Below are 227,504 nucleotides of genomic sequence, written 5' to 3'. Positions count from 1 at the left end.
AGATCAACAAGGGCTGGGATGTCGCCAAATATCTGCTCGGCCATGAGCGTGAGATGATCTCGGGCATGGGGCTCGGCACCACCAGCGGCAACCCGCTGATCGAGGGCGCGCTGGCGACGATCGGGCTCGACGCCGATGGGCGGCTCGCCGATCCGCTGCTGCGCGCGCAGATCGCGCTGTTCGAGGTGCGCGCCCGCGCCTTCGGCATGATGTCCGAACGCTTCATCGACGAGCTGAAGGCGGGCCAGGCGCACCCGGCGCAGCCCTCGATGATGAAATATTACGGTACCGAGCTGAACAAGGCGCGGCATGAGCTGATGATGGCGGCGGGTGGCTCCGACGCGCTCGAATGGGAGAGCGAACGCTCGAACCAGGGTGGTGCGGCGCGGGCGTGGCTGCGGACCAAGGCCAATTCGATCGAGGGCGGCACCAGCGAGGTGCAGCTCAACATCGTCGCCAAGCGGATTTTGGACCTGCCAAGCGCGTGACAACAAGCCCTCTCCCCCAAGGGGGAGAGGGTTGGGTGAGGGGGTGATCCGGGCACTGTCGCCCTGCTGCATCGCCCCTCACCCGACCCCGCCTTCGGCGGGGCCACCCTCTCCCGCCGGCGGGAGAGGGCCAAGAAGGAGACCCCAATGCCCCTCTACCTTACCGAAGACCAGACGATGCTCCGCGACACCGCGCGCGATTTCGTGCGCGAGCAGGCGCCGGTCCGCCACCTGCGCGAGCTGCGCGACAGCGCCAACCCCGATGGCTTCAGCCGCGATCTGTGGAAGCAGTTCGCCGAAATGGGCTTCACCGGCATTTTGATCGGCGAGGATCAGGGCGGGCTCGGCCTCGGCCATATCGAAGCCGGGGTGGTGCTTGAGGAGATCGGGCGCAACCTCTCACCCTCGCCCTTCCTCTCCACCGCGGTCGCGGCGGTCGAGGCGCTGAAGGGCACGCCGCACGCCGCGCGCTGGTTCCCGAGCATCCTGGCGGGCGAGGCGGTCGCCGCGCTGGCGATCGACGAGCGGGCGAAGCACGGCGCCAACATCACGCTCAAGGCCGAGCGCGCGGGCAATGGTTTCCGGCTGACCGGCACGAAGCAATTCGTGACGCACGGGCACGCCGCCGACGTCATCCTGGTCGCAGCGCGCACCGCCGGCGCCGAGAATGAGGATGCGGGCATCACCCTGTTCGCGGTCGAGCGCGGCGCGGCGGGGCTGGAGGCAACCCCCGAGCGGCTGGCCGACGCGAGCATCGCCGCCCGGCTCAACTTCGACGGGGTCGAGGTCGATGCCGATGCGGTGATTGGCGAGGTCGATCACGGCGCCGATCCGCTCGCCCGGCTGCTGCGCGCGGGGCGCGCCGGCGCCTCCGCCGAACTGCTCGGCGTCGGCGGCGGGGCGATGGACATGACGGTCGATTACCTCAAGGAGCGCAAGCAGTTCGGCCTGCGCATCGGCAGCTTCCAGGCGCTCCAGCACCGCGCCGCGCATCTCTATAGCGAGATGGAGGTCGCCCGCGCCGCCGTGCTCAAGGCGCAGCAGCTGCTCGACGCGGGCGATGCGCGCGCCGACGAGGCGGTGCATGTCGCCAAGGCGATGACGGGGCTCGCGACCACGCTCGCGGTGCAGGAGGGTATCCAGATGCATGGTGGCATCGGCATGACCGACGCCTATGACATCGGCTTCTACATGAAGCGCGCGCGCGTGCTCGCCGAGACCTTTGGCGACAGCAACTATCACGCCGACCAGCTGGCGCGGATGGCGGGCTATTGAATCCGCCCCAGGCGCGCTTGGGGAGGATCAAGAGGGGAAATGAGTTGACCGAGACGACGCCCGAAGCGCTCGCCGCCGAGCTTTGCGCGCTGCTCACGATCGAGGAGCTCGACACCGATCTCTATCGCGGTGCCAGCCGGCGCGAGGGCTGGGGTCGCGTCTTCGGCGGGCAGGTGATCGCGCAAGGACTTCAGGCAGCGCAGGCTTCGACCGAGGCGCCCAAGATCGCCCATTCGCTCCACGCCTATTTCATGCGCCCCGGTGCCGAGGATCACCCGATCATCTACCGCGTGGTGCGCGATTTCGACGGCGGCAGCTTCGCCACCCGCCGCGTGATCGCGATGCAGAAGGGCGTGCCGATCCTGAGCATGACCGTGTCGCTGCAGCGCCCCGAGGACGGCCTCGCGCATCAGGAGCCGATGCCCGAGGTGCCCGCACCGGAGGGCCTTCCAAGCGACCTGGCGCTGCGCCAGGCGATGGCCGATCAGGTGCCCGAGAAGTTCCGCCGCGGCTTCCTGCGCGCGCGGCCGATCGAGACACGCCCGGTGAGCGCGCGCAACCCGTTCAAGCCGGAAAAGGGCGAGCCGCGCCAGGCGAGCTGGTTCCGCATCGCCGCGCCGATCGGCGATGATCCGGCGATGCACCGGGCGATCCTGGCCTATGCCTCCGACATGGCGCTGCTCAGCACCGCGCTGCTGCCGCATGGGGTCAACTGGATGACTCACCCGCTGCAAACCGCGAGCCTTGACCATGCGGTATGGCTGCACGAACCGTTCCGGGCGGACGACTGGCTGCTCTATGTTTGCGAGAGCCCATGGAGCGGGCACGGTCGCGGGTTCAATCGCGGGCGGGTTTACGCGCGCGACGGCCGACTTGTGGCGAGCACCACGCAGGAAGGGCTGATCCGGATGCGGGCGGAGCGCTGAGGCCGCCGACGCGAAAAAGCCCGCTACCTCGGTGAGGTCGCGGGCTTTTGCCACCAAGCGTGCGCGTTCAGCGGCTGACGGGCACGTCGTTGTTGTTCTGATCGCGCGTGCCCGCGATCACCGCGAGCGCGGCGACCGCGCCACCGATCACGATCACGGCGAAGGCCGCGATGCCCGCGTTCGAGACCTTGGCCTTGCCCCCCTTCGCCGCCGCCCGAACGGGTGCCGCGTTGCCCAGCGACAGCGGCGCGGCCGCGTTCACAGCCGGCGTCCGCGCGGGCGCGACCGTCGGCAGCGCGACCAGGCTCAGCGCGGCGCTGGCCGCGATCAACTTCTTCATAGGTCTCCCCTCTCGTTTCGGTGAACCAGCACCGTAACTTGCTAAGGGGCAAAGAGTTCCCGCCCTCAGACCGCGGTCTTGCCGAATTCCTGACGGGTGACGGGGTGGCTCGACGACAAGCCGCCATCGACCGCGAGCGCCTGACCATTGACGTAACTCGCCTCGGGCGAGGCCAGGAACACCGCGACCCGCGCGAGTTCTTCGGCCTGCGCCGCGCGACGCAGCGGGTTGAGCCGGCCGACCCGGTCCATCTTGCCCGCGTCGCGCGCATAATCGAACGTCGGTTTGGTCATCCCCGTCTCGGTAAGGCCCGGGCAGAGCGCGTTGACCCGCACATTCGATCCCGAAAGCTGCTGTGCTGAAACCTGCGCGAGGTTGATCACACCCGCCTTCGACGCCGAATAGGCCGGCGACCCCGCGCCCGAGCGGATGCCGGCGACGCTCGCGGTGAGCACGATCGCGCCGCCGCCGCGCTCGGCGATCTTGGGCGCGGCGTGCTTCACCGCCAGGAACGGGCCGATCAGGTTCACCCGCAGCACCTCGGCGAACAGCTCGGGGGTGGTATCGAGGATATTGGCCATGCCGCCTGAAATGCCGGCGTTGGCGAACATCACGTCGAGCCCGCCAAAGGCCTCGCACGCCTTGGCGACGGCGGCGGCGACGTCCTCCTCCTTGCCGGCGTCGATCCGCAGCGCCTGGGCGCGGCCGCCGGCGGCGGTGATCGCGGCGGCGGTCTCGGTGACGCTCTCCGCCCAATCGGCGCACAACACCGCCCCGCCTTCCGCCGCGAACAGCCGCGCCGCGGCGGCGCCAATGCCCGAGGCCGCGCCGGTGACGATGATCGATTTGCCCTGGAAGCGCATGAACTTTTCCTCTCGAATCAAATCGTAACCCCGCCGTCGAGCACGATCGTCTGCCCGGTCATGAAGCTCGACGCGCTGCTCGCCAGGAACACCACGGCGCCCGCGATCTCATGCGGCTCGCCGATGCGGCGCAGCGGCACGCTCTTGTTCGCGGCCTCGATCCGCACCGGGTCTTCCCACAGTGCCTTGGCGAAATCGGTCTTGATCAGGCCCGGCGCGATGCAATTCACCCGCACATTGTCCGGCCCGAACTCATGCGCCAGATTGCGCGCGAGCTGCATGTCGGCCGCCTTGCTGATGCAATAAGCACCGATCACGGTCGAGCCGCGCAAGCCGCCGATCGACGAGACGATGATGATCGAGCCCGATCGCCGCGCGCGCATCTCCGGCGCGACCATCGCGATCAGCCAGTGGTTGGAGACGATGTTGTTGTCGAGGATCTTGCGGAACTGATCGTCGCTAATCCCCTCCTGCGGCCCGTAATAGGGGTTGGAGGCGGCGTTGCAGACGAGAATGTCGATCCGCCCGAACGCCCGGCGCGTTTCGTCGACCAGGTGCTGCAGCCCCGCCTTGTCCGAGATATTGGCGGCGACCGCGATCGCGGTGCCCGCGCCGAACTTGGCGTTCAGCTCCTCGGCGACCGTGTCGCACGCCTCCTGCTTGCGGCTGGAGATGATGACCTTGGCGCCGTGCTCGGCGAGTTCATAGGCGCTCGCCTTGCCGATCCCGCGCGACGAGCCGGTGACGATGGCGACCTGGCCGGTAAGATCGAACTGGCTCATTACTCCCTCTCCAAACCCTATACGTTGGGTCGTCATCCCGGGCTTGACCCGGGATCCCGCTACCTCTTCTCACGGGCGAAGGTAGCGAGACCCGTGATGAAGGTGGAACCGTCCCCCGGACGGTTCCACCTTCATCACCAAGTCCGGGTTGACGGTTGTGCTTTTGGCGATGTGTCTCGCCTCACGCCCCCGCCTTCTGCGCGAAATGCCACGCCGCCGCCGCCAGCGCGCCGACGCGCTCCGCCGTCTTCGCCGCCTGCGCGCTGGAGGCGGTGCCGTCGACGATGCGCTTCTTGATGCCCTGCACGATTCCCGTCAGCCGGAAGAGGTTATAGGCGAAGTACCAGTCGAGATCGGGCACCCCGTCGCGCCCGGTCGCGGCGGCATAGCGCGCAACGGCTTCCTCCATCGTCGGGATGCCGCTCTCGCCGCCCGCCAGCCCCATGATGCCGGAGCGTCCATCCGCCGGCGTCACCCAATTCATCAGGAAATAGCTGAAATCGGCGAGCGGATCGCCGAGCGTCGACAGTTCCCAATCGAGCACCGCGATCACGCGGGGCTCTTGGCCATCGAAGATCATATTGTCGATGCGGTAATCGCCATGGACGATCGCGGTGCGCGTCTGTTCGGGCACGGTGCGCGGCAGGAACTCGATCAACGCCTCGACATCGGGCATGTGCTCGGTCTCAGAGGCCCGGTACTGCTTGGTCCAGCGCGCGACCTGGCGTTCGAAATAATTGCCGGGCTTGCCATAATCTTCCAGGCCCGCGCCGGCATAATCGGTGTTGTGGAGCGCGGCGAGCGTGTCGATCATCGCGTGGTAATGCGCGCGGCGCCCATCGGGCGTCAGGCCCGGCAGCGCGCCGTCCCACAGGTTCCGCCCCTCGACCAAAGCCATCAGGTAGAATTTGCTGCCGATCACCTCCGGGTCTTCGCACAGGCCGTAGGGGCGCGGCACCGGGAAGCCGGTGGGGTAGAGCCCCGCGATCAGCCGATATTCGCGGTCGACCGCGTGCGCGCTCGGCAGCAATTTGCCGAAGGGCTGGCGGCGCAGCACATAAGTGCCGTGCTCGGTAATCACCTTATAGGTCGGGTTCGATTGCCCGCCCTTGAACTTTTCGAGCCGTACCGCGCCGCTTGCGCCCGGCACATGCGCTGCCATCCAGGCGGCGACCTTGGCAGGGTCGATCGGGTCGTCCGCCGGTACGGGGAGCGTGCCGACCATCAGTTCCTCGGCGGTCATGCGAATTCGATCACGGAGCGCACCGTGTCCCCCTGCCGCAGCGCCGCGAGCGCGCCGTTGACGCCCGCGAGCGGGATCTTCTCGGCCACCAGCGTATCGAGATCGAGCTTGCCGTCCAGATAGAGCTGCACCAGCCGGGGCATGTCGATCGGGAAGCGCGTGGAGCCGAGCAGTGAGCCTTGCAGGCGCTTGCCGGTGAGGAAGCTCGGCCCCGGCAGGCTCACCGCCTTGCCCGGCGCGATCATGCCCAGGATCGTCGCGGTGCCGCCGCGCTTCAGGAGGGTCCAGGCGAGCTCGGCGGTTTCGGGGCGCCCGACCGCCTCGATCGCATAATCCACCCCACCGAGCGTGAGCGCGGTCAACTTCTTCACCAGATCGGGCTCATCCGGCGCGAAGCCGTGCGTGGCGCCGAGCCGGGCGGCGAGCGCGCGCTTCTCCGGCACTGGATCGATCGCGATGATCTGCCCGGCGCCAGCGATCTTGGCGGCATTGATCGCGGCGAGGCCGATGCCGCCGCAGCCGATCACCGCCACGCTTTCGCCCGCGCGCAGCTTGCTGTCGTTGAAGATCGATCCCGCGCCGGTAATCACCGCACAGCCGAGCAGCGCCGCTTGCGTCAGCGGCATGTCCTTGCTGATCGCGACGCAGGCATTTTCATGCACCAGCATCGCTTCCGCGAACGCCGAGAGATTGAGGAACGGCGCGAGCGGGGTGCCATCAGCGCGCGACAGGCGCGGCGGCGCGCCCTTGGGACGGCGCGTCGAGGGATCGACGCACAGCGAGGGACGCCCGGTGACGCACATCTCGCAGCTGCCACAGAAGACGGTGAAGAAAGTGATGACGTGATCGCCGGGCTTCAGCCGGGTCACGTCAGACCCCACCGCTTCCACAACCCCGGCCGCCTCATGGCCCGGCACGGTCGGCATCGGGTGCGGGAAGCTGCCGTCGACGAAATGCAGGTCCGATCGGCAGACGCCGCACGCGGCGGTGCGGATCAGCACCTCGCGCGGGCCGGGGGTGTCGATGCGCACGTCCTCGATCACGAGGTCCGCTTTGGGTTCGAACAGGATGGCGGCTTTCATCTAACTCCCTCTCCCCTTCAGGGGAGTTTGGGGCAGGATTGTCCCCCGGACAATCCTCAACCGTGCGGGGCACGGTTGACCCCAAACTGGTTGGCGAGAGGGGACGAGTTTGCACGCGCCGCCCTCTGCATCGCCGCCCCTCTCCCACCCCTCTCCCCTGAAGGGGAGAGGGCTAAGTGGCTCAACCTACGGTCAACCCTACCGCCGCACCGCCGCCTTGGCAGCCACCGCATCGGGCAGATCGGCATATTTGCCGAACTCGTTGCGAGCGATCGCGCGGTTGTGGACCTCGTCCGGGCCGTCGGCGAAGCGCAGCGTGCGCAGCGAGGCCCAGGCGCTCGCCAGGCCGAAATCGTCGGACACGCCGCCACCGCCATGCGCCTGGATCGCGTCATCGAGCACCTGCAGCGCCATCGTCGGCGCCTGCACCTTGATCATCGCGATTTCGAGCTGCGCCGCCTTGTTGCCCGCCTTGTCCATCATGTCGGCGGCTTTCAGGCAGAGCAGCCGCGTCATCTCGATATCGATGCGCGCGCGGGCGATACGCTGTTCCCAGATCGAATGATCGGCGATCCGCTTGCCAAAGGCGACGCGGGTGAGCAGCCGCTTGGCCATCGCCTCGATCGCGGTTTCCGCCACGCCGATCGTGCGCATACAGTGATGGATGCGGCCCGGCCCCAAGCGCCCCTGCGCGATCTCGAACCCGCGCCCTTCGCCGAGCAGCAGATTCTCGACCGGCACGCGCACATCCTTCAGCTCGACCTCGCCATGCCCGTGCGGCGCGTGATCATAGCCATAGACACTCAGCATCCGCTTGATCCGCACCCCCGGCGTGTCGAGCGGCACCAATATCTGGCTCTGCTGGGTGTGGCGCTGGCTGTCGGGGTTGGTCTTGCCCATCACGATCGCGATCTTGCAGCGCGGATCGCCCACCCCGCTCGACCACCATTTGGTGCCGTTGATCACATAATGATCGCCGTCGCGGACCATCGAGGTTTCGATGTTGGTCGCGTCCGAGCTGGCGACCGCCGGCTCGGTCATCAAAAAGGCCGAGCGAATCTCGCCGTTCATCAGCGGGCGCAGCCAGGCTTCCTTCTGATCGCGCGTGCCATAGCGCATCAGCACTTCCATGTTCCCGGTATCGGGCGCCGAACAGTTGAAGCACTCGCTCGCCCAGCCGATCTTGCCCATCTCCTCGGCGCAGAGCGCATATTCGAGATTGGTGAGCTGGGTGCCTTCGAATTCGAAGCTGTCATCCACCGGCGGCGCGCCCGAATGCGGCGGCATGAAGAAGTTCCACAGCCCGGCGGCCTTGGCCTTGGCCTTCACCTCCTCGATCACGGGGATCACTTTCCACCGCTCGCCGGTTTCGGCCTGGGCGTGATACTCGGGATCACGCGGGCGGATTTCACGCTCGATGAAATCGCGAACCCGGTTGCGGAAATAGGTTTCGCGTTCGGTGAGCGTAAAATCCATGGCATCCTCCCGGCTGGCAGGCCCCTGGCTTAGACCGTACCGCTTATTCGGTAAAGCTCCGAAAGCCGGGTATGTCACTACGCCTCGCATACGAATTCGCGAACGCCAAAGGGGACTGTTCCTTCGAAAAGACTTTGCTAAGCTAGAAAGTGATGGGCGATATCGAAACGATCGAAACGGGCGGCAGCACCAAGCGCTTCCGGGCGAAGCGTGACGCGATCCTCGCCGCCGCGGCGCAGGCGATCAACGAACAAAGCGCCAAGGGGATGACCTTCGCCGATGGCGCGCGCCGCGTCGGGCTCAACACGACGAGTGTGACCTATTATTTCAAGCGCAAGGAAGATTTGGCCGCCGCCTGCTTCGAACACACGCTCGACTGCCTCCAGGCGATGCTCGACGAGGCGCTGGAGCAGCCAACCCCGCAGGCGCGCGTCGCGCATTATCTGAGCGCCAACATGGCCCGGCTCGCGCGGATCGAGCAGGGCGCGGCGACGCCGTTCGCGGTGCTCTCCGATCTGCGCGCGATGGAGGAGCCAATGCTCGGCCGGCTGATGACCGGCTGGCGCGAGGTGTTCCGCAAGACGCGAAGCCTGTGGGGCGCCGCGCCCAGCCGCGCCCACACCGATCTGTTCGGCGCGCGCGCGCATGTGCTGCTGGAGAACACCTTCTGGATTCCGGTGTGGCTCGGCCGCTACGAGCCCGACCAATATGCCCGCGTCGAGGCACGGCTGATGGCGGTGTTCGCGCACGGCATCGCCGCCCCGGGCGAGGCCTGGGCACCGAGCCTGCTCGACCTTGCGACCGATGACAGCGAGCCCGGGCGCGAGGCGTTCCTGCTCGCGGCGACGCGGCTGATCAACGAGCTCGGCTATCGCGGCGCTTCGGTGCAGCGGATCGCCTCGCAGCTCAACGTCACCAAGGGCAGCTTCTACCACCATCTCGACGCCAAGGACGATCTGGTGATCGCCTGCTTCAAGCGCAGCCTCGACACCATCGCCGAGGCGCAGCGCCGCGCGGAGGCGCTGCCGGGCAGCCATTGGCACCAGCTGGCGAGCGCGATCGCGACGCTGCTCGATTTCCAATTCTCCGAGCGCGGGCCGCTGATGCGGACCACCGCGCTGTCGGGCCTGACGCCCGAGGTGCGCGCGGCGATGGTCGCCCGCTCGAACCGGATCGCCCGGCGCTATGCAGGGTTGATGAGCGACGGGATCGCGCAGGGATCGGTGCGCCCGGTCGATCCGCTGATCGCGGCGCAAACGCTGATGGCGTTGCAGAACGCCGCCTTCGACATGCGCAAATGGGCGAGCACGATGCCGCGCGAGCGGGCGATCGCCTTCTATGCCTCGACGCTCGCCTTCGGGCTGTTCGACGATCGGGTGCTGGCGGCGGGATAACGGCCCTTACCCCATCCGCTTGAGCAGCACCCCCGCGCGCCAATAGTGAAAAATCGCCCAGGGCGTGAGCATACTTATCGCGAGCATCGAATAACGCAGCGACTCCTGGCCGAAGCTTGGCTTGAGCGCGTCGCTGATGATGCCCGCGAGCGTCGGGCCGGCGCCCAGCCCGATCAGGTTGATCACCAGCAGCGTGATCGCCGCCCACAGCGCGCGCATCCGCGTCGGCGCGAGGCCTTGGATCAGCGCGAAGCTCGGCCCCAGATAGCTTGAGGCGAGCAGATAGCTCATCAGCACCGCGACGAACCCGGTGGTGAAGTCGCCCGCCAGATAGAAGGCGATGGTGAAGGGCAGCGCGGCGATCTTCAGCAGCGCGACGAACCACGCCTGGCTGTACAGGCCATAGTGCCGCCCGCACCAATCGGCGAGCTTGCCGCCGATCACGCCGCCCGCCGCCCCGGTCAGCGCCACCGCCGGGGCATAGATCAGCGCGACGCTCTTCAAACTCATTCCCAGCGAGCGCTGGAGATAGCTCGGCCCGAAATTGCCGACCGCATAGCCGATCAGCGAGGTGAGCGTCACCGCCAGGATCAGATGCACCGCCGGCGCGCAGCGGAAGAGGCTCGCCATCCCTTCGAGCATCGTCGGCTTGGCCTGGGGCGCGACCGGCGCGGGGTCCGAGAGGCCCCGGCGCGGCTCGACCATCACCAGCCACACGATCAGCGCGAGCGCGATCCCCGGCAGCCCGAGCGCGAACATCGCGGTGCGCCAGTCATAAGCGGCGGCGATCGATCCGCCGATGATCGCGCCGAACCCGCCACCCAGCACCACCCCGGTCGAATAAATCCCCATCGCCCCGGCGCGCTTCTCCGGCGGATAGAGATCGGCGATCACCGAATGCGAGGGCGGGCTGGAGCCGGCCTCCCCCACCCCGACGCCGATCCGGTAGAGCAGCAGCTGGCCGAAGCCGGTCGCGGTGCCGCACAAGGCGGTCATCCCGCTCCACAGCGCGAGCGCGACGGCGATGATCCGCCGCCGGCTGTAACGATCCGCCAGCCAGGCGACCGGCAGGCCAAGCGTCGCATAGAATATCGCGAAGGCCAGGCCCGAAAGCAGCCCCAATTGGGTGTCGTTCAGCTTCAGATCGGCTTTGATCGGCTCGAGCAGGATCGCCAGGATATAGCGATCCATGAAGCTGAAGAAATAAACGAGCGTCAGCAGCGCGAGCGTCCAGCCCCGCCAGCGCAGCGCGCGCGTGTCGGCGATGGCTTGGTCCTCGCGGGGGCGGGGGGCGGCTTCGGCTAGGCTGGCCATCGCATTTGCTCCATCGCGGTAGGCTCGGTCCCTTCGAGCCAAAAACAAAGCCGCCGCCCGGAAGGGTCCGGGCGGCGGCGATAAAGGGCGCTACATGAGCTTCGCTACTCAGAAACGCTGGGTCACGCCCGCGCGCATGTTGAAGCCAAGCGGCGAGGCGGTGAACGGATCATAGTTGAAGTCGAGCCGCGCGAAAGGCGGCATCTCGTCCAGCATGTTCTGGAACGACACAAACAGCGTCGTCTTGCTCTTCAGCGCCACACGGTATGTGAAATCGAGCGTGCTGAACGAGCCGATATTCTGCCCCGCCGTGACCGAAGCCCCCGCGAGCGCGGTGGTGTTCGGGCCGAAAACGGCGGCGGTGCGCTGATCGGTATAGCCGTCGATATAATTGAACTGCAGCCGCCCGCTATGGATGCCGCGCCGCACGTCGAGATAGGCGAAGCCCTTCACCTGCGGCAGCGGATAGGCTGTCGTCTGGAAGTTGAGCTTGCCGACCGCGTCGAAGGTCGGCTGCACCACGACGCCCTCCACGCGCACATCGGCGGTGCGATAGTCGATCACGTAGGTACCGTTGGCGCCCAGAGCCAGATCGAACGTCCCCCAGCCCCATTTATACTCGGCCTGGAAGTCGAGGCCCGAAGTGGTGACGTTGGCGTTGTTCTGCAGCAGCGTGCGCAGCCGGGTGACGTTGCCGATGCCGCAACCGGCGGCGGTGAAGGTGAAGCGCGCTTGCAGCGCGGCGAAGGCCGGGTTGTTGCAGTTGGCGTTGCCGGTCGCGCCGAACAGCGTGCTGACGATGCCGGCCACCGGCTCGGCCTCGATCGGGCCGCTCAGCTCATAGCGCCAGTAATCGACGCTCGCGCTGAAGCCGCCACGGTTGACCAGGATGCCGCCGCCATAAGTGGTCGCGCTTTCCGGGCTGAGGTTCGGGTTGCCGACGATGTCGATCGCGCGGAACGAGCTGCCGATCACCTGCAGCGAGGTGATCTGCCCGTCCAGATTCTGCGGCGGCGGCCCACGGAAGGTCGTCCCGCCACCGCCGCGCAGCGCCAGCCACGGCGTTACCTGCCAGCGGATGCGCCCTTGCGGGTTGAAGGTGGAGCCGACGCGGCCGCCATAGTCTTCATACCGGGCGGAGAATTGCGCGTTCAGCGTATCGGTGATCGGCGCCTGCAATTCGCCGAAGAAGGCGAAAATCTCACCCTGGAAGGCAGTGTTGCGGTTGGTACCGAGGAAGCCGAGCGCGCCGGTCTGCTGCACGCACACGGCGTTGGGATTGAGCGGCGAGCCCGGGCACGGGTTCACCGCCAGATTGGCGTCGGCGTTATAGCGCACGCCATAGGTGTCGCGGCGATACTGGCCGCCGAGCGCGAACGACACGTTGCCCCCGGGCAGGCGCAGCGGCGTCTTGCCGCTCAGCACCATGTCGGCGGTGAGGTTCGAGGTGCGGGTGTCGCTGCGGGTGGTGCGGAAGAAGTCGTCGATCGTCGCCAGATCGTTGACCAGGCCCGCGCCGGGGGTGAGGTTGAACCCCGCCGGCGCGCGGGTGCCGGCGAAATTGGGGTTCACCTGGCCCGTCACCGGATTGTTTCGGATCGCGGTGGAGAAGGGGTTGAAGAAGGTGCAGCCATTGGTGCCGGCGAGCGCGGCGAGCTGCGCCTGGGTGAGCCCGGCGCGCGAGGCGCTGCTCGAAAAGGCGCAGTTCGGGCCGCCAAAGCCCGCGAGCGCGTTCTGGAGCAGGTCGCCAAAGGTATCGGTACCCTCGATTCCGCGATCATAGACCGAATAAGCGAAGCCCGCCTCCAGCGTCAGCCCCGATCCGATGTCGCCGGTCAGGCTGCCGGTGATCCGGGTCACTTCCGATTGGCGCTGGCTGAACGCGGCGCCGCGGTTGTTGCCCGGAAGCTGCTGGAACAGCGGGTTGCCGCCCAGCAGGAACGGGCGGAACAGCACCGGGAAAGCGAGTGCCGGCGCGAGTGGCGCGCCGGTCGCCGGGCTCGTCACGCAGCCCGAGGCGGCGCCGTAGAGCGTGCAATAGTCCCGCAGCGCCGGGGCATAGGTCGGGATGGCGAACACCCCCGCGCCGGCCGCTTGCGCGAGCGACAGCGTGTTGCTCGCGGGCACCGTCGTCAGCGGCGAGGCGGCATAGCCCGAAGGCGGCAGCGTCGGCAGATAGCTGGGCGAGGTGGTGATCCGCGTCGACGACGAGCCGTAGAGCGCGCTGAAATTGGCGGTCAGCCGGTCGCTGATCTCGATCTTGGTTTCGAGATAGGCCTGATAGCGATCCTCGGGCTCGACCAGATTGTCGAACTGGCCATAGTTGGTGAAGCAGCGATCGGTGGTCGACCCCGGCAGCGACCGGAAACCGCCAAGGTCGGTACAGCCCAGATCGCGCACGAAGTTCAGATTGCCGCCAAAGCCGAAGTTACCGGGGCTGCCGCCGCCGGTATAGCCGCCCTGCGGGTTGTTCGGATAAGGCTGCACCGTGAACGGCCGGTCGACCGTGCGCAGCTCGGAGCGGCGCTGATAGCCGAACGCCGCGAGGAACTGCAGCGGGCCTTTCTTCATGCCGTAGCTGATGCCGCCGGTGTAATCGCCGTCGGAGCCCGGAATATAGCGATAGGTCGCCTCGGCCTGGAAGCCGCGCTGCTCGCTGCGGGTGATGAAGTTCACCACGCCCGCGATCGCGTCCGAACCATAGGTCGCGGCGGCGCCGTCCTTCAGCACTTCGATCCGGCCGAGCGCGGCCGAGGGAATGAGGTTGATGTCGACCACCGGCACGCCGGTGCCCGCCTGCACGATGCGGCGGCCGTTGAGCAGGACGAGCGTACGCTGCGGCCCCAGGCCGCGCAGGTTGACGCTCGCCACACCTTCTGCGCCTTGCGAGCGGGAATCGAATTGGTTGGCGTCGCCAAGCACGCCGTTCGAGCTGGGCAGGTTCTTGATGAGATCGAGCGCGGTCGGCGCGCCGCGGCGCTGAAGCTCGTCATAACCGATCACGTCGACCGGGAGCGCGGCATCCTCGGGCGTGCCGCGGATCAGGGTGCCGGTGACGACGACATCGGGGGTCTCGGCCTGGGCGGGCTCGGTGGCGACGGCGTTCTGCGCGGCCGTGGCTTGCGCGGCGGCGGCGGTCTGCGCGGCGGCCGGCGAAACGAGCACCAGCGCCAGCGCGGATGCTCCGCACGCGCCGAGAAGCGTGGATTTCTGCATCAGTCTCTCCCATCTGGGCCAGGCCGCTTACGGGCACCGTACCCTATCCTCGAATAGACAATGGACCGGCGTTGACGTCAAGCAAAACACGCGTTGCAAAACGCTACGTTTCTCGCGTTCGGTGCTGGACCGACATGACCTGGCCGGACCTACCCCAGCCGGACCGTTATTCGAAAATTGCGGCAGCGCGGCAATGGGCAATTGGCGGACGCATCGCCGCACCTTCAGGATCGTCAATTGGGTAAACGACGCCGTCGCCGGCGGCCCGCGATCGGCCAACCAGCGGCGATTCCGGCAGGATCAAGGAGCCGCGTCGCCCGGTATTGGCCGCCGGGGCAGGCGCCCCGCGCGTTAGGCGCTCAATAGCCGTTCAGGCGCGCGAACCGTTCGCGGTGATAGGCGGCGTTGCCCCACATCGCCTCGAGCACCGCCGAGCGCTTGATGTAGAAGCCCGCGTCATGCTCGTCGGTCATGCCGATGCCGCCGTGGAGCTGGATCATCTCGCGGCTCGCGAGCTTGGCGGTATCGCTGGCGATCGCCTTGGCGAGGCTCACCGCCTGGTCGATGTCCGAACGGCCGCTGTCGATCGCCTCGAAAGCGCCCTCCACCGCCGATCGCATCAGCTCGATCTCGGTGAACAGCTTGGCCATGCGGTGTTGCAGCGCCTGGAAGCTGGAAAGCGTCTGGCCGAACTGCACGCGCGTCTTGAGATAATCGTTGGTCGTCTCGAACGCTTGCGTCGCCAGGCCGAGCATTTCGGCGCACACCGCCGCGGTCGCGCGGTCGATGATCGCTTGCGGCGCGACGTCGAGCTTTTCGGCCGGCGCGCCTTCGAAGCGGATGTCGGCGTGGCTGCGGCTGTCGGCCATCTGGCGCGATTGGCGCGTCACCCCCTCGTCCCCCGCGACGAGATAGAGGCCGTCGGTCGCGGCGACCACGAACAGGCCGGCGCTGTCGCCTTCGGCGACGAACGCCTTGGTGCCGGTGAGCCGCCCGCCCGTCACGGTGGTCGCGATCCGCGCCGGATCATGCACCGGGCCTTCGTCCACCGCGAGCGTCGCGACGAGCGCACCGCTCGCGATTTGCGGCAGATATTGCGCCTTGGCGGCGTTCGACCCGCCCAGCACGATGGCGCTGGCAGCAGCGGCACTCGCGGCGAGGGGGGAAGCGGCGAGGTTGCGCCCCAATTGCTCCAGCACCAGCCCGAGCGAGAGATAGCCGAAATCGCTGCCGCCGAACTCTTCCGGAATCACGATCCCGGCGAGCCCCATCTCGGCGAGCTTGCCCCAGGCGTCGCGGTCGAAACCCTCGGCGGTGCCGGCGTTGCGCAGCTTGCGGAAGGCGGTGACGGGCGATTCATTGTCGGCCCATTCGCGCACCATGTCGCGCAGCATCACTTGTTCGTCGTTCAGCACCGCCATTGCTTGACCTCTCGCTGTTGCCGGGAAAGGCGGGCGGCGGTCTCGCGCGCCGCCGCCTGCGCCCCCCTCTCCTCCTGCACCCGTGTCGGGGCCGGCCTACCTATTGGTGATCGAGCATCCCCAGGATGCGCTTGGCGATCACATTGTTCTGGATTTCGGTCGATCCGCCATAGATCGACACCGCCTTGCCCCACAGCCAGGTGCGCGTCTGGGCGAGTTCGGCCTCGCTGAAGCCCTCGCCTTCCCAGCCCAGCCCGGCCATCCCCATGATCTCGATCGCCAGTTCGGCGCGGTCCTGGGTGAGGCGCGCGCCGACATTCTTCATGATCGAGGTGGCGGCGGACGGCCCCTGGTTCGATTTCGCCTCGAGCGCGGCGCGGCGCAGCGTGAGCATGAAAGCGCGCTGGTCCATCTCGTGGCGCACCAGCCGCATCCGCAGATCCTGGTCGGCGACTTGGCCGTTATCGTTGGCACCGCGATATTCCTTGGCGAGCTGGCTGAGCGGCTTGCCCGCGAACATCCGTCCGGCGTTCGACCCGCCGCCGGAAAGCGAATTGCGCTCATGCTGGAGCAGGCGCTTGCCGATCGTCCAGCCCTGCCCCGGCACGCCGACCAGATTTTCCTTCGGTACGCGGACATTGGTGAAGAAGGTTTCGCAGAAGGGCGACTGGCCGCTGATCATGCGGATCGGCCGCACCTCGACCCCGGGCGACGTCATGTCGATCAGCAGGAAGCTGATGCCTTCATGCTTCTTGGTCTTGTCGGTGCGGACCAGCGCGAAGCATTTGTCGGCCCATTGCCCGCCGCTCGTCCAGGTCTTCTGGCCGTTCACGATATAGTGATCGCCCATATCCTCGGCGAAGGTTTGCAAGGAAGCGAGGTCAGAGCCCGCGCCGGGCTCCGAATAGCCCTGGCACCAGCGCACCTCGCCCTTGGCGATCGCCGGGATATGCTCCAGCTTCTGCGCCTCGCTGCCATATTCGAGCAGCGTCGGGCCGAACATCATCACCCCCATGCCGCCAATCGGGTTCCACGCGCCGATCCGCGCCATTTCCTCCTGCAGCACGCGCGCTTCGGCGCGGGTGAGGCCGCCGCCGCCATATTGCTTGGGCCAGGTCGGCACGCCCCAGCCCTTCTCGCCCATCGCCTTTTGCCAGCGCGCCTCGTCCTCGCTCGGCTGATGCGGGCCTTCGAGCACCGACAGGGCATTATCCTTGCCCTTCAGCGAGGGCGGGAAATTCTCGGCGAGCCAGGCGCGCGCCTCGGCACGGAAATCGTCGAGCGTTCGGGCTTCGAGTTCGGGCGCAGTAGCCATGACAAGCGGTCCCTTCGGGCCGATTCTGAATATCGGGTATGGGAATGGCATAGAAGCCGCGGGTTGCAAAGAGGCAAGATACCCGCCGCCCTACCCGCTTACCCGCCACGCCCTGGGCTGCTAAGGCAGGAACCGACAGGGGACCGGATATGGCAGGGACAAATCGCGCCGTTTCGATCGTTTTGGCGGCGGTGCTGATCGATACCATTGGCTTTGGCATCGTCTTGCCGGTGCTGCCACAGCTGATCGTGCGGTTGAGCCACCTGCCGCTCGCCGAAGCGACGCGGATCGGCGGCTACATGCTGATGGCGTTCGCCGCCGCGCAGTTCTTCGCCGGGCCGGTGATCGGCAATTTGGGGGATCGGTACGGACGGCGGCCGGTGATCCTGGCATGTATGCTGGCGTTCGGGCTCGATTATGCGCTGATGGCGTTCGCGCCGACGCTCGCCTGGTTGTTCCTGGGGCGGGTGATCGCCGGGGTGACGGGCGCGGTCTATGGCCCGGCCAACGCGGTGCTGGCGGACGTCACCCCGCCCGAGCAGCGCGGCGCGCGCTTCGGGCTGATGGGGGCGATGTTCGGGCTTGGGTTCATTCTGGGGCCGGCGCTGGGCGGGTTGCTCGCCGGGCTCGATCCGCGCGCGCCGTTTTTGGCGGCGGCGGTGATCGCGCTGCTCAACGCCGTCGGGATCGCGCTGCTGCTCCCCGAAACGCTCGCGCCCGAAAATCGCCGCCCCTTCGAATGGCGCCGCGCCAACGCGCTCGGCGCCTTCGCCCCGCTGCGCCAGGCGGGCGGCGCCGCGCCGCTGATCCTGACCGCGCTGGTGTGGCAGCTGGCGCACATGGTCTATCCTTCCGCCTGGACCTTCTGGGCGAAGATCCGCTTCGGCTGGAGCGAAGGGCAGATCGGCTGGTCGCTCGCCGCCTCGGGCGCGGTGATGATCGTGACGCAGGCGCTGATCACCCAGCGCGCGATCAAGCTGCTGGGCGAGGCACGCGCGATGCTGATCGGCATCGCCGCCGGCACGCTCGCCTTCGCCGCTTATGCGTTCATCCCGGGACCGGGGCTGGTGTACGCGGTGATCCTGCTCGGCTTCGCGCAGTGGTTCGTCTTCCCCTCCACCAACGCGCTGCTCTCGCGGCTGGTCGATGCGCGCAACCAGGGCGCGCTGCAGGGCGGGATGGCGAGCGTGGGCAGCGTCGCCGCGATCGCCGGGCCGCTGATGATGAGCCAGGCGCTGGCGCTGGGCGCCGAACGCGGCTTTCCGGGCGCCGCCTTCGCGCTCGCGGCGGTGCTGGGGGTGGCGGCGCTGGTGATTGTCGCGCGTTTCGTCCTACCGCGCATCGCGCCGGCCGTTGCGCCGACCAACTGACGCCCCATCTTAGCTCGGCTAGTGCAACAAGAGGCGCGTGAGATGATCGAACTCTTCTATTGGCCCACCCCCAATGGCCACAAGATCACGATGTTCCTGGAAGAAGCGGGGTTGGAATATCGGATCACCCCGGTCAACATCGGCGCGGGCGATCAGTTCAAGCCCGATTTCCTGAAGATCGCTCCCAATAACCGTATGCCCGCGATCATCGATCATGCCCCCGCCGATGGCGGCGCGCCGATCAGCATCTTTGAATCGGGCGCGATCCTGCAATATCTGGCGGAAAAGACCGGCAAGTTTCTGCCCGGCGACGTGCGCGGCAAGTATAAGGTGCTGGAATGGCTCGCCTGGCAGGTCGGCGGGCTGGGGCCGATGGCGGGGCAGAACCACCATTTCAACCGCTATGCGCCCGAGAAGATCGACTATGCGATCAACCGCTATGTCAACGAAACCAACCGGCTGTACGGCGTGCTGAACAAGGCGCTGGAAGGGCGGGACTTTATCGCCGGCGACTATTCGATCGCCGACATGGCGAGCTATCCCTGGATCGTCCCCTACGAGGCGCAGGGCCAGAAGCTCGAGGATTTCCCGAACCTGCAGCGTTGGTTCGAGGCGATCAAGGCGCGGCCCGCGACGATCGAGGCCTATGCCAAGGGCAAGGCGGTGAGCGCCCAGCCGGTGATGACCGAGGAAGCCAAGAAGCTGTTGTTCGGGCAGACGGCGAAGGTGGTCGCCTAGCGCTTCAGGAACATCGCGGAACAGGCCGTCGCCCCGCGCTTGATGCGGGGCGACACCGGCCCTGCGGATCACCCTTGCTGGAAGAGCCCCGCCCCCTCACCCCATCGTCGGGATGATGAAGGCGTTGCTGCCATCGGCGCTGCCATCGGGCCAGCGCTGGGTGATTGTCTTGATCTTGGTCCAGAAACGCACGCCTTCGGGGCCGTGCTGGTTCACATCGCCGAACGCCGAGCGCTTCCAGCCGCCAAAGGTGTGATAGGCGACCGGCACCGGGATCGGCACGTTGATGCCGACCATGCCGACATTCACTCTGCCAGCGAACTCGCGCGCGGCGTGGCCGTTGCGGGTAAAGATCGCGACGCCATTGCCGTACTGATGCTCGCTCGGCAGGCGGACGGCGGTTTCGAAATCGGGCGCGCGGACGATTTGCAGCACCGGGCCGAAGATTTCCTCGCGATAGCTTTCCATCGCCGGCGTCACCCGGTCGAACAGCGAGGGGCCGATGAAGAAGCCCTGTTCGTGCCCCTGGAGGGTGAAGCCGCGCCCGTCGACCACCAGCTCGGCGCCTTCATCGACGCCCTTCTGGATCCATGCCTCGACGCGCGCCTTGTGCGCGGCGTTCACGACGGGGCCATAATGCGCCTCGGCATCGGTCGAGACGCCGACGCGCAGGCCGTGGATCGCGGGGAGCAGCTTTTCGCGCAACGCATCGGCGGTCTTGTCACCCACCGGCACCACCACCGGCAGCGCCATGCAGCGCTCACCCGCCGAGCCGAACGCCGCGCCCGACAGCTCGGCGACGACCTGGTCGAGATCGGCGTCGGGCATCACGATGCCGTGGTTCTTCGCGCCGCCCATCGCCTGGACGCGCTTGCCCGCCGCGCCCCCGCGCCGATAGACATAATGCGCGATGTCCGACGAGCCGACGAAGCTGATCGCCCCGATCGCGGGATGATCGAGGATCGCGTCGACCATCTCCTTGTCGCCATGCACCACCTGCAGCACGCCCTCGGGCGCGCCGGCTTCCACCATCAGCTCGGCGAGCCGCACCGGCACGCTGGGGTCGCGCTCGCTGGGCTTCAGGATGAAGGCGTTGCCGCAGGCGATGGCGACGCCGAACATCCACATCGGGATCATCGCCGGGAAGTTGAACGGGGTGATCCCGGCGCCGATGCCGATCGGCAGGCGCATCGAATAAACGTCGATCCCCGGCCCCGCGCCCTGGGTGTAATCGCCCTTCAGCAGATGCGGGATGCCGCAGGCGAACTCGATTACGTCGAGCCCGCGCTGCACGTCGCCGCGCGCGTCGGCGACCACTTTGCCATGTTCGCTCGCCAGCAGATGCGCGAGAGAGTCGATATTGGCCTCGACCAGTTCCTTGAACTTGAACAGCACGCGCGCGCGGCGCTGCGGATTGGTCGCGGCCCAGCGCGGCTGGACGGCTTGGGCAGCCGCGACCGCGCGCTCCAGATCGGCGGCGGTGCCGAGATTGACGTGCGCCTGCACCTGGCCGCTGTTGGGATCGAACACCTCGCCTTGGCGGCTCGCGGCGCCGCCGGCGCCTCCGGCGATGACGTGATCGATGATGCGCATAAGCCGACTCTCCGCGAAGCTTTCTATGATTGCGCGCGCCTTTGGCACAGCCGGCGCGCCGAGCGCAATCAGCGCGACGGATCGTCGGCGGTAGCGACGCTGACCGGCGGCGGCGGACTGACCTCCGTGACCACCGGGGTGCTGGTCGCCGAGGTGGGCGCGGTGGCGAGCGTGGCGATGGTGGCGCGCGGCGCCGGGCGGTCATCGACGAGCAACGGCTCGGGCGGCGGCGGCCGCTCGTCGCGATCGAGCGACGGGTCGGGCGGGCCGGGGTCATAGCCGATGCGGTCCACCGCAGGCGCGGGGTACGACCAGCCGGCGGTGGCGACCGCCGGAATACTTTCGGGCGGGGCGGCGGGGCCGGGCTCGGGCACCGCGACCAGCGGACCCGGTAGCGGCGCGTTCTGATAAAAGGGGTTCAGCCCCGATAGCGCGAACTGCGCGAAGAACAGGCCGGCCAAACCGCCCCCGCCGATAATCGCGAGCAAAGCCAGCGCGTAGCGAACAAGGGAGGAGGCCGCCATGCCGGCAAAAACGCACGTTCCACCCCCGCCGTTCCCCGGAGCACTCTTTGCGAGCAGGTGCGAAACATTACAGTTTCTACAGAATAACCCCGGCTAAATGCATTGTGAAATCTCGGTAAGTGTTGGTAACTTACAATACTGCCCGCTTGATTGCGCTATGACACTGGGCTGTAAGCGCGGCTGACAGCTCCAGGTTTCTTCATAGGATCACGCCTTGCACGATGAAGCACATGCCGCGCGGCCGCTACCGGCCGCGCCTTCTTTGCCGCGCCAGCGGCAATGGCTGCTGATCGGGATCGTCGCGGGCGGCATCTTGCTGATCGCGCTCCTGCTCGGCGGGGTCCGCGCGCTGCTGGCGCCCAAGGAGGCGGAGGCCGCCGCGCCGCCGCCGGGCACCGTCACCCTCACGCCGTCGCAACTCAGCCAGATGAAGATCGCGCCGGCGGGCTTCGGTGATCCCGGCGCGCTGCTCGCGGCGACCGGCGTGATCAGCGTCGACCAGAACCAGAGCACGCCGGTGATCCTGCCCTTCCCGGCGCAGGTCGCGCGGGTGTTCGTCGACGCCGGCCAGGAAGTGCGGCGCGGCCAGCCGCTCTTCTCGCTCGAATCGGCGAGCGTGGTCGATGCCCGCAACGCGCTGCTCGCCGCGCAGGCGCAGGTCGCGACCGCCGACGCCCAGCTCGCCACCGCCGAAGCGACCGCCAAGCGGCAGAAGGAATTGTTCGAAACGGCGGGCGGCGCCGAGAAGGACTATCGCCAGGCGCAGACCGATCTGGTCGCCGCGCAATCGACCCGCCGCGCGGCGCTCGCCGCGCTCGCGGCCGCGCGCAACAAGCTCGCGCTGTTCGGCGCGGGCGGCCAGGGTGGCGGCGGCGCGCTCGTCTTCCGCGCGCCGGCGAGCGGCACCGTCGCCCAGCGCAACGTCGCCCCCGGCCAATATGTCGACAGCGCGCAGGACACCGCGCTGATGACGATCGCCGATCTCTCGCGCGTCTGGCTGGTCGCGCAGGTGCCCGAGGCACAGGCGCCGATGATCCATGTCGGCGACACCGTGCAGGTGACGACCCCGGCCTTTCCCGGCCGCCAGTTCCGCGCGGTGATCGACAATGTCGCCGCCGCGCTCGATCCCGCGAGCCGCCGCCTGGCGGTGCGCGCGAGCGTCGCCAACCCCGATCGCGCGCTGAAGCCGCAAATGTCGGCGAGCTTCTCGATCCGCCCGCGCGCCTCGGCGAGCGCGACGGTGATCGTGCCCGCGCCGGCGGTGATCTATGAAGGCGATGACGCCCGCGTCTGGGTGCAGCGCCAGGGCGGCAATTTCGTCGCCCGCGCGGTGAAGGTCGGCGAAAGCGCCGGCGGGATGACGCGCATCCTGGCGGGCCTGAAGCCCGGCGAGCGGGTGGTGACGGGCGGCGCGCTGTTCGTGAACGAGGCAGGGCTCGGCGAATGAACGGTCTTGTCGATCTCGCGCTGCGCCAGCGCTTCCTGATCCTGTTGCTGCTGGTCGGCATGGTGCTGGCCGGCGGCGTCGCCTTCGCCAATCTGAATATCGAGGCTTATCCCGATCCCGTCCCCCCGCTGGTCGATGTCGTGACGCAGAGCCCCGGCATTTCCGCCGAGGAGATCGAGCGCAACGTCACCACCCCGATCGAAATCGCGATCGCCGGCCTGCCCAATGTGAAGGCGGTCCGCTCGATCTCGCTGTTTGGCCTGTCCGACGTGAAAGTGCAGTTCACTTATGACGTGAACTATCAGCAGGCGCAGCAGCTGGTGCTCAACCGGCTGGGGCAGATCGGCACGCTGCCCAACAACGCCCAGCCGGAAATCTCGCCGCTGAGCGCGGTGGGCGAAATCTTCCGCTACCGGCTGAGCGCGCCGCCCGGCTATTCGGTGATGGACCTGAAGACGCTGCAGGATTGGGTGCTTCAGCGCCGCTTCAAGCGCATTCCCGGCGTGATCGACGTCACCGGCTGGGGTGGCAAGCTGCGCGCCTATGAAGTGGTGGTCGATAACGACCGGCTCGTCGCGGCCGGGCTGTCGATGCCGCAGCTGATCGCCGCCATCAACAAAAGCGACGACAATGTCGGCGGCCAGACGGTGAATTTCGGCCAGCAGGCGGCGATCGTGCGCGGCATCGGCCTGATCCAGTCGGTCGAGGCGATCAAGAACGTGCTGATCGGCTCGCCGGGTGGCACGCCCATCTTCCTGAAGGACGTGGCGCAAATCCGCATCGGCAACCTCCCCCGCCTCGGCATCGCGGGCGAGGGTCGGGATGACGATATCGTGATGGGCATCGTGCTGATGCAGCGCGGCGCCCAATCACTCCCGACGATCAAGGCGGTGAAGGCCGAGGTCGACAATATCAACAACAGCGGCCTGCTGCCCCCGGGCGTCAAGCTGACCCGCATCTACGACCGATCGGACCTGATCTCGGTGACGACCAACACCGTCACCCACAATCTGATCGAAGGGATCGTACTGATCTTCCTGCTGCAATGGATTTTCCTCGGCAATCTGCGCAGCGCGGTGATCGTCGCGATCACCATCCCCTTCGCCCTCTCCTTCGCGGTGCTGATCCTGACGGTGCAGGGGGAATCGGCGAACCTGCTCTCGGTCGGCGCGCTCGATTTCGGGCTGGTGGTGGATGCGAGCGTGATCATGGTGGAGAACATCTTCCGCCACATGGTCGAACGCGCGGCGCTGGTGCGCGGCGGGCGCAGCCACTTCACCCCCGCCAACCGCTTCTCGGCGGTGCTTGGCGGCGCGAACGACGTGAGCCGCGGCATCTTCTTCGCCGCCGCGATCATCATCGCCAGCTTCCTGCCGCTGTTCACGCTGACCGGGGTGGAGGGCCATATCTTCGGCCCGATGGCGAAAACCTATGCCTATGCGATCGCCGGCGGGCTGATCGCGACCTTCACCGTCTCGCCCGTGCTCTCGGCGATGATCCTGCCCGACGATCTGGACGAGGTGGAGACGTGGATCGTGCGCAAGCTGCGCCAGGCCTATGAACCCGCCGCCGCCTGGGCGCTCACCAACCGGCTGGCGACGCTCGGCATCGCCGGGGTGATGCTGGTGACCGCCGCGGTCGCGGTGCGCGAGCTGGGGGTCGAGTTCCTGCCACATCTGGAGGAAGGCAATCTCTATATCCGCGCGACGCTCCCGCCCTCGGTCTCGATCGAGGCGGGGCAGCCGGTGGTGAACGGCATCCGCCGGATCATCGCCAGCTATCCCGAGGTGCAGCGGGTGCTGACGACGCATGGCCGCCCCGATGACGGCACCGATGCGACCGGCTTTTTCAACGCCGAATTCTACACGCCCTTGAAGCCCGCCGAGGAATGGCCGGCGGGCGTGACCAAGGACAGCCTGACCAACGAGATCCAGAACAAGATCAAGGCGCGCTATCCCGGCGTCGATCTGGAATTCACCCAATATATCCAGGACAATGTCGAGGAAGCCACGTCAGGGGTGAAGGGCGCCAATTCGATCAAGGTGTTCGGCCCCGATCTGATGACGCTGGTGAAACTCGCCGATCAGATCAAGGCGCAGGCGGCCACCGTGCGCGGCGTCGCCGATCTCGCGGTCTCCTCGTCGCTCGGCCAGCCGACGGTGCGGATCGACATCGACCGCGTCGCCGCCGCGCGCTTCGGGCTGACCCCCGACGACATCAACACCACCCTCTCGGCGGCGATCGGCGGGGCGAGCGTGTCCGACCTGTACGAGCCCGGCACCGACCGGCACTTCCCGATCGTCGTGCGGCTGCAACAGGGCCAGCGCAGTGACTTGACCGCGATCCGCAACATCACCGTCGCCGCGCCCAACCCCAGCGGCACGGGATCGGTGCCGGTACCGCTCTCGGCGGTCGCGACGATCCGGCTCACCTCGGGCGCGTCGTTCATCTACCGCGAGCATCAGGAACGCTATGTCCCGATCCGCTTCTCGGTGCGCGACCGCGACCTGGGCGGCACGGTGGGCGAAATCCAGGCGAACATCGCCAGGCATGTCGTCCTGCCGCCGGGCTATCACCTCGAATGGGCGGGCGAGCTGGGCAACCTGACCGACGCGATCAATCGCCTGTCGGTGGTGGTGCCGATCAGCCTGGGGCTGATCCTGGTGCTGCTCTACATGAACTTCCGCTCGATCCGCGACAGCCTGCTCGCCTTCTCGGTGATCCCGATGGCGGTGATCGGCGGGGTGCTGGCGCTCGCGCTGACGGGCACGCCGTTCAGCATCTCGGCGGCGATCGGGTTCGTCGCCCTATTCGGTATCGCGGTGATGGACGGGATTCTGGTGGTGACGACCTATAACCAGAATCTGGAGAACGGGCTTAGCAGGGAGTTGGCGATGGCGGCGACGGTGCGCAATTCGCTACGCCCGGTGGTGATGACCTGCCTCGCCGCCGCGATCGGGCTGCTGCCGGCGGCGCTTTCCACCGGCATCGGCAGCCAGGTGCAGAAGCCGCTCGCGCTGGTGGTGGTCGGCGGGATGACGGCGGCGCCGGTGCTGATCCTGCTGGTGCTGCCGGTACTGATCGAGCTCTTCTCCCGCCATATGTCGGTGCCGGTCGAGCTGTACCACCCGCCGATCGACGACGCATCGCAGGGAGCGATCGCATGAAGCGCGCCCTGATCCTCGCGCTGCTGCTCGCCAGCGCCTGCACCCCCGGCCCCAAGCCCGACCTGTCGGTCGCCAAGCCGCCCGAGCGCGCCGGCGAGACGATCGCCCCGGCGAGCGGCGGGGCGCAGACCCTGGTCGCGGGCTCGCTGGTCGAGCGCGGCTGGTGGAAGCGGTTCGGCAGCGCGGAACTGAACGCGCTGGTCGATCAGGCACTCGCCGCCAACAACGATCTCGCCGCCGCGCAGGCCTCGCTCAAGCAGGCGCGCGCGCTGGCGCGGGCGGTGAAGGGCGATCTCGGGCCGCAGCTCGACGCGGGCTTCACCGCCGATCGCAGCCGCGTGTCGAATCGCATCTCGTCGCCGCTGATCGACGTGACCGAGAATGACTATACCCTCAGCACCGCGACGCTCTCGGTCAGCTATCCGGTCGACCTGTTCGGGCTGGGGCGCAACCAGCTGCGCTCGGCACGGGCGCGGACGCGGGCGGCGGCGTTCCAGCTCGATGCGGCGCGCACGACCGTGGTGAGCAACCTCGTCGTCGCGGTGATCGCCCAGGCGGCGCTCGATGCGCAGTATCAGGCGGCGCAGGCGAGCATCACCAGCAACCGCGAAATCCTCCGCCTGATCGAGGCGCGCCAGCGCTTGGGCGAACTTGGCCAGGCCGATGTCGCGCAGCAGGCGACCGCGCTCGCCAATGCCGAAGCCGTGCTGCCACCGCTCGAGCGCGCCCGCCAGCACCAGCGCGCGCTGATCCAGACGCTGATCGGCACCCCCGCGGGCAGCGCGCTGCCGGCGCTGCCGGGACTCGACGCGCTCACCCTGCCCGACCGGCTGCCGCTGTCGCTCCCCGGCGAGATCGTCGCCCACCGTCCCGATGTCCGCGCGGCGCAGGCGGCGGTGGAGGGCGCGGCGAACGATGTCGGCGCCGCGATCGCCGCGCGCCTGCCGCAACTCACGCTCAACGGCAGCTTCGGCGGCGCGACCGAGCGGATCGGCAGCCTGTTCGTGCCGGGCAATCTGTTCTTCTCGGTGGTCGGCGGGATTTCGCAGCCGATCTTTCATTCAGGCGCGCTGAAGGCCCGCCAGCGCGCGGCCGAGGCGGCGCTGGAAGGCGCGCAGGCGCAATATCGCGCGGCGGCGCTCCAGGCCTATCTCGACGTGGATGACGCGCTCGCGGGGCTGCGCACCGACGCCACCGCGCTGGACGCGGCGGTCCGGGCGCGCACGGCGGCCGCGCAATCGCTCGACTTCACCCGCCGCCAGGCCCGGCTGGGGCAGGTCGGGACGCTGCAACTGCTGAGCGCCTCGGCGGCGGACGCGCAAGCGGCGCAAGCCCTCGTCCAGGCCCGCGCCGCGCGGCTGAGCGACACGGTCGCGCTGTTCCAGGCGACGGGCACCGATTCGCTCCCCGACGGAACCCGCTGAGCCCCGCCCGCCGCCCGGGAACGGCATTATCCGCGCCTTAAGCACGTCGCGCTAAAGCGGCGGGCATGGCCGCGCCCAAAGTCCTCCCCAAAATCCTCGTCGTCTTCGGTACCCGGCCGGAGGCGATCAAGCTGTTCCCCGTCGTCCGCGCGCTGCAGGCGCGTGGCGACCTGAGCGTGCGCAGCTGCGTCACCGCGCAGCATCGCGGGCTGCTCGATCAGGTGCTGGCGATCGCAGGCATCACGCCCGACATCGATCTCGACCTGATGGAGCCCGGCCAGACGCTCGACCGGCTGACCGCGCGGCTGCTGACCGGCTTGGGCGAAGTGATGGACGCCGAGCGGCCCGATCGGGTGATCGTGCAGGGCGATACCGCGACCGCGATGGTCGGCGCGCTCGCCGCTTACTACCGGCGCATCCCCGTCAGCCATGTCGAGGCGGGATTGCGCTCGGGCGACATCTACCAGCCCTTCCCCGAAGAGGTGAACCGCCGGATCGTCGCGCCGATCGCCGACCAGCATTTCGCCCCCACCCAAACCGCCGCCGATGCGCTCGCCCGCGAAAACATCGCGCCGGCGCACATCCACGTCACCGGCAACACCGTGATCGATGCGCTGCTCGCCACCCAGGCGCGGCTCGGCGAGCAACCCGCGCTCGCCGCCGGCCTTGATGCGATCGCCGCGCGCTTCGCCGGCAAGCGGCTGATCCTCGTCACCACCCATCGGCGCGAGAATTTCGGCGGCGGGATGGAGGCGATCGCCCGCGCGCTCGCCCGCATCGCCGCGCGAGGCGACGTGGCGATTCTCTTCCCGGTCCACCCCAACCCCAATGTCGTGCAGGTGATGGACCGCATCCTGGGCGACCACGCCAACATCGCCCGGATCAATCCGCTCGATTACCCGCATTTCGTCCGCGCTTTGGGCCTCGCGCACATCGTCCTCACCGATTCGGGCGGGGTGCAGGAGGAAGCCCCCGCGCTCGGCAAGCCCGTGCTGGTGATGCGCGAGACGACCGAGCGCCCCGAAGGCGTCGCCGCCGGCACCGCCCGGCTGATCGGCGCCGACGAAGCCCGCATCGTTTCCGAAATCTTTACGCTGCTCGACGATGGTGCCGCGCATCAGGCGATGGCCCGCGCGCACAATCCGTTCGGCGATGGCCATGCCTCGGCACGTATTGCGAGGATCGTGGCGGATGGTTTCGGGCTCTGACATCAAGGTTTGCGTCGTCGGCCTCGGCTATATCGGCCTGCCGACGGCGGCGGTGATCGCCCGCACCGGCGTGCCCGTGCTCGGCATCGACGTGTCCGAAGAGGTGGTCGCCACCGTCAACTCGGGCAAGGTGCATATCGAGGAAGTCGATCTCGACGGCCTCGTCTCGGGCGTGGTCGCGCGCGGTTCGTTGCGCGCCGCGACCCAGATCGAACCCGCCGACGTGTTCGTGATCGCGGTGCCGACGCCGTTCAAGGAAGGCCATCAGCCCGATATCGGCTATGTGCTGAAGGCCGCGACCAACGTGGCGGCGGTGCTGAAGGCGGGCGATGTCGTGATCCTCGAATCGACCTCGCCGGTCGGCACCACCGAACAGGTGCGCGATCTGCTCGCGCGGCTGCGCCCCGATCTGAAGATGCCGGGGCTGACGCGTGAACTGGCCGATGTCGCGATCGCCTATTGCCCCGAACGCGTGCTGCCGGGCCGCATCCTGGTCGAGCTGATCGACAATGATCGGGTGATCGGTGGCATCACCCCGCGCTGCGCGCGCAAGGCGCTGAGCTTCTACCGCCGCTTCGTGCGCGGGGCCTGCGTCACCACCAGCGCGCGCGCGGCGGAGATGACCAAGCTCACCGAAAACGCCTTTCGCGACGTGAACATCGCCTTCGCCAACGAATTGAGCCTCGTCGCCGATCAGATGGGGGTCGATGTGTGGGAGGTGATCCGCCTCGCCAACCGCCACCCGCGCGTCAACATCCTGGCGCCCGGCCCGGGCGTGGGCGGGCATTGCATCGCGGTCGATCCCTGGTTCCTCGTCGCGCAGGCGCCCGAGCACACCCCGCTGATCCGCACCGCGCGCGAAGTGAATGACGGCAAGTGCGATTACGCGATCGAGCGCGCGACCGCGCTGATCGAGGCGCATCCGGGCCTGCCTGTCGCGTGCATGGGGCTCGCCTTCAAGGCGAATATCGATGATTTTCGCGAAAGCCCGGCGCTGAAGGTCGCGCTCGCGCTTGCCCGGCGCTTCGGCGAGCGGGTGCGGATCGTCGAGCCCTTCGCGCGCGCGCTGCCGCCGGTGTTCGCGGGCACCGGCGCCAAGCTGATCGACCTCGACGAGGCGATCGAAAGCTGCCCGGTGATGGTGGTGCTGGTCGATCACGAACTGTTCAAGTCGGTCCCGCTCGACGAGCGCGCGCGCAAGTTCGTGTACGATACGCGCGGCATCTGGCCCGATCAGCCCGCGCCAGCGATGGAGCCGGCCGATCTGCGGCTGGCGAGCTGAACCCGGCGCTACTCTATCGGCCGATCGCGCGCCGCCAGGATCGCCGGCACGACCGGCCGCGCCGCGCCGGCCGGAATCGCCGCCGCGGCCGCCTCGCTCACCTTGATCCGCTCGCTGCTTGCAGGGGTGCCGCGATCGCGGAACAGCCCGTAATCGAGCGCCCTGCCCGGCCCGCGATAGAAACGCGCCGCCAGATCGACCGGGTAACCCGCGTTATAGAGCAGGGCGACCGCGAGCTCGTCCGCCTCCAGCTCGCCCTGCTTGCGTAAGCGCGCGTTACGGCCCAGTTCGCCAACCAGCGCCCCGCTCTTCACCCCGGCCGCCGCCAGCCGGGCCTGGGTCTTCAGGATCAGATGGCCAAGCTCATGCGCCATCACCACCGCGAGGCCCTGCTCGTCGAATCGCTCGATCGACCGCGCGGCGATCGCGATGATGCCTGATTCGAGCGCGTAGCTGTCGCGCTCGAAGGTCACCTCGGCGAGCGCGCGGCAGGCGGGAATTGGGGTGATGCTTAAGTCGCGCCGGCCCGGCGCCCCGGCCAGGGTCAGTCGGATCGGTCGATCGGGAGCGCGGGCCGCGAGCCGGGCGAACAGCGCATCGCGCACGCCGGTCGATGCCGGCGCGTCACCCGGCGCGGGGGTATCGAGCGGCGCGCCGTCGATCGCGAGCAAGGCATCGTCCGGGCGTGCCCCGGCCTGCCCCGCGGGGGATTCGGGCAGCACGAGCTCGACCGCGACCGGCGCGGCGAAGCCGAAGACCGTCCTGGCACTGCCCCGCGCTGCCGGTTGATACTGGGCAAGGGTATGAAATTGCAGCCCCAGCTCGGGCTCGAGATCGCGGCACAAGGCGGCGTTGCGGGTCGTCAGCCGATACGCGATCCCCGCCAGCCGTGCGTCCGCCGCCCGCAGCGACTCGAGCGTCGCGGGCTCGACCCCGGGGGCCGCGCTCGCGCCCGGCGTCACGGCGATCAGCGCGAATAAGGGGAGCAGCAACCGCATCCCCCTTCCCTAGCCGCCCTCGCTCGCGCAGTCATCCACTTGGGTAACCGCTGGTAAGCATTCGGCTGTTACGGCACGATCGTCATGCCGGTCGCTCAGGCGACACCGGCCTTCACGGGGAGAATAGCGTGGGCTTGCAAGGCGCGAAGGTGCTGGTGACCGGGGCCGCGGGCTTTATCGGCTATCACACCTGCCAGCAGCTGCTCGCCGCCGGTGCCACGGTGTGCGGCATCGACAATTTCTCGCCCTATTACGACGTGCGGCTGAAGGAGGATCGCGCGGCGCGATTGCTGGCGCAACCGGGCTTCGCGCTGCACCGCCTGTCGATCCAGGACATGGACGCGCTGCGGACGGTGTGGACCGGCTTCGCGCCGGGCATCGTCATCCACCTCGCCGCGCAACCCGGCGTGCGCTACAGCATCGACCATCCGCGCGAGTATATCGACACCAATGTCGTCGGCACGTTCAACCTGCTCGAACTCGCGCGCCACCACCCGGTTGAGCATCTGCTGATTTCCTCGACCAGCTCGGTCTATGGCGCGAATACCCATATTCCCTTCGACGAAGGGCAGGCGATCCAGAAGCCGGTGAGCCTGTACGCCGCCACCAAGGGCGCGACCGAGCTGATCGGCCATAGCTACAGCCACTTGTTCGCCATCCCCGCCACTTATTTCCGCTTCTTCACGGTCTATGGCCCCTGGGGTCGGCCGGACATGGCGCCGTTCAAATTCACCGACGCGATCGCCGCCGGCCGCGCGATCGACGTTTACAACAACGGCGACATGGCGCGCGACTTCACCTTCGTCGACGATCTGGTCGCGGCGATCCTGGGGCTCGCGGAAGCGGTGCCGGGCAAGACGCGCATGGCGGGTGATTCGCTCTCGCCGGTCGCGCCGTTCCGGGTGGTGAACATTGGCGGCGGGCGGCAGACGCGGCTGCTCGATTTCATCGCCGAGATCGAGCGCGCGCTCGGCAAGCCCGCGATCAAGAACATGATGCCGATGCAAGCCGGCGACGTCGAAGTGACCGAAGCATCGAATCACCTGCTGCGCGCGCTGATCGGGCGCGTGCCGGAAACGCCGCCCGCGGTGGGCGTCCCGCGGTTCGTCGCCTGGTATCGCGATTATTACGGGGATCGTCTCCGCTAGGCACGGCATCGGCGGTTGTCGCGGCGCCGCGCTTCGCCTATCGCGCGCGTTCGCCCCCGATTGGGGCCACGGTCCGTCGCCCAATGCTCAAACTGTTTCGAAAAGCCGCCAAGCCCACCGCCCCCGGCCGCATTCCGCCCGGCCAGCGCGTCTATGTGATCGGCGACATTCACGGCCGGCTCGACCTGCTCGATACGCTGCTCGAACTGATCGAGGCCGACGACGCGGCGCGCCCCTCGGCCGAGCTACAGCTTATCTTCCTTGGCGATCTGATCGATCGTGGTCCGCAATCCGCGGCGGTGGTCGAGCGCGCGATGCAACTCGCCACGCAAGGGCCGTGTCGCTTCCTGATGGGCAACCACGAGGAATTGCTGCTGCGCTCGCTGGACGGCGATGAACGCGCGCTGCGGCTGTTCGCGCGGGTCGGGGGACGCGAGACGATCCTGAGCTATGGGATGGACGAGGCCACGTACAACGCGCTCGATTTCGGCGAACTGCTCGACGCGCTCCCCGGCCTGGTTCCGCCTGCGCATCGCACCTTCCTGGAAAGCTTCGAGGACATGATCGAGCTTGGCGATTATGTCTTCGTCCACGCCGGGATTCGCCCCGGAGTCGCGCTTCCTGAGCAGCGCGTCGCTGAACTGCGCTGGATTCGCGATGAGTTTCTCGATCATCCCGGGCCGCATCCGCGCATTGTTGTTCATGGCCACACCATCACGCCCCAAGTCGAATGGCGCCCGCATCGAATCGGGATCGATACCGGTGCTTACGCTAGTGGCGAACTGACTGCGCTGGCTTTGGAAAATGACGAGCGTTGGACAGTGGCAACGCCGCAACAGGCGTAAATGAGCAAGGCGCCTTCATTCGCGCGACACAATTTTTTTAGTGATTTTTGTACCAGCCAAGGCTAAGGACGACAGCCGCGGGGGTACGCAGGTTTCCGCGTGTTGACCGGTCTCGCACGGTAAAACCCAAGCCGGGTTGCCAGGCGGGATTTCCCGTGGCAGAGATAGGTTGTTGAAAAAAAGGGAGTTTAAAATGAGCTTCGCGAAGTTCCTCGTTACGGCTGCTGCCGCTTCGATGGTCGTCGCTCCGGTCGCCGCCTCGGCGAATCCGGCGTCGGCCCTGTCGATCGCTCCGGCCGCCAAGGCGGTCCGTGCGGCCCCGGCCGGCAAGAAGGCCAAGATCAGCCAGGCGGGCATCATCGCCCTCGTCGTGATCGCCGCTGGCGGCGCGATCGCCGGCATCGTGGCGGGCACCACTGGCTCGAACAACTCGACCAGCCGCTAAGACCGGTCGACACGCGACTATTGGAAAGGGGTGGCGAGCGATCGCCGCCCCTTTTCTTTTGGAGCGACTCTCTTCTTGCCGCCTTGGCTGTCAAAGGGCGCCCTAGGGTTGGTTTCAGCTTCGCTGAACCGGCGCCCGGCTGCGCCCGCGAATCTTGCCTACCCGTGCAACCACCCGCGAATCGCCGCCGCAACAACGCCCAGCGTCGCCACGCTCGCGCCCCAGATCGCCGCGAGCCACAGCAGCCGCTGCCACAGCGGCCGGTCATCGCCCCCGCCCGCGCCCTCATCCTCGCGCGGCGCACGCATCAATGATAGCCTTCGCCCACCTTGCCGCGGAACACCCAATAGGACCAGGCGGTGTAGGCCAGGATGATCGGCAGCATCACCCCCGCCCCCACCAGCATGAAGGCCTGGCTCGCCTCGGGCGCCGCCGCCTGCCAGATCGTCACGCTGCGCGGGATGATGTAGGGAAACATCGAAATGCCGAGCCCGATGAAGCTCAGCGCGAACAGCGTCAGCGCCAGGGCGAACGGCGCGATCCGGCGATGGGTGGCGAGCGCGCGCCAGAACAGCACCGAGACGATCGCGACGAGCAACGGCACCTGCGCGGTGATCAGCACGCCTGGAAAAGTGAACCACCGCTTCACATAGCTGTGCGCGAGGAACGGCGTCGCCGCCGACACCGCGACGATCGCCAGGATGGTCAGCGGCCCCAGCAGCCGCGCGAGCGCATAGGCGCGGCGTTCGGTCTCGCCTTCGGTCTTCACGATCAGCCAGCACGCACCGAGCAACGCATAGCCGATCACCACGCTCACGCCCGTCAGCACCGTGAACGGCGTCAGCCAATCGAGCCAGCCGCCGCCATAGGCCCGCCCGTTGACCGTGATCCCCTGCAGCAGCGCGCCCAGCGTCACCCCTTGCGCCAAGGCGGCGATGGTCGAGCCGGTGGTGAAGGCGAAATCCCAGAAGGGCTGGTGCGCGGGATCGCGCCAGCGGAACTCGAACGCGACCCCGCGAAAGATCAACCCCAGCAACATCGCGATGATCGGCGGATACAGTGCCGGCAGAATGATCGCATAAGCCAGCGGAAAGGCCGCGAACAGGCCGCCGCCGCCTAGGATCAGCCAGGTCTCGTTGCCGTCCCACACCGGCGCGATCGCGTTCATCGCCTGGTCGCGATCCGGGCCGCGGATGAAGCGCGGGAACAGAATGCCGATCCCCAGATCGAACCCGTCGAGCACGACATAGGCGAACACCGCGAACGCGATCAGCGCGGCCCAGATCGTCGCCAGATCATAGTTCAGGTTCACGCCGGCTGGCCCTGGCGCTGAACCTGCAAGGTCGGCGTCACCCCCGCGGTGCGGATGGGCGCGTCGCCCAGATCCGATTCGTGGACGTGGACGCCGCCGTGCATCAGCTTCAGGATATACCAAGTGCCGACGCCGAACACCGCGAAATAAACGAGCACGAACGCGACCAGTGACGCACCCACCGCGGGGGCGGCGAGCGGCGACGCGCTTTGCGCGGTCTGGAGCAGCCCGTACACGGTGTAGGGCTGGCGGCCGACTTCGGTGGTGATCCAGCCAGCGATCACCGCGACGAAGCCCGACGGGCCCATCACCAACGCCGCGCGGTGGAGCCACGCCCAGTCGAACAGCCGCCCGCGCACCCGCGCCAGCAGCGCCCACAGCGCCAAGCCCAGCATTGCGAAGCCCAAGCCCACCATCACCCGGAACGACCAGAAGACGACCGGCACCGGCGGCTGCTTGTCGCGCGGCACCCGGTCGAGCCCGGCGAGCGGGGCGTTCAGATCATGCTTCAGGATCAGCGAGGAGAGCTTGGGCAGCTCGATCGCATAATCGACGCGTTGCTCGCGCTGGTTGGGCAGCCCGAACAGGATCAGCGGCGCGCCATCTTCATGGCTTTGGAAATGCCCCTCCATCGCCGCGATCTTCGCCGGCTGATGCTCGAGCGTGTTGAGCCCCTGGGTATCGCCCGCCGCGATCTGGAGCGGCGCGACGACCGCGATCATCCCCATCGCCATCGAGAACATGATGCGCGCGAAACGGTTCTGCCGGTCCTTCAGCAAATGCCACGCGCCAACCGCGCCCACCGCGAGCGCGGTGGTGAGATAGGCGCCCGTCACGGTATGGACCAGCCGATAGGGAAAGCTGGGGTTGAAGATGATGGCCAGCCAATCACCCCCGGGCACGAACTGGCCGACGGCGTTCACCGCATAACCCCGCGGCGTCTGCATCCAGCTGTTCGCCGACAGGATCCAGAACGCCGAGATGAAGGTGCCGAGCGCGACCATGCAGGTGGCGGCGAAGTGCAGCTTCTTGCCCACCTTCTCCATCCCGAACAGCATCACGCCGAGAAAACCGGCTTCCAGGAAAAAGGCGGTGAGCACCTCATAGGCCATTAGCGGCCCCAGCACCGGCCCGGTCTTGTCCGAAAACACCGCCCAGTTGGTGCCGAACTGATAGGACATGACGATGCCCGACACGACGCCCATCGCGAAAGCGACGGCGAAAATCTTCAGCCAGAACTTGAACAGGTCGAGATAGGCTTCATCCCTGGTGCGAAGCCAGAGCGCCTCAAGCACCGCGAGGTAGCTCGCCAAGCCGATCGAAAAGCTCGGGAAAATAAAGTGGAAGCTGACCGTGAAGCCGAACTGGATGCGAGCAAGCAGGATGGGATCGACAGCCGCGAACATGGATCACCTCTTGCTGAGGTGATTTGGGGGCGGAGGATGGAAGGTGCAAGTGCTAGGGGTGGAAGCGTACGGCAGCGACTCGGAGCAACCCAAACTCTAGACGTATGAGAGCGCGTCAGTTGATCAGACCGCTCACACCAGGGCGGGAACAACGTTTCGGTCGATATGGGATAGCTGGGCCGCGTCGTCGATCCACGCCCTCGTAAGCTCGACGCCGTCCCGCCAAAAAACGGGTAATGCCGGCGCGAGCTCCTTTATTGGCGAGAGGTCGTGGCAATATTCAAGCGTCAAATTATTCAGACGGTCGCTAGTTATTGGCAAGGGGAGGCCGACGCGAACTGAGAAATCGCCTAATGCCGCCGCCGCCCGCGCGACGGTGTCCGGCACTGTTGGCACATGCCTTCCCCACCCCGCCGCAAAGGCGTTGATCCAGGCTGTCACATCAAGCGGTTGATAGTCGCCCAGATACAGGACACGACGATGAACTCTCGCGGCCGGGGCATCGACCACCGCTGCGATCTGATGTGCCAGATTGTCGATATATGCGTAAGTTTTGCGCACCGGCCCCCGCTTCAAGTGGACATAGCGCCCCTTCTTCACCAATCTCAAAATCCCGGCATAATGCTCGCTCATGCCCGGCCCCCAGATCGTTGGACAGCGCAACACTGCCCATTCGGCGCCGGCGCCATCTGCCGAACTGACCGCCGCTTCGGCAATTGCCTTCGACGCGCCATAATCGCCGACTGGGTCAAAATGATCCTCTTTCCCTGGCGGAATATCCAATCGATGGACTAATTGCGATGATATCTGCACCAAGCGTCGCTCGGAGTTTGTACATTTAAAAGCCTTCATTATGTTAGTGACCCCGATCGAATTCACCAACATTTGTGGGTTTCGCTTAACGCCTTTTAGATTGGTTTGCGCAGCACAATTCACAATCACTTTTGGCCGAAAGTCTTTCAATATCTTTACGAGGCTATCATAGTCTAAAAGATCGGCAGAAAAGCGGGCGCTGCTGGTTCGACTTATGCCCTCTGCTTCTTTTCCCTGTGCCTTGAGAACCCTCAATAGCGTTGCGCCAACGAAACCACTGCTCCCTGTCACGAGTACACGCAACACCCACCTCACCCATCACGGCTCCCTACGAAGAATGGAAAATCGGATAGCGTCGCTATGTTCCCGCTCGTAGAAATTTATTCGGATATATTGCGTTGGGATGCATTTGTTCTGTTATTGATATCGTCAAGGCGGGGTCGGGATGTGCCGGCAGTTCGCGGCGTCGCACACAGGTTGCCCCGTTCAGGGCCTGCCTTTGCGGCTCCGGTTCCCGTGTCGGCGCGCCGAACATGCGGGGGCAGGTAGGAAAATCCCAGCGGCGTGACGCTCCCAACGCTCGGAAGCTATCCGCTTGAACTAGTGTCGCACAGGAAAACGGCGGGTGGCACCAATCACCACGGCTTACATTTCGCTGAGACCCATGGCTGGGGCTAGGCCGTCACGATCTCGATCCGGCTACATCGGTACGAACCTAAGCATGTTGCTGGTGGCAGAGTGGCGGGACCGCGCTCACGCCGAAATCGGACCATTACCGTCGAACCTGGCCTTGCCGTCGCGTCTGCTCGTTGGCAGCCCGAAACGAGGAGGTCCCATTAGCCAGCGGATCGAAAGATTGATCGAGCCGGTTCCGAAAACGGGACTGGATTCGGCTGGAAACGCGCGTACTGAGCCGTGCCGTGGCGACCACCCCGGTCACATCCTGGCGAGTCCGGCGCGTGCCGGTTCGCCCGGCGATAGAGGTGGGCGTCTGCCCCGGCGTTGCCTGCCTGACCGCACTGTTGCCGACAGGCTGCGGCGGTGGCAGCGGCAAATCATTATCATCTGCGTCCGAGCCCCGAATCTGGCCGTGAGCAACGGTTGGGGCGACGATCGGTGTGCCGGCAACGAGCAGGGCCGCGGCAAGCCGGACAAAGAGACGATAAAGACGCACGCCGTACATCCTATTTGGGCCGCGCGCCGCCGCTCGCGGCCGACGCGGCGTTGCTTCCCTGCACCGGTCGAAGCGCCACGTAGCTCAGCTGGCCGGTGACACCTTCCACGGACTCGGACGGGCGGATCGTGAAGGCAAGTTGCTGAACCGCGCAGCCGTTCGTAACCGTTACCAATCCGGCAAATCGGCCACGACCGTTTTCGGACGGCGGAACGGCTACCTGTCCGAGTTCACGCCCGTCAGCCATGCAACTCAGCGCCCAATAGGGCCAAGCGTTAGCGGCAGGCCGCAAATCGATACTCTCGCCTTCAATTCTGTAGCTGCCTGGTGGCAGAACGAGACGCTGTCGCAGCACCACGCCACCAACCGTCGGCGCGGTGGAAAACGCAAAGAGGCCGCGGTCAGCGCCGCGCTGGATTGTACCCGAGAGGCCTTCGTCGTTGATCGACACCCAGTCCAGCTGAGAGGGAGAGTCGGCTGATCCGGTGAAATAGGGGTCATTCGAACGGTGCCGATCCGCGTCGGGATGGAAGCTGCGGTAAAACGCCCAGGCGGCTTCGGGCTTCGCGCCGAGCAGCCGGTCGACCAGGATGTTGCGACTGGTGGTCGCAACGGGCACCCCTGATGCGCTAAGCTGTTGAAAAAGCCCAGCGGTTTGCACGGGCGATTTGGTGTTGATCGCTAAATAAGTGATGAACGATTCACTCCATAACGGTTTTTTCTGGAGCGTTTTAGTCAGTGAGAGCGCGATGGCAGGGTCAGTGCTAGCAGTGGCAAGCACGGGGAACAGGATCTCACCCGCGCCAGGCTGTGTCCGCAGGGCAATATCATAATGCCGCAGCGCACCAGGAATATTCCCTTGTCTCACCGCGTCCTCGATCAGCCACAGCTCCGTGGGCAAATCACGGCGGGTTAAACGGGCAGCATACTCAAAGAGGCGGGCCGCCCTGGCGGCGTTACCGTTCAACTGGGCGACAAGACCCAGCGTACCCACGGCCGCCACCGCCGTCGCGTCTTGCAGCAATGCACGTTCAGCGAGCTGGGTCACGCCGCCTTGATTATCGGCGACGTCGTTCTCGAGCATCTTACGTGCCCAGGCGCCGCTCACACGCCCATTCCCCGGCGCGAGTTGATGAGCAAGCTCGGGTGCCTGCTCCGTCAGCACAACCGCAAGCGACTGCGTGACGATTGCGTAACCCGCGCCGACGGCGCAAAGCGCCAGGGCAAGGCCCTTAATCCCACCGCCGAACAAGCGCCGGGTAGGGTGGGCAAATCTGCTCATCCCCGCCGGGAGACCTTCTCGCCATCACTCAACCGATTATGGCCATAATCAAAACCGGCGCCATAGCCATAGCCATAGCCATAGCCATACCCATAACCATAGCTGGCACGCTTCGCCTCGAATTTCGTAAGCACGCCGCCGAACAAGCGAGCGTTAGCGGCCGAGAGGCGCCCCAGCGCGGTCTTTACCTGGGTGACCCGAACACTATGCGATTCGATCGCGAAGACGACGCCTTCCACGCGGCTCGCGATCAGTGGTGCATCTGCCAGCCCCATCACTGGTGGCGCGTCGATCACAACGTGATCGTAGGTGCTCAACAGCCGTTCGATGAGCACTGCGAGGCGGTTACCGCCGAGAAGCTCAGCGGCATTTGGCGGCAACGGTCCGGCCGTGATCGCATCGAAGCCGTAGTCAGGCACGGGAATGATCATCGGTTCGACGTCATCTTGCCCCGCAAGGAAATTGCTCAGCCCCAGATCATGCCTCGCGCCGATCAGCAAATGCACCGATGGCGAGCGCATATCCGCGTCGATGAGTACGACCCGACGACGGCCTCGAGCCAGAACCGTGGCCAGTGATAGGGCGGTCGAGGATTTGCCCTCGGCCGGCCGCGTCGAGGTTACCGCGAGCGAACGCGGCATCCCGTGCTCGGTGGTGAAAGACAAACTAGTCTGGATCGCCAGATACGCCTCGACGAAATTGGATTTGCGATCCAGCAAAGCAACTTCGGGAGCCTGGTCCTCAATCTTGGGCACCACGCCCAACATTGGGATGCCAAGCTGGCGTTCCAATTCGCCAGGATCCGCGATCGTTTCGTCCAGCTGTTCCAGAACCATTGCGGCCGCAGCACCCAAGCCTAGGCCAATCAACATCGCCAGCGCGAGGTTTACCAGCAGCTGCGGGCTGGAAGGATGATCCGGAATAACAGCGCGATCCACAAAGGATACGTTGTTGATGCCGACACCACCGGCAACGCCGATCTCCTTGAACCGCTGCAACAGTCCATCATACAACGCCCGGTTAGTATCCACTTCTTGCTGGAAGATATTATACTGGATGCTACGGGTTCTTAGGTCGAGATAGTCGCTCTTCAGCTGCTCCACTCGCGCACGAAGGCCACTTTCACGGCTTTCTGCCTGGAGATAGTCTGCGCGAATGGCGCCGGCAACTCGCGCCTCTTCACGACCGATAGCGCGATCGAGATCATCGATCTGCGATTTCAGCGCAAGCGCGGGAGCATAGCGAGGCTCGAACTGGGTAAGCAGCCGCTGATAATCCGCAGAAAGTTCGGCACGGCGCTGGCGCAAAGAGTTGATTGCCTGGTTTCGCAAAGCTTCGCTCGAAGCACCGCCACTGCCCAGCTGGCGATAACGCGCCTCGGCTTCGACCCGCTCTGCGACCGCCTGCGACAACGCCGTGCTGAGCGCGGCGAGTTCATCGGCGACGATCGAACGCTCGCTTGTCGCTCCCTGGCCGTTGCTTTGCGCGGGAAGATTGATGATCCGTTGCGACGCTGCATAGCCGACAAGCTGCCGCTGGGACGCATCCAAGCGCGCCTTCGCCTGCGCCAGCTCTCGCTGCAACAGGTTTCGGCCATAGGACGTCGCCTGGACCTTTCGCTCTAGGTTTGTCTGGATGAAGCTTTCCGCCCACGCGTCCGCGACCTGCGCTGAAAAAGCAGGGCGCGGACTTGTAAAGTTTATGTCAACCAGACGCGAAAGTCGCGTTGGGGTAATGGCCACGTGTAATAACAAGATTTCACCGGCCAAACGCCGCCGCTCATTGCGTCCGCTGGAGACGTAACGGCCGTTGATCTTAGCGAAAGCAGATCCCTGCTCCTTTACCTTGAACATTTCATAAAAAGAGCGGTCGTCGATAATACCCATCGTTGACGCGACACGTTCCGCCAAGCTCTTCGACTTAAGCAGCCCATATTGCGTTTGGTAAAATTCCTGATCGGCAACGTTTTCTTCACGCTCGACACCCTGAAAGTTCGTTACCCGATTGGATTCACGAGCGATTTCAATGGTCGTTGTCGCCGTATAGAGCGGAGTCTTAAGCAGCGTTACGACAACCCCGATGGCGACACAAGCCAGGACGAAGCCCAAAATAACGAAGCGCCAGCGCAACGCGATCCGCAGATATTGGCGGATGAGCGGCATGTTACTTTGGGCTGGCGGTTGCACGGGGGCCAGCCCCGGAACCACCAAATCCCCGCGCCCAGGCGATGTCACGATGTTCATCAATCAACCTTACCGAATAATCGCAATGAGGGGCGCCGAAAGCAGTGGCGACAGAGCCACGAAATCGCGGAACAGGCGCCGTTGCGGCGAATCACCGACGACGATGACGTCATTGGCGTAGATCGCTGGATCGGCATAGACACCGCGGCGGATGGCACCGACATTGTACAAGGCCGCCATGCGCTGCCCCTTCACGGTACGCAGAATGACCACGTCGTTTTGCCGCGCATATTCCGTCAGCCCCTTCGCAGAGGCGATCGCACGCATAAGGGTCATTTGGTTGGTCACCGGGTAAAGTCCGGGCTCAACGACCTGGCCGTCAATAGTTGCGACCTGACTGACCGAGCTCTTGATGTTGACGACGACGTCGGGATCCTTGACGAAACGTGCGCGCAACGCAGCTTCGATCGAGCGCGCCAGTTCTTCGGCGGTTTTCCCACGCGCGTCGAGCGTGCCGACCAGGGGCATCGCAATCCGGCCGCTGGCGTCGATCTGAATTTCCCGGCTGAAATCCGGGATGTTAACGACCTCGACCACGATCGTATCAAGCGGACCTATCAATGCCGGACGATCCGAAGCAACCAGATCGGCCCGTTCGGGCGCGGGAAGGCTGCTGGCGTCCTGCACCACCGTTAGGCCGGGCGCTGACTCGATCGACGTCTTACCGGCGCAGGCCGATAGGGCTACCACAAGGATCAGCGCGGGTGTAATCTTGCGCATGCTTTTCGTCACTCGGTGTTTGGATGGCGGTCGTATAGGCGCTAGGCCATTCATGGTAAAGGGCGAGGCGGGGCGCTTCGCCGCGTCCGGGTGGAGCTTGGGTCGATTGGCGCTTTAGAAGTCGCCAGCCAAAGCGCCGCAACGATCAGTATTTCCATCATCAGCGGCGTTCGCAGCGGATAGTCGAACAGGCTGGCGATCAGCAACACCAGCACCATGACCGACCCAGGTTGCGCCAGATTGCCCAGGGCCGGACGACGCCAGGCTTGCACGCTTGCAAAAGCCCACCAGGACAAACAGCACAGCAACAAGAGCGCACCCGCCATCCCACCGTCGAGCACCACTTCAAGCACGTCGTTATGGGCGTGGTTCAGATAGGTGAGGCGAAGCAAGCGATCTGGCTCATGCAGCCGGAAGATTGGGTCGAAGCTCCCGAAACCGGTGCCGACGGGAAAATAATCAGAAATCATCTGCGTGATGGTCGAAAAGCTTCGGCTGCGCAGGTCCTCACCCACGCTCAGCGTTGCCAGCCGTTCAATCGAGGCGGCACGACGCGCCCCAACGCTGACCAGCGTCAGGCCGAGCACGGCCAACAGCGCGCTTCCAATCAGCGCGGGAGCTGCCCAGCGGGGCAGACGCACCGCCGCCGCACGCAGCCCCCGCCAGGTTCCCACCGCGGCAAACACAATTGCGACGCTACCCGCCGTCAAACCGACCCTAGAACCGCTGGCCAGGATCAGCAGCAGAAAGACCAAGACCAGGCCAATTGCAACGGGTGCGCGCCAGGCAAGTCCGCCTGGATGCATCAGCGCCCAGTAGGGCGCGATGACGGAACCCAGCGCCATGAATACGGCAAAGTGGTTGCGGTTGGAGAAGCTACCGCTGACTTCCCCCGGTGCCAAGTCCGCCAACGGCACATCGATATTGAACCCCGATGCCTGCAGCACCGCGATCAGTGCGACCATGCTGATCTGCGCCAAAACCAGCGTCGGCAGAACCTGGCGTTCACGGCTCCGCAAGCCGAGCGCCAACACGAATACGGCGAGCGGGACCGACAACGACCCCAGAGCATTGACCGTCGCCGAAGGTACCAGGCTCAGGGGACGCCAAGGTTGTGGCCGACCGGCAAGCACCGCGGCTTCGGCGAACAGAGCACGTCCGGGCAAGGCCTGCCAAAGCGCGGGCGGTAACGGTACAAGCTGCACGCCCACCAATAGGATTGTCGCTCCCAGCAGCCACGCGACCGGCCGGGCACCCCGCCAAACACCGATCGGCTGGAACAGCAGGACCATCGCCAACGCCACAAAGGCACCGGCCCGAACGATCGCTTGTGCCATAAGGTCGGCACGCGATGCCCCGCCGGCCGAGGTCAACAGCAGGCCGAAGGCACATACCAAGACCAGCGCCATGCTGATCGAGAAACGGGGGGATCGCGAAGTGGACGGGGCCATCGAAACCAACTCACTCGATCAGGCAGATGAACGGCACAAGCGCGACAAACACCGTGCCATACAATCAGGCCAGCTTATCGCTTGTCCGGACCGAGCGGCACGTTCGCATTGTCGGTTCGATCCCATTCTTCGAAATCGGGCATCACTGGCCCGGTTTCGACCTGAGACGGGTCAAACTGCCACGGATGCACCTGGTGCGGTTTCAAGGTTTCATAATATTCGTCTTCGCTCATTTTCAGAATGTCAAGGAACCAGTCCATCGAAGCTGGCCGTTTTCCATCATACTGATATTCGATTTCTTCGGCTTCTTCGCGCGTTTTCTTTCCGTTTCGAATGTCGATCGAAAGAAGATGATTGGCGCGACCATAGCCCCGCTTCACGAATTTGGAGTAATCACGCATGCCCTGGAAGGTACATTCGATCTTCTCGTAGTCATATTCGGGGGGCACGCCTTCAACCGGCTGTCCCTTCCAACCAAGCTCACGTTTGATCAGGTCAACGTTTGCCTTCGTATCCCACTCGATATAGTTGCCAAGACAGATCGAGCGCACTTTAAGGCGGATCAGATCCTTACGCTTGGGATAATCGAACATCCACAAGTCGCGCCGATCGACACGGCCCTGCAGGAACTCATACATGTCATCCGCGGTAATGCCCTGGTTCATGAGGCGGTTGAAGCGCTTCTCGTCAACTTCCTCCATCTCTTCGAACGTATACCAGCTATGATACTCCGCCGTGCTTTCGCCCCAGAACAGCAGCGGGGTTTCAAACCGCACCGCCATGTGCATCACGCCGGCATAGATACCGGTGTGGCAATGCCAGCAAAAATCGCCGCGGCGTTTAAATGACTCAAGCATGGTTTCACGCACGACGTGCCAGCTCGGCGTAAACTCAACGACGTCAACACCCAATTGCTTAAAAACAGAAGTATTGTTCTGCTCAACCAATGGGCGGTAGCCCCAGTGGTTATAGCGAACCACGAGCGGTTTCAGCTTCAATACGCGCACGATGTAATAAAGTTGAAAGACCGAGTCTTTACCACCCGAATAGGGAACGACACAGTCGTAAAGACCCTTGCCCTTATACTCGGCAATCAATTCTTGCAGTTGCTTGCCGCGGGCCTCCCAGTCGATCTTGTCTTTCTTGAATTCGATCTGGCGGCAGACACTGCAAACGCCTGCATCGTCGAAAGTGATGGTGTCCACGGTTTCAGGAACAAGACACCGCACACATTTCCGCATAACAAATTCCTCAGGCATGTCGCGGAGCCGGCCAATCCCTAGGCCTGTGCCTCACGCAGTCGATGCGCCATTAGCGCTTCAATGCACACAAAGTCCACCAGATCATCTATCTCGAGCGCCTTGAAGCGATCGGTCACATAACCAAGCGTGTGCTCATGGGCGAAACTGCGGGTGCGGCGGAGCGCGGCAACGCTAGAGATATAGAGCGACCCGTCCAGCGCGAACACCGGATCAAGGTCTTGCCGCCTCGGCAACGCCGCAAACGAGTCCGACAGCAGCGGTCGTATCGTGCCGTCCTGGTCGCGTCGCACCGCAAAAGCGGGGTGGCTCGTCTCTAACGGCGTCACGCCCACGATGGCCTCGGCCGATGTGTTTGCCGCCACAAGCTGCTCGAGCGCAGCGTCGACATCGCTCGCCTCGGTCATCGGCGAGGTCGGCTCCAGCAGCACCAGATAATCATATGCATCGCCCACTGCTTCAAGCGTATCGAGCGCGTGAAGGATGAAGTCGATCGAGGCGGCGGTATCGCTCGCTAGCGCCGCAGGACGCAGAAAGGGAGCCTCCGCGCCATGCTCGACCGCGATCGCCGCATATCCTGCGTCATCCGTGGAGATAACCGTGCGATCGACATAGCGCGATCCGCGCGCGGCACACACCGGCCACGCCAGTAGCGGCTTGCCATGCAAGGGCCGGATATTCTTGCCCGGCAGCCCCTTTGATCCAGCGCGCGCTGGCACGAGCGCGAGCACCCGGCGGCCATTGATCACGGCTCAAAACCCAAGGGCGGCAGTACCACATTGCGCGCCCGCGACCGCTGCAATGTGCGGTCAATAATCTTCGCCACCAAAAACATCGTCGGCGAACTCTTGATGCCGTTAGCCCGCAATCCGCGTCGCAATTCGCTGTTTTGGCGCGCGATGCTCCGCCAATTGCCGCCAGTCGTACCACCGTCGCGCATAATCACCCATATATCGTCGACATGGGCGTCGGTAATTCCGAACCGGCCGAATATCCGGCCCATAAACTCGCCATCAGCGGCCATCCGATATGAAAGATCGAAGCCGCCTGCCCGCTCATAAACGCGCCGGCGCAGGAAGAGCGTGGGATGGGCCGGATAAAAACCACGTTGAATTCTTTTCGCGGTGCTTTTCTGGCTACGCCAAAGGCGCGTGACCTTCGAAACATCGTCGCGATCGACATAAACCAGATTGGCATGAACCGCATCGAGCGATGGGTCGGCATCGAACTTCGCCATTACCTGCTCGATCACCCTGGGGTGAGCGTAGAAATCGTCGGAGTTCAAGAAACCGATCACCTCGCCGGTCGCGAGAGCCAATCCCTTGTTATAGGCGTCGTAAATGCCTTTATCTGGCCCGGAAACAACGCGGCCGACCCGGCGCCCTTCCGCCTTGACCACCTCTAATGTGTTGTCCTTCGATGCGCCGTCGACGATGATGTGCTCGATATTGGCATAGGTTTGCACCTCGATCGATTTCAACGTGTCGCGGATCGTGGCTGCGGAATTATAGCAAGCCGTGAGCAACGTGATCTTGGTCATATAGTCACCGGATGGAGGGGCGGCGCGAGACGGTCCTTGTCGGACAGGATGGGATCAACAATCCCCATCACATCGCGCAACCACGCAGTAACGGAAAAGGCTTGTTCAGCGCCAGGATCGTAACGCCCCTGGCAGATATATTCGAACACGGTATCGTCGCAGGCATAGAAGCCGTGCGCGAAATGTGCCGCGATGCGAACCCAGCCGTCAGCCGCTGTGATCGTGCGGTGAACGATGGATCGCTGCGGGTCGTCGAGCGAAGCCAGCACGTCGACGATCCGGCCCGACACCACTCGAATGATCTTGGTCTGTGGGGCAGGCGCCAACTGGGCGTGGAGGCCGCGAAACACACCAGCCCGGCTGAATGACCGCTTCAGCACCAGATCGCCGCTTTCATGCAGTACCTGCAGCCAACCGCGCGTATCTTCAAATCGTGGCGCGCTTGCTTCAAGCAGCGGAAACGCGTCGTCCAGGCTCACAATGTCACACCGCGCACGACCGCACGTTTGCGCGCCGAGAGAAGATCGGACTCCATCATCTCGTCAACCATCGCGTCGAAGCTGATCTCGGGCGTCCAGCCAAGTTCGGCCTTCGCCTTGCTGGCATCGCCGAGCAGCGTCTCGACTTCCGAAGGGCGGAAATACTGTGGATCGACACGAACAATCGTCTGGCCCACGTTGATCGCGGGGCAACGCCGTTCGATGGCGTCGGGGTCGATCGCGACGACCACCGCGTGCTCGTCAATTCCTTGCCCATGCCAAGCAAGCGTTACGCCGATCCGGCGAGCCGCCTGCTCGACAAAATCACGGACGCTGTATTGAACGCCCGTCGCGATGACATAGTCCTGCGGCTGATCTTGCTGCAGCATCAACCACTGCATCCGAACATAGTCCTTCGCATGCCCCCAATCGCGGAGCGCATCGAGGTTGCCAAGATAAAGGCAGCTGGATCCGCCTTGCGCAATTTCAGCTAGCCCACGGGTAATCTTGCGCGTGACAAAAGTCTCGCCCCGGCGCTCGGACTCGTGATTGAACAGGATGCCGTTGCAGGCATACATGCCGTATGCCTCCCGATAGTTCACGACAATCCAGTAAGCGTAAAGCTTGGCGACCGCATAGGGGCTGCGCGGGTAGAAAGGCGTGGTTTCCCGTTGAGGTATCTCGCGGACATCGCCGTATAGCTCCGAAGTCGAAGCTTGATAGAAGCGTGTCTTCTTCTCCATGCCCAGGAAGCGGATAGCCTCAAGTAGCCGCAGCGTCCCGATCGCATCAACGTCGGCGGTGTATTCTGGGGATTCAAAACTTACCGCGACATGGCTTTGCGCGCCAAGGTTGTAAATCTCGTCCGGTCGCGTCTCATGAATGATGCGGACGAGATTACCTGTATCAGTCAGATCACCGTAATGCATGGTGAATCGAACACCGGCCTCATGTCGATCCTGGTAAATATGATCAACGCGCTCGGTATTAAACAAGCTCGATCGCCGTTTGATACCATGGACCGTATAGCCCTTTTCAAGCAAAAGCTCCGCCAGATACGAGCCATCCTGGCCAGTTACGCCCGTAATCAGCGCCGTCTTACCACTCATCTTATCAGTAACCCCGGTTTTTGCCATCGCCCCAAATCACGCCCTCCCGTTTGCAGTGCATTAAGGGAAAGTTGGCGCGCACCCCAGCGACGACTCGACGCCTCGCTGGCGGATTGGGCGGAGAAAATCAACCGGCCACGCGCGTTTTGCGTGCCGACGCAAGCGCGCTGGGGATCGGCGAACGCAGCGGGGTTTCGCCGCGCTCTTGATTGTTGAGGCGGCGCGAGTAAACGCGCGCCATGACCACGGCAATCATTGATTACGGCATGGGCAATGTCCGTTCGCTGTCAAACGCCTTGGAATATGTGGGCAACGACGTTGTGCTGACGAAGGACCCCGGCGCGCTCGCCGACGCCGATCGATTGCTGCTGCCCGGCGTTGGCGCGTTTGGTGATGCGATGGCGGCGATCAATGCCAGCGGTTTACGGCCGTTGCTCGATCGGCTCGCGCTGGAGGAACGCAAGCCGGTCCTTGGCGTGTGCCTTGGGATGCAGCTGTTCGCCAAACGGAGCCTAGAGCACGGCGTTCACGAGGGGCTGGGCTGGCTCGACGCGGAGGTCTTGCCGATGCGCCCTACCCCACCCTCCAAAGTGCCCCATGTCGGCTGGAACGCAATCACGCCGATGCCCGCGCACGATTGGCTGTTCGACGGGCTCCCGGCTGGCGAGAGCGACTTTTATTTCGTCCATTCGTTCCACATGGTCTGCCACGACTCCGTCGATTGCGCCGCCACCTGTGAACATGGCGGCACATTCACTGCAGCTGTTGCCCGCGGCAACCTTGTCGCCACTCAGTTTCACCCCGAGAAGAGCCAGGACAATGGCCTGCAGCTATTGACCAACTGGCTGAACCGCGAATTTTAACATGCTGAAAAAGCGTATCATTCCAAAGTTTCTGATCCGTGGCGGGCGGCTCGTCAAGCTCCGGCGCTTCGACGACGATCAGCGTGAGGCCGGCAATCCGGTTTCGACTGCCAAGGTATATGACAGCTACGGTATCGACGAACTGATCTTCCTCGATATCGACGCGACACGGGAAGGCAGGGTGGTCGCATCTTCGGTCATCGAACGTGTCGCCGAAGAGGTTTTCATCCCGTTCACCGTCGGCGGTGGCGTGCGCAGCTTGGACGAAATCGAGGCGCTGCTGAAAGCCGGCGCCGACAAGGTGAGCATTAACTCCGCTGCCGCTGCTGATCCGGGCTTCGTTACCCGTGCCGCCAGCCGCTTTGGCGACCAGTGCATTGTCGCGTCGATTGATTATCGCCAGTTGTCCGACGGTAGCCGCCCCGTTTTCGCGGCGGGTGGACAAACCGCGGTCGGTCAAGATGCGATCGACTGGGCACTACGCCTGCAAGACGCCCATGCCGGAGAGATCCTGCTTAGCTCGATCGACCGCGACGGCATGATGACCGGCTATGATCTCGACCTGATCGCCGCCCTTTCCGATCGCTTGAACGTGCCGTTGATCGCCTCGTCCGGGGCGGGAAGCCTGGCCGATTGCAAGGCGGCGCTCGATGCTGGGGCGTCGGCGATCACGATTTCGTCTATGTTCATTTTCACCGATCATTCGCCGATCAAGGTACGCACTTATCTAAACACCAATGGCGTACCCGTACGCAGCCAGAAAGGCAGCCGCTCCTAGTGCTCCAGCTGCGCGCATCGTTGCCTGCAGAGCGGCTCGCAAGCTTGGCCGCGCGCCAGTGCAACAACGTTTTGCCCGACGGCGAGGATGTATCGCCAGACGATCTGATGTCAGCGATTCCCGCCGCGCTGGGAAGGTTGGAGTATTGCTTTCAAGCTATTGATAATAAGTATTTTTTTGACGGCCAGGCAGCGGTTTTCAATCACCTTCACGGTGATCAATATTGCATGTGGCTGTATATCTTAAGCAACGAGTTGTACCGGCAAGGTGCGCCGTCGTCGCTGTCCGCCAAGCTCTTTATGCTGAACAAAGCGCTTCATGGCTGCGACATTTTTTATGAGGTGACACTGCCAAGCATTTTCTTGGTGGTGCATCCGCTCGGAACCGTGCTTGGGCGCGCGAACTACGGCGATTACTTTGTCGCTTATCAACGCGTGGGCGTAGGTTCGAACCGCGATGTTTATCCTACCTTCGGCAAGCACGTGACACTGCGCCCGGGAGCGGCGGTACTGGGTCGTTCCATGATTGGTGACCATTGCCAAATCGCCACCGAAAGCCTGGTGCTTGACCGAGATGTACCCGCCGGCACGCTTTACATCGGCCGGCCACCTGCCGCAGTGGCGAAGGCCAATTCCGCCCCCTATCCGCTTTGGCGCCATCAACGGGTAATCGCATGACAGACAGCCGTTCGAACACTAAAGGCGACTTTGCCGCGCTCCGCGCCCGGCTCCACCGGGCGATCCCGGGCGGTGCGCACACCTATTCCCGCGGTGACGACCAGTTTCCCGCCATCGCGCCGCCGGTGCTGGCGCGCGGCAAAGGCGCCTATGTATGGGATACGCAGGGCAATCGGTATCTCGATTACGGCATGGCGCTACGGGCCGTCACTATCGGCTACGCCGATGAGCGTGTGAACAGGGCAGCGATCGCGCAAATCGATAACGGCGTGAACCTGACGCGCGCATCGACGATCGAGTTGGAAGCCGCCGAACGTCTAACCTCGCTGATCCCCAGCGCTGAAATGGTGAAGTTCGCCAAGAATGGCTCGAACGTGACCACCGCGGCCGTCAAGATCGCGCGCGCCTATACCCGGCGACGCTATGTCTGCGTTCCCCGGCAACACCCATTTTTTTCGTTCGACGATTGGTTCATCGGCACGACACCCATCCAGCGCGGGGTAGATGCGCCGCAGGTATCGTCCACCTTGGTGTTCGACTATAACGACATGGCGAGCCTTGAGGCGTTGTTCGATGCCCATGGATCGGAAATCGCCGCCGTGATGATGGAGCCGGCAACGCACATTCTTCCCTGTCGCGGTTGTGCAACGGTATCGAACTGGCCCGCCACGTCCTGCGCCGCTTGCCCCAACGCCGCCGGCAATTTCCTGCATCGCGCGCGGCACCTCGCGCATCGCCATGGCGCACTGTTCATCCTGGACGAGATGATCACCGGCTTTCGCTGGAATTTGCGCGGCGCCCAGGCCTTTTTCGGGATCGAGCCCGACCTTTCCACCTTCGGCAAGGCGATGGCGAATGGGTTCTCGTTGGCCGCGGTCACCGGAAAGCGCGAGTTCATGAAGGTCGGCGCAATCGACGAGCCGGGGATGGAGCGTACCTTCCTCCTGTCATCAACCCATGGTGGCGAGATGCCCGCCTTGGGCGCGTTCATCGCTGCCACCGAGATCAACGAAACCGAGGATGTGGCGGGGCATTTGTGGGCCTATGGCGCGCGGTTCCGCGCGGGTTGGGAAGATTGTGCGGCAAGGCATGGCCTGGCGGATCATCTTGTGCTTGAAGGGCCGGCGGTCGCGCTGAATTACGTGACGCGCGGCGCAGACGGCGCCCCCTCGCCCGCTATGCGTACGTTGCTCGCTCAGGAAATGCTCAAGCGCGGCGTGATGATGCCGTGGCTCGCTTTCGCGCAAGCACATGGCGCCGACGAGCTAGCTTTGACCCTGGACGCATTGGACGGGGCCATGGCCGTTTATGCCAACGCGCTCAGCGATGGAATCGACGGGCTGCTTGAGGGGCCCGCCGTAAAGCCCGTCTTCCGGTCGCATAACTGATGGATAATCGGCTCGATGGGCAAGTCGCCGTGGTCACCGGCGGCGGCGGCATTCTTGGACGAAAGTTTTGCGCGCGATTGGCAGATGCTGGCGCGCAAGTAGCTGTCGTCGATCTTTTTGGCGACGCGGCCGAAGCTGTCGCGAGGGAAATCGGCCACGGGGCGACGCCTTTCACATGTAATGTCGCCGATCCGGATTCCGTGCGACGCTGTGTGGATGCCATCGTGGACCGTTTCGGCCGGATCGACATTCTCGCGAACAACGCGGCGACCAAAACCGGTGACGTACGGGCCTTTTTCACCCCTTTCGAGGAATATCGCCTCGAAACCTGGCGGGAAGTCATGTCCGTCAACATCGACGGCATGTTCTTGATGGCCCAGGCAGCCGGCGCGGTGATGGTTGCCGGCGGCCGCGGTGGTGCGATCATCCAGACCTCGTCCATCTACGGCCTGGTTGGTCCCGATGCGCGCATCTACGAAGGCTCGGACTATCTGGGCGGGCCGATCAACACGCCGGCCGTTTACTCCGCCTCGAAGGCAGCGGTGATTGGACTTACCCGGTGGCTCGCCACATACTGGGCGCGGCACGACATTCGGGTGAATGCGCTGGTGCCCGGCGGGGTTTCGTCGGGTCAAAATGGTGTATTCGCTGAACGCTACGCGGCGCGCGTGCCGCTGGGCCGCATGGCGACCGCTGACGAGATCGTCGAACCCTTCCTGTTCCTTGCCTCGCCGGCTTCGCGTTACGTGACGGGACAGGTGCTGGCCGCCGATGGCGGCTGGACGGCGTGGTAGACGCAGCCCTATCCCAATGTACCTGGTTACGATCAAGTTTCTGGAAGTACTCTCCCGCGCCCTGTTCGTGGTAGGAACCAGCTACTCGCTTAGCTTGGGTGGTGCCGGACAGTTTGGCATTACGGCCACTTGGATTGGGCTGTTCGCTTTCGCTTTCAACTGGGAACGGCAGGTGGACATTCAGCGCCGGCACGCCGGCGATTCTGATGCGGTGTTCGACCGGGCGGTAAAAGTCGCCCTCCCCTTCTGGGGTTTCAACCAAGTGATAATGATGCCGCTGTTCCTGCTTGTTGTGGGCGGCATGGCAAAGCTCACGCCCATGCAGTTGGGATTGGCGGCGGTGATCGTCAGCTGCGAACACGTTGCCAATCAAACCTATCAGATGGCCCTGATTTCCAACCGCTATACACCCTTTCTGGCGATCGTCGCGGCAAAGAACGTGGCGGTGCTGCTCGCGGTGCTGCCCTATATCCTGTTCTTTCCAAGCCGGCTGACACTGGACTATGCGCTCGCGAGTTGGGCGATTGGGCAAGCGGTTTGCGCAGTTGCCGTTTTCGGGCTGTGGCTTCACCGGCGACGCCCCGCGCCTGTTGACGATGGATTGAACGGTTGGCAACGGGTGTTCCGCCAACATCGCGCCTCCTTCACCCATTTTCAGATCGGGCTTATTGCAATTCTGGCACTGCAAAGCGACCGCCTCATTATCGGTTGGCTGTTGCCTATCGAACAGACAGGGATTTATCTTCGCCACATTCTAATTGTTTCCTTCATCTATCAGTATTTTAATGTTGCCTCATACGGTCGGATTATGCCGCGAGTTTTTGCCGCTGCGCAGGAGGAAGACGACGCTCAGCTATTTCAGCGCGTACTTCCAGAAATAACTCATGTTATATTGGTAGTATCCTTGGCATTCGCGGTTGGCATTTGCGTCGACGTTGTCACTGGCGGCCTGATCACGCAGCGCTACCATCTTTCGCTGATATATGGGGGTGTTCTCACCCTTGGCGCCCTGCTTCGGGTCGTTGCCGATTTCGTTGGCATGATTGCCAATGCACGGATGCGCGAGGACGTCATTCGGCGCCAGCAGCTGATCGCGTTCTCGGTGGGCAGCATATTGCTGGCGGGCGGCGTATACCGCTTTGGCATTGTCGGCGCCGTCATTGCCACGCCTATAACTTCCGCGATCTATCTGTTCCTAATTCAGCGCGCGGTCCGCGCCTTTTCCGAAAGCTAATAACGCATGAGCCCTCCGGCCCATCCTGGCACCATTCTGATCTATTCAATTCACAACAGCGAAGCCTGGTGGCGCGCTGTCGGCAATGCGATGGGGTTCGAACATGCGGTGCTCGTTTCCGACCTGCGCGGTGAAGGGGATCATAATCTCGTCGACCCCTTCTACAACGCCTATCGACGCCATTACCGCAGCGCCGCCACCTCGTCCCCGCTTGTGCCGGCGGAAATCGTTGAGACAGCGATTGCGCGATGCCGTTTGCTGCGCTGGCTCCCCCGCCGGCGCGCAATCGCGATGGCCCTGGCGATGGCAGAGGCGTGCGACGCCGTGCTGGACGCGGTGAAGCCTCGGGCGGTCGTTAGCTGGCCGATTGATCGCTACGTGATGGACATGCTCGAATATCGCGCGCGGGCGCGAGGTATTCCCTATTTCGAGGTGACGGCCAGCGCCATCGCCTCAATGTCGATGCTGCTCTACCGTGGCCGCCTTATCACGACGCCCGATCTCCCTGATGCGGCAACGGTAACGGCACGGGTGAGCGAAATTGCAGATCCACTGTTCACGCCCGCATATGTACAGCGGCAGCAGCGCTACTCGGCGTGGCGCTGGCTCAAGACATTCTCCTACTTTAAGCTGCGCGGGGTGGCATTCTGGCTGATCTCGCTGCTGAAGCGCGATCCGCTCAACCTTCACTACATGGATGCCCAGTCGTTCCTTGGCCATAAGCCGAGGTTGGGCGACCTGCGGATCCTGCGGCTGCTAGACGCCGATTGGCAAACCAAGATCGCCGCCTATCCCAAGGAAAAACGTCTATTCCTTGCGCTACAGCTTTTTCCTGAAGCATCGATCGATTATTGGATCGACGATCTGGATCTGGTCGATCATGAAAATATGCTGGTGGAGACCGCTCAGGTGTTTAGCGCGGCGGGCTATTGCGTGATCGTGAAGGATCATCCGCTGCAGTTCGGCTTTCGCCAGTGCGCGTTGATCGATCGGTTGAAGGCGCTGCCCGGCGTGGTGATGGTGCCGTATGAGGTAAGTGGCAACGCATTGCTGGCGCAGGCAGGTGTCACTTTCACCTGTACCGGCACGCTGGGCATGCAAGCTGCTTTGCTGGGGCTCAAGGCGATTACCACCGAAACCTACTTCACGACGCCCGATGACTTCATCTTCGTGCGGACGCGGAGCGACATTGCCGATCTGCCTGCACGGGTGGAAGCGACCCCGCCGGTTACCGATTTGCCGGCCCGCCAACGTCGGATCATCACGCATTTGCTGCAAGGCAGTTTCGCCGGCGAGTTCATGTCGTTCAAAGGCTATCGTGCCGACAGCGCCGATCCCCGTGTGCCGGCATTGGGCAATTCACTGGGCGAGAGAATAGCGGCATTGCTGGGCGCTGGGGAGGTGGCGATGAAACAGGGGGAAGGGTAATTAAGCTCGATCTGGCGATGGGGTGCCCTCTTCCAGATACGGCTCTCAGCCGAGGGCACACATCGACCCGTATCGTCCAACAGCAATTTGCAACCGGGGCTCCTTGCGTTAAGGGCGAGCGTATGACTGACCGTCCCTTGGTAGCTCGCCCAATCCAGAGACTGCCTACTACACCTTCGCGAACCGATTTTACGACCGACTCGAGCGACGATGGGATCCGCCATTTTACCGGCGTCTATTGGAATTGAACCTTGTCATTCTGGACCCTATTCGGGGTGTTGAATTGCCGAAATCAGCGAAGAGCTCGCATGAATTTGAGCATTCCTGTGATTACGGAGTGAATCAGTGGGCGCACATCCAGCAACATTGATGATTCGCGTTTGGCTGTTCATAGTGGGTGCATTCGTCATTTTGCCGTTTCATTTAACCGGCAGAACTATGAGTTTATACGGCAACTTTATGCTGGCGGCATTAATTGCAACCTTCTGCATAGGTAGTCTTATAGTTGCCGCTCCCATGAAGCGTAACTCATATGCACCCAATATAGCTATCAATTTTCATATTACCGATCGGCTATTGCGGGGCGCATCGATCATAGCCAGCTTTTTATTCGCCATAGAGTTACTACGTGATAACTATGTTGACCTTACGGCAGCATATTACGAGCGGAGTGACCGTGTTACAGCGACGCTCTCGGGAACAGGCGAAGGGGCTGGTCTTTTATTTCAGATTGCCTTTTTGCTATATCCTTCAGCTTATTCTTATCTCGTCAGAGAGATTGGTTTTTCGCGTAAGATATCTGTATTTCGATTGATCGGCTTCGGAATTGTTCCTCTTGTTATGGTTTCGCTCGTGTTGGGCGGAAGGGCACCTCTTGCGGTCGGTATATTTATCGCGTTCCTCGCCATTGGATTGCGCCAGCAAATCTATCCCCGAACGCACGCTGCTGGAGGGCGCTCAGGCCGTAACGTCGGTATCTACATAGCGCTTGGCCTAGTAATGCTCGTTGCGCTCAATTATTTTTCTCAAGTATTCTTTGTTCGCGCCGGTGGCGCGGAAAACGTGGGCGCGGCTTTTGATAATGCTGCATATAATTGGGGAGTTACCTTTGAAGGATATTATGCAGATGTATTAAAATCTCTCATAGGCGAAGGGAATCTGTACCTCGTATTTGTTTTCACGTGGTATTTGGTGCAGGGTATCGTAATATCGAATGTTATATTTACGGATTATGGTGGCCCTCCTCATTTCGGCGTGTACGGCATCGATCTTGTGACCGCCACCATGCGCCGACTGGCCCCCGGTTTTGTTGCGGACCGTTTTCAGCAGTTGCTTGATCTCAACGTGTATGGATTCTTACCGTCCGCATTTGGGACCGCTTTTGTGGATTTCCGTTACTTCTGTTTTATTTTTGTTTTCATATGGGGATTACTTGCGGGGTTTGTTTATCGCCGAACGCGGGACGGTCGCGATCCACGATGGCTAATTATGGCACCCTTCATCAGCCTCGGCATTGGCTTTAGTTCTGTTAACACGCCGCTTGGCTTTTCCAATGGCCTTGTTAGTCATATCTGGATGCTCATTGCGTTTCTCTCAGCCCGTACCGTCCTTATTCAAAATCCTCGTAATGTTTAAATTTTGGACTGTTGTTTTAGACAAATGGGAATGTTTGGACTAATGCCTTAATTGGTTTATAGAAAAGTCTTTCAACCGATGTCGTCAGACAAATAGGTCATTAGATCGTGGGGAGTATCGATGTATTTCGATGACAATCATCTCAGCATGGCAGGTGCCGAACGGTTCGTCGGCGTCATGCGCCGGCAGGGCCTGCTGCCATGACGCTGTTAGTCACCGGCGCTGCGGGCTTCGTCGGAGCGGCGGTTTGCCGGCTGGCACGGCAGGCAGGCCGCGACGTTCGCGAAGCAACCAGGGCGAGTGTCGGCGAGATCGGCCCTGATACCGATTGGGGCGCCGCGTTGGAAGGCGTGGATGCCGTCATCCACTGTGCCGCCCGCGCGCATGTTCTTGCCGATACGGCAGACGATCCGATGGCTGTGTTTCGCTCGGTTAACCGCGATGGCACGCTGGCACTAGCGCGCGCCGCCGTGGCCGCTGGCGTGCGGCGCATGGTGTTCGTCTCGTCGATTGGGGTAAACGGCGCACGCACCCAGGGTCGCCCGTTTCGCGCTGACGACGAACCTGCGCCACATTCGCCTTATGCGGTCGCCAAGTTCGAAGCAGAGCAGGGTCTCGCCAAACTCGACGGGATAGAGACCGTTATCGTCCGGCCACCACTGGTGATTGGGCCGGGGGCGAAGGGCAATATCGGCCTGATCGCCGGCTTGCTGCGCCGTGGTATTCCGCTGCCGTTTGGGGCGATAACGGGCAACCGCCGGGATCTGGTTTCGCTGGAAGTGCTCGCCAAGTTCCTGCTGCTGGTTGCGGATCATCCCAACGCCGCCGGGAAGACGTTCCTTGTCAGCGACGGGATCACGCGATCGACGGCCGATCTCGTCCGCGCCGTCGCCGCTGCGGAAGGGCATCCCGCACGGCTTCTGCCGATCCCTGCGGCAGCCCTCGATCTGGCGCTGAGGCTGACCGGACGCACAGCCATGCGTGAACAATTGCTCGGCGATTTGGAGGTCGATATAGGCGCCACACGCAGCGAACTCGATTGGACGCCTCAGGCGCGCTAGCACCTAATTTCAGGGGGAATACCATGCCTGTTTTCATTATCGCCGAAGCCGGCGTTAATCATAACGGCGAGGTTTCACGCGCGATGGAAATGATCGATGTCGCCGCTCACGCGGGGGCGGACGCGATCAAGTTTCAAAGCTTCAACGCCGACAAGCTGGCCAGCAACTTGGCCGAGAAAGCCGCATATCAGAAAACCGAAACCGGCGATGGCGGCCAACGGGCCATGCTGAAAGCTTTGGAGCTTTCGGACGTCGATCATAAGCTGCTTTTCGACCATTGCCATGCGCGCGGCATCGAATTCATGTCGACGCCGTTCGACGAAGATGCCGCGGACATGCTGGTTGCACTGGGCGTTAAGCGGATCAAGATCCCGTCGGGCGAAATCACCAACTTGCCCTTTCTGCGCCATCTGGCACGCAAACCTCTACCGCTTATTCTTTCGACCGGGATGGCGACGCTTGGAGAGATCGGCGAAGCGCTCGAAACGATCCGCGAGGTTAGAGGCAACACAGATGCAGTGACAGTCCTGCATTGCACCTCGAATTACCCTGCCGATCCAGCGGAGGTGAACTTGCGCGCGATGACCACCATCGCGACTGAAACCGGCATGGCGATCGGCTATTCGGACCATACCCTTGGCCTTGCCGTCTCGACCGCCGCGGTCGCGCTGGGGGCGACCGTTATCGAGAAACACTTCACGCTTGATCGGGCGCTGCCGGGGCCGGACCACCGCGCGTCGCTGTCACCGGAGGAGCTGCAGCAACTGGTGGCACAGATTCGAACGGTCGAAGTCGCCATGGGCTCGGCGGAAAAGGCGCCCACCCCAAGTGAAATCCAAACCAGCAAGGTCGTCCGTCGATCGGTGATGGCCCGGCATGATCTGGCCGCGGGCGCGATCGTTCAGCTCGAGGATCTCATTCTCCTTCGACCGGCAACGGGCATCGCCCCCAAACACCTCGATCAACTTCCCGGTAGGCGCCTGACGCAAGCAGTTGGAGCGGGCGAGCCGCTGACTTGGGACATTCTGGCCTAGCGCTAGGCAATGCCGCGGTCGGATAGGCCATCAGACCGACGCTCGACGCCGTCGGGTCGACCTTCTCCCGTCCGCCTTCCAAGCCCGGGCGATCGCATCGAAGCGTCCCGCCTTGACGATGAAAAACCTAATAGCTGTTCAATTTCATCAGCATCTCCGGGGGCAATGGCGTTTCCGACAAGATGCGGCTGATCCGGTGGGCGGCACTGCCATCGCCATACAGGTTCACGCGCGGATAGCGGCCATGCTGGCGAATTCGCGCCAGCGCCGTCGTGATGGCCTCGCTCGCACAAGGCACGTCGATCACATTGCCGTTGCGCTCACGCAAATTCTGGCGTGAGCCAACGTTGATCACCGGCGTGCCGAACGTCGCCGCTTCAATGATCCCCGAGCTGCTGTTCCCGATCATCACGTCAACCGTCGCCATCGCGGCGATGAAATGCGGGCGGGGCAGATGGGTTTCTATCCGAATCCAAGGTGCGCCTTCGACGGCGCGCAGGGCGGCGCGCACATCATCGCTGCCGGCATCCGAATTCGGCATCAACGCCAAGGTTTGCAGCCCTCCGGCTTGGAGGACGGCCAGCAATCGCTCTGTATCGGCCCGCGCGGTTTGCGTCTCGTGCAGAACGGGGTGATAGACGAAAAGCGCCAACGGCAACGCCGGGTCGAAGCCGTATCGAGCGCAATATTCGGCGCGGGATGGGCATGGCGCGTCGGCAAGGCCATCCAAGCCCGGAGCACCGACGGCAAAGATGCGATCCTCACGTTCGCCCATGCGGATCAGCCTTGCCCGGCTGGCCTCGGTCGCGGTGAAGTGCAGATGCGAAAGCTTCGAGATGGCATGGCGGACCGGCTCGTCCACCGTGCCGGAAAGCTCTCCCCCATGAACATGGGCGACCGGAATGTTGAGATGGATCGCGGCAATCGCACCAGCCAGCATTTCACCCCGATCGCCCAATAACAGCACGATGTCGGGGCGGTCGCTCGCAAGCACCTGGGTGAACCCAATCAGCGAATGGCCGATATTCTGGGCCATGGCCGCGCCGGTCGCCTCGTCTAGCGATACCGGAACCCTGCCGCAAACCACCAGGCCCGACTGCTCGATCTCGTCAACGGTGTGCCCATAAATGGAACTCAGGTGCATCCCGGTGACGAGTACCGAAAGATCCAGATCGGGGCAGGCAGCCATCGTCAGAAGTGTATGGCGCATCAGCCCGAAATCCGCCCTAGTCCCACTGACATACACGATTTTGCGCAACGTCCGCTCCAAACGGAAAAAGCCGGGGCCTGATGTGTCGCAGACCTTTGCGCGGCCTATACGAAAGGTCATCGCGGGCGGCCAGCGGCAATCGGAACGATCGGGTTGTCTTTGAGCGCCGTTCCCCGCTAAGGCAGCCGCGCGAGGGGACGGAGGATCAGCGCGTGCACATCGTTGGGCCGACAGAGGCGACGCTGCCGGCTGGTTCTTCAATTACCATTCTTGGAGCCGGTGGCCATGCTAGTGTCGTGGTCGACGCTTGTCTGCGCGCCGGCATGTCATTGGAAAGATTGCTTCTTCGCGATGCCGTTCCCGACATGCAGGTCTTCGGCCTGGTCGCAGAGGTGCCGGAAGTTACGCCCGCGATCATGGGACAGCCCTTTCACGTTGCCGTGGGCAGTTCGGCCGCGCGGGAGAAACTTACGGTTTTGGCGGTCACAGCTGGCGCACAACCTTGCGCCGTGCTCCATCCGGCGGCGATCGTGGCGGAAAGCGTCGCCATCGGCGAGGGCGCCTTCGTCGCGGCGTTGGCGGTAATCGCGCCCCGCGCGACGATCGGGGCGGCGACCATCGTCAACCATGGCGCGGTCGTCGAGCATGACTGCGAGATCGGGGATTTCGTCCATGTCGCGCCGCGCGCGACGTTGGGCGGCGGCGCCCGTGTCGGGGCGCGATCGTTGATTGGCACCGGCGCGGTCGTGCTTCCCGGGGTCACCGTTGGCCCTGGAACGACGATCGGCGCCGGCGCGGTCGTCACGTCGCCGGTGTCAGGAGGCACCTGGGTCGGCATACCTGCCCGTAGAATGGAACAACAATGAAGGATTTGAGCGGCATAACGACAACCCGCGTAGCGACCATTCGCGATGCACTGGCCATGATCGATGGCAGCGGGCACGGCTTGGTTTTGCTGATCGACGCCGAGGGGCGGTTCGAGCGGACGGTCACGGACGGCGACTTGCGTCGCCTGCTCCTGAAGGGTCTGCCAATGGATGCGTGCCTAACCGAGCTTCCAACGCTCGCTTCGCTCGTCATCAACGAACGGGCGTCAAGACGCGACGCTTTAGAACTCATGGATCAACGCCAGATCAATCACCTGCCCGTCGTCAACGACCACGGACAAGTGGTGCGCGTGATTGAGCGGCGCGACATTGAAAAGCCGATCCTGCTCTCAACCCCGCATATGGGCGATACCGAACTCGCTTTTGTGGAAGAAGCCTTCCGAACCAACTGGATTGCGCCGCTCGGTCCCAATGTCGATGCGTTCGAACGGACGATCGCGGACATGACCGGAGTCAGCCATGCAGCCGCGCTCTCTTCCGGGACGGCCGCGATCCATCTCGCGATGGTGCTGCTCGGCGTAGGCGCCGGGGATACCGTATTCTGCTCCAGCTTCACCTTTGCTGCCAGCGCCAACCCGATCGTGTATCAAGGAGCTATCCCCGTATTCATCGATTGCGAGGATAGCAGCTGGAACATGTGCCCCAAGGCGCTGGAACGTTCGCTGGCGAAGGCCAAGGCACAGGGTAAGCTTCCCAAGGCGGTGATCGTCGTCAACCTTTATGGTCAAAGCGCCGACATGGATCCGATCCTGGCGCTGTGCGACGCGTATGGCATTCCGGTGGTGGAGGACGCGGCGGAATCGCTGGGCGCAACGTACAAGGGGCGCCAGAGCGGGTCGTTCGGTAAACTTGCCGCTTTCTCCTTCAACGGCAACAAGATCATCACCACCTCGGGCGGTGGGATGTTGCTCAGCGATGATGGCGATCTGATCGCCCGAGCCCGCTTCCTGTCCACCCAAGCGCGCGATCCCGCCCCGCACTACGAACACAGCGTGATCGGCTATAACTACCGCATGTCCAACATCCTCGCGGGGGTGGGCCGTGGGCAGTTGCAGGTGCTCGACGAGCGCATCGCCAAGCGGCGTGCCGTTTTCCAGTCCTATGTCGATGGGTTGGAGGGCGTTCCCGGAATCACCTGGATGCCTGAGCCGGCGTGGAGTTTTTCGACCCGCTGGCTGTCAACGTGCACGATCGATCCCACCGTTCACGGCCTGACGGCGAAAGCGATCGTAGAGCGGTTGGCTGCGGAAATGATCGAGGCTCGGCCTCTGTGGAAGCCGATGCACCGGCAACCGGTGTTTGCCGGGTGCGACTACGTCACCGCGGACAATGAGTCGGTGTGCGATCGCTTGTTCGACACCGGCCTGTGCCTGCCCTCCGGCTCGAACATGAGCACGGCCGAAGTGGACCGGGTCATCAACGCATTGCGAAACATTCTGGGCGCAAAATAATGCCTCGGATGATTGATGTCGTTTTGGCGCTAGCTGCCTTGATCGTGTTCGCTATTCCGATGGCGTTAGTCGCGATCGCGGTGAAGCTCACCTCGCCCGGACCGGTTCTTTACTGGTCACAGCGCGTTGGCCGCTACAACTGCCTGTTTGCGATGCCAAAATTCCGCTCGATGCGGATCGACACCCCGGCACTGCCGACCCATTTGCTGCGCGACGGCGAAAGCTGGCTGACGCCGATTGGCGGATTTCTGCGCCGATCAAGCCTTGATGAACTGCCGCAGCTTTGGTGTATTCTGACGGGGGACATGGCAGTCGTCGGCCCGCGTCCGGCACTGTTCAATCAGGACGATCTGGTCGCGGCGCGGACCGCCCAAAAGGTCCATGAGTTACGTCCGGGCCTGACCGGATGGGCACAAGTAAACGGTCGCGATAACTTATCGATCCCGGAAAAGGTCGATTACGACGCTGAATATCTGCGCCGACGCTCCTTCGGATTTGATATGATTATTATCTGGAAGACAATAAAGAAGGTGTTGGGAAGTAGCGATATCTCCCACTAGGCAATAATGCCATCAATGTCGGCGCGGGATGGTCTTCTTGATTATGGTTCAGACCCGGGCCGGATGCTCTTCTCATCTCGGATGTGATCTTGGCCGGATAGAAGACGCGGAATGTCGGTTCTGGATGAGGGCGCACATACAATCAGTCTCGCGCGCCTGCTACGTCAGTACGTTCGTCGGAGCACCACATAAGCCATTCGTTTCCGGCGACATGGCCTCAATTGCTGAACCGAGTAATCCGGGCGCCTGATGCCCTAGGGCGCTCGATGCCATGGGGTGCGGTAAGCGGCCCCGTCGCGTTCAGCGTGGTGCCCCCGCCCCGCCCTGCTCTTGCAGCCCCTGCATCTGCTGCAATGCCCGCATCTGCTCCGCCCGCTGCCGCACCACATCTTGCGGCAGGAAGTCGATCATCTCGACATCGAAAATCAGCACCTGGCGGGCGAGCTCGGCCGCCTTGCCCTGGAGCGGCGGCGCACCGGCCGGGCGCGGGGCGCCATAACCGAGCGTCGGCTTGATCCAGAAGCGATACTTCGCCCCCTTCTTCATCAGCTTCACCGCTTCGCCAAAGCCGGGAACGACATCGGTCGGCGCGAAGGGCGTCGGCTGGGGGGATCTGTCAAAGGTGCTGCCGTCGGGCAGTTTGCCTTCGTAATTGACAAGCACCACGTCGCTATCGGTCGGCGTGGTCGTACCGGCACCTGGGCGGAGCACTTTATATTGAAGGCCCGAGGCGGTTTGCACCACGCCGGGCTGCTGCCGGTTGCGCGACAGAAAACGCGCGCTCGGATCGACGGGCACCGTCATCGCCGCAAGCGCGATGCCGCCCAGCACCGCGATGATGATCCCCGCCCACAGCATATAGAGCAAGCTCCGCTTGGTCGGCGGAATCGGCAAGGCGGTGACGGTCATCGCGGGCTCCCTTGAGGGCCGGGTACGGTGATTGGCTCGGATCGGTCGCGTTCGGGCAGGCGGCGCTTACTTGGCGCCGTCACGCTCCATGCGCTTGCGCTCGAGCTTGCGGGCGCGGCGGACAGCGGCGGCACGCTCGCGCGCGCGCTTCTCGCTCGGCTTCTCGTAATGGCGGCGCAGCTTCATCTCGCGATACACGCCTTCCCGCTGCAGCTTCTTCTTCAATGCCCGCAGCGCCTGGTCGACATTGTTATCGCGCACGATGATTTGCATAAACCGCTCGATCTCCGATCCATGAAAATAGGCCGGCGCGAAGCAAGCTCCGCACCGCAGAGTCGGGCGCATAGGCGCAAAGCCCCGGAAAGGCAAGCGTTCAGCGCGGCCGCCGCCGCGAACCTATGCCCGACAGACGACTGGCGATGATGCTGGCCGGCAGCGCGATCAGCCCGGCGATCCAAGGACCGTGCGGCGCGCCGATCAGGTCACGGATCGAGAAGCCGGCATAGATCAACACCATGAGCAGTGCCGCGTACCGTGTTTCCGGCAGCCAATCGCGCATCGCCTGGTCCTCGTCAGCATTTTAGCGGGCGATAGCATGAACCCGCCCCGGCCGCGCGATGTCGATCGCCAAGGATTGCCCGCCCTCGCCCACCCGCTATGAAGCGGGGCGATGACCCGGCCCCTGCACCTCTATAACTCGCTCACGCGTCAGCTCGAACCCTTCACGCCGATCGATCCGGCGTGCGTGCGCGTCTACACCTGCGGCCCGACCGTCTATAATTATCAGCATATCGGCAACATGCGCGCCTTCCTGTTCGCCGACACGCTCGGCCGCGTGCTGCGCTGGAAGGGCTGGCCGCTGCGCCATGTGATCAACATCACCGATGTCGGCCACCTGACGAGCGACGCCGACGCCGGCGACGACAAGATGGAACGCGCGGCGCAGGCGCAGGCCAAGTCGATCTGGGAGATCGCGGCGCATTATACCGCGGCATTCAAGGACGACGTGGCGCGGCTCAATATCACCCCGCCCTATATCTGGTCGGTCGCGACCGATCACATCGCCGAGATGATCGCCTTCGCGCAAAGAATCGCGCCCGGCCATTGCTACGAGCTCGACTCCGGCCTCTATTTCGACGCGACAAGCGTGCCCGATTATGGCCGCCTCGCGCGTGCCGGCGCCGACGAGCCGGGAGAAAGCCGGATCGATCCCGTCGCCGGCAAGCGCCACCCCCAGGATTTCGCGATCTGGCGCAAGGAAGCGCCGGGCGAGAACCGGCAGATGGCGTGGGACTCGCCCTGGGGCCGCGGCGCGCCGGGCTGGCACCTCGAATGCTCGGTGATGAGCCTGAAGCATCTCGGCCACCCGTTCGACATCCACACCGGCGGGATCGACCACCGCGAGATCCACCACCCCAACGAAATCGCGCAGAACCAGGCCTATTGCGCCTGCGCCGACAGTGGCGCGCGGCTGTGGATGCACAACAACTTCCTGCTCGATCGCGCGGGCAAGATGTCCAAATCGGCGGGCGAATTCCTGCGGCTGCAGGTGCTGGTCGATCGCGGCTACCACCCGCTCGCCTATCGGCTGCTGTGCCTGCAGGCGCATTATCGCAGCGAGCTGGAATTCAGCTGGGAGCAATTGGCGGCCGCGTTCACCCGGCTGAAGCGGCTGGTGATGGCGGCGCGGCGGCGGTTGCCCGACGCGATCGAGGCGGGCGATCCCGCCCCCGCCGGGCGCTATCTGGCGGCGCTCGACGAGGCGGTGTCCGACGATCTCAACACCGCGCGCGCGCTGCCGGCGCTTGAGGAACTGCTCGCCGACAAACGCGTGCCCGCCCCAGCGGTGGCGGCGGCGCTCGCCCAGTTCGACGCGGTGCTCGGGCTGGAACTGCTGACCCTGACGCGCGAGTCGCTGCGGGTGACGCCCCGCGACGCGGCGCTGACACCCGACGAGGTTGCCGCACGCCTGGCCGAACGGCGCGAGGCGCGCGCGGCCAAGGATTTCGCCGCGAGCGACGCGATCCGCGACGCGCTGATCGGGCAGGGCGTCGAGGTGATGGACGGCGATCCGCTGGGGTGGGATTGGCGGATCGAAGCGTGACCGGCTGTTGGATGGACAGCAGGCCCACATCGCGCTAGGGCGAGCATGGCCATCGACGGATGGCGTAGCAGGGAGCGTGGGACCACCGCGATCGGGGAAACAACGGCAGACCGGCCTGGAAGAACCCAGGATTTAGGTGCTCCCCGGCCGAACGAACAGAGCGGCAAGCGGTACGGTCAAGGGGGCGCAGATGGCGGCAAGAGACTTTATCAATCGGTTAGTCGCGCTGCCGCGCGGAACGAAACGCGCGATCGTGATCACGACCGACGTCCTGATCCTGGCGCTCAGCGTTTGGTTCGCTTTCTATCTTCGCACCGGCGATTGGTGGTGGCCGGTCGAATCGCTCGCCAGGCCGATGATCGCGGCGATCGCGGTGGCGATGCCGATGTTCGTCACCGCCGGCTTTTATCGCTCGATCTTCCGTTACGCCGGGCTAGCGACCGCGGTCTCGATGGTCCGTATCGTCGCGCTTTACGGCCTGATCTTCGCCGGCACCTTCACCGTGATGGGCTTTGGCGGCGTGCCGCGCACCGTGGGGCTGATCCAGCCGCTTTTGGTTCTGGTGATGCTCGGCGCGTCACGCGCGGTTGCCCGGATGATTCTCGCCGAACCTAGCCTGCGCCTGCATCGGGACGGGGTTCACCGCGTTCTGATTTATGGCGCGGGCGCGGTCGGACGCCAATTGGCCGGCGCGATCAAGGCCAGCGACGAGATGCGGCTGCTCGGCTTTGTCGACGATGACCCCGCCTTGTGGGGCTCGATGATCAACGGCATGCGTATTATCGGCCCGCGCAGCCTGGCGCATCATGTCGTCAAGGATCGGATCACCGATATCTTGCTCGCGGTGCCTTCCGCGACACGCGCGCGGCGCAGCGAGATCGTCCGACAGCTCCGCGACTTGAACTTGCATGTCCGTACCCTGCCCAGCGTGGTCGAGATCGCGCGCGGCGAAGTTTCGGTGCAGGATCTCAAGGATCTCGAAATCGAGGATCTGCTGGGGCGCGAGCCTGTCGCGCCCGACGTCGAACTGCTGCACAAGAACATCACCGGCAAGGTCGTGCTCGTATCGGGCGCGGGCGGCTCGATCGGCAGCGAATTGTGCCGCCAGATTTTCGACGCGCGCCCCGCGCTGCTGCTGCTCGTCGAGATGAGCGAGTTCAATCTCTACGCGATCCACCAGGAACTGCTGCGCCGGGTGGCGATCGGCGGCGCGGCACCGATCGTCATGCCGCTGCTTGCCTCTGTGCAAGACAAGCGCCGGATGCGCGAGATCATCGCGACGTGGCGGCCCAACACCATCTACCATGCCGCGGCCTACAAGCATGTGCCGCTGGTCGAGCATAATCTGGTCGAAGGCGTGCGCAACAATGTGTTCGGCACGCTGACGCTCGCGCTGCTCGCGGTCGAACTCGGCGTGCCCGACTTCGTCTTCGTCAGCACCGACAAGGCGGTGCGCCCGACCAACGCGATGGGCACGACCAAGCGGCTGGGCGAGATGATCCTGCAGGCGCTCCATGCCAGCGGCGGCGAGACTCGTTTCTCGATGGTGCGCTTTGGCAACGTGCTCGGCTCGAGCGGATCGGTGGTACCACTGTTCCGCAAGCAGATCGCCGAGGGCGGCCCGGTGACGATCACCCATGCCGATATCACCCGCTATTTCATGACGATCCCAGAGGCCGCGCAACTGGTGCTGCAGGCGGGCGCGATGGGCGATGGCGGCGACGTATTCGTGCTCGACATGGGCGAGCCGGTGCGAATCCAGGATCTGGCGCGCAACATGATCGAGCTTTCGGGCCTTTCAGTGCGTGACGCCGACAATCCCGATGGCGAAATCGAGATCAAGGTCGTGGGGCTGCGCCCTGGCGAAAAGCTGTACGAGGAACTGCTGATCGGCGACAATCCGGCCGCCACCGCGCACCCCCGCATCCTGCGCGCGCGCGAGGGTTTCCTGCCCTGGACCGAGTTGAAGACCTATCTGGCGCAGCTGGAGGCGGCAGTCGATCAAGGCGATGCCGCGCGCGCCCGCGCGCTGCTGCGCAGCGTCGTGCCCGAATTCGCGCCGTCCAGTGAACTGGTCGACTGGGTGGCGCGAGCGCGGCCCATCGACGAGGGCGCGGCGGAGGGCCTGCCCGCGGAACGGGCGGCCTGAAATGACAGCTCGCCGCGCGGCACGATTGATCCGCGCGCGCGGCTAGGCCATCCTGCCCTCCAAAATAAGGAGAGGCCGCCCATGGACGCCATCACCACCCGCCCGCCGCTCGACGCGCAGGTCGCCACCTGGCGTCGTGACGGCGCGGTGATCCTCGATCGTTTCTTCCCGTCGGATCAGATCAAGGCGGTCGAGGCCGATTGCGACGCCTTGTTCGCCGCGCGGCGAAGGTCGCACGAGGCGGTCACCAAGACGCCCGCCGGCGCGGTCGGGGTGTTCGATCCGGCGCAGTTCCGCAACCAGGATCACCTGCCCTTCGCCGCCTCGCCCGCGATCAACCTGCTCGGGCTCGACGCGCGGCTGATCGCCTTCGCCAAGGCCGCGCTCGGGGTGGAGGATGTGCGGCTCTATCAATGCGACGCCTGGGCGAAGTTCACCGGCGACGCCGATTACGATCAGCCCTTCCACTGCGATTTCAAGAACCACACCCTCACGGTCCCCGGCGACGATCCCGCCGAGCGCACGATCAACTTCATGATCTATGTGACTGACGTGAGCGACGATCTGGGCGCGATCCATTATGTGCCCAACCCCGAGGCGACACCGATCGTCGGCCCGCTGCATCCGGTGCTGCCCGAGGAAGCGGCGGGCGGCGCCACCCTGTCGCGCGACACCCTCTCGCTCGCGCAGGACCATGCCACCCCGTTCGCGCACCCGATGCAGCAGGCGCTCAAGGCGATCGAACGTTCGGGCGCGGCGCCGGCGGGATCGATCTTCGCTTACGGGATCGACGTTTATCACCGCGGCACCAACCTCACCCGCCCCGGCGGGCATCGCTACACCATCACCGCGAGCTACAAGGCGGCGGGCAACGACCAGATCGGCTGGAGCGCCTGGCCGTTCCACTTCCTGAAGCCCTGGGCGAACGTGATCCACCATGCCAGCCCGGAGCAACTCGCCTGCCTCGGCATCCCCCGCCCCGGCGATCCGTTCTGGACCGAGACGACGCTCGCGCGCGCGCAACTGCGCTGGCCGGGTTGGAACATGGCGCCCTGGCGCGAGGCCGCCGCCGCGTGAAGGCTGTCCTTCCCGCGCTCGCCCGCCCGTTGATCGAGCCGCGGCTGCCGGCGGGGCTCGATGTCGCCTGGTTCACCGATCGCGAAAGCGCGCTCGCGGCGGTCGCCGATGCCGATATCGCCTGGGTCGATATGCAGCGCCCGGGCTGGACCGGCGAGGTGGTGGCGGCGGGCGAAAAGCTCAAATGGGTGTCGACCATCTATGCCGGGCTCGATGCCTTCCCGCTGCCGCTGCTGAAGGCGCGCGGAACCGTGCTCACCAATGGCGTGGGGATCAACGCGCTCGCGGTCGCCGAATATGCGGTGATGGGGGTGCTGGTCGCCGCCAAGCGCTTCGACGAGGTGGTTCGGCTCGCCGACAAGCACGAATGGACCATCGCCGCGCCGGGCCAGACCGAGCTCTATGAAACCCGCGCGCTGGTGATCGGCATGGGCGCGATCGGCACGCTGATCGCCGAGCGGCTGCGCGCCTTCGGGGTCGAGGTGGTGGGCGTCACGCGCTCCGGGCGCGACGGCACGCTGACGCCCGATGCGTGGCGCCCCCGGCTCGCCGAGTTCGATTGGGTGATCCTCGCCGCGCCCTCCACCGGCGAGACCAAGGCGATGATCGGCGCGGCCGAGCTCTCGGCGATGAAGCGCGGCGCCTGGCTGGTCAATATCGCCCGCGGCGACATGGTCGATCAGGAAACGCTCATCGAGGCGCTGAACGCGCGCCGCATCGCCGGCGCCTTTCTCGACGTGGTGACGCCCGAGCCGCTGCCCGCCGATCACCCGCTGTGGCGCGCCCCCAACGCGATCCATTCGATGCACCTTTCCGGCCGCAGCCAGACCAAGATGTTCCAGCGCGCGACCACCCTGTTCCTCGAAAACCTCGCCGCGTTCCTGGCGGGGCGACCGATGACGAACGTCGTCGATCTGGACGCGGGCTATTGAGCGTCCGCCCGGCGACGGCGGCCGACGCGGCGGCGCTCGGCGCGATCGGCCCCGCCGCTTATGCCGAGGCCTATGGTGACTGGTGGACGACCGCCGCCGGGCTCGCCCGCCATCTCGAAAGCTTCGGCGCCGACGCCTTCGCGGCGCTGCTCGCTGATCCCGGCGTGCGGCTATGGGTGGCCGAGGAAGCGGGCGCGGTCGTCGGTTTCCTGACGCTGCACCTGCACAGCCCCGATCCGATCACCCGGCGCCCCAAAGGCGGCGAGTGCAGGCGCATCTATCTGCTGCGCGCGGCGTCCGGGCGGGGCCTGGGGCGCGCCTTGTGCGACGCCGCCGCCATGGAGGCCACGCGCGCGGGCCTCGATCATCTCTGGCTCGACGTGATGGCCGAGGCGCCTTGGGCGGTGAACGCCTATCGCGCCTGGGGCTTCGCCGAGATCGGCCGCCAGCAGTTCCACAACGCGCTGCGTGGCGACCTGCGCGAGATGATCGTGATGGCGCGCGCCCTCTAACCGCGCCCGCCAATTGCATCCCACCCGCTTCTCGCCCATGGTACGCGACGATTTTTCACGCGAAGAGAGTATCCATGGCCGCCAACTGGGCCCCCGATAGCTGGCAGCAGCACGAAGCGCGCCAGCTGCCCGATTATCCCGATGCGCGCACGCTCACCCAGGTGTGCGACACGCTCGCCAACTATCCGCCGCTCGTCTTCGCGGGCGAGGCGCGCAACCTGATGGCCGAGCTGGCCGAGGTGGCGGAGGGGCGTGCCTTCCTGCTGCAGGGCGGCGATTGCGCGGAGAGCTTCGCCGAATTCCACCCCAATAACATCCGCGATACCTTCCGCGTCATCCTGCAGATGGCGGTGGTGCTCACCTTCGCGTCGAAGCTGCCGACGGTGAAGGTCGGGCGGATGGCGGGCCAGTTCGCCAAGCCGCGCTCGGCGCCGGGCGAGGTGCAGGACGGGATCGAGCTGCCCGCCTATCGCGGCGACATCGTCAACGATTCCGCGTTCACCCCCGACGGCCGCGTGCCCGATCCGCAGCGGATGCTGGCGGCCTATCACCAGTCGACCGCGACGCTCAATTTGCTGCGCGCCTTCGCCAGCGGCGGCTATGCCAGCCTCGACCGGGTGCATGGCTGGATGCACGATTTCGTCGGCCGCAGCCCCTGGGCGGTGAAGTACCAGGAAATGGCCGATCGCATCGGCGAGACGCTCGCCTTCATGGCAGCGTGCGGGCTCAACCCGCAAACCGTGCCGCAGCTCGCCGCGACCAGCTTCTACACCAGCCACGAGGCGCTGCTGCTGCGTTATGAGCAGGCGCTCACCCGCCGCGATTCGCTGACGGGCGACTGGTACGACACCAGCGCGCACTTCCTGTGGGTGGGCGATCGCACGCGCTTCGCGGGCTCCGCGCATATCGAGTTCCTGCGCGGTATCGGCAATCCGGTCGGCATGAAGTGCGGGCCGAGCCTCGAGCCCGACGCGCTGCTGCGCCTGCTCGACACGCTCAACCCCGGGCGCGTCCCCGGGCGGATGACGCTCATCACGCGCTTCGGGCATGACAAGATCGAGGCCGGCCTCCCCCGGCTGATCCGCGCGGTGCGGCGCGAGGGGCATCCGGTGGTGTGGAGCTGCGATCCGATGCACGGCAACACGATCAAGGCGACGAGCGGCTATAAGACGCGGCCGTTCGACCGCATCCTCGCCGAGGTGCGCGGCTTCTTCGCCGTCCACCGCGCCGAGGGGTCGATCGCGGGCGGCATCCATGCCGAGATGACCGGGCAGAATGTGACCGAGTGCACCGGTGGCGCGGTCGACGTGACCGAGCAGTCGCTGGCGGATCGTTACCACACCCACTGCGATCCGCGCCTCAACGCCGGGCAGAGCCTGGAACTGGCGTTCCTGCTCGCCGAGATGCTCAACGCCGAAATGCGCGAGCGCCGCGCGGCGGCTTGACGCACCGGGGGGCCGGGCCTATGTGCCCGCCTCCCGCGCGGCCCCTTCGTCTAGCGGTCTAGGACGTCGCCCTCTCACGGCGAAAACACGGGTTCGAGTCCCGTAGGGGTCACCAGCGTCGCGTGCGCGCCGTTTGTTGCGCCCCCTTGACAATTGCCGCCGTGCGTCATCCACTCCTCGCTGCGCCGCACAACGCGGCCGGGCGGAGGGCGGCGGTTGGCGAAGGCCTTCGATGAGATGAGCGGCATGGGCGCGGAAGTTCGCGCGCCCTATGCCGATATCGATCGCTGGCTGCGCGATACCCCCGATGACGTGCTGCGCACCCGCCGCGCCCAGGCCGAGCTGTTCTTCCGCCGCATCGGCATCACGTTCGCCGTCTATGGCGACGCGGCGGCGGACGAGCGGCTGATCCCGTTCGACATCGTCCCCCGCGTGATCTCGCGCGGCGAATGGCGGCGGCTGGAGGCCGGGCTGATCCAGCGGGTAGAGGCGCTCAACGCCTTCCTGCGCGACATTTACGGGGCGCGCGAGATCCTGCGCGCCGGGATCGTGCCCGAGGATCTGGTGCTGCAGAACCCGCAATTCTGCCTGCGCGCCGCCGCCATGCACCCGCCGCACGGCATCTACACGCACATCGCCGGCATCGACATCGTCCGCACCGGGCCGGATGCGTTCAGCGTGCTGGAGGACAATGTCCGCACGCCTTCGGGCGTTTCGTACATGCTCGAAAATCGCGAGGTGATGCTGCGGCTGCTGCCCGAGCTGTTCGATCGCCACCGCGTCGCCCCGGTCGACGATTATCCCGAGATGCTGCTGGCGACGCTGCGCTCGGTCGCGCCGCCGCGCTGCGCCCATGCGCCGGTGGTCGCGGTACTCACCCCGGGCTATCACAACTCGGCCTATTACGAGCACAGCTTCCTGGCGGACAAGCTGGGGGTCGAGCTGGTCGAGGGGAGCGACCTCGCGGTGATCGACGATGTGCTCTACATGCGCACCACCGAGGGGCCGCAGCGCGTCGACGTGCTCTACCGACGGGTGGACGACAATTATCTCGACCCCCTCGCTTTCCGCCCGGACTCGGTGCTGGGCGTGCCGGGACTGATCGCGGCGCAGATGGCGGGCAATCTCACGATCGCCAACGCGGTCGGCACCGGCATCGCCGACGACAAGGCGATCTACAGCTACATGCCCGAGATCGTGCGTTTCTATTCGGGCGCCGATCCGCTGATCGACAATGTGCCGACCTGGCGCTGTCGCGAGCCCGAGGCGCTGCGCGAGGTGCTCGATCGGCTCGACGAGCTGGTGGTGAAGGAGGTGGACGGATCGGGCGGCTATGGGATGCTGGTCGGCCCGCACGCGAGCCGCGCGCAGATCGAGGCGTTCCGCGCCCGCCTGCTCGCCGATCCCGCGCGGTTCATCGCCCAGCCGACGCTGGCGCTCTCGACCTGCCCGACGCTCTCCGACACGGGCGTGGTGCCGCGCCATGTCGATTTGCGCCCCTTCGTCCTGACCGGCGCCGCCGGCACGCGCATCGTCCCCGGCGGGCTGACGCGGGTGGCGCTCAGCGAAGGGTCGCTGGTCGTCAATTCCAGCCAGGGCGGCGGCACCAAGGACACCTGGGTGCTCGATGATTGAGCGTCTGTTTGAGAACGCGCCGACGGCGCGTGGTGGCGGCCCCAGCCCGCTCGTGGAGCGCGGCTGATGCTCTCACGCACCGCCAGCGCGCTGCTGTGGATGGGCCGCTATATCGAGCGCGCCGATTTCGTCTCGCGGCTGATCGACGCGACATTGCGGCTGGCGAGCCTGCCTTCCTCCTATGGCGGCGATGTCGCGGCGTGGAGCAGCGCGCTCGCCGCCGCCGGCGTGTCCGACGCCTATGCCGCGCGGCATGAGCAGGTGAGCGAGGCGGCGGCGCTCGATTTCCTGGCGCTCGACGCGGCCAACCCTTCCGCGATGCGCGGCTGTATCGAGCGCGCCCGCACCAACGCCCGCGCCGTCCGCACCGCGCTGACGGTCGAGGCGTGGGAGGCGATCAACGGCGCCTGGATCGAACTCCAGCGCTTCGGCACCCGCGGCGGCGGGCGCGAGCGGCTGATCCGGCTGAACGAGGCGGTGAAGGCGGCCGCGCTCGCCTTCGATGGCGCCACTCACCGCACGATGCTGCGCGACGATGCCTATTGGTTCATCCGCCTGGGCGAAACGGTCGAGCGGGCGGACAACACCGCGCGGCTGCTCGACGTGAAATATCACCTGCTGCTACCGCGCGACGAGCCGGTGGGCGGCAGCCTCGATTATTTCCAGTGGACGACGATCCTGCGCACCGTCTCCGCGCTCACCGCCTATCGCCATATCTACCGCGACAATGTGAAGCCGTGGCTGGTCGCCGATCTGCTGATCCTTAACCGCCGGATGCCGCGCTCGCTCGCCTCGTGCGCGGCCGAGGCGGTGCATTATCTCGATGAGCTCGCCCGCACCACCGGCCGGCGCGGCCCCGCGCATCGCCAGGCGGTGGCGATGGCGACGCGGCTGAACGCGGCGCGGATCGAGACGTTGTTCGCGGACGGCTTGCACGACGCGATCGTCGATTTCATCGTCGAGAATAATCGCCTGGGAACCCTGATCGGGGAGCAATATCTTTTCTGATGCGCATCCGCCTCGATCACCGCACCACCTATCGCTACGCGACCCCCGCCACCGGCCTGATCCAGGCGCTGCGGGTGACGCCGCGCGAGCATGGCGGGCAGCACATCCTCTCATGGCGGATCGACGCCGACCAGGACGGCAGCTTCCGCGAAAGCACCGACGCCTTCGGCAACCGCGTCACCATGTTCTATGCGAGCGGCGCGGTGGCCGAGATCACGATCAGCGTCACCGGGATCGCCGATGTGAACGATACCGCCGGCATCATCCGCGCGGACGAGCCCCTGCCGGATGCGGTCTATCGCCGCACCACCCCGCTCACCACGCCCGACGCGGCGCTGCACGCGCTCGCCGAACGCTTCGCGGGGCTTGCCCCGCTCGATGCGCTCCACGCTTTATGCCGCGCGCTCTACCAGGAGCTGCGCTTCGAAGTGGGGCTCACCGACACCACCACGCCCGCCGCCGCCGCCTATGCCGCCGGGCACGGGGTGTGCCAGGATTTCGCGCATGTCTTCATCACCGCCGCGCGGCTGCTGGGGGTGCCGGCGCGCTATGTCTCCGGGCATCTGGTGCGCGACAGCGCGCAGGAGGCGGCGCACGCCTGGGCGGAGGCGCGGGTGCCCGATCTCGGCTGGGTGGGGTTCGATCCCGCCAATGGCATCTCGCCAACCGATGCCTATTTGCGCGTCGCGACCGGATTGGACTATCTCGACGCCGCGCCGATCCGGGGCACAAGGCGCGGTGGCGGCGCGGAGAGCCTCGCGGTTCGGGTCGACGCGGCGCAGGCAATGGGTCAAGCACAGGCCTGATCCGACAAGGGGGGACGGGCGGTGACCTATTGCATTGGCATTTTGGTGGCGGACGGCCTGGCGATGCTCGCCGACACGCGGACCAATGCCGGCGTCGACAATGTTTCCTCCTACCGCAAGCTGCGGCTGATCGAGAACCGGCCCGATCGCTTGATCGTGCTCGCCTCGGCGGGGAGCCTTTCCACCACCCAGTCCGCGCTCGAGCGGTTGCGGCTGGGGCTCGCCGATCCCGAAACCGGCGAGATGGCGACCTTGCGCGAGGCGCCGAGCATCTATGCCGCCGCGATGCTCGCCGGCCGCGCGCTCGCCGCCGCGCGCACCGACATGGCCTCGCTCCAGGCCGAGGATGTCAATTTCGACGCGACTTTCCTGATCGGCGGCGCGATCGGCGGCGAGCCGATGCGGCTGTTCCTGGTCTATGCGGCGGGCAACGCGATCGAATGCGGGATCGAGACGCCCTATCTCCAGATCGGCGAGAACAAATATGGCAAGCCGATCCTTGATCGCGCGCTCGCCCACGACACGCCGCTGACCGACGCGATCAAGACCGCGCTGATCTCGTTCGATTCGACGATGCGCTCGAACCTCGCGGTCGGGCTGCCGATCGACGTGATGATCGCCCGGCGCGGCGGCGGGGAGGCGGTCACCAAGCGCATCGGCGAGGACGACGCCTATTTCCACGATCTGTCGCAGCGCTGGGCGGATGCCCTGGCGCAGGCGCGCGCGGCGATCCCCGATCCGCCTTATTGAAGGCGGGCGAACACCGGGCGCCCCGGATGATGGGGCGCCCGATTCATCCTCAATACCGCGCGCGGATGCCGACGAACAGCGAGCGCCCGATGCCCGACACCGGATAGGCCGAGTTGGCAATGTAAGGCGCCAGATCGGTGAGGTTGTTCACGCCGGCATAGAAATTGATCTTGTCGTTGAAATCATAGCTCGCCGACAGATTGTGAACGAAATATTCGGGCCCGAATGCTGCGTTGCCGAATTGGGCTTGGAGCGTTTCGATTTGGATCACACCGGCAAGGGCGGTGCTGCCGATATATTGCAGGCTGTAGTTCAAGCCAAACTGGCCATGGCTGACATTGACCGTACCGACACCGGAGAATTCAGGAACGCTCTGTTCGCGCAGCCCGGGGTTGACGAGATTGGGGCGCAACGGATCGAAGAAGCGATTGACCTTTTCGGTCCAGTTGCCGTTCACGCCAAGGTTCACGCGCGTCTTGGCTCCAAGACGTAGATCGTAGTTGATCGTGAAATCGACGCCCGAGGTTTCGATCCGACCGAAATTGATCTGGGTCTGCGTCAGGAACGCGAAGCCGAAGGTCGCGGGCCCCGCATTGGGGCCGTTGCGGCGGAACAGATTGCAGAACTGGTTGGGGAAGGTGGCGCTATCGTAGCAGGTGTCGACGATGTCCTGCGCCGTCACCGCCGCGATCGCGTCGGTGATGCGGATTGAGTAATAGTCGGCCGAAAGCGTGAGCCCGCGCAGGAAGCGCGGCTGGATCACTGAGCCGACCGACCAGGTCGTCGCGGATTCACGCCGCAAATTGGGGTTGCCGCCGCTGGTGCCGGAGAAACGCGCGGTCAGCGGATCGGTATAGGTCGCCAGGAACGCCTGCGGGTTCTGAATACCCAGCGCGGTCGCCGCCGCCAGACAGTTGGTGGCGCGATTGGGGTTGAAACCGCGCAGCGTCAGGTCGCACGGGTCGGATGGACGGAACGTCGCACCCTGCGCCGGGCTGAACAGCTCGGCGATGTTGGGCGCGCGGATCGCGACAGCATAGCTGCCGCGGAAGCGAATGTCGCGGACCGGCGCATAGACGGCGTTGACGTTCCAGGTGAACGCGCCGCCCACGGTCGAGTAATCGGCATAGCGCCCGGCCGCGCCCACCGTCAGTTCATGCGCGAAGGGGAGATCCTTCAACACCGGCAGCCGGACTTCGCCGAACACTTCCTTTACGTCGAACGAGCCGCCGGTGTTGAGCGTTCGAGTGGTAGGATCGAACACGAGCTTGTTGTTGGTCGAAATCGAGCCGATGAAAGTGCCCGCCGGCCCGGCCGGCGACCCCGCCGGCAGCAGGCCGAGTTCGAGATCGTTGAAGCGCGAGGTCGATGTCTCGCGGCGATATTCCAGGCCCGCCGAGAATTGCGGCGCGCCGCCTGGCAGCTTGAAGAAGCCGCCGGTGTCGCCGGTCACCGTCGCCGTCACCACGGTCTGCGTCAGGCGAAAGCGATCGACGGTCGAGGTGGTGATGAAGTTCACCGCCTCCTGGCTGACCGAGTTCACCCCGTTGAACAGGCTCGCCGGGCGGCACTGGCCGTCACCCGGGCGGAAGGTGAAGAACCCGCCCTGGATCACCGGGAAGCTTTCCGAGCCGACATAGGGCACGTTGCTGATGTCCGAACGGCAGATCGGCTGGCCGTTGGGCCCGCGCACCACGTCGATCGCGGCGAACAGGCGATCATAGCGCACCGAGTTGCCGTTGGTGTTGACGTTGTCGGTCAGGCCGTAATTGCCGAGCACTTCATAGCGCAGATGCGGCGTCACCTCGCCGCGCACGCCGGCCACGACCCGGTAGGTGTCGCGCGCCGAACGGTCGATGCCCGGCCCGAGATCGAGGAAGTCGCGGCTTACGCGCAGGCCACCCGCCGCATTGGCCTCCCCCTGGAGCGCCGCCGGGATGAACGGGTTGTCGGGCAGAATCAGCAGCGAATCGTAGAAGGTGTTGTAGTTGTTGCGCGAGATCGTGTTGTTGCGGGTATATTTGGCGTCGACGAACAGCTCCGCCGCCGGGGTGATCTCGAACCGGCCACGGAAATTGGCGTAGAAGCGCTCGCTGCCCGGAGTGAGCGAGGTGCCGTTGGTGCGCTCCACCGCGCCGTCGCCGCCAAACTGGTTCTGGCTGGTCGAGATGATGCCGTCCTGGAAGATGCGCACCCCACCGCCGGGGGTCGAGACATAGCAGCCGCCGCCGCCAAAGCCGGTCCAGCCGACATAGCTTTCGTTACAGTCGGCGATGCCGTTGTTGTTGAGATCGGTGGTGAAGCGCGCGAAATCGGCGCGGAAGATCAGGCCGGCGTTGGAGCTGATGCCGAACACCGGCTGGGCGCCGATCACGAGCGGGGCGGCGGACGCGGCGCGGGTGATCAGCGCCTGCTCGGCCGCGGTCGGCGTGCGGCCCGGGAACAGCGCCTGGAAAGCGGCCAGATCGCGCGGAATCGGCGGCCCGAACCCGATGCGCGTGGTGCGCGGCCCCGGCCCGCCGACGCGGAAATAGCTCGCGAAGTTGGGGGTGTTGACGGGGTCGATGTCGCCGCGCTGGAAGCGCAGCGCGGGGTTGGCGTAGGTCGTCGAGTTGTTCGCGCGGCCATTGTTCGCGGTGAACGGACGATCGCCGAGCAGCACTTCATTCTCGTTGGCATAGCCCGCGGCGAAGGTGAAATTGCCGCGCCCGCCGGCGAAGTTCACGCCCCAGGCACCGTCGATCCGGAAGCTCGCGCCGTCACCGCGATCGGCCGCGCCCGCCTGATAGTTGAGGGTGAGGCCCTTGTAATTGCGCTTCAGCACATAGTTGACCACGCCGGTCACCGCGTCGGCGCCGTAAATCGCCGAGGCGCCGCCGGTGAGCACATCGACCCGCTCGATCAGCGCGGCGGGGATGGTCGACACGTCGACCGTCTGCGAGCCCGCGACACCCGAGACGTGGCGCACGCCATCGACCAGCACCAGCGTGCGGTTGGCGCCGAGCTGGCGCAGGTTGAGCGTCGCCTGGCCGACGCCGCCCGCGCCGCGCTCGAGCGAGTCGGCGACGGTGCCCGAGGAGATCAGCGCCGGAATCTGGCGCAGTGTCGCGGTCACGTCGATCGCGCCGGCGGCGCGGAGCTGATCGGCGCTGACCGAGCTGATCGGCAGCGGCGCGGTCGCGTTGGGATCGAGCCGCAGGCGGCTGCCGGTTACCACCACGTCGGCGTCGCTCGCCTCGGCCGCCTCCGTCGCGGGCTTCGCCGCCGGCGTATCCTCGGCGAACGCCGGCGCCGCGACGATCAGCGCGCTCGCCGACGCGCCGGCCAGCACCAAGGTCTTAAACCGCATAATCTTTCCGCCCCCGTTTATTGGAAAACAACAACGGGCAGGCTGAATTAAGAATCATTGTTTTGCAACCGGTACAGCCGCGCATGACTGTTGCGTTGCAACATTTGTCGCACCGCGTGGCAAAGATGTAACAGGCCAGTTACGGTCGGCGCGGCGCCTCGCCGGGCTTGGTGCTTCGCGGGGCCAGGAACAGGATGCGCATCAGCGTGTCGCCGGGATCGCGCAGCGGATCGGTCGCGATCGAGCTCACCCGGCCGTCGACCGGGGCCTCGAGGCGTTCGATCACGCGGCCGAAGGGATCGGCGATGGTCGCGACCAACTGCCCCTTCGTCACCGCGTCCCCCAGCCCCACCAGGAGCGTCGCATAGCCGCCGCGCGTGCCGCGTACCGTCGCCAAACTATCGCCGACAAAGGGGGTGACGCTCGCCGCCGGCGCGGCGCCGGGCGCGAGCATCTTCAGATCGACCATCACCCGCGCAATGCCATCGACCGCCCGGCCGATGACGACGGGATCGAACATTTCGGGGCGGTTGAGCTCCAGCGTGATCGCGGGGACGCCGGCGCGCAGCATCTCGGTCTCGACCGAACCCTGCACGCCGGGATCGAGCTTGATCATGTCGGGCGCGATCAGCTCGGCGATCGCGCGGGCGCGGGGCGAGCCGGCGAAGGCATAGATCGGATAAGCGGTGCCGCGCGACTGGGTGTGGAGATCGATCGCGGTATCGGCATTGGGGAACAACAGCCGCGACCACAGCCGATAGGCATAACGATCGCCGCGATCGGTCGCGTCGGCCTTGCCCGGCATCAGCCGGTTGAGATTGTCGCCGTCGCGCCCGTCGCCGGGGGTGAAGGCGCGGCTGTGGTGCAGCAGCCCGGGCGTGTTGAGCCCCGGCACCGCGACGATCGTGCCGCTCAGCACCGCCGGATCGATCCGCTCGACGAGCCGGTGGATCACCGCGACGCCGTTCAGCTCGTCGCCATGGATCGCGGCGGTCAGCAGCAGCCTTGGCCCCGGCCGCGCGCCGCGCACGACGATCACGGGGACGTACCAGCCCTGCCCCACCGCGTTGTCGGTGACGCGGAACCAGAAGCGGTGCACCTGCCCGGCCGCGAGATCGCGGCTGTCGAGCCGGTCGATCACCGGCGTGCCGTCAATGCGGTCGCCGGTCGGGAGGGTCTGCGCGTGGAGCGGTGGCGCGCTCGCCATGGCGAGGGCCGCCAACGCGGTGGCGAGCAAGGCTTTGCCGAACATGGGTGTTTCATAACGCTGGCGGCCCGGCGCGCAAGCCGGCGTCGGCGCCCCCCTCGCACACGGGCTTCAGCTGGCGGGTGCCCGGACGGCGGGGTCGCAGGCCGCGCCGTCGCGCGCCCGTCCGGCGCTGGCGAGGAGCGCCGGCTGGGCTTGCGGTTCGAACGCGGCGAACATGCTCCTCGGCGCGCGATCGGCTTCCGCGCAGGGGCTTGGCGGTTCGGCGGCGAGGTTCGTCGTGCGCACCGCGGGCGGCGCGCAGGCGGCGAGCGTCAGCAGCAACCAATAGAGGCTGCGCGCCCAGCTTCTGATGCGTGGCGACATGGACTGGCTTCCTTCGATCGAACGGCATGACCAAAGGGCAGACCCCGTGCGGGGTCTGCCCCCTCCCTTTGATTGGTCATCCGCTCAGCGCGCGGCGAGCGTGGTGGCCGGGCGCTGATCGCGCGCATAGCGATCCATCGCGATCGTGGTCGCCTTCGCGGCGCATTCGTTGATCAGGTAATAGGGCAGGCCGGGATTGGTCGCGTCGCACACCAGGCGCGAGGCATGGCGGACGCGCTCCAGAAACTGCTTGTGGCCTTTCGCCGTCCCCATGTCCAAATCCTTGTACGAGACGCGCATCGAGGCCTGGTCGCCCTCAATCGTCTGGGCGCGGGCGGCGGTGGTGTCGATGGCGGCGACGGTGGCGACCGCGGCGAGCGCGGCGGCGGTGAAGCGAACCAGGATCATGGCATTTCCTCCGAGCGATGGTTGCCGGCGCCTTGCCGGTGACCAAGCATCTAGGCGGGTCGCCGCGTCCAATCCTGAGGACATTCTGGAAAGATTCTGGAAATCGCCTGGCGCCGCCCGTCGTAACCTTTCTGACGACTGCTTCCTGTTCGCCGATCCGCGTGATAGGTTTCCCATCGCAATCACCTCGAGAGGGAGGCGTGCGTGGCCGACGATGTTCCGTTCGTCTTCGACCGATTCCGTCTCGATCCGCTCGACGCGCGGCTGATCGGGCCGCACGGACCTGTTCCCATCGGCAACAAGGCGCTCGCCGTGCTCGAGGCGCTGCTGCGCGCCGAAGGGCGGCTGATCACCAAGGACCATCTGTTCGAAACCGTCTGGGACGGGATGGCGATCACCGAAAGCGCACTGACCAGCGTAATCAAGGAGCTGCGCCGCGCGCTGGGTGATAACGACAAGCCGCCGCGTTTCATCGAAAGCGTGTATGGGCGCGGCTATCGTTTCCGCGCGGCGGTGACGCGCGAAGGCACGGCGGCGCCCGTGGCCGAGCCTTCCAGCGAACCGCCCCGCGCCTGTCTGCCCCGCCCGGCGGCGACGCTGGTTGGCCGTGACGACGATCTCGCCGCGATCGCCGACCGGCTGCGGGACCATGGGCTGGTGACGATCGTCGGCCCCGGCGGCATGGGCAAGACGCGCGCGGCGCTCGAACTCGCCTGGCGCCAGCGCGACCGGCTCGAGCATGGCGTGTGGTTCGTCGAGCTGGCCCCGCTCAGCCAGGGGCCGCAATTGCCCGAGGCGGTGGCGAAATGCCTCCAGATCGCGCTCCCCGCGACCGATCCGGTCACGGCGCTGGTCGAGCGGCTGCGCTGGCGTGACTGCCTGATCGTGATCGACAATGCCGAGCATCTGATCGCCGATGTCGCCCAACTGGCGGCGGCGGTGCGCGCGGCGTGCCCCGGGGTACGGCTGCTCGTCACCTCGCAGGAGCCGCTGGCGATCGCCGGCGAGCAGCTATGGCGCCTGCCGCCGCTCTCGCCGGACGAGGCCGAGGCGCTGTTCCTCGATCGCGCCCGCGCCATCGACCCCGATTTCGGCGCCGAACCCGCCGAGCGCGCGCCCGTCGCGGAGATTTGCGCCCGGCTCGATCGCCTGCCGCTCGCGATCGAAATGGCGGCGGCGCGCGCGCCGATGCTCGGCAGCGCCGAACTGCTCGCGCGGCTGAGCGACCGCTTCACCTTGCTCACCGGATCGCGCGGCGCCGCGCCGCGCCACCAGACGCTCACCGCGACGCTCGCCTGGAGCCACGACCTGCTGAGCCCGGCCGAGGCGACCCTGTTCCGCCGGCTCGCCGTGTTCACCGGCAGTTTTTCGTTGCAAGCCGCCGCCGCCATCGCCGCCGACGAGGCGCTGGCGCCCGATGCCGTGGTCGCGGCGCTGGCGGCTTTGGTCGCGCGCTCGCTGGTCGCGGTGCAGGCCGGCGACGGGCGACGGCGCTATCAGCTGCTCGAGACGATGCGCGCCTTCGCGCTCGCCAAGCTGGAGGCGGCGGGAGAGCAGGCGGCCTGGCGGCGGCGCCACGCCGCCTATTTCGCCGATCTCGCCGAGCCCATCCTCGCCGACTTTTGCGGACCGGTCAGCGATGCCGAGCTGGTGCGCCGCTACCGGGTGGAGTTCGACAATATCAACGCCGCGATCGACTGGGCCTATGGCGCGGAAGGCGACCGCGAACTGGGTCACCGGCTGGTCGCCTATACCACGCATATGCGCACCGACCGGCCGGGCAAGCGGCTGCTCGACCGGGCGATCAGCCAGCTGAGCCCGTCGACGCCCGCGACGATCCGCGCCCGGCTGCTCTCGGCGCGGCTGCACGCGCTGATGCGGCTGAAGCCCAGCGCCGCGCTCGAGCTGGCCGACGAGGCGCTCGACGCGCTGCGATCGAGCAGCAACGACCCCGAAATGATGATCGACACGCTGTCGTCCAAGGGGTTCGCTTACTGGTTCACCGGCCGGCTGGCGGAGGCACGGCGCGTGTCCGACGAAATCCAGGCGCTGCTGCCGCAGGGGCCGCTATCACGGATCGGCGTGCTCGGCCTAGGGCTGGAGGCGTGCGTGCGGCTGGGCGAGGCGGGGCCGGCGGCGGCGCGCCCGCTGTTCGCGACGATGATCGCGGCGCTGCGGGCGGTCGGCGCGCCGGGCCTCGCCCATTATTGGGAGATGACCGCGCTGAGCTTCGAGCCCGACGACGATCTCGACGCGTCGATCGCGGCGTGGCGCGACTTGTTCGGCCGGGTGCAGCACGGCGTCGCGCAGAGCCATGAGGTGCCGTGCCAGGTCGCGACCGAACTCGCCAGCCGGCTCGCGCGCCGGGGGACGCCCGACGATCTCGACGAGGCATTGACGATCGCGCGCGATCAGTTCCGGCTGAACGCGATGGCGCTCGATTACCTGGCTTTCCTGCCGATGGTGTGCATCGCCGCCAAACAGGGTCGCGCGGCGGACGCGGCGATGCTGCTCGGCCACGCCGAAGCGCGCCGCCGCCAGGCAGGCGAATCGGTGCTGACCAAGCGCGATTTCGCCGAGGCGCACGCGGTGGTTTCGGCGGCGCTGCCCGCGGACGAGCGCGACGCGCTGCTCGAACGCGGCGCGGGGCTGCCGATGCACGCCGCGGTCGATCTCGCGCTTGGCGCCCCCACCGCCCCCGCGCTGGTGGCGGCGTGAGCGCGGGGCCGCCGCCGCCCTATCGCCTGCTATCGGTCGCGATCAGCAATGGCTGCGATCTGATGCGCTGGCTGCTCGATCGCGCGGGGCTCGATTTCGAGGAGGAGCTGCACGTTCCGCTGCTCCATATTTTCGCCACCTGGCCGCGCGGCGCGGGCGTCGAGGTGCCGGTGATCCTGGCGCCCGGCACCTTGTGGAAGGGGCCATTCGGCCAGCTCGACGCGATCGACGGCCACGCACCGGCGGGCGCCAAGGTCTATGGCGACACATTGGAGGAGCGGCTGGAGAACAACGCCTGGCTGCGCCAGATCTTCCCCAGCTTCTTCGGTTTCCCGCGCCAATATGTCTATCATTTCGTGCTGAAGGACCGGCGGGTAATGACGCCGATCGCGATCCATGGCGCGCCGTGGTGGGAACGGATGGTGGTGCGCTGGCTCTATTTCCTGTGGGAGCCGTTGCTGCGCCGCGGGCTCGGCATCACCCCGCAAGTGGTGGCGGACGCGCCCGCCGCGCTCGCCAAGGGGCTGGACGCGGTGGCGGCGGAGCTTGGCCGGCGCGGCACCCCGTTCCTGGCGGGCGACGCCCCCGGCGGGGTCGACATCGTGATGGCGGCGTTGATCGCGCCGCTGGTCTTCCCGCCCGAATATGGCGGCATGGCGCCCCCGCTCGACGAAGTGGCGCCGGTGCTGCGCGACTGGGTGCTCGCCAACCGCACCCACCCCGCCGGCGCCTATGCGCTCGCGGTCTATGCCCAGAACCGCCCGCATTATCGGGGCCTGCCATGACGATGGCGCCGGCGGAGAGCTGGCACACCCCGGCGGGCGGCGGCGGCGCGATCGCCAAGCTGCTGCGCGCGCGGCGGCTCGGCTGGTGGGCGGCGCGGATCGGCATCGCGCTCGCCCGCTGGTGGAACAAGCCGCTGCGGCTGGGGCAGAGGGTGATCGTCGCGCGGCACGACCATGTGCAGGAGGTGCTGCGCCGCGATCTCGATTTCCTGATCGCGCCGGTGAATGGCGATCGGTTCGAGGCGATCGGCTTTCCCTTCATCCTGGGCAAGGACCGGGCGATGCCGCTGGCGCATGAGCGCGCCACGCTCTACCGGGCGCTGTCCCGGGTCGACATGGCGCCGCTCCAGGCGGCGCTGGAGCGCGCGATCACGGCGCGGCTGGGCACCGGCGCGCACAGCATCGACATCGTTGGCGACTATGCGCGCCCGCTCGCCGGGAGCACCGCGCGCGCGTTGTTCGGCATCGCCCCCGCCGACGAGCCCGCGTTCCTCGACGCGGCGCGGGCGATCTTCGCGCATTGTTTCCTCAATCTGGCGGGCGACAAGGCGGTCGAGGCGCGCGCGCTCGCCGCCGCCGCGCAGTTGAGCGCCTGGTTCACCACCGAGATCAACCGCCGCCGCGCCGCGGGCGCGCTGGGTGAGGATCTGATGGGCCAGCTGCTGCGCGCCGGCGCCGACGACGATCTCGTCCGCCGCAGCCTGGGCGGGATGCTCGTCGGCAGCATCGACACCACCGCGACCGTGGTCGCCAAGGTGATGGCGGTGCTGATCGCCGATCGCGCGCTGCTGGCGCGCGTCGCCGCCGATCACGCCGATCCGGCGCGCATGGCCGCCTGGTGCGACGAGGCGTTGCGGCGCTGGTGCCATGTGCCGCTGCTCGGCCGGCAAGCGGCGGGCGCGACCGAGCTGGGCGGCACGCAAATCCCGGCCTCGGCGCAGCTGATCCTGTGGACCCAGGCCGCGATGTGCGATCCGGACGCCTTTCCCGATCCGGCGACGCTGCGCCCCGATCGCCCGAGCGGCGCCTATCTCCACCTGGGCGGCGGACTCCACCCATGCGCGGGGCGGGCGATCAACCGCTGGCAGATCGCGATGCTGGTCGGCGGGCTGGTCGCGCGCGGACCGCAGCGGCTGGCGCCGATCGAGTGGGCCGGCCCCTTCCCGGCGCACGCCCGGCTGAGCCTGGCGGGGCTATGAACCAGGCCTTCGTCACCATCGTCGCGCCGCTCGATCCGGCGAAGCTCGCGACCGCGCAGGCGGCGATCGACCTGCTCGGCAACCCGATCGCGCCGGAGCTCGCCGCCTTGCTGGGCAAGACCGATGCCGATGGCGGCGGCACCCATTTCCTGAGCCTCCACGCGCTGCCGAGCTTCACCGCCGGCCGCGCGCATCTGGTGCTCGAATTCTCCGCCGATGGCAGCGAGGCGCAAGCGATCGACCGCGTCGCCACGGCGATCGGCGGGATACTCGGCCCGATTTTCGCGCTCGCCCGCGATTGGGGAGACGGCAATGTCGCCGCCTATCTGAAGGCGCACAGCATCACCTGCGGCTTTGGCTGGCGGACCGCGCCGGGGCTGAACCATGGCGGCAGCCCGGGGATGAGCGTCGGGCGGATCATCGCCGAGGCGGCGCTCGCCGATCGCTGCGCCGGGGTGCTGAACGCGCAAGGGGCGGGGCTGAGCGCGCTCGCCCGGCTGGAGGCGGTGCGCGCGGCGCTTGGCGACGAAGGCCGCGCGCTGCCCCCGGGGGACGCCGCCCCGGCCTTCGCCAAGCAGGGCCTGGCGAGCATCATCCCCACCGCCGCGCTCGCCTTTATCCGCACCTATTTGTGGCCGGTCGGGCTGGTGCTGCTCGCGTGGATCGCCGCGAGCGCGCTGTGGCGCGCCCGGCACGCGCCCGATTGGCGCCACGCGCTGCGCCCCGCGCTCCACGGCGCCTGGCACGGCCTGTGGAGCGGCGCGCTGATCCTCGCGGTCGCGACCGCGCTGCTGCTCGGCCTCACTTACTGGCTGCTGCGCCGCGCCGAGGCGCGCGACTGGGTGAGCGAGCGCAACCCCGATCGCGCGACGCTGCGCGAGATCGTGGCGCGCGAAAACCACTTCGCGCACAACCACATGGTCTCGCTCACCGAGCGCAAGCCCGGCTGGGTGCGCGCCTTCACCGCCCGGCTCGCCTTCTGGGCGATCGCGACGCTGTCGCCGATGCTCTACCGCCCGGGTTATCTCGGGCCGATCGGCACGATCCATTTCGCGCGCTGGGTAACGGTGCCGGGCACGCGCGATTTCATCTTCTTCTCCAACTATGGCGGCAGCTGGGAGGCCTATCTCGAGGATTTCATCACCCTCGCCCATATCGGCCTTACCGGCGTCTGGTCGAACACCGTCGGCTTCCCCAAGAGCGCCAACCTGTTCCAGCAGGGCGCGACCGATGGCGAGCGCTTCAAGCGCTACGCGCGACAAAGCATGGTGCCGACGCGCTGCTGGTACAGCGCCTATCCCAGCCTCACCACCGACATGATCCGCGCCAACGCCGCCGTCCGCCGCGGGCTGACCGGCGCGATGACCGAGGACGAGGCGAACAGCTGGCTCTGCCATTTCGGCTCGGCGATCCGCCCGCAGGACACGCTCGTCACCCCGCAAATTCAAAGCCTGTTGTTCGGCGGGCTGGGCTTCCTGGAACATGCCGCGTTCAGCCTGTGGCGCCTGCCGCGAGACCGCGCGCTCGCCCGCGCCTGGCTGCGCGATCTGCAGCCGCTGATCGGCTGGGGCGATGGCCGCCGCGTGCGCGACGACGATCGGCTGCGCGCGGTGGTGCAATTGGGGCTGAGCGCGCCAGGCCTCGCCACGCTCGGCCTGCCGCCCGACGCGCTCGACAGCTTCCCGCCCGCCTTCGTCGAAGGCATGGCGGCGCGCGCGCGCATTCTGGGCGACAGCGGCGACACCGCGCCCGATCGATGGTGGTGGGGCGCCGAGCCCGACCATGTCGCGCTGATCGTCTATGGGCAGGACGCGCCGACGCTCGCCGCGATCGAGGCCGAACTGCTCACCGCCGCGCTCCATCGCGGCGTGCTCCAGAGCCACCGCGTCGAAATGGCGCGCTTCGATCGCGCCAACAATTACGAACCGTTCGGCTTCGCCGATGGGGGTTCGCAGCCGGTGATCCGGGGCACGTACAAGGGCTTGCGCAGCGGCGATCCGCTGCACCTGGTCGAACCCGGCGAGTTCATCCTGGGCTATCCCGACAATCGCGGCAATCTGCCCCCCGGGCCGGTGATGGACCCGATGGACGACCCCGAGAACCGCCTGCCGCATCTCGATCCCGACACCAGCTTCGCGGCGGCGGGCGTCAACCAGCAGCGCGCGATCGGGCGCGACGGATCGTTCCTGGTGGTCCGCCAGCTCGAACAGGATGTCGCCGCGTTCAACAGCTATTGCGCGGAGACGGCGACCGAAATCGCCCCCCGGCTCGGCGCGCCTTATTGGGTGACGCCCGATTTCATCGCCGCCAAGCTGGTCGGGCGCTGGCGCAACGGCGCCGCGCTGGTCCGCGCGCCGTATAGCGCCTCGGCCAAGCAGGCGATCATCGACGCCAACGACTTCTGGCTGGGCGCCGAAGACCCCGAAGGGCTGCGCTGCCCGTTCGGCGCGCATATCCGCCGCGCCAACCCGCGCGACAGCCTCGATCCCGGCTCGGCCGATCAAGTGGCGATCAGCAACCGCCACCGCATCATGCGCATCGGCCGCCACTATGCCCCCGACCCCGGCGCCAATCCGGGGCTGCTGTTCATGTGCCTGAACGGCGATCTGGAGCGGCAGTTCGAATTCATCCAGCAGACCTGGATCAACGGCAATATCGTGTCGCTCAGCTGCCCGATCAGCCTGAAGGGCGAAGGCGATCCGCTGCTCGGCCCGGGCGGCGGCAGTGGCTTCACCATCCCGACGCGCGATGGGCTGGTGCGGCTGAAACCCCCGCCCCGCTTCGTCACGATGCGCGGCGGCGGCTATTATTTCCTTCCCGGCCGCGCGCTGCTCGGCTGGCTCGCGGCGGCGTGATCGCCGACGCCAAGACGCTTGCTCGCGGCGTCGGGGCGTGCCAGCGTATGGCAACACTAGGGAGGAATGGCATGGATCGGCGGCAATTCTTGGTGAGCGGCAGCATGGCGGCGCTCGCGGCGAGCGTTCCGGTACGCGCGCAGGCGCCGAGCGGCGACGCCAAGCTGAACGCGCTGTTCGATCGCATCTTCAACGAGAATATCGACGAAAGCCCCGAAGGCGCGACACAATTGGGGCTCGATCGCGGCCCGCGCGCGGCGCTGCGTCGCAAGCTCGACGATTATTCGCTCGCCGGGCGCGCGCGTCAGGTAACGCGCGGCAAGGCCGCGATCGCCGCCATCGAGGCGGTGGACCCCGCGAGCCTCACCGCCGAGGGCAAGCTGAACCGTGAGGTCGTGCTCTATTCGCTCAACAGCGGGCTGAAGGGCGCCGCCAAATACGGCATCCAGAGCACGATCCGGCCCTATGCGATCTTCCAGCAGGGCGGCGCCTATTTCTCGGTGCCCGATTTCCTCACCTCATCGCACGTCATCAAGGACATGGGCGACGCCGACGCCTATCTCGCCCGGCTCGAAGCCTTCGCGACCGCGCTCGACCAGGATAGCGAAACGCAGCGCGCGGACGCGGCGCGCGGCTATGTCGCGCCCGATTTCGCGCTCGAACTCACGCTCGGCCAGCTCGACAAGCTGCGCGGGGTGAAGCCCGAGGAAAGCTCGCTCGTCACCTCGCTCGCCACCCGCGCCAAGGCGGCGAACCTGGCGGGCGACTGGGGCGCGCGCGCGACGGCCCTGCTGAGCGAGAAGGTCTATCCCGCGCTCGATCGCCAGATCGCGCTGGTGAAGGGGCTGCCGCGCCGCAAGGAAGCCGGGCTGTGGGCGCTGCCGCAGGGCGACGCGATCTATGCCGATGCGCTCGCCGCCGCGACGACCACCAGCTACTCGCCCGATGAGGTCCACAAGCTCGGCCGCGCGCAAGTGGCGGAGATCAGCGCCGAACTCGACAAGATCCTGCGCGCGCAGGGGTTGACCCAGGGCTCGGTCGGGGCGCGGCTGACGGCGCTGAACGCGCGGCCCGAACAGCGCTACGCCGATACCCCCGAAGCCCGCGCGGAACTGCTCGCCGGGCTCAACGCCGGGGTGAAGGCGATGCAGGCCAAGATCGGCCAAGTGATCAGCAACCCGCCCACCGCCCCGCTCGAAATCCGCGCGGTGCCGGTGGAAATCCAGGATGGCGCGTCGAACGGTTATTACCGGCTGGCCGCGCTCGATGGCTCGCGCCCGGCGATCTACTTCATCAACCTGAAGGATCTCGGCGACTGGCCGAAATACACCCTGCCCTCGCTCACCTATCACGAGGGCGTGCCGGGGCATCATACCCAGCTGAGCATCGTCGCCGGCCTGAAGACGCCGCTGCTGCGCCGGCTGTCGTTCTTCAGCGCCTATTCCGAAGGCTGGGCACTCTATGCCGAGCAACTGGCCGACGAGCTGGGCGGCTATAACGGCGCGATCGAGCGCGCGGGCTATCTCCAAAGCTATCTGTTCCGCGCGGCGCGGCTGGTGGCCGACACCGGCATCCACGCCAAGCGTTGGACGCGCGAGCAGGCGACCGATTACCTGGTCGAGACGGTCGGCTTCGCCCGCCCCCGCTCGCAGCGCGAGATCGAGCGTTACTGCACCCAGGCCGGCCAGGCGTGCAGCTACAAGCTCGGCCACATCGCCTGGAACCGCGCGCGGGAGAAGGCGCGGGCGATCATGGGCGCGAAATTCGACATCAAGGCGTTCCATGACGTGCTGCGCGACGGCGCGGTGCCGCTGACGATCCTCGACAAGCTGGTCGAAGCGCGGGCGCGGGCGGCGATCGCCTGAATCACCCCGCCCGGGATTGCCCGGACGCGCACGGCGTTGCCCCGGGGCGGCTTTGCGTCGCCCCGGACGTGCGTGGCATTGCCCGGGAAAGGCTCGGCGCTGCCCCGCGCTGGCCAAATCCGCGTCCCCCATTCGAGGGGCCGCACGCGGCGGACCGCGAAATCCCCACCCGATCATGTCGACTATCGCGCCGGCCCCGGCGAGCCGATCCTAGCATCCGGCCCGCTAGCCAGCACCTCGCCGCTGTTCGCGAGGCAGTCGAGAGGAGACTTCGACATGGATCGCTTCGAGGAGGATATGTTTGACGACCTCGCAATGGACGAGGCCGAGGGTGCCGCCGACGGTTTCGACGCCTTTGACGCCGGCGACGAGTTCGACGCGGGCGACGAAGCCGACGGCTTCGACGGCGCCGACGAGGCCGACGGGTTCGACGGCTATGACGAGTTCGACGCCGCCGACGCTGGCGACGAGTTCGATTCCTACGACGAAGCCGATGGCTTCGACGCGGCCGACGGCTTCGACGGGTTCGAAGAAGGCGACGAGGGCGATGAGGAAGACATCGACCGGATGCTCGCCTTCGCGCTCGGCGCGGAGGATAGCGACGAGTTTTTCCGCCGTATTGCCCGTACCTTATCGCGTGTCGGCGGCGCGGTGGCGCGCGGGGTTGCCCGGGCGGCGCCGGTGGTCGGCCAGATCGCGCGCACGGTCGCGCCCGTCGCGGGGCTGATCCCGGGGGTCGGCGCGATCGCCGGGCCGGTCGCCAATGTGCTCGGCCAGCTGCTCGCCGACGAGGCTTCGGAGGAAGAAGCGCTCGATGCCTTCGCCGAACTGTCGGTGCGCGAGCGCCGCGCGGTGCCGGTCGTGGCGGCGCTCGCCGCGCGTACGATCCTGGGGCCACGCGCGGCGAGCCTGCCCCCGGCGGTCCGGCGCCAGGCGGTGCAGACGATCCGGGCGGCGGCGACCCAGCTCGTCAATCGCGGCGGCCCGGGCGCGATCCGCGCGCTGCCGCGCATCGCCCGCAGCGTCCGCCGTACCGCCGTCGCGCGCCGCACCCCGGTCCAGATGCGGCCCCAGGTGCTGGCGAACACCGTGCGCCGCGTCGCCCGGCAGAACCCGCAGCTGCGCCACCGGCTGGTGCGCCCCTCGCCCACCGGGCGACGCGTGATCCAGCGCGTCGGCCAGGCGGTGCGCGCCGGTCGTCCGCCCGCCGCCGTCGTGCGCCGGGTGATCGGCGGCGCGGGTGGAGCGGGTCTCGGCCATCATGGCGGCGGCTATGGCGGCATAGCGGGCACCACCACGGCGGGCCACGGGACGCGGCATCATCGCGGCCGGCGCATCACGATCCGCGGCCCCGTGACCATTGTGATCCGCCGCTGATCAGGCGCCTTGGGGAAGGAGCACGGCCATGCCCGCGGACACGCTCACCCGCTTCGTCGACACCAAGCTGATCGCGCTCCAGGCGCGCGCGGGCCGGCTTACGGTGCTGACGCCGCGCCGGGTGGGCTTGCGCCCGCAGGACATGCCCTATGCCCCTTCCCCCGCCCATTTCGGCGCCGCCAATCGCCGGCTCGCCACGATCGCCCGGTCGATCCGCCGCCGCTCCGGTGCGCTCGAACGGGTCTGGCGCGACAAGACTCCCAACCAGAAGCTCACCGCGATGGCGCTGCTCGATCGCGACGTCGATCGCACCCGCCGCACCTTTGGCATGTTGTTCGAGATTTTCTGCCAGCGCGGCTCGAGCTTCGCTCCCGCGCTCGCCGCGCATGACGTGATCGCCGCCGATTGCTACGCGGCGGTACGCGCGGCGCTGCCCGATGTGTTCGAAGGCCCGCTGCTCAAGCCGCTCACTTACATGGAGCATGGCTATTCGCCCGCGACCCAGCGGCGCGGCGTCGCGCTCGCCCGATTGCTGGGCGACAGCAACCCCTTTCCGGTGATCCGCATTCCGTGGGATCGCGACAATCCCTGGCAATCGGTGTTCCTGCATGAAGTAGCGCATAATCTGCAGGCGGACATGCGGCTGTGGCACGAAAATGCCGACGCGCTCGCCAACCGGCTGGTGCGGATGCGCTTCGATCCGCTGGTGGTGACGATCTACCGCCGCTGGCACAAGGAAATCTTCGCCGATCTCGCCGCGCTGCTGCTGGGCGGCACCGCATCCGCCTGGGGGATGATGGAATTCCTGGCGCATCCCGAAGCGCGCGCGCTCACCTATCGCCCCGGCAGCGTCCACCCGACCGGCTGGTTCCGCGCGCTGATCCTGACCGAGATGATGCGCCGGATGGGCTTTCCCGAAAGCGCACAAAAGGCCGAGCGCGTCTGGCGGCAACTCTACAATCCCGGCCACGGCCACCGCCTGCCGCCGGCGCTGCTCGCCGCCACGCCGCATGTGATCCCGGCGGTGGTCGACGAGATCGCCTATCAGCCGCGGCGCAACCTCGGCCAGCACGCGCTCGCCGACGCCATCCCGTTCACCCGCGCCGACGAAGCCGCGATCCGGCGCGGCGGCATCGCCATCGCCGCCGGGCGGGTGCCGCCGCTGCCGCCGCGCTTCCTCGTGTCGGCGAGCCGCTTCGCGCTCGAAAGCGGGGGTGACCCGACGCGCATCGCGCGGCTGGTGATCCACCACCTCGCCCGGCTTCACCGGCACGATCCCGTCTCCGGCCGTGGCCACGCGCCGCGCGCTTCCGCCCACCCCGTCGCAGCATGAGGTAGACCGCGATGACCGACCCCCAGACCTCGACACCGCTGGCCAGCCGATCGCCCAACGCCATCACGGTCGACAATCTGCTGCGCCGAACGCTGCGCGTTAGCGACCCCAGCGATCCGCAGCAGATCGCAGGCGCCTTGCTCGATCGCTATGCCGCCGACGCGGAGCTGATCCGGCGCGAACGCGAAGGCCTGCCTTTCGCATCGACCACCGCGCCGCTGCCAACCAGCTTCGCCGGACCGCCAAGCGGTTCGGTGGCAGAGATCGCGCAGGCGCGCGACGATCTGGAGCGCGATCTCGATTCGCTCCAAACGACGGCGGCGCTCAAGGACATCCGCGTCGAAATCCGCGGTTGGGCGCGCAGCTTGCGACAGACGGCGGCGAACGGGCTCGCCGCCGCCGCGCAGGCACTCGACGCGGTGCAGCTCAACACCGCCTTGGCGGCGCGGCGCAGCTTCGGCGATTATGCCCGGCTGGCGCGCTATATCGGCGCGCTCACCCCCGATCAGCAGCCCGCGTTCCGACAATTCGCGCAAAGCTGTGACGTGATGGCCGGGCTGATCCTCGTCGCGATCGGCGATGGCTATGCGGCGAGCGGCATCACTCGATCGACGGCGATGCTGCGGGTGAGCGCGGGCGAGCTGCAATCGCGGCGGAACGCCGTGGTCTTGGCGCTCCGCACGATGACCGGCACGGTCGAGGCGAGCCTCGGCCAGGAGGATTGGCCGCGCGGGTTGGAGGCATTCCGCCAGCTCACCCACGCGCTCGACAATCAAGGCCAGGCCGATCTGCGCGCGCTGCTGGAAGAAAATACCCTGGCGAGCGCGCTTGACGAGCTGGTCGATCTGACGACCGGCGGCAGCGTCAACAGCCTGCGCGACCTGTCGACCGCTTCGGCGATGCTGGTCGGGCGCCTCCAGCGGCTGGTCGAATATGGCCAGACCTTCGCCGCGCCCGATTATCGCGAGACCTCCAAAGATCCCAACGCCACATCGTCGCCGGAATCGCCGCCCATGTCGGCCTTCGTTTCGGCGCTATCGCTGTTCGTTGACGCCTTCCGCAGCGTGCGCGGCGCCCGGCTGCTCGACATCTCGCGACCGACCATGCTGCTCTACGGGCTCTACAACTCGATCGGCACCGATCAGGTCGCTGATCGGCTCCGCCGGCTGGTGAGCGTTCGCGGCGCGCTGGCTCAGAGCATCGACTGCTTCGCCGATTGCGGCTGCGATTCACAGGCGACCCAGTGCCAGATCGTGCTCGACCTGCTGCTCTACAATCTCGATCGGTGCATCGATTACTACGCGCTGAGCCCCAGCCTGGACGGGCGGGGCGAGCCCGAAATCAGGGCATACAGCCTCGCCGATCTCATCATGTCCTTCGGGCATATCTGCAACGAGCTGGAAGCGGCGGGGCGAGCACCGGAAATCAGCCATGCGCTCGATGACGCGCTCAACGAAGTGCAGCGGATCGTGTCGCAGGAATGGGGCTATGGCAGCCTGCCTCGGCGCGACCGGAGCATCGTGATCCGCGAACTGAGCAGCCAATATCTGGTCGAGGCGCGGGTGCAAGACGTCGCCCGCTCGCTCGCGCCGGCATGCAAGCTCGAGCTGGTGTTCGATTACAGCCGCGATCGTTCGGTGGGGCTGGAGCTGATCGGGTGGGTGCTCGAGGAGGTCTACAAAGTGGCGGTGCCGCAATCGGGCGGTCCGATCTCGATCCCGCCGACGCTGTCCACCTCGGTCAGCCGGCTGGCCTTTGGCCGTGCCAATCGGCGCCAAATCTGAGCAGGGAGAAGCACCATGTCGCACGCATCCCGCACCGATTTTCGCAAGCTCGCCGCCGAATTCGTCGAGCGTCAGGCAAGTGCTCCAGCCGCCGGGCACGGGATGCCGGGCGGCGGCGGGGCGGCAAGCTCGGCGGTCGACGTGCCCAGCCTGCCGGCGGTGCTTGACCGTGTGCTCGGCAAGGTCGGGCGGCTCGACGGAATCGAAACCGCGATCGATACGACCCGCGGCGACGTGATCGGCCTTGCCGAAACCGCGGCTGCCCTGAAAGACGATACCGCCACGATCCAGCAGGCGCTGGGTGCGGAAGGCGCGATCGCCAGCCGTTTGACGACCATCGCCGGCCATCTCGACGCGCTGGGCAGGATCGCCAAGACGCTCGCGCGGCCCCAGGCGCCGGCCGGCATCTCGCTCGCGGTCGTGCGCTTCATCGCCGCGATTCTCGATACGAGTGGCGACGTCGTTCAGCGCACCGGCTGGGGCGCGATCGTCCACAAGGAGCTTCAGCGCCCCAACCTCGCCAGCTTCGCCAAGATCACCGACCCACTCGGCGAAGCGCACAAGTTCAAGACCGCGTTCGAGCGCGGCGGCCATGCTCGCGAACTGGCGATGACCGATCACGACTGGTTCGTCACGATCACGACGTTGATCGCGCTGGCCCAGCCGGCGGAGCATCACCCCGACCAGCCGGAAGACGTGACGCTGGTGACGAATTCACCCGCCGCGCCCGCCGCCATCGCCAAGGAGGCGGCCGCCGCCAAGCCGAAGGGGCCAACCCGCGCCGATCCCAAATCGTCCGCCTGACGCGCTGCCCCGCCCCCGCGCCGAGCAAATTCCAGGATGAGGTCCGATCATGGCTTACGAATCAAACGACGTCATCAAGCGGCTCTTCCAGCGCTTCTTCCGCGATGAGCTGCCCAATTTGTCGCCAGCCGAGCGGGCCGCGTTCGAGGCGCAGTTCGAGGATCGCTTCGAGGATCTGGTGCAACGCGCCTCAAGCCCCAGTCCGACCAGCTTCGGCGACCTGACCGGCCTTTCGGGCGGACCGATCAAGGGGTTCGAGCAGCTCGCCTACCCGCTGCTGCGCAATGATTTCGATGAATCGGTCATCCCCAGCCAGCTCCACGCGGCGGCCGAGCTTTACTACATCTACCAGATGGAACGGATGAAGGTGTTCCAGGTCGTCAACGTCCTGCGCCGCATGTTCCAGTTGGGGCAGATGCGCATCCAGCGCGGCCCCGGTGCGCGCGGGCTCTACATTCTCGAGAAATGGACGCCGATCCGCTATGCGCGGCGCGACCGGCTGATCGCCTATCGCCGCGCCTTCAACTACGGTACCGTCGCGACGCCGGCCGGCGCGGTGACCAACCGCAATTTCCACTTCCAGCTCGTCGCCTTCATGTCGGCGCTGGCGCAGTATTTCCGCGATCTGACGATCGGCCTCGTCATCCGCGGCAGCAACGCGCTCGATGAACGGCCGTTCGCGCCGCTCGCGACGATCCAGCGGGTCGGCACCGATCTGCGCTTCGCGCTCGACCGCGCCAGCTATGGCAACATCCTCGCGCTCACCACCGAGGTCGGCCAGTATCTCCAGCAAATCTTCGAGCTGCTCGACGCGCCCGATATCAAGAAGGCGTTCGACGCCAACACCAAATGGGACGTGATCGAGGTCGTCTCCCAGCGCCATCTCGGCGGCGCGGCCGATCTGTCGCAGCGCGCCAAGCTCGCCGAGAGCGGCCGTCGCATCCTGCAATATATCGCCGACAACGACTTCCGCACCACCATCGACCCGGTGGTGTTCCAGGCCGATGCCAAGGCGGTGGGGATGCACGCCGAAGCCTGGATCGCCGCCTATCGCACCACGCCGGAAGGGCGGCGCTTCCCCGGCGTTACCGAGCATCTGCGCTGGATGGCGGGGCTTTCCACCCGTCAGTCGATGATGGTTTCGGCCTGAGCGCCGGCGAGGGAGTGCCGCGATGGAGGCCAGGCTGCCGCTCTCGCTCAAGGTCACCGCGCGAACGAGCGCGTTCATCCTTGATGCCGCGCTCGCGCTCGAACCGCTGGGGCTGCTCACCGCGCTGCGTCTGGCGCCATTCGCGCCAGTGTGGCTGCCGCGCAGCTTCTGGGGGCTGCTCGATAACGACAGCTTCTACCGCGCCCACCCCGACAGGCTCGGAGGCATGGGGCATGACGACGCGGCGCGCGCGGCGATGGCGGCGCAGCTCCCCGGCTGGCACCGCGCCTGGAGCTATGGCCGGCTGAGCGCGAGCCTCTATTGGGTGGGCGACGCGCATTATGAAAGCCGCCTGCCGGAGGGGATTGGCGGCGAGTTGCTCCCGCGCTTCGAACGCTGCGCCGCCGCGCTCGACGCCGCGTGGAGTCGCCGTCAGCTGGGAAGCGACGGCCCGCTCGCGGAATGCGCGCGCGACAGCCTGGCGCTCGCCGCCGCGCTTCAGCCCGATCCGGTGACCATTCTGACACCCGGTGGCGGTGACGCGCCGCCGTTGCTCTGCGGCCTGTTCGAGCAGGCGGGGCTCGATGCGTCGGTGATCGCGCTGCCCGGGCGCGCCGCCGCGCCGCCGGGCGCGCTGTTGCCGCTCGCCGCGCATCGCCGGCGCTACGCCGCGGTCCACGTGATCGCTCCCGCGGCGCTCGCGTTCGCCGAGGCGATTGACGAAACAGAGGAGGATGTGTTCGACGCCGATCCCGCCCCCTGGGCCGGCGCGGCGCTCCTCTGGCAACGGGTAGAAGCGCGATGAGCATGCGCGATCACAGCCGCCCGCGCATCAACCGCGACGAGTTGGTGATGATCACCGTGCTCGGCCAGGTCGCGCCGCCGCTCGAACGCCTCGGGCCGTGGCGGATCGGGGCGGACGGCACCCCGCGCCACCTGCCCGGCTCGGGCGGGATCGTGCTCAGCCACCGCGTCGGCGATCGCTGCGTCGGGCTCGCCGCCGACCATGTCGAGCCTGGCGTCTCGATCCGCAACGAGGCGCGCGCGGGCGACGGCGCCGCCAATCAGGCGCTGCAATCCTACGCCTGCATCGGCAATTTCGCCGTGATCCAGTCGGGCCGCGCGCTTGGTTCGCGCGGCGTGGTGGTGGGCAAGCATGGCGGGATCGACAATGTGCTGCTCGATTTCCCGCTGCCCGTGATGCGGCGGATGGCGATCGGCGACCGGGTGCAGGTCTATGCCTATGGCATCGGCGCGCGGTTGATCGACTATCCCGACATTCGCCTCGTCAACTGCGCGCCCCGGCTGATCGCCAAATGGCGGCTGTGGGATAGCGACGGGCGGCTGTCGATCCCGGTCACCCATGTGGTGCCGGCGCGGCTGATGGGATCGGGGCTGGGTAAAAACAACGTCATTAGAGGCGATTACGACATTCAGCTCTCCGATCCGGAGGCGGTACGCCGCCACCGGCTGGGCAGCTTACGCTTTGGCGACATCGTCGCGATCGAGGATGCCGATAACCGGTTCGGCCGATCGCAGCACGGCGCGTTCGTCTCGGTGGGCGTCGTCGTCCATAGCGAGAGCACCGTCGCGGGCCATGGTCCCGGCGTGGTCACCTTGCTGTCCGGCCCCGCCGACCAGATCGCGATCCGGCGCGACCCCGCCGCCAACATCGCGACGATCCTCGGCATCCGCCAGGCCGCGCCGCCGCAGCCGCGCCTGCCGCTTCCCGAGCGCGAGGCGCGCGAGCGCCAGCGCGCCGCCACCCGCCTCCCCGTCCTGACCGAATGAGGCCTGCCATGCTCTCCACGCTTGAACAGACCATCGAACATGAAATCGCCCGGTTGAGCGGCTCCCGCTGCCGCTGCGGGGGCTGCGATCCGGGCGCGACCGACCGCGCCGAGCACGCCCTTGCCCGGGCGACGGGGTGCGGTTGCGGGTGCGCTCGGTGCAGGAGCCGGGGGATGGCGCAGGCGCGGGCGGACGAGGCGGCGCGGCCCGCGCGGCGGCAGACACGTGGCGGGCGGCTGACGCTCGATCATTTCCAGGGCTGGACCGCGCCGGTCTCGCTCGCGGCGCTGCGCCAGGCGCGCGGGGGGCCGATCCCGGCCGCGCTGCGCCCCTTCTTCGCGACCGGGCGCCCCAATCTCTACCGCCTCACCCGCGCCGGGATCGACCGCGCCCGCCCGCTCACGATCGGCATGACCCGCACCCAGAAGCCTATTTTCCAGCGTATTCATGAACATAAGTACACTGCGCAGGGCGATCCCCGCGTCCGGGCCGCGCTCGCCCGGATCCCGGAGGGCGCGATTCTGGTCCAGGCGGGCATCCTGCGCGGGCCCGATCTCTCAGTGTCGCTGGCGCATGTCTATGAGGGCCTGCTCCAGGCGCGCGAGCGGCCGCAGCTGAAGGATCCGAGCACCACCACCTTCGAGGATTGAGGAGAAACGCGATGGACCGGACTGGCGCGCGCCGCGAATATCTCGCCGAACTCGACGCGCTGGTGCTGGCCGAGGTGCGGGCGCTTCAGCCGCGCCCGGCCCCGCCCGGGCAACGCCACGCCCCGCCCGAGCCGCCCCGCGCCCGTCCCGCGCCGCGCCCGGACGCCGCCGCGCCGCCCCGGGCAGCGCCGGACCTCGCGCTGCTCGACGTGGAGGATCGGGCGTTCGTCGATCGCACCGTCGCCTGGCTCCGCGGCCGGCCCAACCCAGACATCGTCGCCGACGCACTATGGGCCGCGATCGCCGATGCCCCGCCCGCCCAACCCGCCGCCGACGATCCCAGCGCCGACGCGCCCCCCGCCGGGGACGCGCCATGACCGACTTGGCCGACGCCATCCCCTACGCGCTTGACCGGCTGGTCGATGAAGCGGACTATGCCGTAATCGGCCCCAATGACGGTCGCCGCCGGGTGATCGCCACCAACCGCTTTCCCTGGTCGGCGATCTGCCATATCGAGCGCGACTTCGGATCGGACCGCCTTTCGGGCTGCACCGCGTTCCTGATCGGGCCGACGACGCTGCTCACCGCCGCGCATTGCCTGATGAGCCCGATGCGCCGGGTGCTGCGCGTGCCGAGCGCGCCGCAGCGCATCCGCGTGACCCCGGGCCGCGCCAACGCGGCGACCCGGCCGTTCGGCGCGCAATGGGCGGCATCGTGGCGGGTCCACCCCGAATATGCGCGCCGCCCCCGCGCCGAGGTGGATATCGGCGTGATCGAGCTCGCGCGGCCGTTCCATCCCGATCCGCGCCATTTCGCGCTGATGGCGCCCAATGACGCGGCGCTGCGTCGCCTGCGCCAGCGGCGGCTGGTCCATATCAGCGGCTATCCGGGGGACAAGCCGCTCGGCACCCAGTGGCAGCATGAGGAGCGGCTCGATCGCGTCGATGCCGCGCGGCTCCATTACACGGTCGATACCTGCCCCGGGCATAGCGGCGCGCCGATCTGGGTGACGCTCGATCCGCGCCGTCCGCCGCGCGTGATCGGCGTCCACACCGCCGGCCCCAAGCCGCACGCCGGCGGCGCCTGGGGCTGCCGCGCCGGTGTGCCGCTGGCGCCCGCCGGGCTGTTCAACAGTGGGGTGCGGCTGACTCCGGCGGTGCTCGCCGCACTCGGCATCGCTTATGGATAAGATAACGCACACGCCATGATTGACTCGACTCGACTCGAAATTTGTGGCTAATCTGTAACTGAAGCCGAAAATCCGAAGCCGAATTGGCAAAAGCACCGCTTGGCGGGGGTATTCGCGTGCCTGACGTTTTGAAGAACAGCGCCCTGGCGCAGCCCAGTTCTCAACCGTCTCCGGGCGAGGTCGAGGGCAGTTGTCGCGAACGCTTGTGCGTGATTGACGGGGTTCGTTTCGCTGCTGTCCCCGAACGCGATTTCGCCACAAAAGATGGCATTTTATTTGGCGCGAGCCCCGTCGGACGGATCGACCTGGATGGCGAGCCCTATTTGCTGTTCGATCGCCCCAAGGCAGCGCCCGCGACCCGCGCCGCCGAAGTGTTGACACGTCGCGAGCTGCAAGTCGCGATGCTAGTCGCGCAGGGCAAGTGCGACAAGCAGATCGCCCGCCAGCTCGGCATCAGCGGCTATACCGTGCGCGAGCATCTGCGCCGCACCTTCGCCAAGCTCAACGTCCCCCGCCGCGCGGCGCTGGTCGCGGTGATCCTGCAACAAGGCGCCGAGCGCGGGCTGGCGGACGAGGGCGCGCTGGCGATCGGCGGCGGCGGCTGAGCGAAGGTGTGGCGCCATACTGACGAGCAGCGCGGTGTTGCTTGGGGTGTGCGTTGAACTGGGGCCGCTCTCTGCGAGACGGGGGGGCGTCCGGGATGGGGTGGTTTGCTGCCGTTCGCCCGACCAACGAACGATTGCGACAAAGCACGCTAGGTTATCGGCTTTCTGCAAGTCGGTCCATAGGCGACCTTATAGGTCTTGCCGAAGCAGCGGATCAGCCCATCGACCACGCCGAGGTTAGGTGGCCAACTGCGCCCCGCATTGAGGTCGCTCGGCTTTGGTAGCTCGGCCAACCGTTTGCGAGCCTTCGTCAGCGCAACCTTATCGCGCCGAAGGAAAGCGATGGTCGCATCGACATATGGGTTCCATCCGAACTTGTCCCGGTTAGCCGGCTCACGAGACTTATCCATCAGCGGGATGGCTGCTCCATAGTCGCCAGCCTCAGCTCGAAGCTGAGCCTCATGCCAATAGAGTAACGGAAGGTAGGCTTCGGCGTTCATCCGATAGGCTCGAACCATATTGGCGGCAGCCTCTTCGCAGCCGGGCTTCGACGAAAGGGCGCGCCATCCAGCGGTCGCGTCTTGGTCAAAGGCATTAAACCCTAAATCGAGGCCGTTTGAATCGTATTTGCATTGATCGTTAGCTGGCGGTGGTGCGGGAGCGGTTGTCGCAGCCTGCTCCGCTGCTAGCAGCAATGCGATCAGTGCGATCATTCTGCGTCTCTCTCAGCTATGTCGCTGCTCTGAGTAGCTGCGATAGCACGTTGCTTAGAAGGTCAGCTAGTGGAGCGAAAGCTGCCACTTCCAACCTCTCCCCAAAGGGAGAGCGAGGGCGTTAACTGCCTCTAAAAACGGACGGACCGCTTTCACCGGCCTCCAGCCGGCAACACCGCCTGCCGCGGCGCCCGCTCGCCGCTCATTTTCGCGCCGACTGGCACGCCCCCGTCCGCGTCAGCTGATAGCGCAGGTCGAAGGGGGCGCCGTGATCGATGCCTTGCGTTTCCAGCGCCAGGCTCCGCCCGGTTTCCAGCGTCAGCACAGTGCGGCCATGGCCGGCGCCGGGGCAGGTATAGTGCACCGTCGCCGCGCGCGGGCTGTCGTCGATCAGGCGGCGGCTGCAATCGGCCATGCCGTGTTCGATCTGAAGCAGGCTCGCCGGATCGGTGATGCACAGCGCGCGCGTGGTGCCGCTGCCCAGCTCGCGCAGCTGCCAGTTGCCGGGCTCGATTCCCGCCAGCACCGCCGGCGCCTGAGCCGGGGCGGCGGCCACCAAAGCGGCACCCATCGCGATCAGCCAAATTGGGCGGGCCATAACCAGCATCCCTCGCAGCCGCACGGCGAAGAGCGCCGCGCCGCCATAAGATGGTGCGTCGATTACCGTTGCGCAATGTCCTGGAGTCGGTTCGGAACAGGCGCCAGCCGCCATTTCGGGACGGCGCCCGCCGGCGGTACGGGCGTTCGGCGCCTTTCTGGCCTGACTCTCAGTCGACGCGCTCGCCGACCCGGATCGGGAAATGCTTCGCGCAGAACGCGCAATCGACCATGATCACCCCATCGGCATCGGCCATTTCGGCCTGCTCCTCGGGCGGAAACTTGGCGAGCACCTGCGCGATATAGTCGGCCGAGCAGCGGCAGCCGCGCGACAGCACCAGCTCGCTCAGCACCCGCACCTCGGGCTCCTCGTTGAACAGCCGCCAGACGAGGGTTTCGAGCGGGGTGGCGCTGTCGGCGATCTCCTCCACCTCCATCGTCGCGCCGAGCGCCTCGACATGGTGCCATTCAGGGTGATCGAGCCGGGTGTGGAGCCGCTCGCGCCCCTCCTCGCCCTCGGGCAGGTGCTGGAGCAGCAAGCCGCCCGCGACGCGGCGGCCGTCGCTCAGCCGGCGCAACCCCGCGCGCACCAGCGTCGGGATCTGCTCGCTCTGCGCGAAATAGCTTTGCGCCGCCTCGGCGAGCGTCTCGCCATCCAAGGGCACGATGCCCTGATAGCGCTCCCCGGTCAGCGCCTGGTCGAAGGTGATGGCGAGATAGCCCGCGCCGCCGAACAGCGCCTGCAGCCCCGGCGTCTGGGGAAACGCGGCGACCTGATCGGCGTCGAACTGGACATAGCCGCGCAGCGCCCCGCCCTTATAGTCGGCGACCATCAGCCGGACCGGACCGGCCTCGGTCTGGGTCTGCATGGTGAGCTGGCCTCCGGCATCCTTCAGCGTCGCGCCGATCAGCGCGGCGAGCGTCAGCGCCTCGGCGAGCAGCGCCTCGATCACCGGCGGATAAGCGTGCGCCGCGAGGATTTCGTCGAGCAGCGGCCCCAGCCGCGCGAAACGGCCGCGGGCGTGGCGGCCGGGGATGGTGAAGCCCAGCGCGCGGTCAAGATCGGTGCGTATCAGGTCGTCCATGGTCAATCCGTTGGTCTTGCCCCTTCGGATCGCACACGAAAAAGGCCGCGCCGCGCTGGGCGCCGTTGAACTGCCGCTAGATAGGAAGCGTGGGCGCGCGTCTCAACCGATCTGGCCGAAGCACCAGCGCAGCACCGATTTCTGCGCGTGGAGCCGGTTCTCCGCCTCGGGCCAGATATGCGATTGCGGGCCGTCGATCACTTCGGCCAGCACTTCCTCGCCGCGATGCGCGGGCAGGCAGTGGAGGAAGATCGCCTCGGGCTTGGCGAGCGCCATCAGCGCGGGGGTTACCTGGTACGGCATCATCGCCGCGAGCTTCGCCTCGGCATGGGCCTGGCCCATCGAGATCCAGGTATCGGTGACGACGACATCGGCGCCGGCCACCGCCGCCGCCGGATCGCCGGTGCAGCGCGCGCGGCCCTGGCCAAGCGCGATCACCTCGGGCGCGGGGGTGTAGCCTTTCGGACAAGCGGCGATCACCTCGAACCCCATCAGCCCGCCCGCCTCGACGATCGAGGTAAGCACGTTGTTGCCATCGCCTAGCCAGGCGAGCTTCAGCCCGGGGAGCGGCTTGCCCGCCTCGATGATCGTCAGCAGATCGGCCATGATCTGGCAGGGGTGCGAGTGATCGGTGAGGCCGTTGATCACGGGGACGCTCGCGCGCGCCGCCATTTCCTCCACCTTCGCATGATCGTCGGTGCGGATCATGATCGCATCGACATAGCCCGAGAGGACGCGCGCGGTATCGGCGATCGTCTCGCCGCGGCCGAGCTGCATGGAGCCGGCATCCGCGACGATGGTGGTGCCGCCCAATTGGCGCATCGCCATGTCGAAGCTGAAGCGGGTGCGGGTGCTGTTCTTCTCGAACACCATCGCCAGCGTGCGCCCGGCGAGCGGCGCGTCGGCATCGGGCGTGCCCTTGGGCCAGCCGGCGCGCGCCGCCTTGCGATCGAGCGCGTCGGCGATCATCGCGGCGATCCCGTCGCCCCCGGCGTCGGACAGGTTGAGGAAGTGGCGCATCGCTACGCCGCACCGTGAATAGCCCTCTCCCCTTTAGGGGAGTTCCGGGTCGGTTGTGCCCCCAGCACAACCTCAACATCGCGGGGCGATGTTGCCCCGGAACTGGTTGGGTGAGGGGGTGATCCAGAGGGTGACGCGTGCAAGCTCTTCCCCTCACCCCGACCCTCTCCCCCAAGGGGGAGAGGGAGATTGGCGGCGGACCTCACGCCGCCAATGCCGGCGCGAAGCTGCGCGCGGCCTCCGAGAGCTTCTCGACGCATTCGGCGATATGCGCTTCCTCGATCACCAGCGGCGGCAGAATGCGCACGACGTTATCGCCCGCCGCGACCGTCAGCAGCCCGTGACGGTCGCGCGCATGCGCCACGAAATCGCGCGAGACCGCCGCTTCCTTCAGCTTCAGCCCCAGCATCAGCCCCTTGCCGCGCACGCTTTCGAACACCGCGTCGTGATTGGGGATCATCTGTTCGAGCGCGGCGCGCAGCCGTTCGCCCATCATGGTGACATGGTCGAGGAAGCCGGGCTCCAGCAGCACATCGAGCACCGCCTCACCCGCCGCCATCGCCAGCGGGTTGCCGCCATAGGTCGAGCCGTGGGTGCCGAACACCATGCCCTTCGCCGCTTCCTCGGTCGCCAGGCACGCGCCGAGCGGGAAGCCGCCACCAATCCCCTTGGCCACCGCCATGATGTCGGGTGTCAGGCCGTAATGCTCGTGCGCGAACAGCTTGCCGGTGCGGCCATAGCCCGCCTGCACCTCGTCGAGCACCAACAGCAGGCCGTGTTCGTCGCACGCCGCGCGCAGACCTTTGAGGAAGGCGTCGGACGCCGGGCGGATGCCGCCCTCGCCCTGCACCGGTTCGACCAGGAAGCCGGCGGTGTGATCGTTCACCAGCGCCAGCGCCGCCTCCAGATCGTCGAACGGGGCGTAGGCGAAGCCGGGGAGCAGCGGCTCGAACCCGTCGCGCATCTTGGGCTGGTTGGTCGCGCTGATCGTGCCCATCGTGCGGCCGTGAAAGGCGTTGTTGAAGGTGATCAGCGTGTGCCGCTGCGGGTTGCCGTTCACGTGATGATAGCGGCGCGCGGTCTTGATCGCGCATTCCACCGCTTCCGCGCCCGAATTGGTGAAGAACACCGTATCGGCGAAAGTCGCATCGACCAGCCGCTGCGCGAAATGCTCGCCCTGGGGGGAGCCATAGAGGTTCGAGACGTGCATCAGCGTCGCCGCTTGATCGGCGATCGCCTGGACGAGCTTGGGATGGCCGTGGCCGAGCGCGTTGACCGCGATGCCGCTCGCGAAATCGAGATAGCGCTCGCCGCGCTCGCCGATCAGGTAGCAGCCCTCGCCGCGCACCGGTCGCACATCGCACCGCGGATAGACGGGCATGAGCGGAGTGATGGGCATGGGCGGGCCTCCTCTTGCAGAAACGCGAAAGGGCGACACCAGGGCCGCCCTGAACCGCGTTTTTAGAAGGCTTGGCGGTGGAGCGCAACGGTGCGGGGGCCGCCGCGTCCACGCGCTAGATAGCTGCGCCGCGCGCGATCGGCCCACGCCCGTCCCCTCCCTTTCAGGGAGGGGTGTATCGTTCGCCCTAGGGCCAAGCCCCTCCCTGCAAGGGAGGGGATGGGGATGGGTGGCAACAGCGCGCCACCGCCCCGCTCAGGCCGCCAGCAGCCGCTGCTTCAGTTCCGCGAAGCTGCATTCGGCGACCGCCTGCTCCATCGGATCGGCGGTCACGATCCGTGCCAGACAATTTTGCTGCTGCGCGATCGCGTCGATCGCCTGCAGCGTCGTGAGGTTGCGTTGCATCATTTCGACATCGCTGCACAGCACTTCGCCGAGCGCTTCGATCTCGGTCGCGAGGCGCGACAATTGGGCGCCGACGCGCTCCAGCCAGTGATTACGATCATTCATTGCCAATTCCCCGCTCATGCCGCCGCGCTCAGGCTGATCCGCTCGAGCATCACCTCGGCGATATCGCCGGGCGCGAGCAGTTTGAGACCGGGCACGCGCCCCTGCGCCGCCGTGATCGCCTCGGCGATCAGCGCGGTCGCGGGGTCTTGCGCCGCGACCCGCCCACCGGCACCCGCGATCGCCGCGAGCCCGGCCGCGCCGTCGCCGCCCGCACCCGACAGGATCACCCCGCCGGCGCGCTTGCCCGCCGCTTTGGCGAGGGTGGCGAACAGCATGTCGGCGGAAGGTCGCGCGCCCTGCACCGGATCGCGATCGAGCATCCGGATCACGCCGCCCGGCCAGCGATCGATCACGATATGGTGAGTCGAGACACCCGCCACATAGATATGCCCTTCGAGCAGCGGCATTCCGTCCGCCGCCATTTTCACCTCGGGCGCGACCGCGCGGGCGAGCTTGGCGCCGAACGGCACCAGCAGCCCTTCGTCCATCGGCTGGACGAGGATGGTCGGCGGGCAGTTGGCGGGGAACCGCGCGAGCAGTTCGACCGCCGCGTCCGGCCCGTCCATGCCGCCAGCGATGCCGAGCACCGCGCCGTCATACCGATAATCGCGCACCACGCCCTTGGCTTCCTTCGCCTCGCCCTTCTTGGCGAGCACGTTGGTCTTGGAGGCGGCGATCACCAGCTTGCACAATTTGCCGGAAATCTTCTCGAACTCGTCGGGGGTCGCGCGGGCGGGCTTGGGGAAGCAGTCGACCGCACCGATTTCCAGCGCGCGCAGCGAAACGTCGCCGCCCTTATGCGTCAGCGTCGACAGCATGATCACAGGCATCGGCTTCTTGTCCATGATCTCGGCCAGGAAATCGAGGCCGTTCATGCCGGGCATTTCGACGTCGAGCGTCAAGACGTTGGGCCGCAATTGTTCGATGAGCTGGCGCGCTTCCGCGGCGTCTCCAGCGGCACCGACGACGACAATGTCCTTACTCCGTTCCAGCGCGCTCGAAAACAGCGCCCGCATGGTGAGCGAATCGTCGACCACCAGCACTTTGATTGCGGCCATAACCCAGTCCTTAAATAAACTCGTGCTGCGGCATCACGCCGCGTCGCGCAGTTCGATCTCGCCGGTCAGCGTCGGCAGATCGAGCACCATCACCATCCGCTCGTCGATCGCGACCAGCCCTTCCAGGAACGGCACGACGCTGTCGGCCTCGGTCGCCGGCGGCGGCTGCAGCTGATTGTCCTCGAACGTCACGATGTCGCTCACCGAATCGACGATCAGGCCGCGGAACTGGTCCTTCACGCGCGTCACGATGATCACGTGGCGGGCGGTGGGATCGGTCGCGTTCCAGCCGAGCCGGGCGGCGAGATCGATCACCGGCAGCACCGTGCCACGCAGGTTCACGACCCCGGCGACATAACCCGGCACGTGCGGCAGCCGGGTCGTCGGCGTCCAGGCCCGGATTTCGCGGATCGCCATGATGTCCACCCCGAACACCTGGCTCTCGACTTGGAACGTAATGATTTGACGCGCCATTTTCCCCTCCCTCAATGGCTCACGCGGCGCACCGCGGTGGCCAGTTTTTCCGCATCGAACGGCTTCACGATCCAGCCGGTCGCCCCGGCGGCGCGGGCGCGCGCCTTTTTCTCGTCCGAGCTTTCGGTCGAGAGCACCAGGATCGGCCGATCGCGGTGACGATCATGCGCGCGCAGCTTCTCGATCAGGCCGAAGCCATCCATGCGCGGCATGTTGATGTCGGTGATGACGACATCGACATCGTTGGCGTCGAGCCACTCAAGCGCATCGACCCCGTCGACCGCCTGCGCCACCTCGAAACCCTTCTCGGTGAGCGCGGAACGCAGCAGCGCCCGCATCACATTGCTATCATCAACCGTCAAAACCTTGGTTTGCATCGCCTATTCCCCGCCTACTTCCCCAAATCAGAACAATTCCACATCGCCCGTGGCGCGCGGCGCGCGCTGCACCGGCTCCGGCGCCACCACCTCGGCCGCGACCGAGCGGCAGCGCGCCTTGCCGAGCGCGGGCAGAAATTCCACCCGCCGCGCGACGCTGCCGCCCAGATCGGCATGGACCACCGGGATCCGCTCGCGCTCCAGAAAGCTCTGCGCGAACTGCCCGTTGATGGTGCCGATCTTCAGCATCGCCCGGTGCATATTCGCGCCACCGTAAAGATGTGCTTTCATCCGGCCCTTGCTGGCACCCAGTCCGAGCATCTGGTTGATCAGCACTTCCATCAGGTAAGCGCCGTAATTCTCGTCCAATTCTCCCGCGCCGCGCCCCTGGGGCGGTTCGGCGAGCAAAAAATGATTCATGCCGCCCACGCCCGCCAGCGGATCGAACAGGCAGCAGGCGATGCAGCTGCCCAGCACCGTGGTGAGCGACAGGCCGGCCTCGTTGCTGGCGCGCGCCTGGCCCTGCATCACGGTGATGCGGCGGGCGTCGCCTTTCAGGATCGGTTGGTGGAACATCAGCCCCGACCTCCCAGCGCATAGCCGGCGATCTCGCCCAACCCGGCGACATGGCCGGCGGCGCCGAGCTGGATCGCCGCGCGCGGCATCCCGAACACGGTCGAGGTCGCTTCGTCCTGGGCGATGGTGGTCGCGCCCGCGCGCTTCATCGCGAGCAGGCCGTGCGCGCCGTCCGCGCCCATGCCGGTGAGCAGCACGCCCACCGCCGCCGGGCCGACCGCCTCCGCCACCGAGTGGAACAGCACGTCCACGCTCGGGCGGTGGCCGGAGACCGGGTCGCTCGCGCGCAGCTTGCTATAGAGCCCGCTGCCGGCGCGCACCGCCAAATGCCGGTCATTGCCCGGCGCCAGATAGACGTGACCGGGCAGCAACTTCACATCGGTTTCGGCGAGCTGCACCTTGGGCGCGCAGCTCTCGTCCAGGCGGCGCGCGACGGCGCCCGCGAAATGGCCGTTGATGTGCTGCACCACCAGGGTCGGCGGGCAATCGGCGGGGAAACTGCCGAGCAGTACGTGCAGCGCCTCCACCCCGCCGGTCGACGAGCCGATCGCGATCAGCGCGATGTCGCCGCGGCGCTCGGTGATCGCGGTGCGCGCCGGGCGCACGTCGATCTGGCGGCCGCGCGTGGCGGCGGCGGCGCGGATCGAATTGGCGAGGCGCCCGCCATCGCTCGACAGCAGCTCGCCCGGCCGCCCGCGCGGCTTGGCATAGCAATCGACCGCCCCCATCGCGAGCGCGCGCGCGGTGATCTCCGCCCCTTGCTGGGTGAGGCCCGAGACGATCACCACCGGCGTCGGGCGCAGCCGCATCAGCTTTTCGAGGAAATCGATGCCGCTCATCCCCGGCATTTCGATGTCGAGCGTCACGACATCGGGATCGAGCTGGCGGATCTTCGCCCGCGCGTCATTGGCGTCGACGGCGGTGTCGACCACTTGAATATCGGGCTCGTCGCGCAACAGCGCGCTCAGCAGCGCGCGCATCGTCGGCGAATCGTCGACGATCAGAACGCGGATCATGCTGCCTCCTTGCGGTAAATGGTGTTGCCAATGGGACGCAGCACACGGCTCGCCGGGCCGGTCACGCGCTCGCTATGGCCGATGTAGAGCAGCCCGCCGGGGCGCAGCTGCTCGGCGAAACGCGCGACCAGCCGTTCCTTGGTCGGCTGATCGAAATAGATCATCACGTTGCGACAGAAGATCACGTCGAACGGCTTGTTCATCGGCCAGGGGCCGAGCAGGTTCAGGGTGCGAAACCGCACCAGCCGCATCGCGTCGGCGGCGATCTGGGCGTGGTCGCCGCGCTCCTCGATCCAGGCACGGCGCAACGGCATCGGCACCGGCTCCACCGAGGCGATCGGATAGCGCCCCTCGCGCGCGGTGGCGAGCGCGTGGTCGGCGAGGTCGCTCGCCAGCACGATCACGTCGCGATCGGCGAACCGCCGCGCGGCGACGCGATCGGCGCCGAGCAGGGTCGTCACGATCGACCAGGTTTCCTCGCCGCTGGAGCAGCCCGCCGACCACACCCGCACCGGCTGCCCGGCCTGGGCGCGCTCGATCAGCCGCGTGCGTACCTCGCCGCCCAGATGTTCGAAATGATGCTCCTCGCGGAAGAAGAAAGTGTGGTTGGTGGTGAGCGAGCACACCGCCTTGCGCCGCTCTTCCTTGTCCTCGTCGAGCAGCTTCACATAGTTGGCGAAGGTGCCGCAATTGCGCCGGCGAACATGCGGGGCGAGGCGCGAATAGACCAGCATCGCCTTGCCCTGGGGCAGCACGATCCCCGCCTCGCGGTAGATCAGATCGCGCACCGCGGCGAAATCGGCCGCGTCGTACACGCCGGCGCTGACCCCGGGCATCCGTTCGAAGGCGAGCGCCTCGCTCATGCGGCGACCACCGCGTCGGCGGCGTTCACCGCCCGCGCGACGACCGCGTCGACATCGACGATCAGCGCGACCTCGCCATTGCCGAGGATCGTCGCCCCCGCCACGCTATCGACCGAGCGATAATGCGTCGCCAGGCTCTTGATCACGAACTGGCGCTGGTCGGCGATCATATCGACCTGCAGCGCGGCCTGGCCGGCGCTTTCGGTATCGACGATGATCAGCACCGCCTCGCACGGGTCGGCGACCGCGTCGCGCGCGCCGAGCGCCCGATCGAGCGGGATCACCGGGATGAAGCGGCCCCGAACGTTGAGCATCCGCCGGCCCACGCCCATCGGCGCGATTTCGGCCTCGGTCGGGCGAAGGCTTTCGACCACATGGGCGAGCGGCACGACCAGCGTCTGATCCCCCACCGTCACGATCATCCCGTCCGAAATGGCGAGCGTCAGCGGCAGCGCGAGGGTGAAGGTGCAGCCCTCGCCAGGGCGCGAATCGATGGTGATGCGGCCGCCCAGATTCTTCACGTTCTGGCGGACCACGTCCATGCCGACGCCGCGACCCGAGATGTTCGACACCTGCTGCGCGGTGGAGAAGCCCGGCGCGAAGATCAGATTGTCGATCTCCTCGTCGCTCAGCTGGGCGTCGGGCGCGACCAGGCCGCGCTCCTTGGCCTTGGCGAGCACACGCTCGCGGTTGATGCCGCGACCATCATCCTTGATGTGGATCAGGATGCGGCCCGAACGCTGTTCGGCGGACAGGTGCAGCAGCCCTTCGGCCGACTTGCCGGCGGCAAGGCGATCGGCGGCGGGTTCGATGCCGTGATCGACCGCGTTGCGGATCAAATGGGTCAGCGGCTCGCCCAGGCGTTCGAGCACGGTCTTGTCGAGTTCGGTCGCCTCGCCCGACATTTCCAGCCGCACGCGCTTGCCGGTATGCGCCTCCAGCTCGCGCAGGATGCGCGGCACGCGGCTGAACACCGAACCGATCGGTTGCGCGCGAATGCTCATCGCGCTTTCCTGGATGTCGCGGGTCAGGCCATCGAGCACCGCCAGTTCCTCGACCGCGGCGAGCCCTTGCGCCGACAGGCGCTGGGCGAGCATCGCCTGGGCGATCACCAGCTCGCCCACCGTGTCGATCAGGCGATCGAGCTTGGTCAGGTCGATACGGATCGACTGGACGGCGGGGCCGGCGGAAACCGGCGCTTCATCGCTCGACGGCCGTTCGGCGACCGGCGCGGGGGCCGGCGCGGGCGGCGTGGCCTCGGCGACCGGGGCCGGGGCAGGCTTGGGTGCCGGCACGGGCGCGGGTTCGACCGGGGCGGCGGCGACCGGCGCGGGCGCCGCGACCACCGGTTCGACCGCGACCGGCGCGGGAACGGGCTCGGGCGCGGCCGGCTCGGCCACGGCGGTGCCCATCAGCTCGATCGTCAGCTCGACATCGTCGCCGACGAAATCGAAAATCTCCTCGATCGCGCTTTTGTCGACACTCGCCGGCACGCGATATTCCCAGCCGAGATAGGCGGCGCCGACATCGAATTGTTCGAGCTGGGGCACCTGTTCGGCGTCCATCGCGGTGCAGACCGCACCGAGCCCGACCAGTTCGCGGATCAGGAACAACGGCTCGCCGCCATTGGCCAGCGCGCCTGCCTTGGGACGGATGCTCACCCGCCAATCCGGCGCCGAGGGCGCTTCCTCGGGCTCGGGCGAGATATCGGCCATCAGCGCGTCGAGATCGAAGTCGAGCCCGTCCGACGCGGGTGCCGGCTCGGCTTCCGCCGCCGGGGCCTCGCCCGCGCCGCCGCTCGCGAAATTGCCGCCGCGCGCGGCGTCGAGCTCGGCGAGGATCGCGGCGTCGTTCGGCGCATCGCCATTGGCGCGGCAGACATTGACGTGATCGGCGAGTACGTCGAGCGCGCGCAGCATCAGCGCGTTGAGCGGATCGGAGAGCGGCAGCAGCCCGTCGCGCACGTCCGACAGCAGCGTCTCGAAGCCATGGGTGAAGGCCTGGAGCGCTTCATAGCCGAACGCCCCCGCCCCGCCCTTGATCGAATGGACCGCGCGGAACACCGCGTTGATCGTCTCGGCGTCCGCCGTGCCGGCCTGGCAGGCCGACAGGCCGGCTTCGGCGGCGGCGAGCGCTTCCTCGCACTCGACGAAGAAAATCGCCTGGATTTCGTCCGCGGTCATGCCGCCCCTCCCTCAAACAGCTGGCCTTCGGCCCCCACCATCGCCGCCATTTCGCGCAGCGCGTCGGACGGCTTGATCAGGCAGGCCTGGCCCAGTTCGGCCGCGGTCTTGCGTGCGCTCAGCAGCAGCTGGAGCACCGCCTGGCCGGGCTTGGCGACTTCGGTCGCGTCGATCGTCACCGGCCCCTGGCCGAGCGCCTGGAGCAGCGGATCGACCAGCTGGACGATCGCTTGGCGGTCACAACGTGCTGGCAGCGTGATGTCAGTCATCGCATTTCCCTCCCCGGTCCGCCGGGATCAGAATTCAGTCCAATCCTCGTCATCAACGGGCGCGGCCTTTAGCGCGAGGTTACCGTCGACCGCCGGCGTTACCCGTTTCGGGCGACGCACCGGCGCCGGGGGGGCTTCGTAAGCCTGGGGCCGGGGCGCATCGCTCGCCACGAAGCGCTGGACGAGCGCGGAGAGGGTATCCGCCTCGGTGGCGAGGCTGCGCGCCGCCGCGGTCGATTCCTCGACCATCGCCGCGTTCTGCTGGGTCATCTTGTCCATGTCGGCGACGGCGGCGTTAACCTGTTGCAGGTTGGCCGCCTGGGTCTCGGCCGATTGGGCGATGCCGCCGACCATCGTGCTGATCTCGCCCACCCGGTCGACGATGCGCTTCAGCATCTGGCCAGTCTCGCCGACCAACGCGACGCCGCCCGACACCTGCTCGCCCGAGGTGAGAATCAGCGCCTTGATGTCCTTGGCGGCATCGGCCGAACGCTGCGCCAGCGCCCGCACCTCGCTCGCGACCACCGCGAAGCCCCGGCCCGCGTCACCGGCGCGCGCCGCCTCGACCCCGGCGTTCAGCGCCAGCAGGTTGGTCTGGAAGGCGATCCCGTCGATCACGTTGATGATCTGGGTGATCTGCTGCGAGCTCTTCTCGATCGCGCTCATCGCGGCGACGGTGCGTTCGACGACTTCGCCGCCGGCGCTCGCCTCGCGGTGGGTCTCGCCGATCGCGCGCTTCACCTCGATCGCCGAGCGGGCGGTGTCCGCGACGCCGACCGTCACCTGGTTCATCGCGGCGGTGGTTTCCTCGAGCGAGGCCGCCTGCTGTTCGGTGCGGCGCGCCAGATCGTCGGACGCGGCGCGGATCTCGGTCGAGCCGTTATGCACGCTCTGCGCCGAATGGGCGACGCCGGTCAGCGTTTCGCCCAGCCCGGCGACGGTCTGGTTGAAGCCGTGGCGCAGCGCTTCATATTCGGCCGGCAGCGGCTCTTCGATGCTGTAGTTCAGATTGCCCGCGCCGAGCTGTTCGAGCCCGGCGGCGATCACATCGACGACGTGGCGCTGCTTGGCCTCGGCCTCGACATTGCGCTTGGCCGCGCCCCGGAACACTTCGAGCGCGTCGACGATCGTGCCGATCTCGTCCTGGCGGCCGGCGCCTTCGACCGCGGCGTCGAGATCGCCCGCGGCCATCGCCTGCATCGCCTCGGCGGTCTTGGTGAGCGGACGCAGCGCCAGCCGGTTGAGATACCACAGCCCGCCGAGCACCAGCGCGAGCATCACCACCGCGAGCCCGCCGAGCAGCGCATAGGTAGTGCGCAAGGTGCTGGTAGCGGATGCCTCGGCGTCCTTCTGCTCGGCGGCGAGCACCTCGCCCAGCTTGGTCGCTTCGCCGGCCTGGAGATCGATATGGGCCTGCAGATCGTTATAGGCGGTGTCGATCTTCTCCTTGTCGCCGCTCGCCAGCGCCGGGACGAAGCTCTTCTCGACGGTGTCGAACAGCGCGTCGCTCTCGGCGTTGGCGCGCTTCAGTTGGTCGTGGACCTTGGCGGGCAGCGCGGCACGCTCCCAATAGGCGCGGCGATCGCGATAGGCCTTTTCGAGTTCCTTCAGCCGTTCATGCCGGGCCTCGAGCGTGGCGGGCTCATAATAAAGGCGGGTCGCCTCCAGCGCCGCGTCGGTCATCAGCAGCGGGGCGGGCAAGGAGTCGGTCGCCAGCTTCTGCGCCAGGTCGGTGCGCTGCTGCACTTCTCCACCGACACTGATCTTGCTGACCCCAAGCGACATGACCACCGCGCTCACCGCAAGCGTGCCGACCACGACAGCGCCCCCGATCTGGCCTTTCACCCGAATTTTCATCTGTGCCCCTCTAGCTCGCATCCGGACACCGGCCGGATCGGGCGCGGCGGGAGCAAGGCCCACCGCACGCCCGGCTCCGCACGCCGGTCAACCAGCGCTAGGGCCCGGGTGGTAAATTTTGCTTTTAGCCTGCCGAAAAATTTCGCGGCCGCATCGATGCTTATTTTCAGTCCTGGCAAGAAGATACGGAGCGCGCCACCGGCACGCCCCGTAGATTCACCGCAGAATTTGCGCGCTGATAGACGCGATCGTCAGAACTCGTTCCAATCCTCGCGACTCGCGGTGGCGACGCGCCGCCCATCGGCGGTCGCCAATTGCGGCGCGCGCTTGGCCGCACGGGGCGCGACCACCGGCGCGGGCGCTTCATCGAGCATGAAGCGCGAGACAAGCTGCTGGAGTTCCTCGGCCTCGCTCGACAGGCTGCGCGCCGCCGCCGTCGCTTCCTCGACCATCGCCGCGTTCTGCTGCGTCACCCGGTCCATGCCCGCGACCGCGGCGTTCACCTGTTGCAGGTTGCTCGCCTGTTGCTCGGCCGAATCGGCGATCGTGCCGACCATGGTGCTCACCGCGCTCACCTGCTCGACGATGCGCGCCAGGATCGCGCCGCTTTCGCGCACCCGGCTGACGCCCGCACCGACCTGTTCGGTCGACGCCGCGATCAGCGCCTTGATGTCCTTGGCGGCATCGGCCGAGCGCTGGGCGAGCGCGCGCACCTCGGTCGCGACCACCGCGAAACCCCGCCCCGCGTCACCCGCGCGCGCCGCCTCGACGCCGGCGTTGAGCGCGAGCAGGTTGGTCTGGAAGGCGATGCCGTCGATCACATTGGTGATCTGCGCGATCTCGCGCGAGCTGGCCTCCAGCTTGTCCATCGCCGCGACCGCGCGCTCCACCGCCTCGGCGCCCTGATGCGCCTCGGTCTGGGCGATGTGGATCGCGCCGCTCACGTCGCCCGCCCCTTGCGCGGTGGTGCCGACCATCATCGTCACCTGGCTCATCGCCGCGCTGGTCTGTTCCAGCGTCGCGGCCTGCTGCTCGGTGCGCCGCGCGAGATCGTCGGACGCCGCGCGGATCTGGGTCGCGCCGCTGCTGACGCTCTGCGCCGAATGCGCGACCGAGCCCATGATGTCGGCGAGCTGCGCCATCGTCTGGTTGAAGCCTTGGCGCAGCGCTTCATAGGCGCTGGCGAACGGCGCGGTGATGCGGTGGTGGAGCTTGCCGGCGGCGAGCGCCTCCAGCCCGTCCGCCAGTTCGCGCACGACCAGCTGCTGCTCGGCCTGGTGGCGCGCCTGCGCCTGGCCGGCTTCGCGGAACACCTCGATACTGCGCGCCATCACCCCGATCTCGTCGGCGCGGGCGGTGCCTTCGGGCGCCTCGTTATAGTCGCCGCCGGCCATGCGCTCCATCAGGTTGGCGGTCGCGGCGATCGGGTTGATCACCGCGCGCAACAGATAGAAGACGGCGCCGGCGAGCAGCGCGATCAGCACCAGGCCGACCAGCGCCATCGCGACCATCGTGATCTGCATCACCCGGTCGCCCTGCTCGCTGAGCTGGGTGCGCAGCGCGGTGCCGGTCGACATCACGCCCTCATTGGCCTTCTGATGCGCGACGAAAGCGGCTTCGAGCCGGCCATAGCTCGCGTCAATCGCCGCCCGATCGCCGCGCGCGACCGCGGGAAGGAAATTGCTGTCGACCTCGTTCCAGAAGACGCGCCCGGTCTCGACATCGCGGGCGATCGCGGCCTTCACCTCGCCGGGGAAAGGCGCGGCGCCGAAGCGCACATCATTGTCGGTGAATGCCTTTTTCTGGCTTTCGAGCAGCGGGCGCATCTCGCTGAGCAGCTGCGGAGCGCGCGCCAGGCGGGTAACTTCGACGAAGGGCTCCGCCACGTAGAGCGTGGTCGGCGCGACCTCCACGAGTAAATCGTTTGCAAGCTGGTTCTGGCGGTGGACCGGTCCGCCAACGCGGATCTGGTCGATCCCGAAGCCCATGCCCGCGCCCGATAGCGCGACCGCGCCGATGAGGAAGGCGCCGCCGAGCTGCCCTTTACGCTTGATCCACATATGCCAGTGTCCCCTGCCCAGGAGCGGGCTTCCGATGGGCTGACACTGGGACAACTACTGTAAACAACCTTGGAAGAATTCGATTGTAAACTGCCCGAAATGGGTAAGTTGGGGATGTTCAATCGCCCGTCAGATCGCGTTCGATCCGCGCCAGCTCGGCGACGAAGCGCGCGCGGTCGTCCAGTGCCCGCGCGATCATCAATCCGCCCTCGATCCGGCTGACCGCGGCGAAGGCGCGTGCCTCGGCCGCGTCGGGCGCGGCGCCAGTGGCGACCAGCGCCTCGGCGAGTGCGGCGAGCCAATCGCGCAACAGCGCCGCCAGGCAGGCGCGGGTGGCGGCGGGGGCGTCGCTCAAGGTCATCGCCGCGATCGGGCACGGCGCCTCGCCACCGGCATAGAGCGCATCGACCGCCGCGATCATCGCGCCGATCCGCCTCGCCCGGTCAACCGGCGCGCCAAGCGGGGCGATCACCAGCGCGCGCACCCGCGCCGCCGCGCGCTCGGCCACCGCGAGCGCCATATCGTCCTTCCCGCCGGGGAAATAGTGATAGAGGCTCGACTTGCCGAGGCCGGTTTCGCGCGACACATCGCCGATCGACACCGCCTCGAACCCGCCGGTCCGGAACAGGGCATAGAGCCGGTCGAGCAGCGCCTCGCGCGCGTCATTGGCTGGTTTGGGCGCGGTGGTGGGCATGGTCGGTCTCTTGGCGGCGAGGGGCGGGTGTGTTCCGCCCCCGCCATTTCGGTCAGGCCGCGACGGCTTCGACCTGGGGGAAGTCCACGTCGGTCTTGAACACCTCATTCACATAGTTGGTGAAGGTGTTGAGCACGACATGGGCGATGATTTCGAGCAGTTCGGCATCGCTATAGCCAGCGGCGCGCACCGCTTCCAGCTGAGCCTCGCTCACCCCGCCGCGCGCGGTCGCGACCTGGCGCGCGAAGGTCAGCGCGGCGTCGAGCTTGGCATCGTGGGAGCGGCCCTGGCGCGCGGCCTCGATCGTCTCGGCATCCAGCTTCAGCAGCTGGCTGGCGAGGAAGCTGTGCGCGGCGTTGCAATAAGTGCAGTCGTTCACCGCCGCCACGGCGAGCGCGATCTGCTCGCGCAGCGCGGGCTTCAGCATGCCCTTGCCGAGCGCACCGCCCAGCGAGAGCAGCCCTTCGAGCGTCTGCGGGCTGGTGCTGACCAGGCGGTGGAGATTGATCGACTTGCCGAGCGCCGCCTTCGCCTGGGCGAGCAACGGCTGCGCGGCTTCGGGAGCGTCTTCGATCGTGGCGGGATAAGCGATGCAGGCCATGGAATTACCTTTCGAATGATCGGTCGGGGTCCGGCATGGGACCGATCCGATGGCGGCGATATAGTTTGTACCGATCGTTCGGTACAGGAGGTAAAATTTGGATGGTCGAAAGATTCCCTCCCTCCGTCTCGGTGATCCCCAAGGCATCGCGCCGATGGATCGACGGCGCGGATACCGCTCGCGGGCGGCGCGGTTGCGCCGCCGCGCGCCGCCGGGCAGGGTCGGCCAAGGTCATGCCGGGTGATGGGAGAGAGCGATGCCGCTTTATGAGATCGACGGGAAACGCCCCGTGCTCGATGCCGAAGGCGGCTGGGTCGCGCCGAGCGCCGATCTGATCGGCGATGTCCGGCTCGGCGCCTGGGCGAGCGTGTGGTTCGGCGCGGTGATCCGCGGCGACAACACCCCGATCCTGGTGGGGGCGCGCAGCAATGTGCAGGAAGGCGCGATGCTCCATTCGGACCCCGGCGCGCCGCTAACCATCGGCGCGGGCTGCACCATCGGCCACCACGCGATCCTGCATGGCTGCACGATCGGCGACGATACGCTGATCGGGATGGGGGCGATCATCCTCAACCGCGCGGTGATCGGCGAGGGCTGCATCGTCGGTGCCGGCGCGCTGGTGACCGAGGACAAGAGCTTTCCCGCCGGCAGCCTGATCCTCGGCAGTCCGGCGCGGGCGGTGCGTTCGCTGGACGCGGCGGCGACGGCGCTGCTCGCGGCATCGGCGGCGCATTATGTGGAGAAGGCGCGGGCGATGGCGGCGGGGTTGCGGCGCGTGGATTGAGCGGGCGAGCGGGGCACGACCCGCCCGCCCGCGCGTCAGATATGGATCGGCTTGCCCGTCACCGCCATCGCCGCTTCCTTCAGCGCCTCGGCATGGGTCGGGTGGGCGTGGCAGGTATAGGCGATGTCCTCGCTGGTCGCGCCGAACTCCATCGCCTGCGCGGCCTGCGCGATCATCGTGCCGCCGACGCTCGCGATCACCCACACGCCCAGCACCCGATCCGACTTTTCGTCGGCGATCACTTTCACGAAGCCGTCGGGCTCGTGATTGGTCTTGGCGCGGCTGTTGGCGAGCATCGGGAATTTGCCGACCTTCACGGCCCCGCGCTCCTTCGCCTGTTCCTCGGTCAGGCCGACGCCGGCGATTTCGGGGAAAGTGTAGACCACGCTCGGGATGATGTCGTGGTTCACGATCCCGGTGAGCCCGGCGATATTCTCGGCGACCGCGATCCCCTCATCCTCGGCCTTGTGCGCGAGCATCGGCCCCGGCACGACATCGCCGATCGCCCAGACGCCCGGCACCGGGGTGCGGAAATGATGGTCGATCTCGATCTGCCCGCGCTGATTGGGGGCAAGGCCGATCGCCTCCAGGTTCAGCCCTTGGGTGTTGGCACGTCGCCCGATCGCGACGAGCACCGCTTCGGCCTCGATCGTCTCGCCCGCGCCGCCGGCGGCGGGTTCGATCGAGACCCGCGCCTTGCCGCCTTCGACCTTCACGCCCGTCACCTTGGTCGACAGGCGGAACTCGAAGCCCTGCTTCTTGAAGATCTTATTGGCTTCCTTGCGCACTTCGCCGTCGAAGCCGGGCAGGATCTGGTCGAGATATTCGACCACCGTCACCTTGGCACCGAGCCGGCCCCAGACGCTGCCGAGTTCGAGCCCGATCACCCCGCCGCCGATCACCACCAGCCGCTCGGGCACTTTCGCCAGTTCGAGCGCGCCGGTGGAGTCCACCACCACCTGCTGGTCGATCTCGACTCCCGGCAGCGGGGTTACCGACGAGCCGGTGGCGATGACGATGTTCTTCGCCCGCACCCGCTCCCCGCCGACCTCGACCGTGCTCGCATCGACGAACGACGCGTGGCCCTTCAGCCAGGTGACCTTGTTCTTCTTGAACAGGAATTCGACACCGCCGGTGAGCTGCTTCACGGCATCGCGGCGCTGGCCATGCATCGCTTCCAGATCGAGGCTCAGCCCTTGCGTCTTGATCCCCATCTTGGCGAGCGCGCCCGTCGCCGCTTCACGGTAGAATTCGCTCGCGTGGAGCAGCGCCTTGGAGGGGATGCAGCCGACGTTGAGGCAGGTGCCGCCCAGCGTCTCGCGCGCCTCGGCGCAGGCGGTCTTAAGGCCGAGCTGCGCCGCGCGGATCGCCGCGACATAACCGCCGGGGCCAGCGCCGATCACCAGGACGTCATAGTCGAAATCAGCCATTTGTATCTCCAGACCCTATTGCGGCGTGTTCCAAGTTCGTCGGCTTCGAACGGCTCGGATCACCTTTCAACCGGTTGCGCTTAGCGGCGACGAGGTCGCGGACGAAGCCCATCATCGCCATCAGTTCAGCCTTGGTGACGCCAGGATAGGTCTTGATGATCTCGTCGAAATTCGCGCCGCCTTCGATCATCGCCAACAGCAAGTCGATATAGAGCCGCGTTCCCGCGATCCGCACCTTACCCATGCAAACCTCCGGGTCGGTGACGATGATACCGTCCCACGGAGTTCGATTAGGCGCCTTGCTCACGGGAAAATCCTCGCTGCAGCCGAGCAAGCCGGATCACAAATCGATCAGCAGCCGGGTCGGGTCCTCGATAGCATTTTTGAGCGCGACCAGGAACGTCACCGCCTCGCGGCCGTCGATCAGGCGGTGGTCGTAGCTCAGCGCCAGGTACATCATCGGGCGGATCACGATCTGCCCGTCGCGCACCACCGGACGGTCCTCGATGCGGTGGAGGCCCAGCACGGCGGACTGCGGCGGGTTGATGATCGGGGTGGACATCAGCGAGCCGAACACGCCGCCGTTCGAGATGGTGAAGGTGCCGCCCTGCATCTCCTCCAGCTTCAGCGTGCCCTCCTTGGCGCGCTTGCCGAAATCGCCGATCGTCTTTTCGATCTCGGCGACCGAAAGCTTGTCGGCATCGCGGATCACCGGCACCACCAGTCCCTGCGGCGCCGACACCGCGACCGAGATATCGGCATAGTCGCGGTACACGATCTCCTCGCCCTCGATCGAGCCGTTCACCGCCGGAATGTCGCGCAGCGCGAGGCACGCGGCCTTCACGAAGAAACCCATGAAGCCCAGGCGCACGCCGTGCTTCTTTTCAAACAAGTCCTTGTAGCGCGCGCGCGCTTCCATCACCGCGCTCATGTCCACATCGTTGAACGTGGTGAGCATCGCGGCGGTGTTCTGCGCTTCCTTCAGCCGGCGCGCGACCGTCTGACGCAGCCGCGTCATCCGCACGCGCTCCTCGCGGCGGGCGCCGGTCGGCGCGCTCGGGGCGGGCGCGGGCGTAGGCGCGGGGGCGGCGGGCGCGGGGGCGTGCGCCGCGGCAAGCACGTCTTCCTTGGTCAGCCGGCCATCCTTGCCGCTGCCCTGCACGGTCGCGGGATCGACCCCGGTCTCGATCACCGCGCGGCGCACCGAGGGCGAGAGCGCCGCGGCCGCTTCGGCGCGGGCGGTGGCGGAGACGGCGGCGTCATCGGCGGGCGCGGCGGCGGCCGGGCTCGGCGCGGGGGCCGGGGCAGGCGCGGCGGCGGCGCCACCCGCCTCCACCGTACCGATCATCGCGCCGACCTGCACCGTGTCGCCCACCTTCACCGCGTGCGGCCCCATGACGCCGGCCACCGGCGCGGGCACTTCGACCGAGACCTTGTCGGTCTCCAGACTCGCGACCGGCTCATCGGCCTTCACCGGATCGCCCGGCTGCTTCAGCCATTCGCCGAGCGTCGCTTCGGTGATCGATTCGCCCAGCACGGGCACTTTGATTTCGGTTGCCATGATCGTTCCTCGTGCGGGTTAATGCTGCATCCGGCGGATTTCGTCGCGCACGCTGTGGCCCAGCGCATCGGCGACGAGCGCGCCCTGTTCGAGCTGGTGGCGCTTGGCGAGCCCGGTCGCGGGCGAGGCAGCGGCGGCGCGGCCGGCATAGCGCGCGCGCTTCGGCCCCACCCCGGCTTCGGCGAGGCATTCCTCGATGAACGGCTCGACGAAGAACCAATAGCCGTTGTTCTTTGGCTCTTCCTGCGCCCAGACGACCTCTTCCAGATTGACCATGCGCTTCAGCCGCACGACCAGCGGCTCGCCCGGGAAGGGATAGAGCTGCTCGATGCGGACGATCGCCGTCTCGGTATCGCCGGCCGCGTCGCGCGCCTCGATCAGGTCATAAGCGACCTTGCCGGTGCACAGCACCAGCCGCTTCACCGCCTCGTCCGCCGGCGCGCGCGGGTCGGAAAGGATGCGGCGGAAATGGCTTTCGCCCTGGAAGTCGGCCGCGCTCGACACCGCCATCTTGTGCCGCAGCAGCGACTTGGGGGTGAAAACGATCAGCGGCTTGCGGAAGTTGCGATGCATCTGCCGGCGCAGCAGGTGGAAATAATTGGCCGGCGTGGTGCAGTTCGCCACCTGCATATTGTCCTGCGCGCACAGCTGCAGGAAGCGTTCGGGCCGCGCGCTGCTGTGCTCCGGCCCCTGGCCTTCATAGCCGTGCGGCAACAGCATCACCAGGCCATTGGCGCGCAGCCACTTGGCTTCGCCCGCGGCGATGAACTGGTCGATCATGATCTGCGCGCCGTTCATGAAGTCGCCGAACTGCGCCTCCCACAGCACCAGCGTCTTGGGGTCGGCAAGGGCATAGCCATATTCGAACCCGAGCACCCCATATTCGCTCAAGGGCGAGTCGAGCACTTCGAACCGGCCCTGGTCGATCGTGCCGAGCGGGATGAATTTATGCTCGTCGCGCTGATCGACCCACACGGCGTGGCGCTGGCTGAAGGTGCCGCGCCCCGAATCCTGGCCGGAAAGGCGCACGCCATAGCCTTCATAAAGCAGCGACCCGAAGGCGAGCGCTTCGCCGGTCGCCCAATCGAACCCCTCGCCCGTCTGGAACATCGTGCGCTTGGCATCGATCACGCGGGCGAGCGTTTTGTGGATGTTCACGCTGTCCGGCACCGTCGTCAGCACCCGGCCGATCGCATCGAACAGCTTGGTATCGATGCCGGTTTCGATGTTGCGCCGCGCCGTCTCCGGATCGGCCGGGGCGTGCAGGCCTGACCAGCGCCCGGCGAACCAATCGGCCTTGTTGGGCTTATAGCTCTGCCCCGCCTCGAACTCGCCTTCGAGCAGCAGGGTGAATTGCTGCACCTTCTCATCGATCCAGGCCTGATCGATCACGCCTTGCGCGATCAGCTTCTGGCCATAGACTTCGCTCACCGGCGGATGCTTGCGGATGCGCTCATACATCAGCGGCTGGGTGAAGCTTGGCTCGTCGCCTTCGTTATGGCCGAAGCGGCGGTAGCACCACATGTCGATCACCACGTCGCGGTGGAAGCGCTGGCGATATTCGATCGCCATCTTGCAGGCGAAGGTCACCGCTTCGGGATCATCGCCGTTCACATGGAAGATCGGCGCCTGCACGCCCTTCGCCACGTCGCTGGGATAGGGCGAGGAGCGCGCGAATTGCGGCGAGGTGGTGAAGCCGATCTGGTTGTTGATGACGAAATGGATGCAGCCACCGGTGTTATAGCCGTTCAGCCCCGAAAAGCCGAAACATTCCCAAACGATCCCCTGCCCCGCGAACGCCGCATCGCCATGGATGAGCACGGGGAGCGACGCGGCATGTTCGTCCAGATCACCCGCGATCGTCTGGATCGCGCGCGTCTTGCCGAGCACCACCGGATCGGCGGCTTCGAGGTGCGACGGGTTGGCGACCAGCGACATATGCACGCTGATCCCGTCGAACTCGCGGTCGGTGGAGGTGCCGAGGTGATATTTCACGTCGCCCGAGCCGCCGACATCGTCCGGGTTCTGCGAGCCGCCGCCGAATTCGTGGAAGATCACCCGCAGGGGCTTGGCCATCACGTTGGCGAGCACGTTGAGCCGCCCGCGATGCGCCATGCCGTAGACGATCTCGCGCACGCCATATTGGCCGCCGTACTTGATGATCGATTCGAGCGCCGGGATCATGCTCTCGCCGCCATCGAGCCCGAAGCGCTTGGTGCCGACATATTTCTTGCCGAGGAAACGCTCCCACTGCTCGGCCTCGATCACCTTGTTCAGGATCGCGCGCTTGCCGTTGGGGGTGAATTCGATCGCCTTGTCGCGGCCCTCCATCCGGTCTTGCAGGAAGCGGCGCTCCTCGACATCGGCGATGTGCATATATTCCAGGCCGACATTGCCGCAGTAATTGGCGCGCAGAATGTCGACCAGCTCGCGCACCGTCGCGGTCTGCAGCCCGAGCGCGCCGCCAAGATAGATCGGGCGATCGAGATCGGCGCCCGAAAAGCCGTGAAATTCGGGCGTCAGGTCCGCCGGCAGCTCCTGCTTGGCGATGCCGAGCGGATCGAGCTTGGCCGCCAGATGCCCGCGCACCCGGTAGGTGCGGATCAGCATCATCGCGCGGATCGAGTCCTCGGAGGCGCGGGTAACGTCGACCCCGCCCGCGGGCACGGGCGCGGGCGCGGGCTTGGCGCCACGATCGGGCTTGGGCGCGGGCGCCATCTGGGTAGGATCGAGCGCGGCGGTGCGCTCATCGGTATCGGCGATCGGCCAGCCGGCGCGCGCCCAGCTGGGCCGATATTCGGGTTCGAAGCTGCTATCCATCTCGATCACTCCACACCTTCGAAACGCCCCCGGACCGGAGCCCGCCCCCGATCGTCGTCAATAAGCCGGTGGACACACGCGGGCTCCCGCTTATTGGCCGGATTTTGCGATTTCCGGCCGTTTGTTTCATCCCGCCGCCGGCCCGGCATCCCTCCTTACGCCACTGGCTCGGGCAGCCAAGCCAGCGCCGCCGCCTTCAATGGTTCAACGAACTCGATCGGATTGGCCGCTTTCTCGAAACAGATCGAGGCATGGCCATCAGGCAGATCGATCACCAGCTGATGGAAATTGCCATAGCCGACGATCACGAACGCCGCGCCACCGCAATCGATGTCGCCGCGCTGGCGCGCGAGCGTGAGCAGGGTGGGATTGACGAGCAATTCTTCGTAACGATCGCTCTCGCCCGCCGAGGCGCCGGCGATGCCACCCCGCTGGCGGCTCGCCAGCACGCCGCCGCGATACAGCGCGACATAGCGGATCGCCGGCGAAAGTTCGAAGAACGCGTCCATTCTCTTCAGCCCTTCAACACCTCGACGAGCGTCGAGCCCAATTCGCTCGGGCTGGCGGCGACGCGGATGCCCGCGGCTTCCATCGCCGCGATCTTGTCCTCGGCGCCGCCCTGCCCGCCCGAGACGATCGCGCCGGCATGGCCCATCCGCCGCCCCGGAGGCGCGGTGCGGCCGGCGATGAAGCCGACCATCGGCTTCTTGCGGCCGCGCTTGGCCTCGTCTTTCAGGAACTGGGCGGCCTCCTCCTCGGCCGAGCCGCCGATTTCGCCGATCATGATGATCGACTGGGTCGCCTCGTCCGCCAGGAACAGTTCGAGCACGTCGATGAAATTGGTGCCGTTCACCGGATCGCCGCCGATGCCGACCGCGGTCGTCTGACCAAGCCCGGCGTTCGAGGTTTGGAACACCGCTTCATAAGTCAGCGTGCCCGAGCGCGAGACGACACCGACCGAGCCCTTCTTGAAGATGCTGCCCGGCATGATGCCGATCTTGCATTCCTCCGGCGTCAGCACGCCGGGGCAGTTGGGACCAATCAGCCGCGACTTGGAGCCGCTGAGCGCGCGCTTCACCTTCACCATGTCGAGCACCGGAATGCCTTCGGTGATCGTCACGATCAGCGGCACTTGCGCGTCGATCGCCTCCAGGATCGAGTCCGCGGCGAAGGGCGGCGGCACGTAGATCACGCTCGCGGTCGCGCCCGTCTTGGCAACGGCTTCATGGACGGTGTCGAACACCGGCAGCCCGATATGCTCGGTCCCACCCTTCCCCGGGGTGACGCCACCGACCATCTGCGTCCCATAAGCAAGCGCTTGCTGGGTGTGGAAGGTGCCGGTCTCCCCGGTCATGCCCTGGGTGATGACCTTGGTATTCTTGTCGACGAGGATGCTCAACAGTCGCTCCTGATCAGTGAGGAAGGTTCTTGAATGGGTTGATCACGGTGACATCGCCGTAACGCTGCCCGTCGTTCAGGTCTTCGGTATAGAGCAGGTCGGCATCGGCATGATGCGCGGCAGCCAGGATTGCCCCATCCCAATAGCTGATCTGGTAACGCCGCGCGAGCGCCGCTCCCGCCCCGACCAGCCGCGCATCGACCGCCACGCACGGCTGGATGGCGATACGATCGAGCCATTCCTCGGCCTCCTCGATCGGCAACCGATAGGGCCCGTCCTTCACCGCATTGTGATAGAATTCGGCGAGCACCTGCCCCGATACCGAAAAGTCGTGACCGCCGATCAGATCGAGCGCGACGGGACGTTTCAGCGCATCGACGCCTTCCAGCTTGGTCCGAGCGGCGTAAAGCAGCACGTTGGTATCGAAGAACAGGCCCGCCATCAGATCTTGTTCAACCGGTCGAAGCGAGGACCAGAATAGCAATCCTCGCGGTTCCACTTCCACCCACCCTGGCCTTGGGGATCGTCGTTCGCCATATTCTGCCGGCCTTTATCCGCCATCCACGCCCGCGCCTGTCGCCGCCGTTCGGCAAGCCCGGTCTTCTCCTCCATGAATTCGCGGATGAGCGCATTCACCGTCGTACGTTCCTCGGCGGCGACGATCCGGAAGCTTGCCAGCAAGTCCTCCCTGACGGTGATGGTCACGTTCTTGTTCATACCGGCGCTCCACGGTTACACAGGATATGTGTAAGGTGTGTTTCCGACGGTTTCATGTCAAACGGCTGCGATCGTGCCACGCCTAGGCCAGGCTCGGCTCGATCCCTTTGCACGCCACCAGCAGCTCCTTCACCGCATCGACCGAGACCTGGAAATTGGCCTTCGCGGTTTCGTCCAGCGCGATCTCGACGATCTGCTCCACCCCGCCCGCGCCGATCACGCAGGGCACGCCGACGTAAAGGTTATCGACCCCGTATTGGCCGGTGAGATGCACCGCCGCCGGCAGCAGGCGCTTCTGATCGAACAGATAGCTCTCCGCCATCGCGATGCCGCTCGTCGCGGGCGCGTAATAAGCCGAGCCGGTCTTGAGCAGCGCGACGATCTCGCCACCGCCCGAGCGGGTGCGCTGGACGATCGCGTCGATCCGCTCCTGGGTCGAGCGGCCCATCTTGATCAGGTCGGGCACGGGGATGCCGGCGACGGTCGAATATTGCACCACCGGCACCATCGTGTCGCCGTGGCCGCCGAGCACGAAGCTCGTCACGTCCTGCACCGAAACGCCGAATTCCTGGGCAAGGAAAGTCGAGAAGCGCGACGAGTCGAGCACGCCCGCCATGCCGACCACCTTGTTATGTGGCAGGCCGGAGAATTCGCGCAGCGCCCACACCATCGCGTCCAAGGGATTGGTGATGCAGATCACGAACGCATCGGGGGCGTGCGCGGCGATCCCCTCGCCCACCGCCTTCATCACCTTCAGGTTGATGCCGAGCAGATCGTCGCGGCTCATCCCCGGCTTGCGGGCGACACCGGCGGTGACGATGCACACATCGGCGCCGGCGATATCGGCATAATCATTGGTGCCGGTGATCGACGCTTCGAACCCTTCCACCGGCCCGCACTGCGACAGATCGAGCGCCTTGCCCTGCGGCACGCCCTCCACCACGTCGAACAACACGACATCGCCGAGCCCCTTGAGCGCCGCGAGATGGGCGAGGGTGCCACCGATGTTACCCGCGCCGATGAGAGCGATTTTCTTGCGCGCCATGTTGTCTCCTTTACGCGGCGATACCACGACGGGGCCGCCGCAAGCCGATGGGAACGCCGCCGACTTAAGCCGTCAGGCGGCGCGGGGCAACGCCCGAAATGCGGGCTGACAGCGTTTACCGCCGGGCGGTCGTTCGAGGCCTATTTGCCTGCCATTTCGCGCACCAGGATCATCCAGTGCTTGACCGTGTCGTCGAGTGCCGCGACCGGCAGCCGCTCGTCCTTGCCATGCGCGCGCAGATCGACGGGCACCCGCACCCACGCCCCGTTCGCGCCGTAAATCGGCATCCCGGTGGTGCGGAACGGGCGCGCGTCGCTCGCCCCGGTCGACATTTCGGGGGTGATCGGCATCCCCGGATGCAGCGTGCGAACCGCCTTGGTGAAGGCCGCCGTCACATCGGGACGCAGCGGCGAGGCGAGCGAGGCGACATAGGGGTCGTTGCGCGTCACCTTCACGCCCGGCCCGGCGATCCGCTGCAACTCGGCGAGCGTGTCATTGGGATCGACGCCGGGGAAGATGCGGCAATTGACCATCGCCCGCGCCAGCTGCGGCAGCGCGTTATCGGCATGGCCGGCGAACAGCCGCGTCGCGACGCAGCGGGTACGGGTGAGGCCGGTTTCGCTCTCGTCCGCCTCGATCGCATCGGCGGCGGCGGCGTCGTTGGGGTCCTTCAGCCAGCGCCGGATCGCCTCGGCGAGCGCGGGATCGGCCGATTGCGCGCGCACCGCGAAATAGGCGCGCGTCGTCTCGTTCTGCATCGGCGTGAAGCGATAGGCCTCCAGCCGCTCCAGCGCGTGCGCGAGTTCGTAGATCGCGTTGTCCTTGCGCGGCTTGGACGAGTGGCCGCCGCGATTGGTGACGGTGAAGGTATAGCCGGCGAAGGTCTTTTCGGCGGTCTGGAGCGCGGCGGCGACCGGCTTGTCGTCAGGCGTCACCCCGATACCGCCGCCATCGGCGTTCAGCCCCAGCTCGGGATTGCCCATCAGCGCGCGCCATTCGCCCGCGCCCTTCACGGCGCCGATACCGTTGGTTTCCTCGTCGCCGGTGAAGAACACGACGATGTCGCGCTGCGGCTTGAACCCGGCCGCCTTCAGCTGGATCAGCGCGCGCGACACGCCGGTGATCCCGTCCTTCATGTCGATCGTGCCACGGCCGTAATAATAGCCGTCGCGCTCGGTGAGGACGAAGGGATCGGTGGTCGAATCCTCGCGCTTGGCCTCGACCACGTCCATATGGCCGAGCAGCATCAGCGGCGCCTTGGTCGCCTTGCCGGCGGCGGGCCAGCGCACCATCAGCGCGGCGGTCTTGTCCTTCTGGGTGCCATCGGCGTTGGTGGTGTCATAAGGCAGCACGCGGACATCGGCCTCGGCGAAGCCCGCCTTGCGGAACTCGCTCGCCAGGTAATTCGCCATTTCCGGCACCTTGCCGCGGCCGATCACGGTGGGGGTGTTCACGATCGTCTGGAACATCGCCTTGGTCGCGGCGCTATCGGCGGCGGACATCGCGGGCGCCGCCTCCTCGCGCGCGGCGGCGCCGGCGGGGACGGTGGCGGCGGGCACGGCGATCAGCGCCCCGGCGGCGAGCAGCAACGTCTTGGTCATGAATCCCTCCCTTTTGATCACAACCTAGCGACGCCGTGGCCGCGGGCAAGATAATCGTCGGACTGCATCTCCTGCAGCCGGCTCACCGTGCGCTCGAACTCGAACGCGCCATCGCCCGCGACATAGAGCGCCTCGGGCCGGGCATCGGCGCCGGCGATCAGCTTCACATTATGTTCGTAGAGCGCGTCGATCAGCGTCACGAAGCGCGCCGCCTCGTTGCGGTTCTCCGGCCCCAGGCGGGGGATGCCGACCAGGATGACGGTGTGGAAGCGCCGCGCGATCGCCAGATAATCCGCGGCGCCGCGCGCCTCGGCGCACAGCTTCTTGAAGCTGAACACCGCGACCCCCTTCAGGCTCTTGGGCACGTGGAGCGTGCGCGCGCCGGGCAGCGCCAGCTCTTCGCTGGGCACATGGGCGCGGTCCTCGGGGGGATAGTCGGTAAGCGCGAAAAAGGCGGCGGAGAGCGCCTTGGTCGTCGCCTCGCCATTGGGGCTGTACCACAATTGCATCGCGCCGAGCCGGTCGCGCCGGTAATCGACCGGGCCATTGAGGCCGATCACCTCGCAGCGTTCCTCCAGCAGCGCGATGAAGGGCAGGAAATGCTCGCGGTTGAGCCCGTCCTTATAAAGGTCGCCCGGCGCGCGGTTGGAGGTCGCGACCACCGTCAGGCCGCGCGCCCACATCGCGGTGAACAGCCGCGACAGGATCATCGCATCGGCCGAATTATTCACCACCAGCTCGTCGAAGGCGAGCAGCCGGCTTTCCCCCACCATCGCCTGCGCGACCGGCACGATCGGATCGCCGGCTTCCTTCTTGCGCTCCTCGGCGATGCGGGCGTGCACTTCGAGCATGAATTCGTGGAAATGGACGCGGCGCTTGCGGCGAATATTCAGGCAGCCGAAGAACAGGTCCATCAGCATCGATTTGCCGCGCCCCACCCCGCCCCACAGGTAAAGCCCGCGCGGCGGCTCGGGCGTGCGGCCAAGCGCGCGCCACAGCACCGACCCGCGCTTGGGCGTCGCCTCCAGCGCGGTGGCGAGCGCGGCGAGGCGCAAGGCGGCCGCCGCCTGCTCGGGATCGGGGCGCAGTTCGCCGGCGGTGACGAGCGCGTGGTAGCGATCGAGGACAAAGGTCATGGGGTGGCTATCGCCCGCAAGAGGCCAAGCTCCTCCCCCAGAGGGAGAGGTGGCAGCGCGCAGCGCTGACGGAGGGGTATCGCCACCTGAGCAAGCGGGGACACCCCTCCACCATCCTTCGGATGGTCCCCCTCCCCTTGCAGGGGAGGAGCTGCGGTGTCTTGCCCCCTCAACGCGAGGGCTTCCGGATCGTGCCCGAAAAGGCCAGCACCGTCTCGCTCGGTTCGTCCACCGGCTGGACGATCAGCCCGCGCAGGAACAGCAGCCGGCCGGTCTCGCGGAGCAGCTCGACGCGTGCCTCGATCGGCGCTTCGATCTCGGCGCGGCCGATGAACTGGGCGTTCAAGTCGAGCGTCACCGCCGTCCCCGCCTCGATCAGCCCGAAGCCGCGCGCGGCGGCGAAGATCGCCATGTCGACAAAGCCGAGCAGCGCCCCGCCATGCACCTTGCCCGAAAGGTTCGCGTGGAGCGGGCGCGGCGTCATCCGCACGCGGGCGATGCCGTCTTCCACCTTCAGCAGGAACGGCCCGAACAGCGCGTTGAAGCGCGATCGGTCGGCCAGCTCCCATGTCATCCAGCCGGGATGATCGGGCGCCTCGACATAGCGAAAGGCCGGTGCCGGCTGATCCCCGCCCAAGTTACTGCGCGCGTTCGAACTGCAGCTTCTTGATCTCGGCGATCGCCTTGGCCGGATTGAGCCCCTTGGGGCAGACATTCGCGCAGTTCATGATCGTGTGGCAGCGATAGAGGCGGAACGGGTCTTCCAGCTCGTCGAGCCGCTCGCCGGTCATCTCGTCGCGGCTGTCGGCGAGCCAGCGATAGGCCTGGAGCAGGATCGCCGGCCCCAGGAACTTGTCGCTGTTCCACCAATAGCTCGGGCAGCTGGTCGAGCAGCAGGCGCACAGGATGCACTCGTAAAGACCGTCGAGCTTGGCGCGATCGTCGGGCGATTGCAGCCGCTCCTTGCCGGCGGGCGCCGGGGTCACCGTCTGCAGCCACGGCTTGATCGAGGCGTATTGCGCGTAGAAATGGGTAAAATCGGGGACGAGATCCTTGATCACGTCCATCGCCGGCAGCGGGGTGATGCGGATGTCGCCCTTGATGTCCTCGATCGCCGTCGTGCAGGCGAGGCCGTTCTTGCCGTCGATGTTCATCGAGCAGGAACCGCAAATGCCCTCGCGGCACGAGCGGCGGAACGTGAGCGTCGAATCCTGTTCGGCCTTCATCTTGATGAGCGCGTCGAGCACCATCGGGCCGCATTCGTCGAGGTTCACCTCGAACGTGTCGTAGCGGGGATTCTCGCCGCTATCGGGATCGAAGCGATAGATTTTGAAGGTCTTGATGCGCTTGGCGTCGCCGGTCGCCTTATGGGTCTTGCCGTTGTTTTTGATCTTGCTGTTGGGGGGCAACAGGAACTCGGCCATCGCTTTCACCTTCTACATGCCGGCGCCGCGGACGGTGCCGCCTGGGGAGCAGATACACAGCGCTCGCCCCCCTTTCAAACCCCGGGTTCAAAAATCGCTCATGCTCGGTCGGCACCCGGACGCGAGCCAGGCTTGGGCGCGGCCAAGCAATCCTTGGCCCCAGGCGATTGATCCTGAAGGCGCCCACGCCAAACTGGGGCGGACCACGAAACGAGGAGGCGGTACTCATGAGCAAGCGTCTGCAAGGCAAGAAGGCTTTCGTCACCGGCGGATCGCGCGGCATCGGCGCGGCGATCGCGCGGCGGCTGGCGGCGGAAGGCGCCGATGTCGCGATCACCTTCGCCGGCAACCAGGCGGCCGCCGACGCGACCGTCGCCGCGCTCGCCGCCGAGGGCGTGCAGGGCTTCGCGCTCCAGGCCAACGCCGCCGATCCGCAAGCGGCGGCGGGCGCGGTGCGCAGCGCGGCCGAGCGGCTCGGTGGGCTCGACATTCTCGTCCATAATGCCGGCGTCGCCACCTTCGCGCCGATCGGCGAGGCGGGCTTCGACGAGTTCCGCCGCCAGTTCGGGGTGAATGTCGACGGCATCTACGCCGCGACCGAAGCGGCGCTGCCCACGCTCCGCGACGGCGGGCGCATCCTGATCATCGGCAGCATCAACGCGCACTGGATGCCCTTCCCCGGCGGCGCGATCTATGGCGCGACCAAGGCAGCGGTCGCGGGCCTCGCGCGCGGCTGGGCGCGCGATCTGGGCGGGCGCGGCATTCTGGTGAACGTGATCCAGCCGGGACCGATCGACACCGATCTCAACCCCGCGCAGGGTCCGTATGGCGCCGTGCTGGCGCCGTTGACCGCGCTCAAGCGCTACGGCACCGCCGACGAGGTCGCCGCGCTCGCCGCCTTCCTGGCGAGCGACGAGGCGAGCTACATCACCGGCGCGACGATCGACATCGACGGCGGCGCGGCGATCTGAGGCGACGCGGCGGGAGGGGCGCTACCCCTCCCGCCCCGACCGGCGCGACAGGCCCACGTCGAGGTGCGCCCCCGCGTCGATCAGCAGCGTTTCGCCGGTGATCGCGCGCGCGGCGGGATCGAGCAGGTGGACGATCGGCGCGGCCACCTCGTCCGGCCCGGTCGCCAGCGCCATCGGCGTCGCCGCCGCGATGCGCTCGTTCAACCGGGCGAAGCCTTCCGCCCCCAGCCGCTTCTCGAACCAGCCGGTGCCGACATAGCCCGGCGCCACCGCGTTCACCCGGATCGCCGGGGCGAGCGCACGGGCAAGGCTTTGCGTCATCGTCAGCAACGCGCCCTTCGACGCGGCATAGGCGACCGACGAGCCGATGCCGAACACCCCGGCGACCGACGCGACATTCACCACCGCCCCCGCGTCGCCCGCGCGCAGATCGGCCTCGCACGCGCGCACCATCTGGAAGGCGGCGATCACGTTCAGCCGGTAGATGTCGATGAAATCGTCGCCCGAAAGCGCGCCCAGATCCTCGTGGTTGGCGAATTTGGTGCGGCCGGCATTGTTGACCAGGAAGTCGACCCGCCCGAACGCCGCGCGCGCGGCCGCGGCGAGCGCGTGGCACGCCGCGTCGTCGACGATGTCGGCTTGCACCGCGATCGCGTTCCCCAGCTCGGCGGCGAGCGCTTCGGCCTCGTCGCGGCTATGGGCGTAGTTGATCACGCAGCGCACCCCGCGCGCGCTCAGCCGGCGCACCACCGCCGCGCCGATGCCGGTGCCGCCGCCGGTGACGATCGCGACGCGGCCTTCGAAATCCGCGTTCATGCCGCGGCACTGGGCCGGGTGGAGACGCGCTCATACCAGGCGCCGAGCCCCGCCAGCTCCGCGGCCGGGCCGACGCCGACGAAACGCGCGAAATCGACCATCGTCAGCAGCACGATATCGGCCATGGTGTAATCGCGCCCCGCCAGGAACGGACGATCGCCCAGGATCGTGTCGAAATAGCCGAACGCGGCGGCCACCTTGGGCCGGTTGCTCTCGCCAAACTCCTTATATTGCGGCTGCACGACGCGCGCGGTGAAGGGATGGGTGTGCGCCCATACCATCGCCAGCGGCGTGCCGAGCCGGAACTCGGCGCGGCGGCACCACATATCGACCTCCGCGACGCCCTTCGGCCCCTTGCCGAACAGCGGCTTGTCGGGGTTGAGCGCTTCGAGAAAGCGGCAGATCGACAGGCTCTCGGTGATCACCTCGCCATCATCGAGCTGGAGCGCCGGAATCTGGCCGAGCGGGTTGACCGCCAGATATTCGGCCGAGCGGTGCTCGGCGTCCCGAATCGAGAGCTCGCGGGTGGGAATCTTCAGCCCTTTTTCGGCAAGATAGATGCGCACGCGGCGCGGATTGGGTGCCGGCGCGGGCGCGTCGAACAGCAGCAATTTTCCCTCCCTAGCGTTTTTCGAATATCGCGTATGGCAATTCCGACTTAGCTCGCCTAGCAATTTGCAAAACAGGGGACGCTATGGACGCCGCCACGACGCTTGCCCGTAGTTTCGCAACACTGCCCGAACTGGTGGCGCTTCATGCCCGGGAGCGGGGCGATAAGCCAGCGCTGATCGCCGATGGGGGTACGCTCGATTACGCCGGGCTCGATCGCGCGATGGACCGGGTGGCGGCGGCGCTTCAGCGCGATGGCCTCGCGCGCGGGCAGGCGGTCGCGATCTGCGGCGCGGCGGGGCTCGATTATGTCGCGGTGTTCCTGGGCACGCTGCGCGCCGGCGGCGCCGCCGCCCCGCTCGCCCCCAGCGCCACCCCGGCGCAGCTCGCGGCGATGATCGCCGATTCGGGCGCCGATCATGTGTTCGTCGATGCCGCGTCGCGCCAGGCGCTCAGCGATCAGGCGATCGCGGCGCGGCTGATCGAGCTTGGCAGCCCCGAATTTCGCGCGTGGCTCGCCGCCCCTGGCCACGCGCCGCACCCGGTGGAGATCGCGCCGGCCGATCCGTTCAACATCATCTATTCCTCGGGCACCACCGGCACGCCCAAGGGCATCGTCCAGAGCCACGCGATGCGCTGGGCGCATATCCACCGCAACGCTGGCGCGGGCTTTGGCGAGGCGGTGACGATGGTCGCGACCCCGCTTTATTCGAACACCACCCTGGTCGTGTTCCTGCCGACGCTCGGCTGGGGCGGGACGGCGGTGGTGATGGCCAAGTTCGACGCGCGCCGCTTCCTCGACCTCGCGCAAAGCCACCGCGCGACGCACACGATGCTGGTGCCGGTGCAATATCAGCGGCTGATGGCGGTTCCGGATTTCGATGCGTTCGACCTGTCGAGCTTCCGGCTGAAAACCTGCACCTCGGCCCCCTTCTCCGCCGCGCTGAAGGCTGAGGTGGTGCGGCGCTGGCCGGGTCTGCTGGTCGAATATTACGGCATGACCGAGGGCGGCGGGACGACGATGCTCAACTGCACCGCCCACCCGACCAAACTCCACACGGTGGGCATACCGGTCGAAGGGCATGACATCCGCCTGATCGACGAATCGGGCCGCGAAGTGCCGCCGGGCGAAACGGGCGAAGTGGTCGGGCGATCGCCGGCGATGATGAACGGTTATCACCGCCGCGAGGAAGCGACCCGCGCCGCGGAATGGTTCGATGGCGAGGGCCGCCGTTTCATCCGCCACGGCGATCTCGGCCGGTTCGACGCGGACGGCTTTCTGGTGCTGATGGACCGCAAGAAGGACGTGATCATCTCCGGCGGGTTCAACATCTATCCGCTCGATCTGGAGGCGGTGCTGGTGCAGCACCCGCAGGTGGCCGAATGCGCGGTGGTGGGGGTGCCGAGCGCCGATTGGGGCGAAACCCCGGTCGGCTTCTTCGTGCCGACGACGCCCGCCGCCGATCCCGCCGCGATCCTCGCCTGGGCCAACGCGCAGCTGGGGCGCACCCAGCGGTTGCACGCGCTGCGCGCCGTCAGCGAACTGCCGCGCAGCGCGATCGGCAAGGTGTTGAAGCGCGACCTGCGCGACGCCTGGAGCCCCGCATGACGACGCTCGCCGAAATCCTCGCCGATCGCACGCCGATCTGCGGCGGCTTCCAATGCCGCATCCCCGCCGACTGGATGCAGGGCCGCACCAGCTTTGGCGGCCTGTCGAGCGCGATCGCGCTGCAGGCGGCCTTGCTCGCGGAGCCCGATCTGCCGCCGCTCCGTTCGGCGCAGATCGGCTTTGTCGGGCCGCTGGCGGGCGAGGTGAACGTCACCGCGCTGAAGCTGCGGCGTGGGCGCAACGCCGCCTTTCTGCAGGCCGATGTCGCGAGCGAGGCGGGGCTTGGCCTGCGGGCGATGTTCGTGTTCATGCGCGATCAGCCCTCGGCGGTCGATCTCACCGCGCCGACGGTCCCGCACCGACCGCCCCCGCAAGGAACGAAGCTGTGGAGCGGGCCGGAGGGTTTCTTCGCCGCCAATATGGAGTTTTACGACCCCAAATTTCCCGGTCTCGCCTCGGCCGAACTGATGCGCTGGGGCCGGATGAAGGCGCATGAAGGGCTCGACCCGTTCATCCATGTGGTGACGATGGCCGACGCGCTGCCGCCCGCGCCGATCCGGCTGCTCAACCCGCGCACCCCGCTCAGCTCGCTCACCTGGCAGATCAACCTGCTCACCCCTTCGCCCGCCACCACCGACGGCTGGTGGCTGATCGGCGCGAAGGCCGAACACGCGCGCGGCGGCGGATCGAGCCAGATGATGCGGCTGTGGAACGCCGACGGGGTGCCGATCGCCGAGGGCACGCAGAGCGTGGCGCTGTTCGGGTAGCAGGCCCGCGCTCGCCACGACAAATTGCGACAATATCGCCCAGCCGTGACACAGCGCGGCGACAGCGCGGCGGCATCAGCAGGACAACAGGGATCTTCCTCGAAAGGATGCCGATGAACCGTTTCCTCCTCGCCGTGCTGATGAGCGGACTGGCCGGCGCCACCGTCGCGGTCGCCCAGACGGGTACGGGCACGCCGCCCGCGCCGCCCCCGCCGCCGCTCCAGGGTGATCCACATGGTGATCGCGCGGTCAGCCGCGCCGACTTCCTCGCCGAGGCGGCGCGCCATTTCGACGCGATGGACACCAACAAGGACGGCGTGCTCAGTCGCGACGAACGCCGCGCCTGGCACGACGCGCATCGGCGCTTCGGCCCAGGTGGTCCTGGTGGTCCCGGTGGTCCCGGCGCGGATGGTCCACCGCCGCCGCCCGGTGACGCCCCGCCACCCCCGCCGCCCGGCCAGGGCTTTGGCGGGGCTGGCTTCGGGGGCCCGCTCGGGATGCTCCAGCGGCTCGATCGCGATGGCGACGGCAAGGTGACCCGCGCCGAATATGAAGCCCCCTTCGCGCTGCTCGACACGAACAAGGATGGCGTGATCGACCAGACCGAGTTGGCCGCCGCGCCGCAAGGCCCGGGCGGCGGCGGGCGGTTGCGTCGGCTCGACCGCGACGGCGATGGCAAGATCAGCCGCGCCGAATATGCGATGATCTTCGATCGGCTCGACACCAACAAGGACGGCGTCGTCGACGCGAGCGAGGTGGCGGCGCTGCGCGCGCGCTTCGGCGGCGGGCGCTTCGGCGGGCGGCGCTTCGGGCGCGGCGGGCTGGACCAGCCCCAGGGCGAATGACCCAAACCGGGTGCCGCGCCCAAGCCGTCGCGCGGCGCCCGGCAATTCCCAACCCCCTTCCGCCCCGGTAAAGCCCGATCATGGCCGATCTGCCCCATCTGCTTCTGGTCGATGACGAGCGCTCGATCCGCGAGCCGCTCGCGCATTTCCTCGTCAAGCAGGGGTTCCGCGTCACTCAGGCGGGCGACGCCGATCAGGCGCGCCAGCGGCTCGCCGCCTATGCGATCGACCTCGTCATCCTCGACATCATGATGCCGGGCGAGGACGGGCTGTCGCTCACCCGCCATATCCGCGCGACCAGCGAGCTGCCGGTGATCCTGCTCACCGCGAAAAGCGAGGAGACCGATCGCATCGTCGGGCTGGAAATGGGCGCGGACGATTACGTGGTGAAGCCCTTTTCGCCGCGTGAACTCGCGACCCGCGCCAAGGTGGTGCTGCGCCGGGTGGCGGCGGGCGGCGCGCGGCTCCACGCGCCCGAGGCGGGCAGCTATGGCTTCGCCGGCTGGGTACTCAAGACCGGCGAACGCGCGCTGATCGACCGCGAGGGCGTGTCGGTCGCGCTGTCCACCGGCGAGTATAACCTGCTGCTCGCGCTGGTGCAGCGCCCGCGCCAGGTGCTGACGCGCGACCAGCTGCTCGATCTGACCCAGGGGCGCGAGGCGGGGCCGTTCGACCGCGCGATCGACAACCAGGTCAGCCGCCTGCGCCGCAAGATCGAACCCGACCCCAAGGCGCCCGAAATCATCAAGACGGTGTGGGGCGGCGGCTATACGCTCGCCTGCGAAGTCACCAAATTGTGAACGGGTTGCAGCGTTTCGCGCCGCGCAGTCTTGGCGGGCAGATCGCGCTGCTGATCGCCGCCGCGCTGCTGATCGCGCAGGCGATCAACTTCGCGATCATCTTCCAGGGGCGCCGCGCGGTGCGGTTGCAGGTGGTGGTGCAGCCGGTCGTGACACGCGTGATCGACGCCGAGGAGCGGATCGCGGGCGGGCGCTTCCGCCCCGGGCCGCGGGCGCGGGTGCGGCTGGAGGCGGCGAACCCGATCGCCGGCAGCACCAGTCGCGAAGTGGCGGTCGAACAGGCGTTGCGCGCCGAACTCACCGATGCCGGCTTTCGCCCGCGCTCGATCGTCACCCAGGTGCAGCCGATCGCAGCCGACGACCCGCGCCTTACCAGCCTGCCGCCGCGCCAGGCCCGGCGGTTGCGCCGCGCGGGGCACGAACTGGTGATCGCGATCGAGCGGCCGACAGGCAATTGGCTGGTGCTGCGCAGCTTCTGGCCGCGCGGCGACGGCCCACTGATCGCGACCCTGCTGATCCAGACGCTGATCCTGTACCTCGCGCTGCTGCTGCCGCTGCTCTGGGCGACGCGGCGCATCTCCGGCCCCTTGCGCTCGCTGGCGAGCGCCGCGCGCCGCTTCCAGCCGGGCGACAGCGAGCCGCCGATCGAGGAGCGCGGCCCCTATGACGTGCGCGCGCTGATCGCCGCGTTCAACCAGTTGCGCGGCCGGGTGGGCGCGATGCTGGAGGAAAAGGACCGGATGCTGGGCGCGATCGGCCACGATTTGCGCACCCCGCTCGCCGCCCTGCGGGTGCGGATCGAATCGGTGGAGGACGAGACCGATCGCGCGAAAATGGCCGAGACGATCGACGAGATGAGCAAGACGCTCGACGACATCCTCTCGCTCGCGCGGCTGGGGCGGTCGAGCGAACCGCCGGTCGCGACCGATCTCGGCGCGCTGGTCGAGGCGGTGGTCGATGATTTTCAGGCGTTGGGCGCGGCGGTGACGCTCGCCGAGGTGCCGCGCGTCCGGCTGAAGCTGCGCCCCGCGCTGATGCGCCGGGCGTTGCGCAATCTGATCGACAATGCGGTGAAATATGGCGGCCGCGCGGAACTTTCGGTGGTGGTGCGGCCGGCGGAAGTCGCGATCCAGATCGTCGATGCCGGCCCCGGCATCCCCGAGGACCGGCTGGAGCATGTGTTCGATCCGTTCGTGCGGATCGAGGGATCACGCAACCGCGACACCGGCGGCGCGGGGCTGGGGCTGGCGCTCGCCCGCGCGATCGTGCGCGAGGCAGGCGGCGACATCGGACTGGAGAACCGCGCCGAGGGCGGGCTGGAAGCGACCGTGCTGCTGCCGCGACGGTGAGCGCGGCGGGCGCGGTCGTGCCGCGCTTCGACCCACCCCCAACCCCTCCCCTTCAGGGAGGGGAGGATGAAGCTCTCCTTAGCCCCTCCCTGAAAGGGAGGGGTTGGGGGTGGGTCCGACTAGCGCCCAAACCGAGCCATTCGCGCCCCTACCCCAGCGCCCGCCTTACCTCGGCCCGCAGCAAGGGTAGCGTCTCCGCCTCGAACCACGGATTGCGCCGCATCCAGCCGACCACGCGCCAACTGGGATGCGGCAGCGGGAAGATCGGCAGGAACTCGGCGGCGCGGCGGACCGCCTCGGTCATCGGCAGGCGCGTTGGAAGATAGGCTGCCTGCGCATGGATGCCGATCAACAGTCGCAGCCGCACCCCCGGCATCGCGCCGAGCAGCCGGGCGTGCCACAAGCGCGCGCATTCGGGGCGCGGCGGCAGATCGCCCCCGCCCTTCACCGCGCCCGGATAGCAGAACCCCATCGGCACGATCGCGAGACGTTCGGGGTCGTAGAATTCCGCCGCGCTCATCCCCAGCCAGCCGCGCAGCCGGTCGCCGCTCGCATCGGTCCACGGGATGCCGCTCGCATGGGCCTTGGTCCCCGGCGCCTGGCTGGTGATCAGCACGCGCGCGCCGCCGCCAATCTGCAGCACCGGGCGCGGCCCGAGCGGCAGATGCACCACGCAGTGCCGGCAAGCGCCGACTTCGGCGCGCAGGGCGGCAAGGTCGTTCAAGCGCGCTCGGCGAGCAGCGCGGCGAGCACGCGGGCCTGGTTATGTACCTCGTCCTTGGCGCCATAGAGCAAGGTCACCGGCCCCGCCGCCACCAGCGCGGCGAGCCGGTCGAGCGCCGCCACCCGCTCGGGCGCGGCGAGCTCGGCGCGGTAGCGCGCCTCGAACTCGCTCCACAGCGCGACCTGATGATGGAACCAGCGGCGCAGGCCGTCGCTCGGCGCCACGTCCTTCAGCCACAGGTCGACGGCGGCCGCCTCCTTGCTCAGTCCGCGCGGCCAGAGCCGATCGACCAGCACGCGGGTGCCGTCGTCGGCGGCGGGCGGGAGGTAGATGCGTTTCAGGCGGGGGACCATCCACCCCCTATAGCGCCGCGACGCGCCTCAGCGAAGCGCCCAGGCGGGCCAGGTGATGACGAACTGCGCCGCCGTCGCGACCGGCGATCCGGCGACCGTGCCTTCCGCCATGATGTCGTTCCAGCGGCAATAGGCCGCCAGCATGCCCACGATCAGATAGATGCCGATCAGAACCACGCGTCCGCCTCCCAGGCCCCACCGGGCACGGCGTACACAAGCCGCCCGGCGCGCGCCATCCGCGCGAGCGCGTAGCGGCCCCGTAAGGAAACCCCCGCCCGCGCGGCACGCGGACGGGGGCGAAGCGCCTGCATCGGCGGGGCTCAGGCGTCGATGTTGCGCTTGTTGGTCTCGGGCAGCAGCACCAGGCCGACCGCCACCGTCAGCGCGGCGATGATCACCGGATACCAGAGCCCGGCATAGATATCCCCGGTCGCCGCCGTCACCGCGAAGGCGGTGGTCGGCAGGAAGCCGCCGAACCAGCCATTGCCCAGGTGATAGGGCAACGACATCGAGGTGTAGCGGATGCGACTGGGGAACAGCTCCACGAGCATCGCCGCGATCGGACCGTAAACCATCGTCACCAGCAGCACGAGCGCGAACAGCACCGCGATCACCATCGGCACGTTCATCGCCGCGAGATCGGCCTTGGCGGGATAGCCCGCGCCGGCGAGCGCCGCCTTCACCGCCTCCTGATAGGCCTTGATCGCGTCCTTACGCGCCGCGCCGGTCAGCTTGGCGGGATCGGGCGCGACCAGGTTTTGGCCGCCGATGCGGATCGCGGCGATGTCGCCCGGGGCGGCGGCGACATTTTCGTAATTATACCCCCCCTTCGCCAGATAGGCCTTGGCGATGTCGCAGCTGCTCGCATCGAACTTGTTCTTGCCGACCGGATCGAACTGGAACGAACATTCGCCCGGATTGGCGCGCACGCTGATCGGCGCGCGGGCCTGCGCCTCGGCGAGCGCGGGGTTGGCGGCGTCGGTCAGCGCGTGGAACAGCGGAAAATAGCTCGCCGCCGCCAGCGCGCAGCCGGCGAGGATGATCGGCTTGCGCCCGATCCGGTCCGACAGCGCGCCGAACAGCACGAAGAAGGGCGTGCCGAGCGCGAGCGCGACGGCGATCAGCACGTTCGCGGTGACGCCATCGACCTTCATCACTTTTTCAAGGAAGAACAGCGCGTAGAACTGGCCCGTGTACCAGACCACCGCCTGCCCGGCGACCGCGCCGAACAGCGCGATCAGCACGAAGCGCAGGTTGAACCAGTTGCCGAATGATTCCTTCAGCGGCGATTTGCTGGTTTTGCCCTCGGCCTTCATCTGCCGATAGACCGGGCTTTCGTTGAGCTGGAGGCGGATCCACAAAGACAGCACCAGCAGCACGGCGGAGGCGAGGAACGGAATCCGCCAGCCCCAGCCGGTGAACGCCTCTTCCCCCAGCCCCCAACGCACGCCGATCACCACGAGCAGCGAGGCGAACAGGCCGAGCGTCGCGGTGGTCTGAATCCAGCTGGTGTAGAGCCCGCGCTTATGGTCGGGCGCGTGCTCCGCGACATAGGTCGCGGCACCGCCATATTGCCCGCCGAGCGCCAACCCCTGCAGGATGCGCAGCGACACCAGCAGCAGCGGCGCGGCGACGCCGATCGTCGCGTAATTGGGGAGCAAGCCAACCGCGAAGGTCGACGCGCCCATGATCCCCATCGTCACCAGAAACGTATTCTTGCGCCCGACCAGATCGCCGATCCGCCCGAACACGATCGCGCCGAACGGCCGCACCGCGAAACCCGCGGCGAAGGCGGCGAGTGCCAGGATGAAGCCGGTCGTCTCATTCACCCCGGCGAAGAACTGGCTGGAGATGAAGGTCGCGAGCAGGCCGTACAGATAGAAATCATACCATTCGAACACGGTGCCGAGTGACGACGCCGCGATCACCATCTTCTCGCTCGATGTCGCGGCATGGTGTTTGGGCAGCGGATAGGTGGTGGCCATGATCCTCTCCTTTGCTGACTTAGAAGCTATATTTGCCGGCGATCTCGACGCGGTCCAGCCGGCCGGTCGCGCCGCTGACGAGCGCGCGCTCGCCGTGGCGATATTCGATGCCGAGATCGAAGCCTTTGACCGTCGACCAGAACAGGTTCGCCGCTCCGCTCCACGCCTGGCGGTTGAAGGCGTTGAAGGTGCCGGGGGCGAGGCCGGAGGGGTAGCCGACGCTCTGATAGCCGAACATCACCGAGCTGCGCAGCGCCGTGCTCCACGGCACGCGCACGGCGGCGAAGGCGGCGAAATTCTCGGTGAGCAACAGCTTGCCGGTCGCGGGCGCGACGATCGCGTCGGGCGCGAAGTTCAGCCCCAGATAGCGGCCGAGCCCCTGGCCATAGCTCGCCATGAAGCGCAGGTCATAGCGCTTGCCCGCGCCGAACGGGATCTTGCCGGCGGCGCTCAAGCCCCAGCCGATCTGGGCATCGCGCTGGGTGCCATTTTCGGCGCGCAACTGAAACACCGCGCCGGCCAGCGACAGCTCGCCGAACGAAGCGGCGTAGTTCAGTCGCGTGATGAAATCGGGCAGGTGATTATCGTCATTCTCGATCAAGGCCGGCGAGGCGGTGGTCGCGGTCGAGGTTTGCGGGTTCTCGATCGCCAGATGCAGCGTCGCCGCCTTGGAGAGCTTCAGCGAATAGCGGATCAGCGGCTGGCGGACGAACACCGATCCTTCGGTAGGGCCGATGAAATCGGTCGTCTCGGGCAGCGCCGCGACATATTGGAAGGTGCTCCAATCCTGCCCGATCAGCAGATTGTCGAACTGGATGTACGCCCGGCGCAACGCGAGGTCATAGCCGTTGGTGGTGCGCTCGGTCCCTTGGGTGCCTGCGGCCGTCTGGAAATCGGTTTCGACATAGCCCTTCAGCACATGCCGGCCGACATCGCCCGACAGCGCGAGGAACAGCCGCGTCTGCTTGGCCGAAAAGTCATTCTCGGTGGTCGGCCGCACCCCGCCGATCGGGATTTGCTGCGGCAGATAGAAGTCGCGGCCAAGCGCGAGCGGGGCGATCTTGCCGCCGCTATAGGTGGTGCTGTTGGCGACCGTCTTGATGAAGCCGCCGATCTTCACATTCATCCCGCCGACGCGGAAACCTTCGGCGGGGGCGGCGGGCTTGCCCTCCATCGCGGCGATGCGGACTTCGGTCGCCTTGGTCGCGGCGCCTTGCGCGACCACGCTCGCTTCGGTCCTGGCGGCCTGGGCGCGCGCGGCGTCGAGCTCGGCGCGTAGCGCCGCGACCGCTTCCTCGAGCTGCTTCAGCCGCGCCTCCATCGCCGCCGGGTCCGCCGCCTGCGCCCGCGCCGCGCCCGGCACCGCGACGATCGCGGCGGCGGCGAGTAACATTGCCCGGGATCGTGCCACGGCGCCCTCTCCTTGCCATCGGCGGTCGCTGCCGCCTCTGGCCGGGAAAGCTCTTCCATCGCCGCCTTGGCGCCTAGTTAGACCTTGGTCGAAGGTGCACGGCGCCGCGCATCGCGTTATGCTCGCCGGCAAAACCATTGGGAGAGACGGCGATGACGCAAGCCCTGTACCCTGTGCCCGACGCCTGGGCCGAGCGCGCCCTGATCGACGCGGCGGGCTATGCCGAGCGCTACCGCCGCTCGATCGAGGAGCCCGAGGCCTTCTGGCGCGAAGAGGCGACGCGGCTCGACTGGATCACCCCCTTCACCCGGGTGAAGCAGGCGAGCTTTCACGAGGCCGATTTCGGCATCAAATGGTTCGACGATGGCGTGCTCAACGTCAGCGCCAATTGCCTCGATCGCCACCTGGCCGAGCGCGGCGACCAGATCGCGATCCTGTGGGAGCCCGACAGCCCGGGCGAGGCGCGGCGCATCACCTATCGCGAACTCCATGCCGAAGTGTGCCGCTTCGCCAATGTGCTGAAGGTGCAAGGAGTAAGACGCGGTGACCGGGTGACGATCTATCTGCCGATGATCCCCGAAGCGGCGGTGGCGATGCTCGCCTGCGCGCGGATCGGCGCGATCCATTCGGTGGTGTTCGCCGGCTTCTCGCCCGAGGCGCTAGCGGGGCGGATCGAGGATTGCGACTCGCACGTCGTCATCACCGCCGATGAAGGCTTGCGCGGCGGCAAGCATGTGCCGCTCAAGGCCAATGTCGATGCCGCACTCGCCAGCCAGCACCATGCCCGCGCCTGTGTCCGCCGGGTGATCGTCGTCCGCCGCACCGGCGCCGACGTCGCGATGCAGCCCGGGCGCGACCTTTGGTATCACGAAGCGCGCGAGAGCGTCGGCGCCGACTGCGCGCCCGAGCCGATGGGCGCCGAAGACCCGCTGTTCATCCTCTATACCAGCGGCTCGACCGGCAAGCCCAAGGGCGTGCTCCACACCAGCGGCGGCTATCTGCTGTGGGCGGCGATGACCCACCAGTACGTGTTCGATTACCGCCCGGGGCAAATTTACTGGTGCGCCGCCGATGTCGGCTGGGTGACCGGCCACAGCTATGTCGTCTATGGCCCGCTCGCCAATGGCGCGACCACGGTGATGTTCGAAGGCGTGCCCAACTTCCCCGATGCCTCGCGCTTCTGGCAGGTGGTCGACAAGTTCGGCGTGAACATCTTCTACGGCGCGCCCACCGCCTTGCGCGCGCTGATGCGCGAGGGCGACGGCTTCGTTCAGGCCACCAGCCGCCAGTCGCTGCATCTGCTCGGCTCGGTCGGCGAGCCGATCAATCCCGAGGCCTGGACCTGGTATCACCGCGTCGTCGGCGAGGAGCGCTGCCCGATCGTCGATACCTGGTGGCAGACCGAAACCGGCGGGGCGATGATCACCCCGCTCCCCGGCGCGACCGCGCTCAAGCCCGGCAGCGCGACGCTTCCCATGTTCGGGGTGAAGCCCCAGCTCGTCGATAATGACGGCAAGGTGATCGAGGGCGCGGGCGAAGGCTGCCTCGTCATCACCGATAGCTGGCCGGGCCAGATGCGCACCGTTTGGGGCGATCACGCCCGCTTCTTCCAAACCTATTTCACCACCTTCGCGGGGAAGTATTTCACCGGCGATGGCTGCCGCCGCGACGAGGATGGCTATTACTGGATCACCGGCCGGATCGACGACGTGATCAACGTGAGCGGCCACCGCATGGGCACCGCCGAGATCGAATCCGCCCTCGTCGCGCATGGCCAGGTGGCGGAAGCCGCCGTGGTCGGGATGCCGCACCCGATCAAGGGCCAGGGCATCTATGCCTATGTCACGCTCAACGCGCATGACGAACCGAGCGACGCATTGCGCCGCGAGCTGGTGCAATGGGTGCGCGGCGAAATCGGCCCGATCGCGACGCCCGACGTGATCCAGTTCGCCCCCGCGCTCCCCAAGACGCGCTCGGGCAAGATCATGCGCCGCATCCTGCGCAAGATCGCCGAAAATGAACTGGGCAGCCTGGGCGATACCTCGACGCTCGCCGATCCCAGCGTGGTCGACGATCTGATCGCCGGGCGCCCGCTGACCCCGGCGTGAGCGACGGCCAGATCCTGATCGCCGACGATCACCCGCTCTTCCGCCAGGCTTTGTGTCTGGCGGCGGCGCGGGTCGCCCCGCGCGCGGCGCTGATCGAGGCGGGGACGCTGGCGGCGGCGGCCGAGGCGGCGGCGGGCGCGGACGCGCTGCGGCTGATTCTGCTCGATCTGAAGATGCCGGGGGCGCAAGGCTTTTCGGGTGTGGCCTTGCTCCATGCCGAGCGGCCCGAGGTGCCGATCCTGATCGTCTCCAGCGCCGAGGGGTTGGGGGTGGCGCAGGAGGCGCGGCGCTTCGGCGCGGTGGGGTTCGTCGGCAAGGACGCGCCGCTCGAGGCGATCGAAGCCGCGATCGCCCGTGCGCTGGCGGGCGAGGTGGTGCCGAGCGCCCCCGACCCCGAACTCGACGCGGTCGCCGAACGGGTGGCGAGCCTCACGCCGATGCAGCTGAAAGTGCTGCTGGGGGTGCTGGGGGGCCAGCTGAACAAGCAGATCGCCTATGATCTGGCGATCAGCGAGGCGACGGTGAAAGCGCACATGACCGCGATCCTGCGCAAGCTGGATGTGGGGAACCGGACGCAAGCGGTGCTCGCGGCACGCGCGCTGGGGTTGGGGGTGCGGCATTAGGGGGGTGCGGCTTACGTCTCGTCCGCCCGAGCCAATCCGAATCGGCGCGCAAACCCGCGTGGTGATGGCGAAGGGCACAGTAACCACCTGATAAACGGGGGTTCGCACCAAGCACCCCTGCGCAGGCTCGCGTCTCGGAACGAGGCAACGGCGTCGACGATCCGATGCGCTGGGGTAGTGCGCCGGGGACGTTAAGCTCCTCTCGGCCAATTCGCGATGGCGACCCGGACAATCGGACCATCTCCGCCAAAAATACCCCTTGCGGCTGACGCGACGTCATCCGGCAATAGTCCGCTCATGCCGGATGAGGAGCATGACATGATTCGACGCGCATTGGGGGGAGTTATGGCGGTCGCCGCGATGACAGGATTGGCAGCGGCAACCGAGAATAGCGCGCAGGCGCTCGACCTCAAGGAAACGGCCGGGACGGTCGTCGTCAAGGGAGTCGAGATACCCTACCGCCTCACCATGCCGGATCATCCGCAAGGAGCAATCCTGCTCATACCAGGATCGCTGTTCAGCGATGTCGACGGCAACTATCCGGCGATGGGACTGGCGCCGCACACCTATGCCGATCTCGCCCGGCAGCTGGGTGCGAAAGGTTATGCGGTCTTGCGGATGGCCAAGATCGGACCCGGGACCGGCTCGCGCACGATCGACCCCGCCATAGCCGCGATCCATAACGACTTCCGAACCCGGATCGATGTCGCCGCGGCGGGCTGGCGGGCGCTGCCCCGCGTCTCCGGGCCACGCGTGATCGCGGGCCATAGCGAAGGCGCGGTGGTCGCTTTCCTGCTCGCGGCGCAGCCGGGGATAGATGCGGACGGTGTCGTCAGCCTGTCGGGCCCGTCCCAATCAATCTATGCGATCATGCGCGATCAGGTTGCGACGCTGAACGCAAAGCCGGGTTTGGAGCCAGACCTTACCGCCTTCGACGCCGCCATCGCCGCCTTCCGTGCCGGGCAAGCACTACCGCCTGGCCTCGCCGCCAACCCGCAAACAATGATGCTGGCATCGATGCCGCCGACGGCGATTGCCTACCTTAATAGCGTTGACCAAGAAGATGTTTTGAAGGCGGTCGCGAAGGTGCGCCAGCCAATGCTGATCGTTCAGGGCGGCCGGGACTTTTCGGTACCCGCGCGCCACGCCGATGCCCTTGCGCAGGCACGAAAGCGTCTGCTGACAGAGCACGCCTTCTTTCCCGAGCTTACGCACTTTTACAAGCACGCGCCGGCTAACCTTCCACCCATGCAAGCGATGGGTATCGCCACCGACAGCGACCCGGCCGTCGCGGAAGCGATTGCGCGCTGGGCATCTCGACTAAGGAGGTAACAACTTTCATTTCCGCGACTGGCGCGCTCCACCGACGTTCGCTTCTTTGTCCCAGTCGCCCCCCTATTCCGCCGCCACCGCCTCCCCCAGCGCCAGCCACGCGCGCAACGCGTCTGGCGCGACCGGTTTGGCAAAGAGCGGCACCCCCGCCCGTCCGGCACGGGTGCGCAGCGCCGCGTCCCCCGACGCCGTGACCAGCGCGCAGCGCATCCCGCGCCCGCGTAGTCGCTCGATCAGCGCCAGCCCGTCGAGCGGTGCGCCCAGATCATGATCGACCAGCGCCACGTCGGCCGCCGTCGCCAGCGCCGCGTCGACCGATCCCGTCCCGAGCGCATCGTGCCCGTCGCGCTCCAGCAGGGCGAGGGTTGCTTCCACCACGCGCGGGTCGTCGTCCACCACCAGCACGCGCTGGCCGGAAACCGGTGCCGTCACCGCCGGCACCGGGCGCAGCGCCGCCGGCGCCGCCGACGCGCGCGGCAGGGCGATCGCGAAGCTGCTCCCACGTCCTTCGACCGAGCGCAGCAGGATGCGCCCGTCGATCAGCCGCGCGCTGCGCTCGACGATTGCGAGGCCGAGCCCGATCCCCGCCACCCCGCGCGTGCCGAGCCGTTCGAACTCGCGGAAGATCAGCGCCTGCTTGTCCGCCGGGATGCCGGGGCCGGTGTCACTCACCCAGATGCTCAGCCCCTCGCCCGCCGGGCGCACCCCGACCAGCACGCCACCGCGCGCGGTATAGCGCACCGCGTTCGACACGAAATTCTGGACGATCGAGCGCAGCAGCGCCGGATCGGCGGTCACGCTGCCATAGGCCGGCCCCAGCCGCAGCGTGAGCCCCGCTTCTTCCGCGAGCGGGCGGAAACAGCCGACCACCTCGGCGAGCAGCGGCGCGAGCGCCACGGCTTGCGGGCGCGGCTCGATCCCGCCGGCGTCGAGCTTGGAAATATCGAGCAGCGCGCGCAGCAATTCCTCCGCCGCGCCGATCGACTGGCCGATCCGCTCGACCAGCTGACCATCGCCGCCACCGTCGCGCGCCAGCGCCGAGGTGAACAGCCGCGCGGCGTGCAGCGGCTGGAGCAGATCGTGGCTCGCCGCCGCCAGGAAGCGCGTCTTGGCGGCGGTGGCGGCGGCCAGCTTTTCGTTGAGCCGGGTAAGCTCGGCGGTGCGCTCGGCGACGCGCGCCTCCAGCTCGGCGCGCGAAGCTTCGAGCGCGGCGAGCGCCTGGGCCTCGGCGGTGACATCGGTGAAGCACATCACATAGCCGCCGCCGGGCATTGGCCCGCCCACCGTTTTGAACACGCGGCCATCGGGGCGGATGCGCTCGAAACCGTGCGGCAGGCCGCGCTTCAGATGCGCGAGCCGGCGGGCGACATGCGCCTCCACCTCGCCGGGGCCGCATTCGCCGCGCACCGCATTGTAGCGGATCAGCTCGGCGACCGGCGTCCCGACGCGCACCAGCCCCGGCGGATAAGCGAACAGCGCGAGATAGCGGCTGTTCCACGCGATCAGCCGCAGGTCGCTATCGACCACGCTGACCCCGGGGTCGATATGTTCGAGGGTGGCGGCGAGCAGCCCCTGCGAGAATTGCAGGCTCTGCCCGCCCTCGTCGAGCATCCGGACGATGTCGGCATAGCTCAGCCGCGCGCCCGCCAGCGCCGCCGCGACCAGCGCGCGCGCGGAGGGCACGCCGACCACGCTCGCGATCAGCCGCTCGGCGCGGCGGGCCTCGATCGAGCCGACGGGGGCGCTCGGCGGCGCGTCGGCGAAGGCGGCGGCGGCGCGCGCCATTCCCACGAAGCGCCCGGCGAACGCGATCAGCCCGGCCATGTCGCCCACCGCCGCGACGCGCGGCTCGAACGCGCCCGGCACCGCCACCCGCCGCCAGCCACGCGCCGAAAGCAAAGCCAGCAGCAGCAGGTTCGCGCCCAGGCTCCACACCACGCCGTGGGTAAGCGGGGTCATCGCGCCCAGGCCGAACAGATGGCGCGGATCGACGAACGTGCCGCCGAGCGCCGCGAGCAACCCCGCCGGCAGGATCGGCGGCAGCGCGAGCGTGTAGAGCCACAGCCCGGTGCCGAGCGCGAGCGCGAGCTTGGCGGGGCGCGGATCATGCCCCCGCCCGCGCGCGGCGATCAGCAGCAGGGGCGTGAACTGCGCCATCGCCGCGAAGGCGATATGGCCGATCGCCGCCAGCCGATAGTCGGCGCCCAATGCCTCGCCCCAGCCGAGCGCGAGCGCGATCACCACGATCACCGCCAGCCGCCGCACCCCCAGCAGCCGCGCGCCAAGGTCCGCCTCCGCGGTCCAGCCGGCGCGGGCGAGCAGCAGCGGCGCGATCAGATCGTTGGAGATCATCGTCGCCAGCGCGACCGTCTCCACCACTACCATCGCGGTCGCCGCCGAAAAGCCGCCGAGCAGTGCGAGCAAGGTGAGCGGGGTCGATCCCGCCGCCATCGGCAGCGCGACGACGAAGCCATCGGGCGCGGTGCCCGGCGGCAGCAGCAGCGCGCCCGCCACCGCGATCGGCGGCACGAGCAGCGCCATCGCCCCCACATAGGCGATGAAGGGCCAGCGGCTCGCGCGGACATCCTCCAGCCCGCGCGCCTCGATCACGCCGATATAGAATTGGCGCGGCAGCGACAGCACCGCCGCCATCGCGATCAGGGTGATGACGAGCGTGTCGCTCCCCAGCCGCGCGGGGGCGAACATCGCGGCGAGCGTCGTCCCGCCCGCCGCCGCCGCGCGCGGGTCGCCCGTCAGCAGCAGCAGCGCGAGCAGCGCGATGCCGGCGAGCGCCGCGAGCTTGAACAGCGAATCGGCGGCGGTCGCGAACAACAACCCCTCGTTGCGCCCGGCCACATCATAGCGGCGCGTGCCGAAGGCGAGCGCGAACAGCGCGAGCACCGCGCCGGCGATGACGCTCGCGAGCGCGCCACTCGGCCCCGCGGTCGCGCTCAACGCCTGGCCGATCGAGCGGAGCTGCAGCGCGATGTAAGGCACCGCGCCAAGCGTCGCCGTCACCGTCACCAGCGCGGCGAGGCCTCGGCTCTTGCCGAAGCGCGCGCCGATCAGGTCCGAAACGCTGGTCGCGCCCTCGTCGCGCGCGGCACGGGCGATCGCGCGCACCAGCCCGGGCGCGAGCGCATAGACGAGGATCGGCCCCAGATAGATCGGCAGATAGCTCCACCCGTCCGACGCGGCGGTGCCGACCGCGCCGTAAAAGGTCCAGCTGGTGCAATAGACGCCAAGCGCGAGCGCCTGCGCGGCCTGGCGCCGGCGATCGGGCGCGGCGGGAACGTGGCGGCGCTCGGCGCGGTGGGCGATCAGGAACAGCAGCGCCGCGAACAGCAGCGCCGCGATGGCGACGATCGGTTGCGGCACGCCGTGCATCGGCCGCCTTTTCCTCTCCGAACGATGCCGGGCGGCGCGATCCGCCCCCCGGCCTGCCGCCGTCATAGCGCTAAGCAATGCCCCGTAGATTTGACCGCGATCAAAGGCGGCATCGTCACGCTCGCGCAATGTCGCCCCGCCTGAGTGGGAGTTGGGGCGATGCAAAGCGATGTGAGTTGGGCGGGACTTTGGCTGGTGGCGGGCATCGCCTGCATCCTGGCGGCGATGGGCGCGGCGGACGCGCCGTTTGCGGTCCATATGGGAATCGCGGCGAGCGCGGCGCTGATCGCGGCGTTCGTCAACATGCACGGCGTGGGCAAGAGCGAGGCCGCGCGCGCCGCGCGGGCGCCGACCAGCCGCTATGACGACGAAGTGATCCGCTGGGGCGTGATCGCCACCGTCTTCTGGGGGGTGGTAGGACTGCTGGTCGGCGTGTTCATCGCCGCGCAGTTGAGCTTCCCCTGGCTCAACTTCCCGACCGAATATACGACGTTCGGCCGGCTGCGCCCGCTCCACACCTCGGCGGTGATCTTCGCCTTTGGCGGCAACGCGCTGCTCGCGACGAGCTTTTTCGTGGTGCAGCGCACCTGCCGCGCGCGGCTGGCGCTGCCCGCGCTCGCGCGCTTCGTCTTCTGGGGCTATCAGCTGTTCATCGTGCTGGCCGCGACCGGCTATGTGATGGGCGTGACCGAGGGCCGCGAATATGCCGAGCCCGAATGGTATGTCGACATCTGGCTGACGATCGTCTGGGTCTCGTACCTGCTGGTGTTCGCCGGCACGATCCTGAAGCGGCAGGATCCGCATATCTATGTCGCCAACTGGTTCTACCTCGCCTTCATCGTCACCGTGGCGATGCTGCATCTGGTCAACAACCTCACTGTGCCGGTCTCCTGGCTCGGCTCCAAGTCATACTCGGCCTTTTCGGGCGTGCAGGACGCGCTGGTGCAGTGGTGGTATGGCCATAACGCGGTCGGCTTCTTCCTGACCGCCGGCTTCCTGGGGATGATGTATTACTTCGTCCCCAAACAGGCCGAGCGGCCGGTGTATAGCTACCGGCTGTCGATCGTCCATTTCTGGTCGCTGATCTTCCTCTATATCTGGGCGGGGCCGCATCACCTGCACTACACCGCGCTCCCCGATTGGGCGCAGACGCTGGGCATGGTGTTCTCGATCATGCTGTGGATGCCGAGCTGGGGCGGCATGATCAACGGGCTGATGACGCTCAACGGCGCGTGGGACAAGGTCCGCACCGATCCGATCATCCGCATGATGGTGTTCGCGCTCGCCTTTTACGGGATGAGCACCTTCGAAGGGCCGATGCTCAGCGTCAAATCGGTCAACTCGCTGTCGCACTATACCAACTGGACGATCGGCCATGTCCATTCGGGCGCGCTCGGCTGGAACGGGATGATCACCTTCGCGGCGATCTATTATATGACGCCGCGCCTGTGGGCGCGCGAGCGGCTCTATTCGCTGCGGCTGATCAACTGGCACTTCTGGTGCGCGACGATCGGGATCGTGCTCTACGCCGCGTCGATGTGGGTGGCGGGCATCACCCAGGGGCTGTTGTGGCGCGAATATGGGGCGGACGGCTACCTCGTCTACAGCTTCGCCGAAGTCGTGGCGGCCATGCACCCCTATTACGTGATCCGCATGGCCGGCGGGCTGCTCTATCTGACGGGCGCGCTGATCTTCGCCTTCAACATCGCGATGACGATCGCCGGCAGGCTGCGCGCCGAGGCGCCGATGACCGAGACGCGCCCCGATCCCGCGCGCGACGTGCCCGCCACCGCCATCCCCGCCGAGTAAGGGAGTAACCCGATGACCACGCTTGCCGAGCGGCACAAGACGATCGAGCGCAACATCACGCTGCTCGCGGTGCTCGCGCTCCTCACCGTCGCGATCGGCGGGATCGTCGAGATCGCGCCCCTATTCTGGATCCAGTCGACCGTCACCCCGGTGCCCGGCGTGCGGCCTTACAGCCCGCTCGAACTCGCCGGGCGCGACATTTATGTGCGCGAGGGCTGCTATGGCTGCCACAGCCAGATGATCCGCCCGTTCCGCGACGAGGTGGAACGCTATGGCCATTACAGCCTGGCCGCCGAGAGCATGTACGATCACCCCTTCCAATGGGGATCGATCCGCACTGGGCCTGATCTCGCGCGGGTCGGGGGCCGCTATTCGGACGAGTGGCACGTCCAGCACCTGAAATATCCGCAGGCGGTGGTGCCCGAATCGATCATGCCGCGCTACGCCTTCCTCGCCGATCGCGCGCTGAAGCCGGAGACGATCGCCGGGCATTTGCGGGCGCTCGCCGATGTCGGCGTGCCCTATGGCAAGGAAGCGATCGACGCGGCCGAGGCTGATCTGATCGCGCAGGGCACGCCCGATGCCGACACCGCCGGGCTGCTGAAGCGCTATCCCAAGGCGCAAGCGCGCGATTTCGACGGCGACCCCAAGCGCCTGACCGAGATGGACGCGCTGATCGCCTATCTCCAGTCGCTCGGCACCCAGGTCGATTTCAAAGCCGCCGAACCCCGCGAGCAGGCGCGATGAGCACCTATGACAGTCTGCGCCATCTGGCGGACAGCTGGGGGCTGGTGGCGATGACCGCCGCTTTCCTGGGCTTCAACCTCTGGGCGTTCCGGCCCCGCGCGCGGGCGCACCATGACCGCGCCGCGCGCAGCATCTTCGAGGGGGACGATCATGAGTGACCCGCGCCGCATCGACGCCGCGACCAACACCGCCTTTGTCGGCCATGAATGGGATGGGATCGAGGAACTCGACACCCCCATGCCGCGCTGGTGGCTGTGGACGCTCTACGGCACGATCCTGTTCGCGATCGGCTATTGCATCGCCTATCCCGCCTGGCCGCTGATCGACCATGCGACGGCGGGCGTGCTCGGCTGGACCAGCCACGGCGCGCTCCAGCAGGAATTGAGCGCCGAGGCGAAGCGCAAGGCGCCGATCCTGGCGGCGCTCGCGCGCACCCCGATCACCGCCGTGCCCGGCAACGCGCAATTGCTGCGCACCGCGACCGAGGGCGGGCGCGCCGCGTTCAAGGTGAATTGCGTCCAGTGCCACGGCGCGGGCGCGGCGGGCACCAAGGGCTATCCCAATCTGAACGATGATGACTGGCTGTGGGGCGGCGATCTGGCGACGATCGAGCAGACCATCGCCCACGGCATCCGCTCGCCGGTGGATGAGGCGACCCGCCAGTCGCAAATGCCCGCCTTTGGCCGCGACGGCATCCTGACCGCGCCGCAGATTCAGGATGTGGTGAGCTTCGTCCGCTTCGCCTCGCACCAGGAGGCGGCGAGCGCTGCCGCGCGGCGCGGCGCGGCGCTGTTCGCCGCCAATTGCGCCGCCTGCCATGGCGAGAACGCGCACGGCACCCGCGCGCTCGGCGCCCCCAACCTGACGGACGCGATCTGGCTCTATGGCGGCGACCGCGCCACGCTTACCGAAACCGTCACCAACGCGCGCTCGGGGATGATGCCGGCGTGGGGCCAGCGGCTCGATCCGGTGACGGTGAAGATGCTCGCGCTCTACGTCCATGGCCTGGGCGGCGGCGAGGCGGCGCCCGCGCCATGAACGCGCCGCCGCCGTCGACCCAGTTCTTCGCCCCGCGCGCGAAAATCTTCCCGCGCAAGGTCGACGGCTTTTTCCGCCGGCTGAAATGGGCGGTGATGGCGGTGACGCTGACGATCTACTACGTCACCCCCTGGCTGCGCTGGGATCGCGGGCCTTATTCCCCGGATCAAGCGGTGCTGGTCGATATCGCGCACCGCCGCTTCTACATGTTCGCGATCGAGATCTGGCCGCACGAATTTTATTATGTCGCGGGCCTCTTGGTGATGGCGGCGCTGGGGCTGTTCCTGGTGACGAGCGCGGTGGGGCGCGCCTGGTGCGGCTATGCCTGCCCGCAAACGGTGTGGACCGATCTGTTCGTCCATGTCGAACGCTGGATCGACGGCGACCGCAACGCGCAAGCCCGGCTCGACGCCGCGCCCTGGGGGCCGGCCAAGGCGGCCAAGCGCTTCGCCAAATGGGGGCTGTGGCTCGCGATTTCGGCGGCGACCGGGGGGGCGTGGATCTTCTATTTCGCCGACGCCCCCGCGCTCGCCCGCGCGCTGGCGGCGGGCACCGCGCCCTATGTCGCCTATGCGACGATCGCCCTGCTCACCGCGACCACCTTCACCCTTGGCGGGCTGCTGCGCGAGCAGGTGTGCATCTATATGTGCCCCTGGCCGCGCATCCAGACGGCGATGATGGACGAGCAATCGCTCGGCGTGACCTACAAATATTGGCGGGGCGAGCCGCGCAGCCACGGCGTCAAGCGCGGCCCCGATCTCGCCGCGATGGCCGCCGGCGCGACCGTGGGAGACTGCATCGATTGCGCCGCCTGCGTGCAGGTATGCCCAACCGGCATCGACATTCGCGAAGGCCCGCAGATCGGCTGCATCACCTGCGGTCTGTGCATCGACGCCTGCGACGCGGTGATGGCGAAGCTCGACCGCGCGCCCAAGCTGATCGGCTATACCACCGAGGCCGATGTGAGGCGCGGGCTCGCCGGCACCCCCGCCGTGGCGCCAATCAAGCGGCTGCTGCGCCCGCGCACGCTGGTTTACCTGCTGGTCTGGGCCGGCATCGGCTGCGGGATGCTGTTCGCGCTCGGCACGCGCGAGCATCTGGGGCTGAGCGTGCTCCAGGCGCGCAACCCGATCTGGGTGCGCCTGTCCGACGGGCGCATCCGCAACGCCTATACGGTGAAGCTGCGCAACATGGAGGCGCGCCCGCGCCGCGTGACGCTGAGCTTCAGCGGGATCGACGGCGCGATCTGGGACGAGGATGGCACCGTGCGGAAAGCCGGCCCCAGCCTGCGCCTGACGGTCCCCGCCGATCAGGTGCTGACCCGCCAGCTATTCCTCGCCGCGCCCGCCGCCGGGCCGGTGCGCCAGGATCTGATCTTCACCGCCACCGCCGCCGATCCGGGCAGCGAGGGCGAACTGGTCCACGATGTCGCCCATTTCGAAAGGCCCCAGCCATGACCGCGCGCTTCACCGGCCAGCACATGGCCGCGATCCTGATCGCCTTTTTCGCGGCGGTGATCGCGGTGAATTTCTACATGGCGCGCACCGCGGTGATGACTTTCGGCGGCACCGTGGTCGATAACAGCTATGTCGCGAGCCAGCATTATGCGCGCTGGCTCGACGAGGCGGCGGCGCAGGACCGCGCCGGCTGGCGCGCCGAGCCGGAGATCGCCGGCGGCCGGCTGATGCTGGTGTTGCGGCGCGCCGGGCGGCCGGTGGCGGGCGCGCGGGTGCGGGTGAGCGCGCGGCATCCACTCGGCGCGCTGCCCGATCGCGTGATCGAGCTGCTGCCCGCCGCGACCCCGGGCCGCTACCGCGCGCCGGTCGCACTGCCGCCGGGACGCTGGCAGCTGCTGATCGAGGCGCGCGATGGCGGCGCCCAGGCCCGCTTCGAAACCGAGCTGCGCGCGTGACGATCGCCGCCGCCCCGCCTCATGCCGCCAGCGCCGCCGCCGAGAGCCTGTTCAGCGTCGAGGGGCTGCGCTGCGCCGGGTGCATCGCCACGCTCGAAACCGGGCTCGGCGCGACGCCCGGGGTGATCGCGGCGCGGGTGAACTTTTCCGCCAAAAGGCTGCGCGTCGCCCATCTGCCCGAGCTGGACGAGGCCGCGCTGCTCACCGCGATCGACGCGCTGGGCTTCGCCGCCCACCCCTTCGCGGCGCCGCCCGCCCAGGCACCCGGCGAGGCGCGCCGGCTGGCGCTCGCGCTTGGCGTCGCGGGGTTCGCGGCGATGAACGTGATGCTGCTGTCGGTCTCGATCTGGTCGGGCGCCGATGGTGCGACGCGGCAGCTGTTCCACTGGCTTTCGGCGCTGATCGCGCTGCCCGCCATCGCCTATGCCGGCCGCCCCTTCTTCGAGAGCGCCGCGCGCGCGCTGCGGCGGGGGCGGACCAACATGGACGTGCCGATCAGCATCGGCGTGGCGCTCACCGCCGCCACCAGCCTCTACGAAACCGCGACCGGCGGGGCGCACGCCTATTTCGACGGCGCGGTGATGCTGCTGTTCTTCCTGCTCGCCGGGCGGCTGCTCGACAGTGTCGCGCGCGCCCGCGCCGAGGATGGCGTCGCCGCGCTGCTCCGCCGCGTGCCGCGCGAGGCGACGGTGGTGCGCGGCGGCATCGCCGAACGCCGCGACGCCGCCGAACTCGCGCCCGGAATGCGGCTGCTCGTAGCAGCCGGCGAGCGCATCGCCGCCGATGGCGTGGTCGAGGCGGGCGAAAGCAGCATCGACCGCGCGCTGGTGACGGGCGAAAGCCTGCCCGAGGCCGCGCGCCCGGGGACCAAGGTGCTCGCGGGCACGATCAACCTCGCCGCCCCGCTCACCATCCGCGTGACGGCGGTGGGCGAGGGTTGCGCAATCGCCGAGATCGCCCGGCTGATGGAGGCGGCGGGGCAGAGCCGATCGGCCTATGTCCGCGTCGCCGATCGCGCCGCGCGCTGGTACGCGCCGGCGGTCCACAGCCTCGCGGCGGCGAGCTTCGTCGGCTGGCTGATCGCCGGCGCCTCGCTCCACCAGGCGGTGACGATCGCGGTCGCGGTGCTGATCATCACCTGTCCCTGCGCGCTGGGGCTCGCGGTGCCGGTCGCGCAGGTGGTGGCGAGCGGCGCGCTGCTGCGCGCGGGGGTGCTGGTGAAGGACGGCTCCGCGCTCGAACGCCTCGCCCGCGCCAGCCGCGTGGTGCTCGACAAGACCGGGACGGTGACGCTCGGCCAGCCGCGCGTGACCGCCGGGCTGCCCGAGGAGGCGGCGGCGCGCGCGGTGCTCGCGGCGCTGGCCGGGGCGAGCCGCCACCCGCTCGCCCGCGCGGTGAGCGCGGCGTTGGAGGGTGTCGCGCCGGCGGCGATCACGGGGTTGGTCGAACATCCTGGGCTCGGAATCGAGGGCTTCTACCAAGGCGAACGCGCCCGGCTCGGCCGGCCCGATTGGGTACTGGGCGGGGCCGCGAGCGCGGAACACCGGGCGGCCTTCGCCTGGGGCACGATCAACGCCGCGATCGAGGTCGCCGATCCGCCCCGCGCCGATGCAGCCGCGGCGATCGCCGAACTCGCCGCGCTCGGGCTCGATCCGGTGCTGTTTTCGGGCGATTCCCCCGCCGGCGTGGCGCAAGTCGCCGGACCGCTGGGCATCACCGCCGCCGCGCGTATGAGCCCCGCCGACAAGGCCGCGCGCATCGCCGCGCTCCAGGCCGCCGGCGCGCGCGTGCTGATGGTGGGCGACGGACTCAATGACGGCCCCGCGCTCAAGGCGGCGAGCGTCGCGATGGCGCCTGCCGAGGCGACCGATGTCGGCCAGCAGGCCGCCGACGCGCTGTTCTTTGGCGACCAGCTGCGCGCGGTGCCCCGCGCGGTGCGCGCGGCGCGGGCGACGATGGCGGTGGTGCGGCAGAATTTCGCGCTCGCGATCGGCTATAACCTGCTCGCGGTGCCGCTCGCGATCGCCGGCCAGGTGACGCCGCTGATCGCCGCCCTCGCCATGTCGGGCTCGTCGCTGCTGGTGGTGGGCAATGCGCTACGCCTGCGCGGGGCGGCACGATGACCGGGGTCGCGCTGCTCATCCCGATCGCGCTCGGCCTGGGCCTGGCCGGGCTCGGCGCCTTCTTCTGGGCGGCCAAGAGCGGCCAGTTCGAGGATCTCGACGGCGCCGCGCTGCGCGTGCTGATCGAGGAGGAGGATTGAGGCGCGCGCCTCACCGAGACGGGAGATGGCGCTCCAGGTCCATCGCCGTGTGCAGGACGCGTGCTACGATCAGCGTGCCGGCCGCCGGGTCGGGGCTGACGATGAGATAATGGGATCGCACCCGAAACAGGCGAAATTCTGGAGATATGGGCCGCGCCAGCGCCGGGTTCGCGGCGACGCGCGTGGCGCTGTCGCGGATGTCCGCCAAATAGCGCGTCGCGACCTCCACGCCCCAGCGCTCGATCGAATAACGACGGAGTGCGTCCAGTTCTTCAACGGCGAGCTTTGACCAAGCGAGCTTCACCCAGCGGTGGAGGCGTCCGCGACGAACGCATCAATATCGAAGCCTTCCGCCAAGCCGCTGGCAAGCCCCGCCTTCCCCAGCGCGACCAGCCGGTCAAGGACACGCGCGTCTTCGGACAGCCGCCACAACCCCGCCCGGCACGCTTCGGAAAGCGAGGCGAAACGCCCCTCCGCCACCAGCCGCTCGCCAAGGGCTTCGGCATTACCCAGATCGACGGCGACGCGCCCGTCGCGCGGGATTTCCATGACGCATCTCCTTGACCGCAGGAATGTAGCGCCAGGATGTCACCCGGACAACTGGCTTGCCGTTACAGCCGCACTCCCAGGCCGATGCCCACCACCACCGGGTTCACGTCCACCTGCACCCGCTGCAACCCCAGCCCGGCGCTGAAGAGCCGGGCGCGGGTGCCGACATCGAGATATTTCACGTCGATGTTCACGAAGAACTTCTTTGAGATGTCGATGTCGGTGCCCGCCTGCAGCGCCCAGCCGACGCTGGTCGGCAATTGCACCGGTGTCCGCCCGGCGACCGCCTCCAACGCCCGCGTCGAATGGGCGTTCCAGAACACGGTCAGGTTCACCCCGGCGCCGACATAGGGCCGCACCTTGGCCTTGGGGTTGAAGTGATATTGCGCGGTGAGTGTCGGCGGGAGCACCCAGGTGGTGATGATATTGCCGACATTCTTGGTCCCCGGCCCCACCGTCGCGATCTCGTGCCGGCTGGTCGCGGCGATCAGCTCGAACCCGATATGGTTGGTCGCCATGTACGTCAGGTCGATTTCGGGGACGACGCTGTGCCCAACATCGACGCTTTCGGTGGGCAGCGCCGGCAGGATCGGGCCGTTGCGCCCCGTTGGTACCACCGCGATCGTGCGCACCCGCAGCAGCACGTCGCCCTGCTTGATGCCCACCCGGTCCTGCGCCATCGCCTGACCGGAAACCACCACCGCCGCCGCCGCGGCCAACGCCATCTTGATCATTGTCCCTACCTCCGCTGGGTAGGGCGTTGATGCGCCCGCGAAACGGGTGCGCGCTTTGATCCGCGTCAAGGCGGGGGAAAGCGATCGGGGCGATGCCACCGCCATGTGGCGCTATCATCCCCAACTGCTCGAGCGGCCGGTGCCGCGCTATACCAGCTTCCCGACCGCGGCCGAATTCGACGAGAGCGTCGGCCCGGGGGACATGGCGGCGGCGCTCGCCGCGCTGCCGGTGGAAGCGCCGGTGTCGCTCTATCTCCACATCCCCTATTGCCACCAGATTTGCTGGTATTGCGGGTGCAACACCGGCGCCGCCAATCGCAGCGCGCGGCTCTCGGCCTATCTGCAACGGCTGGGCGAGGAGCTCGATCTGGTCGCGGACCGGCTGGGCGCGCGCGCGCTCAGCCGGGTGGCGCTCGGTGGCGGCAGCCCCAATGCGCTCAGCCCCGAACAGTTCGACGCGCTGCTCGCCCGGCTGCGCGCGCGCTTCGATCTGCGCCGCGCGGAACTGTCGGTCGAGCTTGATCCGCGCGCCTTTGGCTGGAGCTGGGCGGCGGCGCTCGCCCGCGCCGGGGTCCACCGCGCGAGCCTGGGGGTGCAGACCTTCGCGCCGCATGTCCAGGCGGCGATCGGGCGCGTCCAGCCGGTCGATATGATCGCCTGCGCGGTGGCGCAGCTGCGGCTGGCGGGGGTCAGCTCGCTCAATTTCGATCTGATGTATGGCCTGCCGGGGCAATCGCTCGGCGATCTCGACGCGACGCTCGATCAGGCGATCGCACTGGGGCCGGATCGGCTGGCGGTGTTCGGCTATGCGCATGTCCCGCATCTGCTGCCGCGCCAGCGCCAGATCGACGCGCGCGCCCTGCCCGACGCGGCGGCGCGGTTCGAGATGGCGCGCTTCGCTCATGCCCGGCTGAGCGCGGCGGGCTACGCGCCGATCGGCTTCGATCATTTCGCCAAGCCCGGGGATCCGCTGGCGCGCGCGGCGGCCGCCGGCACGCTCGCCCGCAATTTCCAAGGCTTCACCGACGATCCCGCGCGCGCGCTGATCGGGCTCGGCGCCTCGGCGATCAGCGGCTTTCCCGGCGCGCTGCTCCAGAATGAGAAGAATAGCGGGCGCTATCATCTGCGCATCGGCCAGGGCCAGTTCGCCACCGCGCGCGGCCTGCGCCGATCGGCGGCCGACCGCGCCGTGGGCAACGCGATCGAGGCGCTGCTGTGCCAGGGCAGCGCCGAACTCGCCGGGCTGCCCGGCCTGGCCGGCGCGCGCGCGGCGCTCACGCCTTTCCTGGCAGCAGGGGTCGCGGCGCTCGATGGCACGCGGCTGAGCCTGACCGACGATGGCCTGCCCTATGCGCGCGCGATCGCGGCCACGCTCGATCCCTATCGCGCGAGCAGCGCCGTGCGGTTCAGCAGTGCGGTTTGATCGCGCCCTGGCGATGGCGGGCGCGGTGGCGCTGGCGGGTGCCGGCATCCCGTGCTCCGCCGCCGTTACCGTGCTGCGGCTGAGCCTGTGCGGCGGCCATGCTCCGATCGAGATTCCGCTGCCCGGCAAATCCGCGCCCAAGCCCGATTGCGGCGCCGCCTGCCACGCCGCCTGCCCGCGCCGCACGCGGCTGGTGCCGGGCAATGCCGCCTGAGCCGCGCGCCGTCCGCGCGGATGAAAAAAGGCCGCCGGTCAAGCGACGCGGCGGCCTGTTTCGATGGTGGGCGTGGCAAGGATTGAACTTGCGACCCCTGCGATGTCAACACAGTGCTCTACCACTGAGCTACACGCCCACGAAGGAAGCGCCGCATAACCGGAGCGGCGCGCGCGCGCAAGCGCTTTCGCCGGATGTTACGGCCGCAGCGTCGCCTGCCCGCCTTCGAACAGCCGATCGACCTCCAGCACCAGATCGCGCAGGTGGAACGGCTTGGACAAGACCCGCGCATTGGGCATCGCATGGCCCGCCTTCAGCGTGACGGCGGCGAAGCCGGTGATGAACATCACCCGCAAATTGGGGGCGACTTCTCCCGCCTTCTGCGCGAGTTCGATGCCGTCCATCTCGGGCATCACGATGTCGGTGAGCAGCAGGTCGAAATGCTCCGCCTCGATCAGCGGCAGGGCGGCGGTGCCCCGGTCGACCGAGACCACCGCATAGCCCGCGCGTTCCAGCGCGCGCGCCAGATAGCTGCGCATCACGTCATCGTCTTCGGCAAGCAGGATTCGCGGGCTAGTCATGCGGAGGCTTTTATCCGCCAACCCTTTAAGATTTTCCAGCCTGCCCCTACCCGCTGGGGGGCGCTTCCCCTAAACCATCGGCGATGACGCGGCACGGCAGCTTCGATCGGCTGGGCGCGGCGACCCCGGCGAGCCCGGTGGTCGTCTCGGTGCCGCATGGCGGGCGCGATTATCCCGCGGCGATGCTGCCCCTGCTCGCGCTGCCGCCGGGCGCGCTGCGGCCGCTCGAGGACCGGCATATCGACACGCTCGCCCGCGCCGCCTGGGGGGGCGAGACCGTGCTGATCGAGCGCACCGCGCGCGCCTGGATCGACCTGAACCGCGCCGAGCAGGAGCGCGATCCGGCGATCGACGCGGGCGCCGATCCGCGTCGCCAGGGCGCGCCGAGCGTGAAGCTGCGCAGCGGGCTGGGGCTGGTGCCGCGCCGCGTCGGCGGGCGCGATCTGTGGCGCGGGCGGCTCCAGGCGCGCGACGTGGAGGCGCGGATCGCGAGTGTCCACCGCCCCTATCACGCCGCGCTCGCCGAGGCGCTGGCGGCGGCGCGGGCGCGTTTCGGGGTGGCGGTGCTGCTCGATCTCCACTCGATGCCGCCCCTGGGGCCGCCCGAGTCGGTCGCGCGCGTGGTGTTCGGCGATCGCTTCGGGCGGACGAGCGCGGCGCGCTTCGTGGCGACGCTGGAGGCGGTGGCGGACGCCGCCGGGCTCGCCCATGCGCTCAACACGCCTTATGCGGGCGGGCACATCCTCGATCGCCATGGCGCGCCGCCGCGCGGTATCCATGCGGTGCAGGTGGAGCTTGATCGCCGGCTGTATCTCGATCCCCCGCTCGACGCGCCGGGGCCGGGCTTCGCCGCCGCCGCCCAACTGGTGCGGGCGATGGTCACCGCGCTCGCCGACGAAGCGCTGGGCAGCCTCGCCACCGCGGCCGAATAACGGCGCATAAAAAACCACCTCGCGGCAAAGGCACGCGAGGTGGCCAAGGTTCAGGGAGGGGATACATCCGAAGATGTATCACGCGGTCCGCGAAAGGGGGGACACGGCGCCGCGCTCAACCCAAATAGGCGCCGGGCAAATCGGTTTCAAGCCGTGTCGCGCCGCGATGCACGAAACAAAGCGTTTCGCGCACGCGCCCTTGGATTAATCTTAGAGCGCGGCGGGCGCCGGCATCAGGCCGCGATCGAGCTGGCGCTGGAAAATCTCCCGCATCAGCGCGAGCGAGAACAGATGCGCGTAGAGCAGCGGCAACATGCCGTTCTGCGACATCTTGCGCAGCTGGTCGCCGCGCAGATCGCGCAGCTTGTTCTCGTCGACCATCTGGAAGCCGCGATAGACGAAGGGCTGTTCGCTGCCTTCGGGCTGGATCGTCACTTCGCCTTCGGTCAGCAGGCCGCTTTCCTTCAGCTCGACCATGAACTGCTGGGTGCGCATCCCGGCGGTTTCGAAGGTCTCGTTGAACTGCAGGATGTTCTTGGTCAGCTCGCTGGGCTCGGCGCCATTGAACAGCGGCTCGCCCTCGTCGAACGCGCCGACGCCTTCGTAGGTCGGATCGAAGCACAGCGACAATTCCTGCGCGTCGGGCGTCAGCCGGGCGAGCAGGAAGGGATAGCGGCGGACATAAGCGGGGACGTAGAAATTCTGCTCGACCAGCTTGCCCTCGGCGTCGATGAACACGTTGACGCCCTCGTTCAGGCCCATCAGCGCGAGCGGAATCGGATCGTCACCGCTCGAAAAGACGATCGGCATGAAGCGCTGGACCAGCGCGAACTCGTCCACGGTCACGGGGATCGCATGCTGGCCGACCAGGAACGGGGCGCGATCCATGCGCTTGGTGCGGAAATCGGCATGGGCCTGGCTCGAAAGCGGTTCGAGCTGGTTGTAGAATAGCGGCAGGGATTGCGGCGCGCTCGCCATGTAAACTCTCCGAATAGATGCGCGGCCCCCCTGGCCGGCCTTTGCCCCGGCCTCTATGGCGCGGGCGCGCCGGGCGCAAGGCTCACCAGCTTGCCCGGGTTCATGATCCCGAGCGGATCGAGCGCGGCCTTGATCGCGCGCAAAGCGCCCAGCCGCGCGGCGCCGCCCAGCCGTTCGAGCTCGGCGCGCTTCATCTGGCCGATGCCATGCTCGGCCGAGATCGAGCCGCCGGCTTCGACCACCAGATCATGGACGAAGCGGCTGATTTCGGGCGCCGCCCGCGCGTACCACGCCTCGGCCTCCACGCCGGCGGGCGCGCGGACGTGGAAATGGACATTGCCATCGCCCAGATGCCCAAAGCCGCTCGCCTGGGTACCCGGGAAGCGTGCCTCGCACGCCGCCGCCGCCTCGATCATGAAGGCGGGCATCGTCGCGACCGGCACCGAGATATCGTGCTGCACCGCCGGTCCCTGCGCGCGCTCGGCGGCGGAGATCGAATCGCGCAACGCCCAGAACGCCTCGGCCTGCGCCTCGCTCGCGGCGATCACCGCGTCGGCCACCTGCCCGGCTTCCAGCGCCGGGGCGAGCAGACGTTCGAGCAGCGCGGCGGGGGGCTCGGCGGCGGGGTCGCTCGCGGTCGCCTCGATCAGCACATGCCAGGGGTGGCGCCCCGCCAGCGGCGCGCGCGCGGCGGGGAGATAGGCGAGCACCGCGTCGAGCGATTCCTGTGGCAGGATCTCGAAGCTTTCGATCGCGGGGGTCGCCGCCTCCATCCGCCGCAGCAGCGCGAGCGCCTCGGCGGGGTTCGTCACCCCCACCCAGGCGACGCCGCGCGCCGCGATCGCCGGGGCAAGCCGCAGCGTCGCGGCGGTCACCACGCCCAAGGTGCCCTCGGCGCCGACCAGCAACCCCTTCAGATCATAGCCGCGATTGTCCTTCTTCAGCGCGCTCAGCCCGTCATAGATCGCGCCGTCGGGCAGCACCGCCTCGATTCCGGCGACCAGCGCGCGCATCGTGCCGAAGCGCAGCACCTGGGTGCCGCCGGCATTGGTCGAGACCAGCCCGCCGATCGTCGCCGTCCCGCGCGCGCCGAGCGTCAGCGGGAAGCGGCATCCTTCCGCCGCCGCCGCCGCGTGGAGATCGGCGAGCACCACCCCCGCCTCGGCGACCGCGAGCATCCCTTGCGGATCGAGCGCGCGCACCCGGTTCAGCCGCCGGAGCGACAGGAGCAGCGCGGTGCCATCGCCGGGCGGAGTCGCCCCACCCACCATCGAGCTGTTGCCCCCCTGCGGCACCAGCGGCACGCGGTGCTCGGCGGCGAGCCGCACGATGGCGGCCACCCCGGCGGTATCGGCGGGCGCGAGGATCGCCGCGCTCTCGCCGTGGTAGCGCCCGCGCCAATCGGTGAGCCAGGGCGCGACATCGGCCGGATCGTCGATCACCGCGCGCGGCCCCAGCGCCTCGCGCACCGCCGCGATCAGCGCGGTTTGAGCAGCTTGCGTCATCACCGCCGCTGTCGCACGCCGCGAGACGGCGCGACAAGAGCTTGTATTTGTGGCGCCGCTTTGGGTTGCGCCCCGCGCGCGGCTCTTGCACGATGGGCGGCAGGAGGACGGGCCTTGGCGACGATCGCGATCTACAGCCTGAAAGGGGGCGTCGGCAAAACCACGCTGGCCGTGAACCTCGCCTGGTGCGCGGCGACGCAATCGGCGCGGCGCACGTTGCTGTGGGACTTGGACCCCCAGGCGGCGAGCACTTTCCTGCTCGGCGCGCGCAAGCCCAAGGACGCGGCGCAGGCGGTATTCACCAAGGATGTCGCGCCCGAAAAGCTGGTGGTGCCCACCGCCACGCCCCGGCTCGATCTGCTCGGCGCCGATACATCGCTGCGCGGGCTCGACGTGCTGTTCCACGAACTCGACAAGAAGAAGCTGCTCACCAAGCTGCTGGCGCAGGTGGGGCGCGATTACGACCGGGTGCTGCTCGATTGCCCGCCCGGCATCACCGAGACGAGCGACCAGGTGATGCGCGCCGCCGATCTGATCGTGGTGCCGGTGATCCCCTCGCCGCTCTCCGAACGCGCCTATGCCGAAGTCGCCGACAAGCTCGGCAAACGCGCCGCGCTGATGCCGGTGCATTCGATGGTCGATAAACGGCGCAAACTCCATGCCGAAGCGCTCGCCCGTCATCCCGACTGGCCGGTGGTGCCGATGGCGAGCCTGATCGAGCAAATGGCCGCGAAGCGCGCGGCGATCGGCGGCTTCGCCCCGCGCAGCGCCGCCGCCCAGGCATTCCAGGCGCTGTGGACCGCGATCGAACGGCGGCTCGCCGGGTAACGAAGGCGATGGAACGGCTCGACCCGAAACTGGTGCTCGGCGCCTATGCGGTCGGCGTGTTCCCGATGGCCGATCATCGCCAGGCCGAAACCGTTTATTGGGTGGAGCCCAAGCGGCGGGCGATCCTGCCGCTGAACGGCTTCCACCTCTCGCGCTCGCTCAGGAAGACGATCGCCGCCGATCGCTTCGAGGTGACCGCCGATCGCGATTTCCGCCAGCTGATCCGGCTCTGCGCCGAGGCCGAGCCCGATCGCCCCGAAACCTGGATCAGCGAGCCGATCGAAACCGTGTTCCTCGATCTCCACGCCCAGGGTCACGCCCATTCGATCGAATGCTGGCAGGATGGCCAATTGGTGGGCGGACTTTATGGCCTCGCGCTGGGGCGGGCCTTTTTCGGCGAATCGATGGTGTCGCGGGCGCGCGATGCGTCGAAGGTGGCGCTCGCCTGGCTCGTCGCGCGGCTCAAGGTGGGGGGCTTCACCCTGCTCGATTGCCAGTTCCAGACCGATCACCTCGCCTCGCTCGGCGCGATCGAGATCAGCCGGACGACTTATCTGGGGCTGTTGGCGTCGGCGGTCGGCGGCGCGGTGTCGGCGGGGGCCGGCGCGGGCGCGGGGGTGGGCGCGCTCTCGTTCCCGTCGGAGGCGTCGGGCGATTTCTTCGCGCTCGATAGCGGCGCGGGGGCGGCGACCGATACCGACTCAGGCCCGCCTTCGGGGAAGCGCATCGCGCAGCTCTTGACCGTCACGTCATAAACCGGATCGAGCACCACGTTCAGGCTCGGCCGCTCGCGATAGAGCCAGCCCGAAAAGACGCGGCGCCATTTCTTGTCGGGCATCAGCCGATCGAGCTGGACGAAGCCGCCGGTATATTGGTCGGTCTCCCAGGGCGCGGTCATCTCGCAGGCGCGCAGGCGGACCACCGCGTCGCCCACCCGGATCGCCTCGCCGGGCTTCAGCGTCAGGTCGCGGGTGCGGCCGTTGCGCTTGTTGAGAAAGCCGAGCACCGCGACCCGCTCGCGCATCGGGGTGGTGCCGGCGGCGAGGGTCACATCGGGGGCGGCGTCGACCGTCGCGACTCCGCTCAGGCCCGGGTCCTGATCGAGCACGGTCTCGCCCTGGGTCTTGACCGGCTGGTCGCCGGCCGGCTCGTTGCCGAGCCATGTCCACAGCCCCCAGCCGCCCGCGGCGAGCACTAGCACGCCGAGCGCGACGAGCACCCAGCGGCGCACGCCGCGCCGCTCACTCACCCGGAACCCAGGCCTCGTAATCGCCGGTCGCGGCGGCGCGGCGGCCGCCCTTTTCGAGCGCGCCGGCGGGGCGATAGGCGCGATCGGTGCCGGTCAGATTGGGGACCGGCGGCTTCTGCCACGGGCGCGGCGCGGGCAGCGCCTGGGCGGGCGCCGCGTCGACCTGATGCGTCAGCCAGCTGAACCATTCGGGCGGGATGCGGCTCGCGTCATTCTCGCCGTTATAGATCACCCAGCGGCGCGTGATGCCGTTGGGATCGCGCCCGCCCTCGAAATAGAGATTGCCCGCGGCATCCTCGCCGGCGCGGGTCTTGCCGCGCAGCTGCCGCCGCGTGCCGATGGTGGCGCCCGTCCACCAGGTGAAGATCGATCCAAGCAGGCCCATGGCTCAGCCGCTTAGCGCGAGCGCGGAGGGGCTGCAACCGCGAGAGAGAACAGGGATGATCTCCCTCAAGCCAATTCCCGGCTTTCGCCCCGGGCTTGTTGCCGGGTCCACCGGCGCGCCCGGCCTTCCCATCCTACGGTTGGAGCTGTCCCCGATGCCGGAACAAGTCCGGCATGACGTCTGGCTCTATGACTTGGCTTGCTCCTGCCGTGCCATCAATTCCCCCACCACGCGACCTTATCCCCTTCGGCGATGCCCAACTCCGCCGCCCGGCCGCCGCGCAGCTCCAGCACCGCGCTCACCGGCTCGCCCGAGGGGATAGGGGTTTCGGAGAAAGGGGTCGTGTTCTCGGCGATGCGCGCGATCGTATGGTCGGCGCGAATGAAGACGATGTCGAGCGGACTCGGCGTGTCCTTCATCCAGAAACTCGCTTCGCGGGGTGCGCCGCCGCCGGGCGGATAGGGGGCGAACAACATCCCGCCATCGTCGGCGATGCGGGTGCGGAACATGAGGCCCCGGGCCTGCTCGGCGCTGCTCCGGGCGGGCTCGACGTTGAACCGGTGCGTCCCGGCGCTGCCCGAGATCGTCACGGCGATGCGCGGGAGCGGCGCGGCGTCGCTCGTTTCACCGCCGCCCGAGCAGGCGGCGAGCAGCAGCGCCGCGCTACTCGACCACGACCGCCAGCGGCCCCTTGCGGCCATCGACGACGCGCGCGCGGAGCGGTTGCTCGGGCATGACCTCGCCAATCCCGGCGCGGCGGAGCGTTTCCATATGGACGAACACATCATGCCCATCGCGCGCACGGACCAGAAAACCATAGCCTTTCAACCGGTTGAACCACTTGACCTTGACCGGCTCGAACGGGCCAGCCTCCTCGATCAACGCCACCGGATCGATCCGGTCAAGCGGTTTGATCCGCGGCGGCGGCTCGATCGCGCGCGACAGATCGATATTGACGATCTCCCGCGCCTGATAACCGCGATCCCGCTTGATCGCGACGCAATCGATCCGCGCCCCCTCGGGCAGGCTGCGCCGGCCATGGGGCTGTAACACCGTGAAATGAACCAGAATATCGCCCAGCCCACTGCCCTCGGCGACCGCGAAGCCGAAGCCGCGCGTCACGTCGAACCATTTGACCGTGCCGACCACGCGCTGCTCGCCGTCGAAATGGTCTGAGACCGCCATGTCGGGCGGCATCGCGCCCGGCTGGCCAACTGATGGTTCGATGCGCATCGGCATCCTCCCTTGCATCAGTCATGCTAGCACGATCGGCACAGCGGCTCAAAGGAATGTTGACACTATTATGTGTCTATTTCCCTGGACACTTCTTCCGGCTTCATTTTCAATATCTTAGCAGCAACATCCGGGCCATGCCCGGCGCGCAGCATTGCCGCGAACTGCTTCTGCCACGCCGGACCTTGCACCATTTCGGCACCGAAAGGGCCGAATCGTCGTCGCTTGGCGAAAGCGAGCGCGGTGGCGAATGCCTGCGTCTCCTCGGCGAATTCCATGGTGATTTCAGCGGATAACGCGCGGTCGATACCGGCGGCGTCCAATGCCCGCGCCACCCGACGCACCCCCAGCCCTCGCCGGCTAAGCGACCGCGCCCGCGCGGCGCCATAAGCGGCATCGTCGATATAGCCGAGCGCCACGAACCGATCGGCGATCGCGCCCGGATCGGCAGGCGCGGCACTAGCCCAGCCCCGCTCGCGCAGCTTGCGTGCCAGATAGTCCAGCAATTTCAATCGGCTGGTCGCGAAACGCTCGACATAACGCAGCGCCATGCGCTCCAGCGCGGCCTCGTCGAGCGGGGTCGGGCGCCGCGCGGCGCGAGGGGGGTGTGCGGCCATGCCATGATTGTGCCACAGTCAAACCCGATTTTGAACGCTTGCGTGCAGCAGGGGGCGCGCAACTTGGAGCGGCGCTGGCCGTTCAGCTGAATTGGGGCTTCTTATCGATGGGGATCGCGTTGGGGCAAACCGGGTCCGAACCGCATAAAGTGCCCACGCCGACCGAGTGCGCGCTGCCGCGCCGCTTGTCCGACTTCGCAACCGTGAGCGACGCGCTGGATTACGCCGCGCGGGGCCAACGTGGCCTGAATTTTCACGATGCGCGCGGCACGCTGGTTCGCAGCTACCCCTATGCCGCCTTGCGCGAAGATGCGCTGGCGATGGCCCGCCGCCTGATCGCGCGGGGCATCGCCCCCGGTGAGCGGGTAGCGCTGATCGCCGAGACCGGACCCGATTTCGCCGCGCTGTTCTATGGCGCGATCTATGCCGGGGTGTGGCCGGTGCCGCTCCCCCTGCCCACCTCGTTCGGCGGGCGTGAGGGCTATGTCGAGCAGATCCGGGTCCAGCTCGCGAGCAGCGAACCCAAGCTGCTGATCTTCCCGCCCGAACTCGCCGAGATGGCGGGTGATGCCGCGCGCGCCGGCGGTGTCGAAGGCCTCGATTGGACCAGCCTCGCCGCCGAGCCCGCCCCCGAGGCACCATTGTTCGCGGCACAGCCCGACGACATCGCCTATCTGCAATATTCGAGCGGCTCGACGCGCTTCCCCCACGGGGTCGCGATCACGCACCGCGCGCTGCTGAACAATCTTTCCGCGCATGGCCACGCGATGGCGCTGCTCTCGAGCGACCGCTGCATCTCGTGGCTGCCCTGGTATCACGACATGGGCCTGGTCGGGTGCATGTTGTCGCCGATGGCGAACCAACTGTCGGTCGATTACCTCAAGACCGAGGATTTCGCGCGCCGCCCGCTCGCCTGGCTCGATCTCATCACCCGCAACCAGGGCACCAGCGTAAGCTATTCGCCGACCTTCGGTTACGACATTTGCGCGCGGCGCATGTCGAGCCAGACCAAGGCGGCCGACCGGTTCGACCTGTCGCGCTGGCGGCTCGCGGGCAATGGCGCCGACATGATCCGCCCGGACGTGATGCAGGCATTCGTCGACGCCTTCGCCGGCGCCGGGTTCGACGCGCACGCGTTCCTGCCCAGCTATGGTCTCGCCGAGGCGACGCTCGCCGTCTCGATCATGCCCCCGGGCGAGGGCATCCGCGTCGAGCTGGTCGAGGAGACCCAGCTGTCGGGCAATGTCGCGCGCCAGGACCGCCCGCAGCGCTACCGCGCGATCGTCAATTGCGGCAAGCCGGTGAAGGACATGGAAGTCCAGATCCGCGACGAGGATGGCGAAGCGCTCGGTGAGCGCCAGATCGGCAAAATCTGGTGCCGCGGCCCCTCGATCATGACCGGGTATTTCCGCGATCCCGAAGCGACCGCGGCCTGCATGGTCGATGGCTGGCTGGATACCGGCGACATGGGCTATCTGTCCGACGGCTACGTGTTCATCGTCGGCCGCGCCAAGGACATGATCATCGTCAACGGCAAGAACCACTGGCCGCAGGACATTGAATGGGCGGTCGAGCAGCTGCCCGGCTTCAAGGCCGGCGATATCGCTGCCTTTGCGATCACCACGCCGGGCGGCGAGGAGACACCGGCGGTGCTCGTGCAATGCCGCACGTCGGACGAGGGCGAGCGCAGCCGCTTGCGCGACGAAATCCGCGAGCGGGTGAAGGCGGTGACCGGCATGAATTGCGTGATCGAGCTGGTGCCGCCGCGCACCCTGCCGCGCACCAGCTCCGGCAAGCTCAGCCGCGCCAAGGCCCGCAACCTGTACCTGAACGGCGAGATCAAGCCCTACGCGATCGCCGCGTGAGGGCCTTGCCGGGCACGGGGCGCCCGGCTATGGCTCGGCGGCCCGTAGGAGTGTAGCTCAGTTGGTTAGAGCATCGGTCTCCAAAACCGAGGGTCGGGGGTTCGAGTCCCTCCACTCCTGCCAGGGCTGATCGGAACGGATTGGAGGCTGTTTCAGCACGGCTGAAACAGCGGCGGCCCCAGCCCGCCCAGCGAAGCCGAAACCGACTCTAGCTTCGCAATTTCTCCACCACGCCGACGATGAACGCGGTCGACCAGGTGATGAACACGATCCCGGTCAACGCCTCCAGCGCGATCAGCAGACGCCACGGGCGGAAGGCGCGCTCCTCGGGCGCGCCGAGCGTCGCATAGGCCGATGCCGAGGCGTAAAGCGCCTGCTCGAAGGCGTGCGGATGGATGACCAGCCAATAAAAGAGCGCGAACACGCCGATTTCCACCAGGTGCAGCGCGAACAGCGACAAGGCGATGCCGCCGAGCAGGGGCAAGGCGCGCAATCCGAAGCGGCTCGCCTTCAGCCGCCGCTCTTCCAACGGACGCCAGTTCGAAATCGCCATCAGGCCCAGTGCGTGCAGGCTGATCATCGCCAGCAACATCGCCGCCGCCGCCGCGAGTTGCACGCCGAGCGCGAGCGGCTGCTCGGGCTCGGCCATGATCGAGTTGAGCGGCACGGCCATCCGCGCTCAACCCCCGGGAGGCGGGGCGGTTGCGGGGAGTGCGTGGGTTGGGGACGCAAAACCCCCTCCCCGAACGGGGAGGGGTAGGTTCATCGAAATGGGCTCGTGCCTTAGAAGTCGCTCCAGTCCTCGGCGAGCGCGGTATTGCCCGCCACCGCCCGGCGCGGCGCGGCCTTGGGTGCGGCCTTGGCGACAACCTGCGGCTTGGAGCGCGCCACCGGCGCCACCGACGCGCCACCGTTATCAAAGCGCGCCATCAGCGTCGAAAGCGCGTCGGCCTCGCTCGCCAGGCTGCGCGCCGCCGCGGTCGATTCCTCGACCATCGCCGCGTTCTGCTGGGTCATCATGTCCATCTGGCCGACCGCGCCGTTGATCTGTTCGATCCGCACCGCCTGTTCCTCGGTCACGCGCGAGATCGAGCCAACCTGGGCGGTGACTTCGCCGATCTTGCCGACCATCCGCGTCAGGATCGAACCCGTCTCCCCGACCAGCTTCACGCCGCCCGCGACCTGCGCGTTGGAGGCTTCGATCAGGCCCTTGATGTCCTTGGCCGAATCGGCGCAGCGTTGCGCCAGCGCCCGCACTTCGGAGGCGACCACCGCGAAGCCGCGCCCGGCGTCGCCAGCACGCGCCGCCTCGACGCCCGCGTTGAGCGCGAGCAGATTGGTCTGGAAGGCGATCCCGTCGATCACATTGATGATCTGGCCGATTTCGCTCGCCGATTTCTCGATGGCTGCCATCGCCTCGACCGCCGATTGCACGACCCGGCCGCCTTCCAGTGCTTCCGCGTTGACGGCGCTGACGCCGTTCGCGGCGGAGCCGGCGGCGCGTGCCGCCTCTCCGATTGCTTTCGTCACTTCGCCCATCGACGCCGCCGTTTCGGCGAGCGATGCCGCCTGGCGCTCGGTGCGCTGCGCCAGATCGTGCGAAGCCGAGTTGATCTCGCCCGCGCCGGTCCGCACGCCGGCGGCCGAATCGCGCACCTGGTGCATCAAGCCCTCAAGCTCGGTCATTGTCTGGTTGAAGCTCTCGCGCAGCGCCTCATAGCCTTCGGGCAGCGCCGCGATCCGGTGGCTCAGTTGGCCGGCCGCGAGCGCCTGCAAACCTTTGCTCAGCGCGCCGACGACGGTGTCGAGCGCCTTGCCATTTTCCTCGCGCAGCGCGAGCGCGTTGGCGCGGAACACGGCCATCGCCTGGGTCATCCGCCCGACGCAGTCGCGATGGTCCATATAGCCGATGGGCGTGTCGAGATCGCCCGCGGCGAGCCCTTCCATCCGCACCACGGTGTTCACATAAGGCGTGCAGATCGCCACCCGCGACATCAGCACGAACAGCGCCGTCACCGCCACGCCCCCCAGCGCCACGGCAAGCGGCATACTCCAACCGCGCTCCAGGAACGTCGCCAGCGCGACCGCACCGGTGATGACGACATGGACAATCAGCATAATCGTAAACTTCGCGCGGATCGGCGCGTGCTTCGTGAACCAGCTCATTTCGGTGTCCCCGCACTACTACCATCTCGTAGTTGGCCGAGGTTGCGCTCGTGCTGGTTACCGATGGCCTAACTTCCGCGCCACGCATGCCCAAAGCGGGCAGTGGCCGCGTCTTTTTTTGAATACGATTGCAAAAGATCAAGCTTGAAAAGGCCGTCGCGCTTCTGTCAGACGTCGATAGCGCCCTAATTATTGTATTTACAAAATTTTACGCCGAGAATCGGGGCGGGTTAGGCAGCAAGCTAGCCGTTACGCTGTTTCCCGAGTCGCTGTGCGCTAGGCCGCCAAGCGTCGACCATCGGCGACCAGCTGTTGATAAAAGGCCATCAGCTCGGCGGTATGCGCGACATCGGTCCGCACCCTCGCAGCGGCTACCGTGGCGGCACGCCGTAGGAGTACGGGGTCGCGCCCGAACAGCTGCGCGATCGCCGTCGCAGCGGCCCCAGGATCCTTCGCGCGGTAAAGCGCGGAGGCTTGGCGGTCGGCGACTTCAGCACAGCCGCCTTCGTCGGGCGCGATCAGCGGCAGGCCCGAGGCGATCGCCTCGGCGGCGACCAGCCCGAACGGCTCACCCTCCGACCCGTGAATCAGCGCGTCGGCGCTCGCCATTAGTGTCGCGAGCTTCAACCGATCGTAGATTGGCGGCCGCAGCTTGATATGGGGATAAGGCGCGATCAGCCGCTCGATTCGGCGCCGTTCATAGCCGTCACCGATCAGCACCAACCCCACCGGCAGCGTTCGGCTGGCGCGCACCACCGCCTCGATCACCATTGGCCAGCGCTTTTCCGGGTGGTGACGGCCGAGCCCAAGCAACAGATGCCCGCGCTCCGGCAGTCCCAGCTCGGCGAGCGTCGCCGCGCGCAGCCGCTCGTCGCGCAGGGTGGGTGAGAAATGGCCGCGCTCGATGCCCAGCGGCATCGCCGCGTCGATCCGTACCCCGCGCCGCTTCAGCCGCTTCTGGAGCGCTGGTCCGTTGGTGAGCACCGCATCGTAGTATTTCAGGAAGTCGTTGAGATAGCGGCTGTACCAGGCGAAGCGCCGCTCGACCCAGGCGGGCGAGGCGAGCCCTTCGAACCAGCGTTCGACATAGGCCTTCAGATTGTCGTTATGCATGAAGAACACGCGCGGGGCGGTGCCCCGCCACCGTCCGACAATCCAAGCTGGACGCCAGGGCGAGCTCGCCTCGACGAGATCGGGCGCGAGGTCGTCGAGCAGGCGGGTGACGGGCTGGGCAGACCAGAACAACCCATAATTGGAGTCGAACGGCATCGGCGGCGCCTTGATGTAGATGACGCGCCCGCCGGGGCGTTCATCGACCCAGTCGCGCCGGGCGGGGGCGATCACGATCAACTCGTGCCCCAGCTCGGCCATCAGCTGCATCTTACGGTCGACATAAGTGCGGACGCCCCCGCCGGTCGGCGAGTAGAACTCGTTGACGTCGACGATCCGCACGCGCCCTAGTCGTTGCCGAGCGGGCCGAAGCCCGAAAAGATGCTCTTCAGATATTGCGCCCGGATCGTCACATTGGCGATCCCGCCGCCCACCTCGACCTCTGCCGAGGCGAGCTTGGGCTTTGCGCGACCGAGCCGGGCATTGCCGGGCACGCCAGCGCCATCCTGCCAGATGCTGAACTTGTTCTTGCCGTCGCGGTCATGGGTAAAGAACAGCGCGTAGCGCCCGGGATGGGGGACGCGGATGCAAATCGCGACATCGCCGCTCGCCGGGGTATCGACCCAGATGCGGCGGAAGACCTTGCCCTCCTTTTCCAGATCGCGATCATCGCGGAGGAAATCGGTCTGGTTGGCCGGATAGAGCTCCAGCTTCAGCCGGCCCTTGCGATCTTTCAGCCCCGTGATGCGCGCCTCGATCGCCGGCCCCTCGCGGCTTTCGCAGGCAGCGGCGTCGGCACCGAGCGCCGGGCGCGCGGCGGCGGGCGCGGTGACAAACGCCACGGCGAGCGCCGCCAGCGGCGCTACGAGCGGGAAACGGATCATCGGCGGCTCCTGAACAACTGCGCCAGGGGAAACGCGCCGAGCAGCAGCACGTGCACCACCAGCGTAAGCCCGGCGATGAGCGCCACCGGCATCGGTAAGCCCTGACCTGCCCCCAAAAGCCCGACAAAATTGGCGAAAAGAAGGTCTTTGTTCGGCACGAAGGGCAGCCGACCGAGGATCATCCGCACTGCTGACAACAGCAGCCACGCCCCCAGCGGCACCTGCGGCAGGGCGAGCGCCCAGACCAGCGCGAGCAGCACCGTGCTTACGACCAGCCGGACGATATGCACCCAGAATACATACCAGCGCTCGCCCACCGGCAGTGAAAAGACGCGCCGGCGGAACACCCAGAACGGCACTGACACCGCGACCACGAACAGCGCCGACAGCCCCAGCCCCTGCAGCTGCGCCGGACCAAGCTTGGCTGCGAACGGCACCGACAGCGCGATCAACACCAACGTCACCGCGTTGCCGGCGAGCGCCGACAGGATGCTGACGTCCTTCACAGCACCGAACGGCGCCGCAACCGTGCGCGCGCGTTCTCGCGCCCAGGCATAGAAATAAGCCTCGCCCGAATAGCCGAACAGCACTTCGTTCGCGATGCGCTTCTTGATCAGCGCCACCAGTCCTTCGATCGGGATGCCCCAAAGCCGGCGAAAAATGACGTAGTCGCCCACCGGAAGCGCGAAATACATCGCCAGGAAAGCCAGGTAGAACCAGGGATCAGCCGGCACCGATCGCGCGAAATTGCGCCAGCCGTGGCCGAACAGCTGGTAGCCGACGCCCACCACCATCGCCAGGCTGATCGCCGCGCCCAGCCACTGCGTCCAGCGGCGCGGCGCGGCCGCCACGGGGGCCGTTGTGCCTTTGTTTTCCTGCATTTGGTCGGCTGGAGGGAACAAGAAGATGGCTCGCCGGTTGGGCATGGTCGGGCCGGGCAATAGGCGCTGCGGGGCGTCCCGTCGATGGGGTTCGGTGTAACGAGGTGAGCGTAAACGATGATGCTGCAGCCGACCCCGCCTGCCCAGCACATCGTCACATTCGCGCAGACACTCGCCGGGGGCGGGGTGGAACGCGCCATGCTGCGCCTGGTCGATGGCTGGCTCGATGCCGGGCGCCGGGTCACGATCCTGCTCGGCACCGGCGATGGCCCACTCGCGCGCGAGCTGCCCCCCGGGGCCGACGTGATCGAACTCGGCGCCACCGCGCTGCCGGCGCTTCGGGTGGCGCCGCGGCTGTTCCGCGCCCTGGGCGCCGATCTGCTGTTCTGTCCGGGCAACCACTATACCAGCAGCGTGCTGTGGCTGCGGCTCGCGCTCGGTCGCGCGATGCCCCCGGTGGTAGCCAAGATTTCCAATGCGCTCACTTGCCGGCAACCCGGTCTTGCCGTCGCGAACCGGCTGTGGCTTACACGGCATCCGGCGTTCATCGACCATTTCGTGGCGATGAGCGCGGCGATGCGCGGCGAAACGGTCGCCGCGCTCGGGGTCGCCCCGCAGCGGGTCAGCACCATTCCCAATCCGCCCGCGCGCCCGCATGCGCTCAGTCTGCCGGGTGGACTGCCCAAGGCGCCGATGTTGGTCGGCGTCGGCCGGCTCGAACCGCAGAAGCGCTGGGACCGGCTGATCGCCGCCATCCCGCGCCTTGCCGACCGCGCCGCGATCGCCGTGATCCTGGGCGAAGGCAGCCTTCGCGGCGCGCTGGAGGCGCAAGTGCGCGCGCTGGGCCTGGGTGGGCGGGTGATGCTGCCCGGCTATCATCCCGAGCCGACCGGCCATCTCCGCCGTGCCCGCGCGGCGGTGCTGACCTCCGATTTCGAGGGCGTGCCGAATGTGCTGCGCGAGGCGCTGGCACTCGGCACCCCCGTGGTGACGACCGAATCAAGCTGCGCGGTGCGCGAGATCGTCACCCAGCCCGAGCTCGGGACTGTCGTACCGCGCGACGACCCGGCAGCGCTCGTCGGCGCGCTCGACGCGTGGCTCTCGCCCGAAGCGCGTCGCCCGCGCCCGGTGCCGCCGCCGGGCATCGACGCGCCGCAACGCTATCTGGAGCTGTTCGACCGGCTGGTGATCGAACGCCGCGCGCTGGCGGCCTAGCCGGCTGACCAGCTCAATCGGGCCGCATCGCCTCCAGCGCCAGCGCCTCGGCCTCGATCAGCAGCGCGTCGTCGGCCGCGCCGGTCGCGACACTCTCGCGCCCGATCATCACCAGCACTGGCACCGCGAGCGGCGAGACACGGTCGAGCGCCACTTGCAGCATTGTCCCCTGCGCCCGCGCGAGCAGATCGGCGAGCCGGCCCAGATCGGTCATCCGTCCTCGCGCGTCATCCCACGCAGCTTTCAGCAGCAGGTGATCGGGTTCGTAGCGGCGCAGCACGTCATAGATCAGATCGGTCGAGAAGGTGACCTGCTTGCCGGTCTTGCGCTTGCCGGGATGCTGGCGCTCGACCAGCCCGCCGATGACCGCCACCTCGCGGAAGGCGCGCTTCAGCAGGTGCGAGCTTTCGACCCAATCGACGAACTCGTCGGCGAGGATGTCGGGCGAAAAAAGCGGCGCGGCATCCTCGATCGGCTCCAGCCCGTAAGCCGCGAGCGCATAATCATTGGCGACGAACCCGATCGGTTTGAGCCCGAGGCTCTCCATTCGTCGGGTGATGAGCATGCCGAGCGATTGGTGCGCGTTCCACCCCTCGAAACAATAAGCGACCATGTGGTGCCGCCCGCCATGCGGGAAGGTTTCGACCAGGAGCTGGCCGGGCGCGGGCAGGCGCGAGCGGCGGGCCTGCATTTCCAGCCATTCGGTGACGTCCGCCGGGAAGCGCCGCCACTCGGCCGGGCTGGCGAGGAAGCGGCGCACCCGGTCGGCCAGATGCGTCGTCAGCGGCATCCGCGCCCCGCCATAGCTGGGGATGCGCGCCGGGCGGCTCGACGCGCGCACCACCAGATCGGCGGTATCGATCCGCTCGACCTCCAGGCTGATCCCGGAGAAAAAGAAGGTATCGCCGGGGGACATGGTGGCGGCGAAGCTCTCCTCCACCTTGCCCAGCGAGCGGCCATTCTTGAACCGTACGTTGAGCATCACCGCCTCGACGATGATCCCGGCGTTCAGCCGGTGCTGCTTGACGAAATTGGGGTGGCTCACCCGCCAGCGGCCCTGCTCGAAGGTCAGCCGCTTGAAGCGATCATAGGCCTTCAGCGCATAGCCACCGTCGCGGATGAAGCCGAGCACTTGGCCGAACAGTTCGGCCGATAGCCCGGAATAAGGCAGCGCCATGCGCAGCTCGTCGAGCAATTCATCCTCGGCGAAGGGCGCGGCGCAGGCGCACGCCATCACATGCTGCGCGAGTACGTCGAGCGTGCCGGTGCGGAAATTCTCACCATCCAGCGCGCCCTCGCCGATCGCGTCGAGCGCCGCTTGCGCCTCGAGATATTCGAAGCGGTTGCCCGGCACGAGCAGCGCCTCGCTCGGCTCGTCGAGCCGGTGATTGGCGCGGCCGACGCGCTGGAGCAGGCGCGACGATCCCTTGGGCGCGCCCATCTGGATCACGCAATCGACATCGCCCCAGTCGATCCCCATGTCGAGGCTCGAGGTGGCGACCAGACCGCGCAATTTGCCCGCCGCCATCGCGCCTTCCACCTTGCGCCTGGCTTCCACCGAGAGCGAGCCGTGGTGGATCGCGATCGGTAGCTGATCGGCATTTTCCTTCCACAGATCCTGAAAGATCAGCTCGGCGAGCCCGCGCGTGTTGCAGAAGATGAGCGTCGTCTTGTGCGCCTTGATCTGCTCGATCACCTGTGGCGCGGCATAGCGGCCCGAATGCCCCGACCAGGGCACACGCCCTTGCGGCAACAGGATGCGGACATCGGGCGCCGCGCCGGGCTCGCCTTGCACCGCGCGCACCGCATCGAGGTCGCCATAAGGTGCGAGCCAGGCGCGATAGGCGTCGGGATCGGCGACGGTCGCCGACAAACCGACCCGGCGAAGGCCTGGCGCGATTCGCTGCAACCGTGCCATCGCGAGCGACAGCAGATCGCCGCGCTTGGTGGTCGCGAAGCCATGGATTTCGTCGACGATGATCGTTTTCAGGTTCGCGAACAGGGTGAAACTGTCTGGATAGCTCAACAACAGGCTCAGGCTTTCGGGCGTCGTCAGCAGCATCTGCGGCGGGCGGACGCGCTGGCGCGCCTTGCGATCGGCGGGGGTATCGCCCGTGCGGGTTTCGACGCGCAGATCGAGCGCCATCTCCTCGATCGGCGTGAGCAGGTTGCGCTGCACATCAACCGCGAGTGCTTTAAGCGGCGAGACATAGAGGGTGTGGAGCGTATCGGTCGGGTTCTCGATCAGCTCGATCAGGCTGGGAAGGAACCCCGCCAGCGTCTTTCCGGCGCCTGTCGGGGCGACGAGCAGCGTATGCTCCCCCGCGCGCGCGGCGGCGAGCATTTCGAGCTGGTGGCGGCGCGGCGACCAGCCTTTTTGCGCGAACCATCGGGTGAGGGGGGCGGGGAGCGGCGGCATGGGCGGCCCCATTATGGGGCGCGGCGTCGGGATTTGCACGGCCCCCGCCCCAGAGGGTTAGGGCGCCAGGATCAAGCGCACCGCGGTCTCCAACTGGGTATCGACACCCGCGCGCAGTTCCGCCCGGGTCGGGGCGATCATGTTATCGGGGCGCACCCCCACGCCTTCGAACGGTGCGCCATCGGGGAAGTATTCGCGCTTGGTGGAAACGCGGAACGACATGCCGAATTCGGGAAAAGCCATGAAATAGGGTTGGCCGGTCGAGCCGACCGAGGTTTCGCCCAGGATTGGGCCGCGCTTGCCGTCTCGGAAGCGCAGCACGAAATCCTCGCACGCCGAACCACAGCCGCCATCCATCAGCACCGCCGCCTTGCCGGCCCACGCGCCTGGCTGGGGTTGGGTGCGATCGCTGCCGATGCGGATCATCTGATTGGGCAGCGCCGCCACGCCGCCATCGAAAACCTGGTGCGCGTCACTCTCGGCGACCGTCAGCGGCGTTACATAGAGCGTTCCGCGATAAGGCTGCGTCATGATTGCGGCGAGAAGGCTCACCGGTGTCGAGCCGCCGCCATTGCCGCGCACGTCGAACAGGATCGCCCGCGCGTCCCCGGCCGCCTTCACCGCCGCGATCGCCGCATTCTCGAAGCGGGGATCATCGAAGCTCGGGATGCGGATGACGAGCACGCCATCGGGGCGTTTGGTCACGGTCACGTCGTCCGGCACCACCCGCCCGCGCAGCGGCACATCGGGCACCGCTGCTAGGTTCACCGGCACGCCGCGGCCGTCATCGGTGCCAAGCGTGAACTGGCGGGGCATCGCCGCGCGGTAATTCCAGGCGTAACGCTCCTCCTGCGCCACGTTCGACACCCCGACAAAGGGGCGGATCGGCGCAAGCCACTCGGCGACCGGCTTGCCATCCACCTTCACGATCACGTCGCCAGGGTTCAGCGTGGCGAGGCGCGAGGATGTGACCGTCCACTTCCCGTCGATCAGCGCGACGCGGAACGGGGACCGTGGCACGTCCTGCGTCAGTTGCGAATCGCTGAACCCCGTATGGCCGTTGCGCAGCGCCGCGAAAAACCGGATCGAGGCGAGCGAAAAGCTGCGTCGGTCCGGCGCGGCGAGCGCCTCCGCCAGATAGGCGCGGTAGCGCGCCTCGAAATCAAAATCGGCCGGCAGCCCCTCGGCATGAGCGAAATAGCGCTTGATGACGTGATAGGCGGTCGCCGCGATGTAGGCGCGTTCCGCGAGATTGGGATCGCGCACCGCCGGCGCGCTTGCCGGCTGCTGTGCCCGGAGCGGTGCCACTGCCAACAGCGCGACTAGCACCGCCCCCCGAACCCATTGCCGCATCCTGCGCCTCCATCGTCTTGGACGGTCGATTGTGTAACGATTGCAGGACAATTGGCTAGCGCCGTTCGCGCAAGCCAGGCCGCGAACCGGCGTTGACTCTTCGATAAAGTTCGAATATTTCGACTTGTATCGAAAGGAATCGCATATGGACCAGCCCACCGCCATAACCGCGCTCGCCGCGCTCGCGCAGGAGACGCGGATGACGGTGTTCCGCCTGCTCATCCAGGCCGGGCCGCAGGGCATGACCGCTGGCGATGTCGCGGTCGCGGCGAAAGCGGTGCCCTCGACGCTCTCGCATCACTTGGCCATGCTCGAACGCGCGGGACTCATCACCTCGGCGCGCGATGGACGCTCGCTGATCTACGCCGCCAACTATGCCGGCACGCGCGCGCTGCTCGCCTTTCTGATGGAGGATTGCTGCCAGGGCGCGCCCGAAATCTGCGCACCCGCCCTCGCCTGCGCCCAGGCCTGACCCAAGGAGACGAATGATGAAGCGCCTGCACGTCCATGTCGGGGTGGAAGACCTCGCCCAGTCGATCCGCTTCTACGCCACGCTATTCGGCGCCGAGCCGAGCGTGACCAAGGCCGATTACGCCAAATGGATGCTGGAGAATCCGCGCATGAACTTCGCGATTTCGGCGGGGCGCGGCTTTACCGGCGTCGAGCATCTCGGGCTTCAGGTGGAAGACGAAGCCGAACTGGCCGAAGTCTATGATCGGCTGAAAGCGGCCGACCGCCCGGTGCTGGAGGAAGGCTGCACCACCTGCTGCTATGCCCGGTCGGAGAAAAGCTGGATCAGCGATCCGCAAGGCGTGGTGTGGGAAGCGTTCCTCACGACCGGCGAATCGACCGTTTATGGCGGCGGCCCGGCGCTCGGCAGCATCGCCCCGGCCTCGGCCTGCTGCGTGCCCGCGGGCGCGAGCGAGGCCCGGGGATGAGCGTCACCATCTGGCACAACCCCGCTTGCGGCACCTCGCGCAACACGCTCGCGCTGATCCGCGCTACGGGCATCGAGCCGACCGTGATCGAGTATCTGCACGCGCCGCCGAGCCGGGCGGAGCTGGAGCAGTTGATCGCCGCCGCCGGCCTCACCCCGCGCGCGCTGCTGCGGGAGAAGGGCACGCCCTATGCCGAACTCGGCCTCGCCGACCCCGGCTTGAGCGACGCCCAACTGATCGACGCGATGCTCGCCCACCCGATCCTCATCAACCGCCCGCTGGTGGAAACCGAGCGCGGGGTACGGCTCTGCCGCCCCTCGGAACGCGTGCTGGAGATTCTCCCCGCCCCGCTCCCCGCCGATTTCACCAAGGAAGACGGTGAGATCGTGCCGGCGCGCGCGTGAGGACGCCACTCTCGCACAGGCTGGCGGCGGAGGCGCTCGGCTGCTTCCTGCTGTTTGCAACCGTGGTCGGCTCGGGCGTGATGGCCGAGCGGTTGGCCGGGGGCAATGTCGCGATCGCGCTGCTCGCGAATACGCTCGCGACCGCGGCCATGCTGTTCGTTCTGATCACGATGCTGGGGCCGATCTCAGGGGCGCACTTGAACCCGGCGGTCAGCCTGATCGCGGCGCTGCGCGGTGACCTTGTCTGGCGCGCGCTGCCGCTTTACGCGCTGGCGCAGCTTGGCGCGGGCGTTTTGGGCATCGTCGCGGTGCATCTGATGTTCGACCTGCCCATCCTCGACCTCTCGACCAAGGCGCGCGCCGGGATCGGCCAATGGACCGGCGAGCTGATCGCGACCTTCGGCCTGCTGCTGACGATCATCGGGACCGGCCGCCATCGCCCGGCCTGGGTGCCGGCGACGGTCGCGCTCTATATCGCCGCCGCTTATTGGTTCACCGCGTCGACCAGCTTCGCCAACCCGGCGATCACGCTGGCGCGGTCGCTGACCGACAGTTTCGCCGGGATTCGTCCTGGGGATGCGCCCGCCTTCATCACCGCTCAGCTTACGGGAGCGCTCGCGGGCGGCTGGGTCGGCGGCTGGCTGTTCGATCGGGGCGAGAGCGCCTAAACCGGGTTGCGCCCGTTGCCGATGGGCGGCGATGCCCCATATCGGCCCCATGGCAAGGCTCGGCGATTGGGTGGAGGCGCGACGGGAGGGCATTTACCTCCCGCTAATCGATGCCTGGATCGACCCCGCCGTTCCCGTTTACCGCGCGCTCATCACCCATGGCCATGCCGATCACGCGCGCGGCGGTCACCGGGCGGTGCTGGCAACGGCGGAGACGCTTGCGATCATGGCGACGCGCTATGGGCCGCAGCCGGGCGGGCAGGTGCAACCTTATGGGGCACGGATCGACCTGGGCGGCATCACCGCCAGCTTCCACCCCGCCGGTCATGTCCTCGGCTCGGCGCAGATCCTGCTCGAACATCGCGGCGAGCGCGTGGTCGTCTCAGGTGATTACAAGCGCCGCGCCGATCCCACTTGCGCGCGCTTCGAGCCGGTCGCCTGCGACGTCTTCATCACCGAGGCGACCTTCGGCCTCCCCGTCTTCCGCCACCCGCCGGTGGGCGACGTGATCGACAAGCTGCTCGGCGCTCTCCACGCTGCCCCCGAGCGCTGCGTGCTGGTCGGCGCCTATGCGCTCGGCAAGGCGCAGCGGCTGATCGCCGAACTGCGCGCGGCGGGCCATGCCGAGCCGATCTACCTCCACGGCGCGCTGCAGAAACTGTGCGACCTATACGCGGCGCATGGCGTGGCGCTCGGCGAGCTCCGCCCGGCGACGAATGCGAGCAAGGCCGAACTCGCCGGGCGGATCGTCGTCGCGCCCCCGTCCGCGCTGCAAGACCGCTGGTCTCGCCGCCTGCCCGAACCGATCACCGCGATGGCGAGCGGGTGGATGCGCGTCCGCCAGCGCGCGGTGCAGCGCGGGGTCGAGCTGCCGCTGATCCTTTCCGACCACGCCGATTGGGACGAGCTGACCGACACGCTCACCGAACTCGCGCCCGCCGAAACCTGGGTGACGCATGGCCGCGAGGAAGCGCTCGTCCATTGGTGCGAGACGCGGCAGATGAAGGCGCGGGCGCTGGCGCTTGCGGGGTTCGAGGATGAGGATGATTAGGGGTTAGCCGCCAAGCGCCTTCGCCCGCCGGCGCTGCACGCTCGAGCCAATCCCTAGCGCCTCGCGATATTTGGCCACTGTCCGCCGGGCGATATCGAAGCCCTTTTCCTTGAGCAGATCGACCAGTGTATCGTCCGACAGGATCTGCGATCCTTCGCCCGCGATCAGTGCCTTGATCGCTGCTTTCACCGCCTCGGCTGATACCGCGTCGCCGCCGTCGGCAGCGGCGATCGCCGAGGTGAAGAAATATTTGAGCTCGTAGAGCCCGCGCTCGCAGGAGAGATATTTGTTGCTGGTGACCCGGCTCACCGTCGACTCGTGCATCTCGATCGCCTCGGCGACCTGGCGCAGCGTCATCGGCTTCAGATGTGCGACGCCGTGGAGGAAGAAGGCTTCCTGCTGCTTCACGATCTCGGTCGCGACCTTCAGGATCGTGCGCTGGCGCTGGTCGAGCGCCTTCACGAGCCAGTTGGCGCTCGCCAGCATGTCGCTCAGCCAAGCCTTGCCGTTCTTGTCTCCGCCGCCCGCGACTTCGGCGTAGTAGCCGCGGTTCACGAGCAATTTGGGCAGCGTCGCCGCATTCATCTCGATCGCCCAGCCGCGCCCGCGCCGCGCGACATAGATGTCGGGCACCACCGGCTGCGGCGGCTCGCCCCCATAACGACAGCCGGGCTTGGGATCATAGCCGCGCAGCTCGCGGATCATGTCGGCCATGTCTTCGTCGTCAACGTTGCACAACCGCTTCAACCGACCCAACTCGCCTCGAGCGAGCAGATCGAGGTTGTCGATCAACTTCGCCATGCACGGATCGTAGCGGTCGGCCTCTTTGGCCTGGAGCGCGAGGCACTCGGCGAGATTGCGCGCGCCCACGCCCGTCGGATCGAAGGTCTGGATGATCGCCAGCACCGCCTCGACCCGGGCGAGCGCCACCCCCAAGCGGTTGGCGATGTCGAGCAGCGGCACGGTGAGATAGCCACACTCATCGATCTGATCGATCAGATGCGCGGCGATGAACATGTCGGCGCCCGCCACCACCAGGCCCGCCTGGGCGAGCAGATGGTCAGCGAGGCTCTCGCCATAATCGGCGAGCAGATCGAGGTCAGGCGCTTCACCCCCGGCGGTCGCGCCGTTCAGGCCGAGCGCGCCGTCCATCCCCATGCCGTCGCTGGGCGAATCATGGTGGAAGGTCTCGACGCTCAAATCGACGTCCAGCGCCGCCTCCCCGGCCGCTTCGCCCTGGGTGAGCAGTTCGTCAGCTGTGGCGGGACCATCGCGCGGGGGTAGCGCGTCAACCGGCTCTGGCGCGGGCGGCGCGTCGGGATCGGGCGCCGCTTCGAGCAGTGGGTTGCGCTCCATCTCCTCGGCGACGAACGTTTCCAGCTCCAGGTTCGACAGCGCGAGCAGCTTGATCGCCTGCTGCAGCTGCGGCGTCATCACCAGCGACTGCGACTGGCGCAGATCGAGGCGCGGGGCGAGGCTCATCGCGGCTTCAAGATCACGAAGCCCCACCCTCCGGTTGGGTGACGCACTTGAACGTAGCGATCACGGCGCCGCCCCCGTGCAGCGGCAGGAGCCTTCCAGCTAAGGAGCGCACCGCGTCAAGGCTCCCAATCGCCGCCATCTCACAACGAGAAAGTCTCGCCCAGATACAGCCGGCGAACGTTGGCGTCGTTCACCAGATCCGCCGGCGCGCCGGTGAACAGCACACGGCCATCATAGATGATATACGCGCGGTCGACGATCTCGAGCGTTTCGCGGACGTTGTGATCGGTGATCAGTACACCGATACCCCGCTTTTTCAGCCGGCAGACCAGATCGCGAATGTCGGCGATCGAAATTGGGTCGATCCCCGCGAACGGCTCGTCGAGCAGGATGATCGACGGATCGGCCGCTAGCGCGCGGGCGATTTCGGCGCGGCGCCGCTCGCCGCCCGACAGCGCCATGGCCGGCGCATCACGCAGCCGGGTAAGGCCGAACTCGTCGAGCAATTGGTCGAGCCGGGCGCGGCGGGCCTCGCCATGGGGCTCGACCAGTTCGAGCACGGTCAGGATATTGCGCTCGACAGATAGCCCGCGGAAGATCGAGGTCTCCTGCGGCAGATAGCCGAGCCCCAGGATCGCGCGCCGGTACATGGGCAGGCCGGTGATATCGACGCCATCGAGCATGATGCGACCCGAGTCGGGCTTCACCAGTCCCATCACCGAATAGAAGCAGGTCGTCTTGCCCGCGCCGTTTGGACCCAGCAGCCCCACCACTTCGCCATGCCCGACCGACACCGAGACGTCGGTGAGCACCGGGCGCTTGTCATAGGCCTTCGCGATCGACACGACCGTCAATCCGGCCTCGCTGTCGCACACCGCTTGGCGAGTCGAAAAAGTAGTCACATCGTCCATGCTGGTCTCGATCCCTGGCCGGGTGGCAGGCTTCTTGCTTCCAACGCGCGTCCAGCGTCTTAGCGCTTATCCGGCGGCGGGGTAAGAGGGACTATTGGGGCGTCGGCAATGGGGCTTGCGCGGGTGTGCTCGCATCGTCACGCTTGGGCACGGAGAAGCGGCCGGTGACGCGCCCGACCCCGCTGCTGCTGCTCACCCCGCCCCCGCCCGCGACGCTCGACCCATCGAGCACCGCGCGGTTGGTGTCGAGATTGAGCGTCAGCCGCCCACCATTGCTGGTATTGCCATTCTGCACCAGGCGGACATTGCCCACCATCGTCACCACCCGGCGGTTCAAATCATAGATCGCGAACTGACTGCGCGCAACTTGATCGGGCCGCGTGACGACCACGCTGCCGGCGGCGTCGATGCGTGAGATCTGCTGGCTGCCGTCGACGATTCGACCCGTATAGGCGAGCGTCATGCGATCGGCGTTCACCGTCATCTCCGCTTGGCGGACGACGACATTGCCGGTCAGCACCGCGCGGGCGGCCTTGTCCTGCACCTCGGCGCGATCCGCGGCGACATCGACGGGCGCGTTGCTGTCGTGCCGATTATTCTGGGCACCGGCGGGTCCGGCGAGCAGTAGGCCGGCAAGGAGCAAGGGGGTCCGCTTCATGGCCGCCTATTTCCGCTTTCGCGGCACGATCCGCAAGCGCGCATCGCCATCGAGCACCAGCATGTCGTTGACCAGATCAGCGCTCATCCGGTTGGCGCTAAAGTGCCCGCCATTGGGCAAGGCGCCATCGACCGGGGCATTGCTATGGAGATGCTCGCCCTTCAGCTCGAGCGTCGCGTCGCTGGTGGTGACGGCGTAGCCGTTCGCCGTATCAAGCCGAACATCGCCGAGCAGCCCGACCTCGTCGCGGCGCATGTCATAGCGCCCGCGCGTTGCCGCGAGCGTCGCCGGTCCCTCGGGCAGCGCAATCTCACCGGACAGGCCCTGCAACTGCACGATCGGCTCGGCGGAGCTCTTTTGCACCGCTTGCTCCGCGCTCAGCATGAAGGTGCGGCCGCGCGCATCGGCGCCGCGATAGACCGCGGTCTGCAAGCGCAGCCGCTCGCGCGACACCTGCACCTTGTTGCGATCGAGCAGGAACGACACGTCGCCGCCGCCCCGCAGCGGCATGAACACGAGAAAGGCGAACAATACGCCGATCAGCACCGGCAGCACGGTACGCGACGCGCCGACAACGCGATCGTGGCGGCTGCCGGGCCGCGCCCAGTGCCGCCGCGCAGACCGCGTGCGCAGCGCGAGATCAGACATGCGCGAACAGATCGATCTCGGGCCAGCCGGCCAGATCGAGTTCGGCGCGCCACGGCAGAAAATCGAAGCATGCCTGTGCAAGCGCGGTCCGCCCCTCGCGCGCCAGCCGCACGTCGAGCTCGGCCTTGAGCGCGTGGAGATACCGCACGTCGGACGCAGCATAATCGCGCTGCGCGTCCGACAGCTCCGGCCCGCCCCAGTCGGAGCTTTGCTGCGCCTTGGAAAGATCCTGCCCCAAAAGCTCGCGCACCAGCTCCTTCAGGCCGTGGCGATCGGTATAGGTGCGGACCAGCCGCGACGCGGTCTTGGTGCAATAGACGGGCGCGGCGGTCACGCCCAGATAGTGGCGGATCGCCGCCAGATCGAAGCGCGCGAAGTGATAGAGCTTCAGGCGATCGAGGTCGGCGAGCACCGCCCGAAGATTCGGTGCAGCATAGCTGCTGCCGGGGGAAAAGCGCACAAGATGCTCATGGCCGCTGCCGTCGGAGAGCTGGACCACGCACAACCGATCGCGCGGGGTGATAAGCCCCATCGTCTCGGTATCGACCGCGATGCTCGCGCCCGGGGCGAACACGCCTTCGGGCAGATCTTCTTCGTGGAAATGCACAGCCATGCGGCCCGCCTAGCCGCTGGCGCGCGCCGGCTCAATGGTGTGTCGGCTCGATTCGCGATTGGCGGAGGCCTGATTCGGCAGGAAGCGTTTGCGAGGCGGCTACGCACCCGCCCGTCGCGCATCGAGCGCCCCAATTGGTCGCACACGGCGTGCTTTATGGCCTAAAAATGGCCGTCAATACGTTCATCTACCTTATTTACCCACGATTCTAGTCGCTCCGCCTAGCCATTTGGGCTATGGATAACCGTGACGCATGAGGATATGGGCGTCCAAAGACCTGCGTTTGTCGTCCGGACGCTCGGTTCTTGCGTGTGTGTAGGGCGAACCGGGAAGACGAACAGGGATGAGTTTCGATAAAGGGCGCCGGGGTGACCGCGGCGGGCGCGGCAGAGACAAGCGCGACAATTGGGGCGGTGACGATTTCGGCGGCGGCTTCGGCGGCGGCGACCGGTTCGGCGGTGGCGATCGTTTTGGTGGCGGCGGTGATCGCTTCGGCGGCGGCGGCTTCGGCGGTGGCGATCGCTTCGGCGGTGGTGGCGGCTTCGGCGGCGGCGGCGGCGGCGGCTTCCGTGGCGGCGGCGGTGGCGGCGGCCGGATGCCCCCGCAGGTCGTTGGCCAGGGCACTGGCGTCGTAAAATTCTTCAACGCACAGAAGGGCTTCGGCTTCATCGTTCGCGATGATGGCGGGGAAGATGTGTTTGTGCATATCTCGGCGGTCGAGCAGGCTGGCCTTGCCGGCCTTGCCGAAGGGCAGCCGTTGGGTTTCACGCTGGTTGATCGCGGCGGCCGCATTTCGGCGACCGAACTCAAGATTGACGGTGAGCCGATGCCGGTGACCGATCGGGCGCCGCGCGCGGCAGGCCCGGGCGGTCCCGCCGGCAGCGGTGGTCCGCAGCGGCAGCTGACCGGCGAGAAGGCGACCGGTACGGTCAAGTTCTTCAACGCGATGAAGGGCTTTGGCTTCATTCAGCGCGATGATGGCCAGCCTGATGCGTTCGTCCACATCTCGGCGGTCGAGCGGGCAGGCATGCCGACGCTCAACGAAGGCGACCGGCTCGAATTCGAGCTGGAGATCGATCGTCGCGGCAAATACGCCGCGGTAAACCTCGCCCCCGTCCAGTAAAGCTAAGGCCCGGTCGTTCCATGTTGGCGGCGGCCGGGCCAATGCTTGAGTCGGGCGATCTGATGATTCGCCGCGCTGATGCCGGCGATATTCCGGCACTACACGAGCTGGTCGAGTCGGCTTATCGCGGTGACACAGCCAAGCGCGGTTGGACGCATGAGGCCGATCTACTCGGCGGTCAGCGCACCGATCACGCGATGCTCGGCGAGATCATCGGCGATCCCGCTCAGCGCATTTTGCTCGCCGAACAAGGCGGGGCGCTGACTGGATGCGTGCAACTGAGCGCCAAAGGCGACGGCATCTTCTATCTCGGATTGCTTTCGGTCGCGCCGGCCGCCCAGGCGGCGGGGCTCGGCAAGCGCTTGTTGCAAGCGGCCGAAACCGAAGCAAGCCGCGCCGGGGGGCATGCGATCGAAATGACCGTGATCCGCCAGCGGCCCGAATTGATCGCTTATTATCAGCGGCGTGGCTATGTGCTGACCAGCGAAGCACGCCCCTTCCCCTATGGCGACCCCCGCTTCGGCCATCCGACGCGTGATGATCTGGATTTTGTGGTACTGGTGAAGGCGCTGTAGTTGCTGGTCGCAGTGAGCGGGGGCGGAAGTGCGATCGAATCGCTCGCATCCGTCCGCTGCTATCCTCGCCCAAGGTTTGGCGATCCGCTTATCGGGAATGTTGCGATCTCAATTATCCCCCAGCCATTCTAGCTTGGGGGCCGTGCCCCGGGAAGCCGTGACGGCGGTACTGCTGAATACTCCAATAGCCCGATTTGTCTTAGCCTGCTTGCAGCATAAGACGGCGTCATAGGGGCACGTCGCTTACCCACATCCATATGCGCCTTAACAACATTCATCCCGCATTGACCGTTGACCCACACCCCCACCGCACGGCTCCGGAGCGCCGTCCGTCTCCAGTGCGCGGCGCGGGCCGGACCATCCAGAAAAGGCCCTAAGTCACCAGCCGCTTCAGCGCCGCGAGCGTGTCGGCTTCCGCCGCCGGCTTGTCGGTCCTGATCCGCGCGATGCGGGGGAAGCGCATCGCTACGCCTGATTTGTGGCGGCTGGAGGCGTGGATCGAATCGAACGCGATCTCCAGCACCAGCGTCTTCTCCACCTCGCGCACCGGGCCGAAGCGGGCGACGGTGTTGTTGCGCACGAACTTGTCGAGCACCTTCAACTCCTCGTCGGTGATCCCCGAATAGGCCTTGCCGACGGGCAGCAGCTCGCCGCCTTCCGTCCAGCAGCCGAAAGTATAGTCCGAATAATAGCTTGAGCGGCGTCCATTGCCGCGCTGCGCGTACATCATGACGCAATCGGCGGTGAAGGGATCGCGCTTCCATTTGTACCACAGCCCGGCGCGGCGCCCGGCGACATAGGGCGCGTCGCGGCGCTTGAGCATCACCCCTTCGATCGCAGCGTCGCGCGCCGTCGCTCGCAGCCCTTCGAGTGCGGTGAAGTCCTCCGCCTCGATGAGGGCGGATACATCGAACCGTTCGTCGGGCAGCGCGGCGGCGAAGGCTTCGAGCGTGGCGCGACGCTTGGTCCAGGGCTGGTCGCGCAAGTCCTGCGCACCGTCGAACAAGATATCGTAGAACCGCACGAAAGCGGGGTATTCGGCGAGCATCTTCGCTGACACCTTTTTACGCCCCAACCGCTGCTGCAGCGCGTTGAAGCTGGCCGCGCTCTCCTGCCCCAAATCGATGCCCTGCGCCGCGCCCTTCACCATCAATTCGCCATCGAGCACGCCCGCGCGGGTGAAGACGCTCGCTACCTCGGGGAAACTGCCGGTGATGTCGTCGCCCGCGCGCGAATAGAGCCGCGTCTCGCCGCGCGCGGTACGCACCAGTTGCACGCGGATACCGTCCCATTTCCACTCGGCGGCATAATCATCGAGGCTCACCCGCAGGTCTTCGAGCGGCTGGGCGAGCATGAAGGCACGGAACAGCGGCAAATCTTCCGCGACCGGCGCGGCGCCCCCTTCCCCCCATGAAAACAGCGCGGTGTAAGGCGGCGCGAGGCCGTGCCACAGTTCCTCCACGTCGTCGAGCGAGACGCCGAACGCCTGGGCGAAGCCGGCCTTGGCGAGCCGCGCGGAAACGCCGATGCGCAAGGCTCCCGTCGCCATTTTAAGCAGAGCGAACCGTTCTTCCGCGCTCAACCGATCGAGCATCGCGCTAAGTACCGCCGGCGCCTCCGATCGGGAGAGGTGCGCCAGCGTCTCGACCGCTTCACCCAGGCTGAGCGGCGCGGGGTCGATCGGCAGCGAGGGCGCCGGCCAGAGCAAAGCGACCGTCTCGGCGGTGTCGCCCACATAATCGCGGCTCATTCGGAACAGCACCGGATCGACTCGCGCCTCGATCAGCGCGCGGATCAGCGCGGGCTTGACCGCAGGCAGATCGAGCGTGCCGGTGAGCGCGGCGAGCGCCCAGCCGCGATCGGGATTGCGGGTGGCCCGTAGATATTCGGCGATCAGCGCCAGCTTTTGATTGCGCGAGCGGGTATAGATCAGCGCGTCAAGCAACGCGGCGAAGGCGCGCATCAAGCGCTCGCGTAGAACAGTAGCATCACCAGCCGGCCCTCTGGCGCCGATTTGCCGAAACCCGGCGCCGCGTCGTGAAACGCCCAGGGGCTGAACAGGATCAAGCGATTCCACCTCATCGGCACGTTCATCACCCTTTCCCACCGCGCAGGATGATTGGTATCGCGGTTCACGACCTGCTCGATCAGCGCGTTGGGGTCGCTGAACCCGCTCTTGGCGAGTGCGAGATCAGTGGTCGGTACACGTTCGAGGCCCGTCGGCTTGTGGCGAAAGAAATCGGTGCCGCCGCGCGCGTGTTCGGGGAGGCTCAGGTACAGGATGCCCGAATAGAAACACGGATCGATGTGAACGCCAGAACGCCCTTTGTCCCCGGCGAGCGTCAGGCGGCAATGGCCATGGCTGGTGCCCGGCATCGGTTTGACCCGCGTGCCGAGTCGCTGGCTCACCGCCTCGTCGAGCCCCGCGATCGTAAGCGGCCGGTCCGAGAGCACCCCCGGATAATTGCCGGCCTTGAGCGCGGGATCATAGCGGAGGCCAAGCGCGGCGGCACGGACCGCGTGCGGATCGGCGAGAAAATCGTCGATGACGAGGAGGGTCGGGAGCATGATACCCCAGTTTAGCAAGGCGGGGCATGGGGGCTAGGGGGCGGGCTCGATCAGATCCCAGCGATTGCCACAAAGATCCTCGAACACCGCGACCGTGCCATAGGGTTCATGGCGTGGCGGCTCCAGAAAACGGACGCCGGCAGCAATGAAGGCGGCATGATCACGCGCGAAATCATCGGTTTCAAGGAACAGGAAGACACGGCCGGCCGCCTGTCGTCCGATCATGTGCCGCTGTTCAAGGCTAGCGGCACGGGCGAGGAGAAGCTGGCCACCGCGTTGGGGAGTGCCCGGCGGCGCGACGACCACCCAACGCTTGCCCCGCGTGACGGGACGATCCTCGATCAGTCGGAAGCCGAGCTTGGCCGTGAACCAGGCGATGGCCTCGTCATAGTCGTGAACAAGCAGCGCGGTGAGGCTGAGGTGAGGCATCTCAGATTCTAGTCGATTAACCCGGGGTATCGCTGGCACTCACCCATGGCTCCTCCGACCGGCCCCTGTGACACCCAGCACCCAGGCGTGGTGATTGCTCGCGTCAAACAACCGGCCCGCGCTGGTCGAGCCAGCGGCCGAGCCGAACGAACAGGGTGATCAGCACCGGCACCAGCGCGACCGAGAGCACCACTTTGGTGAGCATCTGCCCGCCCATCAGCGCCAAGATCGGCCGCTCTCCCAGAAAGCCGATGGTAATGAACAGCACTGTGTCAAGGATCTGCGAGGCGATGCTCGCGATCATCCCGCGCAGCCACACCATCTGCCCGGTGCCCGCGCGTAGCCGATCGAACAGGAGCACGTTCAGGGTTTGCGAGGTGCCGTAAGAGATGAACCCGGCGAGCATCAGCCTTACCCCCTGGCCAACGACGATCGGGAAGGCGTTGACCGCCGGCGGGTACATGCTCGGGTCGGCCGGCAAGGCGAGCACGATCTGGATCAGCGCCGCCGAGACGAACAGCGGGACGAAGCCGAGCCGGACAAGCAGCGTCGCAGCACGCTGACCGTAAAGTTCGGCGACCGCGCTCGACATTACCACCAGCAGCAGGAACGCGAACACTCCGGCTTCGACCGCGAGCGGGCCGAGCGCGACCTGCTTCACTCCCAGCACGCCCGCCATGCATACCATCCCGCCGTAGAGGATCGCAAAGAAGAAGAGCGATAGAGGCAGGCGGGCGCGTTGTTCCATAGCCGCCTTTACCAAGCGTGGCGGCGAATGGAACCGCTTTGCAACGATCCTGGCGCCCTCACGGCCGCGCGCCTTGCGCAGCGACCCAGGCATCGACCTGCGCCTCGAGCACGTCGAGCGGCACCGCGCCTTGCCCAAGCACCGTATCGTGGAAACCGCGGAGATCGAATTTAGGGCCGAGCGCGCTTTCGGCCTTGGCGCGCAGCTCGCGAATCCTGAGCTCGCCGATCTTGTAGCCCAGCGCCTGACCGGGCCAGCTGATATAGCGATTGACCTCCGCCTCGATATTGGCATCGGTCAGCGCGGTATTGTCGTGCATGAAGGCGATCGCCTGCGCCTTGCTCCAGCCTTTGGCGTGGAGCCCGGTGTCGACCACCAACCGGCAGGCGCGCCACATTTCGTATGACAGCCGCCCCATCTGCTTTTCAGGCGTATCGTAAAGCCCCATGTCGATCCCCAGCCGCTCCGTATAGAGCGCCCATCCTTCCACAAAGGCGGTGAAGCCGCTCGCATATTTGCGGAATGGCGGCAGATCCAGCTCCTGCTGCAACGCGATTTGCAGGTGATGCCCAGGCACCGCTTCGTGCGCGGTGAGCGCGGGCAACTCCCACAAGGGGCGCTGCGGCAGCTTGCTGGTGTTGACGAAATACGTACCGGCTATCCCGGCTGGCGGGCTACCCGGCCCGTAATAAGCGGTGGTCGTGCCCTCGGCCGTCTCCGCCGGGATCGGCTTCACGCCATAGGGGAGGCGCGGCAGCCGGCCAAAAAAGCGCGGCAGCAATCCGTCATGCCGCTTCGCCTCCAGCGCGGCGGTGGCGAGCAGCGTTTCGGCGTCCTTGGCGTAGTATTGGGGGTTGGTCCGCAGCTCGGCGATGAACGCAGCGCGATCCGCGAAGCCCGCCTGGCGCGCCACCTGCTCCATCTCGGCGCGAATACGGGTGACCTCGCGCAGACCGATTTCGTGAATCTGATCGGGGCTAAGCTCGGTCGTGGCTTCTTGCCGCACGCGCAAGGCGTACCAGGCGGCGCCTTGCGGCAACGCCGAAGCACCAACGCTCTGACGGCATTTCGGCAGATATTCCTTGGCGAAAAACTCGGCGAAGCGGCGATATTCCGGTTCGAGCGTGCCGGTGATGAGTTGCTTCGCGCGCGCCTGGAATGCCGCCCATTCCGCCGCGCTCACGTCAGCCGGGCGCGTGCCCAAGAAGGGAGCGTAGAAGCGCGATTTTTCAGGCACGGGCGCGATCACGCCGGTGATGCTTTTGGCAAAGCCGCCCAGCACCGCGCAGGGCTGCACAAAGCCTTCGCGCACCGCTTTGGCGGTCACCGCGATGCCCTGCCCGTTCAGCTGCGGGTACAGCGCCAGACGTTTGAGATAGCTTTCATAATCGGCGCGCGTAAGAAACGGCACATTGCTGGCGAGCTCGGCAAAATTCTGGTGCCAGCCATAATAAGTGGTGAACAGCATCTGCCGCTGGCCAAAGCCATTGCCCGCCACCTGCGCGTCGAGCAGGCGGGCGAGCACACCCTTGTTCACCCGATCCGACGGGCTCAATCCGGTATCGGGAATGGCCTTCAGGCGATCGAGAAACGCCTTTGCCTGGCGCGCCTGAGCGTCGGCCGCCTCCAGGCTGAGGTCGGAAACGCGATCGTCATAGCGCCGCTCGCCAAGCGCGGTCGCCTGTTCGGGATTGACCGACAGCCACCACGCCCAATGATCGGCGATCACGGCCGCCAGATCCTCGGCCGGCCCTGCCCGTGCCGGGGCGAGCGGTGCCAGCGCCAGCAAAGCCCCGCCGATGACCGCCCGCGCACGCCCCTGCTGCATAATTCTACCCCTGCTTCATCACGAACGCATTGAGCTTATTGCCATCGGGATCGCGAAAATAGGCGGCATAAAAAGTTGGCCCACGCGGGCCTGGCGCCCCTTCGCAGCTGCCGCCATGCGCTAGCGCAATCGCGTGGAGCCGGTCGACCTGCGCCTCGTCCTTGGCCTCCAGCGCGACCATCGTGCCATTGCCGACGCTCGCCGCATTGCCGTCGAACGGCTTGGTCAACCCGATGCCGGCGGGGCCGCCCGGGGTACCCCAGGCGATGAACGTCTCGAACTCCATCATTCGGCCGGTGCCGAGTTCGGCGGCAATAGCATCGTAAAACGGTGCCGCGCGGTCGAGGTCGTTGGTGCCAAGCGTCACATAGCCGATCATTGCCATTCTCCCTGCCGACCCAGGCGGGTCCAACGAGAACATTTCACGAACATTATCCAACGTCAAGCGGTGCGCATTTGCTGTTCAACCAGGCGAGTTCGTCCGCGTCGAACAACGGCCCGAGCACCGCCAGCACCCGGGCATGATAGGCGTCGACCCAGGCCCGCTCCGCAGGAGTGAGCAGCGCGGGCTCGATCAGCCGGCGCTCGATCGGGCAGAAGGTGAGCGTCTCGAACCCCAGCATCGTCCCGCCCTCGGTCGCGCGTTCCTCGACCAGGATCAAATTTTCGATACGGATGCCGAAATCGCCGGCTTGGTAATAGCCCGGCTCGTTCGACACGATCATCCCCGGGCGAAGCGGCTCGGCGGGGCCGCCGCCCGGGTAGTTTGGCGTGGCGATGCGTTGCGGCCCCTCATGCACCGAAAGATAGGCGCCGACTCCGTGGCCGGTGCCGTGTGCATAATCGAGCCCCACCTCCCACAGCGGACGGCGCGCGAAGGCATCAAGCTGGCCGCCATTGGTGCCCGGCGGGAAAATGGCGGTCGCGAGCGCGATATGGCCCTTTAGCACCCTGGTGAAACGGTCGCGCTGCTCCGGCGTCGGCTCGGTGACGGGAATTACGCGAGTGATGTCGGTGGTGCCGTCCTCATATTGTCCGCCCGAATCAACCAGATAGAGCTGGCCGGGCTCGAGCCGTGCGTTGGAGGCGGCGTCGACGCGGTAATGCGGGATCGCGCCATGCGCCCCGGTCGCGGAGATTGTGTCGAACGAAGTGTCGCGCAACACGCCGCCGGCCTGGCGGAATTCGAGCAGCTTGGCGGCGCAGTCGAGCTCGGTGAGGCCACCTTGGGGCGCGGTCGCTTCGACCCAGCGCAGGAAGCGCGCGACCGCGGCGCCATCGCGCACCGAAGCCGCGCGGTGGCCGGCGATCTCGACGGGGTTCTTGCACGCCTTGGCCAACACCACGGGGTCGCGCTCGGCAAGGACCGTCGCGCCGCCCGCTTCGAGCGCGTCGAAGATCGCCGCGACCGCGCGCTCGGGATCGACCGCGACGCGTTGACCCTTGAGCGTGCCGAGCGCCGTCGCGAAATCGGCGCGGGGGTGGAGGCGCACCGCGTTCCCCAGATGCGCGCGCACCGCATCGGTGATCTTTTCGGGCGCGACGAACAGATCGGCGGTGCCGTCCGCCCGGACCAGCGCATAAGCGAGGCCGACCGGCGTGTGCGCGATATCGGCGCCACGCAGGTTGAACGCCCAGGCGATCGAATCGAGCGCGGTTAGCACCAGCGCGTCGGCTTGGCGCGCGACCAGCCATTCGGCGAGCTCGGCGCGCTTTTCCGCCGCCCCAAGCCCGGCGCGTTCGGCCGAATGAGGCGCGAGCGGCGCCGGCGAGGGCGCCGGCCGATCCGCCCATACCGCATCGACCGGATTGCCCGCGACCGGCACCAGTTCGGCGCCCTTGGCGGCGAGCGCGGCGCCTGCGTCGCGCACCCAGCCAGGCGTGTGCAGCCAGGGATCATAGCCGATCCGGGCGCCGGCGGGGGCATGGGCACGCAGCCAATCGGCGACGCTTGTCTGCGGCACGCCGACATAGGCCCAATGGTCGGCACTCACCTGCTCGCGCACCTGCAGCGTATAGCGGCCGTCAACGAAGATCGCGGCTTCGGCCGAAAGCACCACCGCGGTGCCCGCCGATCCCTCGAACCCTGTCAGCCACGCAAGGCGCTGGGCATAGCCGCCGACATATTCGCTCATATGCTCGTCGGTCAGCGGCACGACGAATCCCGTGAGGCCGCGAGCGGCAAGCTCGCTGCGCAGAGCGCCGAGGCGCGCGGCGTGGGTGGACATGGGGCAACCTCCGATCAAAGCGCCTTCTTGGCGCAAGGCCAGGGGTGGTGGCAATCGGCGCCGATCGATCCGGTGGATAGGGTGCTCCTTGCTCCAACCGGCCTTTGCCGCAAAGGTCGGCCGGGATAGGCTAGCCAAACGCCTCGTCGAGCAGCCTTGCAAGCCGAAGCCCGGCGCGCTGCACCTGCAGGCGCTGCACTGGCACCGCGCTTGCGATCGCCGCCTCGCCCAACCGCAGCCGGGCGGGCGGAGCGTTGCGGCAATAATCGGCCCCCAGCGCGCCAGGATAAGCAACGTCGCGCGCCGCTTCATAGCTTTCACGGCTCCAGTCGGCGACGGTGCCCGCCTGGAGCGGCGCGGCTTCGGCATCTGGATAGCGGCGCACCAGGTTCGGCCCGTCGGTGATCGCACGCTCGGCGAGCACCCCGTCCCAGATGCCGTGAAGGTTGAGCCGATCGGGGGCATAATCACCATAGCTCGCGCGCAGGGCGTTGCCTCCCTGGTCGTTGTGCGATCCCGAATGGAGCGGCATGTGCAGATCGCCGACGAAATGCACCAGAAAGGCCAGCGCCTGAACCCGCTCGGCGAGCGGCGTGTCCTTCTCCTGGAGCAGCTTTACGTTGCGCTCGATCTGGGCGGAAACGCAATTGCCGTCGCGACAGGCGGCCTTCAGATCGAAGTCACCGCAGATGTCGAGCGTTTGATAATGCCAGGGCGAGGAATAGCCGAAGCGCAGCGGATAGCGCGCGCGGATGCAGTCAGGCCAAGTGCTGGCGTCCTCGATCGTGCGCACCTGGCATTCGGGCGTCGCCAGCGCCCCGCCCTTGGCAAGTAGCGCTACCAAGCGGACGCGGGTTTGCGGTTTCACATTGGCGAAGGCAATCCGAGCGATCGTATTGTGGCCGAACTGCCCGTAAGCCTGGACGGGGGCACTGGCGATCAAGGCGAGGAGCGCGGCGATGAAACGGATCATGGGAGCCGCGCTTAGCCCGGGTGGGTGACGGGTTGAAGACGATTTGTCGCCTCACGCCCCCGATCACACCGCAACCGTTGCAAGGCGGCAGAGGCATGACAGGCTAAGCCGCCGCCTTTTCAACCGTCTGTCCGACGCCGAAAACCCGACGATAGGTGGCGAGCGCTTGTCCCACCACTTGGTCCATGTTGTAGTAGCGGTACGTCGCGAGCCGGCCGACGAAGGTCACATCGTTCTCCGCCAGCGCCAGCGCTTCATAGCGCTTGAACAGCGCCTGATTTTCGGGCCGTGGGATCGGGTAATAGGGGTCGCCCTCGGCGCTGGGATATTCATAGGTCACGCTGGTGCGCGGCGCTTCCTGGCCGGTCAGATGCTTATACTCGGTGATCCGGGTATAGGGCACATCCTCCGCCGGATAGTTCACCGTCGCGACCGGCTGGAACGACGATCGTTCAAGCGTTTCGTGGCGAAACCGCAGCGAACGATAGGGCAAACGCCCGAAACGATGCCCGAAATACTCGTCGATCGGTCCCGTGAACACCAGATGCCCGTGCGCATAATGATCGCGCACCTCGGCGTAATCTACCCCGAGCATCAGATCAATGTTGGGATGATCGAGCATCCGTTCAAACATCTTAGTATAGCCATCACGTGGCATTGCCTGAAAGCGATCGGTAAAATAGCGATCGTCAGTATTGGTTCGGGTCGGGACTCGCGATGTTACCGATTTGTCGAGCGCGCTCGGATCGAGCCCCCATTGCTTGCGGGTATAACCCTGGAAGAACTTCTCGTAGAGATCGCGACCCACCGCCGCGATCACGACATCGGCGGAAGTTTCCACTCGAGAGACCGGCTCGGCGCGGCTGGCGAGGAAAGCCGCAGCCTCCTCGTCGGTCGCGAGCGACAAGCCATAAAGCCTGTTGAGCGTGGTACGGTTGATCGGCATCGGCACCAGCATACCATCGACGCTTGCTAGCACCCGGTGCTCGTAGGGGCGCCAGGCGGTGAAGCGGGAGAGATAGTCGAAAATCTCGGCGCTGTTGGTGTGGAAGATGTGCGGGCCGTACTGGTGGATCAGGATGCCGCCCGCGTCATGCCGATCGAAGGCGTTGCCGGCGATGTGCGGGCGGCGATCGACCACCAGCACGCGCTTGTTACCGTCCGCCGCGAGCCGCTCGGCCATCACCGTGCCCGCGAACCCGGCACCCACCACCATCACGTCATAGGAGGACCGGCGGCTGCTCCGCCCCGCCGGCACGGGCGCGCGCGGCTGGCGGGCGACGCGGGCGGTCTCCATCAGCCGCCACATCCGGGCGGCGGTCGCGTCCCAGCTGGTCTCGGCCAGCATCGCATCGACCGGCGCGCGCCAGGCACCGCCCCCTTTCGCAAGCGCGAGCGCCACGTCGCAGGCGGCGACGAATCCCTCTGGCCCTTCGGCGATCTTCACACCTTCAAGCGTGCTGTAGTGGCGCACGACATCGACCACGGGCGTCGCAACGACCGGCTTGCCGGCCGCCAGATATTCGGGGGTCTTGGTGGGGCTGATGAAGCGCGTCGCGGCGTTCAGCGCGAACGGCATCAGCGCCACGTCCCAACCGCGCAGGTAATCAGGCAACTCAGCGTAGCTTTTTGCGTCGAGCCAGCACAGGTTCGGCGCCTGAGGCAGGTCTTCACGCGCGATCTTGGCGATGGGGCCGAGCATCACCAATGTCCAATCGGGGCGCGCGGCGGCGAGCGCTGCGATCAGCCCCAGATCCATGCGCTCATCGATCACGCCGTAGAAGCCCAGCCGGGGGCGTGGCAGCGCGCGCTGATCGGCCGGGTCGATGCCAGAAGCGCGGGCGCGCGAGAAATGCGCGACATCGACCGACGAGGGGAAAGCGTGGACGTTCGGGTGGCGCGGCGTCAGCACCTCGTAAAGGCTATAGCCGCCGGTGAAGACGAGATCGGCGACCGCCAGCAGCGCATCCTCGCGCTCCGCGAGTTCCGGCGGCGCGTTCTTGAACGCGGCCAGCGCGTCCATGCAATCATAGACCGTGAGCTCGGCTTCCAGGTGCGCCGAGAAGGGCAGCATCATGGGGGTATAGTACCAACGGATCAGTGGCCCCTGCGCTCCGTTCAGAAAAGCATCGAGCAGGCCGCGCACCGCGGTTTCCTCGTCCACGCCTTTCAGCCCCCAAGGCAATTCCGGTGCCGCCACGATCACGCCGGTATCCGCGCATTCGCGCACCGCCAACCGTGGTGCCTCCAAATCATCGACCCGGCGCGGCTCTTCCCAGAAGACGATATGCGCGCGACGAGCGAAGCGGCTCATCAGATGCTGGGGTCGCTGGAACACGAAATCCCAGCGTAAGTGGCTGAAACAGATCAGAGTCAAGCCATCCCCGGCCCCCAGCGCGGCGAGCGCGGGGGCGGACTGATTGTCGCTATGCATGGGCACGAACCTTGCCGGAGTGAGGCCCGAATAACGGGCGGTACCGGCCCAAGGTTCCGTTGCTTTGCCAAGTGGTTGCGATGCCGCGCCGACCTGGGGACGGCCGGCGCCATGCGCATGAAAAAAGCGCGGACGGCATCGCCGCCCGCGCTCTCAAGGTCGGTTCGAGCCGCTCGCTTAGCGGCTGTAGAATTCGACGACGAGGTTCGGTTCCATCTTCACCGGATAGGGCACCTCGTCGAGCGTCGGGACGCGAGTGAAGGTAACCTTAGCGGCGCCATCGGGGACGACATAATCAGGGATGTCGCGCTCGGCGAGGCTCTGCGCCTCCATCACCAGCGCCATTTCCTGCGCCTTGCTGCCCAGCGACACGATATCGCCCGGTACCACGCGGCGCGAGGCGATGTTGCACTTGGTGCCGTTCACATAGACATGGCCGTGGCTGACGAGCTGGCGCGCCGACCACACGGTGGGGGCGAACTTCGCGCGATAGACGATGATGTCCAGCCGCTGCTCGAGCAGGCCGATCAGATTCTGGCTGGTATCGCCCTTCATCCGCGCGGCTTCGTCATAGGCGCGGCGGAACTGCTTTTCGGTCACGTCGCCATAATAGCCCTTCAGCTTCTGCTTGGCGCGGAGCTGCAGGCCGAAATCGCTCATCTTGCCCTTGCGGCGCTGGCCATGCTGACCGGGGCCATATTCGCGCTTGTTGACGGGCGACTTGGGGCGACCCCAGATATTCTCGCCCATGCGGCGATCGAGCTTGTGCTTGGCGCTGTGGCGCTTCGACATATTGGTCCTCAACTGCTGTGACGCCCCCGCCACCGTGGCGCGGGCTACCCGGTCATCCGCGCTACGCCATTCATCAGGAACGGGCAGGGCCACCGCTTCACCGGGGTGCGGGGCCAGTTGCGAAGCGGCGCCCCTGTCACGCCTTGCCGGTAGAGTCAAGCAAGGGGGCTCAGTCCTGCCCGGGCGGTTGAAGGAAATTGGGGTGACGGCGAAACGTGTCGACCTTGTCGCTGCGCGACCCATCGACCTCAGCCCATTCCTTGGCTGTCAGACAGGTGCGCTTGGGGAACATCGTGCCGGTTTCCGGCTCGGTTCGACAGATCTTCTTTTCCTTCTTGGGCGGGTCGTTCGCGGGAGGGCCATCGGCGGCGGCGAGCAGCGCGATCGGCAGCAAAATGGCAATTGGCATGATGATTCCCCTGATCGCACCCCACCGGCACGCGGATGTTGTACCGCAAATCAGGAGCTTAGCAATCATCCGGCCGGCCGTGTGGCACGGGCTGGACAGCGCCTCGCGCGTGTTTATCAGGGCGGCCATGAACACAACCCTTGCCGGACCCGATTGCACGACGATGGCCGAGGTGCGCGCCGGGGTCGACGCGGTCGATCGCGCACTGATCGCGCTACTCGCCGAGCGCTTTGCCTATATGGACGCCGCCGCCCGGATCAAGCCGGTGCGCGCGGCGGTGCGGGACGAAGCACGCAAAGCACAAGTGCTCGCGAACGTCCGCGCCGAGGCGGACGCGCGGGGTGTGCCGGAGGCCGTGGCCGCCGCGCTGTGGGAGCAGCTGATCGAAGCCTCGATCGCCTATGAGCTCGACGCCTTCGATCGCCGCGCCCGCTAGAAAGCCGGGAGCCAAGCGCCCCCGGCCCCGAAATCACGGCCGCAACGCGGTATCGCCGGCGTCGTTCAGCCCGTCCTCGTCGAGATCGCCCTTCTCGAAATCCTCCTGCAGATCCTCGATCGAGTCCTCCTCGTCGAGGTCGTCCTCGTCGAAATCCGCTTCATTCTCGCCGAGCAGGCCGTCATCATCGTCGTCGAGATCGTCTTCTTCTTCTTCGTCGTCGTCGTCGTCCTCGTCATCCTCATCATCGTCGACGTCTTCGTCGTCATCCTCGGGATCGTCTTCGCTCGGCGCTTGCGACTCCGCGACTTCGTCGTCGACCTCGATCGCCTCGTCGTCGATATCTTCCTCGCCCAGGTCGGGGGCGAGATCGGTCAGGATCGTGCCGTCACTCGGGCCGTCGCGCGTTGCTTCCAGAATTTCAGCACGCTGGCTTTCGTCGTAACCATCCTCGTCATAACCGTCGTCATTGGGGCCCAGGGCCGGGCCGTGCGAGATCGTCATGGCAATCGCCTCCTTCACGCGCGGTGCGACTCCGCCAACCGCGCGAAGGATAGCTGGTTCCCGCGAAACCGAACGACCCGTCTCAACTCGGCTTGAAAAGACGCCCGCGCTCAGTGACCGCGACGATCGTGAGCGCCACGAGGCCCGCCAGCAGGAAGCCACGATAGAGCGGCACTGTCGTCCCGTCGAACGCCTGGCCGACCAGCGCGCCCAGCACCGCGCCCACCGTCACCGTCACGAAACCTTGGATACTTGAAGCGGTGCCAGCGATGGCGCCCATCCGCTCCATCGCCATAGCCCCGAAATTGGCGGTAGCGAGGCCAAAGCAGCCCATTACCAGCGCCTGGAGGATGGCGAAGCTCCAGATCGTCTCGTGCCCGGTCGCCGCGATAAGCAGATGGACCCCCGAAACCAGCGTGAACGCGGTGAGCGCGCTGTGTGAGATCCGCCGTGTCCCCAGCCGGAGCACGATTCGGGCGTTGGTTAGGTTCGCGATCGCCATCATGCTGGCGATGCCGATGAACACCGGCACCAGCAACGAGTCCGAGCCGGTCAAGCGCTGCACGACCTGTTGCACCGAATTGATGAAGCCGTAGAGCGCGCCCAACAGCACCGTCGAGGCAAGCGTGTAGCCGAGCGAAAAGCGATCGGTGGCCGCGGTGCGCCAGGCGGCCGCAATTCGCGCCGGCACAAGCGGCAGCCGGCGTTCGGGCACGAGCGTCTCTGGCATCCGCCAGGCGAACCAGCCGAGCACCACCGTGCTCACACCCGCGATCAGCAGGAAAATCAGCCGCCAGTCGCCGAAGAGTAGGATCAGCTGCCCGAACGAGGGCGCGAGCACGGGCGCCGCCATGAACACCATGAAGGCCAGGCTCATCACCCGCGCCATTGCCCGCCCCGAGTAGCAATCGCGCACGAGCGCGACCGTCACTACTCGCGAGGCGGAAATGCACAACCCGCCCAGGAAGCGCGCGGCGAGCAGCAGCGGAAAGCTGGTGGCGCTCGCCGCGGCGATGTTCGCCAGCACATAGCCGCTGAGCGCCGCGATCAGCACGGGGCGGCGGCCGAAGCGATCGGCGAGCGGCCCATGGAACAACTGCGCGACGCCGAAGCCGATAAGAAAGGCGGTGATCACGAACTGGCGCTGATTCTCGGTCGCCACGCCCAGCGCCGCGCCGATCGCGGGGAGCGCCGGCAGCATCGAATCGATGCCCAGCGCGGTGAGCGCCATCAGCGAGGCGATCAGCGCGACGAACTCGACAAAGCCGAGCGGGGCACGATCGGCTTGCGCATCAACGCCTTGCGGCAGGGGGGAAGCATCGGCCATCCCGCGCGCCATGCCCGATGCCGGTTGCCCGGTCACCCGCGAAAATGCTGATTTTGGCGCTTGACCGCCCACGCGGGTGGCGCGACGCTGTAACTGTCCGCTTCAGGAGACGCCCGATGCGCCGTCAGCTTGCCCTGCTCCCGCTACCGCTGATCGCCGCGTGCAGCCAATCGATGCCCCAGCCCAAGGCGATGGCAGCGGCCAATTCTCCGGCGCCGATGGCGATGCCGAGCGTCGCCACCAATGGCGCGGTAATCCCGTTCCAGGGATCGACTCTGCCGCCGGGCGCTAAGGTGACGATGATGATGGTCCAAGCGCATGAAGGCGGCGACATGGGCATGACCAAGATCGCGTTCGACAGCCCGGGCACGCCCGCGCAGACGCGCGACTGGTTCCTGCAGATGCTGCTCGCCCACCAGTTCAAGCTAACCGCGCACGGACCGAATCTGATCGGGCGAGACGCGCAAGGCGTGCCGTTCAAGCTCGATCTCGCGGCAAAGCCCGAGGGCGGCACCAAGGGGCTGCTCGTTTCGGGCTGACTTTGCGCGAGGCGGCCGATCGGCGTATCTGCAGGGCAATCATTGCCCGCAGGAAAGCCCGACGATGCTCGATACCGCCGAACCGCTTGCCCATGTCCCCACCCTGTCGCTCAGCGACAATGCCGCCGACCCGAACGGTTTCGCCGCCGCGCTGGGCGCGTCGTTCGAGCGCTTCGGCTTCGCCGTGGTCGCCGATCACGGCATTCCCGCCGATCTGATCACCCGCGCCTGGGCGCAAACCGAAGCGCTGTTCGCCCTGAGCGAGGCGGAAAAGCGCGGCTATCACCTGGCCGGTGGCGGCGGCGCGCGCGGCTATACCCCCTTCAAGACGGAGATCGCGAAGGGCGCGAGCGTCGTCGATTTGAAGGAATTCTGGCACATCGGTCGCGAGCTGCCTGCGGGACACCGTTACGCGCCGGTGATGCCGGCGAACATTTGGCCCCATGCGCCCGAGGGGTTTCGCGAGACCTTCACCACCCTGTTCGCGGCGTTCGACCTCGCCGGCGACGTGCTGCTCTCGGCGATCGCCCGCCATCTGGGCCTGGCGCCAAACTGGTTCGACACGGCGGTCGCCGACGGCAATTCAGTGCTGCGCCTGCTCCATTACCCACCGATCGCCGAGGATGCCGAAGGCGTGCGTGCCGGCGCGCATGAAGACATCAACCTTATCACCCTGCTCCTGGGCGCCGAGGAAGCCGGGCTCGAACTGCTCGACCGTGACGGGCGCTGGCTGCCGGTGAAGCCGCCCGAGGGCGCGCTGGTGGTGAATGTTGGCGACATGCTCCAGCGGCTGACCAACCATGTCCTGCCCTCGACCACCCACCGCGTCGTCAACCCGCCCGCCGAACGGCGCGGGGTGTCGCGCTATTCGATGCCCTTCTTCCTCCACCCCGCGCCCGATTTCCTGATCGAGACGCTGCCCGGCTGCATCAGTGCCGAGCGCCCAAACCGCTACCCAACTCCTATCACCGCGCATGATTATCTGCATGAGCGGCTGGTCGAAATCGGGCTGATCAAGGCTTGACACGCCTCAACCGACAGGCACGCCGCTCTTGACGCAACGCAGCATGGGCGCGACACCCGACGCATGACTCCTCTCCGCATCGCGCTGGCCGGCCTCGGCACCGTGGGCGGCGGCGTGATCCGCCTGCTCGACGCCAATGGCGATCTCATCGCGCGTCGCGCCGGTCGGCCGATCGAGATCGTCGCCGTCTCCGCGCGCGATCGGGCCAAGGATCGCGGCGTTGATATCGGCCGTTTCGCCTGGGTGGACGACACCACCCGCCTTGCCGAGGCCCAAGCGGATGTGGTGGTCGAATTGGTCGGTGGTTCGGACGGCCCGGCGCTCGCGCTCGCCCGCGCGACGCTCGGCGCGGGCAAGAGCTTCGTCACCGCCAACAAGGCGATGCTCGCGCATCACGGGCTCGAACTTGCGCAGGCCGCCGAGGCGTCCGGAGTCGCGCTCAAGTTCGAGGCGGCGGTCGCGGGCGGCGTGCCGGTGATCAAGGGGTTGCGCGAAGGCGCGGCCGCCAACGCGATCGAGCGGGTCTATGGGATCCTCAACGGCACCTGCAATTTCATTCTCTCAACGATGGAAGCCGAGGGGCGCGATTTTGGCGACGTGCTCGCAGAGGCGCAGGCGCGCGGCTTCGCCGAAGTTGATCCAAGCTTCGACATCGACGGCGTGGACGCCGCGCACAAACTATCGATCCTAGCGAGTCTCGCCTTCGGCACCGCCCCGGCGTTCGCGGAAGTGGAAACGACCGGCATCCGCGCGCTGCTCGCCGCCGACATCGCCGAGGCGGCGGCGCTAGGCTACCGGGTGCGGCTGTTGGGCCTGGCCGAGGCCGGACCGCACGGCTTGTTCCAGCGCGTCCACCCACATCTCGTGCCGGTGAGCCACCCGCTCGCGCACGTCGCGGGCGCGACCAACGCGGTGGTGGCAGAGGGAAATTTCGTCGGCCGGCTGTTGTTCCAAGGCGCGGGCGCGGGCGACGGACCGACCGCCTCCGCGGTGGTCGCCGATCTGATCGACATCGCTCGCGGCGAATTCGGGCCGCCTTATGCGATGCCCGCCGCGCAACTCGCCGCCGCCGAGCCCGCCGACAGTGGTGCCCGATATGGCCGCGCCTATGTGCGCTTCCTGGTGCAGGACAAGGTAGGCGTGCTCGCCGAGATAGCGGCTGCGATGCGCGATGCGGGCGTGTCGATCGAAAGCCTGATCCAGCGTGGGCGGGCGGAAAACGGCGCGGTGCTGGTCGCGATCGTGACGCACGAGGGGCCTGAACGCGCGGTCGCACAGGCGCTGGAAAAGCTGCGCGGCTCGTCCAGCCTCGCGGGCGCGCCGTTATGGATGCATCTGCTACAATAGCCGGTGCTGTAAAAACCTAGCGCGACTGTCGGATTTAATCCTTTTCTGGACGGCGCATCGGGTTCATAATCATTGCATCATGTTGACTCAGCGTTCCCGCTACGCGCTGCGCGCGATGCTGTTCCTTGCCGAGGCACCGCAGGCCAGCCCTCCGATCCCGATGACGCGGATCGCCCAGGAGGCGAATGTGCCACGCAAATTCTTGGAGCTGATCCTCGCCGATCTGCGCGAGGCAGGCTTGCTCGTCAGCCAGCGCGGCAAGATGGGCGGCTATTTGCTTAGCCGGCCACGCCACTTGATTTCGCTGGGCGACATCATCCGCGTGATCGAGGGACCGCTCGCGTTGGTGCCGTGCGTCAGCCGCAGCGCCTATCGCCGCTGTGCCGATTGCCGCGACGAGGCGAGCTGCGCGATCCGCCAGGCGATGCTGCGCGTGCGCGACGAAACCGCGCGCGTGCTGGATGGCACCAGCCTGGCGGACGCCGTCGCGCAGGATCTCGCTGCCGCCTAACGCCCTTTGAGCGAATCGCGGATTTCACGCAGCAGTGTCACCTCTTCGGGCTCGGGCGCCGGCGCCGCTTCGGCCGCAGGCGGCGGCGCCATCAGCCGGTTGGCGCTTCGCACGATCAGGAAGATGACGAAAGCGAGGATCAGGAAGTTGATCACCGCCGTTACGAACGCACCATAGCCGATCAGGGGCACCCCGGCCGCCTTCAGCGCGGCATAATCGGTCAGCGCGCCTTTGAAGTCCGCCGGCACCGGCCCCAGCCGCACGAAGAAGCGCGAGAAATCGACCCCGCCAAACAGCCACCCGATAAATGGCAGCAGCACATCATCGGTCAACGATTTTGTGATCGTGGCGAACGCGCCGCCGATGATCACGCCGACCGCCAGATCGAGCACATTGCCACGCGAAATGAAGTCGCGAAATTCCTTGAACATGGCCCCGTCCTCCCGCGCGCCATCTTGCCAAGCTTCACGGCGAATGGAAGGGGCAAGCGCGAAGGGAGCGCGCATGGCCCAGATCGTTTGGCAGGGGCAGTATCTGACGATGATCGTCGATGGCCGCTGGGAATATGTGGCGCGCGCGCGGGGCATCGGCGCGGCGGTGATCGTCGCGACCGATGGCGACGCGGTGATCCTGGTCGAACAGTACCGTGTCCCGCTCGGGCGCCGCTGCCTGGAATTGCCGGCGGGGCTGGTGGGCGACGATAGCGCTGGTGAGGCGCCGCTCGCCGCCGCCGCGCGCGAGCTGGAGGAGGAAACCGGCTATCGCGCCGAACGGATCGTGTCGCTCGGCCAGTTCTATTCGTCACCCGGGATGGTGAGCGAGGCCTATGAGCTGGTTCGCGCGACCGAGCTTACCCGTGTCGGCGCGGGCGGCGGCACGGCGGACGAAGGCATCACCGTCCACCGCGTACCAAGGGGCGAAATCGCGGACTTCATCGCGGCGAAACGCGCGGAAGGCGTCGCGATCGATGGCAAGCTGCTGCTGTTGCTGGGGGGCACGATATTGGGGTGATCGCGCCCAGGCACCGCTGCCGGCGACGCCCGGCACCAACTACCGGAAATTATCCGCGTAAGACTGGAGCTTCAGCTTCGGCGCCGCCGCCGCGATCACGCGATAGGCGATACCCTCGCGCTCGGCGTAGCCCTGCGCCGCCTCCAGCGTCGGGAAGCCGAGGATCACTTGCTTCTGCGTGTCACCCGAGCCCGCCCAGCCGGTAAGCGGATCGGGGCGCACGCGGTCGCTGGGGACGAATTCGAGCACCCATTCATGCGTGCGCGCCCGGCCGGATTGCATCGCGTTTTTGGGGCGTTGGTAGATGCGGGCGGTCGTCATGCGGCACCCCTTATCGCAGCCCGGCGGCTCTTGCATCCGCATTTTTGGTCTTGAGCGTCGCCCGGGCGCTCGCCGGATCGTCGGGCCAGGGGTGTTTGGGGTAGCGCCCGCGCATCTCCTTGGCGACGGCGGCCCAGCTCCCCGCCCAGAAACCAGGCAGATCGCGCGTTGTCTGGATCGGGCGGCCAGCGGGCGAGGTGAGCGACAGCACCAGCGGCACCGCCCCGCGCGCCACCATCGGATGCGCGGCGAGGCCGAACAGCGCCTGCGGGCGGCACTCGACGGTCGGCCCGGCCTCCGCTGCATAGTCGATCGCGTGGCTCGATCCCGCCGGAGTTTCGAGCCGCGCCGGGGCGAGCAAGTCGAGCGCGCGCATTCCGTCCCAGCCGATCAGGCCTTTGAGCGCATCCGTCAGCGCCTCGGGGGCGATCGCGTCGAGCCGGCGCTTGCTCGCTAGCAAGGGCGCCAACCAGTCGTCGAGCCCCTCGACCAGCGCGGCGTCGTCCAGCGCGGGCGGGCCGCCGTAAGCGACCGCGAAGGCGGCGCGGGCGCGCAGGGCCAGGTCGCTCTCGCCCCAGGGAAGCAGCGCCAAGCCGTTCTCGCGCACACCCTCCAGCAGGGCAGCGGCGATCGCTTCCGGGTCGGCGCCATCGTCCTGCCCGCTCGCCAGCCGAATCGCGCCGAGCCGCCGTTCGCGCAGCGGCTGGACGGCCCCCGTTGCAGGATCGAAGCGCGCGGTACGCCGGGTTTCGATGCGATCGCCGAACAGCGCCTCGATGCTGGCCGGATCGAGTGGCGCGGCGGCGAGGATGCGCGCCCCCGCCGCCATCCCCTGCGTCTCGGCGACCGCGAGCCACTCGGCGCGGGCGAGCGACGACGCCGGATCGAGCTTGAACCCCCGCCCGCCGACCGAGGCCCAGTGCTCGCCGCCGGCATCGCGCCGCCGCGCGACGCGATCGGGAAAGGCGAGCGCGATGCAGCGGGCGAGGGGATCGGGGATGTCCTCCAGAAGCCCTCTCCCCTTCAGGGGAGAGGGTTTGGGAGAGGGGGCGGTCTGAGAGCACTCTTCTGCGGCATCGCCCCTCACCCCACCCTCTCCCCTGAAGGGGAGAGGGCTATTGGTGTCGACTATGTGCGCCCAGCGCTGGGCAAGCCCACGCGCAGCCTCGGCCTTGGCGCCGCGTTCGCGCTGCCAGCGGCTGTGGCGCGTCTCCAGATCGGGGTCGTTCCCGCCCAGCCCGCGCTCGCTCAGCAGCACCCCGACTTCCGCCGCGGCGCGCCCCAAGCCCCGCCGCGCACCCTCGATCAGCATATGCGCGAGCCGGGGCGGCAGCGGTAGCCGCGCAACGGCGTCGCCATGCGGCGTCACCCGACCATCCGCGTCGATCGCGCCGAGCGCCAGCAGCCGCCCGCGCGCCTCCTGCACCCCCGCCTCGGGCGGCGGATCGAGCCAGCTGAGCGCGCGCGGATCGGTGACGCCCCAGCGCGCGCAATCGAGCACCAGCGCCGAGAGATCGGCCTCCAGGATTTCGGGCGGATCGAAGCGCGGCAGGCCGGCGGTCGCGGCTTCCTCCCACAGCCGGTAGGCGATCCCCGGCCCCTGTCGCGCCGCGCGCCCCGCGCGCTGCGTGGCGGCGGCCTGGCTCACCCGCTCGGTCACCAGCCGCGTCATCCCGGCCGCGCGATCATAGCGCGGGCGGCGGGCGAGGCCTGAATCGATCACAATACGAATGCCATCGAGCGTCAGGCTGGTCTCGGCGATCGAGGTGGCGAGCACCAGCTTGCGCGCGCCGCCCGGCTCGGGCGCGATCGCCGCGCGCTGTTCGGCGGGCGGCAGCGTGCCGTGGAGCCTGTGAAGCGCGACCGGCAAGCCGGCAAGCCGCTCGGCGGTGCGCTCGATCTCGGCGACTCCCGGCAGGAAAGCGAGCACCCCACCCTCGCCTTCGAGCAACGCCGTGCGGACCGCGCGCGCGACCGCGTCCTCGATCCGTTCGGCGGGGTCGCGCCCAAGATAGCGCAACTCCAGCGGGAAACTGCGCCCTTCGCTCTCGATCACCGGCGCGCCGCCCATCAGCGCGGCGAAGCGCGCGCCGTCGAGCGTCGCGGACATCGCCAGCAATCGCAGATCGGGGCGAAAAGCCGCTTGCGCATCGAGCGCGAGCGCGAGGCCGAAATCGCTGTCCAGGCTGCGCTCATGCACTTCGTCGAACAGCACGGCGGACACGCCGGCAAGCTCGGGATCGGCCTGAACGCGCGCGACGAAAATGCCCTCGGTCATCACCGTCACCCGCGTGCGCGCCGAGCGGCGGGTATCGAGCCGGGTGGCATAGCCGAAGGTTTCGCCCGGCTTCTCGCCGGCGAGCGCCGCCATCCGCTCCGCCGCCGCGCGCGCGGCGATCCGACGGGGAGAGAGGAGCAGGATTTCGCCCGCGCACCACGGCTCGCTCAGCAGCGCGGGGGCGACGGCGGTCGTCTTCCCCGCCCCCGGCGGGGCGACGAGCACCGCGCGGGACTGATCGCGCAAGGCACTGAGAAGATCGGGGAGGACGGCGTGGATCGGGAGGATTGCCGGCCTCAATAAGCGCGGGCGATCGCGAATTCGACCGCCTCGACCATCGCCGCCTTTGCGGCGCCGCCCGCGAACGGCCCGATCGCGTCGATCGCGCGCTGGCCATAATGGCGCGCGCGGGCGAGCGTATCGTCGACGGCATGAGTGCGACGGATCAGCGCGACCGCATGGGCCAAGTCCTCGTCGGCCACGCGGCGGCCGGCGATCGCCGCTTCCCAGAAGGCGCGGTCCTCGGCCGAGCCGCGCGCATAGGCCAGGATCACCGGCAGCGTCACCTTGCCTTCGCGGAAATCGTCGCCCGCGTCCTTGCCCATCACCTGGGCCTCGGACACATAATCGATCGCGTCATCGACTAGCTGGAAGGCGATGCCCAGATTACAGCCATAGGCGTCGAGCGCGAGTTCCTCGGCTTCCACCCGCTCGGCGACGACGGCGGCGATCCGGCAGGCGGCGGCGAACAGCGCGGCGGTCTTCGCGCCGATGATGTCGAGATAGCGCTCCTCGCTGAGCCCGATGAGGCGCTGCGCGGTAAGCTGGTTGACCTCGCCTTCCGCGATCACCGCGCTCGCCGCACTCAGGATTTTCAGCACTTTAAGGCCGCCATCCTCGACCATCAGCTCGAAGGCCCGGCTGAACAGGAAGTCGCCGACCAGCACCGTCGCCGGATTGCCCCAGATGTTGTTCGCGGTGCGCCGCCCGCGCCGCAAATCGCTGCCATCGACGACATCATCGTGCAGCAGAGTGGCGGTGTGGATGAACTCGACGGCGGCGGCCAAGCGGTGGTGGCGGGTGCCGGTATAGCCTAGCAGCCGCGCGCTCGCGAGCGTGAGCATCGGCCGCATCCGCTTGCCGCCCCCCGCGATCAAGTGGCCGGCAAGCTCGGGAATCAATGGGATGCGCGATTGCATCCGGTCGAGAATCACCGTGTTCACCTGATTCATATCAGGCGCGACCAAGGCGATCATCGGATCGAGCGAGGGTTGGCCTCGCGTCTCCAGGCGGTGGACGGTCGCGGTCATCGCGCCGCGATGTGGCTGGTTCGCCTGCCAAAGGCAAGGGGCGGCCTTGCGCGACGGGCGCTCCGGCCGCAAAATCAGGCAATGGCCGACCCGACTCTCGCCGCTTATCGCCGTAGTATCGACAATATCGATGCCGCGCTGATCCATCTGCTTGCGGAAAGATTCAAGATCACTCAATCGGTTGGGCGCTATAAGGCGGAGGCGGGGTTGCCGCCGGCGGATCCGGGGCGCGAGGAGGCACAGATCGCCCGGCTCCGCCAATTGGCGGCGGACGCCGAGCTCGATCCGGAGTTCAGCGAGAAATTCTTGCGGTTCATCATCACCGAAGTGATCCGCCACCATGAGCGATTTCGCGACGGCTGAGGCAATGCCGAGCCGGTCCCGCGCAATGCGGGACCGGCCCACGACCGTCAAAAGCCCCCCTTATCCCGTCCCGAGCCGCTCTGGGGCGTCGCCGGGCGATCCCCGGAGATATCGCCCCGACCGGTCGTGTCGCGACCGTAATCGGGGCTGAGGCCCGATCCGGTGCCGCCCGTGCCCGCCATCGAGCCGCCGAGCGATCCCTGCGATCCGCGCTCGCCGCCGGTGCGGCCGCCAAGGTCGCTGCCGAAATCGCTCGAGGTCGAACCCGCCGCCGCGCGGCCGCCGCCCAGGGCGCGGCTGCCCAGGCCGCCGATCCCGCCCTGCTCCGCGCCGTTCATGTAACGCTCATATTCCTCGCGGAAGCGCGCGGTCGCCAGCTGTTGGAGATCGGCGGGGGCGCTTTCCTTCATGTCGAGGAACCAGATCGATTCCTCTTCATAGATGTGATGCTTCACCGCGCCTTCGATATGGCCGAGCTTTTCCATATATTCCTGGCTGAGCGGCGCGAGCCGTTCGAGTTCGGCGAACTGCATCTTGGCGGTCGCCTGTTCAGTATAGGCCTGGGTCGCATGGCCCTTCTGCCCGTCCTTGGCGAGGCTGGGATAGAGCACCGTTTCCTCGGCGGTGCCGTGGCCGGTGAACAGCGCCATCAGCTGCTTCTGGGCGGTGCGCGCCTCGTCGGGGGAGCCCGCCTGCTTCACCGCCTCGAACGCGGCATAGATCTGCTCGTGATGGTCGAGCGCCATCGACAGCCAGTCGCCCGGCGAGCACGCGGCGCGCGCCTTGTCATGCGCTTGCATGCGCTGTTCCTCGGTTTCCGGCGGGGTCAGCGCTCCGATTACCTTGTCGACAACGGACATCCTGTTTACTCCTTGGGTTCCGCCAGATGGCGATGGATTTCGGCCATCACGGGGGTGGGGGTAACGCCGGCGGCGGCCACCTGCGCCTTGTTGAACAGCCCCGGCACGATCCGGTCGCGGCCCGCCAGCGCGGCCTTCCAGCCATCCTGCGCGACCTTGGCGGGATCGGCCTTGGCGCTTTGACCGAGCCCGGTATCCTCCATGTCGGCGCGCGCGAAGAACGCGGTGTCCGTCGCCCCCGGCATCAGCAGGGTGAGCGTGACCTCGCTCTCCTTCAGCTCGTTGCGCAACGCGTCGGCAAAATTGTCGATGAACGCCTTGGTCGCGTTATAAACCGCGTTGAACGGCCCGGGGATGTAGCCGGCGATCGACCCCGTCACCAGCACGCGCCCGCGATCGCGCTTCACCATGCCGCGCAGGACATTCTGTAGCAGATAGAGGGTGCCGGTGATGTTGGTGTTGATCGAATAGGTCCAGTCGCCAACCTCGACATCCAGGAACGCCCCGCCCATCGCGTTGCCGGCATTGGCGCAGACCACGTCCGGCACGCGATCGCCGCAGGCGGCAAGCAGCTGGTCCACCCCCTCCAACGTCGCGAGATCGCATTCCACCGGCGTGACGGTGATACCCTCGATGCCGAGTTCGGCCACCGCCTCGTGCATCGGCTCGTTGGCGGCGATGACCAGGTCATAACCGTCCCCCGCCGCGCAGCGCGCGAGTTCGAGGCCGATCCCGGTCGACGCGCCGGTGACGATCGCGAGCTTCTCAGCCACGGGCCGCCTCCGTCTTGAGGACGACCTTGGTGCAGTCATTCTGCTGATCGTGGAACATCTTATATCCTTCGGCGGCCTGATCGAGCGGCAGGCGGTGGCTGATGAGGAAGGTGGTATCGATCTTGTCCTCGAGCACCGCGGCCAACAGCGGCTCGAGATAGCGCTGGACATGGGTTTGCCCGGTCTTGAGCGTCAGCCCCTTTTCCATCAGCGCGCCGAGCGGGAACTTATCGACATAGCCGCCGTAAACCGCCGGCATCGAAACGCGCCCGCCCTTGCGGCAGGCGAAGATCGCCTGGCGAATCGAATGGGTCCGGTCGGTGTCCATGAAGGTGGAGACTTTGATCTGGTCGACGATGTTGTCGAAACTCAGCCCGTGCGCCTCCAGCCCGACCGCGTCGATCACCGCGTCGGGGCCGATGCCCCCGGTCATGTCCTGCAACGCCTCGTGGACGTTGGTTTCTTCGAAATTGATCACCTCGGCGCCGAACCGCTTGGCGAGCGCGAGGCGCGTCGGGAAATGATCGATCGCGATCACCCGCGCCGCGCCCATGATGAACGCCGATTGCACCGCGAACAGCCCGACCGGGCCGCAGCCCCACACCGCGACGATGTCGCCGGGCGCGATCTCGGCATTCTCCGCTGCCATCCAGCCGGTGGGGAGAATGTCGGAGAGGAATAGCACCTTGTCGTCATCCACCCCGTCGGGGACGACGATCGGGCCGACATCGCTGAACGGCACGCGGACATATTCCGCCTGCCCGCCCGAATAGCCGCCGGTCATGTGGCTATAGCCGAACAGCCCGGCCATCGGCTGGCCATAAGCGGTGGCGGCGATGTCCTGATTGTCGGCGGGCAGGCCGTTCTCGCACGCCGAATATTGCCGGTGGCCGCAATGATAGCAACTGCCGCACGAGATGGTGAACGGCACCACCACGCGCTGCCCCTTCTTCAGCGTCGATTTGGGGCCGGTTTCCACCACCTCGCCCATGAATTCATGGCCGAGAATGTCGCCCTTCTGCATCGTCGGGATATAGCCGTCGTACAGGTGCAGGTCCGACCCGCAGATCGCCGTCGAGGTGACGCGGATGATCGCGTCGCGCGGGTTCAGAATCTCGGGATCGTCGACTGTCTCGACGCGGACATCGTGCTTGCCGTGCCAGGTGAGCGCCTTCATGCGTCGCGCTCCTGATGCAGGCGGCGATTGCGCGCGCCGGTCGCGATTTCGCCGGTTTCCATCAATTGCTTGAAGCGGCGCAGGTCACGCCGCGCCTGGATCGCGGGTTCGCGCTGGAACAGCTTGGCGATCGCCCGGCCGATGAAGCCGCCGGGCGGATCATAAGTGAGCGTGACGCTGACGATGGTACCGCGCGGACCGGCGTCGCGAAAATCGACCCGGCCGCTATTGGGCACATCGGCGCCGGGGGCGGAGGTCCAGCAGATGAAGTCGCCCTCGCTCTCCTGAGTGACGACCGCCTTCCACTCGACCCGCCCGCCGCCGGGCGCCTTCACCACCCAGTGCGACTGTTTGGCGTCGATCATGTCGATCCGCTCGACATTCTCCATGAAGGTCGCGAGGTTCTGGAAATCGCGCCAGAAGGCGTAGAGTTCACGAGCCGGGCGGTTGATCGTCACCGATCGGCCGATCACCTGGTCGCCATGCGCGCCGGGCACACCCTGTTGGCGGGCCTGTGCCGCGTCGGCATGGCGCGCGGCGCCGAGCGGCGCATCGTCGCGCCGCTGGTCTAGCGTTTCCGCCACCTTCTCTCTCCCGTGCTGCTACGGGCCTGAAAGCGCACGAGAAGCGGGGGCGTTCCGCCTTGTTTTCCTGAAGCAACGACTTGGCGAGGGTGGGATGCGGCGGGATGCGGCCGGCCGAACCCTCCCCGCTGACCACGAGGCTGTTATCAGCCCTTGGGCAGCGGCGCCTCGACGCCCTGCGGCAGCGGCTTCACCCGGTAGGGCAGGCTGATCGCGTAGAGCCCCAGCCCGAGCAGCGCGAGCAGCGACACGATCGTGCTGATGAACCGCCCCTGCTTGATGATGCCTTCGGTGCCGAACGGGTGCAGCAGCCGCGCCGCCAGATAGATCGCGCTCGCCGCCCACAGCCACAGGCTCGATCCTTCCGCCAGCTCGATCAGCCCGATCAGGATCAGCACGAACGGGGTATATTCGGCGAAATTGGCGTGCGCCCGGCTGCGCGCGAGGACGCGGGCATTGCCGCCGTCACCCAGCGCCCCGCCGATCGCCGAGCGCGATTGCCCGGCGCGCACCGCGAGCCAGGTGTTGATCAGCGCGGCGGCGCCGGCGCTGGTGAGCGTGATCGGTAGAATGATCGCCATTATCTCGGTCTCCCCGCGCGCCTCTTGCCAAGTCGCGCCCGCCAGGGCAACCGGCCCGCGGTCGCGTCGCGCCGGGCTTGCAATTTCGCGCCGAGCGGGTATAGGCGCGCGCTTCGCGATGCGCTTGGCCGCTCCCGGGCTGTGGCGGCCGATTCTGGCCGCGCTAGGTTCGAGAACGACCAAGGGCTCGACCCTGTTCAACGTTCAACTCAAGGTGCCGAAATGGCCGTTCCCAAGCGAAAGACCACGCCCTCCAAGCGCGGTATGCGCCGCTCGCACGATGCGCTTACCCCGCAGGCCTATCAGGAATGCCCAAATTGCGGCGAACTGAAGCGCCCGCACGTGCTGTGCGGCGCCTGTGGCCATTATAACGGTCGCGAGATCGTCTCGATCGGCGGCTGACGCTCACACCGGCTTTTAGGGGGGAGCGGGTGGCGCAGCTGATCGCGATCGATGCGATGGGCGGAGACGAGGGGCTGGCGGTGATGCTGGCCGGCGCCGCCCGTGCCTGCGCCAAGGCGCCCGACGCCCAGTTCCTGCTGGTGGGGGACGAAGCCGCGATCGCCGCCGCCCTCCCCGCGCATCCCGCGCTCGCCGGCCGGGCGCGAATCGTCCACGCCCCCGACACCGTCGCCGCGAGCGAACGCCCGAGCGCGGCGCTGCGTCGCGCCAAGACGACCTCGATGGGCGTCGCGATCGATCTGGTGAAGCGCGGCGAGGCCCATGCCGCCGTCTCCTCGGGCAATACCGGCGCGCTGATGGCGATGGCCAAGCTCGCGCTGCGCACGCTGCCGGGCATCGACCGCCCCGCGCTCGCCGCGACGATGCCGACGCTGGGCGATAACGACGTGGTGATGCTCGATCTCGGCGCCAATACCGAGTGCGACGCGGCGAACCTCATCCAGTTCGCGGTGATGGGCGCGGCCTATGCCCGCACCAGCTTCGATCTCGAAGCGCCGCGCGTCGCGCTGCTCAACATCGGCACCGAGGACATGAAGGGCACCGACAATATCCGTGACGCCGCCGCGGCGCTGAAGGCGGCGCAGCTGCCGCTCGATTTCCGCGGGTTCGTCGAGGGCAACCGGCTGTCGCACGGCGATCTCGATGTGATCGTGTGCGACGGCTTTTCCGGCAACATCGCGCTCAAGACCGCCGAGGGCACCGCGCGCTTCGTGGGCGATCTGCTGAAGCGCGCCTTCCGCTCGTCGCTGCGCTCGAAGCTCGGCTTCCTGATCTCGCGCCCCGCGACCGAGCTGCTGCGCGACCATCTCGACCCCAACAACCATAATGGCGCCGTCTTTCTGGGGTTGAACGGCGTGGTCGTGAAAAGTCATGGCAGCGCGAACGAGCTGGGCGTGGCGCACGCGATCGGGGTCGCCGCCAAGCTGGTTCGCGACGACCTGATCCGCAAGATCAGCGACGATCTGGGTAATTTCGAGGCCAAGGCAGCATGACGCTTCGCGCAGCAATCACCGGCACGGGTTCGGCGCTTCCGGCCCGGATGGTGACCAACGCCGAACTCGCCGCGCGGGTCGATACGTCGGACGAATGGATCGTCGAGCGCACCGGCATCCGCACCCGCTATATCGCCGGCGAGGGCGAGACCACCGCCAGCCTCGCGATCGCAGCGGCGCGCCGCGCGCTGGAGGCGGCCGGCCGCTCGGCCGAGGCGGTCGATCTGATCGTGCTCGCGACCGCCACCCCGGACCAGACCTTCCCGGCGGCGGCGACCAAGGTGCAGGAAGCGCTCGGCATCCGCGACTGCATCGCCTTCGACGTGGCGGCGGTGTGCTCGGGCTTCCTTTACGCGCTGCAGGTGGCCGAGAACATGGTGCGCGCGGGCTCGGCCAGATGCGCGCTGGTGATCGGCGCGGAGACGTTCAGCCGCATCCTTGACTGGGAAGACCGCGCGACCTGCGTGCTGTTCGGCGACGGCGCCGGCGCGGTGCTGCTGGAGGCCGAAGAGGGCGAGCGCGGGGTGCTCGCCAGCCGGCTCCACGCCGATGGCCGGTTCAACGATCTGCTCTATGTCGATGGCGGCCCCTCGACCACCGGCACCGTCGGCAAGCTGCGGATGAAGGGGCGCGAGGTGTTCCGTCACGCGGTGCTCAATCTCGCCGCGGTGATGGAAGAAGTGATGGGCGCGGCGGGCTATGCCACCACCGATATCGACTGGGTGGTGCCGCACCAGGCCAATGCCCGCATTCTGGAAGCGACCGCGAAGAAGCTGGGGCTCGATCCGGCGCGCGTGGTCGTGACGGTCGATCGCCATGCCAATACTTCGGCGGCCTCGGTACCGCTCGCGCTCGACACCGCGGTGCGCGACGGGCGGATCAAGCGCGGCGATCTGCTGGTGCTGGAGGCGATGGGCGGCGGCTTCACCTGGGGTGCTGCCCTGATCCGGTACTAACCATCGTTGCATTAACGTTATCAAAGCATTTGTCGCGTCGATTCCCTGTGTTAGGAACCCGCTATACAAATAGGGGAGTCGGGGCATGGCAACTGCCGGAACATTGACCAGGGCCGATCTCGCCGAGGCGTTGCACCATGAAGTCGGGCTGTCGCGGCTCGATTCGGCGCGGCTCGTCGAGCAGATCCTGGAGCATATGTGCACCGCGCTCGCGCGCGGCGAGAATGTGAAGATTTCGGGCTTCGGCACCTTCGTGCTGCGCCAGAAGGGCGAGCGCGTCGGGCGCAATCCCAAGACCGGGGTCGAAGTGCCGATCGCGCCGCGCCGCGTGCTCACCTTCCGCGCGAGCCAGATGATGCGCGACCGGATCGTCAGCGCCGGCTGAACGCGATGCCGGACAAGCCCAGCGAACGGTCGAGCGAGAAGGCGGTGGGGGCCTATCGCACGATCGGTGAGTTGGCGCAGGAAACCGGCATCGCCCGCCACATCCTCCGTTACTGGGAAGGCCGCTTTCCCCAGCTCCGCCCGCTCACCCGGGCAGGCGGACGGCGCTATTACAGCCCGGAGGACGCGGCGCTGGTGCGGCGCATCCACGCGCTGCTGCACCATGAGGGCTATACGATTCGCGGCGTCCAGGCGCTGCTCGCCGCCGAAGCCAAGCAGCGCGCCAAGCCGGCGGAAACGCTGCGCGCGGTGCGTGACGCGCTCGCGGCGGCGCTGGCGGAGGATGGGGAGTAGCACTCACCCCGGCGCAATTTGCCGGCGAGTTGGGGCGCGGCCGCCTCAGTCTGCCGCCAACCCCCGCGCGAGCAGGCGCGCGACCACGTCCGCCACCGCGCCCGAATCGCGCTCCTGCCCCCACACGCCGAAGCGCAAGCCAAGGAACACGTTCATCCCCATCAGCGCCCAGGCGAGCACCTCGGCATCGTCGGCGCGCAGCGCGCCACGAGCGCCCGCCGCCGCCAGCCGCTGCGCGATGCGATCGGCGGTGCCGGCATAATGTTCGCGGAAGCTGGCGGCGTCGACGAACTCGGCCTCATCGATGATGCGGTAGATTTCCTTGTGGGTCCGCACGAATTCGATGAACGCCGCGCAGCCCGCGCGCTCGGCGGCGAGCTGGTCGGGCGCGGCGCGCAGCACCGGGGCGACGTGATCGCGCACCTGGTCCGACATGTCGCGCACCAGCGCGGTGAACAGCGCCTCCTTGCTGTCGAAATAGGTGTAGAAGCTGCCGAGCGCGACGCCCGCGCGGCGGGTGATGCCGCTGATCGAGGCGGCGTGGAAGCCGTTCTCGCCGAATTCCTGCCGCGCCGCGTCGAGCAGCGCGCGCCGCGTCTTGCGGCCGCGATCGGTGCGCGGCGCCTTCCCCGCTTCGTCGAGCGTCGCTGAATTTTCCCCCGCCATGGCGTGATGCTAGTCAAAGTTGAAAACTGGTTCAACTTTCATTATGAGGTCATCCGCGCGCCACCCGGCAGAGGTGGGGCCGCTGAGGGAGGGGAAGATGAAATCGTTGGTTCGTGCCGCCATGCTCGCCGGAGCCGCCTGGGTAAGCGCCCCCGCGCTGGCGCAACAGGCGCCTGACACCGCCCCCGGCGACGCGAGCGCGAGCGAAACCACGCCCGACATCGTCGTCGTCGCCCGCCGCCGCGAGGAGCGGCTGCTCGACGTGCCGCTCTCGGTCACCGCGATCCAGGCGTCGGATGTCGCCAAGCTCCAGGCGATCGACCTGTCGGGCATCCAGGGCGCGGTGCCCAACGTCAATCTGGTGCAGGGGCGCGGTTCGGCGACCAACGCCAATTTCTTCATCCGCGGCGTCGGCCAGCCCGATGCGCTGCAAACCTTCGATCCCGCGGTCGGCGTCTATGTCGACGGCGTTTATCTGAGCCGCATCCAGGGCGCGCTGCTCAACCTGTTCGACGTGCAGCGCGTGGAAGTGCTGCGCGGGCCGCAGGGCACGCTCTATGGCAAGAACACGATCGGCGGCGCGGTGAACATCGTCACCCGCAAGCCCGATCTCCAGGCGTTCAAGGCCGCCGGCGACGTGACCTATGGCGATTACAACCAGGTGGTGCTGAACGGCTATGCCAGCGCCCCGATCATCACCGACAAGCTCGGCCTGTCGCTCGCCGGCACCTATGATCGGCGCGACGGGCTCGTCACCGATCCGCTCACCAACCGCCGCTACAATGATCGCAACCTGTGGGCGGTGCGCGGCATCCTGAACTTCCAGCCGGCGCAGGGCTGGCAATTCCTGCTGAGCGGCGATTACACCCAGCAGCGCAGCGCGCCGACGCTCGGCTATCCCACCGCCCCGCTCACCCAGGCGAATTTCGCGGGCGCGGCGCGGGTGCTGGTACCGGCCGAACCCTATGGCCCCTATAATTTCCGCGCCTCGACCGGGCTGGCGCCCGGCCAAGGCCAGCGGCTCGACCATTGGGGCGTCGCGCTCACCGCCAATATCGACATCACCGATCAGCTGCAGTTCACCTCGATCACCGGCTATCGCAAGCTCGATCCCAATTTCTTCATCGACATCGACGCGAGCCAGTTCCAGCTCGGCGACGTGTTCGTCGGCGTCAGCCAGAAACAGTTCAGCCAGGAACTCCAGCTGAAATATGCCGGGCGCAAGCTGAAGGGCGTGTTCGGGCTCTATTATCTGAACGAGGACATCGCCTCGACCCAGATCGCGTTCGGGAATGACATCTTCGCGTTCGGCGCGCTGCCGCTGACGTTCCGGCGCGACATCAACGATACGCAGAACACCAAGAACTACGCCGCCTTCGGCCAGCTGACCTATGATTTCACGCCCAAATGGTCGTTCACCGCGGGGCTGCGCTACACTTATGAGGAGCGGCGCTACAACCGCTTCACCACCACCGCCTCGAACGCGGCGGGGCTCAACAACCTTACTTTCCGCTTCCCGGACAATCTGCCCGCGCCGCTCAACACCCAGAACCGCATCAGCTTCGACGCCTGGACGCCGAGCTTCCAGCTGAGCTTCAAGCCGACGCGCGACCAGCTGATCTATGCGAACATCAGCCGCGGCTTCAAATCGGGCGGATTCAACGGCCGCGCCAATGGCGTCGGCGACCTGACGCTGGTGGTGAACGGGGTGAACACGCTCGTCACCCGGTTCAACCCGGAAACCGTGTGGACCTATGAAACCGGATACAAGGCGCGCTTCGCCGATGGGCGGGTGACGCTGTCGGCGGCCGCCTTCTACAGCGATTACCGCGATTTCCAGGCGCGCGTCGGCGGCGGCGCGGTCGGCGTGTTCCCGGTGATCAACGCCGGCAAGCTGCAGATCTGGGGCTTCGAGCTGGAGGGCGTCGCGAAACCGACGCGCTACTTAACCCTCACCGGCTCGTTCGGTTTCCTCGACGCGAGCTATGCCCAGTTCAACGACGGCCGCCGCGCCCCGGCCTTTTCGTGCAACCCCACCGGCCAGGCGATCACCTGCCGCCCGGCCTTCGCGCCGCCCATCTCGGGCCGGCTGGCGGGCGAGTATCGCATCCCGATCGACCGTTCGAGCCTGACGATCGGGCTGGAGGGGCGCTTCATCGACAAGCAATATCTCTCGGTCGACAATCGCCCGGGGCTGATCGAGCCCGGCTATGCGCTCGGCAACGCCTATGTGCAGTTCGACATGCCCGACAACCGCTATTATCTGCGCGCCGGGGTGAAGAATTTCACCGACACCCGCTATCGCACCGACGGCCAGGAATTCTCGGCGGTCGCCAATATCCAGACGGTCTATTATGGCGATCCGCGCACCTGGAGCCTGACGGCGGGGTTCCGTTTCTAACCCGGGAGGGTCCGATCGACACCGGCATCGTCACCATGCTCTGCGCCGCCGCCTCGCGCGAGGAGGCGGCGCGGCTGGCCGAGGCGCTGATCGCGCGGCGCCTCGCCGCCTGCGTCCAGGCGCTGCCGATCGAGAGCTGGTATCGGTGGGAAGGCAAGGTCGAACAGGCCGCCGAAGTGCTGCTGCTGATCAAGACCACCCGCGCCAGGGCCGGCGAGGCGGAGGCGTGCCTGAAGGCGCTGCACGGCTATGCGGTGCCGGAGATCATCGTGCTGCCGGTCGAAGGTGGGCTCGGCGCCTATCTCGATTGGGTGAGCGCCGAAGTGGCGGGCGGGGCGTAGAGTCTGTTTCAGCAGGGCTGGCGCCGCTTCAGCGAAGCTGCAAACACCTCAGCCCGCCAGCACGCGGTCCGCTACGAAGCCGTTGGTCTGGCGCTCGATCCCGAAGCGGCTCGGGCGGCCGTGGCCAGGGATGAACACCGTGTCGTCGCCGAGCGGCCACAGCTTGGTGACGATCGACTCGATCAGCGCGGCGTGATCGCCCATCGGAAAGTCGGTGCGGCCGATCGACCCTTCGAACAGCACATCGCCCACCAGCGCGAGCCGCGAGGGCGCGTGGTGGAACACGACATGGCCCGGCGTGTGGCCGGGGCAGTGGTACACCGCGAGTTCCAGCGCGCCGAGCGTCACCGTGTCGCCCTCCACCAGCCAGCGATCGGGCTCGAAGCTTTCGCCGCGCAGGCCCCAGGCGCGGCCATCCTCGGCGAGGCGCGCGATCCAGAAGCGATCCGCCTCGTGCGGCCCCTCGATCGGCACGCCGAGCTGCGCGGCGAGCGCGCCCGCCTCCCCGCAATGATCGATATGGCCGTGGGTAATCAGGATTTTTTCCACCACCACCCCGGCCTGGGCGATCGCCGCGTGGATCTTGGGCAGATCGCCGCCCGGATCGACCACCGCCGCGCGGTTGGTCTGGGTGCACCAGATCAGCGAGCAATTCTGCGCGAGCGGCGTGACCGGGATCATCGCGGCCTTGAGCGGGGGTTCCGACATATCCCGGCGATAGGCCGGGCGCGCGCGGCGGGCAAGCGGTGGGCCTGCCCGCTCCGTTGAAGGGGTGAGGCGCCAGGCGCGGCGGTGAGGGC

Annotated in this window: 218 protein-coding genes, 3 tRNA genes and 1 pseudogene (1 of these 222 running past the window's edge); 101 read left to right on the top strand and 121 right to left on the bottom strand. The window is 67.2% G+C overall.

What is annotated here, in order from left to right; all coding sequences use genetic code 11:
* The 3 genes from K2X73_RS03960 to K2X73_RS03950 all read left to right on the top strand — a co-directional run.
* Positions 1–488 carry the 3' end of an acyl-CoA dehydrogenase family protein gene (locus tag K2X73_RS03960; RefSeq protein ID WP_294108774.1) on the top strand. It extends 694 nt beyond the left edge of the window, so the window shows 488 of its 1,182 coding nt (coding positions 695–1,182); its start codon lies off the left edge, out of view; it ends in the stop codon at positions 486–488.
* A 147-nt stretch (positions 489–635) separates the two neighbouring features.
* Positions 636–1,763, top strand: coding sequence for an acyl-CoA dehydrogenase family protein (locus tag K2X73_RS03955; RefSeq protein WP_294108771.1), 1,128 nt, complete (start codon positions 636–638; stop codon positions 1,761–1,763).
* Positions 1,764–1,807: 44 nt separating this feature from the next.
* The gene (locus tag K2X73_RS03950; protein WP_294108768.1) at positions 1,808–2,689 is read left to right on the top strand and encodes an acyl-CoA thioesterase II; all 882 of its coding nucleotides are present in this window, start codon (positions 1,808–1,810) and stop codon (positions 2,687–2,689) included.
* Positions 2,690–2,756: 67 nt separating this feature from the next.
* On the opposite strand, the gene K2X73_RS03945 is transcribed toward K2X73_RS03950, so the two are convergent.
* The 6 genes from K2X73_RS03945 to K2X73_RS03920 all read right to left on the bottom strand — a co-directional run bounded on the left by K2X73_RS03945 (position 2,757) and on the right by K2X73_RS03920 (position 8,475).
* Entirely contained in the window at positions 2,757–3,029 is a 273-nt protein-coding gene (locus K2X73_RS03945) for a hypothetical protein (protein WP_294108766.1), read from the bottom strand.
* A gap of 65 nt (positions 3,030–3,094) precedes the next feature.
* A complete protein-coding gene (locus K2X73_RS03940; RefSeq protein ID WP_294108764.1) occupies positions 3,095–3,892 on the bottom strand; it encodes an SDR family oxidoreductase in 798 nt (265 codons plus the stop codon).
* Between the two features lie 17 nt (positions 3,893–3,909).
* Positions 3,910–4,674: an SDR family oxidoreductase gene (locus K2X73_RS03935; RefSeq protein WP_294108762.1), complete on the bottom strand. Its 765-nt coding sequence runs from the start codon at positions 4,672–4,674 to the stop codon at positions 3,910–3,912.
* Positions 4,675–4,855: 181 nt separating this feature from the next.
* Complete coding sequence (locus K2X73_RS03930; RefSeq protein WP_294108760.1) at positions 4,856–5,917, bottom strand: phosphotransferase family protein; 1,062 nt, start codon at positions 5,915–5,917, stop codon at positions 4,856–4,858.
* A complete protein-coding gene (locus K2X73_RS03925) occupies positions 5,914–6,999 on the bottom strand; it encodes a Zn-dependent alcohol dehydrogenase (RefSeq protein ID WP_294108758.1) in 1,086 nt (361 codons plus the stop codon). Before K2X73_RS03925 ends, K2X73_RS03930 begins: the two co-directional genes overlap by 4 nt.
* Positions 7,000–7,197: 198 nt before the next feature.
* Positions 7,198–8,475, bottom strand: a complete 1,278-nt coding sequence (locus K2X73_RS03920; RefSeq protein ID WP_294108756.1) for an acyl-CoA dehydrogenase family protein — start codon at positions 8,473–8,475, stop codon at positions 7,198–7,200.
* Positions 8,476–8,627: 152 nt separating this feature from the next.
* On the opposite strand from K2X73_RS03920, the gene K2X73_RS03915 reads away from it, so the two are divergent.
* Positions 8,628–9,869 (top strand): TetR/AcrR family transcriptional regulator, encoded by a 1,242-nt coding sequence (locus K2X73_RS03915; RefSeq protein ID WP_294108754.1) that lies wholly within the window; start codon positions 8,628–8,630, stop codon positions 9,867–9,869.
* Positions 9,870–9,875: 6 nt separating this feature from the next.
* Here the strand turns inward: K2X73_RS03915 and K2X73_RS03910 are convergent, their stop codons facing one another.
* The 4 genes from K2X73_RS03910 to K2X73_RS03895 all read right to left on the bottom strand — a co-directional run bounded on the left by K2X73_RS03910 (position 9,876) and on the right by K2X73_RS03895 (position 17,135).
* Complete coding sequence (locus tag K2X73_RS03910) at positions 9,876–11,183, bottom strand: MFS transporter (RefSeq protein WP_294108752.1); 1,308 nt, start codon at positions 11,181–11,183, stop codon at positions 9,876–9,878.
* A 108-nt stretch (positions 11,184–11,291) separates the two neighbouring features.
* On the bottom strand, positions 11,292–14,399 hold the full coding sequence (locus K2X73_RS03905; protein ID WP_294108750.1) for a TonB-dependent receptor: 3,108 nt from the start codon (positions 14,397–14,399) through the stop codon (positions 11,292–11,294).
* Between the two features lie 359 nt (positions 14,400–14,758).
* The gene (locus K2X73_RS03900; protein ID WP_294108748.1) at positions 14,759–15,820 is read right to left on the bottom strand and encodes an acyl-CoA dehydrogenase family protein; all 1,062 of its coding nucleotides are present in this window, start codon (positions 15,818–15,820) and stop codon (positions 14,759–14,761) included.
* 100 nt (positions 15,821–15,920) lie between these two features.
* Positions 15,921–17,135 (bottom strand): acyl-CoA dehydrogenase family protein, encoded by a 1,215-nt coding sequence (locus K2X73_RS03895; RefSeq protein WP_294108746.1) that lies wholly within the window; start codon positions 17,133–17,135, stop codon positions 15,921–15,923.
* 149 nt (positions 17,136–17,284) lie between these two features.
* Here K2X73_RS03895 and K2X73_RS03890 point away from each other — a divergent pair, with 149 nt between their 5' ends.
* Together K2X73_RS03890 and K2X73_RS03885 are read left to right on the top strand one after the other, a co-directional pair.
* Entirely contained in the window at positions 17,285–18,505 is a 1,221-nt protein-coding gene (locus K2X73_RS03890; protein WP_294108744.1) for an MFS transporter, read from the top strand.
* 42 nt (positions 18,506–18,547) lie between these two features.
* A complete protein-coding gene (locus K2X73_RS03885; RefSeq protein WP_294108742.1) occupies positions 18,548–19,243 on the top strand; it encodes a glutathione binding-like protein in 696 nt (231 codons plus the stop codon).
* Positions 19,244–19,339: 96 nt separating this feature from the next.
* On the opposite strand, the gene K2X73_RS03880 is transcribed toward K2X73_RS03885, so the two are convergent.
* Entirely contained in the window at positions 19,340–20,836 is a 1,497-nt protein-coding gene (locus tag K2X73_RS03880) for a CoA-acylating methylmalonate-semialdehyde dehydrogenase (protein WP_294108740.1), read from the bottom strand.
* Positions 20,837–20,904: 68 nt separating this feature from the next.
* Positions 20,905–21,360, bottom strand: a complete 456-nt coding sequence (locus K2X73_RS03875; RefSeq protein WP_294108738.1) for a hypothetical protein — start codon at positions 21,358–21,360, stop codon at positions 20,905–20,907.
* Positions 21,361–21,574: 214 nt separating this feature from the next.
* Between K2X73_RS03875 and K2X73_RS03870 the strand changes: the two genes are divergently transcribed.
* The 5 genes from K2X73_RS03870 (at position 21,575) to wecC (ending at position 29,888) form a co-directional block, all read left to right on the top strand.
* The gene (locus K2X73_RS03870) at positions 21,575–22,807 is read left to right on the top strand and encodes an efflux RND transporter periplasmic adaptor subunit (RefSeq protein WP_294108736.1); all 1,233 of its coding nucleotides are present in this window, start codon (positions 21,575–21,577) and stop codon (positions 22,805–22,807) included.
* Entirely contained in the window at positions 22,804–25,974 is a 3,171-nt protein-coding gene (locus K2X73_RS03865) for a CusA/CzcA family heavy metal efflux RND transporter (protein ID WP_294108732.1), read from the top strand. Before K2X73_RS03870 ends, K2X73_RS03865 begins: the two co-directional genes overlap by 4 nt.
* Entirely contained in the window at positions 25,971–27,398 is a 1,428-nt protein-coding gene (locus K2X73_RS03860; RefSeq protein ID WP_294108730.1) for an efflux transporter outer membrane subunit, read from the top strand. The genes K2X73_RS03865 and K2X73_RS03860 overlap by 4 nt, the downstream gene beginning before the upstream one ends.
* 65 nt (positions 27,399–27,463) lie before the next feature.
* Positions 27,464–28,606 (top strand): UDP-N-acetylglucosamine 2-epimerase (non-hydrolyzing), encoded by a 1,143-nt coding sequence (gene wecB / locus K2X73_RS03855; protein WP_294108729.1) that lies wholly within the window; start codon positions 27,464–27,466, stop codon positions 28,604–28,606.
* On the top strand, positions 28,590–29,888 hold the full coding sequence (gene wecC / locus K2X73_RS03850; RefSeq protein ID WP_294108728.1) for a UDP-N-acetyl-D-mannosamine dehydrogenase: 1,299 nt from the start codon (positions 28,590–28,592) through the stop codon (positions 29,886–29,888). The genes wecB and wecC overlap by 17 nt, the downstream gene beginning before the upstream one ends.
* An 8-nt stretch (positions 29,889–29,896) precedes the next feature.
* Here wecC and K2X73_RS03845 read toward each other — a convergent pair whose 3' ends face one another.
* Positions 29,897–30,886: a peptidase M48 family protein gene (locus tag K2X73_RS03845; protein WP_294108726.1), complete on the bottom strand. Its 990-nt coding sequence runs from the start codon at positions 30,884–30,886 to the stop codon at positions 29,897–29,899.
* 128 nt (positions 30,887–31,014) lie between these two features.
* Here K2X73_RS03845 and K2X73_RS03840 point away from each other — a divergent pair, with 128 nt between their 5' ends.
* The 3 genes from K2X73_RS03840 to K2X73_RS03830 all read left to right on the top strand — a co-directional run bounded on the left by K2X73_RS03840 (position 31,015) and on the right by K2X73_RS03830 (position 33,324).
* Positions 31,015–32,034 (top strand): NAD-dependent epimerase/dehydratase family protein, encoded by a 1,020-nt coding sequence (locus K2X73_RS03840; RefSeq protein WP_294108724.1) that lies wholly within the window; start codon positions 31,015–31,017, stop codon positions 32,032–32,034.
* 83 nt (positions 32,035–32,117) lie between these two features.
* Complete coding sequence (locus tag K2X73_RS03835; RefSeq protein WP_294108722.1) at positions 32,118–32,879, top strand: metallophosphoesterase family protein; 762 nt, start codon at positions 32,118–32,120, stop codon at positions 32,877–32,879.
* Between the two features lie 193 nt (positions 32,880–33,072).
* Positions 33,073–33,324 (top strand): hypothetical protein, encoded by a 252-nt coding sequence (locus K2X73_RS03830; protein WP_294108720.1) that lies wholly within the window; start codon positions 33,073–33,075, stop codon positions 33,322–33,324.
* Positions 33,325–33,482: 158 nt separating this feature from the next.
* Here K2X73_RS03830 and K2X73_RS03825 read toward each other — a convergent pair whose 3' ends face one another.
* The 13 genes from K2X73_RS03825 to gmd form a co-directional block, all read right to left on the bottom strand.
* Positions 33,483–33,632: a DUF2474 domain-containing protein gene (locus K2X73_RS03825; RefSeq protein WP_294108719.1), complete on the bottom strand. Its 150-nt coding sequence runs from the start codon at positions 33,630–33,632 to the stop codon at positions 33,483–33,485.
* Entirely contained in the window at positions 33,632–34,636 is a 1,005-nt protein-coding gene (cydB, locus tag K2X73_RS03820; RefSeq protein ID WP_294108716.1) for a cytochrome d ubiquinol oxidase subunit II, read from the bottom strand. The genes K2X73_RS03825 and cydB overlap by 1 nt, the downstream gene beginning before the upstream one ends.
* The gene (locus tag K2X73_RS03815; RefSeq protein WP_294108714.1) at positions 34,633–36,042 is read right to left on the bottom strand and encodes a cytochrome ubiquinol oxidase subunit I; all 1,410 of its coding nucleotides are present in this window, start codon (positions 36,040–36,042) and stop codon (positions 34,633–34,635) included. The genes cydB and K2X73_RS03815 overlap by 4 nt, the downstream gene beginning before the upstream one ends.
* 132 nt (positions 36,043–36,174) lie before the next feature.
* Positions 36,175–37,158 (bottom strand): NAD-dependent epimerase/dehydratase family protein, encoded by a 984-nt coding sequence (locus tag K2X73_RS03810; protein ID WP_294108712.1) that lies wholly within the window; start codon positions 37,156–37,158, stop codon positions 36,175–36,177.
* Positions 37,159–38,039: 881 nt separating this feature from the next.
* Positions 38,040–39,281 carry a hypothetical protein gene (locus tag K2X73_RS03805; RefSeq protein WP_294108710.1) on the bottom strand — a complete coding sequence of 414 codons (1,242 nt, stop codon included), beginning with the start codon at positions 39,279–39,281 and terminating at the stop codon, positions 38,040–38,042.
* Between the two features lie 26 nt (positions 39,282–39,307).
* Entirely contained in the window at positions 39,308–41,554 is a 2,247-nt protein-coding gene (locus K2X73_RS03800; RefSeq protein WP_294108708.1) for a polysaccharide biosynthesis tyrosine autokinase, read from the bottom strand.
* A 9-nt stretch (positions 41,555–41,563) separates the two neighbouring features.
* Positions 41,564–42,274, bottom strand: a complete 711-nt coding sequence (locus tag K2X73_RS03795; RefSeq protein WP_294108706.1) for a polysaccharide biosynthesis/export family protein — start codon at positions 42,272–42,274, stop codon at positions 41,564–41,566.
* A 50-nt stretch (positions 42,275–42,324) separates the two neighbouring features.
* On the bottom strand, positions 42,325–43,683 hold the full coding sequence (locus K2X73_RS03790; RefSeq protein ID WP_294108704.1) for an O-antigen ligase family protein: 1,359 nt from the start codon (positions 43,681–43,683) through the stop codon (positions 42,325–42,327).
* A 116-nt stretch (positions 43,684–43,799) separates the two neighbouring features.
* A complete protein-coding gene (locus K2X73_RS03785) occupies positions 43,800–44,966 on the bottom strand; it encodes an N-acetyl sugar amidotransferase (protein WP_294108992.1) in 1,167 nt (388 codons plus the stop codon).
* A gap of 38 nt (positions 44,967–45,004) precedes the next feature.
* Positions 45,005–45,733 carry an acylneuraminate cytidylyltransferase family protein gene (locus tag K2X73_RS03780; protein ID WP_294108701.1) on the bottom strand — a complete coding sequence of 243 codons (729 nt, stop codon included), beginning with the start codon at positions 45,731–45,733 and terminating at the stop codon, positions 45,005–45,007.
* Positions 45,730–46,524, bottom strand: a complete 795-nt coding sequence (locus K2X73_RS03775) for a glycosyltransferase family 2 protein (protein WP_294108699.1) — start codon at positions 46,522–46,524, stop codon at positions 45,730–45,732. Before K2X73_RS03775 ends, K2X73_RS03780 begins: the two co-directional genes overlap by 4 nt.
* Entirely contained in the window at positions 46,521–47,003 is a 483-nt protein-coding gene (locus tag K2X73_RS03770) for a dTDP-4-dehydrorhamnose 3,5-epimerase family protein (protein ID WP_294108697.1), read from the bottom strand. The genes K2X73_RS03775 and K2X73_RS03770 overlap by 4 nt, the downstream gene beginning before the upstream one ends.
* Entirely contained in the window at positions 47,000–48,112 is a 1,113-nt protein-coding gene (gene gmd / locus K2X73_RS03765) for a GDP-mannose 4,6-dehydratase (protein ID WP_294108991.1), read from the bottom strand. The genes K2X73_RS03770 and gmd overlap by 4 nt, the downstream gene beginning before the upstream one ends.
* Positions 48,113–48,351: 239 nt before the next feature.
* Here gmd and hisH point away from each other — a divergent pair, with 239 nt between their 5' ends.
* The 10 genes from hisH (at position 48,352) to neuB (ending at position 59,004) form a co-directional block, all read left to right on the top strand.
* Entirely contained in the window at positions 48,352–48,975 is a 624-nt protein-coding gene (gene hisH, locus K2X73_RS03760) for an imidazole glycerol phosphate synthase subunit HisH (protein WP_294108695.1), read from the top strand.
* 1 nt (position 48,976) lies between these two features.
* A complete protein-coding gene (locus K2X73_RS03755; RefSeq protein WP_294108694.1) occupies positions 48,977–49,753 on the top strand; it encodes an imidazole glycerol phosphate synthase cyclase subunit in 777 nt (258 codons plus the stop codon).
* On the top strand, positions 49,753–50,430 hold the full coding sequence (locus tag K2X73_RS03750) for a hypothetical protein (RefSeq protein ID WP_294108693.1): 678 nt from the start codon (positions 49,753–49,755) through the stop codon (positions 50,428–50,430). The genes K2X73_RS03755 and K2X73_RS03750 overlap by 1 nt, the downstream gene beginning before the upstream one ends.
* Positions 50,427–51,818 (top strand): glutamate-1-semialdehyde 2,1-aminomutase, encoded by a 1,392-nt coding sequence (locus K2X73_RS03745; RefSeq protein WP_294108692.1) that lies wholly within the window; start codon positions 50,427–50,429, stop codon positions 51,816–51,818. Before K2X73_RS03750 ends, K2X73_RS03745 begins: the two co-directional genes overlap by 4 nt.
* Positions 51,818–52,612 carry an SDR family oxidoreductase gene (locus K2X73_RS03740; protein ID WP_294108690.1) on the top strand — a complete coding sequence of 265 codons (795 nt, stop codon included), beginning with the start codon at positions 51,818–51,820 and terminating at the stop codon, positions 52,610–52,612. The genes K2X73_RS03745 and K2X73_RS03740 overlap by 1 nt, the downstream gene beginning before the upstream one ends.
* A gap of 16 nt (positions 52,613–52,628) precedes the next feature.
* Positions 52,629–53,846: a hypothetical protein gene (locus tag K2X73_RS03735; protein WP_294108688.1), complete on the top strand. Its 1,218-nt coding sequence runs from the start codon at positions 52,629–52,631 to the stop codon at positions 53,844–53,846.
* Between the two features lie 6 nt (positions 53,847–53,852).
* Positions 53,853–55,274, top strand: a complete 1,422-nt coding sequence (locus K2X73_RS03730) for a hypothetical protein (RefSeq protein WP_294108687.1) — start codon at positions 53,853–53,855, stop codon at positions 55,272–55,274.
* 345 nt (positions 55,275–55,619) lie between these two features.
* Complete coding sequence (locus K2X73_RS03725) at positions 55,620–56,909, top strand: hypothetical protein (RefSeq protein WP_294108685.1); 1,290 nt, start codon at positions 55,620–55,622, stop codon at positions 56,907–56,909.
* 200 nt (positions 56,910–57,109) lie between these two features.
* Positions 57,110–57,970, top strand: a complete 861-nt coding sequence (locus K2X73_RS03720; RefSeq protein ID WP_294108683.1) for an NAD-dependent epimerase/dehydratase family protein — start codon at positions 57,110–57,112, stop codon at positions 57,968–57,970.
* A 23-nt stretch (positions 57,971–57,993) separates the two neighbouring features.
* Positions 57,994–59,004 (top strand): N-acetylneuraminate synthase, encoded by a 1,011-nt coding sequence (gene neuB / locus K2X73_RS03715; protein ID WP_294108681.1) that lies wholly within the window; start codon positions 57,994–57,996, stop codon positions 59,002–59,004.
* Positions 59,005–59,131: 127 nt separating this feature from the next.
* Here the strand turns inward: neuB and neuC are convergent, their stop codons facing one another.
* Positions 59,132–60,334 (bottom strand): UDP-N-acetylglucosamine 2-epimerase, encoded by a 1,203-nt coding sequence (gene neuC, locus K2X73_RS03710; protein WP_294108679.1) that lies wholly within the window; start codon positions 60,332–60,334, stop codon positions 59,132–59,134.
* Positions 60,335–60,426: 92 nt separating this feature from the next.
* Between neuC and K2X73_RS03705 the strand changes: the two genes are divergently transcribed.
* The 3 genes from K2X73_RS03705 to K2X73_RS03695 are packed head-to-tail and all read left to right on the top strand — an operon-like array spanning position 60,427 to position 63,112.
* Complete coding sequence (locus K2X73_RS03705; protein ID WP_294108678.1) at positions 60,427–61,080, top strand: acetyltransferase; 654 nt, start codon at positions 60,427–60,429, stop codon at positions 61,078–61,080.
* Positions 61,077–62,552, top strand: coding sequence for an aminotransferase class I/II-fold pyridoxal phosphate-dependent enzyme (locus K2X73_RS03700; protein WP_294108676.1), 1,476 nt, complete (start codon positions 61,077–61,079; stop codon positions 62,550–62,552). Before K2X73_RS03705 ends, K2X73_RS03700 begins: the two co-directional genes overlap by 4 nt.
* A gap of 8 nt (positions 62,553–62,560) precedes the next feature.
* Positions 62,561–63,112, top strand: coding sequence for a sugar transferase (locus K2X73_RS03695; RefSeq protein WP_294108674.1), 552 nt, complete (start codon positions 62,561–62,563; stop codon positions 63,110–63,112).
* A gap of 300 nt (positions 63,113–63,412) precedes the next feature.
* On the opposite strand, the gene K2X73_RS03690 is transcribed toward K2X73_RS03695, so the two are convergent.
* The 3 genes from K2X73_RS03690 to K2X73_RS03680 form a co-directional block, all read right to left on the bottom strand.
* Entirely contained in the window at positions 63,413–64,021 is a 609-nt protein-coding gene (locus K2X73_RS03690; RefSeq protein WP_294108672.1) for an FKBP-type peptidyl-prolyl cis-trans isomerase, read from the bottom strand.
* 66 nt (positions 64,022–64,087) lie between these two features.
* Positions 64,088–64,294 carry a 30S ribosomal protein S21 gene (gene rpsU / locus K2X73_RS03685; protein ID WP_056428702.1) on the bottom strand — a complete coding sequence of 69 codons (207 nt, stop codon included), beginning with the start codon at positions 64,292–64,294 and terminating at the stop codon, positions 64,088–64,090.
* A gap of 100 nt (positions 64,295–64,394) precedes the next feature.
* A complete protein-coding gene (locus tag K2X73_RS03680; protein ID WP_294108660.1) occupies positions 64,395–64,580 on the bottom strand; it encodes a hypothetical protein in 186 nt (61 codons plus the stop codon).
* A 111-nt stretch (positions 64,581–64,691) separates the two neighbouring features.
* Between K2X73_RS03680 and cysS the strand changes: the two genes are divergently transcribed.
* From cysS to K2X73_RS03625, 11 genes are all read left to right on the top strand, one after another.
* A complete protein-coding gene (cysS, locus tag K2X73_RS03675) occupies positions 64,692–66,125 on the top strand; it encodes a cysteine--tRNA ligase (protein WP_294108658.1) in 1,434 nt (477 codons plus the stop codon).
* Between the two features lie 253 nt (positions 66,126–66,378).
* Positions 66,379–68,274: a nucleoside-diphosphate sugar epimerase/dehydratase gene (locus K2X73_RS03670; RefSeq protein WP_294108656.1), complete on the top strand. Its 1,896-nt coding sequence runs from the start codon at positions 66,379–66,381 to the stop codon at positions 68,272–68,274.
* A gap of 81 nt (positions 68,275–68,355) precedes the next feature.
* A complete protein-coding gene (locus K2X73_RS03665) occupies positions 68,356–69,351 on the top strand; it encodes a phytanoyl-CoA dioxygenase family protein (protein WP_294108654.1) in 996 nt (331 codons plus the stop codon).
* Positions 69,348–70,283 (top strand): D-2-hydroxyacid dehydrogenase, encoded by a 936-nt coding sequence (locus K2X73_RS03660; RefSeq protein ID WP_294108652.1) that lies wholly within the window; start codon positions 69,348–69,350, stop codon positions 70,281–70,283. Before K2X73_RS03665 ends, K2X73_RS03660 begins: the two co-directional genes overlap by 4 nt.
* Complete coding sequence (locus K2X73_RS03655; RefSeq protein ID WP_294108650.1) at positions 70,280–70,795, top strand: GNAT family N-acetyltransferase; 516 nt, start codon at positions 70,280–70,282, stop codon at positions 70,793–70,795. The genes K2X73_RS03660 and K2X73_RS03655 overlap by 4 nt, the downstream gene beginning before the upstream one ends.
* A 74-nt stretch (positions 70,796–70,869) precedes the next feature.
* A complete protein-coding gene (locus tag K2X73_RS03650; RefSeq protein ID WP_294108649.1) occupies positions 70,870–72,240 on the top strand; it encodes a class II 3-deoxy-7-phosphoheptulonate synthase in 1,371 nt (456 codons plus the stop codon).
* A 39-nt stretch (positions 72,241–72,279) separates the two neighbouring features.
* A tRNA-Glu gene (locus K2X73_RS03645) sits at positions 72,280–72,355 on the top strand.
* Between the two features lie 122 nt (positions 72,356–72,477).
* Positions 72,478–73,875 carry a circularly permuted type 2 ATP-grasp protein gene (locus K2X73_RS03640; protein ID WP_294108990.1) on the top strand — a complete coding sequence of 466 codons (1,398 nt, stop codon included), beginning with the start codon at positions 72,478–72,480 and terminating at the stop codon, positions 73,873–73,875.
* Positions 73,876–73,941: 66 nt separating this feature from the next.
* On the top strand, positions 73,942–74,883 hold the full coding sequence (locus K2X73_RS03635) for an alpha-E domain-containing protein (protein WP_294108646.1): 942 nt from the start codon (positions 73,942–73,944) through the stop codon (positions 74,881–74,883).
* Positions 74,883–75,689: a transglutaminase family protein gene (locus K2X73_RS03630; protein WP_294108644.1), complete on the top strand. Its 807-nt coding sequence runs from the start codon at positions 74,883–74,885 to the stop codon at positions 75,687–75,689. The genes K2X73_RS03635 and K2X73_RS03630 overlap by 1 nt, the downstream gene beginning before the upstream one ends.
* A gap of 21 nt (positions 75,690–75,710) precedes the next feature.
* Positions 75,711–76,439, top strand: coding sequence for a peptidase (locus tag K2X73_RS03625; RefSeq protein ID WP_294108642.1), 729 nt, complete (start codon positions 75,711–75,713; stop codon positions 76,437–76,439).
* A 49-nt stretch (positions 76,440–76,488) separates the two neighbouring features.
* On the opposite strand, the gene K2X73_RS03620 is transcribed toward K2X73_RS03625, so the two are convergent.
* The 4 genes from K2X73_RS03620 to K2X73_RS03605 all read right to left on the bottom strand — a co-directional run bounded on the left by K2X73_RS03620 (position 76,489) and on the right by K2X73_RS03605 (position 81,769).
* Positions 76,489–79,788 (bottom strand): TonB-dependent receptor, encoded by a 3,300-nt coding sequence (locus tag K2X73_RS03620; protein ID WP_294108641.1) that lies wholly within the window; start codon positions 79,786–79,788, stop codon positions 76,489–76,491.
* Between the two features lie 139 nt (positions 79,789–79,927).
* Positions 79,928–81,040, bottom strand: a complete 1,113-nt coding sequence (locus K2X73_RS03615; protein ID WP_294108639.1) for a succinylglutamate desuccinylase/aspartoacylase family protein — start codon at positions 81,038–81,040, stop codon at positions 79,928–79,930.
* A gap of 66 nt (positions 81,041–81,106) precedes the next feature.
* Positions 81,107–81,361, bottom strand: coding sequence for a hypothetical protein (locus K2X73_RS03610; protein WP_294108636.1), 255 nt, complete (start codon positions 81,359–81,361; stop codon positions 81,107–81,109).
* 84 nt (positions 81,362–81,445) lie between these two features.
* Complete coding sequence (locus K2X73_RS03605; protein WP_294108634.1) at positions 81,446–81,769, bottom strand: UrcA family protein; 324 nt, start codon at positions 81,767–81,769, stop codon at positions 81,446–81,448.
* 204 nt (positions 81,770–81,973) lie between these two features.
* Here K2X73_RS03605 and K2X73_RS03600 point away from each other — a divergent pair, with 204 nt between their 5' ends.
* The 16 genes from K2X73_RS03600 to K2X73_RS03525 all read left to right on the top strand — a co-directional run bounded on the left by K2X73_RS03600 (position 81,974) and on the right by K2X73_RS03525 (position 101,874).
* On the top strand, positions 81,974–84,487 hold the full coding sequence (locus tag K2X73_RS03600; protein WP_294108632.1) for a winged helix-turn-helix domain-containing protein: 2,514 nt from the start codon (positions 81,974–81,976) through the stop codon (positions 84,485–84,487).
* A complete protein-coding gene (locus K2X73_RS03595; RefSeq protein ID WP_294108631.1) occupies positions 84,484–85,272 on the top strand; it encodes a glutathione S-transferase C-terminal domain-containing protein in 789 nt (262 codons plus the stop codon). The genes K2X73_RS03600 and K2X73_RS03595 overlap by 4 nt, the downstream gene beginning before the upstream one ends.
* The gene (locus tag K2X73_RS03590; protein ID WP_294108630.1) at positions 85,269–86,471 is read left to right on the top strand and encodes a cytochrome P450; all 1,203 of its coding nucleotides are present in this window, start codon (positions 85,269–85,271) and stop codon (positions 86,469–86,471) included. Before K2X73_RS03595 ends, K2X73_RS03590 begins: the two co-directional genes overlap by 4 nt.
* A complete protein-coding gene (locus tag K2X73_RS03585; protein WP_294108629.1) occupies positions 86,468–89,326 on the top strand; it encodes a hypothetical protein in 2,859 nt (952 codons plus the stop codon). Before K2X73_RS03590 ends, K2X73_RS03585 begins: the two co-directional genes overlap by 4 nt.
* 71 nt (positions 89,327–89,397) lie before the next feature.
* On the top strand, positions 89,398–91,191 hold the full coding sequence (locus tag K2X73_RS03580) for a DUF885 family protein (protein ID WP_294108628.1): 1,794 nt from the start codon (positions 89,398–89,400) through the stop codon (positions 91,189–91,191).
* A gap of 276 nt (positions 91,192–91,467) precedes the next feature.
* Complete coding sequence (locus tag K2X73_RS03575; protein ID WP_294108626.1) at positions 91,468–92,568, top strand: hypothetical protein; 1,101 nt, start codon at positions 91,468–91,470, stop codon at positions 92,566–92,568.
* A gap of 28 nt (positions 92,569–92,596) precedes the next feature.
* The gene (locus K2X73_RS03570) at positions 92,597–93,901 is read left to right on the top strand and encodes a hypothetical protein (RefSeq protein WP_294108624.1); all 1,305 of its coding nucleotides are present in this window, start codon (positions 92,597–92,599) and stop codon (positions 93,899–93,901) included.
* A gap of 11 nt (positions 93,902–93,912) precedes the next feature.
* The gene (locus K2X73_RS03565; protein WP_294108622.1) at positions 93,913–95,685 is read left to right on the top strand and encodes a hypothetical protein; all 1,773 of its coding nucleotides are present in this window, start codon (positions 93,913–93,915) and stop codon (positions 95,683–95,685) included.
* A 15-nt stretch (positions 95,686–95,700) separates the two neighbouring features.
* The gene (locus tag K2X73_RS03560) at positions 95,701–96,489 is read left to right on the top strand and encodes a hypothetical protein (RefSeq protein ID WP_294108620.1); all 789 of its coding nucleotides are present in this window, start codon (positions 95,701–95,703) and stop codon (positions 96,487–96,489) included.
* A 49-nt stretch (positions 96,490–96,538) separates the two neighbouring features.
* Positions 96,539–97,639 carry a hypothetical protein gene (locus K2X73_RS03555; RefSeq protein ID WP_294108618.1) on the top strand — a complete coding sequence of 367 codons (1,101 nt, stop codon included), beginning with the start codon at positions 96,539–96,541 and terminating at the stop codon, positions 97,637–97,639.
* A gap of 22 nt (positions 97,640–97,661) precedes the next feature.
* Positions 97,662–98,444, top strand: a complete 783-nt coding sequence (locus K2X73_RS03550) for a hypothetical protein (protein WP_294108617.1) — start codon at positions 97,662–97,664, stop codon at positions 98,442–98,444.
* Entirely contained in the window at positions 98,441–99,430 is a 990-nt protein-coding gene (locus tag K2X73_RS03545) for a DUF4438 domain-containing protein (RefSeq protein WP_294108616.1), read from the top strand. The genes K2X73_RS03550 and K2X73_RS03545 overlap by 4 nt, the downstream gene beginning before the upstream one ends.
* Positions 99,431–99,603: 173 nt before the next feature.
* Positions 99,604–100,080 (top strand): hypothetical protein, encoded by a 477-nt coding sequence (locus tag K2X73_RS03540; RefSeq protein ID WP_294108614.1) that lies wholly within the window; start codon positions 99,604–99,606, stop codon positions 100,078–100,080.
* 11 nt (positions 100,081–100,091) lie between these two features.
* A complete protein-coding gene (locus K2X73_RS03535) occupies positions 100,092–100,457 on the top strand; it encodes a hypothetical protein (RefSeq protein WP_294108612.1) in 366 nt (121 codons plus the stop codon).
* Entirely contained in the window at positions 100,454–101,269 is an 816-nt protein-coding gene (locus K2X73_RS03530; RefSeq protein WP_294108610.1) for a serine protease, read from the top strand. Before K2X73_RS03535 ends, K2X73_RS03530 begins: the two co-directional genes overlap by 4 nt.
* Before the next feature lie 209 nt (positions 101,270–101,478).
* Positions 101,479–101,874 (top strand): LuxR C-terminal-related transcriptional regulator, encoded by a 396-nt coding sequence (locus tag K2X73_RS03525; protein ID WP_294108608.1) that lies wholly within the window; start codon positions 101,479–101,481, stop codon positions 101,872–101,874.
* 149 nt (positions 101,875–102,023) lie between these two features.
* Here K2X73_RS03525 and K2X73_RS03520 read toward each other — a convergent pair whose 3' ends face one another.
* The 18 genes from K2X73_RS03520 to K2X73_RS03435 form a co-directional block, all read right to left on the bottom strand.
* On the bottom strand, positions 102,024–102,587 hold the full coding sequence (locus K2X73_RS03520; RefSeq protein ID WP_294108606.1) for a hypothetical protein: 564 nt from the start codon (positions 102,585–102,587) through the stop codon (positions 102,024–102,026).
* 202 nt (positions 102,588–102,789) lie between these two features.
* The gene (locus K2X73_RS03515) at positions 102,790–103,185 is read right to left on the bottom strand and encodes a hypothetical protein (RefSeq protein WP_294108604.1); all 396 of its coding nucleotides are present in this window, start codon (positions 103,183–103,185) and stop codon (positions 102,790–102,792) included.
* Positions 103,186–103,354: 169 nt separating this feature from the next.
* Positions 103,355–104,269 (bottom strand): Hsp33 family molecular chaperone HslO, encoded by a 915-nt coding sequence (locus K2X73_RS03510; protein WP_294108602.1) that lies wholly within the window; start codon positions 104,267–104,269, stop codon positions 103,355–103,357.
* A gap of 102 nt (positions 104,270–104,371) precedes the next feature.
* Positions 104,372–105,289, bottom strand: a complete 918-nt coding sequence (gene argF / locus K2X73_RS03505) for an ornithine carbamoyltransferase (RefSeq protein ID WP_294108600.1) — start codon at positions 105,287–105,289, stop codon at positions 104,372–104,374.
* A 202-nt stretch (positions 105,290–105,491) separates the two neighbouring features.
* Complete coding sequence (locus K2X73_RS03500) at positions 105,492–106,688, bottom strand: aspartate aminotransferase family protein (RefSeq protein WP_294108598.1); 1,197 nt, start codon at positions 106,686–106,688, stop codon at positions 105,492–105,494.
* Between the two features lie 255 nt (positions 106,689–106,943).
* Entirely contained in the window at positions 106,944–107,198 is a 255-nt protein-coding gene (locus K2X73_RS03495; RefSeq protein ID WP_294108596.1) for a hypothetical protein, read from the bottom strand.
* Positions 107,199–107,212: 14 nt separating this feature from the next.
* The gene (locus K2X73_RS03490; protein WP_294108594.1) at positions 107,213–108,256 is read right to left on the bottom strand and encodes a chemotaxis protein CheB; all 1,044 of its coding nucleotides are present in this window, start codon (positions 108,254–108,256) and stop codon (positions 107,213–107,215) included.
* Positions 108,257–108,289: 33 nt separating this feature from the next.
* Positions 108,290–108,730 carry a chemotaxis protein CheW gene (locus K2X73_RS03485; RefSeq protein ID WP_294108592.1) on the bottom strand — a complete coding sequence of 147 codons (441 nt, stop codon included), beginning with the start codon at positions 108,728–108,730 and terminating at the stop codon, positions 108,290–108,292.
* Positions 108,731–108,741: 11 nt separating this feature from the next.
* Positions 108,742–109,107: a response regulator gene (locus tag K2X73_RS03480; RefSeq protein WP_294108591.1), complete on the bottom strand. Its 366-nt coding sequence runs from the start codon at positions 109,105–109,107 to the stop codon at positions 108,742–108,744.
* A 27-nt stretch (positions 109,108–109,134) separates the two neighbouring features.
* Complete coding sequence (locus K2X73_RS03475) at positions 109,135–109,683, bottom strand: chemotaxis protein CheD (RefSeq protein ID WP_294108589.1); 549 nt, start codon at positions 109,681–109,683, stop codon at positions 109,135–109,137.
* On the bottom strand, positions 109,683–110,699 hold the full coding sequence (locus K2X73_RS03470; RefSeq protein WP_294108587.1) for a chemotaxis response regulator protein-glutamate methylesterase: 1,017 nt from the start codon (positions 110,697–110,699) through the stop codon (positions 109,683–109,685). The genes K2X73_RS03475 and K2X73_RS03470 overlap by 1 nt, the downstream gene beginning before the upstream one ends.
* Positions 110,696–111,562, bottom strand: coding sequence for a protein-glutamate O-methyltransferase CheR (locus K2X73_RS03465; protein WP_294108584.1), 867 nt, complete (start codon positions 111,560–111,562; stop codon positions 110,696–110,698). The genes K2X73_RS03470 and K2X73_RS03465 overlap by 4 nt, the downstream gene beginning before the upstream one ends.
* Complete coding sequence (locus tag K2X73_RS03460) at positions 111,559–113,745, bottom strand: chemotaxis protein CheA (protein WP_294108582.1); 2,187 nt, start codon at positions 113,743–113,745, stop codon at positions 111,559–111,561. The genes K2X73_RS03465 and K2X73_RS03460 overlap by 4 nt, the downstream gene beginning before the upstream one ends.
* Positions 113,742–114,014 carry an STAS domain-containing protein gene (locus tag K2X73_RS03455; protein WP_294108580.1) on the bottom strand — a complete coding sequence of 91 codons (273 nt, stop codon included), beginning with the start codon at positions 114,012–114,014 and terminating at the stop codon, positions 113,742–113,744. The genes K2X73_RS03460 and K2X73_RS03455 overlap by 4 nt, the downstream gene beginning before the upstream one ends.
* 27 nt (positions 114,015–114,041) lie before the next feature.
* The gene (locus tag K2X73_RS03450) at positions 114,042–115,871 is read right to left on the bottom strand and encodes a methyl-accepting chemotaxis protein (RefSeq protein ID WP_294108578.1); all 1,830 of its coding nucleotides are present in this window, start codon (positions 115,869–115,871) and stop codon (positions 114,042–114,044) included.
* Positions 115,872–116,122: 251 nt separating this feature from the next.
* On the bottom strand, positions 116,123–117,931 hold the full coding sequence (locus K2X73_RS03445) for a methyl-accepting chemotaxis protein (protein ID WP_294108576.1): 1,809 nt from the start codon (positions 117,929–117,931) through the stop codon (positions 116,123–116,125).
* 118 nt (positions 117,932–118,049) lie between these two features.
* Positions 118,050–118,625, bottom strand: a complete 576-nt coding sequence (locus K2X73_RS03440; protein ID WP_294108575.1) for a TetR/AcrR family transcriptional regulator — start codon at positions 118,623–118,625, stop codon at positions 118,050–118,052.
* Positions 118,626–118,677: 52 nt separating this feature from the next.
* Complete coding sequence (locus tag K2X73_RS03435) at positions 118,678–119,226, bottom strand: carboxymuconolactone decarboxylase family protein (RefSeq protein WP_294108573.1); 549 nt, start codon at positions 119,224–119,226, stop codon at positions 118,678–118,680.
* Positions 119,227–119,482: 256 nt separating this feature from the next.
* Between K2X73_RS03435 and K2X73_RS03430 the strand changes: the two genes are divergently transcribed.
* Positions 119,483–120,010, top strand: coding sequence for a gamma carbonic anhydrase family protein (locus K2X73_RS03430; RefSeq protein ID WP_294108570.1), 528 nt, complete (start codon positions 119,483–119,485; stop codon positions 120,008–120,010).
* A 35-nt stretch (positions 120,011–120,045) separates the two neighbouring features.
* Here K2X73_RS03430 and lpdA read toward each other — a convergent pair whose 3' ends face one another.
* From lpdA to K2X73_RS03365, 13 genes are all read right to left on the bottom strand, one after another.
* Positions 120,046–121,440 (bottom strand): dihydrolipoyl dehydrogenase, encoded by a 1,395-nt coding sequence (gene lpdA / locus K2X73_RS03425; protein WP_294108568.1) that lies wholly within the window; start codon positions 121,438–121,440, stop codon positions 120,046–120,048.
* Positions 121,433–121,747: a DUF433 domain-containing protein gene (locus tag K2X73_RS03420; protein ID WP_294108567.1), complete on the bottom strand. Its 315-nt coding sequence runs from the start codon at positions 121,745–121,747 to the stop codon at positions 121,433–121,435. Before K2X73_RS03420 ends, lpdA begins: the two co-directional genes overlap by 8 nt.
* Before the next feature lie 33 nt (positions 121,748–121,780).
* On the bottom strand, positions 121,781–123,001 hold the full coding sequence (odhB, locus tag K2X73_RS03415) for a 2-oxoglutarate dehydrogenase complex dihydrolipoyllysine-residue succinyltransferase (protein WP_294108565.1): 1,221 nt from the start codon (positions 122,999–123,001) through the stop codon (positions 121,781–121,783).
* 18 nt (positions 123,002–123,019) lie between these two features.
* On the bottom strand, positions 123,020–125,821 hold the full coding sequence (locus tag K2X73_RS03410) for a 2-oxoglutarate dehydrogenase E1 component (protein ID WP_294108563.1): 2,802 nt from the start codon (positions 125,819–125,821) through the stop codon (positions 123,020–123,022).
* A gap of 155 nt (positions 125,822–125,976) precedes the next feature.
* The gene (locus K2X73_RS03405; protein WP_294108561.1) at positions 125,977–126,330 is read right to left on the bottom strand and encodes a hypothetical protein; all 354 of its coding nucleotides are present in this window, start codon (positions 126,328–126,330) and stop codon (positions 125,977–125,979) included.
* 5 nt (positions 126,331–126,335) lie between these two features.
* On the bottom strand, positions 126,336–127,220 hold the full coding sequence (gene sucD, locus K2X73_RS03400; protein ID WP_294108560.1) for a succinate--CoA ligase subunit alpha: 885 nt from the start codon (positions 127,218–127,220) through the stop codon (positions 126,336–126,338).
* Between the two features lie 13 nt (positions 127,221–127,233).
* On the bottom strand, positions 127,234–127,662 hold the full coding sequence (locus K2X73_RS03395) for a PIN domain-containing protein (protein WP_294108558.1): 429 nt from the start codon (positions 127,660–127,662) through the stop codon (positions 127,234–127,236).
* A complete protein-coding gene (locus K2X73_RS03390; RefSeq protein ID WP_294108557.1) occupies positions 127,662–127,937 on the bottom strand; it encodes a hypothetical protein in 276 nt (91 codons plus the stop codon). Before K2X73_RS03390 ends, K2X73_RS03395 begins: the two co-directional genes overlap by 1 nt.
* Positions 127,938–128,019: 82 nt before the next feature.
* Complete coding sequence (gene mdh, locus K2X73_RS03385; RefSeq protein ID WP_294108556.1) at positions 128,020–128,982, bottom strand: malate dehydrogenase; 963 nt, start codon at positions 128,980–128,982, stop codon at positions 128,020–128,022.
* A 140-nt stretch (positions 128,983–129,122) separates the two neighbouring features.
* Entirely contained in the window at positions 129,123–130,583 is a 1,461-nt protein-coding gene (locus K2X73_RS03380) for a M20/M25/M40 family metallo-hydrolase (protein ID WP_294108553.1), read from the bottom strand.
* Between the two features lie 17 nt (positions 130,584–130,600).
* Positions 130,601–131,719 (bottom strand): cell division protein ZapE, encoded by a 1,119-nt coding sequence (zapE, locus tag K2X73_RS03375; protein ID WP_294108551.1) that lies wholly within the window; start codon positions 131,717–131,719, stop codon positions 130,601–130,603.
* 169 nt (positions 131,720–131,888) lie between these two features.
* Entirely contained in the window at positions 131,889–132,293 is a 405-nt protein-coding gene (locus K2X73_RS03370; RefSeq protein WP_294108549.1) for a PaaI family thioesterase, read from the bottom strand.
* A gap of 64 nt (positions 132,294–132,357) precedes the next feature.
* Positions 132,358–133,143 (bottom strand): succinate dehydrogenase iron-sulfur subunit, encoded by a 786-nt coding sequence (locus tag K2X73_RS03365; protein ID WP_294108547.1) that lies wholly within the window; start codon positions 133,141–133,143, stop codon positions 132,358–132,360.
* A 227-nt stretch (positions 133,144–133,370) separates the two neighbouring features.
* On the opposite strand from K2X73_RS03365, the gene K2X73_RS03360 reads away from it, so the two are divergent.
* Positions 133,371–134,114, top strand: coding sequence for an SDR family oxidoreductase (locus K2X73_RS03360; RefSeq protein WP_294108544.1), 744 nt, complete (start codon positions 133,371–133,373; stop codon positions 134,112–134,114).
* A gap of 21 nt (positions 134,115–134,135) precedes the next feature.
* On the opposite strand, the gene K2X73_RS03355 is transcribed toward K2X73_RS03360, so the two are convergent.
* Both K2X73_RS03355 and K2X73_RS03350 read right to left on the bottom strand, forming a co-directional pair.
* Positions 134,136–134,930, bottom strand: a complete 795-nt coding sequence (locus tag K2X73_RS03355) for an SDR family oxidoreductase (RefSeq protein ID WP_294108542.1) — start codon at positions 134,928–134,930, stop codon at positions 134,136–134,138.
* The gene (locus K2X73_RS03350) at positions 134,927–135,541 is read right to left on the bottom strand and encodes a glutathione S-transferase family protein (protein WP_294108540.1); all 615 of its coding nucleotides are present in this window, start codon (positions 135,539–135,541) and stop codon (positions 134,927–134,929) included. Before K2X73_RS03350 ends, K2X73_RS03355 begins: the two co-directional genes overlap by 4 nt.
* An 83-nt stretch (positions 135,542–135,624) precedes the next feature.
* Between K2X73_RS03350 and K2X73_RS03345 the strand changes: the two genes are divergently transcribed.
* The 5 genes from K2X73_RS03345 to K2X73_RS03325 all read left to right on the top strand — a co-directional run bounded on the left by K2X73_RS03345 (position 135,625) and on the right by K2X73_RS03325 (position 140,909).
* Positions 135,625–137,148, top strand: a complete 1,524-nt coding sequence (locus K2X73_RS03345; RefSeq protein ID WP_294108538.1) for a class I adenylate-forming enzyme family protein — start codon at positions 135,625–135,627, stop codon at positions 137,146–137,148.
* Positions 137,145–137,915, top strand: a complete 771-nt coding sequence (locus K2X73_RS03340; protein WP_294108536.1) for a thioesterase family protein — start codon at positions 137,145–137,147, stop codon at positions 137,913–137,915. The genes K2X73_RS03345 and K2X73_RS03340 overlap by 4 nt, the downstream gene beginning before the upstream one ends.
* Before the next feature lie 113 nt (positions 137,916–138,028).
* Positions 138,029–138,760, top strand: a complete 732-nt coding sequence (locus K2X73_RS03335) for an EF-hand domain-containing protein (RefSeq protein WP_294108534.1) — start codon at positions 138,029–138,031, stop codon at positions 138,758–138,760.
* Between the two features lie 80 nt (positions 138,761–138,840).
* Positions 138,841–139,560 (top strand): response regulator, encoded by a 720-nt coding sequence (locus K2X73_RS03330; protein ID WP_294108533.1) that lies wholly within the window; start codon positions 138,841–138,843, stop codon positions 139,558–139,560.
* Entirely contained in the window at positions 139,557–140,909 is a 1,353-nt protein-coding gene (locus K2X73_RS03325; protein ID WP_365980264.1) for an ATP-binding protein, read from the top strand. The genes K2X73_RS03330 and K2X73_RS03325 overlap by 4 nt, the downstream gene beginning before the upstream one ends.
* A 148-nt stretch (positions 140,910–141,057) precedes the next feature.
* Here K2X73_RS03325 and K2X73_RS03320 read toward each other — a convergent pair whose 3' ends face one another.
* The 5 genes from K2X73_RS03320 to K2X73_RS03300 form a co-directional block, all read right to left on the bottom strand.
* The gene (locus K2X73_RS03320) at positions 141,058–141,633 is read right to left on the bottom strand and encodes a uracil-DNA glycosylase family protein (protein ID WP_294108531.1); all 576 of its coding nucleotides are present in this window, start codon (positions 141,631–141,633) and stop codon (positions 141,058–141,060) included.
* Entirely contained in the window at positions 141,630–141,986 is a 357-nt protein-coding gene (locus tag K2X73_RS03315; RefSeq protein ID WP_294108529.1) for a DUF488 family protein, read from the bottom strand. The genes K2X73_RS03320 and K2X73_RS03315 overlap by 4 nt, the downstream gene beginning before the upstream one ends.
* 27 nt (positions 141,987–142,013) lie before the next feature.
* Entirely contained in the window at positions 142,014–142,163 is a 150-nt protein-coding gene (locus K2X73_RS03310) for a hypothetical protein (protein ID WP_294108527.1), read from the bottom strand.
* Between the two features lie 143 nt (positions 142,164–142,306).
* Positions 142,307–143,971, bottom strand: a complete 1,665-nt coding sequence (locus K2X73_RS03305) for an MFS transporter (RefSeq protein ID WP_294108524.1) — start codon at positions 143,969–143,971, stop codon at positions 142,307–142,309.
* A gap of 19 nt (positions 143,972–143,990) precedes the next feature.
* Positions 143,991–145,382, bottom strand: coding sequence for a DcaP family trimeric outer membrane transporter (locus tag K2X73_RS03300; RefSeq protein WP_294108522.1), 1,392 nt, complete (start codon positions 145,380–145,382; stop codon positions 143,991–143,993).
* 152 nt (positions 145,383–145,534) lie between these two features.
* Here K2X73_RS03300 and acs point away from each other — a divergent pair, with 152 nt between their 5' ends.
* The 3 genes from acs (at position 145,535) to K2X73_RS03285 (ending at position 149,445) form a co-directional block, all read left to right on the top strand.
* Complete coding sequence (gene acs / locus K2X73_RS03295; protein WP_294108520.1) at positions 145,535–147,490, top strand: acetate--CoA ligase; 1,956 nt, start codon at positions 145,535–145,537, stop codon at positions 147,488–147,490.
* The gene (locus K2X73_RS03290) at positions 147,487–148,113 is read left to right on the top strand and encodes a response regulator transcription factor (protein WP_294108518.1); all 627 of its coding nucleotides are present in this window, start codon (positions 147,487–147,489) and stop codon (positions 148,111–148,113) included. Before acs ends, K2X73_RS03290 begins: the two co-directional genes overlap by 4 nt.
* A 345-nt stretch (positions 148,114–148,458) precedes the next feature.
* Positions 148,459–149,445, top strand: coding sequence for an alpha/beta hydrolase (locus K2X73_RS03285; protein WP_294108516.1), 987 nt, complete (start codon positions 148,459–148,461; stop codon positions 149,443–149,445).
* A gap of 63 nt (positions 149,446–149,508) precedes the next feature.
* Here the strand turns inward: K2X73_RS03285 and K2X73_RS03280 are convergent, their stop codons facing one another.
* Positions 149,509–152,832, bottom strand: a complete 3,324-nt coding sequence (locus K2X73_RS03280) for a PAS-domain containing protein (RefSeq protein ID WP_294108514.1) — start codon at positions 152,830–152,832, stop codon at positions 149,509–149,511.
* A 159-nt stretch (positions 152,833–152,991) separates the two neighbouring features.
* Here K2X73_RS03280 and ccoN point away from each other — a divergent pair, with 159 nt between their 5' ends.
* From ccoN to ccoS, 8 genes are read left to right on the top strand one after another with little or no spacing between them, the layout of a single operon-like run.
* The gene (gene ccoN, locus K2X73_RS03275) at positions 152,992–154,641 is read left to right on the top strand and encodes a cytochrome-c oxidase, cbb3-type subunit I (RefSeq protein ID WP_294108512.1); all 1,650 of its coding nucleotides are present in this window, start codon (positions 152,992–152,994) and stop codon (positions 154,639–154,641) included.
* 12 nt (positions 154,642–154,653) lie between these two features.
* A complete protein-coding gene (ccoO, locus tag K2X73_RS03270) occupies positions 154,654–155,388 on the top strand; it encodes a cytochrome-c oxidase, cbb3-type subunit II (RefSeq protein ID WP_294108510.1) in 735 nt (244 codons plus the stop codon).
* A complete protein-coding gene (locus K2X73_RS03265; protein WP_294108509.1) occupies positions 155,385–155,546 on the top strand; it encodes a cbb3-type cytochrome c oxidase subunit 3 in 162 nt (53 codons plus the stop codon). Before ccoO ends, K2X73_RS03265 begins: the two co-directional genes overlap by 4 nt.
* The gene (ccoP, locus tag K2X73_RS03260) at positions 155,539–156,426 is read left to right on the top strand and encodes a cytochrome-c oxidase, cbb3-type subunit III (protein WP_294108507.1); all 888 of its coding nucleotides are present in this window, start codon (positions 155,539–155,541) and stop codon (positions 156,424–156,426) included. Before K2X73_RS03265 ends, ccoP begins: the two co-directional genes overlap by 8 nt.
* The gene (ccoG, locus tag K2X73_RS03255; protein ID WP_294108505.1) at positions 156,423–157,883 is read left to right on the top strand and encodes a cytochrome c oxidase accessory protein CcoG; all 1,461 of its coding nucleotides are present in this window, start codon (positions 156,423–156,425) and stop codon (positions 157,881–157,883) included. The genes ccoP and ccoG overlap by 4 nt, the downstream gene beginning before the upstream one ends.
* Positions 157,880–158,338 carry a FixH family protein gene (locus K2X73_RS03250; protein ID WP_294108503.1) on the top strand — a complete coding sequence of 153 codons (459 nt, stop codon included), beginning with the start codon at positions 157,880–157,882 and terminating at the stop codon, positions 158,336–158,338. Before ccoG ends, K2X73_RS03250 begins: the two co-directional genes overlap by 4 nt.
* Entirely contained in the window at positions 158,335–160,461 is a 2,127-nt protein-coding gene (locus tag K2X73_RS03245; RefSeq protein WP_294108501.1) for a heavy metal translocating P-type ATPase, read from the top strand. The genes K2X73_RS03250 and K2X73_RS03245 overlap by 4 nt, the downstream gene beginning before the upstream one ends.
* Positions 160,458–160,601: a cbb3-type cytochrome oxidase assembly protein CcoS gene (gene ccoS, locus K2X73_RS03240; protein ID WP_294108499.1), complete on the top strand. Its 144-nt coding sequence runs from the start codon at positions 160,458–160,460 to the stop codon at positions 160,599–160,601. The genes K2X73_RS03245 and ccoS overlap by 4 nt, the downstream gene beginning before the upstream one ends.
* 10 nt (positions 160,602–160,611) lie before the next feature.
* On the opposite strand, the gene K2X73_RS03235 is transcribed toward ccoS, so the two are convergent.
* From K2X73_RS03235 to K2X73_RS03225, 3 genes are all read right to left on the bottom strand, one after another.
* Positions 160,612–160,905, bottom strand: coding sequence for a type II toxin-antitoxin system RelE/ParE family toxin (locus K2X73_RS03235; RefSeq protein WP_294108497.1), 294 nt, complete (start codon positions 160,903–160,905; stop codon positions 160,612–160,614).
* Complete coding sequence (locus tag K2X73_RS03230; RefSeq protein WP_294108495.1) at positions 160,902–161,150, bottom strand: type II toxin-antitoxin system ParD family antitoxin; 249 nt, start codon at positions 161,148–161,150, stop codon at positions 160,902–160,904. Before K2X73_RS03230 ends, K2X73_RS03235 begins: the two co-directional genes overlap by 4 nt.
* 62 nt (positions 161,151–161,212) lie before the next feature.
* Positions 161,213–161,884, bottom strand: coding sequence for an OmpW family outer membrane protein (locus tag K2X73_RS03225; protein WP_294108493.1), 672 nt, complete (start codon positions 161,882–161,884; stop codon positions 161,213–161,215).
* A gap of 103 nt (positions 161,885–161,987) precedes the next feature.
* On the opposite strand from K2X73_RS03225, the gene hemN reads away from it, so the two are divergent.
* Entirely contained in the window at positions 161,988–163,307 is a 1,320-nt protein-coding gene (gene hemN, locus K2X73_RS03220) for an oxygen-independent coproporphyrinogen III oxidase (RefSeq protein WP_294108988.1), read from the top strand.
* Between the two features lie 13 nt (positions 163,308–163,320).
* The gene (locus K2X73_RS03215) at positions 163,321–163,521 is read left to right on the top strand and encodes a hypothetical protein (RefSeq protein ID WP_294108492.1); all 201 of its coding nucleotides are present in this window, start codon (positions 163,321–163,323) and stop codon (positions 163,519–163,521) included.
* A 64-nt stretch (positions 163,522–163,585) separates the two neighbouring features.
* On the opposite strand, the gene K2X73_RS03210 is transcribed toward K2X73_RS03215, so the two are convergent.
* Positions 163,586–163,660 (bottom strand) — tRNA-Val (locus tag K2X73_RS03210).
* A gap of 58 nt (positions 163,661–163,718) precedes the next feature.
* Positions 163,719–164,102 (bottom strand): cell cycle two-component system response regulator CpdR, encoded by a 384-nt coding sequence (gene cpdR / locus K2X73_RS03205; RefSeq protein ID WP_294108491.1) that lies wholly within the window; start codon positions 164,100–164,102, stop codon positions 163,719–163,721.
* 83 nt (positions 164,103–164,185) lie between these two features.
* Between cpdR and K2X73_RS03200 the strand changes: the two genes are divergently transcribed.
* Positions 164,186–165,034 (top strand): N-formylglutamate amidohydrolase, encoded by an 849-nt coding sequence (locus K2X73_RS03200; protein ID WP_294108490.1) that lies wholly within the window; start codon positions 164,186–164,188, stop codon positions 165,032–165,034.
* 210 nt (positions 165,035–165,244) lie between these two features.
* Here K2X73_RS03200 and K2X73_RS03195 read toward each other — a convergent pair whose 3' ends face one another.
* A complete protein-coding gene (locus tag K2X73_RS03195) occupies positions 165,245–166,012 on the bottom strand; it encodes a SapC family protein (RefSeq protein ID WP_294108489.1) in 768 nt (255 codons plus the stop codon).
* Positions 166,013–166,065: 53 nt separating this feature from the next.
* The gene (locus K2X73_RS03190) at positions 166,066–167,517 is read right to left on the bottom strand and encodes an FAD-binding oxidoreductase (protein WP_294108488.1); all 1,452 of its coding nucleotides are present in this window, start codon (positions 167,515–167,517) and stop codon (positions 166,066–166,068) included.
* A gap of 114 nt (positions 167,518–167,631) precedes the next feature.
* Between K2X73_RS03190 and K2X73_RS03185 the strand changes: the two genes are divergently transcribed.
* Together K2X73_RS03185 and aat are read left to right on the top strand one after the other, a co-directional pair.
* A complete protein-coding gene (locus K2X73_RS03185; RefSeq protein WP_294108487.1) occupies positions 167,632–168,345 on the top strand; it encodes a ParA family protein in 714 nt (237 codons plus the stop codon).
* A gap of 8 nt (positions 168,346–168,353) precedes the next feature.
* Positions 168,354–169,100, top strand: a complete 747-nt coding sequence (gene aat / locus K2X73_RS03180; protein ID WP_294108987.1) for a leucyl/phenylalanyl-tRNA--protein transferase — start codon at positions 168,354–168,356, stop codon at positions 169,098–169,100.
* A 35-nt stretch (positions 169,101–169,135) separates the two neighbouring features.
* Here aat and K2X73_RS03175 read toward each other — a convergent pair.
* The 5 genes and pseudogenes from K2X73_RS03175 to K2X73_RS03155 form a co-directional block, all read right to left on the bottom strand.
* Positions 169,136–169,369 (bottom strand): annotated as a pseudogene (locus tag K2X73_RS03175) (DUF2155 domain-containing protein); the annotation flags it as partial.
* Positions 169,370–169,586: 217 nt separating this feature from the next.
* Positions 169,587–169,979, bottom strand: coding sequence for an NADH:ubiquinone oxidoreductase subunit NDUFA12 (locus K2X73_RS03170; protein WP_294108486.1), 393 nt, complete (start codon positions 169,977–169,979; stop codon positions 169,587–169,589).
* A 215-nt stretch (positions 169,980–170,194) separates the two neighbouring features.
* Complete coding sequence (locus K2X73_RS03165) at positions 170,195–170,680, bottom strand: DUF192 domain-containing protein (protein ID WP_294108485.1); 486 nt, start codon at positions 170,678–170,680, stop codon at positions 170,195–170,197.
* Positions 170,643–171,176 (bottom strand): cold shock protein, encoded by a 534-nt coding sequence (locus tag K2X73_RS03160; protein WP_294108986.1) that lies wholly within the window; start codon positions 171,174–171,176, stop codon positions 170,643–170,645. The genes K2X73_RS03165 and K2X73_RS03160 overlap by 38 nt, the downstream gene beginning before the upstream one ends.
* Before the next feature lie 104 nt (positions 171,177–171,280).
* The gene (locus K2X73_RS03155; protein ID WP_294108483.1) at positions 171,281–171,829 is read right to left on the bottom strand and encodes a RecX family transcriptional regulator; all 549 of its coding nucleotides are present in this window, start codon (positions 171,827–171,829) and stop codon (positions 171,281–171,283) included.
* Between the two features lie 107 nt (positions 171,830–171,936).
* Here K2X73_RS03155 and K2X73_RS03150 point away from each other — a divergent pair, with 107 nt between their 5' ends.
* Positions 171,937–173,694 (top strand): fatty acyl-AMP ligase, encoded by a 1,758-nt coding sequence (locus K2X73_RS03150; protein ID WP_294108481.1) that lies wholly within the window; start codon positions 171,937–171,939, stop codon positions 173,692–173,694.
* Between the two features lie 46 nt (positions 173,695–173,740).
* Positions 173,741–173,817, top strand: a tRNA-Trp gene (locus K2X73_RS03145).
* A gap of 85 nt (positions 173,818–173,902) precedes the next feature.
* On the opposite strand, the gene K2X73_RS03140 is transcribed toward K2X73_RS03145, so the two are convergent.
* The 5 genes from K2X73_RS03140 to K2X73_RS03120 form a co-directional block, all read right to left on the bottom strand.
* Positions 173,903–174,367 carry a hypothetical protein gene (locus K2X73_RS03140; protein WP_294108478.1) on the bottom strand — a complete coding sequence of 155 codons (465 nt, stop codon included), beginning with the start codon at positions 174,365–174,367 and terminating at the stop codon, positions 173,903–173,905.
* Between the two features lie 110 nt (positions 174,368–174,477).
* Positions 174,478–175,860 carry a methyl-accepting chemotaxis protein gene (locus K2X73_RS03135; protein WP_294108477.1) on the bottom strand — a complete coding sequence of 461 codons (1,383 nt, stop codon included), beginning with the start codon at positions 175,858–175,860 and terminating at the stop codon, positions 174,478–174,480.
* A 276-nt stretch (positions 175,861–176,136) separates the two neighbouring features.
* Complete coding sequence (locus K2X73_RS03130; protein WP_294108473.1) at positions 176,137–177,312, bottom strand: glycosyltransferase; 1,176 nt, start codon at positions 177,310–177,312, stop codon at positions 176,137–176,139.
* Positions 177,313–177,317: 5 nt separating this feature from the next.
* Positions 177,318–177,854 (bottom strand): DUF2141 domain-containing protein, encoded by a 537-nt coding sequence (locus tag K2X73_RS03125; RefSeq protein ID WP_294108471.1) that lies wholly within the window; start codon positions 177,852–177,854, stop codon positions 177,318–177,320.
* Positions 177,851–178,705 carry a hypothetical protein gene (locus tag K2X73_RS03120; RefSeq protein WP_294108469.1) on the bottom strand — a complete coding sequence of 285 codons (855 nt, stop codon included), beginning with the start codon at positions 178,703–178,705 and terminating at the stop codon, positions 177,851–177,853. Before K2X73_RS03120 ends, K2X73_RS03125 begins: the two co-directional genes overlap by 4 nt.
* 147 nt (positions 178,706–178,852) lie before the next feature.
* Here K2X73_RS03120 and K2X73_RS03115 point away from each other — a divergent pair, with 147 nt between their 5' ends.
* Positions 178,853–179,950, top strand: coding sequence for a glycosyltransferase (locus K2X73_RS03115; protein ID WP_294108467.1), 1,098 nt, complete (start codon positions 178,853–178,855; stop codon positions 179,948–179,950).
* Positions 179,951–179,963: 13 nt separating this feature from the next.
* Here the strand turns inward: K2X73_RS03115 and K2X73_RS03110 are convergent, their stop codons facing one another.
* On the bottom strand, positions 179,964–182,369 hold the full coding sequence (locus tag K2X73_RS03110) for a ligase-associated DNA damage response DEXH box helicase (RefSeq protein WP_294108465.1): 2,406 nt from the start codon (positions 182,367–182,369) through the stop codon (positions 179,964–179,966).
* A 57-nt stretch (positions 182,370–182,426) separates the two neighbouring features.
* Positions 182,427–183,722 carry a S41 family peptidase gene (locus K2X73_RS03105; RefSeq protein ID WP_294108463.1) on the bottom strand — a complete coding sequence of 432 codons (1,296 nt, stop codon included), beginning with the start codon at positions 183,720–183,722 and terminating at the stop codon, positions 182,427–182,429.
* A 145-nt stretch (positions 183,723–183,867) separates the two neighbouring features.
* On the opposite strand from K2X73_RS03105, the gene K2X73_RS03100 reads away from it, so the two are divergent.
* Genes K2X73_RS03100 through K2X73_RS03080 form a run of 5 tightly spaced genes read left to right on the top strand, consistent with a single transcriptional unit; the run spans position 183,868 to position 186,783 of the window.
* A complete protein-coding gene (locus K2X73_RS03100) occupies positions 183,868–184,194 on the top strand; it encodes a helix-turn-helix transcriptional regulator (RefSeq protein ID WP_294108461.1) in 327 nt (108 codons plus the stop codon).
* Positions 184,195–184,210: 16 nt separating this feature from the next.
* Positions 184,211–184,660, top strand: coding sequence for an ArsI/CadI family heavy metal resistance metalloenzyme (locus K2X73_RS03095; protein WP_294108459.1), 450 nt, complete (start codon positions 184,211–184,213; stop codon positions 184,658–184,660).
* Complete coding sequence (gene arsC / locus K2X73_RS03090) at positions 184,657–185,064, top strand: arsenate reductase (glutaredoxin) (RefSeq protein WP_294108457.1); 408 nt, start codon at positions 184,657–184,659, stop codon at positions 185,062–185,064. The genes K2X73_RS03095 and arsC overlap by 4 nt, the downstream gene beginning before the upstream one ends.
* Positions 185,061–185,732 carry an MIP/aquaporin family protein gene (locus tag K2X73_RS03085; RefSeq protein WP_294108456.1) on the top strand — a complete coding sequence of 224 codons (672 nt, stop codon included), beginning with the start codon at positions 185,061–185,063 and terminating at the stop codon, positions 185,730–185,732. The genes arsC and K2X73_RS03085 overlap by 4 nt, the downstream gene beginning before the upstream one ends.
* A gap of 49 nt (positions 185,733–185,781) precedes the next feature.
* Positions 185,782–186,783: a ligase-associated DNA damage response exonuclease gene (locus K2X73_RS03080; protein WP_294108454.1), complete on the top strand. Its 1,002-nt coding sequence runs from the start codon at positions 185,782–185,784 to the stop codon at positions 186,781–186,783.
* Between the two features lie 3 nt (positions 186,784–186,786).
* Here K2X73_RS03080 and rpoN read toward each other — a convergent pair whose 3' ends face one another.
* The 5 genes from rpoN to K2X73_RS03055 form a co-directional block, all read right to left on the bottom strand.
* A complete protein-coding gene (gene rpoN, locus K2X73_RS03075) occupies positions 186,787–188,265 on the bottom strand; it encodes an RNA polymerase factor sigma-54 (protein ID WP_294108452.1) in 1,479 nt (492 codons plus the stop codon).
* A gap of 140 nt (positions 188,266–188,405) precedes the next feature.
* Positions 188,406–189,176: an LPS export ABC transporter ATP-binding protein gene (lptB, locus tag K2X73_RS03070; protein WP_294108450.1), complete on the bottom strand. Its 771-nt coding sequence runs from the start codon at positions 189,174–189,176 to the stop codon at positions 188,406–188,408.
* A gap of 91 nt (positions 189,177–189,267) precedes the next feature.
* Positions 189,268–189,834 (bottom strand): LptA/OstA family protein, encoded by a 567-nt coding sequence (locus K2X73_RS03065; RefSeq protein ID WP_294108448.1) that lies wholly within the window; start codon positions 189,832–189,834, stop codon positions 189,268–189,270.
* 6 nt (positions 189,835–189,840) lie between these two features.
* A complete protein-coding gene (gene lptC / locus K2X73_RS03060; protein ID WP_294108446.1) occupies positions 189,841–190,482 on the bottom strand; it encodes an LPS export ABC transporter periplasmic protein LptC in 642 nt (213 codons plus the stop codon).
* Positions 190,475–191,095 (bottom strand): ribonuclease D, encoded by a 621-nt coding sequence (locus K2X73_RS03055; RefSeq protein WP_294108445.1) that lies wholly within the window; start codon positions 191,093–191,095, stop codon positions 190,475–190,477. The genes lptC and K2X73_RS03055 overlap by 8 nt, the downstream gene beginning before the upstream one ends.
* Before the next feature lie 343 nt (positions 191,096–191,438).
* Here K2X73_RS03055 and K2X73_RS03050 point away from each other — a divergent pair, with 343 nt between their 5' ends.
* Both K2X73_RS03050 and K2X73_RS03045 read left to right on the top strand, forming a co-directional pair.
* Positions 191,439–192,218, top strand: a complete 780-nt coding sequence (locus K2X73_RS03050) for a cold-shock protein (protein ID WP_294108444.1) — start codon at positions 191,439–191,441, stop codon at positions 192,216–192,218.
* A gap of 62 nt (positions 192,219–192,280) precedes the next feature.
* A complete protein-coding gene (locus tag K2X73_RS03045; RefSeq protein ID WP_294108442.1) occupies positions 192,281–192,793 on the top strand; it encodes a GNAT family N-acetyltransferase in 513 nt (170 codons plus the stop codon).
* Between the two features lie 373 nt (positions 192,794–193,166).
* On the opposite strand, the gene K2X73_RS03040 is transcribed toward K2X73_RS03045, so the two are convergent.
* The 11 genes from K2X73_RS03040 to K2X73_RS02990 form a co-directional block, all read right to left on the bottom strand.
* Positions 193,167–194,756: a cisplatin damage response ATP-dependent DNA ligase gene (locus tag K2X73_RS03040; protein WP_294108440.1), complete on the bottom strand. Its 1,590-nt coding sequence runs from the start codon at positions 194,754–194,756 to the stop codon at positions 193,167–193,169.
* The gene (locus K2X73_RS03035; protein WP_294108438.1) at positions 194,756–195,361 is read right to left on the bottom strand and encodes a DUF6445 family protein; all 606 of its coding nucleotides are present in this window, start codon (positions 195,359–195,361) and stop codon (positions 194,756–194,758) included. The genes K2X73_RS03040 and K2X73_RS03035 overlap by 1 nt, the downstream gene beginning before the upstream one ends.
* A gap of 33 nt (positions 195,362–195,394) precedes the next feature.
* Positions 195,395–195,790, bottom strand: coding sequence for a VOC family protein (locus tag K2X73_RS03030; RefSeq protein WP_294108435.1), 396 nt, complete (start codon positions 195,788–195,790; stop codon positions 195,395–195,397).
* A gap of 103 nt (positions 195,791–195,893) precedes the next feature.
* Positions 195,894–196,538, bottom strand: coding sequence for a queuosine precursor transporter (locus K2X73_RS03025; RefSeq protein ID WP_294108433.1), 645 nt, complete (start codon positions 196,536–196,538; stop codon positions 195,894–195,896).
* A 58-nt stretch (positions 196,539–196,596) separates the two neighbouring features.
* The gene (locus tag K2X73_RS03020; RefSeq protein WP_294108431.1) at positions 196,597–198,366 is read right to left on the bottom strand and encodes a DUF885 domain-containing protein; all 1,770 of its coding nucleotides are present in this window, start codon (positions 198,364–198,366) and stop codon (positions 196,597–196,599) included.
* A gap of 4 nt (positions 198,367–198,370) precedes the next feature.
* Positions 198,371–198,745, bottom strand: a complete 375-nt coding sequence (locus tag K2X73_RS03015) for a VOC family protein (RefSeq protein ID WP_294108429.1) — start codon at positions 198,743–198,745, stop codon at positions 198,371–198,373.
* 52 nt (positions 198,746–198,797) lie between these two features.
* The gene (locus K2X73_RS03010) at positions 198,798–200,594 is read right to left on the bottom strand and encodes an aminopeptidase P family protein (protein WP_294108427.1); all 1,797 of its coding nucleotides are present in this window, start codon (positions 200,592–200,594) and stop codon (positions 198,798–198,800) included.
* A 130-nt stretch (positions 200,595–200,724) separates the two neighbouring features.
* On the bottom strand, positions 200,725–201,567 hold the full coding sequence (locus K2X73_RS03005; protein WP_294108425.1) for a S1/P1 nuclease: 843 nt from the start codon (positions 201,565–201,567) through the stop codon (positions 200,725–200,727).
* 103 nt (positions 201,568–201,670) lie between these two features.
* On the bottom strand, positions 201,671–204,001 hold the full coding sequence (gene glf / locus K2X73_RS03000) for a UDP-galactopyranose mutase (RefSeq protein WP_294108423.1): 2,331 nt from the start codon (positions 203,999–204,001) through the stop codon (positions 201,671–201,673).
* A 177-nt stretch (positions 204,002–204,178) separates the two neighbouring features.
* Positions 204,179–204,793 carry a 30S ribosomal protein S4 gene (gene rpsD / locus K2X73_RS02995; RefSeq protein WP_294108422.1) on the bottom strand — a complete coding sequence of 205 codons (615 nt, stop codon included), beginning with the start codon at positions 204,791–204,793 and terminating at the stop codon, positions 204,179–204,181.
* Positions 204,794–204,962: 169 nt separating this feature from the next.
* A complete protein-coding gene (locus tag K2X73_RS02990) occupies positions 204,963–205,331 on the bottom strand; it encodes a hypothetical protein (RefSeq protein WP_294108420.1) in 369 nt (122 codons plus the stop codon).
* Here K2X73_RS02990 and K2X73_RS02985 point away from each other — a divergent pair.
* Complete coding sequence (locus tag K2X73_RS02985; RefSeq protein ID WP_294108418.1) at positions 205,330–205,638, top strand: chorismate mutase; 309 nt, start codon at positions 205,330–205,332, stop codon at positions 205,636–205,638. The genes K2X73_RS02990 and K2X73_RS02985 overlap by 2 nt on opposite strands.
* A 33-nt stretch (positions 205,639–205,671) precedes the next feature.
* Here the strand turns inward: K2X73_RS02985 and K2X73_RS02980 are convergent, their stop codons facing one another.
* A complete protein-coding gene (locus K2X73_RS02980; protein WP_365980245.1) occupies positions 205,672–206,142 on the bottom strand; it encodes a hypothetical protein in 471 nt (156 codons plus the stop codon).
* 82 nt (positions 206,143–206,224) lie between these two features.
* Positions 206,225–207,469, bottom strand: a complete 1,245-nt coding sequence (locus tag K2X73_RS02975) for a multidrug effflux MFS transporter (protein ID WP_294108416.1) — start codon at positions 207,467–207,469, stop codon at positions 206,225–206,227.
* Between the two features lie 116 nt (positions 207,470–207,585).
* Here K2X73_RS02975 and K2X73_RS02970 point away from each other — a divergent pair, with 116 nt between their 5' ends.
* The 4 genes from K2X73_RS02970 to K2X73_RS02955 all read left to right on the top strand — a co-directional run bounded on the left by K2X73_RS02970 (position 207,586) and on the right by K2X73_RS02955 (position 210,890).
* The gene (locus K2X73_RS02970) at positions 207,586–208,008 is read left to right on the top strand and encodes a hypothetical protein (protein WP_294108413.1); all 423 of its coding nucleotides are present in this window, start codon (positions 207,586–207,588) and stop codon (positions 208,006–208,008) included.
* A 64-nt stretch (positions 208,009–208,072) separates the two neighbouring features.
* Entirely contained in the window at positions 208,073–209,032 is a 960-nt protein-coding gene (locus K2X73_RS02965; RefSeq protein WP_294108411.1) for a 2-oxoglutarate and iron-dependent oxygenase domain-containing protein, read from the top strand.
* A 63-nt stretch (positions 209,033–209,095) separates the two neighbouring features.
* Positions 209,096–210,379, top strand: coding sequence for a homoserine dehydrogenase (locus K2X73_RS02960; RefSeq protein WP_294108409.1), 1,284 nt, complete (start codon positions 209,096–209,098; stop codon positions 210,377–210,379).
* Between the two features lie 79 nt (positions 210,380–210,458).
* Positions 210,459–210,890, top strand: a complete 432-nt coding sequence (locus K2X73_RS02955) for an Rrf2 family transcriptional regulator (RefSeq protein WP_294108407.1) — start codon at positions 210,459–210,461, stop codon at positions 210,888–210,890.
* On the opposite strand, the gene mscL is transcribed toward K2X73_RS02955, so the two are convergent.
* Positions 210,887–211,321, bottom strand: a complete 435-nt coding sequence (gene mscL / locus K2X73_RS02950; protein ID WP_294108406.1) for a large conductance mechanosensitive channel protein MscL — start codon at positions 211,319–211,321, stop codon at positions 210,887–210,889. The genes K2X73_RS02955 and mscL overlap by 4 nt on opposite strands.
* 73 nt (positions 211,322–211,394) lie before the next feature.
* Between mscL and K2X73_RS02945 the strand changes: the two genes are divergently transcribed.
* Positions 211,395–211,901: an NUDIX hydrolase gene (locus tag K2X73_RS02945; RefSeq protein ID WP_294108404.1), complete on the top strand. Its 507-nt coding sequence runs from the start codon at positions 211,395–211,397 to the stop codon at positions 211,899–211,901.
* A gap of 39 nt (positions 211,902–211,940) precedes the next feature.
* On the opposite strand, the gene K2X73_RS02940 is transcribed toward K2X73_RS02945, so the two are convergent.
* Genes K2X73_RS02940 through K2X73_RS02930 form a run of 3 tightly spaced genes read right to left on the bottom strand, consistent with a single transcriptional unit; the run spans position 211,941 to position 215,810 of the window.
* Complete coding sequence (locus tag K2X73_RS02940) at positions 211,941–212,222, bottom strand: ETC complex I subunit (RefSeq protein WP_294108402.1); 282 nt, start codon at positions 212,220–212,222, stop codon at positions 211,941–211,943.
* Positions 212,223–212,232: 10 nt separating this feature from the next.
* Positions 212,233–214,800 carry an ATP-dependent helicase HrpB gene (gene hrpB / locus K2X73_RS02935; protein WP_294108400.1) on the bottom strand — a complete coding sequence of 856 codons (2,568 nt, stop codon included), beginning with the start codon at positions 214,798–214,800 and terminating at the stop codon, positions 212,233–212,235.
* Entirely contained in the window at positions 214,797–215,810 is a 1,014-nt protein-coding gene (locus K2X73_RS02930) for a polyprenyl synthetase family protein (RefSeq protein ID WP_294108398.1), read from the bottom strand. The genes hrpB and K2X73_RS02930 overlap by 4 nt, the downstream gene beginning before the upstream one ends.
* Before the next feature lie 81 nt (positions 215,811–215,891).
* On the opposite strand from K2X73_RS02930, the gene K2X73_RS02925 reads away from it, so the two are divergent.
* Entirely contained in the window at positions 215,892–216,173 is a 282-nt protein-coding gene (locus tag K2X73_RS02925) for a chorismate mutase (RefSeq protein WP_294108396.1), read from the top strand.
* A gap of 47 nt (positions 216,174–216,220) precedes the next feature.
* On the opposite strand, the gene K2X73_RS02920 is transcribed toward K2X73_RS02925, so the two are convergent.
* From K2X73_RS02920 to K2X73_RS02900, 5 genes are all read right to left on the bottom strand, one after another.
* Positions 216,221–217,033 (bottom strand): hemerythrin domain-containing protein, encoded by an 813-nt coding sequence (locus tag K2X73_RS02920; protein WP_294108394.1) that lies wholly within the window; start codon positions 217,031–217,033, stop codon positions 216,221–216,223.
* Between the two features lie 5 nt (positions 217,034–217,038).
* Positions 217,039–217,806, bottom strand: a complete 768-nt coding sequence (locus K2X73_RS02915) for an SDR family NAD(P)-dependent oxidoreductase (RefSeq protein WP_294108392.1) — start codon at positions 217,804–217,806, stop codon at positions 217,039–217,041.
* Positions 217,799–218,983: a zinc-dependent alcohol dehydrogenase gene (locus K2X73_RS02910; RefSeq protein WP_294108390.1), complete on the bottom strand. Its 1,185-nt coding sequence runs from the start codon at positions 218,981–218,983 to the stop codon at positions 217,799–217,801. Before K2X73_RS02910 ends, K2X73_RS02915 begins: the two co-directional genes overlap by 8 nt.
* On the bottom strand, positions 218,980–219,567 hold the full coding sequence (locus K2X73_RS02905; protein ID WP_294108389.1) for an SRPBCC family protein: 588 nt from the start codon (positions 219,565–219,567) through the stop codon (positions 218,980–218,982). The genes K2X73_RS02910 and K2X73_RS02905 overlap by 4 nt, the downstream gene beginning before the upstream one ends.
* Before the next feature lie 146 nt (positions 219,568–219,713).
* Positions 219,714–220,148 carry an MAPEG family protein gene (locus tag K2X73_RS02900; RefSeq protein WP_294108387.1) on the bottom strand — a complete coding sequence of 145 codons (435 nt, stop codon included), beginning with the start codon at positions 220,146–220,148 and terminating at the stop codon, positions 219,714–219,716.
* Between the two features lie 222 nt (positions 220,149–220,370).
* On the opposite strand from K2X73_RS02900, the gene rpmF reads away from it, so the two are divergent.
* The 5 genes from rpmF to K2X73_RS02875 all read left to right on the top strand — a co-directional run bounded on the left by rpmF (position 220,371) and on the right by K2X73_RS02875 (position 223,296).
* The gene (rpmF, locus tag K2X73_RS02895) at positions 220,371–220,550 is read left to right on the top strand and encodes a 50S ribosomal protein L32 (RefSeq protein WP_294108385.1); all 180 of its coding nucleotides are present in this window, start codon (positions 220,371–220,373) and stop codon (positions 220,548–220,550) included.
* A 29-nt stretch (positions 220,551–220,579) separates the two neighbouring features.
* Positions 220,580–221,602: a phosphate acyltransferase PlsX gene (gene plsX / locus K2X73_RS02890; RefSeq protein ID WP_294108383.1), complete on the top strand. Its 1,023-nt coding sequence runs from the start codon at positions 220,580–220,582 to the stop codon at positions 221,600–221,602.
* Complete coding sequence (locus K2X73_RS02885; RefSeq protein WP_294108381.1) at positions 221,599–222,558, top strand: beta-ketoacyl-ACP synthase III; 960 nt, start codon at positions 221,599–221,601, stop codon at positions 222,556–222,558. The genes plsX and K2X73_RS02885 overlap by 4 nt, the downstream gene beginning before the upstream one ends.
* Before the next feature lie 85 nt (positions 222,559–222,643).
* Positions 222,644–222,943: an integration host factor subunit alpha gene (locus K2X73_RS02880; RefSeq protein ID WP_294108379.1), complete on the top strand. Its 300-nt coding sequence runs from the start codon at positions 222,644–222,646 to the stop codon at positions 222,941–222,943.
* A gap of 5 nt (positions 222,944–222,948) precedes the next feature.
* On the top strand, positions 222,949–223,296 hold the full coding sequence (locus K2X73_RS02875; RefSeq protein WP_294108377.1) for a MerR family transcriptional regulator: 348 nt from the start codon (positions 222,949–222,951) through the stop codon (positions 223,294–223,296).
* Between the two features lie 45 nt (positions 223,297–223,341).
* Here K2X73_RS02875 and K2X73_RS02870 read toward each other — a convergent pair whose 3' ends face one another.
* Entirely contained in the window at positions 223,342–223,962 is a 621-nt protein-coding gene (locus tag K2X73_RS02870; protein ID WP_294108375.1) for a TetR/AcrR family transcriptional regulator, read from the bottom strand.
* 97 nt (positions 223,963–224,059) lie between these two features.
* On the opposite strand from K2X73_RS02870, the gene K2X73_RS02865 reads away from it, so the two are divergent.
* Both K2X73_RS02865 and cutA read left to right on the top strand, forming a co-directional pair.
* A complete protein-coding gene (locus K2X73_RS02865; RefSeq protein ID WP_294108373.1) occupies positions 224,060–226,363 on the top strand; it encodes a TonB-dependent receptor in 2,304 nt (767 codons plus the stop codon).
* A gap of 35 nt (positions 226,364–226,398) precedes the next feature.
* On the top strand, positions 226,399–226,704 hold the full coding sequence (cutA, locus tag K2X73_RS02860; protein WP_294108371.1) for a divalent-cation tolerance protein CutA: 306 nt from the start codon (positions 226,399–226,401) through the stop codon (positions 226,702–226,704).
* A 48-nt stretch (positions 226,705–226,752) separates the two neighbouring features.
* Here the strand turns inward: cutA and K2X73_RS02855 are convergent, their stop codons facing one another.
* A complete protein-coding gene (locus K2X73_RS02855) occupies positions 226,753–227,412 on the bottom strand; it encodes an MBL fold metallo-hydrolase (RefSeq protein ID WP_294108369.1) in 660 nt (219 codons plus the stop codon).
* Positions 227,413–227,504: the final 92 nt, after the last annotated feature.

Origin of the sequence: Sphingomonas sp. (assembly GCF_019746665.1) — a bacterium.
In the GTDB taxonomy this organism is placed as follows: Bacteria; Pseudomonadota; Alphaproteobacteria; order Sphingomonadales; family Sphingomonadaceae; genus Sphingomonas.
This window is presented reverse-complemented; position numbering and strand designations above follow the sequence as displayed.

Bases quoted from the DNA above. Each gene is read 5' to 3' on its own strand.
- K2X73_RS03955 (WP_294108771.1), top strand. From the start codon at position 636: ATGCCCCTCTACCTTACCGAAGACCAGACGATGCTCCGCGACACCGCG.
- K2X73_RS03945 (WP_294108766.1), bottom strand. From the start codon at position 3,029: ATGAAGAAGTTGATCGCGGCCAGCGCCGCGCTGAGCCTGGTCGCGCTG.
- K2X73_RS03940 (WP_294108764.1), bottom strand. From the start codon at position 3,892: ATGCGCTTCCAGGGCAAATCGATCATCGTCACCGGCGCGGCCTCGGGC.
- K2X73_RS03935 (WP_294108762.1), bottom strand. From the start codon at position 4,674: ATGAGCCAGTTCGATCTTACCGGCCAGGTCGCCATCGTCACCGGCTCG.
- K2X73_RS03930 (WP_294108760.1), bottom strand. From the start codon at position 5,917: ATGACCGCCGAGGAACTGATGGTCGGCACGCTCCCCGTACCGGCGGAC.
- K2X73_RS03925 (WP_294108758.1), bottom strand. From the start codon at position 6,999: ATGAAAGCCGCCATCCTGTTCGAACCCAAAGCGGACCTCGTGATCGAG.
- K2X73_RS03920 (WP_294108756.1), bottom strand. From the start codon at position 8,475: ATGGATTTTACGCTCACCGAACGCGAAACCTATTTCCGCAACCGGGTT.
- K2X73_RS03915 (WP_294108754.1), top strand. From the start codon at position 8,628: ATGGGCGATATCGAAACGATCGAAACGGGCGGCAGCACCAAGCGCTTC.
- K2X73_RS03910 (WP_294108752.1), bottom strand. From the start codon at position 11,183: ATGGCCAGCCTAGCCGAAGCCGCCCCCCGCCCCCGCGAGGACCAAGCC.
- K2X73_RS03905 (WP_294108750.1), bottom strand. From the start codon at position 14,399: ATGCAGAAATCCACGCTTCTCGGCGCGTGCGGAGCATCCGCGCTGGCG.
- K2X73_RS03900 (WP_294108748.1), bottom strand. From the start codon at position 15,820: ATGGCGGTGCTGAACGACGAACAAGTGATGCTGCGCGACATGGTGCGC.
- K2X73_RS03895 (WP_294108746.1), bottom strand. From the start codon at position 17,135: ATGGCTACTGCGCCCGAACTCGAAGCCCGAACGCTCGACGATTTCCGT.
- K2X73_RS03890 (WP_294108744.1), top strand. From the start codon at position 17,285: ATGGCAGGGACAAATCGCGCCGTTTCGATCGTTTTGGCGGCGGTGCTG.
- K2X73_RS03885 (WP_294108742.1), top strand. From the start codon at position 18,548: ATGATCGAACTCTTCTATTGGCCCACCCCCAATGGCCACAAGATCACG.
- K2X73_RS03880 (WP_294108740.1), bottom strand. From the start codon at position 20,836: ATGCGCATCATCGATCACGTCATCGCCGGAGGCGCCGGCGGCGCCGCG.
- K2X73_RS03875 (WP_294108738.1), bottom strand. From the start codon at position 21,360: ATGGCGGCCTCCTCCCTTGTTCGCTACGCGCTGGCTTTGCTCGCGATT.
- K2X73_RS03865 (WP_294108732.1), top strand. From the start codon at position 22,804: ATGAACGGTCTTGTCGATCTCGCGCTGCGCCAGCGCTTCCTGATCCTG.
- K2X73_RS03860 (WP_294108730.1), top strand. From the start codon at position 25,971: ATGAAGCGCGCCCTGATCCTCGCGCTGCTGCTCGCCAGCGCCTGCACC.
- wecB (WP_294108729.1), top strand. From the start codon at position 27,464: ATGGCCGCGCCCAAAGTCCTCCCCAAAATCCTCGTCGTCTTCGGTACC.
- wecC (WP_294108728.1), top strand. From the start codon at position 28,590: ATGGTTTCGGGCTCTGACATCAAGGTTTGCGTCGTCGGCCTCGGCTAT.
- K2X73_RS03845 (WP_294108726.1), bottom strand. From the start codon at position 30,886: ATGCGGTTGCTGCTCCCCTTATTCGCGCTGATCGCCGTGACGCCGGGC.
- K2X73_RS03835 (WP_294108722.1), top strand. From the start codon at position 32,118: ATGCTCAAACTGTTTCGAAAAGCCGCCAAGCCCACCGCCCCCGGCCGC.
- K2X73_RS03830 (WP_294108720.1), top strand. From the start codon at position 33,073: ATGAGCTTCGCGAAGTTCCTCGTTACGGCTGCTGCCGCTTCGATGGTC.
- K2X73_RS03825 (WP_294108719.1), bottom strand. From the start codon at position 33,632: ATGCGTGCGCCGCGCGAGGATGAGGGCGCGGGCGGGGGCGATGACCGG.
- K2X73_RS03815 (WP_294108714.1), bottom strand. From the start codon at position 36,042: ATGTTCGCGGCTGTCGATCCCATCCTGCTTGCTCGCATCCAGTTCGGC.
- K2X73_RS03800 (WP_294108708.1), bottom strand. From the start codon at position 41,554: ATGAACATCGTGACATCGCCTGGGCGCGGGGATTTGGTGGTTCCGGGG.
- K2X73_RS03795 (WP_294108706.1), bottom strand. From the start codon at position 42,274: ATGCGCAAGATTACACCCGCGCTGATCCTTGTGGTAGCCCTATCGGCC.
- K2X73_RS03790 (WP_294108704.1), bottom strand. From the start codon at position 43,683: ATGGCGCTGGTCTTGGTATGTGCCTTCGGCCTGCTGTTGACCTCGGCC.
- K2X73_RS03785 (WP_294108992.1), bottom strand. From the start codon at position 44,966: ATGCGGAAATGTGTGCGGTGTCTTGTTCCTGAAACCGTGGACACCATC.
- K2X73_RS03775 (WP_294108699.1), bottom strand. From the start codon at position 46,524: ATGACCAAGATCACGTTGCTCACGGCTTGCTATAATTCCGCAGCCACG.
- gmd (WP_294108991.1), bottom strand. From the start codon at position 48,112: ATGAGTGGTAAGACGGCGCTGATTACGGGCGTAACTGGCCAGGATGGC.
- hisH (WP_294108695.1), top strand. From the start codon at position 48,352: ATGACCACGGCAATCATTGATTACGGCATGGGCAATGTCCGTTCGCTG.
- K2X73_RS03755 (WP_294108694.1), top strand. From the start codon at position 48,977: ATGCTGAAAAAGCGTATCATTCCAAAGTTTCTGATCCGTGGCGGGCGG.
- K2X73_RS03745 (WP_294108692.1), top strand. From the start codon at position 50,427: ATGACAGACAGCCGTTCGAACACTAAAGGCGACTTTGCCGCGCTCCGC.
- K2X73_RS03740 (WP_294108690.1), top strand. From the start codon at position 51,818: ATGGATAATCGGCTCGATGGGCAAGTCGCCGTGGTCACCGGCGGCGGC.
- K2X73_RS03735 (WP_294108688.1), top strand. From the start codon at position 52,629: ATGTACCTGGTTACGATCAAGTTTCTGGAAGTACTCTCCCGCGCCCTG.
- K2X73_RS03730 (WP_294108687.1), top strand. From the start codon at position 53,853: ATGAGCCCTCCGGCCCATCCTGGCACCATTCTGATCTATTCAATTCAC.
- K2X73_RS03720 (WP_294108683.1), top strand. From the start codon at position 57,110: ATGACGCTGTTAGTCACCGGCGCTGCGGGCTTCGTCGGAGCGGCGGTT.
- neuB (WP_294108681.1), top strand. From the start codon at position 57,994: ATGCCTGTTTTCATTATCGCCGAAGCCGGCGTTAATCATAACGGCGAG.
- neuC (WP_294108679.1), bottom strand. From the start codon at position 60,334: ATGACCTTTCGTATAGGCCGCGCAAAGGTCTGCGACACATCAGGCCCC.
- K2X73_RS03700 (WP_294108676.1), top strand. From the start codon at position 61,077: ATGAAGGATTTGAGCGGCATAACGACAACCCGCGTAGCGACCATTCGC.
- K2X73_RS03695 (WP_294108674.1), top strand. From the start codon at position 62,561: ATGATTGATGTCGTTTTGGCGCTAGCTGCCTTGATCGTGTTCGCTATT.
- K2X73_RS03690 (WP_294108672.1), bottom strand. From the start codon at position 64,021: ATGACCGTCACCGCCTTGCCGATTCCGCCGACCAAGCGGAGCTTGCTC.
- rpsU (WP_056428702.1), bottom strand. From the start codon at position 64,294: ATGCAAATCATCGTGCGCGATAACAATGTCGACCAGGCGCTGCGGGCA.
- K2X73_RS03680 (WP_294108660.1), bottom strand. From the start codon at position 64,580: ATGCGCGATTGGCTGCCGGAAACACGGTACGCGGCACTGCTCATGGTG.
- cysS (WP_294108658.1), top strand. From the start codon at position 64,692: ATGACCCGGCCCCTGCACCTCTATAACTCGCTCACGCGTCAGCTCGAA.
- K2X73_RS03665 (WP_294108654.1), top strand. From the start codon at position 68,356: ATGGACGCCATCACCACCCGCCCGCCGCTCGACGCGCAGGTCGCCACC.
- K2X73_RS03650 (WP_294108649.1), top strand. From the start codon at position 70,870: ATGGCCGCCAACTGGGCCCCCGATAGCTGGCAGCAGCACGAAGCGCGC.
- K2X73_RS03640 (WP_294108990.1), top strand. From the start codon at position 72,478: ATGAGCGGCATGGGCGCGGAAGTTCGCGCGCCCTATGCCGATATCGAT.
- K2X73_RS03635 (WP_294108646.1), top strand. From the start codon at position 73,942: ATGCTCTCACGCACCGCCAGCGCGCTGCTGTGGATGGGCCGCTATATC.
- K2X73_RS03630 (WP_294108644.1), top strand. From the start codon at position 74,883: ATGCGCATCCGCCTCGATCACCGCACCACCTATCGCTACGCGACCCCC.
- K2X73_RS03620 (WP_294108641.1), bottom strand. From the start codon at position 79,788: ATGCGGTTTAAGACCTTGGTGCTGGCCGGCGCGTCGGCGAGCGCGCTG.
- K2X73_RS03615 (WP_294108639.1), bottom strand. From the start codon at position 81,040: ATGTTCGGCAAAGCCTTGCTCGCCACCGCGTTGGCGGCCCTCGCCATG.
- K2X73_RS03610 (WP_294108636.1), bottom strand. From the start codon at position 81,361: ATGTCGCCACGCATCAGAAGCTGGGCGCGCAGCCTCTATTGGTTGCTG.
- K2X73_RS03605 (WP_294108634.1), bottom strand. From the start codon at position 81,769: ATGATCCTGGTTCGCTTCACCGCCGCCGCGCTCGCCGCGGTCGCCACC.
- K2X73_RS03590 (WP_294108630.1), top strand. From the start codon at position 85,269: ATGACGATGGCGCCGGCGGAGAGCTGGCACACCCCGGCGGGCGGCGGC.
- K2X73_RS03585 (WP_294108629.1), top strand. From the start codon at position 86,468: ATGAACCAGGCCTTCGTCACCATCGTCGCGCCGCTCGATCCGGCGAAG.
- K2X73_RS03580 (WP_294108628.1), top strand. From the start codon at position 89,398: ATGGATCGGCGGCAATTCTTGGTGAGCGGCAGCATGGCGGCGCTCGCG.
- K2X73_RS03575 (WP_294108626.1), top strand. From the start codon at position 91,468: ATGGATCGCTTCGAGGAGGATATGTTTGACGACCTCGCAATGGACGAG.
- K2X73_RS03570 (WP_294108624.1), top strand. From the start codon at position 92,597: ATGCCCGCGGACACGCTCACCCGCTTCGTCGACACCAAGCTGATCGCG.
- K2X73_RS03565 (WP_294108622.1), top strand. From the start codon at position 93,913: ATGACCGACCCCCAGACCTCGACACCGCTGGCCAGCCGATCGCCCAAC.
- K2X73_RS03560 (WP_294108620.1), top strand. From the start codon at position 95,701: ATGTCGCACGCATCCCGCACCGATTTTCGCAAGCTCGCCGCCGAATTC.
- K2X73_RS03555 (WP_294108618.1), top strand. From the start codon at position 96,539: ATGGCTTACGAATCAAACGACGTCATCAAGCGGCTCTTCCAGCGCTTC.
- K2X73_RS03550 (WP_294108617.1), top strand. From the start codon at position 97,662: ATGGAGGCCAGGCTGCCGCTCTCGCTCAAGGTCACCGCGCGAACGAGC.
- K2X73_RS03545 (WP_294108616.1), top strand. From the start codon at position 98,441: ATGAGCATGCGCGATCACAGCCGCCCGCGCATCAACCGCGACGAGTTG.
- K2X73_RS03540 (WP_294108614.1), top strand. From the start codon at position 99,604: ATGGCGCAGGCGCGGGCGGACGAGGCGGCGCGGCCCGCGCGGCGGCAG.
- K2X73_RS03535 (WP_294108612.1), top strand. From the start codon at position 100,092: ATGGACCGGACTGGCGCGCGCCGCGAATATCTCGCCGAACTCGACGCG.
- K2X73_RS03530 (WP_294108610.1), top strand. From the start codon at position 100,454: ATGACCGACTTGGCCGACGCCATCCCCTACGCGCTTGACCGGCTGGTC.
- K2X73_RS03520 (WP_294108606.1), bottom strand. From the start codon at position 102,587: ATGATCGCACTGATCGCATTGCTGCTAGCAGCGGAGCAGGCTGCGACA.
- K2X73_RS03515 (WP_294108604.1), bottom strand. From the start codon at position 103,185: ATGGCCCGCCCAATTTGGCTGATCGCGATGGGTGCCGCTTTGGTGGCC.
- K2X73_RS03510 (WP_294108602.1), bottom strand. From the start codon at position 104,269: ATGGACGACCTGATACGCACCGATCTTGACCGCGCGCTGGGCTTCACC.
- argF (WP_294108600.1), bottom strand. From the start codon at position 105,289: ATGCGCCACTTCCTCAACCTGTCCGACGCCGGGGGCGACGGGATCGCC.
- K2X73_RS03500 (WP_294108598.1), bottom strand. From the start codon at position 106,688: ATGCCCATCACTCCGCTCATGCCCGTCTATCCGCGGTGCGATGTGCGA.
- K2X73_RS03495 (WP_294108596.1), bottom strand. From the start codon at position 107,198: ATGAATGATCGTAATCACTGGCTGGAGCGCGTCGGCGCCCAATTGTCG.
- K2X73_RS03490 (WP_294108594.1), bottom strand. From the start codon at position 108,256: ATGGCCGCAATCAAAGTGCTGGTGGTCGACGATTCGCTCACCATGCGG.
- K2X73_RS03485 (WP_294108592.1), bottom strand. From the start codon at position 108,730: ATGGCGCGTCAAATCATTACGTTCCAAGTCGAGAGCCAGGTGTTCGGG.
- K2X73_RS03480 (WP_294108591.1), bottom strand. From the start codon at position 109,107: ATGCAAACCAAGGTTTTGACGGTTGATGATAGCAATGTGATGCGGGCG.
- K2X73_RS03475 (WP_294108589.1), bottom strand. From the start codon at position 109,683: ATGTTCCACCAACCGATCCTGAAAGGCGACGCCCGCCGCATCACCGTG.
- K2X73_RS03470 (WP_294108587.1), bottom strand. From the start codon at position 110,699: ATGATCCGCGTTCTGATCGTCGACGATTCGCCGACGATGCGCGCGCTG.
- K2X73_RS03465 (WP_294108584.1), bottom strand. From the start codon at position 111,562: ATGAGCGAGGCGCTCGCCTTCGAACGGATGCCCGGGGTCAGCGCCGGC.
- K2X73_RS03460 (WP_294108582.1), bottom strand. From the start codon at position 113,745: ATGACCGCGGACGAAATCCAGGCGATTTTCTTCGTCGAGTGCGAGGAA.
- K2X73_RS03455 (WP_294108580.1), bottom strand. From the start codon at position 114,014: ATGACTGACATCACGCTGCCAGCACGTTGTGACCGCCAAGCGATCGTC.
- K2X73_RS03450 (WP_294108578.1), bottom strand. From the start codon at position 115,871: ATGAAAATTCGGGTGAAAGGCCAGATCGGGGGCGCTGTCGTGGTCGGC.
- K2X73_RS03445 (WP_294108576.1), bottom strand. From the start codon at position 117,931: ATGTGGATCAAGCGTAAAGGGCAGCTCGGCGGCGCCTTCCTCATCGGC.
- K2X73_RS03440 (WP_294108575.1), bottom strand. From the start codon at position 118,625: ATGCCCACCACCGCGCCCAAACCAGCCAATGACGCGCGCGAGGCGCTG.
- K2X73_RS03435 (WP_294108573.1), bottom strand. From the start codon at position 119,226: ATGGCCTGCATCGCTTATCCCGCCACGATCGAAGACGCTCCCGAAGCC.
- K2X73_RS03430 (WP_294108570.1), top strand. From the start codon at position 119,483: ATGCCGCTTTATGAGATCGACGGGAAACGCCCCGTGCTCGATGCCGAA.
- lpdA (WP_294108568.1), bottom strand. From the start codon at position 121,440: ATGGCTGATTTCGACTATGACGTCCTGGTGATCGGCGCTGGCCCCGGC.
- odhB (WP_294108565.1), bottom strand. From the start codon at position 123,001: ATGGCAACCGAAATCAAAGTGCCCGTGCTGGGCGAATCGATCACCGAA.
- K2X73_RS03410 (WP_294108563.1), bottom strand. From the start codon at position 125,821: ATGGATAGCAGCTTCGAACCCGAATATCGGCCCAGCTGGGCGCGCGCC.
- K2X73_RS03405 (WP_294108561.1), bottom strand. From the start codon at position 126,330: ATGGACGCGTTCTTCGAACTTTCGCCGGCGATCCGCTATGTCGCGCTG.
- K2X73_RS03395 (WP_294108558.1), bottom strand. From the start codon at position 127,662: ATGGCGGGCCTGTTCTTCGATACCAACGTGCTGCTTTACGCCGCTCGG.
- K2X73_RS03390 (WP_294108557.1), bottom strand. From the start codon at position 127,937: ATGAACAAGAACGTGACCATCACCGTCAGGGAGGACTTGCTGGCAAGC.
- mdh (WP_294108556.1), bottom strand. From the start codon at position 128,982: ATGGCGCGCAAGAAAATCGCTCTCATCGGCGCGGGTAACATCGGTGGC.
- K2X73_RS03380 (WP_294108553.1), bottom strand. From the start codon at position 130,583: ATGACCAAGACGTTGCTGCTCGCCGCCGGGGCGCTGATCGCCGTGCCC.
- zapE (WP_294108551.1), bottom strand. From the start codon at position 131,719: ATGACCTTTGTCCTCGATCGCTACCACGCGCTCGTCACCGCCGGCGAA.
- K2X73_RS03370 (WP_294108549.1), bottom strand. From the start codon at position 132,293: ATGACATGGGAGCTGGCCGACCGATCGCGCTTCAACGCGCTGTTCGGG.
- K2X73_RS03365 (WP_294108547.1), bottom strand. From the start codon at position 133,143: ATGGCCGAGTTCCTGTTGCCCCCCAACAGCAAGATCAAAAACAACGGC.
- K2X73_RS03360 (WP_294108544.1), top strand. From the start codon at position 133,371: ATGAGCAAGCGTCTGCAAGGCAAGAAGGCTTTCGTCACCGGCGGATCG.
- K2X73_RS03355 (WP_294108542.1), bottom strand. From the start codon at position 134,930: ATGAACGCGGATTTCGAAGGCCGCGTCGCGATCGTCACCGGCGGCGGC.
- K2X73_RS03345 (WP_294108538.1), top strand. From the start codon at position 135,625: ATGGACGCCGCCACGACGCTTGCCCGTAGTTTCGCAACACTGCCCGAA.
- K2X73_RS03340 (WP_294108536.1), top strand. From the start codon at position 137,145: ATGACGACGCTCGCCGAAATCCTCGCCGATCGCACGCCGATCTGCGGC.
- K2X73_RS03335 (WP_294108534.1), top strand. From the start codon at position 138,029: ATGAACCGTTTCCTCCTCGCCGTGCTGATGAGCGGACTGGCCGGCGCC.
- K2X73_RS03330 (WP_294108533.1), top strand. From the start codon at position 138,841: ATGGCCGATCTGCCCCATCTGCTTCTGGTCGATGACGAGCGCTCGATC.
- K2X73_RS03315 (WP_294108529.1), bottom strand. From the start codon at position 141,986: ATGGTCCCCCGCCTGAAACGCATCTACCTCCCGCCCGCCGCCGACGAC.
- K2X73_RS03305 (WP_294108524.1), bottom strand. From the start codon at position 143,971: ATGGCCACCACCTATCCGCTGCCCAAACACCATGCCGCGACATCGAGC.
- acs (WP_294108520.1), top strand. From the start codon at position 145,535: ATGACGCAAGCCCTGTACCCTGTGCCCGACGCCTGGGCCGAGCGCGCC.
- K2X73_RS03285 (WP_294108516.1), top strand. From the start codon at position 148,459: ATGGCGGTCGCCGCGATGACAGGATTGGCAGCGGCAACCGAGAATAGC.
- K2X73_RS03280 (WP_294108514.1), bottom strand. From the start codon at position 152,832: ATGCACGGCGTGCCGCAACCGATCGTCGCCATCGCGGCGCTGCTGTTC.
- ccoN (WP_294108512.1), top strand. From the start codon at position 152,992: ATGCAAAGCGATGTGAGTTGGGCGGGACTTTGGCTGGTGGCGGGCATC.
- ccoO (WP_294108510.1), top strand. From the start codon at position 154,654: ATGACCACGCTTGCCGAGCGGCACAAGACGATCGAGCGCAACATCACG.
- K2X73_RS03265 (WP_294108509.1), top strand. From the start codon at position 155,385: ATGAGCACCTATGACAGTCTGCGCCATCTGGCGGACAGCTGGGGGCTG.
- ccoP (WP_294108507.1), top strand. From the start codon at position 155,539: ATGAGTGACCCGCGCCGCATCGACGCCGCGACCAACACCGCCTTTGTC.
- ccoG (WP_294108505.1), top strand. From the start codon at position 156,423: ATGAACGCGCCGCCGCCGTCGACCCAGTTCTTCGCCCCGCGCGCGAAA.
- K2X73_RS03250 (WP_294108503.1), top strand. From the start codon at position 157,880: ATGACCGCGCGCTTCACCGGCCAGCACATGGCCGCGATCCTGATCGCC.
- ccoS (WP_294108499.1), top strand. From the start codon at position 160,458: ATGACCGGGGTCGCGCTGCTCATCCCGATCGCGCTCGGCCTGGGCCTG.
- K2X73_RS03230 (WP_294108495.1), bottom strand. From the start codon at position 161,150: ATGGAAATCCCGCGCGACGGGCGCGTCGCCGTCGATCTGGGTAATGCC.
- K2X73_RS03225 (WP_294108493.1), bottom strand. From the start codon at position 161,884: ATGATCAAGATGGCGTTGGCCGCGGCGGCGGCGGTGGTGGTTTCCGGT.
- hemN (WP_294108988.1), top strand. From the start codon at position 161,988: ATGTGGCGCTATCATCCCCAACTGCTCGAGCGGCCGGTGCCGCGCTAT.
- K2X73_RS03215 (WP_294108492.1), top strand. From the start codon at position 163,321: ATGGCGGGCGCGGTGGCGCTGGCGGGTGCCGGCATCCCGTGCTCCGCC.
- cpdR (WP_294108491.1), bottom strand. From the start codon at position 164,102: ATGACTAGCCCGCGAATCCTGCTTGCCGAAGACGATGACGTGATGCGC.
- K2X73_RS03200 (WP_294108490.1), top strand. From the start codon at position 164,186: ATGACGCGGCACGGCAGCTTCGATCGGCTGGGCGCGGCGACCCCGGCG.
- K2X73_RS03195 (WP_294108489.1), bottom strand. From the start codon at position 166,012: ATGGCGAGCGCGCCGCAATCCCTGCCGCTATTCTACAACCAGCTCGAA.
- K2X73_RS03190 (WP_294108488.1), bottom strand. From the start codon at position 167,517: ATGACGCAAGCTGCTCAAACCGCGCTGATCGCGGCGGTGCGCGAGGCG.
- aat (WP_294108987.1), top strand. From the start codon at position 168,354: ATGGAACGGCTCGACCCGAAACTGGTGCTCGGCGCCTATGCGGTCGGC.
- K2X73_RS03170 (WP_294108486.1), bottom strand. From the start codon at position 169,979: ATGGGCCTGCTTGGATCGATCTTCACCTGGTGGACGGGCGCCACCATC.
- K2X73_RS03165 (WP_294108485.1), bottom strand. From the start codon at position 170,680: ATGGCCGCAAGGGGCCGCTGGCGGTCGTGGTCGAGTAGCGCGGCGCTG.
- K2X73_RS03160 (WP_294108986.1), bottom strand. From the start codon at position 171,176: ATGCCGCCCGACATGGCGGTCTCAGACCATTTCGACGGCGAGCAGCGC.
- K2X73_RS03155 (WP_294108483.1), bottom strand. From the start codon at position 171,829: ATGGCCGCACACCCCCCTCGCGCCGCGCGGCGCCCGACCCCGCTCGAC.
- K2X73_RS03150 (WP_294108481.1), top strand. From the start codon at position 171,937: ATGGGGATCGCGTTGGGGCAAACCGGGTCCGAACCGCATAAAGTGCCC.
- K2X73_RS03140 (WP_294108478.1), bottom strand. From the start codon at position 174,367: ATGGCCGTGCCGCTCAACTCGATCATGGCCGAGCCCGAGCAGCCGCTC.
- K2X73_RS03135 (WP_294108477.1), bottom strand. From the start codon at position 175,860: ATGAGCTGGTTCACGAAGCACGCGCCGATCCGCGCGAAGTTTACGATT.
- K2X73_RS03125 (WP_294108471.1), bottom strand. From the start codon at position 177,854: ATGATCCGTTTCCCGCTCGTAGCGCCGCTGGCGGCGCTCGCCGTGGCG.
- K2X73_RS03115 (WP_294108467.1), top strand. From the start codon at position 178,853: ATGATGCTGCAGCCGACCCCGCCTGCCCAGCACATCGTCACATTCGCG.
- K2X73_RS03110 (WP_294108465.1), bottom strand. From the start codon at position 182,369: ATGCCGCCGCTCCCCGCCCCCCTCACCCGATGGTTCGCGCAAAAAGGC.
- K2X73_RS03105 (WP_294108463.1), bottom strand. From the start codon at position 183,722: ATGCGGCAATGGGTTCGGGGGGCGGTGCTAGTCGCGCTGTTGGCAGTG.
- K2X73_RS03100 (WP_294108461.1), top strand. From the start codon at position 183,868: ATGGACCAGCCCACCGCCATAACCGCGCTCGCCGCGCTCGCGCAGGAG.
- K2X73_RS03095 (WP_294108459.1), top strand. From the start codon at position 184,211: ATGAAGCGCCTGCACGTCCATGTCGGGGTGGAAGACCTCGCCCAGTCG.
- arsC (WP_294108457.1), top strand. From the start codon at position 184,657: ATGAGCGTCACCATCTGGCACAACCCCGCTTGCGGCACCTCGCGCAAC.
- K2X73_RS03080 (WP_294108454.1), top strand. From the start codon at position 185,782: ATGGCAAGGCTCGGCGATTGGGTGGAGGCGCGACGGGAGGGCATTTAC.
- rpoN (WP_294108452.1), bottom strand. From the start codon at position 188,265: ATGAGCCTCGCCCCGCGCCTCGATCTGCGCCAGTCGCAGTCGCTGGTG.
- lptB (WP_294108450.1), bottom strand. From the start codon at position 189,176: ATGGACGATGTGACTACTTTTTCGACTCGCCAAGCGGTGTGCGACAGC.
- K2X73_RS03065 (WP_294108448.1), bottom strand. From the start codon at position 189,834: ATGAAGCGGACCCCCTTGCTCCTTGCCGGCCTACTGCTCGCCGGACCC.
- lptC (WP_294108446.1), bottom strand. From the start codon at position 190,482: ATGTCTGATCTCGCGCTGCGCACGCGGTCTGCGCGGCGGCACTGGGCG.
- K2X73_RS03055 (WP_294108445.1), bottom strand. From the start codon at position 191,095: ATGGCTGTGCATTTCCACGAAGAAGATCTGCCCGAAGGCGTGTTCGCC.
- K2X73_RS03050 (WP_294108444.1), top strand. From the start codon at position 191,439: ATGAGTTTCGATAAAGGGCGCCGGGGTGACCGCGGCGGGCGCGGCAGA.
- K2X73_RS03045 (WP_294108442.1), top strand. From the start codon at position 192,281: ATGATTCGCCGCGCTGATGCCGGCGATATTCCGGCACTACACGAGCTG.
- K2X73_RS03040 (WP_294108440.1), bottom strand. From the start codon at position 194,756: ATGCGCGCCTTCGCCGCGTTGCTTGACGCGCTGATCTATACCCGCTCG.
- K2X73_RS03035 (WP_294108438.1), bottom strand. From the start codon at position 195,361: ATGCTCCCGACCCTCCTCGTCATCGACGATTTTCTCGCCGATCCGCAC.
- K2X73_RS03030 (WP_294108435.1), bottom strand. From the start codon at position 195,790: ATGCCTCACCTCAGCCTCACCGCGCTGCTTGTTCACGACTATGACGAG.
- K2X73_RS03025 (WP_294108433.1), bottom strand. From the start codon at position 196,538: ATGGAACAACGCGCCCGCCTGCCTCTATCGCTCTTCTTCTTTGCGATC.
- K2X73_RS03020 (WP_294108431.1), bottom strand. From the start codon at position 198,366: ATGCAGCAGGGGCGTGCGCGGGCGGTCATCGGCGGGGCTTTGCTGGCG.
- K2X73_RS03015 (WP_294108429.1), bottom strand. From the start codon at position 198,745: ATGATCGGCTATGTGACGCTTGGCACCAACGACCTCGACCGCGCGGCA.
- K2X73_RS03010 (WP_294108427.1), bottom strand. From the start codon at position 200,594: ATGTCCACCCACGCCGCGCGCCTCGGCGCTCTGCGCAGCGAGCTTGCC.
- K2X73_RS03005 (WP_294108425.1), bottom strand. From the start codon at position 201,567: ATGATCCGTTTCATCGCCGCGCTCCTCGCCTTGATCGCCAGTGCCCCC.
- glf (WP_294108423.1), bottom strand. From the start codon at position 204,001: ATGCATAGCGACAATCAGTCCGCCCCCGCGCTCGCCGCGCTGGGGGCC.
- rpsD (WP_294108422.1), bottom strand. From the start codon at position 204,793: ATGTCGAAGCGCCACAGCGCCAAGCACAAGCTCGATCGCCGCATGGGC.
- K2X73_RS02985 (WP_294108418.1), top strand. From the start codon at position 205,330: ATGAACACAACCCTTGCCGGACCCGATTGCACGACGATGGCCGAGGTG.
- K2X73_RS02990 (WP_294108420.1), bottom strand. From the start codon at position 205,331: ATGGCCGCCCTGATAAACACGCGCGAGGCGCTGTCCAGCCCGTGCCAC.
- K2X73_RS02980 (WP_365980245.1), bottom strand. From the start codon at position 206,142: ATGACGATCTCGCACGGCCCGGCCCTGGGCCCCAATGACGACGGTTAT.
- K2X73_RS02975 (WP_294108416.1), bottom strand. From the start codon at position 207,469: ATGGCCGATGCTTCCCCCCTGCCGCAAGGCGTTGATGCGCAAGCCGAT.
- K2X73_RS02970 (WP_294108413.1), top strand. From the start codon at position 207,586: ATGCGCCGTCAGCTTGCCCTGCTCCCGCTACCGCTGATCGCCGCGTGC.
- K2X73_RS02965 (WP_294108411.1), top strand. From the start codon at position 208,073: ATGCTCGATACCGCCGAACCGCTTGCCCATGTCCCCACCCTGTCGCTC.
- K2X73_RS02960 (WP_294108409.1), top strand. From the start codon at position 209,096: ATGACTCCTCTCCGCATCGCGCTGGCCGGCCTCGGCACCGTGGGCGGC.
- K2X73_RS02955 (WP_294108407.1), top strand. From the start codon at position 210,459: ATGTTGACTCAGCGTTCCCGCTACGCGCTGCGCGCGATGCTGTTCCTT.
- mscL (WP_294108406.1), bottom strand. From the start codon at position 211,321: ATGTTCAAGGAATTTCGCGACTTCATTTCGCGTGGCAATGTGCTCGAT.
- K2X73_RS02945 (WP_294108404.1), top strand. From the start codon at position 211,395: ATGGCCCAGATCGTTTGGCAGGGGCAGTATCTGACGATGATCGTCGAT.
- K2X73_RS02940 (WP_294108402.1), bottom strand. From the start codon at position 212,222: ATGACGACCGCCCGCATCTACCAACGCCCCAAAAACGCGATGCAATCC.
- K2X73_RS02930 (WP_294108398.1), bottom strand. From the start codon at position 215,810: ATGACCGCGACCGTCCACCGCCTGGAGACGCGAGGCCAACCCTCGCTC.
- K2X73_RS02925 (WP_294108396.1), top strand. From the start codon at position 215,892: ATGGCCGACCCGACTCTCGCCGCTTATCGCCGTAGTATCGACAATATC.
- K2X73_RS02920 (WP_294108394.1), bottom strand. From the start codon at position 217,033: ATGTCCGTTGTCGACAAGGTAATCGGAGCGCTGACCCCGCCGGAAACC.
- K2X73_RS02910 (WP_294108390.1), bottom strand. From the start codon at position 218,983: ATGAAGGCGCTCACCTGGCACGGCAAGCACGATGTCCGCGTCGAGACA.
- K2X73_RS02900 (WP_294108387.1), bottom strand. From the start codon at position 220,148: ATGGCGATCATTCTACCGATCACGCTCACCAGCGCCGGCGCCGCCGCG.
- rpmF (WP_294108385.1), top strand. From the start codon at position 220,371: ATGGCCGTTCCCAAGCGAAAGACCACGCCCTCCAAGCGCGGTATGCGC.
- K2X73_RS02885 (WP_294108381.1), top strand. From the start codon at position 221,599: ATGACGCTTCGCGCAGCAATCACCGGCACGGGTTCGGCGCTTCCGGCC.
- K2X73_RS02880 (WP_294108379.1), top strand. From the start codon at position 222,644: ATGGCAACTGCCGGAACATTGACCAGGGCCGATCTCGCCGAGGCGTTG.
- K2X73_RS02875 (WP_294108377.1), top strand. From the start codon at position 222,949: ATGCCGGACAAGCCCAGCGAACGGTCGAGCGAGAAGGCGGTGGGGGCC.
- K2X73_RS02870 (WP_294108375.1), bottom strand. From the start codon at position 223,962: ATGGCGGGGGAAAATTCAGCGACGCTCGACGAAGCGGGGAAGGCGCCG.
- K2X73_RS02865 (WP_294108373.1), top strand. From the start codon at position 224,060: ATGAAATCGTTGGTTCGTGCCGCCATGCTCGCCGGAGCCGCCTGGGTA.
- cutA (WP_294108371.1), top strand. From the start codon at position 226,399: ATGCTCTGCGCCGCCGCCTCGCGCGAGGAGGCGGCGCGGCTGGCCGAG.
- K2X73_RS02855 (WP_294108369.1), bottom strand. From the start codon at position 227,412: ATGTCGGAACCCCCGCTCAAGGCCGCGATGATCCCGGTCACGCCGCTC.